Raw genomic sequence first — 230,686 nt, forward strand, 5'->3', positions numbered from 1 at the left:
GGGTATACGTTTACGAAACAATCGGCTATCGGCACGACAGCAGCGAATGACTCCGACGCCAAGTCAGATGGCGCGACGGATTCAATCGAGCTTGATTCGGGCGCCAATATCCGGACGATCGATGCGGGCTTCGTTCCGGTCGCCAAACCAAAACCTCCTGAATCGGGAGGCGGCAAAGAGCCAACCACTGGAGGCGGCAAAGGAACCGGTACCGGTACTGGCACTGGTAACGGAGGCACCGGCAGCGGTCAAGGACATAACGGCTCTCCAGGAAAAGGCGGGGATGGCTCGTCGAAGGGCGGTCCTGGCTCCGCAAGCCATAACGGAACGTCCGGTGGCGAAGGCACGCTCCCGAAAACAGGCGAAACGCCGCCTGTCGCACCGCTTTACGGTTATGGATTAGTAGTAGTCGGCGTCGTATTGTTAGCCGTACGACTCAGACTGAAGAAGTCAGCCAAACAGCCTCCTTCTCAATAAGCAATACAAAAAAACAACTCGCGATCGAGAGATAATCTCTTCGCGAGTTGTTTTTTTGCATTGCAGGACATCACATCGACAAATGTAATAAAATATTTGCTAAAATACTAGACGTTTACGAAACATGCGTTTGTCGGATATGCTTCTACTAAATACGCAATCACGTTTGAAATCCTTCAAAGGAGGCGCGTCCGTGACAGCGGAACAGACTGCAATAGCAAAGGTAACAGAGCCATCAATAGCCGTAGAGCGGGTCAGCAAACGCTATGGGGACAAGGTTGTATTAAACGAGGTTGATCTTACGATCGACAAAGGTACGATTTACGGGTTGATCGGACCTTCCGGAGCGGGTAAAACGACGCTTGTCAAAATGTTCGTCGGGATGGAGACAGCCGATTCAGGACTGGTAAAGGTGCTTGGACGCAAGATGCCGAACTTATCGCTGTTGCAGGAGATTGGATATATGGCGCAGTCGGATGCGTTATACAACGAGTTGACTGGCGAGGAGAATTTGCAGTTTTTCGCCTCGTTGTTTAAGCTGCGCAAGCAGGAGCAGAAAGAAAGAATCGGTTACGCGGCCGACCTGGTTAACTTGAAGAACGAACTGAAGAAGAAAGCTGGCGCATATTCCGGCGGGATGAAGCGAAGACTGTCGCTCGCGATCGCGCTTATCCAGAATCCGAAGCTGCTCATTCTGGACGAACCGACCGTCGGCATCGATCCCGAACTAAGGTTGTCCATCTGGAACGAATTGTTGAGACTAAAGCAAGAAGAAGGCAAAACAATCATCGTCACGACGCATGTGATGGACGAAGCAGAGCGTTGCGACGAACTGGCGATGGTACGTGAAGGCCAAATTCTCGCAACAGGCACGCCTGGGCAATTAAAGAGCGCTTACGATGCCCGCAATCTCGAGGAAGTATTTCTGCGTGCTGGAGGGAAGCGTTCATGAGAATCGCAGCGTTGATTCGCAGAATTGCCAGACAGCTGTTTCGTGACAAAAGAACGTTGGCGTTGTTGTTCGTAGCGCCGCTTCTTGTGCTGTCGCTCATGTACGTCATGTTTAATGGCAGCGGGAATACGAGCAAGCCGAAGCTAGGGGCGGTTAACGTGCCGGCGCCGCTCATGCAAGCGTTAAGCAACGCCGAATTGGATGTTGTGCCATATACATCCGCAGACCGCCAAACGATTAAGGAAGACGGTTTGGATGGCTTGCTTCTACTGGAGAACGGCAAACCAAAGCTGATCCTTGAGAACAGCGATCCGACGCAAGCGAACATGATTCGGTTGAAAGTTGGCCAGATGCAAGCGTTGGCCGCCACTGCCTTGAATGAGCAATCCAGGCTGCCCTCTGCGATAAACCCGGCGCAGGCGCTGCCGACCGAGTATGTGTACGGGAACGCTGATTCTACGTTTTTCGACGTGTTAAGTCCGATTCTAGTCGGGTTTTTCGTTTTTTTCTTCGTTTTCCTGATAGCAGGCATCGGCTTGTTGCGGGAACGTACGACGGGGACGCTCGAACGTCTGATGTCCACGCCGATCCGACGCGGAGAAGTGATCGGCGGCTACTTGGCGGGTTACGGTATTTTCGCCGTCGCGCAGACCGTAATCGTGGTACTGTTCGCTGTGAATGTACTTGATATTTCACTTGTCGGTTCGATTTGGAATGTGCTGCTCATAAATTTGCTGCTCGCGCTTGTTGCCTTGTCGCTCGGCATTTTATTATCCACATTTGCTTCGTCCGAATTTCAGATGGTCCAATTCATTCCGATCGTCGTTGTTCCGCAAATCTTTTTCTCCGGAATCTTTCCGCTTGATACGATGGCTGCCTGGCTGCAAGTCATTGCCCACGCGATGCCGCTCTACTATGCCGCTCATGCTCTGAAAGGCGTTATGTACAAAGGGTTCGGCTTCGGAGACATCGCGTTCGACGCTGCAGTGCTTGCGCTGTTCGCAATTGTGTTCATTGCACTGAACGCCATTGCGCTAAGAAAGTACAGAAAACCGGCGGCGCGAGATTGAACGGAGTAGCAGCGTGTAAGATAGCGAGAATGGTTGTATGTCCGGACGGGCTGGCCTATAATAAGGGCAGTCCGTCTTTTTGCATTTATTTATGATTGGAGCTGTCGCTTGCATGATAATTGTTGCCACGATCGGGGCCGTATCGCTGCTTGTCGCTTTTATGTTTTATTGGTCTGCGTTTAAGACGAACCGGGACAACTCGAGCAAGCTGAAGAAAGACCAGAAAGCGCAACTGAAGGAAAAAGCGCGCAAGTCGAAGCTGACCGCCCACGGTCTGCTCGCGCTTGGCGTCGTCCTCATCCTCATTCCGCTCATCCGCAACGCTTCTTCGAGTTATGATTTCGATTCGCTCAATAAAGGCGTATCGATCGAAGTGACGAATGATAAAGACAACGGCGGCGGCCATTCGGAGATGCCGATCCAATACGAGTCGAAATTCCCGACTTCCGGGACACATAATCCTCACGACTTGAAGTTCGGCTTCTATGACAAGAAACCGACGACGGAAATGCTTGTTCACAATCTGGAGCACGGAGACATCGAGATTTATTATCGGGCGAACGCTTCGAATGAGACGCTCAAGTCGATTAAGTATTTGACGCACTTCCGCGAAGCGGGTGCGGGCGTGCTTGCCATTCCAAGCGAGGACATACCGGAAGGCAAAGACGTCGTCATTACGGCTTGGACGAAGACGATGATCCTCGACAAATACGACGAAGCCAAAGTCGGTCAGTTTATTTACGATCATATCGACCACGGACCGGAGCATATTCCGGCCAACATTCGTCGCGGCGGAGGCACGATGTAAGCCGGTTGTCGTAGATTTGAGTTTGGCGAAGCCGCGCCCGTGGGGCGCGGTTTTTTGCCGTTTACATCGCGTACTAATCGGACTTGTGAAGTATGTGCCCAATCCGATATGTTAATAGTGATGAAGAGTATTGCGCAAGGAGGGCCCGAATTGAGCCATTTGACGAATTTGTTGGAGCAGTACGGTTATGCGGTATTATTCTGCTCGCTGCTCTTGGAGATGCTGGCGCTTCCGCTGCCAGGCGAAGTGCTGATGACGTATGCGGGACTGATCGTGTATCAAGGGCAGTTGAATTATATTCTCATTATTCTAGCCGGGGGAATTGGCACATCGATTGGCATGACGGCTTCTTATTTCATCGGTTTCAGGCTCGGTCACCCGTTCTTCGAAAAACACGGCGCGAAATTCCATCTCGGTCCGGATAAGCTGAAGCTAGCCTCGAGATGGTTCGACCGTTATGGCAACAAACTGTTGCTCATCGCTTATTACATACCGGGTGTCCGGCATTTTACCGGGTATTTCTCAGGCGTTACCCAGATGCCGTTCCGCAAGTACGCCGCGTATGCGTACACGGGCGCTTTCATTTGGGTCGCCGTTTTTATTACGATCGGCAAGCTGTTTGGGGAGAAATGGGAGCAATATCACCATACGCTAAACCGTTACTTGGCCATTGCGGGTGTTCTAGCCGGCATCGTTATCGTGCTTGTGTTCGTGTTCCGTACTTTCAAAAGTCGGATGAGACAAGCAATCGATCTGCTGCTCGATAGAGTGCTGCTCCGGTACTATTCAGTCGGCAAAGTGGAATTGATCGCAATTGCCGGAGGAATCGTGTTTTTCGCATTGTACGCGTTCGCCATCGGGCTCAGCATTGCGAGCTTGGGAGAGGACTTCGCCGAGTTGAATGAGATGATTTCGTATTTCGTCGGGAAATTTTTCGATTCGCATTGGTCGGAGCCAATGAACGGTCTTGCCGTGCTGTCGTCGCCTCGGATTGTCTTGCCCGTCACTTTTATTACATGCGTGTGGGTATGGAGCAGGGGGAAACATTTCAGGTTGGAAATCGCGTTTTATGCCATTGTATTCGCGGGCGGCATCGGTATGGTCGACGCGTGGAAAGAGGCTTTCCGCTTCGCTGGCGTTCATGACCGGGTCCTCGCTTATCCGAGCACGGAAGCGTGGCTTACAATAGCCGGTTACGGTTACGCAGCCTATTTGCTCGTGCGCCACCAAGCGAGATGGGCGAACCAGTTTGTCGCGTTATACGGCGTCGCTGCGTGCTGTGCACTCGTCTTTATTAGCCATGTGTTTCTCAGGGAAGAAGAGCCGGGCAATCTTGTAGCGGGTTTCCTGTACGGCGGCGTTTGGCTCGGATTAAGCGTGTTATGGCTGGAGTTGTACAGAAGTTTGAACCGCAGGAAAGCGGCAACAGTATTGAAAAAGTGAAAGCCAAAATGTCAAGCAAATTTTTATTGAATATTCAGCAGGAACTGTATCGAAAATTGTCGAATAGCTACTTCAGTATTTGCTGATGACGAGACAGGGAGGGGGTTCATGTGACAGAACGGTTTAATGTTAACCGCATCAAGAAACTACATATTTCAAGGAGGCCGTCATGAAAATTTCGACGCTGATCAAGGCCGTAGCAGTATTCAGTGGTTTGCTCATCTTGCTGACGATTTTTAGCATCTTTTCTCTCAACTCGAGTTTCAAAGACGAGCGCTCAGCAGTAGCTAGACAAGCTGAGTTCAAACAACTGGGTTTCGATTTGGTCAACGCCTCCGATTATTTAACGAATGAAGCAAGGTATTACAGTGTTAGCGGCGAGAAAACGCACTTTAACAACTACATGACCGAAGTAAACGTAACGAAAACGCGGGATCATGTCGTAGAGCGTCTTGAGGAGTTGGGAGCGCCGAAGGAAGAGCTGGACCTTATTGCGGAGGCGAAACAGAAATCCGACGCGTTGGTCAAAACAGAAACGGAAGCGTTTGCAGCAGTGGATGCGAAAAATATGGAGCACGCGAGGCAATTGATGTACGGTGCGGATTACGACGCGGCCAAAAGTACGATAATGAAGCCGATTGATCAGTTTCAGGACAAAATGAACAGCCGTGCTGCTGCGGAAGCGAAATCCGCCCAACAGCAAGCCAACACATGGCTAAATGTCACGATGACCGTCTTGATCGTGCTGGCCGTTTTCATTTCGTTCACTATGATTTTATTTTTCGTACGGATTGTGCGGCCGGTTCGGGATCTTAACGTATCCATTGAGAACCTGGCGGGCAGCGAAGGCGATTTGACGGTGAGATTGCCGGTGAAAGGAAAGGATGAACTGGGCGAGATCGCCGCTTCGTTTAACAAAATGGTAACCAAACTGCAGGATATGCTTATTCAAGTCGTTGAAGGCATTTCCTCGTTGTCCCAAAGCAGCCGAGAAGTTTCAAGCAGCACGAACGAGATCGCCATGGGGAACCAGCAGCAAGCCGCTGCCGTAGACAATGTCAACGAAATCTTCGAGTCGATAGCCGAAGGCATGCAGTCGGTGGCGAAGTCTTCGGAAGAAGCGGCGGCAATTACGATGAAAGCCGTGGGAGTCGCCAATGACGGTGGCCAGGTAATTCAGAGCACGCTGGACGACATGGCCCACATGAGCGAGAAAATGAAAGATCTTGCGGAGAAGTCGAACCTAATCGGTGACATTGTGGAGATGATCGACGACATAGCCGAGCAGACGAATCTACTTGCGCTGAACGCTGCGATCGAAGCTGCTAGAGCCGGAGAATCGGGCAAAGGCTTCGCCGTCGTTGCCGACGAAGTGCGTAAATTGGCGGAACGAAGCGGCGAAGCAACCAAACGGATCGTAGCTCACATTAAGACGATTAAACAAAATACCGAAGAAGCTGTAATCGCTGTCAGGCAGAGCAACGAGATGGCGCAGCGTGCGGGTACTGCTTTTAAAGATATCGTATCGATGGTGAAAACTTCGTCCAATTACATTACGGACATCGCGGCAGCAAGCGAAGAACAATCCGTGCAAAGCTCGGACGTGTACAAAACGATTCAGTCGATGGCCGCCATTACGGAACAAACGTCAGCAGGTGCGGAAGAGAATGCGGCTGCTGCGCAAAATTTGACCGGCCTCGCCAACACGTTAGAGCGACTTGTCGGTACCTTTAAAGTATAACCGGACATACATGAGAAGAAGGGCGCCAAGCTAGCCGGGCGCCCTTTTTTCTACTTATTCCGGTATATCTGTGTCAATCGTGCCGCAGTCGCCGACCATCCGAACCGGTTGACGGCCGAATGTCGGGCACGTACGCTCATCTCTCGATATCGCGCAGGGTCGCGAAACAGTCGTACGATCGCGTCAGCGAAGGCGGACGGGTTACGATAGTTACGCACCAAATAACCGGTACGTCCGTCGTCCACGACTTCATTAATGCCTCCGATATTCGAGGCGATAACGGGCAGGCCAGACGCCATCGCTTCCACGTTCACGAGGCCGAATGCTTCGTGTTTCTGGGAAGGGCAGACGAAGGCGTGCGCTTGGCGAAATACGCGGTGAATCGAGCTATGGGGGACGGAGCCGAGGAACCGCGCGTTAACGCGGTGCCTTTTGGCCAAAGACCGCATTGAGCCCCCGTACCCTTTATTCTGAGCGCCTCCTGCGATAACGACTTTAATCGGGCGACCGATACGTTGTCTCGCTAGACTGATCGATTTGAGCAAAACGGGTACGCCTTTACGGGGGATCAACCTGCCGGCGAACAAGATGCGGATTTCGCCGCGAGCGGAAATCCGCTGCCCTGAAGGTCTGAACCGCGACGTGTCGACGCCAAGATACGCTTTGCGAATTCGACTGGCGGCTTGCGGGAACCGTGCTGCGAGTATTCGTTTAAGCGAGCTGCTGTTGGCGATGACAACGTTCGCCGCGACCAGACCGTTCCGCGCCTGCGAACGACTGGCGTAAGGAGCGCTCACGAACGTCAAGGAATGGAGAAACAAAGACACTTTAGCTCGAGGAAACATCCGCTTCAGAGGTGCGACGAACTTCGGCCGGTTATCAATCTGTAGCACATCGAAGCTCATCCCTCGCAACAGTCTTTTCACGTTGGATAGATAGTAAGAAGGAGAACCTGTCGGCACTCGGCGGATCGTCACGCCGTCGATGATGGACTTACTCGGGTACTTGCGATGAGTTCGGCTTATGACGGTAACCGAATGGCGTTTCGCTAGCCGCCGGGCGACGGCCAGAATAGCGATCTCTACGGAGCCGCCCAGAACGGGAGGTACCGGAATCTGTTCCGGTGCGACGATGACGATTTTCATACTGAGATGTTCCTCCCCATTTTGCTTGTACTCACATAATGTATGTTCGATAGACGGGTCAGGATTCGGACGCTTGCGGAAGCTGTTGGTACTCTCTCGAGAATTTCTATATAATCGACTGTACGAATGTATAAGGGGATGTGGATTGTCATGGAAAACGTTGAAAAAGTAAAATTGACCTCGTACTCCAGCAAAGGAGGGTGCGGCTGCAAAATCGGCCCCGCGGACTTGCAGCAAGTCATCCGCAGCCTGCCGCCGACGATTCCAGATCCGAACTTGCTTGTCGGGCTCGATACGAGCGACGATGCGGGCGTTTACCGGCTTACCGACGATTTGGCGCTTGTGCAGACCGTTGACTTCTTCACGCCTATCGTGGACGACCCGTACGATTTCGGTCAGATCGCTGCGGCGAACGCGATCAGCGACATATACGCAATGGGCGGCAAGCCGTTAACCGTTTTAAATATCGTCGCTTTCCCGATCGGCACGCTGGACAAGTCCGTTCTGGCGGATATTTTGCGTGGCGCCGGGGACAAAGTGAAGGAAGCGGGGGCGACGCTTGTCGGCGGTCATTCTATTGACGACAAGGAGCCGAAGTTCGGCCTTGCCGTCACGGGGCTAGTCCACCCTGGCAAAGCCCGAACGAACGCGGGCGCGAAGCCGGGCGACAAGCTTATTTTGACGAAACCGATCGGTGTTGGCATCTTGACGACGTCCATCAAGAAAGATCAACTCACCGAGGCGGAGATTGCCAGATTAACTTCCGTTATGGCGACGCTAAACAAGACGGCCGCAGAAGTTATGGAGCCGTACGATGTGAATGGCTGCACCGATGTGACCGGATTCGGATTGGTCGGACATGCTCTTGAGATGGCAAAAGGAAGCGGGACGGGCATTGTGCTGCACGCCGAACGCGTACCGCTGCTGCCGAGAGTCAGGGAGCTGGCTGAGAACGGGTTCGTACCCGGCGGCACGAAAAACAACTACAAACACGTCGAAGCCGACGTGACGTTCCCGGCAGAGATGGAGCAGATCGACAGATGGATTCTGTGTGACGCGGTAACGTCAGGCGGGCTGCTCATTTCTGTCGCTTCGGAGAAAGCGGAAGCGCTGCTGGCTGATTTGATACGGGCAGGCGTTGAAGCGGCGACGATCGGCGAAGTTACGGAGCAGCATGCGGGACGGATTACGGTCGTCTAGGGCGTGTCTGAACACCCGCTCAGGGGCGTCTTTCACCGCCTTTTCGCCCCCTGCTGCGTTGCGCTTGTTTGACGTACCTCTGGTACGCTTGCACAAGCGCGCCTTGCATGGAACGAAAATTCGGCAAAATCTGCGGCCCTCGGAGTATTCAGACACGCCCTAAGAAGGAGTCCATCACCAATGGTTCACGACATAACGATAGAAGAATGGCTGGCGTTAAGAGAGAAGGGTGAATTAACGCTGATCGATGTCCGTTCCCCTTCCGAATTCGAAGAAGCGACGATTCCCGGCAGCGTGAACGTCCCGTTGTTCGATGACGCAGAGAGAGCTGAAGTCGGCACGCTGTACAAGAAGACAAGCATTCAGGCAGCGAAAGACAGAGGGCTCGAGATCGTCTCCGCCAAACTTCCGTCGTTTATGCGAACGATCGCCGCCATTCCCGGCAAGAAAGCGGTGTTTTGTTGGCGGGGAGGCATGCGCAGCCGAACGACGGCAACGCTTCTGTCCCTGCTGGACATCCGCGTAGCTCGCATTACCGGCGGATATCGCGCATACCGCAAGTGGGTTGTAGACATGCTCGAGACGTTCGAAATCACGTCAGACGCTTACGTGCTGCATGGGCTGACAGGGACTGGGAAAACGGCGATTTTGCAAGCGATGAAGGAACGCGGAATCGGCGTAATCGATTTGGAGCAGTTAGCTGGGCACAGGGGATCGATTTTCGGCGAGATCGGCATGAGAGCCCATAACCAGAAAACGTTCGAATCTTTATTGCTAGACGAATTGTTACGGCTTCGGAACGAGCCTTTCGTCGTGTTCGAAGCGGAGAGCAAACGCATCGGAAAGGCGACGTTGCCGGAGTTCCTCGTAAGGAAGAAAGAGGAAGGCGCACCGATCTGGATCGAGCTTCCATTCGAAGAACGGGTGAAGCGCATCATGCAAGATTACCGGCCATGGGAGCATCCCGAGCAATCGCTCGAAGCGTTCCGTAAAATCAAATCCCGCCTTCATACGCCGATTGCCGCTGAAATCGAAGTTTGCTTGCAGGAGGGTGCTTTCGAGCGGGCGGTGGCGCTTCTGCTGGAGCATTATTATGATCCACGGTATGTATTTACAGCAACGCGCTATGACGAAGCGGAGAGAACGGTTATCCGCGCGAATTCGCTTGAGGAAGCGATCGAAAGCGTGGAAAGTATTGTGAGAGATAGGCAAAAAAAGCATCTGAACGCGTAAGTCGCGTATCGGATGCTTTTTCTCTTATAAGGAAGTCGATCATATACGGCAAATTTCCTTCGCGCACCCGGGGCAGTCGGGACAGTTGCAAATGGCACGCAGGGCGGATAACTCGCGAATAACGATGCGTCCGTTCTTCACGTCGATGATGTCGTCTTCTTTCAGTCCGTTTAACATACGGTTCACGCTTTCGCGAGTCGTTCCGATGAAGTCGGCGATTTCCGCATTGGTCAGCTTCACGGAGATACGGATGCCGTCGGCGCAGGCGATGCCGTACGAGTTGGCTAATCGGATCAGCGTCGAGGCTAGCGCGCCTGGCTTGCCGTACAGCAGCAGATCGCGGAATTTCGATTTCGTCGCGCGGTGCGAGAGGGCGAGCCACTTCATGAACCGAATGGCGAAGTCGCCGTCGCGCGATAGAAGCGCTTCGAACTCGCTCCAGTAAAGGACGCCTAGCTCCGCATCTTCCGACACCTCGGCGCTGAAGCTGTGCGTCAAGTTTGTCTCGTCGCTCGACTCGTACAACAGATCGTCCGATTGCAGAAGCGAGAGAAGGAACGTTTTGCCGTCTTCCGTCGACTTTCTGAGCTTGACGGTGCCGGAGATGACGTAATAGAGCTTGCCAGTCGGATCGCCTTCCAGAATGAGATAGCTTCCCGCAGCCGCTCGGACCGGTACCATAAGCTTGCGAAGACGCTCGAACTGCTCGGGGAGAAAAAATTGTTTTAATCCCATCGGGTTCATCGGGCATTCGTTCTGCACTCTCCTGGCGGACATTGTCGGCATCGTTACGGTCACGGCGTCCAGCTCCTTCGCTTCTGATACTTTCAATGTTACATTATGGCTGCAGCTTTCGTTATCGGGGAATTTCCTGAACATTGGAGGGAAATTCCCTGATTTTCCACCGTCGTATTCCCGTTCGAGATGGCGTCTAGTGACATTCCCTGACTGCAAGTTAGGGGAGTTCCCCGACTTACTTCGCGTTTCGATTCCGGTACACTAAAAAAGTGGAAGGGTTCGGGGAAAGGATGCGAGAACGATGGAATGCGAAAACGAAATCAGGCGTGAGTTGCAGATGTTGTTATCCGGGCTGTCGTGCGACTTCTGCGCGCTCGCGTTAAAAGAAAAGGACAGCGGTGCGCTTAAATGGACTGTGGTCGTCGGCAACTTGAATGAGCGGTGTTTAAACATGGCGGATCCGCCGAACAGAGGATTGTCGGGCACGGTCGCAAAAGTCGGCAGACCGATGACGCTCCAGGTGTCGGAACTCGTTCGCAGCCGCGACCTTTATAATTATCCAATAATGATTTCGGAGAAGCTGCGCTCCGCTTATGCCGTGCCATTGATGAAAAATGCGAAAGCTTTTGCGATCCTCCTGGCCGGCGATCGCAAGAGACGCGTCTACAGGCCGGACGAACGCAGTGCGGCGATTGCTTCAGGCGAGCGGCTTCTAAATTTACTATCGGGTATTCCGGGGCAAATGGGTCAAGCGAACGGATGTCTATGATACAATAAACGCATTGGAAGATGGGGGGATAGATCATGGTTCGCGTGATGATTGTGGACGACCATGCGGTCGTTCGTTCCGGACTCGTGAACTTGCTGCACGGCAAGATGGGCATCGAGATTGTCGGGGAAGCAGCGGACGGAGACGAAGCGCTTGTCAAAGCGGAGACGAATGTGCCGGACGTCGTTTTGATGGACTTAAGCATGCCGCACGGCAAAGACGGATTAACGGCTACGGGAGAACTGAAGAAGCGGATGCCTAACGTTGAAGTGCTTGTCCTAACGATGCATGATGACGAAGAGTATTTGTTCCGGGCTATTCAAGCCGGCGCTTCCGGTTATTTGCTGAAGAGCGCGCCTTATGAAGAACTGCTGTCGGCCATTCACCATATCGCGTCGGGCAACGCTTACTTGTATCCTTCGGCGACGAAGCGATTGATCGGCGATTACTTGGACAAAGCGAAGAACGGCGAACATGCCGGCACGTACGATCTGTTGTCCGACCGGGAGAAGGAAATTCTCGCGAAAGTCGCTCAAGGCTACTCCAACAAAGAAATCGCCGAGGCTCTAGTCATCAGCGTCAAGACGGTAGAGTCGCACAAGAGCAATCTAATGGAGAAGCTAGGCTTGAAAACACGACCGGATCTCGTCAAATACGCGCTGAAGAAAGGATTGCTGAGCTTTGAGTGAATCCGCCTCTTTCGAACGCGAGCGGGAGCCGTCGCCGGATATCGCCGCGAACGTCGATACGTTGCTGTCCGGGCTGGAAGCGCATATCGGCGATCCGGCGTTCGGCAATCTCGTCAAGCAGTCATTGAAGCAACTGGCCGACGTCAAGTTCGCGCTCGACGAAGCGTCGATCGTTGCCGTCACGGACCGTAAAGGCACGATTTTGTACGTGAACGACAAGTTTTGCGAAATATCCGGCTACGACCGCGAAGAACTGATCGGGCAAGACCATCGCATGATCAACTCCGGGTATCACGACAAAGCTTTTTTTCGGTCGCTGTGGACGACGATTTCTTCGGGAAACGTATGGCAGGGCGAAATTCGTAACCGTTCGAAACTCGGCCGTACGTACTGGGTGGATACGACGATTGTGCCGTTTCTTGATGCGCAAGGAAAAGCTTATCAATATTTGGCGATTCGCCATGAGGTAACCAGGCTGAAGGAGACGGAAGCCGAACTGCAGACGATGATGGCGCAATTGATGCAAATCCAGGAAGAGGAACGCCGCCGGTTTTCCCGCGACTTGCACGACGGCATCGGCCAAAGTTTGTTTTCTCTGAAAATTTCGCTCGACCGGCTCATTTCCGAAGGCGCCGACCCGAGGCTGGAAGCGATCGGCCAAGATGTATCGCAACTGATGAACGAAGTGCGCGGGCTCGCGTGGGAACTCCGTCCGTCCGTGCTTGACGATCTCGGTGTCGTGCCGGCACTCAGGACGTATATCGATTCGTTCGAGAAACACTACGGCATTCGTGTCGGTTTCCAGTGCGATTTGCGGAAGAGGCTCGGCTTGCTCGAAGAGACGACGATGTACCGGGTCGTCCAGGAAAGCTTGACGAATATCGGCAAGTATGCCGGCGTGTCGGAAGCGTCTGTATCGATCAAAGATTTGGGGACGAACGTGGAGGCGGTCATTGAAGACCGCGGCGTCGGCTTCTCGCGCCAAAAAGCGGGCAAAGGCGTTGGCTTGTTCAGTATGGAAGAACGGGCACGGGCGGTATCAGGAGAACTTTCCGTCCGCACGTCGCCGGGAGAAGGAACCGTCGTGCGGTTGACGATGCCGGCAAGCGCAGCGCGGTGATGAAATGCGAAGAGACGTGGCATCAACATTTTCGAAGACCAAAGAATCCCTAATTTGAGGGGTTCTTTTTATTTTTACTTGAGCATCAGAAGAAGCCGTCGGGGCTTGGACTCCGGCGGCTTCTTTACGTATTGCACTACGCTTCGTTGCACAAGATTATGTCCGAAATGTGGAAGTCGAAGAGAGTGTGAGATTCGTCACATTGCGGCCGACGCAACGGGAGTAAGATGAGGTCATCCAATAACGGGAGGGACAATAAATGACAAAAAGATTCGGGGTATACGTTCTGGTGCTGGCGACGGCCATCGCGCTCGCAGGGTGCGGCGGCAAAAACAACGCCAATAGCGGAGAGAAAGCGTCGTCCAGCCCATCGGCCAGCCAGGCTGCAGGTGCAGGCGCAGGTGCGCAAACGATCGAGATCGACGCCAAAAATTTTGAATTCGATAAGAAAGAGATCAAAGTCAAGAAAGGCGACACGGTTAACCTTTCGCTGAAAAACAGCCAAGGCAACCATTCGATCAAGATCGACGGTTACGACGTCGTCGTGAAGGCAAATAAAACAACGACGTTTACCGCAGACAAAGCCGGGGAGTTCGAATTCGTCTGTGCGACAATGTGCGGCACAGGCCACGGCGATATGAAAGGCAAGCTGATCGTGGAATAAGAACGAACATCGCAGTTCAATTACATCGTAAAGGGGATGACCGTCATGGTCATGAAAACGTTCAGGGAAAATGTGTGGGTGGCTGTTGCAATTACGCTGATTCGCATTTACGTCGGTTGGCAATGGCTGCACGCAGGTTGGGGCAAATTGACGAACGGGTTCGACGCCGGCGGGTTCCTGAAAGGGGCAATCGCGAAGCCGGTCGCCGATCATGCGACGAACGCCGTTATCTTCCCGAATTATACGGGATTTCTGGAGCACTTCGCCTTGCCTAATGTGAAACTGATTAACTTCCTCATTCCAGTCGGCGAGTTTCTGATCGGCCTGGGCCTCATTGTCGGCGGATTAACGCTGACGGCTGCTTTGTTCGGGATGATGCTGAACTTCCTGTTCCTGTTCGCAGGTACGGTAAGCACGAATCCATGGTTGCTGCTGCTGGGGATGATCATCTTCCTCGCTGGCACGAATGCCGGACGATTCGGCCTTGATGCGGTGTTGCGTCCATTGTTCCGCAAAGTCCGGACCAAAATAAAAGGCGATAAAACGACAGCCCACGTCGGTGGATAACATCGACTGCGCTCGTCGCTGACAGCCGAAGCGACGGAAGCCCTGAACGTCCGAAGCAGGACGACCAGGGCTTCCGTCGCGACGAAGACGAAGGAGGTGATTCGCATGTCCGTATCGGGCAAACCGAAATCGAACGATCAACCGAAACCTGAAGATCAACCGGCGCTCCGGGGGACGTTCGTCTCCGTCATGTTGCTGGGAGCTTTCATCGCTGTGACGTGGGTCGGAGTTTTCATCTTGTTCGTCTCGCGAAATTAATGAGGGAGTGACACCGGATGCACTTGCACCGATTGGAGAAAATTTGGCTATCGTTCGGCATCGCCATGTTGGCGGTCTTCCTGATCGTACTTGGCGCGACTGCGTTCGGAAGCGGCATGAAGCCGCCGAGCGAGCATCATCATGCGATCGATCCGACGAAAGTATCGGAGACGGCGCCGTTCGATAAGCCTGGACTGACACAGACGGGAGACAAGCAATACGAAGCGGTTCTCGTCGCTTATGCGTTCGGCTACGAGCCTCAGACGCTCGAAGTACCCGTCGGATCGACGGTCGATTTCATGATTACAAGCTCGGATGTCGTACACGGATTCAATATTATCGGGACGAACGTGAACTTGATGGTCGAGCCCGGCGAGGTCAGCCATATCTCGCACGTGTTCGACAAGCCGGGGGAATACTTAATTATTTGTAACGAGTATTGCGGCACCGGGCATGAATATATGAAAACAACGATCGTCGTGAAATAGGAGGGGAACGGATGAAATCTTTCGACAGAAACGACGGGAAACTCGTTCTCGCCCATGTCCTGTTCGCATTCGCGGCGCTGCTCGTCGGCGGCATAGCCGGCATGCTGCAAGGGATGGTAAGGGGCGGGACGATTACGCTGCCCGCGAACATCGGCTATTATGAGCTGCTTACCGCTCATGGCGTCTTGATGGCACTTATTTTCACGACCTATTTTATCGTCGGCTTCCTGTATTCCGGCGTCTCGCATACGCTTGGGGGCAAACTGCTTCCGACGGCGCGCAAGCTAGGATGGATCGGGTATGCGCTCATGTCCCTCGGCACTGTTATCGGCGTTGTTGTGATTTTGCTCGGCAAAGCGACCGTTCTATATACGTTCTACGCACCGATGAAGGCGTCGCCGTGGTTCTACATCGCGCTCGCGCTTGTCGTGATCGGTAGCTGGCTGAGCGGTTACGGTATCTTCTACCAATACTCTCGCTGGCGCAAAGAAAATAAAGGCAAGCTGTCGCCTCTGTTCGCTTACATGTCAGTCATTACAATGCTGCTCTGGCAAGTCGCGACGATCGGCGTAGCAGTAGAAGTTGTCGTGCAGCTTATCCCATGGTCTTTCGGATGGGTCGATAATGTTAACGTCGTGCTGAGCCGTACGCTGTTCTGGTATTTCGGCCACCCGCTCGTTTACTTTTGGCTTCTGCCCGCATACATTTGCTGGTATGTCATCATCCCGAAAATTATCGGCGGCAAAATTTTCAGCGATTCTCTCGCCCGCATGTCGTTCGTATTGTTCCTTCTGTTCTCGATTCCGGTCGGTTTCCACCATCAGCTCATGGAGCCGGGCATCTCGTCTTTCTGGAAGTTCCTGCAAGTCGTTCTGACGTTTATGGTTATCGTACCGTCGCTGATGACGGCATTCTCTCTGTTCGCGACCTTCGAGCTGAACGGCAGAGCGAAAGGGACGAAAGGATTGTTCGGCTGGGTGAAAGTGCTGCCTTGGGGCGACGTTCGGTTCTTCGCTCCGTTCATGGGGATGCTCATCTTCATTCCTGCCGGAGCGGGCGGGATCATTAACGCGAGCAACCAGATGAACGCAGTCGTCCATAATACGCTGTGGGTCACGGGCCACTTCCACTTGACGGTGGCGACGAGCGTGGCGCTTACGTTCTTCGGCATTACGTACTGGCTCATTCCGACAATTACGGGCAGGACGCTGACGCGTAAAATGAACCGGTCCGGCATTATCCAGACGCTCGTCTGGTGCGTGGGCATGTTCATCATGTCGGGTTCGATGCATACGGTCGGTTTGCTCGGATCGCCTCGCCGCACTGCCTACACGACGTACGACGACCATCCGGACGCCGTGCTGTGGATGCCGTATCACGTCGCGATGGCGATCGGGGGCATCATCCTGTTCATCGGAGTCATCCTGATCGTCTGCAACATCATCGGACTGCTGCGTGCGCCGAAAGGAGAGACCGAGTATCCGATCGGAGAGCAGGCGGAAGGGGCGGAACCGACGCCTCGCTACCTTGAAAGATGGGGCATCTGGCTTGGCATCGCCGTCGCGCTTATATTGTTCGCTTACACCATTCCGTTGATCGATATGCTCCGAAACACGGTCACATCTCCGGGGTACGTCACCTGGTGATGCGGAAAAGTCACGTTACACAACCGCCCCAGTCGATGATGTCGTCGACGGTGGCGGTTTTTCGTTGTTACGCCATACCGGAAAAATAAGGACGAACTTCGCAGACGAATTTCGCAGGCTTGACACTTGGCATTGCGATCATGTACGCTACGGCAATATTCGTGAATTGACGGACAAAGATGAGGTGAACGATGTTTGCCACTTAATATCGGGATGACGGGAATTATTTTGCTCGTCTTGATCGCGTTGCTGCTGTTCGGGCCATCGAAGCTGCCGCAGTTTGGAAGAGCGATCGGGACGACGATCCGAGAGTTTCGCGGTAGTGCGAAAGGGCTTATAGAGCCGGATAAAGCTGACTCGAAAGAGAAAGAATAACCATAAAGAATTCAAGAACCCTGTCTTTTGCCTTATGGCGGAAGACAGGGTTCTAACTAATAATCCATTTCCTTTTCTGGGTAGTTGACGGAAGGGATGAAAAGTCATGTGTATAAAGCATGTGGAAGCAGCACTTTTTGTTAAGCTAAACGAACCAGTTGGGGTGTTCCGCGAATTCTAACGGTTGCCATGGCCGTTATATCGCGGATATTGGTCATTTGCGAATCTAACGATTGTATTTGCGGCTATTCCAATGTTTTGATGCGATACGAGGAAATCTGCACCATATAACGTCGCTCATAACCGTTAGAAATTCAATGGCACCGTTTTTGACTGGTTAACGGCTGTGGCAACCGTTTAGATTTTTGTGTTAGCGGTTCAATCCCGTTGGGGTCCGCCAAACAATAAAGTAAACACGACAAGATGGTTTGTCATACTGCCAAGACTTTCTCGACAGAATGAACCGCCCAAGGACGGGCGGTTCATTCAAACCGATTATTACTTCTCCGATACCGTAAAGTAATTTTCTTCATCATCCGCGAAGTTAAACATTCTGCCTGTAGGAAGCTGCACAATATCTCCAACCTTGATGATTTTGTTCTTCAGGTCGCTATATAACGCATCGAAATTTTCCGGCACTGGACTCTTCCGTGATGACCTCGAATCCAAGGTTTGCGGTCCAATTTTGTTAATCATCAGTTATACGCTCTTCATAAGGTTATTTAAGCGACGCCAACAAATCGCCCAAGCGATTCCAGGTTTCTGTGATACCTTGCATCATGCCCATGTCCATGACGGTTTTAAGGGCTTCGGCGGATACATATTCGGAACGGTTCACCAACTTGGTCTTGCCGTCCACTTCAATGAACTCCATCTTGATTAGGGTCGAAGGCATAGACTCGTTAATATTGCCTTCGGCATCCGAGAAGTAATCGTTGTAGACGATCGTTTCCGGCTCGACAATTTCCTTATAAATGCCTTTTCCCCACGATTCCATGCCATAAAATTGACCTTGATTCTTATCTTCGCACTTCATACAATAGTGCCACACGCCGCCCGGACGAAAATCGACAGTGCAAACCGGGACTTCCCAGCCTTTCGGTCCCCACCAACGTTTCAGGTGCTCCGCTTCCTTAAACATTTGGAACACAAGATCGCGAGGCGCGTCGAATACGCGCTCCAACACCAGAACCCGATCATTTTCAACTTTCGACACGATTTCGTTGTTAGACATGAATAATACTCCTCCTAAAATTAACGATGTTATGTTTTTTTCTTGTTCTGCAGCTCGCGTAAATAATTATCCAGGTTATCCATGCGTTCCTCCATGATGTGCCGGAACGACTTCACCCATAAATCCATCGCTTGGAAGGGCTCGGATCGCAGCCTGTAGAACCGACGATTCGCTTCGGCTTGCACTTCTACAATTCCGCTATCGCTAAGTACTTTTAAGTGTTTCGACGCTTGAGGCTGGCGAATTCCCAGTCGATCGGCGATTTCGCCAACGGTCAGAGGGCCGTCGCGCAACAGTTGAACGATATTCATGCGGCTCGGCTCAGCTAATGCGCTAAGCGTGGAGATGTCCATTTCGGACCTGTTCATGACATGTTGCTCACCTCATCTGAATTGTTCGGATCAACTTGCATCTCACAATTTTAATATACACAATAGGGAATATTCCCGTAAAGGAATATTTATAGAAAAAATTTCACGGTTTCGCATACCCGACCAGTTCGACAAAACCGTTGCCTTCGACGTGCATCCGGCGACCGTCCGGTGCGACCGCTTCGCCGATGACGGTGCAGACGCCTTCCCATATGTTGCGCAGCGGTCCGATAATCGGCATCTCCTGATTGGCGAGGAGTGGAATGACGACAAGTTCCAACGCGAAGTCAGGCAAGGAAAGCTGCCATTGCGCCGGATAAGTCGCTCCGCTGCTCTCGCTTGTCCAGGTTCCTGTCTCCAGCCAGCCGACGCGCTCCGATTGCGCGACTGAGCCGTCACTTCGAATGTGCTTCGCTACAATATACGGTTTTGATTCAGGCTTCGCCTTACGCAGCCTGCTGACGATCAGATCGTTGCCGTCTTTCATTTGCAAGCCGAACCAATCCCAGCCATTCCCAAGCAGAAGTCCGTAATTTCTCCCCCATTGATGGTCGAACCAGCCTTCGCCCCATAACTGCTCTTTGCCTTCAGCCGTTTGCAATTCTCCGATCACGCGATTGCGCGTTACGGAATAATAACGCAGTCCGTTAAGATCACCTTTCTCGTCAATAAGGGATATTGGCTTCAGCGGGGAGAAATCTAGCGAGAGAGTGGATGTGGATGTCGTTAACGACACCCGAAAAAACGAGCTGACGTCGTCAGCAAACGTTAGTCGGTGAAGGCCATACTTGAGTCGCGTAGGTCGGGCAAGAACTTCGGATGACGGCAAATAGCGGTGGGGAGAAGGGAGCTCGGCGCCGCTCAGCATTCGTCTGTACAGGCTCCACGTATGCGTATCCCGAGGGTTCTTCAGCAAGTAAGCCGGCAAGTAGACGCCGGTCATTTGAATACCGAGCATCCGGTCGATCTCCGAATGACTTGAGATACGAGCGTCGCCTAACCGGTGAAGCGAATGAATAACGTAGTGGCCTTTCGGAACGGCAAGTTCTCCGACGCGGAAAAAGGAAAACATGGCGGCATAACGGTTGCCTCGGTTGCCGGACAGCAGTGCGTAGCCGTACCACCATTCAACGTTCGACATCGGGTGGGTGGCGGCGTCTTGCGGGAACGTGATGACATCGGCCATGCGGTTCACAGCGATCACTCCTTATGTGAATCAACGTATGTGGGCGCAGCAGGAGGAGTGATAGCGAAGCCTATTCTTGATTCCAACTGCCGTACATACGATAGGAGCAAGATGATTGTCCGACCCGGACAGTTCGGAGGCTCGTATGAACAAGGTGGAATTACAGATTACGGGAATGACTTGCGCCGCCTGCTCCGCTCGTATCGAGAAAGTGTTGGGACGGATGGACGGCGTGGAGGAAGCGACCGTCAGCCTGGCGACCGCGACGGCGGTTGTTCAGTGGCAGCATCGGCCGGCGCTGGACGCGGATGCGATTATGGATAAAATTCGCGGGTTAGGCTATGGAGCGGAGAGGAGAAGGAGGGAAAACAACGTGTTCCTCGCAGAGTCGGCCGACTGGAGGAGGCGTTTTCTCATCTCGTTAGCGGTGTCCGCGCCGCTGTTTCTCGCCATGGCCGCTCACGCGCTCGTTCCGCTAGGCGTCGTCGCTCCAGCATTCCTGATGAACGGGTACTTGCAATGGGGGTTAGGTTCACTGCTCGTGCTTTACGTGGGTTACCCGTTTTACGCGAACGCGTATCGGGCGCTGAAGTCGGGGATGCCGAACATGGATGTTCTCGTTGCGTTAAGCGTTACAGCCGCTTATTTGTATAGTCAGTACATGACGTTCCGTCATGATGCGGCGCACATGAATCATGAAGACCATAACATCGCGGCGCATCCGGACCTCAGCTTCGATTCGATCGCGATGGTGCTGACAGCCGTCACGTTCGGCAAGTGGCTCGAAGCCATCGCCAAAGGCAACGCTCTGCGCAGCCTCACTTCTCTTCACGGGCTACAAGTCGCTTCAGCTTCGCTTTTTGCCCCGAACGGGGAGAAGCTTCTCGTACCGTCGGCTTCGCTTCGAGTTGGCGATGTCATCGCCGTACAGGGCGGCGAGACGATAGCTGCGGATGCGGTCGTCGTGGAGGGGATGGCAGAAGTCGATGAGTCGCTGCTGACCGGCGAGACCCGGCTGGCGCTCAAAATCGCCGGCGAGCGGCTGTTCGCAGGAACTCGCCTCGCGAGCGGGCAGTTAGTCGGCCGCGTCACATCGGCAGTGAATGAGACTCTTCTCGCCCGAATGATCTCTTACGTCGAGGAAGCGCAACAATTAAAACCGCGCATTCAGCGCAAAGTCGACATTGTCGCGGCGTACTTCGTACCCGCTATTCTCGTCGTGGCGGCTGCTTCTTTCGCGGCATGGTCATCGCTGGCGACGACTCAGCAAGCGTTCACGGCGGCGATCGCCGTATTGCTCGTTGCCTGTCCTTGCGCGCTTGGCTTGGCGACGCCTGTGTCGATGCTGATCGGCGTAAGCCGGGCAGCGAAAGCAGGTATTGTGTTTAAGGAAGGAGGCATGCTGGAGGCTCTAGGTCGTACCGATGCGATTGTCTTCGATAAGACGGGAACGCTTACGGTAGGCAGACCCGTCGTGACAGCCGTTCATTCGGAGACGCTATCCGAAGCGAAGCTGATCCGGCTGGCGGCGTCAGTCGAGGCGAGATCGGAGCATCCATTCGCTAGAGCGTTGTTAGAGGAGGCGGCGATACGGAAAATAGCGCTGGCGGCACCATCGGCCACGGAGGAGATCGCCGGGCGCGGTATTCGCGGCGTCGTTGAAGGCTGGCGAATCATCCTCGGGCATGCCGGATGGTTCACAGAGCTTGGCATTGCTGTGCCGGAATGCAGTCGGATTACCGATGAACGCGAGGAAGAGCACTCGCGTCTCGAGGTGGCATTGAACGGCCGCTGGGTCGGGTCAGTCAGCTTTGGCGACACGCTGCGCGAAGACGCGGCTGCAACTGTCGCCTTGCTGGCGAAGGAAGCGGAGCTTTGGCTGGCGACGGGGGATGGGGAAGGGGCCGCGTTGCCGATCGCGGCAGAGGCGGGCATCGTTAACGTCAAGGCGAGGTTGTTGCCGGAGCAGAAGCTGGAGCTTGTTCGCAGCTTGCAGCAAGGCGGCCGTAGCGTCGCGATGATCGGCGACGGCGCGAACGATTCGGCTGCGCTGGCGGCCGCGAACGTCGGCTTGACGATGGCCGGAGGCAATGCCGCCGCGTTGCAAGCAGGCGACGTCATCTTGCTCGGCGGGCGGTTCGCCGCCGTACGCGATGCTTATGGCATTGCCAAGGCGACGATGCGCAACATTCGCCAGAATCTTGGCATTGCGCTTCTCTACAATGTCGTTATGGTTCCACTGGCAGCATTCGGCCAGCTCAACCCGCGCATCGCGTGCTTGTGCATGGCATCAAGCTCGCTGCTTGTCGTTGCCAACGCCTTGCGCCTGCGCAATGTGCCGATCGGCGGAGGTCAAGCCTGATGACGGGCGACACGTTGGTCGTCGCCATGCTGGCTGGTTTGACCGGCGCGCCGCATTGCGTCATCATGTGCGGCGGCATTGGCGCGTCCGTCGTAATGGAAGCAAGACGTAACGCCATCCGCTCTTTGCTCGCGTACCACTTCGGTCGCGTGACCACGTATGCGTTGACTGGCGCCGTTATGGGGGCTGCGGGCTCCTTTCTGAACATCGCGGGCCGTTTTGTCGGCTTTCAAGCGATTGCCAGCATTGTCGGCGGCGCGCTTATTATTCTCTGGGCATTTCGCAAATACGCTATACCTCTGCACGCTGCGCATTGGCCGGGAAAACATAGGATGAAGGCGTTCGTCGACCGGTTAAAAGGATCGTTCGAGTTGACAGCGCTTTTTCTGACCGGACTGATGCTTGGTATGCTGCCGTGCGGGCTGACGTACTCGATGCAGATCAGGGCGGCTTCAACCGGATCATGGGCGGAAGGTTTGTTGACGCTGCTTGTTTTCGGTTTATCGACGATTCCTGTTCTGCTTGTCGTTGCTTTGTCTGCGAAAGGTGTCGGGGCGAAGTGGAGGCGGAGTCTGCGGCGGGCAGGTTTCTACGTGGCGATGACGATGGGCGTGTTGACGATGATGAAAGGATTCAGCGCGAATGGTTGGATTCCGTCGATCCATCCCTGGCTTTGGTGATGCCGGGCGTTAACCAACGTCGAATGGTAGTGTGACCGAGAAGTGTTCTTTGCCGATGCTAATAGACGCTTCGGCTTCCCATCGGCCTCTCATAACGGGAATGCCTGCTGCTTCATACGCACCGGGTTTTGTCGATTGCACCGTTGTAGGGATGACGCCGCAAAACATACGCGGCATCTGAAGATTCATTGTTACGCTGGCATTCGGGATCGGGCGGCCTTCAACATCGGAAAGCGACATGGCAAACTTGCTCATTTTCATCGGGGCAACCTTGTTGCCTGAAGCTGACAGGACGATATGGACGCCATTCTGCGAATAGACGACTTGAGCAGGTGTCTTGGCGTCTTGGCCTTGCGAATGACGCAATGGCCAACTTGCGCCATACAAGGCGAGCAGGACGAGGGCGACGATCGCTAGCCGTTTGGTCATGGGACCCCTCCTTCGCCCCAATTGTATGCGCCGACTATCGATTTCAATACTGTAGAGGAAATCGCCGTTTCTCAGCAGGTTTGTCACAGCCGTAACGGCGCTGTCAGTAACGAGTTTGATGTTAGCGCGCCCGACGAGCGATGTGCAAGCCGCGTCTTCGCAAGCGCAAAACGTCATTTTGTTCATAGGCGACGGTATGGGTGCGGCCCATCGGAACGCGATACGTCTGGCGACGGTCGGTGAATCCGGCAAGCTTGCAATGGACGATATGCCATTCGCCGGCTTGATCCACACGAGTTCGACTTCCCCCGTTACGGATTCAGCCGCAGCCGCGACCGCTTACGCGAGCGGGATCAAAACGTATAACGGCGCAATCGGCATGGACGTGAATAAAAAATCGGTCAAGTCGATTATGGAATACGCGAAAGCGGCCGGTAAATCGACCGGTGTCGTCACGACGAGCCAGGTGACGGACGCGACGGGTGCGGCATTCGGCGCATGTTGACTGGACGACGTCGGACCATACGGCCGTCGACATTCCGATTACGGCAATGGGCGCAGGCGCAAGCAACTTTACAGGTATCTACGAGAACACTGACGTGTTTAAGAAACTCGTGCAGACTCTCGGGTTCCGCATCAAGAAATAATCGTAGGCTTAAATAGCTTTGAAATAGTTTGAGCGACGGGCCTTAGCTTCCACTTTGAAGTGGAGCTGAGGCCCTGAGTTACTTTCCAGGGGTGTTAGGGTGTGTCTGGAAACACGCTCAGGGGCATCTTTCATCGCCTTTTCGCGCTAGGAAACATGAGCTTTATTTTCCCTTTTGCCAATATCCCTTTCGCTCAGGGATGCAGCCCGGTTTAGAAACGTCTCTGGGCATCCTTCAGCTTCACTTCCTATCCAAAATCGACCACACTTCCTGCTACCTGAGCGAGCGGGATATTGGACAAAGGAGATTTTCTCCCCGATGGCTGCAAGATTCCTGAGCGAGCGGGATATCGGCAAAAGAGATGATCGATGGCCCCTTATCTTTAGCTGCACACCCCGCGTTGCCCCTCGGCTCTAGCATGCATAGGAAATGTCGATTAGTGGTATAGCACTCGCTTGTGTTAAAATATGTTCATTGTCGCGAACTCATCATGATGCATCATTCGATTCACGGCGTTAGGAGGCTGGAGCATGCAACTTATCGATAAAGCGCAAGTGCAGGCGATGATCGATCGGCTTGCGGGACAAGAGCTGTACATTCATCTGGAAATGACGATGGGAGCATATGCTTCCCACGTAGATAGTTCGAAACATCCAGCGGCGACTTTTATATCGAACGCCGTCATCCGTTACGGAAATGGCTCGATATCCGGCAATGGCCCGTATCGCGTCGGCTTAAAGACCGATCATGGCTGGGTGTATTCGGAAGGATTAACCCATTACGAAGACGAAGATCGGGAACGGCTCATCTTGGCAGGTCACGACAGCCAAGGAAAGCTGATCGTTGCGCTGCAGTTGAGCCGGGAACCGTTCTGACGGATAGAGGAGAGGGGACTTACGCATGGGAAAACGCATATTGGTCGTCCTGCCTCACCCGGACGACGAAGCGTTCGGCATATCCGGGACGTTAGCGAAGGAAATCGCGGGAGGGGCGCATGTTACTTATGCTTGTTTGACGCTCGGGGAAATGGGGCGCAATATGGGCGTTCCTCCTTTCGCGACGCGGGTGACGCTGCCCGCCATTCGGAAGCTGGAGCTCGAAGAATCATGCCGTGAGATCGGCATTCAAGATTTGCGCATGCTCGGTTTTCACGATAAGACGATCGAATTCGAAGACCGCAAGAAGTTGGACGGAAGCATTCATGAGCTGGTCAATGAAATCGACCCGACGTTGATTTTGACATTCTACCCGGGTTACAGCGTCCATCCCGATCACGACGCGACCGGTGAAGCAGTCGTTCGGGTTGTCGGAAGTTTGCCCGCTCATAAGCGGCCTCCGGTTCAGTGTGTCGCTTTCGCCAAAAACCACGAAGAGGAGCTCGGACATCCTGATGTCGTCAATGATGTGCAAGATTATTTGACGCATAAGATGGCTTCGATTCGCGCCCATCGTTCGCAGTTCCAGGCGGCGGAGCTGCTCGGTAACAAGAAAATGCCGGACAAGGCCATTCGCGAACGGTTCGGCACGGAGAGATTTTGGACTTACCGATTCGATTAATCCATTCAACTACGATAAGCCCGGGTACTTGGTGCGAAAAAATTCGCCGGCATCCGGGCTTTCATGCAAGTTGACATGCAACTAAATAGTTGCATATAATAAAACCAAGGAGGCGAATTCCTTGAGATGGAAAAGGTATTTAAGGCGCTTGCCGATGAGACACGAAGGGAATTGCTCGACCTCTTGTTCGTGAATAATGGACAAACGTTAGGAGAGCTGTGCCAGCATATGACGATGAGCCGCCAAGCGGTTACCAAGCATTTGCTGCTATTGGAAGAGGCCAATTTGGTTGCGGTGATCTGGCAAGGCAGAGAGAAGTTACACTACCTTAACCCGGTGCCTATCGGAGAAATTTATCAGCGTTGGATCGGCAAGTTCGAGCGTCACCAGGTGGAGGCCTTAAACAAACTTAAAAAAGATCTAGAGGAGGAATCCGATCGTGAGTAAAACTTCGTTTGTGTATGTAACTTACATCGCGACGACACCTGAGAAGCTCTGGGAAGCCCTGACGAACGGCGAATTTACGGAGCAGTATTTTTTCGGCAGAGAAGTCGTGTCAGACTGGAAAGTAGGTTCCAGCTTTCAATTAATGAACAAAAACACGGTTGAACATGATGGAGAAGTGCTTGTTAGTGAGCCGTATCGCATACTCACCGTTAGCTGGAGCGTCAAAGACGATGAAGGAGATCGCGTTTCCAAAGTGACTTATGAATTGACGCCAATGAAAGGTACCGTGAAGCTGACGCTTCGGCACGAAGATCTGTTAGAGAAAGATATTGGCGAAGATAATGGCAAGTTTGACTCGTTTAACACGGGATGGCCCGTCATTCTCAGCAATTTGAAGAGCTTACTCGAGACTGGCCAACCGTTACCTGCCTTCTAATGCGATCCAATAAGGCCCGCGATGTTTCGCGGGTTCTCTTTGTTAGATATCGTAAGGGAAAGGTTGTATGATGTAGGGGAGAAAAATTTTCCGAAAATTTTTGTAACCAAGTGTCGATTTCGAAAACCGTCATTCGTTGTCCTTATGAAGGGGCGAGTTAAAGCGTTCCAATCCTTACACTAATGGAGGTTATTTGAATGAGATTTATGATGATTGTGAATGCCACGAAAGATTCGGAAGCCGGTATCCCGCCGTCTCAGGAACTGATTGACGCAATGATGAGCTACAACGAGGAATTGATCAAGGCAGGCGTACTCGTGGCGGCCGACGGCTTACATCCTAGCTCGAACGCGATTCGTATTACCTATCCGGAGCCGGGCGGCAAGCCGAGGATCGCTGATGGTCCATTCGCGGAAGCGAAAGAAATGATCGCTGGATACACGATGATTGAGGTCAACTCGCGCGAGGAAGCGATCGAGTGGGCGCTGCGTATGCCGGACCCACACGGCTTCGGAGAAGGCCGCATCGAGCTTCGCCAAGTGTTCGAGCCCGAAGATTTGACGGACGATGCGGATTCGATCGCCAGAGAACGTGCTTTGCGCGAGCAGCTTAAGCAATCTTAATGCAGGCTGACGTTCATCGTTCAATCGATGCCATCTGGCGAATCGAATCTGCCAAACTCATTGCCGGGCTGGCGCGAATTGTCCGAGATGTAGCGCTAGCGGAAGATCTTGCGCAAGATGCGCTTGTCATTGCGTTGGAGAAGTGGCCGCAAGACGGAATTCCGGACAAGCCGGGCGCTTGGCTGATGACGACGGCGAAGCGTCGCGCAATCGATTGGCTGCGCAGGCATAAGACGAGAGATCGCAAATACGAGGAAATTGCTCGAGAGCAGCCGCTTTACACCGAGGATGACGTCGATTCGGCAATAGATGGGGAGATCGGGGACGACCTCCTCCGGCTCATCTTCGCGACATGCCATCCCGTTCTGTCGAGGGAAGCGCGGGTGGCGTTAACGCTTCGTCTGCTCGGCGGATTAACGACGGAAGAAATCGCCAAAGCCCATCTCGTGCCGGAGCCTACGATCGCGCAGCGAATCGTACGAGCGAAGAAGACGTTAAGTTCGGCCGGCGTACCCTTTGAGATGCCAGCCGCTGACCAGATCAAGGACCGAATATCGACCGTACTCGAAGTCATTTATTTCATGTTTAACGAAGGGTATGCGGCGACATCGGGCAGTAGTTGGGTACGCCCGCTTCTGTGTCAGGAAGCGCTAAGACTTGGCAGGGTTCTGGCGGCGAACGCGCCGTCGGAACCGGAAGTGCATGGCCTTGTCGCACTCATGGAAATTCAAACGTCTCGTTTCAAGGCACGGGCGGACGCGAATGGCGATCCGATTCTTCTCTTGGACCAGAATCGGGCGCTGTGGGATCGTTTGCTCATCCGCCGCGGATTGGCTGCACTCGCCAGAGCCCGAGCGTCCGGACGCCCGCTCGGTCCTTACGCGTTGCAAGCGACAATCGCCGCTTGTCACGCCGAAGCTCGTACAGCGCAAGAGACGGACTGGGTGCGCATCTCGGCGCTGTACGAAGCGCTGGCGAGGGCGATGCCTTCGCCCGTCGTCGAATTAAACCGTGCGGTTGCGATATCGATGGCGTTCGGTCCGCAATACGGTTTGCAGCTCGTTGACGAACTCGTCGCCGAACCGTCGCTGAAGGCGTATCATTTGCTCCCGAGCGTCAGGGGAGATTTGCTTCGCAAACTCGGACGACTAGAAGAGGCGAAGCTGGAATTCGAACGGGCGGCCGCGCTCACCGGCAACGAGCGTGAACGCGCATTGCTGCTTAGGCGTGTCGCGGAATGTTCATCCTCTTCATAAACGCTAATGAAAATTTCTCAAATTATTTTTTACCATGTGTCGATCTTGGCGTTTCCCGTTCGTTGTGTAGTTAGAGGAGGGGAAACAAGTTGATATTTTTATTGCTAGTCCAAGCAAGCCGTCATTCGGAAGCCGGACTGAAACCGGGCTCCACTCTCGCGGATGCGCTGGCGACTTACAACGAAGCGTTGGCCGAGGCGGGAGTGCTCGTCTCGAGGGAAGAGCTGGAAACAAGCGCAAGCGGGATTCGGATTTCTTATCCGGAGGTTGGCGGCGAACCGTTCGTCGCTGTCGGTCCATTCCGGCCGGATGAAGACAGGATGGTCGCCGCGTACACGATGATCGACGTCTCGTCGCAGGAAGAAGCGATCGAATGGGCAATGAGAATGCCGGACCCGAACGGGTTCGGGGAAGGCCACATCGAGCTTCGCCAATTAAAAACAAAATCAGGAGGCTATTGACAATGACAACAAAATTGATTCCGTATCTCATGTCCGAGGACGCAAGAAAACAAGCAGGGTTCTACGTACAAGCACTTGGAGGGGAAATCCAGTCGGTAATGACGTTCGGACAGATGCCAGGGACGCCGGAAGCCGATCAAGACAAAGTGATGCATCTGTCCGTCGACGTGGTGGGCGGTCTGACGATCTTCATGTCGGAAGCGCACGGCGGCGCCGTGACCTATGGCCGCAACATTTGTCTGTCGCTTAATTACGATAACGTTGAAGCTGCGCGCGCGGCATTCGATGGGCTCGCCGAAGAAGGCGGGAATATCCAATTTCCTTTGCAGCTTCAGCCTTGGGGCGCTTTTTATGGCGAAGTGCTTGACGTGTTCGGAGTAACCTGGATGATCGCGACGCAATCGTAAACAAGACAAGGAGAATGTATAATGAACGCGGAAGTGACCGAATTTATCGAGGCAATCAACGAACCATGGCAGAGGGTGCTAAGCGTCAGCTTGCGCGAAGCCGTGCACACAGCGATTCCCGATTGCGTTGAGCGCATACAGTACAAGAAGCCGCATTTTCTGAAAAACGGCAAATACGCCGCAGTAATCAGCACCTCGAAGGAGGCGGTGAGCTTCACAATCTTTAACGCGACGGTGCTCGATGTGCCGGAAGGATTCGACGGCCCGCCGGAACGGAAAACAATCAAACTGAAGAAAGGGCAGACGGCCGATTATGCATTACTGTCCGACCTGGTCAGACAAACTTCAGCATCTTTATAAAGAAAAAGCGACAGTCGGGGGAGTGAAAGGAATCCCTTGTTTGTCGCTTTTTCATAGGACTATCATCTCCAGCTAGTTTTAGCTTTTGCGCATTCCCAGATGGCTTTTCCTCTCAGCGTAACGGTGCCGTTAGTTGTTACTTTAGCGGCATTGATCATGGCTTGAGCTAATATCTCTGTCTGTAACGGCTTCTGAGAGCGGAAAATCCCGATTTTATTCAAGTACTGAATGATCTTCAACCCGGCGACCTCTAACGGTCTATCGCTTTTTTTCCGTATGAGTACAGGAGGGTTAAAAATCGCCAGTTTTGCAAAACCTAAACCCCTTACAGCTTCTTCTAGCTGGCCTTTCATCCGCAAATAAAAAGAGCGAGAATGAGGCGAAGCTAAACCGGACGATACCAATACATAATGATTCACTTGGTTGTCTCGCGCGGCTTTGGCAAACTGGTATTGGTAATCGTAATCGATTTTCCATTGGGCTTCTTTGCTACCCGCCGCTTTAAGCGTAGTTCCAAGACAGGAGAACACAATATCGCCCTTAACTAAATGCTTCCATTGTTCCGTTTTATCAAAATCGATCACATGTACGTTAAGCTTTGCGTGACGAACTTCCAGCTTACGTCTGACGAAAATATCTACCTGACGAAAAGAATCGTCTTTTAATAATAAATCCAGCAAATCTTTACCTGTGGCCCCCGTTGCCCCTATTAAAATAGCGCGCATTTTTTCTCTCCTCTCCGCAATCGTTTTTAATCGTTAATGCTAGTATACCCTGGTTTTTGCTTAATCTGTTATAGTTGCGAACTCTATTTCTATGGTACGATGGAAATTGGAAAACGTATTCTTTTCTCAATTTAGGAGGTCCGTCGAGACATGAGCCAAGAGCAGGTGCAGGAAGGGTACTTCGGAGAGTTTGGAGGAAGTTTCGTACCTCCGGAATTGCAGGAAGTGCTCGATTACTTGAGCGCGCAGTTCAACAAGTATAAGGATGATCCCGAATTTAATGAAGAATACCGCTACTATTTGCGGGAATATGTCGGCCGTGAGAACCCGCTTACTTACGTGAAGCGGTTGTCCGAAACATGGGGCGGCGCGAAAATTTACTTGAAACGCGAGGACCTAAACCATACTGGCGCGCATAAAATCAACAACGTCATCGGCCAAATTTTGCTTGCCAAGCGGATGGGCGCGAAGCGGATTATCGCCGAGACCGGCGCCGGTCAGCACGGCGTAGCGACCGCGACGGCTTGCGCCATGTTCGACATGGAATGCATCATTTACATGGGAGCGGAAGATACGCGCCGCCAAGCGCTGAACGTGTTCCGGATGGAGCTGCTCGGTGCTAAGGTCGTGCCGGTGAATAAAGGACAAGGCCGATTGAAGGATGCCGTAGACGAGGCGCTCGGCGATCTGGTGCAAAACTACAAAAACACGTTTTATTTGCTCGGCTCCGCCGTCGGTCCGCATCCTTTCCCATCGATGGTCAAGCACTTTCAGTCGGTTGTCAGCGAAGAGTCGAAGCGTCAAATTCTCGAGAAGGAAGGCCGTCTGCCGGATGCGGTTATCGCTTGCGTCGGCGGAGGCAGCAATGCGATCGGCGCTTTCGCCCACTATCTGGACGAGTCGTCCGTGCGTTTGATCGGCGTCGAGCCGGATCAAGCGGCCACGTTGACTCAAGGCGTGCCAAGCGTCATTCACGGTTTTAAATGCCTTGTGTTGCTGGACGAAGAAGGGAACCCGCAGAAAACGTACTCGATCGCCGCAGGACTAGACTATCCGGGCATCGGACCGGAGCACAGCCATCTGAAAGTGACGGGCCGGGCGGAATATGTGACAGTCAGCAACGAAGAAGTGCTGGCGGCGTTCCAGGAATTGTCCCGTACGGAAGGCATCATTCCTGCGCTGGAGAGTGCACACGCCGTTGCTCATGCGAAGAAACTCGCGCCGACGATGAGTAAGGATCAGATCATCATCGTTAACTTGTCCGGACGCGGTGACAAAGATGTCGAGCAAGTATTCCATATGCTCAACAAATAGATTGCAGATTCAGCAAGAAAGGCGCCTTTGGGGCGCCTTTTGCATTGCAGATAGACGGCGAGATCAATAACTCCTGGTGTTAGCTGACGTGTTACACCCGGCTTCTCTTCATCACGTACATCGCACTGTCGGCTTTATGCATAAGCGCCTGTCCATCATTCCCGTCCTCGGGGAAATAACTTGTGCCGATGCTCATGCCGACGGGAATCGATCCGAATTTGCTAATATATCGGGAGAAACGCTTTTTCATCTCATCGACGATCCGCTCGACTTCATGCAATGATGGCGAACGTTCGATATAGAGAATAAATTCGTCTCCCCCGACCCGTGCCGCAGCGCCATGGTTGCCTACGCAATCCTGAATGATTTGCGCTGCTTGTTGTAATGCTTCGTCTCCGGCAAGATGTCCATGGGTATCGTTCAGAAGCTTGAATTTATTGAGATCGACGAGCAGCAGCGCCACCGATTCTCCCCGACGTTCTGCCTCCTGTAGTACCTTGTCCAATTTTTCCTGAAAAAATCTGCGGTTCGGAAGCCGAGTAAGCGGATCGTGATAGGCAAGAAATTGAATTTCTTTTTGCTGCTGCTTCTGTACAGTAATATCCTGTAAAATGAGAAGGGTGTGATTTTCATTTTCGACCCAGATGTAATCGGCGTTTACCAACAGGACAAGCCTGGTGCCGTTGAACTCGATTTCCGTCTCGTGTTGCTTCACTTGAGTCTGGCTGTGGATGGATTGTTTCGTTTCGGGTTCCAGCAGTTCGAAGAAACGAACGAAGTCCAGCCCAAGCGAATCGAACAGCCGCTTCGCACCCGGATTAGCATGTTTGACGGTGTTCGAGCGATCTACAAGTAAAAATGCGTCCGGATGCATATCGAACAACTGCTGGAAGCGTTTATCATACTGAGTGAGGAAATCGTATCTTTTCATCGTTCGCCGAAGAACATAACACCAGATAATACCGGCATACAGGTACGGGTAAGGGGGTAAGTAGCCGCCGTAGTTAATGAAACCGAAAACGATATTCCATGAGATCGAGACGCAGACGGCGATCGTGAGCTGCTTGTAAATGGATTTCTGTTCTAGCGTGCCGGTTTTCGTTCTGGCGATCATCAGAGGCAATAAAAACAATATTTCGACACCGACGCTTGAAGCCAATGCAATCATATATCCGGCGTTATAGACGGGAACTTTCCACATGCCGGCTTCGACGAACTGTTGGGCGGAGATCAGCTCCGCACCGGTCGCCAGGTTGACGATGACAAAAACAACGGGTAAATATAAGCCATATGGGTAAAGCCAACGCGGCATTCTAACGTCCGTCCGAGTAAAACGAATAAGAAAGTGAAAGCAGACGCTAGTGATGACGATGCCGACACTGCTTAGCCAAGCAGCGGATAATATCGGACTGTAAGCGATGGAAACTTGGTTCCGCAAGTACTCCTCTGCGAACAGTAGCAAATAACAGAGGGAAATCACGCTGATCAAAATATGCTCAACGCTTTTCTTGTTTCGCAGCAATACATCGGTTGCCATATAGGCAAGGAAAAGAATAGGCAACCCATGAGTAAACATCAGTATGAAGGCGTTTTGGATGTCCATTCCATCACCGTTGCTTTCTGTCGAATAAAAATGTCGGAGCTGTCTATTTCTCTATCTTAACCGATCTCGCGCGTGGTGACAGCACATAACATCAGAGCGGATCGTTTTTGTGCCGATACGAACATACGTGCTATTATGGAGGGGTGTTTCACATTCCTCAGGATGAGGTGAGAAAGAAATCGATGAACAATAGGAATGACTCTCAAGTGATAATCGAAACATGGACGGCAGCCGATTTCCCTTTGCTGCAATTGATCAATGCCCCCGAGATGATGGAACATCTGGGTGGGTCGGAAACGGAAGAATTGTTGGCCAATCGCCATGAACGCTATCTCGCGATTGCAGATAAGGGAACTGGCCGAATGTTTACCATTACCCTTCTTCCGGAGGGGCAAAAGGTCGGTAGTGTCGGATACTGGGATAGTGCGCGGAACGGGGAAAGCATCTATGAGATAGGGTGGAGCGTTCTTCCGAATTTCCAAGGCAAAGGCATCGCGACTGCGGCTGTCAGGGAAGCGATCGCCAGCGCCGAAAGAGAAGGGAAGCACCGGTATGTTCATGCGTTCCCGTCTATCGGCAATCCGGCGTCGAACGCGGTGTGCAGAAAGTTGAATTTCCAGCCGATGGGCGAATGCGAATTCGAGTATCCGCCGGGCAACCTCATGCAGTGCAATGATTGGCGGTTTGAGATCGAAAGGAAGTCATGCGATTCATAAAAAATTAATAAACGTCCGCTATACTCGATCCATACGTTGCGATGGAGGGGAAGCGGCATGAAAAAGAGCAGAAAAGTTTGGATTCCGGCAGTCGTTGCCGGTACTGTAGCATTGCTTCTACTTGCTTACTATTATTTCTGGGCAAATGCAGGAGGCGAGGGAAGACGACCGCCTTTGCCGGACGGAGTGAGGCCGCCTCGTGATGAAGGCGGGAACTTGGGGGACTGGTTTACCACGATAGGCACCGTGGCTTTATATTTGGCGGCCGCCGGGTTCTCCTGGTTTTGGTTCAAAAAGAAATTGAAATCTCCCTCTATATGGGTGCGTAGACTCGGGAAGCTGCTCTACGCGGCGCACAAGCCGCTGGGCTGGGCCACGTTGGCGGCCATTGTCTTACACGGCGGTTATTTTCTACTGTACAAGTCCGGGGATCGCAACATTTATTCCGGTCTGGCAGGGTTTGCCCTATTGCTGGCGATTGTCGGCTACGGAGTGTTGATCAACAAAGTTCGCAACAGATGGATGCGACTAGTTCATCGAACGCTAGGAGTCGCATGGGTTCCCGTCATGTTTGTTCATGCGGGAGGGTCGGCGATCATTGCGACGTTAGCCTGCGCTGGCGTCTGGATACTGATCGGCCTGCTCGAGAAAATGGTCGCTCAGCCAGAGGGAACGATTCCGGAAAGCCTTTGATTGAAAAAGCCAGGCCGTTTATTTATACTTGAGTTATCTGAACCGAAAGGAGGAGGGTACGGATGACAATCGTAGATTGTCGGACTAGCAATACTCATGCAAAGCCCGGTACGGAGGCGATACTTTGCATGAGGCGAGATGAAGAAGTACCCTATCGCCCCGAGTAAGTGACAATCGGTCCAAGCCGGCTTTGCACCCGTTCGTGTCCAATACGAATAAAGGGGCTGAGTCGCGATGCGCGAACTGAACATTGCTAACCATCAATTCAACTATATTAAGCAACAAGCCGATCACCTGCTGCATGCGGTAAGAACGGTGGCCGATCGCCAAGTGCTGGCATCGACGAGATCGGGAGCGGAAGCGAATGTGCTTTCTTTGTTTCCCGAACTGCAAGGCGATGAGAGAGAGCGATTAATCTTGATCTCCAGGCTGGAAAGAGCGGAAGATTTCAAGCATTATCTCGACGATCTTGAACGTTATCGCACGGAATTTCCACCGATATCGAAGGGCGAAATTTTGAAGCTTTTCCCCAAGAGCAAGAAGCTCGCCATTCCCGACCTGGCGAGGATCGACTGGAAGACGCTGACGTACTTGAGCTGGCTTGACGTGGCAGCGAATCGGACGTACATCGTCTATCCGCTCGACGGGCGATTCGTCGGCATTGAAGGCAGAATGACGCCTGCGAACAAGAAGAGTTACTGCTTCGCCTGCAACGGGTTCGAAGAGATCGGCTTGTTCACCGCCGTATCGAAGAAGAAACCGGCCAATGCGTCGCCGGATTACTATAAGGCGCTTGGGCAATATTTGTGCTTGCATGGGCATGACTGCAACAAGAACATGACGGACACGACTTCGCTCGAGAAGTTTATCCGTGAGTTGATCGAGTAAGCGATCGGGTAACGGCAGTTCGGAGCAAGTTATTCCGGACTGCCGTTTTTTTTCATGAAAACAGGAGGCAGGTGATGATGTATGGCGGGCAAGACGACGGCGTCGCGCATATTGGATACAATGAAAATTCCTTATACGCTTCATGAGTACGAATGGGACGAGGACGATCTGGCCGCATCGACGGTTGCGGATAAAGTTGGTCTTCCGGTCGATCGGCTGTTCAAGACACTCGTGTTGAAAGGCGACAAAACGGGATTTGTACTGGCATGCGTGCCGGGGGACAAAGAACTGGATTTGAAGGCGCTAGCTGCGGCGAGTCGGAACAAAAGCGTGGAAATGGTACCGGTCAAAGATTTGCAATCAGTCACCGGTTACATAAGAGGCGGCGTCTCGCCTCTAGGCACGAAGAAGAAGTTTCCTCTGTTCATCGATGAGTCGATTCGCGGGCTGGACCCTGTCAGCATTAGCGCCGGTCGTCGCGGAACGCAAATTTTCGTAAACGGTGATCGGCTTGCGGAAGCGTGCGAAGCGACCGTATGTGCAATCTCCAAATAATACACGTTTAGAGAAAAGGAGGCTTCCGAAATGATCAACATCGACGAACTGCTATTGGAAGCTTATAACGAAACTCCATATCCAGTTGGCGGCCATGGAAAAAGAAACGTGCAAGTGCTGAAGGACGCGATCATGGCGTTCGATGGCGACACGATGAGCGATATGTACGGGGATGGCCCCATCATTGCGGACTTCGAGAAGAAAATCGCGAACGTCTTGGGCAAGCCGGCGGCCGTCTTTTTTCCGAGCGGAACGATGGCGCAGCAGATCGCTTTACGCATCTGGTGCGACCGTAAAGGGCTGAAGCGAGTGGCATATCATCCGCTGAGTCATTTGGAAATTCACGAAAAAGATGGGCTGAAGGAGCTTCATCATATCGAGACTGTGCTGCTTGCGGACAAAGAACGGACGATCGAGTTGCCGGATGTTCTTGAGTTGAAGGAAGATGTCTCGTGTTTGTTGCTTGAATTGCCGCAACGCGAGATCGGTGGACAATTGCCGTCGTATTCCGATCTGGAGGCGATCTCGGCATATTGTCGCGAAAAAGGGATTCGGCTCCATCTGGATGGTGCGAGGCTGTTCGAAATATTGCCTTACTACGGTAAAACAGCGTCGGAAGTGTGCTCCTTGTTCGACAGCGTCTACGTCTCTTTCTACAAAGGGATCGGAGGTGTAGCGGGCGCGATTGTTGCCGGTGAGCAGGATTTTGCAGACGAGTCGAAAATATGGAAGAGGCGGCACGGGGGCGACTTGATCAGCCTGTATCCGTACATTATTAGCGCGGACAAAAATTTCGACGAGCGGGTCGGACGCATGGCGCATTATTACGAAGCTGCCGTCGAGCTCGCTGCAATGTTTAATGAATGCGAGAGTGTTGTGACTAAGCCTGCGGTACCGGTTTCGAACATGTTCCACGTCCATGCCTCTATGTCTTATGAAAAGTTCGGCGCGGCGTTAATCGCCTCCTACCGGGAGACGGGTGTCGGCATGACTCCGTTCGTCAGAGGGATAGAAGACGAAGCTTGTTATTTCGATATCAGCCTAGGCGATCGGTACGAAGGCGTGCCGAAAGAGAAACTCGCGAGTTTCTTCAAGGCATTGCAAACAAACTTGAAGGAAATTGCGGATTTCGACGAATTTGTCGCGCGCAAACTATGATAAACTGAATGCAACTGGCAGATTGATTCGAGCTTTGTTGACCGTCGTTGTTGCGACAATCGTGCACCGTTGGAGTTTTCTTCGTATGTTAGCCGCGTTCGTCGCGTCTTTGCTTCCGTTCGGTCCGTTCATCATGGATCGGCGGATTCGCAATTCGACTGCTGCGGAACAGAAATAGATCGGAACGGCCCGAAACGTAAGAGCTGTCGGAACGCACCTATTCCGATGGCTCTTTGCTGTTCATCCCGGAGGAAAAAAATCCGGACTAATGACGTCAGCCTGCTATAATGAAAAAAGTCGTAATCGATTGTCATAACGGAACTTGGTTCCGCCAAAGTGTCGTAGACGCGACCTCAAGGGAGGAGAGTCACCGATGAAGTCACATATTTCGGAAATTTCACAGGAAGAGGGCAGCCGGGTATATCGTCGGTCGTTAAAGGTCGTTGTCCTTTCGCAAATATTCGGTGGAGCCGGGCTTGCGGCAGGTATTACTGTCGGTGGGCTGCTTGCACAGGAGATGAGCGGCTCTGAAAATTATGCGGGCGCACCGTCTGCATTGTTCACGCTCGGGTCGGCTGCATCGGCGTTCCTCGTCGGTCGGATGTCCCAACGACTCGGTAGAAGACTCGGCCTTTCCGCAGGGTTCCTGGCGGGCGGCATAGGTGCGCTCGGCGTAATTGGCGCTGCGGTGGCCGATCAGCTGTTTTTGCTGTTTATATCGCTGCTTGTATATGGAGCCGGCATGGCGACGAACTTGCAGGCGCGATATGCAGGCACCGATTTGGCTGAGCCGACGCAGCGCGCTCGTGCGATCAGCACGGCGATGGTGTCAACGACGCTCGGAGCGGTGGCGGGGCCTAATCTTGTTGACCCGATGGGCAAAGTAGCGGAATCGTTAGGCGTTCCGATACTGGCGGGACCGTTCATTCTGGCTGCCGTCGCCTATTTGTTTGCGGGCGCGACGTTATTTTTCTTTCTGAAACCCGATCCGCTGTTGGTAGCCAGATCCATTGCCGCCGGGCAAGCACACAATGCTTCGTCTGCTTTCGACTCCGGTCAAGGAGACATTGCGCATAGCCGCGGTCTGATGGTAGGGGCGTCTGTGATGGTACTGACGCAATTGGTGATGGCCGCGATTATGACGATGACGCCGGTACATATGAAACATCATGGTCACGGATTGGGAGATGTCGGTCTCGTCATCGGCATCCATATCGGAGCGATGTATTTGCCGTCCCTTGTGACCGGATTGTTCGTGGACAAATTCGGGCGCACCATTACCGCTTGTTTGTCCGGTTGCATTCTGTTGTCTGCCGGGGTACTGGCCGCGACGGCGCCCGCGGATTCGATGCCGCTTCTTATCGCCGCGCTGGCGCTTCTAGGATTGGGGTGGAACCTTGGATTTATTAGCGGCACAGCGATTATCGTTGACGCGACAACGGTGGAAAACCGTGCCAAAATGCAAGGGACGCTGGACGTAACAATCGCGCTCGCAGGTGCTACAGGCGGTGCTTTATCAGGCATGATCGTCGCAGCGTCGAGCTACTCAACGCTGTCGTGGCTCGGGGGAGGGTTGGCTTTGCTGCTCATTCCGATCATCGTATGGTCGCGCGGCAGCAAATCTGCGAATCGTGAAGCGGGCAGTAAGGGGATTTCTACGAACGGTTGAACATTTCGGACGGAGCGCGCCTGCGCTGGCTGTTCCTCTATCTTTTCTGCATGGCTGCATGAATTTGACGTGTAACGCCCGTCGATGAGGGGCGCAGGTGTCATTTGAGCAATTATAGCCGTCCCTGCGCCGGGTTTCCGCACGTGGCGGTTGACGCCGGACTTGCTGCAAGAGTATACTTTGTTACATTGAATTCCGCCTAGTAATTTAGTAAACGAGTAAACGAAAGCAGGAGGCACGCAATGAAAATACCGACTACGCTTAAACATAAACCCGTTATCGTCTCGGAAAATTACGAGCAAGTGGATGGCCGTTATGCAGGGAACAGCGATGCCAAAGGCTTGTCGCTCGGACTTGCGCAATGGAATGATCGAGGCAAGGTCGATATTTCCGCTAAAGTATGGCGATATACGGGAGAGAAATGGTCACGCCAATCGGAGGAGCTTCCGCTTCATCGCGTGTTGGACTTGGCCATTCTGCTCACGCGTTCGATGTCGCATTTCCGTGAAGCCTATCGTTACCCGGAGTTGTATAATACGGAGCAACCGCTTATTGACCGAGTCGGCTTGCAAGGGGATGCGATGTCCGTCGCCGTTTGCACGGACAACGACAAGATCAATGAGGACATTAAGCTGTTCAGCCAAGCGTTGAAAGACGACGACGAGCTGATCGGAGAACGGCTGCGCACGTTGTCAGGCATTCTGAAGGATATGGGATATTGAACATTGTTGAGCCCGCAGGCCGCGCCTGCGGGCTCAAATTGTTTATTTAGGCAGGCGATCGGCAATCAGCGGCGAATAGATAAGGCATAGACTTCCCGTAGGATTGAGGTGCATGCTAATGAAAATTCGAGCGTTAACTTTGCTGTGTATCATTGTCGTCATTTTAAGCGGGTGCAGTTTGTGGAACGATAAGCCTTCGCCTTCATCCTCGCCGGGCCCGACCGCTTCAGGAGCTCCAGTCGCCGAAGACATCGCCAAAGCCTATTTGACTGCCTGGCATAATCGCGATTTCGCTAGTATGTATGCTTTGCTGATGCCGCAAGTCAAAGAGAAGCTAACCGAGTCGCAATTCGCCGAACGGTACGAGAAAATATATGCAGGTATCGGAGCGGCGAATCTGGGCGTGGCGGAAATACCGCAGGCGACTCAGACCGCTGAAGCGTCCGGCAGCAACAAAGATGAACAAAAGAAAAGAGTCACCGAAAATGTCGTTCGAGCTTTCGAATACCGAGTCAGCATGGATACTATAGCAGGTCCGATCGAAGTTGAAAACAAAGGGATGCTACGCAAAATACAGATGCAGGATTCGGAAGAGAAGAAATGGTTTGTCGATTGGTCGCCGGCTATGATTTTCCCCGGTATGGAGGAAGGGGATAAAGTTCGGGTGCAAGCTGTCGCAGCCGAACGAGGCGAGATCGTCGACCGGAACGGCGTTGGTCTAGCCGTCAACGGTAGCGAGCCCCAACTCGGCATCATTCCGGGAAAGCTCGGGGACGATGCTGACAATGTGAAAGCGATGCTCGCTAGAAAGCTTGGAACGACGGTGAAAGAAATCGATCGCAAGCTCGGAGCCTCATGGGTCAAACCCGATCTGTTCGTGCCGATTGGTCTTGTGAAAGAATCTGAAATCGCGGACTATAAGGGCATACCAGCGGTCGCTTTTCAGGAGCAATCGCTCCGTATGTACCCATTCGGCAAAGCAACGGCTCATCTGATCGGATATGTAGGAGAGATCAGCGCGGAACAGTTGAAGCAGATGAAAGAAAAAGGGTATAAAAGCGGCGACCTGGTCGGCAAGGCCGGTTTGGAACAAGTTCTAGAGGAAAAATTGCGAGGGACGGATGGTGTTGTCGTCTCGATCGCGGATGCAAGAGGCGTAAGGAAATCTGTGCTTGCCGAGAAGGAGGCCAAACAGGGCGAATCGTTCCAATTAACGATCGATTCCGAGCTGCAGACGGCGATCTATAACGAAGTGAAGGAAGATGAAGCTTCCGTCGCGGCAGTGGAACCTGATACCGGAGAGATTATGGCGCTGTTAAGCAGTCCGGCCTATGATCCGAACGCATTCACGAGAGGACTTAGCTCCTTCCAATATGACGAGTGGAATAAAGACCCGCGCAAGCCGCTGTTGAATCGTTTTGCCAGAGCGTATGCGCCCGGTTCCTCGTTTAAGCCGATTACCGCCGCGATCGCTCTAGATACGAAGTCGCTTGATCCTACTGAGAAAAAACAGATCGCCGGGCTTAAATGGACGAAGGATGCTTCCTGGGGCAACTATTACGTCAAAAGAGTGCACGAAGTCAATCCGGTCGATTTGAACAAGGCGCTTGTTTACTCGGATAACATTTATTTCGCGCAGGCTGCTGTCGGCACCGGCAACGATAAGTTCACAGATGGTGCGTCCAAGTTCGGTATCGGCGAAGAGATTCCGATCGTATATCCGATCGCGAAGTCGCAACTGGCAAAAGGTAAACTCTCAGGAGACATCCCGCTCGCCGATTCAGGCTATGGTCAAGGGCAAGTAACGATGTCGACCCTTCACGTCGCGCTTGTCTACGCGGCGATCGCGAACGCCGGCAACATGACTTATCCGAAGCTGACTTTGTTCGACGATACGACTGTTCCTGCTTTATGGAAAGAGCAAGCGATGTCGCAGACCACCGCGGCAACGCTGAAATCCGCTCTCGTTCAAGCTGTTGCCAACCCGGCCGGAGTCGGTCATGGAGCTGCCGTGCAAGGGTCTTCCATTGCCGGCAAGACCGGCACTGCAGAGTTGAAAGCAAGTAAAGGCACCAAAGGCCAAGAGAACGGGTGGTTCGCCGGGTTCGATGCCAACGCTCCGAAGCTTGCGCTAGCCATTATGATCGAGAACGTTCAAGATCGAGGAGGCAGCAAATACGTGACGCCGAAGGCGAAGCGGATATTCGAGCAGGCGATGAAACAGCGCTGACAGCGATCCGTTCGATACCGAACCGCACAATCAACTTCATACGAAGGGCGCGCCCGACAGGGTCGCGTCCTTTTTTTTGGGCATGCACATATGAGACAAGTCGACTGCGCGTACATTTGAATAAATGACGTTAGGGTGTGTCTGAATTCTCGCGCCTCGGAATATTCAGACACGCCCTAGAAGGGGAAGTCTCATGGGAACGAAAGTCGTGAAACTTCTTGGATTGGTCGTGGGAGTTGCGATTGCGGACATCGCATTACTGTCGCCCGGCTTGCTGAACATTCGGATCGGCGGCAGCGCATTGGAGACTGCTGTCGGCGTTACCGCGCTGCTTGCGAGCGTGATTGCGATTCTGTATGGAGGTTACGAGCTCGGTCTGCAGCCGAAGAAGGCGATTTCCGTTCAACAGATACGCTCCTATGACGACTACATCGAGGCGTTATCGCGTTATAAGCGCGTGAAGTCGTGCGGGAAGGAAATCGCCGTCGCCCTTGGACAATTCGAGCGAATGAGGAAAAAGCAACAGACGCTGACCGACGTCCTTCAACATCGTTTCGAACCTTCGGAACTAAGCTTTCGGAAATTCGCGTCGGTTGCCCGTGAAGTCGAACAATTATTTTACGCGAATGCGAGAAGTATGCTGAATCGGCTGCGCGTTTTTGACGAATTCGATCCCGCGGCATCCGTCTCCGCGACGTTCTCGAAAGAGCTGCTGCAAGAGAAAACGAGCCTACATAGCGAGAACGTTGCGTTCGTGAAGCATTCCGTCGACGTGAATGAGGAAATATTGTTGAAGCTGGATCGGCTCTTGCTTGAAATCTCGCGCCTGGACAGCTTCGAGCCGGGAGATATCGAGAGTATGCCCTGTATGCTTGAGATCGACGCACTGATCAAACAGACGAAGTATTACAAATCGTAAGGGGGGATGGAGGCTTGGCGAACAAAAGCAAGTTTGTTCTTCTGTCGGGCATTCTACTGGTCGTTGTCTTCGGCCTCGTCTACTACGGCATTACGCTTACGTCCAATATAGGCAAATCCAAAGGCGAGATTACGTCGGAAAACGCAGGCAAACGGTTAAGCAAGCTCTACGATGGCATAGATGTGTCTATCGTACAGCCGACGAAAGGGCAGATCGATCTGGATCCGATCGATGTCGCGGCCTCATTGCCGGATATTTCGAAATTTCCAATCACCGTAAACAATACGACCGACCACTACGCGGAAATTTTCTCGTCTACGGAGAAATCCGGTACCGGTGTCGACGGCTGGCTGACGGAAGTGGCGACTGCCTTCAACGAAGCGAAGATTGAAGTCGATGGAAAACCAGCATCCGTGAAAATTCGCAATATCGCTTCTGGAACCGCAGCTGACTATATCCGCTCAGGCAAATACGTACCGGACGCCTATACGCCATCCAACGAGCTGTGGGGCGAGATGGTGAAGGCGAGCGGCGTGAAGACGCAGCTGGTAGCCAAACGTCTCGTCGGCAACGTGCCCGGCATCGTCATCGCCAAAGCGAAATACGACGCGCTTGTCGACAAGTACGGTTCGGTAAATGTGAAAACGGTGACGGACGCGATAGCGAACAACGAGTTTTCGATGGGATACACCGATCCGTTCGCGAGTTCGACGGGCTTGAACTTTCTGGTGACTGCGCTTCATACGTTCGATAGCTCCGACCTTCTCGGCGCGAAAGCGGTCGCCGGCTTCGAGAAGTTCCAAGAGAATGTTCCGTTCATCGCTTCCACGACGATTCAGATGCGCGATGCGGCGAAGTCCGGCCGACTGGACGGGTTTGTACTCGAGTATCAGACATACGCGAACGCAGCGGATCTAAAAAGCGGTTATGTGTTTACGCCATTTGGGTTTCGACATGACAGCCCGTTGTACGCCCTCGGGGACGTGCCGCAAGAGAAACTGAATATCATTCAAAAATTTGCGGAATTCGCGACGCAAGCCAAATACCAGCAACTGGCGAAAGATAGCGGCTTTAATCAATTGGAAGACTACAAGTCGGAGCAGAGCGTTATCGACGGCAGCTTGCTGTTATCCGCCCAACAGCTATGGAAGGAGAAGAAAAACGGCAGCAAGCCGATCGCCGCCGTCTTCGTCGCAGACGTCTCCGGCAGCATGGATGGGGAGCCGCTGAACCGGCTGAAAGAATCGTTGCTTAAAGGGCAGAAGTATTTGGGCAAAGACAACAGCATCGGGCTCGTTTCCTACTCGAGCGACGTCTCCATCAATCTGCCGATCGCCAAGTTCGATACGATCCAGCAGTCGATGTTCGTCGGTACGGTGAATGCGCTGGTAGCGGGGGGCGGAACGGCGACATTTAACGGGATCGTCGTTGCCCTGAAGATGCTGCAGGACGAACTGGCGGCCCATCCGAACGAGAAGCCGATCATTTTCGTCTTGAGCGACGGGGAAACGAACGAAGGTTATTCGTTGTCCGACATCAAGGGACTGATCGAGACGTACAAAATTCCGATCTACACCATCGGGTACAACGCCAACATCAAAGCGCTGCAAAGCATATCGAGCATTAACGAAGCGGCCAGCATTAACGCGGATACGGACGACGTCGTATACAAGATTGGCAACTTGTTTAACGTGCAGTTGTGATCGCAGACCGAACAGACCGTCAAACGAACAATTGGAGGAGGAACCATATGTCATTTTCGATGGAAGTCGCAAGCCCGGAACGAATCAAGGAAGAGATTGAGCAAGAGGTGAAGCCGGTTCCCGAAGAAACCGCCAAACTTCGGCAATTAGCCGAAGACAATGTCGCCGCGATTCTTACGCTTGATATGGAGTCTCTCGAGAAACGGAAGGAAGTTTTGCAATCGATTGATACGTTTGGTCTTCAAACGATGAGGTCCTCCTCGGACAAAAACGCGTTGCTCCAAGTGTCCGTCGGCAACCTGTCCAAGACAGGCGACGAAGGCGGCCAAGTCGCGAAAGGGCTAACAGCGCTGCAGACGCAGTTGAAAGATTTGGACCCGAGCCTTGTGGACTTCGCGAAAAAAGGATTTCTCGGGAAGCTTTTTAACCCATTAAGGGCCTATTTCCAGAAATACGAGAAAGCCGACGCCGTCATCGCCGACATCGTCGTTTCGCTCGATAAAGGGAAGGCGACGCTGAAAAATGACAATACGACGCTGGAAATCGAACAGCAGACTTTACGCGAGTTGACGAAAAAGCTTCAGAAAGAAATCCAACTCGGCAGCTTGATGGACGAATCGATCGAAGCACAGATCGAGGCGGCGAAACAACGCGGGGAGGACGCTGACAAAGTCAAGTTTATCACCGAAGAAGTGCAGTTCCCGTTGCGTCAGCGCGTCATGGATTTGCAGCAGATGCTTGTCGTGAACCAGCAGGGTATTATGGCCATAGAAGTTGTCATACGGAATAACAAAGAGTTGATTAGAGGGGTCGATAGGGCGAAGAACGTCACGGTTTCAGCTTTAAAAATTTCCGTCACAGTTGCGAGTGCGCTGTACAATCAAAGAATCGTCTTGAAGAAGATTGAATTACTCAACCAGACGACGAACGAACTGATCGCCGGAACGTCGCGGATGCTCAAGGATCAAGGCGCGGCAATCCACAAGCAGGCGCTTGAGACGAGCGTCTCCGTAGATACGTTAAAGCAGGCGTTCACCGACGTGCTGGCCGCACTCGATTCGATCAGCACATACAAACAAGAAGCTTTGCCGAAAATGCGGGAGACGATCCTTCAGTTCCGAGAGTTGGCCGACACCGGGGAGAAACAAATTCAGCGGCTCGAGAAAGGACAAAAACTGGCCTTATAAGAGGGGGGAATAACCTGTATAATAGAGAGCGTCGAGTAACGATGAGATGACGAGAAGGCGGGAAGCAGAATTGAACGATTTTATACGCAAGTGGGAAACGACGCGCAAACTCGGAAAGCAAAAATATACCGTGAGATACGGCGTGTTATACATCGGCATGACGGCGACGGTACTTCTGTCTATCGTGGATTGGTTGTCGAACGGAACGTTATCGGTTGTATATCTGGGAAGTCGGCTTTTCATACTGCCGATGATCGGTGCCATTATCGCCAGCATGCGATGGGACAATAAAGAGAAAAAGTATGCGCAACTTACAGACGTTTCCAGCGTAAAAACATAAGCGGATACAGATGATGAGCATCCGTCCTTCGGGCGGATGCTCATTTTTCTTTTTCGACAAATTTAACATATTTATGTAGATTCACAGGTCGCCCATTTGGTATTGTCTAGTTAAAAATTCTAATGAAAGGAATTCCGATTTGTGAAAAGAAACCGACCGGACCTGGTCGCCTCGGCGATTTTGTCGTTAGCGTTACAAAGCAATCCGTAGAGGAGAAAGAGAGAGAAGCTAGATGAAAATGATAGGATGGAAACAAGCAGGAATTACGCTATTATCGGTTGCGTTATTTATTCCGACAATCACAGCAGTTAACGCCGCGACGACACCGGGAGCCATTACGTCGGGGACGACTTCGGTCGTCTTCTATCTGGATAAGAAAGAGGCGTTCCTTGACGGCAAACAAGTGACGCTGGAAGCGGCGCCTGTCGTCGTTCAAGGCAATACGTTCGTACCGGCGCAGTTCGTCGCCGGGGCGTTAGGGTTGACTTACACGGCCGACACGGCCAAACAAATCATCACGATGGAAACATCCAAAGTACGCATGAAGTTTGATTTGAAAAACAAATCTGCTTTCGTCAACGACTATTGGTTTAAGCTCGATCAAGTGGCAACCGTCGTCGGCGGCAAATTGCTCGTTAAGCTGACCTGGCTGTCCTCTTATATGGGAGCCACCTACACGTATAACAAGGATCTCAGAAGGATCGACGTGCTGCACCTTAACCGCCCGGACGGCGTGTACGATCCGACCTCCAACAGTTCGAAGCCGGTCGCCAAGTTTACGCTCGGCAAGACGAGCTACAGGCTTGGCGAGCCGATCAAATACGTGAACCTAAGTTACGATCCCGATGCGGAGGCACTGGCGTTGACGTGGACCGGCAAAGAAGAAGCGTTTTTTAAGCCAGGGACGTACCCGGTCACCTTAACGGCGACGGACAAGAGCGGCAACAAAAGCGCCCCTTACACTCGTAACGTTGTTGTCGAGAACGTGCCGTATTTAAGCAAGGCGGAATACCCGCTGTACACCAAACCGGAAGGCGCGTATATGCCGACCGATTGGCCGACATTATACGGTAATTTTCTAAATTTGGAAAATGTCACGAAGCAAGTGACGGAAGACAGGTCTCGCTCGCTGCTCGTCAGCGATAGCCCGGAGACGTTCTCTGAACTCGGAATCTTGTACCAGGATTCGGTCGAAGGGAAAACGCGCCTGTACGCCAACCATCAGAACGGCACGAATGCGAAAGTGTCGTTCGCGATTCTCGCGAAAAACGAGACGGATCATCCGGTTACGCTGAAGACGACAAGAAAAGGCGAAGTATATCCGACTGTATATGCGATGCAGATGGGCAGCGAAGCAAGCGTTGACTTTATGATGGACGACCCGATCGACGAAGAGATGACGATTCCGCCCGGCGAGACTTACATCTATAAGCAATTTCCGGATTTCTATCCGGGACAGGGCGTTAATTTGCTGTACGACGTCGAGTCGGACGGCAAAGTCCAATATACGTTCGCGGTCGCGAACAGCGTATCGACCGACATGCTTAATATGACGAAGTTACCGTACAACAAGCATATTCGGGGAACGTTCCCCGTGACGGGATTCGATTGGAAAGTCGATTTGTCGGAAACAGGCTTAAGCAAACCGAAAGTACTTGTACTCGGAGACGGCAAGCAAGATCCGTTCCAGAAAGGCATCGATCCGATGAGAGACAACGCGACGGTCGACGATCCGGCCAACTACGGCACGGTGTACAGGATCCACGCCGATCGTCCAAGACGTATGGCGGTGTTAATTCTGGCGAAAGGCGGTTCTTTCAAGGGACCGTTCAAGATCGACGGGGAAATACGCAAAGTGCCGGCTTCCGGCGTACTGACTGCGTTCGACGGTATGATCATCCTAGAGAAGACGACCGGCAATGAGGAGAGCCTGGATATCGAGTTTACGCCGCCTGCCGGCTCGGCGTTTCCAATCAACCTGATTTTCTATCCGCTCGACGAACGAGCGAAATAAGTTGTGATCGAACAAAAGACACGCTGCCCAGATAATGGCTGCGTGTCTTTTATTTGAACCACCCTTTTTCCCTGAACCGCTTGATCGCTTCGACCCGGTTACCGACGTCCAGCTTCGCTAGAATGACGGAAATGTAATTGCGGATCGTCCCAGGCGTAATGTAGAGCTCCTCCGATATTTCTTTTGTGCTTTTGCCGTCGGCGATAAGACCGAGCACTTCTTTCTCCCGCTCTGTCAGCGGATTCTCTTGCCCGTAAGCTTCATCCATCAACTCGGGCGCGTATGTTCTGCGTCCGGCGACGATCATGCGAATGGAATTCGCCAAGTCTTCGCTGGGGCTGTCCTTCAGTAAATAGCCGTGAACGCCTGCTTTAATCGCTCGCTCGAAATAGCCTGCGCGGGCGAAAGTTGTTAATATCACAACTTTACAATCGGAGGAGGCAAGCTCTTCGGCCGCTTCGAGACCGCTTTTTAGCGGCATCTCGATATCGAGAATACATACGTCCGGCTGATGCAGCCGCACGAGCTTCACCGCTTCTTCTCCGTTGCAGGCTCTGGCGACGACCATCATGTCATCCTCCAGTTCGAGCAGAGAGGCGAGGGCGCCTAGGATCATCCGTTGGTCTTCCGCGATTACGATTCGTATCATCAGTATGCCCTCTCTCTCGGATGCGTATTTGGAACTCGGAGCAGGAGGGAAGTCCCCGGGCCGGCTCCCCATTCTACACTGCCGTTAACGAATTCAATCCGTTCTTTCATACCCTGGATGCCGCTGCCTCTATTGAAGAAGGCATTGCTTGTCAACCCGATGCCGTCGTCATCGATCATAAGAAGCAAGTCCGTTGGCCGATGGACAATCGTAATCTGGCAGATGGTTGCCTGGCTATGCTTGACTACGTTGTTCACCGCTTCTTTCAAACACATACAGAGGACGCTTTCGCTCATCGTAGACAACGTGTGGGATTCCGTGTTTCCTTCGACGATGGATTCAATCTGCGCCGCCTTCAGTATTTGCTTAATGCGGTCAATCTCTTCGGGAAGTTTGGCCCCGCGCATTTTGGTAACCAGTTCTCTGACTTCCTTCAGCGCGGTGCGTGCCGTCTGGCTGACTTCCTTCATTTCGTGCTGAGAGGCGTGCGGCTTTTTCAACATTAATTTCTGCGCCAAGTCGCTCTTCAAGCTGATGAGCGATAGTTTCTGCCCGAGCGTATCGTGCAAGTCTCTGGCGATTCGCTGACGTTCCTCCAGCTTGACCAACTCCGCGATCCGCTTGTTGGCGTCGTTTAACTGCACTTGAAGCGACTCGTTCTTGTTCCGGTTATAGTTCAGAATCGGAAGCAGGATGACCATGATCAAGCAAAGCACGACAAACGGCAGTTGGTTAATGAATATCGGGTTTTTTACGAAAAAGCCGTATTCGATCGTTAAAATCGTTGAGATGAGATGGATGACATAGAGCGTAAAAAATCCTCGTCGACTGGCGATGTTGCCGATAATGAATGTCAGGAAGAGAGAGAAGTACACGAAGCCGAACAAGACGGTCATTGTCATGGAGATCGCAATTTGCACACCGGCCCAGACATACACTTTCCAACCTTTCGTGAAAAACACAAGCACGTAAGAGATGAAAAACAAAACAATTAGCGCGATACCGGCTGCGGTGTGAAGCTTGGACGATGAGCGGGTAATAAAATAAAAGGGCAGGATAAACAACACTGCCCATACAAACGGACTTAATCCGGTTGTTTTATGAAGATTCGTCCGCCAACTTTGCATGATGTGCCACCTTCTAGGCGATATCCGCTTGATCGGCAATCGGCTTGTTTACGGGCGCGGACGGCTGGCGACGGTATGCTTTGAGCTCCCGGAAACCGATGAACGTCCGGGCTCTCTCGTCCCATAAGCGGAAGCGCAAGGAACGCAAGCTCGTGCGAATGCCGATCGTCGTCGCTTTCTGCAGCGGCGGTATGGCGTTATGCGCCTTTTCCAAATTGTAATTCGGCACTTTCGGGTTCAAATGATGAACGTGATGGAAACCGATGTTGCCGGTCAGCCATTGCAGGACGCGAGGGAGACGATAGTAGGAGCTGCCTTCGACCGCCGCGTTCACATAGTCCCAATGTTCCTCGTGCTCGAAGTAAGAGTCTTCGAACTGGTGCTGAACATAGAATAACCAAATTCCGAGCATTCCGGCAACTAGCATGATCGGTCCTTGGACGAGGAGCAAACTTTGCCAGCCGATTAACAATCCGATCAACGCGTAAGATGCAACGATGGCAAGCGTCGTCAGGTGGGTGTTCCATCTTTCCTTTTTCTTGGCGCCTTCGCGGTTCATACGATACGTGACGAGAAACAGAAAGAGCGGCCCGAGCCCGAGCATTACGATCGGGTTGCGGTAGAAACGGTAAGCGAGTTTGCGCCCTGTCGACGCGGCGACATACTCGTCGACCGTCATGACCCACATGTCGCCGACCCCCCGCTTGTCGAGGTTGCCACTTGTCGAGTGGTGGATATTATGCGCGTTCTTCCATTGTTCGTAAGGGAAATGCGTCACGACGCCGAGCAAGTTGCCAAGGAAGTCGTTCGCTCTGCGGCTCTTGAAAAACGATTGATGGCAGCAGTCGTGGAAAATAATAAACGTCCGAATAAGGAATCCGGCGGCCGCGACGGCAATCGGTAGCGTCAGCCAATAAGAGACGGACAAGCTGGCATAAGCCGCAATCCAGAGCATGATAAACGGCAGCAGCGTGTTCGCGATCTGCCGGATGCTTGCGCGCGTATTCGTCTGCGTAAAGGGCGCTGCGCTTTTTTTTAATTCGGCGATTTTCTTGGTGTTCATGGTGGATGGCCTCCAAGCTCTCATACTTAGATTCAAGTATAAGAGAGGGGGGCGCATGGCTCACAGTCACATCCGTCAGGAGTCGCATATGACAAATGTCATATAGGCTCGAAGATCGGCAGCGCTCGTCACGACCGCCTTACCGGACGAGCTCAATAAACTTGGTCGCCGCGCTCGTGAGCGGCATATTGCGCATCGTCATTATGCCGACGTGGGACGGAGGCAGCGGGACGTCGAGCTTGATCTCGAACAATGAGCCTTGTTCCAGTTCTCTCGATACGAATTCCCGTGTCACGTAGGAGATGCCGAGGCCGCGTTTCGCGAACTCAATCAGCAGGTCGACGCTGCCGACTTCGATTTCAGGTTTGATCACATATCCGTAACTCTGGAAAATTTCCGTGATCGCCATCCGTGCCCGGCTATTCCTCGAGAAAAGAATGACGGGATAACGCAGCAGCATGTCGAGCGACAGCACCGTGTCTTTCAACTCGGCGTAACGTTCGCCTGCGACGAAGCAATCCTGCAGTTGGAAGCTTTCCCTCACTTCGAGCTGCGGATCGACAATCGGCATGCGAACGACGCCGAGGTCGATTTTGCCTTCCTTCAGGAAGGTGATCACTTCGGGTGTCGTGCCGTGATTCAAGTGAAGTTTGACGCCGGGAAACGTGCGATGAAATTGTTCCAAATAAGGGAGCACGTAATGCTTAAACAGCGAATCGCTTCCGCCGATGCGCAGCTCGCCGCTGTCCAAGTTTTTGAGCGCGGCCATTTTCTCTTCGGCGAGAGTGATCAGAATGTGGGACTGTTCGATGTAGGAATACAGCACGGCGCCCTCCTGCGTCAGCTCGACGCCTTTGGAGTTCCGATAGAAGAGGGGGATGCCGAAGCTGTCTTCGAGCTGCTTGATGGCATGGCTGACGCTTGGCTGCGTCAAGTACAGCGCTTTGGCCGCTTGCGTCAAACTTCCCGTCTTCGCCGCCCAGTAGAACACTTTGTATAATTCAAAGTTGTTGGTCATAGACACCATCTATATCTCCTGTAAAATATATTAATTACTTGTATGGCTTCAAAACGTATTATAGTGAAAATATGAAAAAGAAACCAGAGAGCGCGCAAGAGGCTCTTTCGGAAGGAGAATTCATATGGAGCCAGCAACATTTGTCTTGTTCGGCGCGACGGGAGATTTGGCCCGAAGAAAAATATATCCCGCTCTTTATAATTTGTTCGTCGACGGCAAGCTGCCGCAGTCTTTTTCCGCGTTCGGCCTCGGTAGAAGGGAATGGACCGACGAATCGTTCCAGGCGAACATCGAGCAGTCGATTCGTCAATTCTCCAGACGCGAAGTGGCGAACGAAGCGGCGCTGAAATCGTTTCTGCGTTCATTCCGCTATCATGTACTCGACATCGGGCGCAAGGAAGATTACGCATCGCTGCTCGACCGGGTGCAAGTACGCGAGGACGAACTGCATATGGCGCCGAACCGGTTGTTCTACTTGTCCGTCGGCCCGGAATACTTCGAGCCGATCGCGGCCAACATCCAGGAGAGCGGGCTCGGTTCCTCGAACGGGTGGAAACGCCTTGTTATCGAGAAGCCGTTCGGTCACGACCTGGCGTCCGCCCGCGAGTTGAACCGGAAGCTAAGCCAGTCGTTCGCGGAAGAAGAAGTGTTCCGGATCGACCACTATCTCGGCAAAGCAATGGTACAGAAGCTCGAATCGCTTCAGCAGTCGAATCCGGTGTTTCAAGCGTTGTGGACGAACCGCTATATTGCCAATGTGCAAATTTCGGCGATCGAGACGGTCGGCGTCGAAGAGAGAGCAGGGTATTACGATCATGTCGGCGCGATCAAAGACATGTTCCAGAACCATATGCTCCAGATGCTCATGATGGCGGCGATTCATCTGCCTCACGATAGCAGCTCGGACCAGGTGCGCTTTAAGAAAAAGAAAGTAATCGAGGCGCTGGCGCCGTTGCAGAAGCATGAGATCGCTGCCAATGTCATTCGCGGTCAATATGCGGAAGGCAGTATTCAAGGTAAGCCGGTTGCCGGTTATTTGTCAGAGCCGGGCATTCCGCCGACTTCCATGAACGATACTTTTATCGCTGCCCGTCTAGAGATTGACAACAATTACTGGCGCGGCGTTCCTTTCTACATTCGCACCGGCAAAAGAATGAACGAGAAGTCGACGAGAATCGTCATTGAGTTCAAAGACCCGCTTAAGCCGTCGTCCCAGTCGTCCGAAGAGCCGGTCGCGCCGAACTTGCTTATCATCGACATCGGGCCGCGCGAAAGCATTTCGCTTCAATTTAACGAGAAGGACCCGGTTAGCGGGCAGTTCAAGCCGGTGACGGTTCCGCTGTATGAAAGCAAAGGCGATGTGCCTGAAGCTTACGAGAACCTGATCTTCGACGCGCTTCACGGCGATGCGACGTTCTTCGCCCATTGGGATGAAGTCGAACTGAGCTGGCAATGGGTGCAGCCGGTTTTGGACGAGTTCGCGGACAACCAAGTACCATTGCATCGCTATGCGGCTGGCAGCTACGGCCCGGATGCGTCCGATGCGCTTCTTGCGCAGGACGGCTACCACTGGTGGTTCGATGAGAAGGTCGAGCAATCAAACGAATCCAAAGGAGAACAGTATGCCTACAACACAAATCATTGATCAACTCGCAATCGATACGATCCGCACATTGTCCATCGACGCCATTAACGCGGCCAATTCCGGGCACCCTGGCTTGCCGATGGGGGCCGCGCCTATGGCGTATGCGCTTTGGGGATCCGAGCTGAACCACAACCCGGGCAATGCCAAATGGTTTAACCGCGATCGCTTCGTCTTGTCCGCGGGCCACGGCTCTGCTTTGCTGTATAGCTTGCTGCACTTGTCCGGATACGCGGTATCGCTTGATGACTTGAAGCAGTTCCGCAAGCTGAATAGCAAGACGCCCGGCCATCCGGAATTCGGCCATACGGACGGCGTTGACGCGACGACCGGTCCACTCGGCCAAGGAATCGCGATGGCGGTCGGCATGGCGATGGCGGAAGCGCATCTCGCTGCGAAATACAATCAGGAAGGTTTCCCGGTTGTCGATCATTACACTTATTCGCTCGTCGGCGACGGTTGCTTGATGGAAGGTATTTCGTACGAAGCGATGTCGATGGCCGGTCATATGAAGCTGGGCAAATTGATCGTGTTGTACGATTCCAACGACATTTCTTTGGACGGCGACTTGAACCTGTCGTTCGGCGAGAACATTCGCAAACGCGCCGAGTCCGTGAATTGGCAATATATCCGCGTGGATGACGGCAACGATGTCGAACAAATTCAAGCGGCGCTCGCAGCCGCGAAGGCAAATGCTGACCAACCTACATTGATCGAAGTGCGCACGATCATCGGTTACGGCAGCAAAGGGGCGGGAACGCACAAAGTCCACGGCAACCCCCTCGGTAAAGAAGAAGCGATAGCGACGAAAAAAGTATACGGCTGGCCTCATGAGGAAGAGTTCTACGTTCCGGCGGAAGTGAAAGCTCACTTCGAGCAATTGAAGCAGCAAGGAGCGGCCAAAGAAGCGCAATGGAATAAGCTCGTTGCGACGTATACGGCGCAGTATCCCGAGCAAGGCAAACAATTCTCGCAAGTGATCGACGGGACAGTGACGATCGATGCGTCCGACATTCTCACTTTCGATACGTCCAAGTCGATCTCGACTCGCGTTGCGAGCGGTGAAGCCATTAATCATTACGTGCAAACCGTACCTTCCATCTTCGGCGGCAGCGCGGACTTGTCCCATTCGACGATGACGGACATTAAAGGCGAGGGCAAATTCGCCGTCGACTCTTACGCCGGGCGTAACGTCTACTTCGGCGTCCGCGAGCACGCCATGGGTGCTGCGGGCAACGGCATGGCACTGCACGGCGGGGTGAAACCGTTCGTCAGCACGTTCTTCGTATTTTGCGACTATTTGCGTCCTTCCATCCGTCTTGCGGCATTGCAGAAGCTGCCGGTCGTGTACGTCTTCACGCACGACTCCATCGCAGTCGGAGAAGACGGGCCCACGCATGAGCCGATCGAACATTTGGCCGCACTTCGCACGATTCCGGGCTTGACGGTCATCCGTCCGTCCGACGCGAACGAGACGGCGAGCGCGTGGGCGTATGCGCTGGAGCAGAAAGAAGGTCCTGTCGCGCTTGTGCTGAGCCGGCAAAACTTGCCGATCTATGAAGCGACCAAAGGCAACAAAGCCGATGTGGCGAAGGGCGCATATGTTTTGGCTGAGACTAACGATAAGCCGGACATCGTTCTCATCGGCACCGGTTCGGAAGTGTCGCTGGCGGTAGATGCCAAAGCGGCGCTCGAGCAAGATGGCTTGTCCGTGCGCGTTGTCGCCATGCCTAGCAGAGAACTGTTCGACCGCCAGTCGGAAGCGTACAAACAAAACGTGCTTCCGGATGCCGTCACGAAACGCCTCTCTATTGAAGCGGGCATTTCATTGGGCTGGGAACGCTATACAGGTCCTCAAGGCAAAGCGATTGCGATCGACACGTTCGGGGCGTCCGGTCCAGGCGGCGCGGTTATGGCCTTCTTCGGTTTCAGCGTCGATAATGTTGTTCGCGTAGCGAAAGAACTGTTAAAATAAAATAAAAAAATAATTGGAGGTCTTTCCCATGAAGTTTTTTATCGATACGGCCAACTTGGCTGACATTAAGAAGGCGTACAAAATCGGCGTCTTGTCCGGCGTTACGACGAACCCATCCCTTGTTGCCAAAGAAGGCGTCAAATTCGAAGATCGCATTGCCGAAATTCTTCGCGAAGTGCCGGAAGTCGAGTCTGTATCTGCTGAAGTCACTCCCGATGCGCTGACGGCGGAAGAAATGATCGAGCAAGCGAATGAACTGATCAAAATCAACAATTACGACAAAAACATCACGATCAAGCTGCCAATGACGCTTGCAGGCTTGGAAGCATGCCGCTACTTGAGCAAAAAAGGCGTCAAAACGAACGTTACGCTTATTTTCACCGTGAACCAAGCGCTGCTGGCCGCTCGCGCGGGCGCAACGTATGTATCGCCATTCCTCGGTCGCTTGGACGACATTTCCGAAGACGGCGTGCAATTGGTAGCGAAAGTTGCCGAGCTGTTCCGTACGCATAATCTGGACGCACAGATCATTGCCGCATCTGTTCGCCACCCTGACCACGTCACTCGCGTGGCGATGGCAGGCGCACATATTGCGACGATTCCGTTCTCGGTTATCGAGCAAATCTCGAAACATCCGCTGACAGAGCAAGGGATGGAGAAGTTCGCGGCAGATTGGAAGAAAGCAGTTCAATAATAGAGACAGATTTCAAGAAGGATGGAGAGAGACACTACGATGAGTAAACAACAGATCGGCGTCGTCGGCTTGGCCGTCATGGGCAAGAACCTCGCCTTAAATATCGAAAGCAAAGGCTTCTCCGTAGCGGTGTTCAACCGTTCTCCAGAGAAAACGAAAGAGCTGCTTCAGGAAGCGCAAGGCAAAAACTTCGTCGGTACGTACAGCGTAGAAGAATTCGTTCAATCGCTCGAGACGCCGCGCAAAATTCTCATTATGGTCAAAGCGGGCAAAGCAACGGACGATACGATCGATCAGCTTGTACCGTATCTCGACCAAGGGGACATTCTGATTGACGGCGGCAACGCATACTTCCCAGATACGCAGCGCCGCAATAAAGACCTGCAAGCGAAAGGTTTCCGCTTCATCGGCGCCGGCGTCTCCGGCGGCGAAGAAGGCGCCTTGAACGGTCCGGCGATTATGCCGGGCGGGCAGAAGTCGGCTTACGAACTGGTCGAGCCGATTCTAACCGCAATCTCGGCCAAAGTCGGCGGCGATGCCTGCTCGACGTATATCGGCGAAGACGGTTCCGGCCACTACGTCAAAATGGTGCATAATGGCATTGAATACGGCGACATGCAATTGATTGGCGAAGCCTACCATTTGCTGAAAGACGTGCTTGGCGTCAGCACTACTGAGCTGCACGAGATTTTCACGGAGTGGAACAACGGCGAACTGGACAGCTACCTGATCGAGATTACGGCGGATATCTTCTCCAAGACGGATCCGGAGACGGGCAAACCGATGGTCGACGTGATTCTTGATTCGGCGGGACAGAAGGGAACCGGTAAGTGGACGAGCCAAAGCGCGCTTGATTTGGGCGTTCCGCTCTCCATTATTACCGAATCCGTATTCGCTCGGTTCATCTCGGCGCTCAAGGACGAGCGTGTCGCTGCCAGCAAGAAGCTGGACGGTCCTGCCCCGATCGCCTTCGAAGGAGATCGCCAAGCGTTCATCGAGTCGGTGCGCAAAGCGCTGTTCGCCAGCAAAATCGCATCGTACGCACAAGGTTTCGCGCAGATGAGAGCGGCCTCCGAAGCGTATGGCTGGAATCTCAACTACGGCGGCATCTCGATGATTTTCCGCGGCGGCTGCATCATCCGCGCAGGTTTCCTGCAGAACATCAAAGACGCGTACGATCGCAACCCGGATCTGAAAAACTTGTTCCTCGACGATTATTTCAGCAACATCGTTCGCAGTTATCAAGACGCATGGCGTCAAGTGATCGCCGTCGCCATCACGCGCGGCATCCCTGTACCGGCATTCTCTTCCGCGCTCGCCTACTACGACAGCTACCGTACGGAGCGTCTGCCGGCGAACTTGCTGCAAGCGCAGCGCGATTACTTCGGCGCTCATACGTTCGAACGGCTCGATCGCGAAGGCAGCTTCCATTTTCAGTGGATGGACTAATTGTTGAATCGCTACGGCATAAAAGCTGATCAAGAACCCGCCATTTCCGGCGGGTTCTTTGTCGCTATGCGAACGGAACGAAATGCCGTCGGCTCTTGTCTAATAGGTTGGAGGTGAAGCGGTATTCATCGGAAGACATCACTTTCGTCGAGGTCGCGATGAAGTAAACATTTTCGAAATAACCCTTTACCGGGCTGTCTTGATTTGATAAAATATTTGCAATGAATAAATGCGACGACGAGACGAGTAAATAAACGAGTTCTTTCACAGAGAGCCCCGAAGCTGAGAAGGGGTAAAGAATTCCTTATTGAAGAAAGACTCCGAGCAGCACGCCGGAACCTCATTGGAGGGGGTGGCGTGACAGGAGCTCCTGTTATAGAGCTAGAGTATAAGCAGCGTTAATACACGATGCCGTACTCGAAGAGGCGAATCGGGCGACCGGTTGGCGAACCTGGGGTGGTACCGCGAGCGATAATCTCGTCCCTGAGACAATTGTCTTGGGGGTGGGATTTTTTTGTTATCGCGGCAGCGTCAGCTTCTTGCATACAATAAAGCGACAGGTTCAATTGAACAATGATATTTATACTCCCCTTAACGAAAGGATTGGCATAAACATGACGCAAAAATTGAAAGTAGGCATCGTTGGCGGTACGGGCATGGTCGGACAAAGATTCATCGAGCTGCTGAACGGGCATCCTTGGTTTCAAGTGACGGCCATTGCGGCTAGCGCAGGTTCGGCCGGCAAGACATATGAGCAATCCGTTCAAAGCAGATGGAAATTATCGACTCCGATCCCCGAAGAAGTGAAAGGCATTGTCGTCCAAGACGCTTCCAAAGTGGAAGAAGTCGCGGGACCGGTCGATTTTATTTTCTGTGCGGTCGACATGGGTAAGAAAGAAACGCAAGAGTTGGAAGAAGCGTATGCAAAAGCCGGCGTCCCGGTCATCTCGAACAACTCCGCGCATCGCTGGACGCCGGACGTGCCGATGGTCATTCCGGAAGTAAACCCGTCGCATCTTGAAGTGATCGCGGCCCAGCGCCAACGTCTCGGAACGACGACCGGCTTTATCGCCGTTAAGCCGAACTGCTCCATTCAAAGTTACGTGCCGATGCTGAACGCGTTGCTCGATTTCAAACCGACGACGGTCGTCGCTTCCACGTATCAAGCGATTTCCGGCGCAGGCAAAAACTTCACCGACTGGCCGGAAATGCTCGACAATGTCATTCCGTACATCGGCGGCGAGGAAGAGAAGAGCGAACAGGAGCCGCTGCGCATCTGGGGTTCCGTTCAGGACGGCCAGATCGTGAAAGCGAGCGCGCCGCACATTACGACGCAGTGCATTCGGGTGCCGGTAACGGACGGCCACCTTGCGACCGTATTCGTCAAGTTCGAGAATAAACCATCCAAAGAACAAATTCTTGAGCGTTGGAAGCAATATCGCGGACGTCCGCAAGAGCTCGGCCTGCCAAGCGCGCCGCAGCAATTCATCACTTATTTCGAAGAAGACAACAGACCGCAAACGAAACTGGACCGCGATCTCGAAGGCGGCATGGGCGTATCGGCGGGGCGCCTTCGCGAAGATTCCTTGTACGATTTCAAATTCGTCGGACTATCGCACAATACGCTGCGCGGCGCTGCGGGCGGTGCCGTCCTGATCGCAGAGCTGCTGAAAGCGGAAGGTTACATTCAAGCGAAATAAGCGATACACGCATAAAGTTAGGAAGCCAAATCCGCTCCTTAAGGTTTGGCTTTTTCTTTTTTCTGCAAGCGGACGAGTTCGTTGATTTGTTGATCGTGCCGGCTGCCAAGCAGCAGGAGGACGGCCACGCCGCCGCATAAGGCGGAAAATTTATCGGTCAATTTCTTGAAATGTGCGGGCATGTGTGATAAGATGCTGTTAATTTAAGGACTGGAGTTGGGAAGATGAACTAACTTTTCTTGCTGATTGCGAAAGATGACATCGTGACGAATATCGTCTATGTTGTTCTTCGCGCGCAAGAAAGTTACTTTATCTTCTCGCTCGGACGAATAATAACCTCCTGCAAACCTGCCGCATGGCACGGTTGGAGCGTACTTATGAAGCCGCGAGAAAGCAACTTTCTTGCGGCTTTTATTATTTACGTTATAGGAGGACAACTATATGTCATTAATCAATATCACCAATCTAACTTTCGCCTACGAAGGCAGTTACGATAATATTTTCGATAACGTCAACCTTCAGCTTGATACGGACTGGAAACTCGGGCTAACGGGAAGAAACGGAAGAGGGAAGACAACTTTTCTGAACTTGCTTCTCGGCAAGTACGAGCACGGAGGGCGGATTTCTGCGAATGTCGGCTTTGATTATTTTCCTTTTCCTGTCAAGGACGCCGGGGAGTTGACGCAGGACGTCGTGAATGACATTTGCCTCGATTATGTCGAATGGGAATTAATACGGGAGCTTTCGTTGCTCAAAGTATCCGAAGACGTTTTGGACCGACCTTTCGGTTCGTTGTCCGAGGGCGAGCGGACAAAGGTGCTGCTGGCGGCCCTGTTCCTGAAAGAAGACAGTTTCCTGCTGATCGACGAACCGACTAACCATCTGGACATAGAAGCCAGAAAAATCGTCGGCGATTATTTACGCGCCAAACGCGGGTTCATTCTCGTCTCGCACGACCGTTCATTCCTCGATCGCTGCGTGGATCACATCCTTTCGATCAACAAAACCAACATCGAGGTGCAACGAGGCAACTTCTCTTCTTGGTGGGCGAACAAGCAAATGCAGGATCAGTTCGAGATGGGCGAGAACGATAAGCTAAGAAAAGACATCAAGCGATTATCCGAGGCGTCTCAGCGCACGAGCCATTGGTCGGACGAAGTGGAGAAAACGAAGAACGGCACGAGAAACTCGGGTTCCAAAGTCGATAAAGGCTACGTCGGCCATAAAGCCGCCAAAATGATGAAACGCTCCAAAGCAATTGAACATCGACAACAAGCCGCCGTGGACGAGAAATCCAAACTTCTGAAAAATATCGAAACGTCGGAGAGTCTAAAGCTCTCGCAGCTCTCGTACCATCGAAGCAGACTTGTAGAGCTCGAAGGAGTGTCTATCCGATACGGCGAGAAAACGGTGTGCAGCGATGTCGGTTTTGTCATCGAGAAAGGCGACCGGATCGCATTGACGGGGAGGAACGGATCGGGCAAATCAAGCCTCATCAAACTCATTTGCGGCGAGCCGATCGATTATACGGGCACTGTCCGGGCAGGCAGTCAGTTGAAAGTGTCCTATGTGTCGCAAGATACCTCTCATCTGCGTGGCAATTTGACGGAATACGCGAGAGATCATGGGATTGACGAAAGCTTGTTTAAGGCGATTTTGCGTAAGCTCGACTTTGCGCGCGTGCAATTCGAGAAAGAAATGTCCGCGTTCAGCGGGGGACAGAAGAAAAAGGTGCTGATCGCAAGAAGTTTGTGCGAGCAAGTCCATATGCTCGTCTGGGACGAACCTTTGAACTTCATCGACGTCATTTCCCGCATGCAGATCGAAGAGTTGTTACTTGAATACGAGCCTACCATCGTGTTCGTGGAGCATGACCGCGAGTTTTGCGATCATATTGCGACGAAGACGATACGGCTGTGACAGAACATGAAAAGCGAGGAGCCAAGCATGCTGACTAAACAACAACTAACGGATATCGAACGTCTGCAAGAAGAGTGCGAGAGGTTTGACCAAATCCAATTAAAGCTGAACGGCGAGATGCTTAGAAAACGCGAATCTGATCAACTTGATTATTTCTATTATGAGAACGGCGCGTTGATTGCATTTCTGGCGTTGTATCCGTTCGGATCGACGGTGGAAGTGTGCGGCATGGTGGCGCCTCTCGAGCGCAGAAAGGGACACTTTCAGCGATTGTTCCGCGATGCGATGGCGTACGTCGGGCAAGGCGGGTATAACAAAATTTTGCTCAACACCCCAGCCGGATCGGTATCCGGTAAAGCTTTTCTACTAGAGCAAGGCGCACAATATGCATTTTCGGAATATCAAATGGAGTGGCAGATCAGACCCTACGAAGACGTGATCGGTATTCGATTGAGGCCGGCAGAGCCTGAAGATTTCGAAATGCGTATAAGGTTAAATGCGACGGCGTTCGGCTTAAGCGAGGAAGATTCGCGTGCGATAGAAAGCCGATTGGACATTGAAAGCGACACCTCCGTGTACATGATTGAAGAGGGCGGGGTAACAGTAGGAAAAATCCGAGTCAGTTGCGAGGAAGGGCAAGCATGGATTTACGGTTTCTCGATTTTGCCCGATTACCAAGGCAGAGGCATCGGGAGAAACGTGCTGCGCCAAGTCGTTAGAGATCAAAGCGGTGCAGGTTATTCGGTTCACTTGGAAGTCGAGACGAAAAACGCCCAGGCGCTTGGCTTGTACGAATCCGTCGGGTTTAAAGTCGTTCACGCGCAAGATTATTACCGGTATTCGGTTTAGGTATTGACCTGGAGTCAACTCCAGCCTTTAAAATAATCGTATTCGGAGTAGGGAAAGGTGGGATTAGATGCATTCGATCGGGCAAGTGGCAGAGTTGACGGGTTTCAGTATCGATACGCTCAGGTATTACGAGAAGATTGGCTTGACTAAGCCGCCCGAGAGAGGACCGGGAGGCCTAAGGCTGTATAGCGATGATGACGTGCGGACGCTTTCTTCCTTGCATTGCCTGAAAAAGACGGGTTTATCGCTCGAAGGAATGAAGGAGTTTTTGCAGGAAGGGCGATGCCTCGCGAATGCCGCTTTTCCCCTAAGCGCCGAAGACAGGGAGATTATTGCGAACCGAACGCAAATTCTCTCGGAGCATTTGGCAAGGATGGAGGCACAGTATTTAGCGCTCGCGAGCCTCATCGAGCAGACGAAAGACAAATTGGATTTCTACAATGGGGTATTGGAAAAGGAGCCGGTGATAAAATGAAAATCGCTTCAATTGGTTCCGGGAATATGGGTGGAACATTAGGCAAAAGATGGGCCGATCGCGGGCATCAAGTGATGTTCGGGACGCGGGATCCGCATAGCGAGAGGATGAAGCTATTGCTGGAATCCGCAGGCGCTAACGCGCAAGCTGGAACGATCAGGGAAGCGGTAGCGTTCGGCGAAGTGATCCTGCTGGCCGTGCTGCCAGATGCTGTGGAGAGTGTGCTTGCCGAGGCAGGCGATCTGCATGGCAAAATCCTCATCAACTGCACCAATCGTTTTGACGGCGTGTCCGCTGACGAGGAGGTGCGGCGTCTTGCTCAGAACGCGCGCGTCGTTCGCGCATTTCACTCATTGCCATGGGAGGCGCTCGCGAATCCACGTTACGATGCAGGGAACGCAACTGCTTTCTTTAGCGGAGATGACCCTGAAGCATTGGCTGCCGTCGCCAATCTGGCATCGGATATTGGGCTTGATCCGGTAGACGTTGGAAGTTCGGACGCTATGGCGAAGGTGGACATGGCAATCGGGACGATGTGGAGCGTACTTGCCCCCAAATTCGGCCGGGATTACAGTCTTAGCGTGCTAAGACGTTAGCTTTGATGTTGATGATGTCGCTTAAGAATCAGAAAGCGCCTTCTCGATTATTCGAGGGGCGCTATTTTTAATGCGAGGCGCGACCGACTTAATAAATTGTTAATAAACGGTTCACAAACGCTTTATTTCTGCCCAGTAACGTAAAGAGGGAAAGCTCTGAACATTCGCTAAGGGGGAGTAGAAGTGAAAACGATGAAGTCGGAAGCTAAAGTACGAATTTATTATTCTTCGTTCGGGGACGGTCATCTGCAAGCCGCATTGGCGCTTCAACAGTCGTTTGCCTCCATGGGAATCCATCGGGTAACGTTGATCGACCTGTTCGCGGAAGCTTATCCGCGCCTCGACGTAATAAGTCGATATTTCTACTTGCGGAGCGCCGTTCATTTCCCCTGGCTGTACGGACTGCTGTACAAGATATCGAATCGACCGACTAACGGATGGTTGGGTCGTTTCTTTCAGTTCTCGCTGGACCCGTCGCATGCCGAGTCCATGAAAGCGGCGATGGAGACTGTGCGGCGCTCCGATTCCGCCTATCGCATTTCAAGCAAAGTATCCACCTACTGCGGGTTGGCAGAGGAGTTGCGTCCGATCACCGCCAACGGAGAAAGAAAAGCTGTCGGCGTTCATGTCTAAAGCAAATTTTCAAATGTTGTCTTTATGTTGCTCGTTCCATTGGGGAAGTGGTACGATGCAACCAAGAGCTTAGTCAGATCCACAGACGAGGTGCGCGATTGTTATGTCGATTCGATTAAAATTGATTTTGTCCTATTTGGCGATGCTTGTTGTCCCCCTTGTTCTGCTCGTATTGACGGCGATGTTGCTCGCTATTGTGTTCCAAGGGGATTTGCAAAATTTGAAGAACGTGTACGAGACGAAAATCGAAGGTCTCGAAGAGAACGGTTTCGACCGACTAATCAAACATGCGCTAGAGAAAGACCCGGGTACGCTTGTCGATCAGCGTTATTTGGACGAGCTGGCGGCCGAACTGGACAGCAGGGACACGTACCTCTATATTCGCTCCGGGAACCGCGTATATTACGCATCCCCTGAAATTCAAGGCAATGCGGAGTTAATTTCACAATTACCGGGGTTTAAACGAGCCGATACCCGGTTCGTCTCTCCGACAAAACCGTACGGAGCAGAATTTTATCAATTCGTACGTTATGATTTCAACAGCATGGAGCCGGTCAGTGTTTATTTGATTACTAAAGTGGACCCGTTTGTCTATTTTGCGAGAAAATACGCACCGTATTTGTTGGTTGCGGGGTTTGTTCTTCTCGTATTGACGAACGCCTTATTGACGATATACATGTCCAGAAAGATCATTAAACCGTTAATGGTATTGCGCAAGTCGGCCATGCAATTTAAGGAGGGCAGACTCGAATCGCCCGTGCCGATCAGTGGAAAAGACGAAATCGGACAATTAGGAACGGCGTTCGAAGAGATGCGCTCCCGACTGCGGGAGTCCATCGCTATTCAGGCCCAGTACGAGTTGAATCGTAAAGAACTAATCGCTAACATCTCTCATGATTTGAAAACGCCGATTACATCGATTCGAGGATACGTTGACGGACTGTTGGAGGGCATTGCCGATTCGCCGGAAAAATCGGACCGTTACATGAGAACGATCGCCGCGAAAGCGGCCGAGATGGATCGATTGATCGATGAGCTGTTTCTGTATTCCAAATTGGATTTGCAAAGCATGCCATTCGCCTTCGAGACGGTTAATCTTCAAGCCTTCTTATATGATCTGGAGGAAGAATTGCGTTTTGAACTGGAAAAAACGGGCGTAAAGTTTGTCTCCGATATACAGGTAGACCCAGAGGCGGGAGTGTCGATCGATGGGGATTCGTTCCGGCGCGTCTTGAACAATATTATTCAGAACAGCATGAAGTTCATGGACAAGCCGAGCAGGGAAATGCTTCTGGGGGCTAGGACAGACAAAGAGACGTGGCAGCTCTATATTCAGGATAATGGAGCTGGTATCCCTGCTGAAGATTTGCCTTATGTGTTCGACAGATTCTACAGGGCGGAGCGATCGCGAAGCGCCGAGACGGGAGGGAGCGGTCTTGGGCTTGCGATAGCGAAACAGATCATCTCCGCTCACGGAGGGGAGATCCGCGCTGTAAGCGAAGAGGGGAACGGGACTCGCATCGAGATCTCGTTGCCGATCGTATGGAGGGATGGAAATGGCGATGAAGAAAACGTCGATCTTGATCGTGGAAGACGATAAATCGATCGCGGAGCTTGAGCGCGATTACTTGGAAGCGAGCGGTTATCGCACGGACATCGCCGATAACGGGGTGACCGGACTGGAGAAGGCGCTCGGCGGGCAATTCGATTTAGTCGTTCTCGACGTGATGCTTCCCAAATTAAGCGGGTTCGAAGTGTGTAAGCGAATTCGCGAGGAAGCCGACATTCCGGTGTTAATGGTGACGGCCAGCAGAGACGACATCGACGTTATTCGAGGGCTCGATCTCGGAGCCGACGATTACATGACGAAGCCTTTTAAGCCGGCGGAACTGGTAGCAAGAATCAAGGCGCACTTAAACCGGTACGAACGGTTGAAAGGCAGAAAGTCGGAGGCAAACGAAATGGAGTTCAGAGAGCTCCGCATCGATCCGGAGTCCCGTCGAGTATATGTCAAAGAGGAAGAAGTTGCCCTGACGGTGAAAGAATTCGATTTGCTTTATTTTCTGGCGAGCCATCCGAACCGGGTGTTCAATAAAGATCATTTGTTTGAACGAATATGGGGCATCGATGCGATGGGAGATACGCAGACAGTTACCGTCCACGTTAGGAAGCTTCGGGAGAAAATCGAGCGAGACCCCCCGAACCCGAGTTTCATCGAGACAGTGTGGGGGGCCGGGTATCGATTTCGCGGCTAAATCTTAATAGCAAACACGCTGCCGTACCGTCCTTCATAGACAGGCTGGCCGAAAGCGTCTTTCCATTGCTGCAGCAGCTTTGCGGACACGCCTTTGTGCGCGATGACGTAATCGGGGCGATCTTCCTTAACGATCGCAGGCAACTTTTCCGAGAAGCCATACATCGACCGTTCGAATGCGGTCCAGCCGAATGCGCCCCGCGACGCGTCCGTGATGAACGGATCCTGTCTGCCGTCGCACAAAATATCCGCTCCGCGGAACATGACGTAACCTGAAGAACCGTATCGTGCAAGTACTTTGGGACGTACGCCGGCGGAAGTATGGGCCATCACGTAATCCATCTCATCGACGGGATAAGCTTTCGCATCGACCTTCGGAGGAGATGCGGCGACGATCGCCATATTAAGAACGAGCCCGAGCGTCATGCCGGCAATCGAGGCTTTCGCGCTGAACGGGAATCGAATGTCCGCAATACGGCGCAATAGAGGGGTCGTTTCCACAGCAGAGGCGGCGAAATACGGAATAAAGAGCCATAAGAACAAATTTTGTTTGAAATTCGTCATGCCCAAGTAGGCGATACCTAGCGCGAGCAGTATGCGAAAAGGCTTTCGTTTGAGTGAGAACGGAAGTACGAGTGCAAAGAAGAGGAGCGCTAGAACGATCGCAGTGCTCTCCCATTGGCCGAAATCAATCGGTTGCCACTCGTCGATCAAGAGATTAAAATGGTTTTTCGTCACCGTAAGAATGTAGAATAGGCTGCGATAACCGCCGGGGTTCAGCAAACCTATTAAGGCAGTCGCCGCATAGACGATCCAATCACGCACTCGACCTTTCCTCTCCAGCAACGTTTCAATGATTTGCATCCCCGAGAATACCGCAATAACGGGCCAGACTCCGGTATGTACATTCGCGATGGCGAACGACAAGAGAACCATCGCGAATGCGGAACGCAGATTGTGCGTCATCGCGTAACGCCTCAACGAGATGAAGTAATAGACAATCAGACATGAGGATAGCATTTGAGGACGGCTTGTGAAGTAACCGTAATAGATCCAGGCGCCGACGAGCGCCAGCACGATCAAGCAGGGAAGGGGGACGCCCTTCCGGCTGCTCTCTGTACGGGACAATTCCATCATCCGATATAGGCCTACGATGAGACATCCGAAGCTTATCGCGGTCAATATATAAGTGCCGGGCCAGCCGAAAATAGAGTAGAGCCAACCTTCGATAAGTTGAAAGCCATATTCATGAGGGACATAAGGTAAGGAGTCCCCGTAAAACGTATGTATCGCATGATGAAGAATGATTCCGTGTTCGATCATATAACGCCCGTTCTCGATGTGCCAGAACGTATCCGGATCGTTGTAGGAATTAGACGGAAATAACAACAAAACAACGAGCGCGGCTAACGTCGCGCTCGCCCATATGCCATACTTCCTCTTGCCCGTCATGTGCGCCCCCCAAACTTCAGCTTCCCCGTTAACGTGCGGTACAGTTGGATGCAACTGTTCGGCAGAACGTCCCATTTGCCGTTGGATAAATGGACGGCATAACTAATGACGAATGAAAGCGCGATCGCGCCCAGAATATCGCCCGGATAATGTACGCCAACGTACACCCGAGCGATGCCAGTCAACAAAGCAAGCCCAAGTAGGACTGTGCCTAGTTTTTTGCGCGCAAACCAGACACTGAACGCCAGAGAGAAAGCGAGCGTAGCATGATCGCTAGGGAAAGACGCGTCTGGCGCGTGCGGGATCAGTTGATGGACAGGATGGACGACGAAAGGCCTAGGGTGATTAACGGCAGGCGAGATGATCAACGAACCGATTAGCAAAGCTGCTGCTGCCGATAGGCCGGCATAGAAGACGAGCTTCTGATTGTTGGTTTTGCCGGTAAGCCATAGTGCAGCCATCATAATCAAAATCACCCAGACGATATCTTGCGCGAAAAATTCAAACATGTCGTCTATCGTATCGAACTTGGAGGCGAATTGATTAAAGAAGTGAAACAAATTTTCGTTCATGATGAAGGGCTCCTTTTTGCTTTTGTAAATACTATAGTCCCTTCACATTAATTATTTATTAATTCGATCGGGTATATCGCAATATTTTGCGGACAACGTTTTTGTTGGGCAGATGCCTGAAAATATAAGGGTCCGGACTTGTGTTCAGTTCGATGATCCAAGGTCGGAAATCGGTATCGAGCCCGATGTCAGCGCCGACTGCGACAAGTTTCGGATACTTGCGGCTAAGAGCAATCGCAGCAGCGTAGCCGGTCGCGGCAATGTTATTAATGATTCGAGTTCGCGTAGCTCCGGACGTAAGCGGGGTTAACAATGTCCGAATTTCCATCGGTTTTCCGCCGCTATGGTAATTCGTCACGATTCGTTTTGGGTGTGCAACTCTTCCAATCATGCCCGTCATTTCCCATTTCTTCTGAAAGTTGCGTTGGACCATGACTCGAATATCGAACCGGCGTCCCTTGTACTTCAGGAGATGAATGCCTTTTTGCACCAAGTAAGGACGATTGCGCTTGTGAAGAAGTATCGACCGATACAACAACGAGAAAGAGTCGAATATACGTTTTTTCTCTTCCGTTTGATAGCTGTATTTGCCGCCGTTTTTTTCGACGCGCATGACTCCTTTGCCATAAGAACCCGCATCGGGTTTGATATACACCATGGCATAACGATCGAGCATCAATCGAAGAGATTGTGCGGTCATTCTTCGTGTTTCCGGCACATGTTTTCTGACATGTGGATCGTGAAGTACCGCTTTCGTTTTGAGCCACTTGCTTATGACGGTTTTGCGCGCGGACGTTGTCGTAACCCGTCACCTCCCGCATCATTATATGCGTATTGGGAACACGCCCGAGGGGGACACCTGAGGAGATAAATGAAAATGGGTCAGGTGAATAGTTCTCGCCTTCGCGAAGTAATGGAGCCGGCACGTACAACGTCTTCTGCGGTCCGATTTCCCAATAACGTTGTCAACGATATCAAGTCCTTGCGTTGGCTGTTTCGATCGATGACGCCTTGGTAAACGCCGTCGGCATAAATGGTTGCGCGATCGTGAACGTGATGCAAATCGGCTGCCCTTTATAGACGAACTCTGATCCTCTTGTTTGAAATGTTGCCATACGTCAAGCTCGCTCCGATCTTTGAAGGTGTAGTTGTAAGGAAAGCGCGTTACTATTTTAGAACAAATAAATGGCTTTTTCCATGATCGTTCTTGTTGTTCCCGAAAATAGTTTCGTACATCAATCGGCGTCATTCGCCGTTCCGGTACGTTCTCGGCGTCTGTCCTGTTTTCTTACGGAACAGCTCGTGGAAAAATTTCGGATCGCGGTAACCCGACCGCTCGGCGATTTCCTTCACCGACATCGTTGTATGTCGCAGCAGTTCGCAACATTTGCGAATTCGCAAATTTTGAACGAATTCGGTGAATGTCTGTCCCGTAGCTTGCTTCAACATACGCTGCAAATAGCTGGAGCTAACGGGAAGTACGGCAGCGACTTCGGCCAAGGTGACAGGACCGGCGTAATGACGTTCCAGATACTCGAATGCTTGCGCAAGACGGGATGTCGCCGGCGCGGACTCTCGGTCGTTCAGCTCCAGTCGGTACAGGCAGACAAGCAGTTCCGTCAAGCGGGCATACATAGCGGCTTCGTATCCGGGTAATGCTGTTCGATATTCGCGATGAAGAGCCTCCATGCAGGCTTTGCCTTCGTGAAAAGCATCTTTGTATCTTCGATAAGAACGGCCATCACCGGACAGTAGGGTTAGCGCTTCATCCGGCAATGGGTATGCGCAGGTCAGTTTCTCGGGCACGGAAGGGTCGAAGAGACAGTTATAAACGATTAATTCATCCTTGGACGCCTCCGAAGCCGGACGGTAGACGTGGCGGGTGCCGATCGGAACGATGAACAAGTCGCCTTTTTCTACATAAATGCGTTCGTCCCCAATATAATGGAAGCCTTTGCCTTCGGCTACGAATTGAATTTCCACGAAATCGTGTACGTGGATCGGCAGCGTGAATCGTTCGCGTTCCCGAGTGATGGCGATGGGGAAGCTGGGCTGCCAGAAGATTTTACCTTCGAGCGTGTGTACAGTCGTCGACAAATCGGCATCTCCCTCCTTAATCAGGGTGTGATTGCCCTATACATATCATAGGAGCCCCCCTATAAGCAACTAAATTCCTCTTGTATGCTAAGAAAAAAAGCAATAGAAAGGATAGGGTCATCATGAACGCGAACGTCAAGGATCAACAGGCGGCGATCGGCCACCGACCTGAGTTGAGCGTGTTATGGGAGGCAGACTGGATCTGGAGATCGCGGCGAATCCGGATCAATGATTTTGCTTACTTCCGCAAAGAAATCAAAATAAGCGAAGCGCTGGTGTCCGCCGAGTTGTTTTACTCGGCGCATCACACGGCTAAAGTGTATGTGAACGGAATCAGGTTAGGTGGGTACGTTTCTCCCGCACCGACGAATCCGGAGAAACGAAAAGCGTATCTTGCATACGACGTCAGGGAACTGCTCGCAGAAGGCTCGAATTGCTTGACGGCCGACGCGCACTACTTAGGCGGAGGCGGTCAGAATTATTACGATGGCAAACCGGGATTCAGGCTGCAGCTTCATCTTAAATACGCAGACGGCGAGGAAGTGATCGTGAAGTCGGATACGACGTGGCAAGTGTTGAAAGACGCGCCTCATGAGATCGGTACTCCGTACCAGCAGAATCGGAGAATATCGGCGATCGAACGATACGACGCACGCAAGCTTGATCCTGCATGGCGCTACGCGGGATATCGTCAAGCGGGAGCGACGGCGAAGGCGAAGCTCGCCAAGATCGGGCGGCAAGAGTGGCCAATGTCGATTCAACGCATTCCCGAGGGAACGGTCGAAGAAGAGATCGTTTGCGTGAAGCTGCCTACTCCTAAAGTGGGGGACGACGCTGGAGAAAACCCTCAAATTTTTGACCCGGGAAGAATCGTATCCGGTTGGCCGAGGATCAAACTTAAAGGCATCGCGGGAGTGACAATCCGCCTTCGGATGTCGGAGGACTTGGACGAGAACGGTCGGGTAAAACATAATGTCACGAACGAGCATTCGGACAATTATTATGATGAATATACGATGCGTGGAGACGAGACGGAGACTTGGCAGCCGGACTTTTCGTTTAAAGCGTTTCGCTACGTCGAAGTAACTGGCTATCCGGATGAGATTGTTTCGGGAGAATTAACCGTCAGTTGGGCGCATACCGGCATGGCGTGCGTCGGAAGCTTCTCCTGCTCGGACGAACACCTGAACAGGCTTTACGCTGCGGCCATTCGGACGCAGAAGAACAACACGCTAGGGCAAACCGTCGACTGTCCGCATCGCGAGCAAGCGCAATATACCGCGGACACAGATTTGCAGGCAGAGGCATTGTTGTACAACTTCGACGCAATCGACGTTGTGGAGAAGACGCTCGCCGACTTCGCGGACGCGCAGTTCGCCGATGGGACGTTCCCGTTCGTCGCCCCGATCAACTACGAGAACAAAGATTTTACGCTTCAAATTCCGGAATGGGATTTGCACTACGCGACGCTGATGTGGAAAGTGTACGAGGCTTCGGGTGACGTTGGCGTACTGGAACGGTTTTATCCGACGGCGCACCGGATGGTCGATTATTTCGTCGGTATTCGGGACACGCACACTGGACTAGTTCCGCTTGATAAAGGCTGGCACATTAGCGACTGGCCTTACCCATCGGTTGAGCATATTGGGGAGCATCTTACGGTTCAACAGATCAAACTCGTGCAAGCGCTCGAAATCGTGAGCCGCTCGGCGGATTTAATCGGGCGGAAGGATGAAGCAGTCCATTACGCGAATCTGGCTTCCGAGTTGTCCAAGCGAATTGTCGCGCAATTATACGACTCGGAGAAAAAGCGCTACCGCGACAGCTCCGAATCTTCCGCAACCCACCAAGGCGTCTCTGCCATTGCGCTGCTCGCAGGTCTCGTTCCACAGGAAGATCGCGCCGCGGCGATCGCTTCCGTGGCGGGCCAGCAATGGGAATGCCGAACGGTGCTCTCGCTGCCGCTGCTTCGGATGCTGTTCGAGAACGGACGGGAAGCGGAAGCGTTCGCGCTTCTTGACAGACGCGAATATCCCGGCTGGGGACATATGATCGTACAAGGCGCCCAGACGATGTGGGAAGGTTGGGAGGACATCGAAAGTCACTCCCATGCTTGGAACGGTTATCCGGCAAGGCTGCTGCAAGAATATGTCGTCGGCATTCAGTCGGAAGCGCCGGGGTTCGCCAAGGTAGTTATTCGGCCATACTTGCCAGACAGCTTGACGTTCGCGGAAGCGGAAATATGGACACCGCTTGGTATCGTTTATGCACGTTGGGAACGTATTGACGGCGAGTTGCGCGTTCGCACACGGATTCCGGATGGGATGGAAGCCAGATTGTCGATAAAACTATCGGCAGATAAGACGAACGAGAGTACGTTAAAACCAGGAGAAAATGTGTGGATGGCTATTGATTGATCGTTGACACATTTTTTTACAAGAATTATTCTATCAGTAGCATATGATGATGAGTAGTTTCATTCCGCCAATTCAATCGAATTGGCGGTTTTTCAAGATGGACGTTGCGATAAAAAGATTAAAGGAAACGAAGGAGGAGTTAGGGTGGACGGAAATAAAGGCGATTTTACATCGATAGACGAATACATTTTGTGTTGTCCTTCTGACGTGCAAGAGCGGCTTCAGGCTATAAGGGAGACGATCAAGGAAGCCGCACCAGAGGCGAAGGAGAAAATCAGCTATCAGATGCCCGCGTTCGAGTATTACGGCAGCCTCGTTTACTTCGCGGCTTTTAAGAAACATATCGGGTTTTATCCCGTCACAAGCGGAATCAACGCGTTTAAGGAAGAGGTGGAACGCTATCAAACGGGCAAAGGCACATTGCAATTCCCGTTGGACCAGCCAATTCCACTGGAACTGATTAGCAAGATCACGAAGTTCAGAGCGGCGGAAAATGCGGAGAAAGCGGCAAGTCGCAAATTAAAGCGGTCTCGTTAGGGTGGTGATGGGCATTAACGGCGAGCAGGATGACGGATTTATTGCAGAGCGGGAAGAGCAACTGGCGTTGTTCAATCGCTATTTAACAGAAGGAACGACCGACGGCAAGCGAATCTGGAACATTTACGGCACGGCCGGCACAGGCAAAAGCTTTCTGCTGGACGCGTACAGACGAAGGGCGGTGAGATCGGGTACGCTGATGCTATCGCTGGATAGCCGGGATTTCAATCATACGGCAGAGCAGTTTTGTCGGAGACTGTTGCGTCAGTTGCAAGAGGGCCGGGCGGAAGCGGGAGGGAACTCGTCGGATAGACGGACGGATGCGCTCGAAGCGTGCCTGAACGAATTGCACCGCATCTCCGGAAAAACGAAAGTCGTTATTGCGCTGGATACCTATGAAGAGATGGGAGAACTGGACGGCTGGCTGCGGGAGCAATTTTGCAAGCGGTTGCCGGCCGATTCCTTGATTCTGATCGCCGGTCGTTTCAAGCTGAAAGATCAATGGATCGTCGCCCCATCTCTTCGCGAGCAAATCCGCTATATGCCGCTCGGTAATTTGAGCGACGCGGCTTGCAGCGCTTATTTGCAACGTTGCGGAATCGAAGATGAAGAGATCATAGCCCTCCTAAGGTACAAGACGCGCGGTCACCCGCTCGCGCTGTCGCTCGCCGCATTCGTCGACAGCCAGGCGTCCTGGACGAACGGTTCGGCGGACGAAGCGGAGTGGTTCGAGCAGTTGGCGAAAGCGTGGCTGCGCGAAGTGCCCGACGCCCAGCTGCGCCAACTAGTTGAGGCTGCCGCCGTATTGCTTCACGTTAACCGCGAAGTGCTACAGTTCATAATGGATAAGGATGTCGGCGACGAATCATTCGAACGACTGATCGCATTATCATTCGTACGGCGCACGAATCGCGGGTGGATGCTTCACGATCTCGTTCGGGGCGCAATGCGCAAGCAGCTCGAGGAGCGCACGCCGGCGTATTATGAGAAGCTGCGAGGGCGGGCTGCCCACTATTTTGCGGCGCGCATTCGCCATTCATCGGCTTATCGCAATACGGAATGGGAAGTCGGGGAATTGCACTATTATGTGGGGGGCGGCCTCGTACGCACTTCTATTCAGGCGCAGGCGAGAGGCAAATATACGTGGGAACCGCTGACTTTGGCGAACGCCGACGATGGGGAGCGCTATTTGAACAGAAGAAATGAAGCGGCGACACCGTTGGACCTCATGCTGATAGATCCGGATACGGAGGAGCATTACGCGAGCAGCGAAGCCAGAGAAAGCATGGCGCTGGCGGTCAAAGATTTGGATTTGCGCGAATGGATTGCGCTCGACCGTCGTTCGGTTATGCTGCTCCGGTCGGCGGAAGGAGAGGCGATCGGCCTAGCCGTCATTATTCCGATCCATGCGGCGACTTTGCCTGCTTTGACCGCAGATCCGTTCGCCAGTCCCTATTTGGCGTCGCTAACGCCTGCCGAATATGGATGTCTCGAAGCGACGCCTCCGAATCAGGCGGGCTGGTTTATCCGGTCGATCGACTTCGCAGACTGGAGCAATCCGGATTTGATTATCGAAGGCATGTTCCTGATGTTCTCCTACATGTGCGCCGGAGGGTTGTTCGTTACGTCCCCGCCGCCGGCTCCGTTTTTCGGCACTGTTCACCGGGAACTGGGATTTCAAGAAGTGCCGGGCTTGTTCCATTGCAACTATGACGGACGAACTTCGACACCGACTTTCGTGCTCGATACGCGCGGCGAGAAACTGGAACAATTCCTCGGTTTTCTACTCAAGCGAAGCGGGGTTCCGCTAGAAATCGATACGGCTGGCGGTAAATTCGACAAGCGGTTAACGGAGCGGGAACGGGAGGTTGTCTCGCTCGTGCTTGACGGATTAACGAACGCGGAAATCGCCGCCGAGCTGTACGTCAGCGAGATTACCGTCAAGAAGCATGTCAGTTCCATCTATAGTAAGCTTGCCGTAAAAGGAAGAGGGCAATTGATCAAGCTGGTCGTCGGGAAATCAGCCAACGCTTGACCTGAAAGATGCTTAAATCCGCCTTGTTTTAGCCAACTACCTGCCTTGATTTCGGGGCGGGTTTTTTGTCATTCGGGGAAACGGACGGGCGCAAAAGTATACTTCCGTATAATATCGGGATTCGGCCGGCGATGGTACAGTGAATTTCGCAATGACGAGAGGAGGATAGATACATGTCCAGAAAAATGATTGCGGGTGCTGCAGTTTACTTGGTGATCGGCGCGTTGATGGGAATGGGAATGTCCATAAGCGAGAATTACGCGCTTGCCCCAGTTCACGCGCATGTAAATTTGCTAGGCTGGGTGTCCATGGCGTTGGGAGGCATTGTGTACCATCTGTTTCCATCCGCCGCAGCGTCCAGACTTGGCAAATGGCACTTCTGGCTGCATATGATTGGCATTCCGATCATGATGGCGGGATTGACAGCGATGTTGCTGACGGAAAATGAAGCGCTCATACCGGTAGTGTCCGTAGGGAGCGTGATGGTCGTCGCGGGCGTCATTTTGTTCATGATTAATGCGTTTAAGCATGTGCGATAGGCGCTAGGCCAGCGGATGGAGAGAAGAAATCGGAATACAAACGGGAGATGACAACTTGTTGATCAAGCGAACGAAACGGACATTATTCACTTTGCTTTTAACCTCAGCCCTGACGATCGGCACGCTGCCGCCGCTGCAGTCGAATGCAGCCGCTCCAAGCGTGGCCGTGCAGAAGTACATGATGGTCGACCAGTTCGGCTACTTGCCGACAGGCGACAAAGTCGCCGTGCTGGCCGACCCGCAAGAAGGATTTAACGCCGCGGATGCGTATACGCCAGGCAGCGTGCTCCAGGTCAGGCGCGTCAGAGACGACAAGGTCGTCTTCACCGGGGCGCCGCAGGCCTGGAATAATGGTGCTACCGAGCCATTCTCGGGCGACCGGGGCTGGTGGTTCGACTTCTCGTCCGTCATGGAGGAAGGCGACTTCTACATCTATGACGTGCAAGGCAACTGCAAGTCCAACAACTTCAGAATCGCCGGCGATGTGTATCAGGATGTGCTGAAAGCGGCGATTAAGACGTTCTATTACCAGCGTATCGGCACGCCGCATCTGGCCGAACACGCCGGAGCCGCCTATGCGGACGGCGCGGCTTTCGTAGGCCCGCATCAGGATACGCAGGCGCGAAACGTATTTGACCGCAATAACCCGACCACGGAGCGCGACCTGTCCGGCGGCTGGATGGACGCGGGCGACTTCAACAAATACGTCACCTATACGGCCCAGCCGGTCAATGAGCTGCTGTCCGCTTACGAGCGGCAGCCCGGCGCGTTCTCCGACGACTACAACATTCCCGAATCCGGCAACGGCATTCCGGATGTGCTAGACGAAGTGAAATGGGAGCTCGATTGGCTGAAAAAGATGCAAGAGAGCGACGGCGGCGTCCTGATGAAAGTCGGCGTACCGAGCAGCGGCGGCATCGGCGAGTTCAGCAATCCGCCGAGCACGATTACGCGTTATCGCTACTATTTGCCGAAAACGTCCGCTTCTACGGTGGTGACATCGCTGAACTTCGCCCATGCTGCGCTCGTCTACGGCCAGTTCCCGACCCTTAAGGGCTATGCCGACGACTTGCGGGAGCGGGCGATCCGCGCCTGGGATTGGTATCAGGCGAATCCGAAGACGGACAACGCCGACAAGGGCGAGATCGAAGCCGGCGACGCGGATATGCCGCTGGCCAATCAGGCGCAAGTCGCCACCACCGCCGCCGCGTATTTGTTCGCGCTGACCGGAGAGGCCAAGTACAACACTTACTTTATTAATAACTACAAGACGATATGGCCGATGAGCGACGGCTACTGGGGCATGTACTATGGCGAGCAGGCGGACGGCGTTATGTTCTACACGACGTTGCCGAACGCCGACCCGGCGGTCAAGGCGTACATTCTGGAACGGCGCGACGTTCAGGATTTCGACGAACGGTTTAACGATAACGACGATCTGTACCGTTCGTATGTGCCGGGCTGGGCGTACCATTGGGGCAGCCTGCAAGTGCGTGCCCGGCTCGGCGCCTCCGCCTACGACTTCGTCCAATACGACCTCAACCCGAGCAAGCGGGATAATTACGACAAGCGAGCGCAAAACTCGCTGCATTACTTCCACGGCGTCAACCCGTTGAGCTCCGTGTACTTGACGAACATGGGCGTGTATGGCGCGGAAAATTCCATCTCGCAAATTTATCATAGCTGGTTTGCGGACCGATCGCCGTGGGACATCGCGCCTCCAGGCTACGTCCCAGGCGGGCCAAGCATGCAGTACAGCGGCACGGCCTCGCCGCCGCTCGGACAGCCGCGGCAGAAGATGTACAAAGACTGGAACGGCATAGCCTGGGATTGGCCGCGGACGGTAGACGCCTCTTGGGAGATTACCGAGAACGGCATTTATTATCAAGCGGCCTACATCAAGCTGCTCGCGAAGTTCGTACCCGCGGCTCCGCTGCCGACGGCGCCGCCTGTCGCCCCTACGGGCGAAACGGCGATAGCAGCCGGCACGACGTCGATCTTGTTCAAGTGGAACAAGGCGGCAGGCGCTGCTGCGTATGACATCGAAGTGGATGGCGTCGTCAAGAACAACGGGCCTAGCGTCTCGTATACGCATGAAGGGCTCGAACCCGGTACGACACATGTGTACCGCGTGAAAGCCAGAAATGGGCTTGGCGCAAGCGAATGGAGCGCTCCTTCGGAGGCGACGACCGAAGTTCCTCCTCCGCCCCCAAAGACGCCAAGCGATGTGACCGCAACGGCGACGAACAGCTTCTCCACAGAACTGAAATGGAACGCGATGACAGGTGCTACCAGCTATGAGGTGGAAGCGGACGGCGTCGTGAAAAACATCGGCAACCTAACGTCCATCGTGTATAAAGGACTTGCATCGGCTTCCACGCACAGCTACCGGGTGAAAGCAACCAACAGCGGCGGAGAAAGCGCATGGAGCGAGCCGATGAAGGTAACGACGCCGAAAGCTCCGCCGACAAGCGAGATCGACCTGTCGCATAACGGCACGGCCGGTTATACGTTCGGACAAGCGTCCGATCAAGTGAAACGTTATCAGACCTTCGTTGCGGATGCTTATCCGGAGTTGACCGGTGTAGATGTGAATATCCGCAAAGGAGGCTTGCCCGGCAATGTGACGGTAGAGCTGTACGCAACAAGCGACGACAAGCCGATCGGCAGCGCACTGGCGTCCGCCACGATCGCCTCGAGTGCTGTGACCGATGACGGCACGATCGTCCGCGCACCGCTGAAGTTCAGCGGCCTAACTTATGGCACGAAGTACGCCATCGTGCTCGGGCAAGCGACAGGCGGCACGGGCGGCATTTATGAATGGCTGACCGGCATTGACGTGAACGGCCAACTGAATTTTGGCAAATTCATGGGCGATGCCTGGGTGGACGAGTCGCATATCGGCTACGGCTGGATGAAGCTGTATGTTGCGCAAAGCGCAGAGCCGCAACCGCAGCCTGACCCGGACCCGCAAGCGCAACCGCCAGCTGTACCGACAGGCGCCAAGGCGTCTGCCGCCAGCGCTGCATCTATAGCCGTGAGCTGGAATGCGGTAAAAGATGCGGCGGCTTATGAAATTGAAGCGGACGGCTCCGCTGCCTATGCGGTGACGAATACGCCAGCCTTCGTTCATAGTGGACTGGCTGCGGGATCGAAGCATACGTATCGCATTCGGGCCATCAACAGCGCGGGTGCCGGCGAATGGACGTCCCCCATATCGGCGGTGACGACACAAGCATCGTCGTCAAACGTCATTGATGTTTCCCATCAGGGGACGGACGGCTTTATGTTCGGCGAAACTCGGGATCAGGTGAAACGGTATCAGACCTTCGTCGCGAATGCGAACAATACGATGACCCGGATCGAAGTGAACGTCCGGAAATTCAACAACCCGAGCAACTTAACGGCAAGCTTGTATGCGACCAAGAACAACAAACCAACGGGGAGCGCGCTGGCGACGGCGACTGTCAAAGCGAGCGCGATCAGTGAAGATTATGAAGTCATCGACATTCCGCTTACCTATACAGGCCTGGGCAGCGGCGCAACGTATGCAATTGTGCTCAGCCAGTCGAAAACGTCCGACTATGCCGGCTACGAGTGGCTGACGTCGGAAGTGAGCGGCACCTTGAAGTTCGGGAAGTACAGCAGCGGTGCTTGGGTCGACGAATCGGCTATTGGCGACGGCTGGCTGAAAGTGTATGTAAAGTAAATCAGGGTGTCACAGAGAGGACGGGAAGCAATGGACAACGTACAACTGGTTGCGCTGGTGACAGGCGCGAATAAAGGCATCGGCTTCGAGATTGCCCGGCAGCTCGGCAAGCTGGGCATAACGGTGCTGATCGGCGCAAGGGATCAGGAAAGAGGTAAGGAAGCGGAGCGGCTGCTGGTCAAAGAAGGCATAGACGCCCAGTTTATCCAGGTGGACGTGACCGATCAGCCTGCAGTCGACGACGCTGCCGCCGCTATCCGCGAACAATTCGGCAAGCTGGACATTCTCGTGAACAACGCCGGCATTCTCGTCGACGAGAAGCCACCGAGCAACTACGATATCCGTTCGATGCGAGCTGTATACGAGACGAACGTATTCGGGGTGTTCCGCACGACGAAAGCGATGGTGCCGCTGCTGTTAGCATCCGAGCAGGGACGGATCGTCAATCTGTCCAGTTCGCTCGGCTCGCTGACGCTGAATAGCGATCCCAACTTCGAGTTGGCTTCCTTCCTGATGATCGGGTATAATTCGTCGAAGGCGGCAGTGAATGCGTTGACTGTCTTTTATGCAAATGACTTAAGGGAAACGGCGATCAAAGTCAATGCGGCGGACCCGGGTTATTGCGCAACGGCGTTGAATGGGTTCACCGGCCTGCGGACACCGGAGGAAGGGGCTCGAACGGCCGTTTGGCTGGCGACATTGTCTTCGGACGGCCCGACAGGCGGCTTCTTTAACGACGCGGGTATCGTGCCTTGGTAATAAACGAATCATAAAGAGAGGGGCCGCCATAGTGGGCGGTCCCTTTTGCGTGACTGAGCTACTTTCTGGGGGGAGTAGAACTAGAGCAATGTACTCCCTATGTTCCCTTTTGCCAAAATCCCCTTCACTCAGGAAGGCTGCCCCAGCATAGAAATGACCCTTGGCCCCCTATAGCCACAGACACAGCCTTTCCAACAACAAAATTGCGCTCCTGAACGAAGGGGATTCCGAGCAAAGGAGGTTTTTTCCTTGCGCTGCAAGTTTACCTGAGCGAGAGGGATTTTGGACAAAGGAGATTAATCTTCGATTGCAGTGGTTTATACGATGGTAGTAGTGGAGAGAACGGGCAACCTCAGCGTGTTGCAGTGTTCAGTTACAAACGAAAAGCTCGCACAGGCAGGCATGTTGACTACCCTGCACAGTACGAGCCTCTTCTCAATTGCGCTTAAACGGTTGAATCGCCTATACGATCCGATTTTCTTTTCGATATTACTTGATTTTCTGTTGTTCTTCATCTGAGATGAAGTAAGCATGAATGTCGTAGTGCGGCACTTCGAAGCCCTCATGCCCGTGCTCTTGGAATTCCAAATCGAACTGGACGACGGATGGAGACGGATATCCCTTCATGCCCGGTACATTGACATGATTCTTGCCTGCGACGAAGTCTTCTTGCGCAACCATGTATTCGAGGAACACCAATTTACCCTTGTATACCCCATAGATCGGACCTGTCGGCAAATCGCCGGCTTGCGGGTTCGACCAGTGTTCTCCCATCGCAGGAACGAGCGGCGTAATTTGGACGGTTCCTTCCGGCAGCGCTAGGACGTATACTTCGTTTTTGGTCGCATCCACAGTGACGGCTTGCGCGTGGACAGCGTCGGCGAGGTCTCTGATCCATGCTGTCATTGTACCTTCGTGCAGTCGGACGTTGGAGATGGTTTTGCCATTAAAAGTGACGGACTTGTTATCTTTGCCGACGATCGCGGTTTTATTGAACAGCTTCGCGAATTGTGCGACGGATACATACGTTTTACCATTCCAAGTGTGGTTATCGGAAGACTGCACCGGCACGCCGTTGACGAGCACAGATAGTTCGGCGGCTTTCGGCGCAACGGAGTGGGCGGAAGCAGACAGACTTCCTCCGATCAATGTGGAGCAAACAAGCATCGTAAGCAACAACGTACTTTTCTTCATTTTGGTCAACCTTCCCTTGTGGTTTTGAGGTGAATTTCGATCATTACGGTTTCATAATCATAAATGCAAACAATACAAGTCCGAGCGCCGATGCGACATAGAACAGGACGTTCACTTTGGCGAGCAGCACTGCCGACTCCGCTGGAAGCTCCTGCTCTGCTTTCAGCGCAGGATCACTTATCAGCTTCTGAAGCTTCCCCGTCATCGGTCCGAGCAGACCGACCACCACGATCTGAATCGCGACATAAAGCGCGAGCGAGCCGATAATCCAGAACGAGGCAAACTTCCAGCCGTCCAGCCAGACGAGCAGGAGCCCGGACAATACGGCGATCGTACCCCCGATTTTAGGGAAGAAATTCAGGAAGCCGAATAGCTCAAGGGACCTCCGGAGCTCTCCTACCCGCTGTCCCCCTCGGCACAGGACATGGCCGAAATACGTGGGGCCGATACCGATAATTGCAGTCAACACATGAACAAGCACTAACCATTTCATCTTGCATTCTCCTTGTATAGTATCTTTTGAAAGCCTCTGGACAATGGAACTTAGGGTCCATTCGGGGAAATTCTTATTTTGAACTTCTCATGTACCGGTTAACGAGTTGAGCACGGTTTTTGACATCCAGTTTGCGGAAAATATTGCCGAGATGCTTCTTCACTGTAATTTCGCTTAAATACAAACTTCCGGCGATTTCCAGGTTCGTGTACCCTTTGACAAGCAGCTCCACGACATCTTTTTCCCTCTCCGATAAGGAAGCCAACCCTTCGTCTTCCGGGTCCTGCATGTGCGGAAGGCCTGCCAAAGCGATCATTTTGTTCAGGAATTGCTGCAGCTTGTTCCCGCGCGTATCTATCGCATACAACGGCGTAGGCGTTATCCCGTCATATGCGCAGTGTTCCGAGCCCGCCAATTTCTCGCATCCGAGGCGGAGATGAATGTCCTCGAACATCGGGTGGGCGGGCGGCGCCGCGATGCATATACCGGGGGAAAGCATATGGTTGATAAAAGTAATGCCTGTTGCCTCGCGCATGACCAGGTCGCTGAAGTCGCCTACGTCGATCGTCATGACGAAATAGCCGGCCTTCGTATTCGGGGACAGCTTATACTCTTTCAGTTGCGCTTCCGTTAACTTGGAGAAATACGACGAAGAGAGCGGATGAATGCACAAATAATCGACGGTGTCGACGTTGATCGGAACGATGGCCGATAAGCCGCAAACGGCGCCGCGGGTGTCCCGAATGAGCTTTACAATGCCAGAGTCCAACTCATACAGCTCGTGCAGACGAATATGCTTCAACGTGTACAGACTTTCTTCGGCGGAGATGAAATACTCGTAGACTTCCCGGGTTTCGGGATTGCGGTAGCTGAACCGGGTATCCTTCGCGTTCCTCCTTCGCCGCTCGACGTACGCTTCCGCTTCCGTCCAGTTGCCTGCGTGCAGCGGCTCCCACGAGCAGGAGGCGGCTTGTTGGTAAAAGAAACCTCGAATCCACTGATCGCCCACGTAATAAATCCACTCTTCGCTTTCCCATGCCGTCGTTTTGCTTCTGGCGGACGCCTTAATGCGGTAATAGTAATGCATGATGCATCGCTTCCTCAGGCTTTCGTAATGGTCGGGGCGGCGGCGGCGTAGCTCGAAGCATATCGCGTCCCGCATCAGATCATGCAGAAGCCACCCCCGATCGACCCGGCGAATGAAACTGAGGCTGACGAGCTTCAGAAATTGTTCCGTCGCAACCGGCTTATCCATTACATAGGCCAGCAATTCCTCGTTGAAATGGCGCAGCACTGCGGCTGTCTCTACCAATTCGCGCAAATGTGCATCCGGAACTTCTCTCAACCATGCACCGACAACCTGGGAGAATACATCGCGCGCTTCCGAAGCGACGACTTGCCGGAAATGCTGCGCAAGCGTCGTAGACACTAGCAGCGACAAGGTGAGCGGATGTCCTTTTGTCTGATTCCAGATATGACGGACCGTTTCTTCATGTGCAATGCCTGCACGCGCCAAATATGCTTTAACTGACGAAAAATCCAGATCGTCGATGGGCAAACGCCAAATGAGCTCGCGCCACGCCGGAGAGAAGCTCCAGCCACCCTGTAGCGGGTATCTTCCCGAAATGACGATTAGCGTGTTTTTGGACAACTGAGGAAGAAATTCTTCACGCAACCAATATTCCATTCCGTACAAATGAATGATGCTTCCGTCCCGGAGAGAAGAGGTAAGGCATTCCCGCAAAAAGGCGACTTCTTTCTCGCGCCCTACGAGATAACGGCGTTCCTCCGTATCGATCGTGTTACCGATATGTTCCTGGTCGATCTCCTCCTTCATCTCGGACACACTCCTCCTGTATGCGCCGGCAGACGTTCATTCCGATTAGTCGACGTTTGCGGGCTACGGAAAATGTACCATATGGCCGAACGCGGCAATATTATACGAAAGTATAGTATTGAGGATGGGAAACGGATATTGGCTAATATCATGCGATAAGTGTACAAAATAGCTAAAATAAAATATAATAATCACATCTTAGCTAAATGGAGGTATTCCCATGAAAGTTCCGTCAACGCAAGCGCAGAACAATTTCGGCAAGTATTTGAAGTATGTGGAAGCCGGCGAAGAAATCATCGTTACCCGTAAAGGCAAAGACATCGCCAAAATTTCACCTTGTGACGGAGCGGAAGCCGGCCGTGTCATGGAAGGGCTTGCAGAGTACAAGACAAGCGGGGCGCGGGTGACCTATGAGGAGTATGTCGAGCTGGTGGAACATTCGGAGCAACGTTTCGAGTTGATCGACGGCGTCGTTTATAATCTCGCATCCCCATCGTATAAGCACCAGATGGCTGTACATGAACTCCACGGTGCTTTCTACAATTGGTTCAAAGGAACAAGTTGCACGCCACTTACCTCCCCATTCGATATCACATTCGATAAGGATCCGAACAATATTTGCGTCGTCCAACCGGACATTATTGTCATTTGCGACAAAGACAACCGGGACGATAAGGATCGATACAAAGGTGTTCCTAAGCTTGTTGTTGAAGTACTGTCCCCTTCCAGCAGGAGCAAGGATGCGGTTACGAAGCTGAATCTGTACAAGCGCTGCGGCGTCAAGGAATACTGGGTCGTAGATCCGATTAACGAGCAGATCATCGTCTACCAACTCGAGGAGGATGATATCGTGAACTACATCGCTTATCTCAAGAGTGCTAATCAGGACGTGAGATCGTTTTGCTTCGATGGGCTGAGCCTGCCGCTGAGGGAAATATTCTCCTAAGCTCAATCCCTATGGATAGAACGAAGCTTTCATATGGACATGCCTTAGATTTGCGATCGAGGCAGGCATGGCGTCTGATCTGCTCATGCGAATGTTGCAGGAGCGATATGAGGGGATTTAACGGAGTCAGCCGGCTTCCGGTTGGCTGTTGGAATTATATGGCGGTCGAAGATTTGAACAAGGTCCGGCAGGGGCGGCTACCTGAATCCGCGAGATTGTACTTCCGTCATCTTTCATTTCAATAGAAGGTGTGAACCAGCCGTTCGATAACACCGCTTGCACGCCCGAGGGCGTAAACGAGATGACAAAATCCGTTTGCGCCTTCGCGAGCAACTCCACTTCGTTCCAAACCTCGTTGTACCGGCGTGTGAACTGTAAAATATCCACCATGTAATCATCACCTTCCATGTTGATTTTTCCTTTCCTTCATAGGCATCTACACAATCATATAGTCATTAACCTACATATATTTGTTGACACAGGTCATTTGGCTTATGAAAAGGGGATGTTTAATCTGTATAGACAATTTCGCAATCATGCGTATGGTAATTATGCTCTTTCAAGAAGTATTTCTTTGCTCGATATGAAGCAAGGAGATGTAAATGGAGACGGAATCATTGATAACGTGTATTTATACGGAAATAAATCCGGAGGGATTTTTGCAGATAACATTACGCTTGTTATTCAAGATGGACATTCTAATCAAAGTACAACGGTAAATCTTCAAAACAATGCGGGATATAATGCCAGGCTATTCCTTGGAGATTTTTCTAAGGATAATGTACAGGATATATTAGTCAGTATTAATACTGGAGGAAGCGGTGGATATGGTGTTTTTTATATCTATTCCTTCAAAAATAACAGCCTACATGAAATGTTCGATGTTGAAAAATATAATAAGCAGTATAAGTTCAATGTGATTTATGAAGACTTCTACAAAGTGAGTGTCAGTAGTCCTCAGCTTGACGTGCTATTTACAATTGACATTAGTAATAAAGGCTATGACTACTTATCACAATATTACAACGATAATGGCAAACTCAAGCAACCCACCAAAGGTGAAGTACTTGCTTTAGGCGCATTGTATCCTATTGTTACAAACGGAACAGGCATGAGTTATGATTTGCTTGCTTTGCAACGTATTATTGGAACTACAAACTCCGATACATTAGGATATGTCGAAAACCTTATGACCTGGAATGGTACTCAGTTTGCATCCTCAAGATTGTCAGTAGCCATTATTGGTTCGAGGTTAATCAGTCTTTTCTAAACTTCTTGCGAACGGGAAAGCAAATGTCCGTAACAGAAAGATCAGACTCGGGACCATGATTTCTTTCATCATAGATTTAGATATCATATAGCCCAGCGAGTTCATATCCGCTTTCTTTTAACCACGTAGAGTATAAATAAGCATGCACGGCACCCGCATTTTCGAAAGGACCATTGAATGTAAACAAAACATAAGTATTGGCGGGGATCTCTCTAACAACCATCCCATACGGAATTTCCTCGGTTGAATGAACTTCAACTCCGATAAAAAATTCAAAATGATCCATTTCAGGATGATAATCTTCAGGGTCCGTGCTAAGACCAAATACTTCTCTTTCGTTCATACAATTATTGACTTCCGATCTTCTTTCCATGAAATTCGCCGATAGATTAAGGGTTGTTCGATTCTGTTGCACATCATAGAGAGTCACGTTAGCCGCTAAACCGATGAATGTCATGGACGGCTTATCGATGATGGTTGCTTTCATGCTCTTCCTCCTTAAAGGATCTCAAATGGAAAATTTTCAATTCGTTAAATATTCGAGAATAGATTAGACTATCCTGCTGCCAACTTAATGAATTCATGGTCAGTCCACACTCCTGAAAAGGAGCTTTTTTGTTGTTGGCGGTCTCCGGATGCGGCCGGTTTATGTTATTCTCATAATTGGAGGGATGCAAGCTATGAGCGAATCGAACCAGGAGTACATTGTCATCACGGGTGCGAGGGAAAACAATCTCAAGAACGTATCTTTGCGTATCCCGAAGCGGAAAATTACGATTTTTACCGGCGTGTCCGGCTCGGGTAAGTCGTCGATCGTCTTCGATACGATCGCATCCGAATCTCAGCGCCTGCTAAACGAGAATTTCAGTACGTTCGTCCGCAACTTTCTGCCGCGTTTTCCGCAGCCGGACGCGGATGCGATTGAAAACCTGAGCATGGCCGTCGTTGTCGATCAGAAGCGGCTGGGCGGCGGATCCCATTCCACGATGGGCACGATTACCGATATTTCGCCGATACTCCGACTTCTGTTTTCCAGAGTCGGACAACCTTATGTTGGACCGGTGAATTTCTTTTCCTTTAACGACCCGCAAGGCATGTGTCCCGAGTGTAACGGGCTAGGCAGAAGATTAGGCGTCGATATGAGCAAAGCGGTGGACATGTCGAAGTCATTAAACGAAGGGGCGATCCTGCTGCCGGGTTACGCACCGGGCAACTGGGAATGGAATATGGTCGTTCAGTCGGGGTCATATAACCTCGATAAGAAGCTCAGCGATTTCACTGAAGATGAACTCGAGCTGCTGCTGTATGCCAAAGCGAGAAAAGTGGAAATGGATTTCGCCGGAAAGGCCATGAACATTACGGTGGAAGGCATCCTCGAGAAATTCACCAATAAGTATATCAAGCAGGACGTGAAGACGAAGTCCGAGCGTACGCAACAAGCCGTCGCGCCGTATATTTCCGAGGGACCTTGTTCCAGCTGCAGAGGCGCAAGATTGAGTCAGTCGGCGCTCGGTTGTAAAATCAACGGTCACAATATTGCCGAACTGGCGGCGATGGAGGTCGGACAGCTCATCCGCGTCATTCGAGAGATCGACGATGCCACCGCAGCTCCGATCGTCAAGTCGTTGACCGAGCGGCTGCAGCATCTCGTTGATATCGGTCTGGACTACTTGACGTTGGATCGCGAGACGGACACGCTGTCCGGAGGCGAATCTCAACGCGTCAAGATGGTGAAACATTTGAGCGGCAGCCTCGTGGATGTTACGTACGTTTTCGATGAACCCAGCGTTGGCCTGCATCCTCGCGATGTACACCGGCTAAATGGCTTGCTGCAGAAACTGCGCGATAAAGGCAATACTGTAATCGTCGTCGAACATGATCCCGATGTCATTAAAGTGGCGGACCACATTGTCGACGTTGGTCCCCACGCCGGCACGCACGGAGGTACAATCGTGTTCGAAGGAAGCTTCCAAGGTTTATTAGAGTCCGGCACGTTGACAGGCAATCATATGAGCAAACCGCTCCAGTTAAAGGGTGATTGCAGGCAACCGTCTGGCCAGCTTTCCATTAAGGACGCCACGCTCCACAACTTGCGAGACGTAAGCGTAAATATTCCGACCGGTGTGCTGACCGTCGTGACCGGAGTTGCCGGCTCGGGAAAGAGCACGTTAATTAACGATATTTTCCTAAGCCAGCATTCTGATGCGATCGTCATCGACCAATCCGCGGTTGGCGTGTCGACTCGTTCGAATCCGGCGACCTACACGGGGATTATGGACGATGTGCGCAAGGCGTTCGCATCTGCGAACAAGGTGAATCAAGGTTTGTTCAGCTTTAATTCCAAGGGAGCTTGCGAGAATTGCCAAGGGCTCGGCGTCGTGTATACAGACCTTGCATATCTGGACGATGTAAAGCTGCCTTGCGAAGTATGCGGAGGCAGACGCTTCAAGGAAGAAGTGCTCGCTTACAAATTGAACGGGAAGTCGATTGCAGAAGTGCTGGAGATGACCGTGGAGCAGGCGCTGGACTTCTTCGAATTAAAAGAAGTCGTTCGTAAACTACAAGCGATGAGTGACGTTGGACTGAACTATGTCACGCTCGGCCAGCCGCTCAGCACACTATCGGGTGGAGAATGCCAACGCATCAAGCTAGCGAGCGAGCTGCATAAGAAAGGCAGCATCTACGTCATGGACGAGCCGACGACAGGTCTGCATATGTCGGATATCGCCCACCTGGTCGAAATCATGAACAGGCTCGTGGATACCGGCAACACGGTGATTGTCATCGAGCATAACCTTGAAGTGATCAGTCAGGCGGACTGGATTATCGACATGGGACCTGATGGAGGCAGTAAAGGCGGTCAGGTCGTGTTCGAGGGCACGCCGGCGCAGATCGTGCATGCGGAGCAGTCGATCACCGGAAAATATTTGATGGCATAGCGGGAGCGGGACAACCCCGACTCGCTTGACATAAACAACACATACGAGGAGGCTAACACTAATGTACAAACAAATCGCGGATTTCGAGAACACTTGGAAGCACGAATCGGCAGGAACGCTTCGGGCGCTCGAGGCGCTCACGGACGATTCGCTCGGTCAACAAATAACGGACGTGAATCGCACGCTCGGCCGCCTCGCATGGCATCTCGTGCAATCGTTGCATGACATGACTGCGCCGATGGGGCTCGTCTTTGAAGCGCCAGGCTCGGACGCGCCCGTTCCGACTTCGGCGGCAGACATTGCGGCAGCCTACAAAAAAACATCGCAAGCGATGCTCGATGCGGTCACTTCCAACTGGAAGGATGACAATCTGTTCGTCGTAAGCAACGTATTCGGTCAGGAATGGCCTAACGGGGTAACCTTAAACATGCTTGTCCACCATGAGATTCACCACCGTGGGCAACTGACCGTGCTGATGCGCCAAGCCGGTCTTCGCGCTCCTGATCTGTATGGCCCGACGCTGGAGCAATGGGCTGAGCACGGCGTGACGGCTCCGGTCGTGTAAAGGAAATTCATTGTGAAAGCCGCGGAAACGCGGCTTTTTGTTTGCAGTTACATGGTCGCTCCGCTAAAGTTGTTGAAAAAGAAAGAAAATAGCTCTAAAGAGTCATTTAGAGGACTCTACGAACCCTGTAATATAGAAAGGAAACCCAATTGCAGATCGAGGAGAATGAAAATGAAACCAGCCCAAATAAAGTCAAAGTCGAAGCCGAAATCCAATCCGGGCAAAATGCTGGTTCTGTACACAACAGCCCTTCTTGTTCTATTCGCGGCGATCTACTTCATTAATCGCCAAAGCAACGATTCGAAGGATCATTCGCGATTGTCGGATCTTCCGTCGCTCGTCGATCAACCTGTCATCGGCAATGAACAAGCCAAAGTAACGATTATCGAATTCGGAGACTACATGTGTCCGGCTTGCAAACAGTGGAGCGCCACCGTCTATCCGCAATTAATAGCCCAATACATCGATGCGGGACAAGCCAAGTTGGCCTTTATCAATACGTTATTCCATGGGGAACAATCAACGTTGGGGGCGATAGCGGGGGAAGCCATCTTTAAGCAAAATAAAGAGGCGTTCTGGGAGTTTAATGAAGCGATGTTCGCAGCCCAACCGACTACTAATCATGATGCCGCTTGGATTACCGAGACGAAAATAACGGAAGTCGCGCAATCTCTTCCGACGAAAGTCGATATCGAGCAGTTAGCCAAAGATATGGCGCAAAATACGACTATGCCGCAAGTTCAGACGGATACCGCTATCGTATCGAAATACAAAATTAACCAGACGCCGACTATTATTATTAATGGCATTAAAGTTTCGAATCCGTTTGATCTCAACGAAATCAAATCTATTATGGATAAAGAAATCGGCGGTGCCAAGCAATGAGCAGAAAAATAGCGGCCTTACAGCCTTATTTGCTCTATTTTGCCTGGATTGTCTCCGTCGTTGCAACGTTAGGAAGCTTGTACTTCAGCGAAATTCGCGGTTATGTGCCTTGCGAGCTTTGCTGGTATCAACGAATTGCGATGTACCCTATGAGCATCATTCTCGGAATCGCAGCCTATCGGGGTGATACTTCCATTCGAATTTATGTTTTACCGCTCAGCATTATCGGCGCCGTCATTTCCGCTTATCACTATATGCTGCAGAAAGTGCCTGGCTTCCATGAAATAAAACCTTGCACGAATGGTGTTCCATGTAATGTCGACTATATCGATTGGCTTGGCTTTGTGACAATTCCATTGCTTGCGCTTGTCGCCTTCGTTCTCGTGATCGTGGCGATGGTAGTTGTGAGGCAAAGCGTAGAGGAGTAATTTCTTAATCATGTGTTAGATCTCAGTCTCATTCCATAGGATAGCGGTGGAATAGGCGAAACTCGGCGAACCGACAGAGTCTTTTCCCATAATTTAACGCCGCGGTAGGGTTAGCCCTTACGAGTCATCCGCATCCCGGGATTTTCCTCTATGATGGGTGTAGCAACGCCTCACGTCATTTGTAAAGGAGAATCGTCATGGCTCAACCCTATCGCGTGCTTATCGTAGACGATCACAAACATGCCCGGGAAGCGATGCGTTATATCGTGTCGAAAGATACTTTGTTCGAAGTCGTCGGCGAAGGGAGAAGCGGCGCTGACGCCGTTCGCTTGACCGAAGACTGGCAGCCCGACTTGATTCTTATGGACATCAATATGAAAGACATGGATGGCCTCGCCGCAACGAAGGAGATCAAAGACAAATACCCGTACGTCAAAATCGTCATCGTTACCGTCTCCGACGACGCGCTTCATCTGTTCGATGCGTTAAAGAAAGGGGCTTCCGGGTATTTGATTAAAAACTTGGACACGTCTTCATGGCTTGGCTATTTACGGGGGATCGTGCTGGACGACCAGCCGTTGTCGCGGGATTTCGCCCATCTTATCTTGAAAGAGCTGACCCATCAGATGAACCAGTCGGCTGCCCAAGCGTCGATTACGGCTCGAGAGAAAGAAATTTTGCGCTGGGTCGCGACGGGATCGTCCAACCGCGAGATTGCCGATAGATTGTTTATTTCGGAGCACACGGTCAAAAATCACCTGAAAAACATTTTGTACAAACTGAAAATGGATAACCGCGTCCAACTCGCGCGATTTGCGATCGAGAACAATATCTCCGAATAAAAAGCCGTTACGAGGGTAGTTTCCCGTAACGGCTTTCGCTCATTTCATGGCTGAGAGCCAGTTTGTCACATCCACGATTTGCTCTTTTGTCAGCTTCTGCTCGAAGCTCGGCATTCCGCCGCCTCCCTTGGCGATTTGCTTAAAGATTTGTTCCTTCGTCATCGTGCCCCCGACTTTCGTTAGATTAGGGCCCATACCGCCTTGCAGGCTGTCGCCGTGGCATGCGATGCAGTTGCTCTTGTATTGCTGCATCGCGGCGTCGGCGTCGACCGGAGTATCCGGCACTTTGAACGTTGCCGATGGCTGCTCCGGCGTTTGCTTGGCCGGAAGCGAATAGACGATCAAATACAGTCCGAAGACGCATGCAAGGATGATCATGCCCGCCATTACTCTTTTGTACATCCCAATTCCTCCGCTCATTCGAATCTTGGTTGCTTATGGCATCATTGTAGCCCGTGTGTTGGAGCTTATCTATGACTCGATCGAGCTATCATGGCGGAATGGTGTCGTTGCACGGGTGGAAATAGCCCATGAGAGCCATATGGGGTGGTAAAAATCCCCGGTAAAATAGAAGGAAATGAAAAAAGTCGAGGAGGTCATCCCATGAAACCATGGAAAGTAGGCATTTTGTTGTTCGACGACGTTGAAGTTCTTGATTTTGCCGGGCCGTTCGAAGTGTTCTCTGTTACGGTACTTAACCGTGGCCAGCCGGATTTGTTCCAGCCGTTCGAAGTGCAGACGATATCGGAAACCGGAGGGCTTGTCGTTGCCTGCAACGGGCTCAAAGTACAGCCAGATTACAGCTTTCACTCTGCTCCGGCGTTTGATCTGCTCGTCATTCCGGGCGGGTTGGGCACGCGGCGGGAAATTCACAATGAACATTTGATCGATTGGATACGGCAACGGTTCGAAGACGTGCAATTGCAATGGATGACTTCCGTGTGCACCGGGGCGCTGCTATTGGCCAAGGCTGGATTGCTGAACGGCAAACGAGCAACAACGCATTGGGCCAGCCTGGAATGGCTCCGAACCGACTTCCCTGAGACGACCGTCGTCGATGGCGTCAAATACGTCGATGAAGACCGGATCGTCACTTCGGCAGGCATCTCCGCGGGCATTCATATGGCATTTCATATGGTCGAACGGTTGCTCGGGACAGAGGTAGCAGAAGAGACAGCACGCGTCATGGAATACGATATCCGATTCGATCGTTAACTTTAAGCGATGATGACGACAGGAAAGCGGGATTGCATTGAAAAACAAACGAAGTCTTTTCTTGTGTATGGTTTTATTGGTGTCGATGCTGTCGGGGTGTGCTGCTTCGACCAAGGAACAGGGGGGACAAGACGCCGCGTTGCCTCGCAAGCCTGAACGCGTCGTCATCCTGAATACCGAAGCGCTGGAATTGTTTTATCAGCTTGGAGGGACAGCGATCGGGCGGGCCAGTGCACCCGGAACGCCTGTCCCGGAGGCGGCGCGTTCGGTCGAAGAGGTCGGACAAATCAACGAAGTCAGCATGGAGAAAATCGCCAGCCTGAAACCGGATCTTGTCATCGGGCAGCCGTTCTTCCACGCCGGCCTGAAAGATGCGCTTGCGGCCGTCGGCGTACCGCTTGTTCTCGTGCAAATCGAAAGTGTTGAAGACATTCGAAAAGCCGCCAAGCAGTTCGGTCAACTGCTGGGGAAAGAAGCGGAGGCAGACAAGGCCATCAAAGACATGGACGATCGCATTGATGCGATTGTCAGCAAGCTCCCGGATGAATCGCCAAGTTATGCCGCACTTACGATTATGCCGATGGGGGTGTCGCTTCAGAAGAGCGGCAGCCTCGCCGTAGACATTGCCGATCGATTAAACATGAAGAACGTAGCCGAGAGCATGCCTTCCGGGCAAATGCCAAGCTCCGTGCCTTACAGCATTGAGAAGCTGATCGAAGCCGACCCGGACTATTTGTTTCTGATCGTTCATGGGACCGAGGAATATGGACGTAAACAGCTGAAAGAAGAGCTGGAGCAGAATCCGGCCTGGGCTTCGCTTCGCGCCGTCAAAGAAAAGCGAATGGTTTTCCTGCCGGCGGATTTCGTTAACGTGCCGGGCTTACATGTCGACCGGGCATTTGCGCATTTAGCTAAGATCGTCTACCCGAAAGCGTTTGGGCAATAAGATGAAGACGAACATTCGCAAATCCGTGTCTTGGCGCGTAGCCGTGTTTACGGCTCTAGCAGTGCTGGCGCTCGGAGGTATCGTATTCAGTCTCGTTAGTGGAGCGGTGAAAGTGAGCGCGATGGAAATCGTCCGCGTGTTCGCCGGCAGCGATCAAGGCGCGCTCAGGGATATCGTCTGGAACGTCAGATTACCGCGTACGCTGATCGCCGCACTTGTCGGCGTGAATTTATCACTGGCAGGGGCGCTGCTTCAAGGTGTCATGCGCAACGCGATGGCTGACCCGCACGTGATCGGCGTCTCATCTGGAGCGGGGCTGTTCGGCGTCGCTACGCTTGTTCTGTTCCCGGCTTACGCGTACTTGATGACGCCGGCCGCTTTCGTGGGCGCCCTCGGAGCTGCAGTGTTGATCTACGCGCTGGCTTGGCAGAACGGCGTGCGTCCCGGACGGATCATTCTGGCCGGAGTGGCGGTGTCCGCGTTTTTCAGCTCGGGCATCTCCGGCCTGCTCACGTTTTACAGCGACCGCGTCGACGGGGCGCTGCTCTTCCTCGTCGGCGGGTTATCGGCCAAAAGCTGGCCGCAACTGCAGACGCTGTTGCCTTACTCGATCGTCGGAACACTATTCGCGCTTCTCGCATCCCAACGCATGAACATCTTGATGCTTGGTGACGCGGACGCGAAAGGGCTGGGCTTGAACGTCGAACGAACGAGATTGTTGGTCACGGCTGCAGCGGCGCTTCTTTCCGCCAGCGCCGTCAGCATCGTCGGTCTGCTGGGATTCGTAGGCATGGTCGTACCGCATACGGTCCGACTGTTGCTGGGCAACGATTATCGCGTGATGCTTCCCGCTTCGGCGCTGCTCGGCGTCGCAGTGTTGACGATATTCGACACGCTTTCCCGCGTGCTGTTCGCGCCGATCGAATTGCCCGTCGGCATTATGATGGGCGCGGTCGGAGCTCCCTTTTTCTTATACTTGCTCAGAAAGAGAGGGGTCCAGGAATGATACGCGGAGAACATTTGGCGGTTGCTTATCGCGGACATACAGTTATGAACGATGTGAGCGTCGAGTTCGAAGCGGGGCTCGTTCACAGCATTCTCGGACCGAACGGCTGCGGGAAAAGCACATTGCTGAAAGTGCTCTCTCGTCAATTGCCAAGCTCGAGCGGCGCCGTCCTTGTCGAAGGAAAGGATGCGAATTCGTGGGGTACAAAGCCGTTCGCCCGTCATCTGGCCATGTTGTCACAGGCACAAGAACGGATGACGGATATTAGCGTATACGACCTTGTTTCGTATGGACGATTTCCGCATAAAGGCTGGATGCAAAAGCTGGACGATCATGATAGAGCCGTTGTGGAACAGGCCTTACAATTGACTGGAACGTCGGCCATGTCGGGCAGAAGCGTGCTGGAATTATCAGGGGGCGAGCGTCAGCGTGTCCGCATCGCCATGGCCGTCGCCCAACAGCCGAAAGCGTTATTGCTGGACGAGCCGACGACTTATTTGGATATTTGCCATCAGCTCGAAATTATGGAGCTCGTGCGCGAGTTGAATCGCGATCAGCGAATGACCGTTATCATGGTGCTGCACGATTTGAATCATGCTTCCTTGTATTCCGACCGGGTGACCGTCATGAAGCAAGGAACCGTCTATGGGCATGGCACGCCGGAAGAAGTCATCTCCGAGCAAATGCTGCGGGACGTTTTTCAGGTCGAATCGAGCATCGAGCGGGACAGGACGACGAATCGTCCGCTCATCAGAACGATGAAGCTGCAATCCAGCGGCTAGAATAGATTCAGACTTGAATGATGATCGGAAGGATCATCGGTCTTCTTTTCGTCTTTGCGAATAGAAACTTACCGACGGCTTCTTTGATGGCCTGCTTATAGACGCTCCACTGGATGGCCTGTTTCTCGTTGCCTTGCAGAAGGCGGTCGACTTCAGCCAGCGTTAGCCGATAGATGTCGTCCATTAACGCTTCCGACTCTTTCACGAACACGAACCCTCTGGAGACAATGTCTGGCCCTGCGATCACTTTATGGTCCGACTTGCCAAGCGTTAGAACGATAATCAGAATGCCGTCCTCTGCTAGAACTTTCCTGTCGCGAAGGACGACATTTCCAACGTCCCCGATGCCGAGTCCATCTACATACGTATTGCCGCTCGGCACTTTCCTTTCCTGAATCGCTTCCGAGCCTACGATATCGACGACGTCTCCATTGTTCACGATAAAGATGTTACCCGGATCGACGCCGACGGCTTCTGCCAGCAAGCGATGGAGGTGCAGCATGCGGTATTCGCCGTGAATCGGAATAAAATATTTCGGCCGAAACAAGGTCAGCATCAGCTTCAACTCTTCCTGGCTGGCATGTCCGGAAACGTGCATCCCGGTTGAAGCCCCCGAGCCGTAAATGACGGTGGCCTTCCTTGCGAACAAATTATCGACGATCCGGGCGACGTTACGTTCATTGCCGGGAATCGGAGACGAGGCAAAAATGACCGTATCTCCCGGAGATACCTCGACTTGCCTATGATTGCCGCTGGCAATGCGTCCGAGTGCCGCCATCGGTTCGCCTTGGCTGCCCGTGCAGACGAAGACGAGCTCTTCTCGCTTGTATTTACCTGCCTCCTCGATTTCGACAATTGTATTCGGAGGAACCGATAAATAACCGAGGCTCGAGGCGACGTCAACGACGTTTACCATGCTTCTGCCGATGAAAATCGTTTTCCGTCCCGTTTTCACCGCCGCGTTAATAATTTGCTGCAGCCGATGCACATTGGAGGCGAATGTCGTAATGAAAATTTTCCCTGTCGCTTTCGCGAATGCTTCGAGAATGTGTTCGCCGACAAGACGTTCCGAAGGCGTGAAACCGGGCTTTTCGGCGTTCGTGCTTTCAGACAGCAACGCAAGAACGCCTTTCGTCCCGAGCTCAGCCATCCGATGAATGTCCGCGAACTGATCGTTTACCGGCGTCAAATCAAATTTGAAATCCCCAGTATGTACGATGGTTCCTTGCGGGGTGTGGAAAGCGATGCCAAGGCAGTCCGGTATGCTATGGTTCGTGCTGAAAAAGGTCAACGGGAGGCTGCCCAGCAATAGACGCGTATTGGATTCGATCTGATGAAGCGCAGTTTTGCCAAGGAGACCATGCTCCTTTAATTTTCCTTTGATTAAGCCGAGCGTAAGCCTCGTGGCGTAGATCGGCATGTTCAGCCGTTTGATGATATAAGGAATGCCCCCGATATGATCCTCATGGCCGTGGGTGACAACCAAACCTCTGACGCGCTCCTCGTTTTCCAGCAAATAAGCGATATCCGGCACGATGACGTCGATGCCAAGCAAGCTTTCATCCGGGAACTTGGAACCGCAATCGACGACGACGATATCTTCGCCGCATTCGATCACGTACATGTTTTTACCGATCTCGTGAACGCCGCCGAGTGCGACAATCGAAACTTTGTTATGAATATCGAACGTCATACCCATCATTCCTCCGATGTTTCGAATGACCAAAGAGAACCCTTGTCGATAGGGTTCTCTTCATTTTTTTTCGTTCCGTGACGCAGATTACTGCATGGATCTGTAACCTGTGTTGAAATTTTGATTGTGGTTTTGGAACGCGTTCGGTTGTTGCTGGGTATATGCGGAATGCGGCGCAAAGTTTTGATTCGATTGATTGTATCCTGCGTTAAATTGCATTTGAGCCGAGTGCTCGATTTGTCTGCAAAGATTAGAAACTTGTTGCAGTTGTTGGATAACGGTTTGATGTCCTTGAAGCGCCGTTTGTATCATTTGCGCGGCTTTTTGTTCTCTGTGAGCGAGTTCTTCGAGCCGTTGAGCATTTTGCTGCTCTTGTTGCAGAAGCTGTTGGTAATTTTGACTTGCTTGTTGCGTCTGATTCACGAGTTGCTGAATGATTTGCTCACATTGTTGTAGAGATTGATTGGAATGGTTGTTTGAACCAAAATTCATTATGTGGACCCTCCTTTGGTATTGGAACGGACATAGCATTCCAAGTTTCCAAAGGGATATGCGCGGTAAAAGAGAATTTTCGTGCGGGAACGATCATACGCTCGAAGGAAACCGGATTGGGAGGAGATCGTGGATGAACGATTCAGCGTTGTACGAGCACCGTTTTTGGCTGCAGATTTTGGGGGATCACGCCAGATTCATTTTTAATTCGTTATCGCCTGCAGAAGCCCGGGACGTCGAAACTGCCAAATCTTTTATTCAAGCATTCGATGCATTGTTGGAACAGGCGCGTCGCCAAAGGCCGGAAGCTGATCTCATGCCGCTATCGCAACAGGCGCTCGAGTTGACGAATCGCTTTCGACAGTTTAAGCTCGACCTGCTTCAAAGATCGATTTTGGGGAAAATCGCCATCTCACTTCCGCCTACCTTCATTAATCATATGGTTAATGAGCTGGAAGAATATTTACGCATCTTAAACGCACTTGTCGCGGGTAAACCCGTCCCAACATTCGATGCGCTGCATCATGATTTTTTATGGCTTCCGGACGCGGCGGGCCATGCCGCCGCGATCGCGAGCGATCTCGACTTTGTCGAGAAGCCGCTTATCCGGAGAAGCCAGAAGTTCGAGAAGCATTTTCAACAATTGTATCTTAAGAGCATAGAGATGGCCGGATACATGAGAACAGGTCTGACGAGATTTCCGGCTTTCAGCAAGCTTCATCAGGAGATTGACCTGGAGATGAAGCTGTTCGTCGGATTTCTGTACGAGCTGGAACAAATGGAGCTGACAGCCGAAGTGTTGGATACGCTCAGCCCGTTGATACCGGATCATATGATGCGAGAAGAATGCTATTATTTAACGAAGCTTGCTGAGCTTGGATTGGTACCGAATCCGGATTGCCATGCGGATAAGCCCAGAATCCAAGCTTAAGCTATTCGTTCAGGGAAACGTCGAAAGTGCTACCGTCGTGACCGATAAAGACGGTTTCCCGATCGTTTTCCTGAACAATCAGCCTCATTCCGTTCCCCTCGGCGCGCTCGACGATCAGATCAAGTTCGCGTCCGCAAATCTGAGCCGCCGAAAGAGACATCGATGGCCATTCGGCTGGCAGGCGCGGCGTGCAAGCGAAGGAGGCCAGTCCCGTAAACCGGATGCCGAACAAGCCTTCTGTGATGATCCGCCCGTAAAGCGTGCTTTCAGCCGACAAATGACGCTGGTCACCTTCAGGGTAAGCTTCTACTGCATATGGTACGTGATCCCCTAGCAGTCTCCGCCTAGAGTAAGCGGAGAGTCGCGCCAGTGCTTTCTCCGTTTCCCCCGCAATAAACAAGGCCCGGAATCCGTACAACGTGGAGCGATCCCAGAACACGTGATCTCCGGCCTCCGTAGCGAGACCGTCTTCCGTCCATAACCGTGGCGACAGCATGGCGGATACCGTGCCTTGCTTGCGATCCAATATCCCCATACAAAGCGGCAAGCTGATCCATGAACGCAGTATATCGTTGCCATCGTAATACCGATAAGTCTCGAAGCCTTCGACTTCCGCTCCGAAATAATTCTCAAGCGCCTGCCGTAATTGGATAGCCGCTTCCTCATAAGCGGTCGCCAAGTCGACTTGTCCGAGTTCCTTAGCCACAATTGCCGCATGACGGAACGCGTCATAGGCGAGAGATGAGGTCGACAGATTGGCTGAACCTGCGGGGAATCTGCCTTCCAGCTCGTCCGAATCCGACGCGACGACGCCCTGGGCAGTCAGCTTGGCTTGACAATAGGACAGGCTCCATTCGATTGCTGGCCAGAGTTGCCCGGCTATCGAACGATCTCCGCAAGCGAGCGCATAGCGGGCAGCGCCATAAGCGTACATCGCGGCATCGCCACGGTCGCCGACTCCTTCCCATATATCTTGACCTTCCGCGATAATCGACGAAGGAATCGGAACGAGATCCGGCCCCATGAAAGGCACGTACAATTGAAATGCGTTGGAAGTCGCCTCAAGAGCAGCCGGATCGCCAAGGAAAGGGAAGAAGGGAGCCGCATATTCGATCTGGTCGTTCGTCCATACGGCAGCATAATAGGATCCCCCACCGGGGCTATGCAACAAGCCTTCCTTCGTGCGGAAAATGCTTTCGGCGGCGCGCAGCTTGGCGAACGCGAACATTTGGTTCAGAACCGGATCTGGCGTATGTAACCGAAGCCGGTTCCGGAGCATACTGATTTTATCGCTTCTGCGCTTCTCTTCCGAAGTTCCATCTAACTTTTGACTAGGTTGTCGCCAAACACGGCCGGCATAGACAATCGTGAATCGGGCTGTTTCCCCAGGCTGAATGCGTGCTGAAGTTGTGGAGTCCAACCGTGCTTCCATCGCATAAATGCCGGAGATCCCCCTGCCTCGCGCCTCGTAATCGGATGACTCCATCTCTAGCAGGACGGGAGAGCCGCTTGCATTTTCAACCTCAACCGTCTCCAGCAACGCAGGCGCATCGACTGCCGGAAACAGTTGGCGGCGAATAACGATTCCTGCTTCGGCAATGGATTCGATACGAAGAATACCGTCGAACGCGATCTTCTGCGGGCGTTCTTCCGTGATCGTCAGACCGTTCACCAGAAGCAGCGGCGTCGCGGCAGTTGGGTACGCATGAGTCAGGCTCGCATGCGTATTGTTCGGAATCGTCCGAAGATTTGGCCAGACGACCGTCCTTCGCAGAAGTAAAACGCCCGAATCGTCGACACCGTATTGGATGATGGCGGACGCTTGAAATCCGCTCATCTCGACTTTGTCTTGGTGCGGAAGTTGATTATCATTGCGGATATCCCAACGGATCCCGTTCTCTGTTAGCAGCCAGCGGTCGGCGGCGCTCTTACTGTTCATATGCGCTCTCTCCTCAGTAGTCAATTTGTGGTTCCAATTGAATCTATCGTACAGGATAACGCCATAACAGCGGAGGGGAGAATGCGTGTAAGATTGGTATATTTGCGTGTTTTTGCGAAGATTGCGATTGCGAAACGGATAGCAAAACGTTACGATGGGCCAGTGGAGGCGATAGGAGTGACAGCCGAAGAACGCTTTATTACCGCTATGCCCGGGAAACCGATCCAATTGTACTATTGCGGGCACCAGATTTGCTCACCCGGACATAGCTATGGACCGGCGATGCGCGACCATGTCTTGCTTCATTACGTCAGATCGGGCAAAGGTCGGCTGTGGATCAATGGCGGCGTGTATGAATTAACGGCAGGTCAAATCTTCACGTTGTTTCCGAATGTGCCCGGACGTTATCAAGCGAACGATGTTGAGCCTTGGCATTATTCATGGGTAGGCTTCGACGGCCGGCTGATGTCTGATTATTTGGCAGCCGCAGGCATTACGCCAGAGAGCCCTATTTATACTTTCCAAGATGCAAGCCTCGTCGCCGAACTGTTTGATCAATTGTTCGATAGTATTGCGGATGACTCTATGGCAGGCGAAGCGCTTGGCATCAGCTATCTTCTACAATTGATTGCCTATATGTTGAAAGAAAGTCGGCTTAGTTCGCAGTCCCGCCAGCCTGCCAGCAAAAGAAGCGCCGACGAGTTCATTCAGCGCTCAATTTTGCTGATTCGCACCAACTATTCCCGTAAACTGACCGTATCTATGATGGCAAAACATGTTGGACTGGAGCGCTCCTATTTTTCCAAATGTTTTCGCGAGCAACTCGGCAAGACGCCATACGACTTCCTCACGCAATATCGAATGGAGCAGGCGGTGCGTATGTTAATTCATACGCTGCTGGCAGTGGGGACGATTGCCGCTTCCGTCGGTTACGAGGACTTGTCGCATTTCTCCAAAGCTTTCATGAAATACGCGAGCGTCAGTCCAACGGAGTTCCGCAATCGGCATCGGCATCAGCAGTAGACAGAGCAATCTATAATAAACGTCGGCATGTGAAGTTTTTGGCGTTGAGCGCCGATCGCAGTCGCCCCTATAATGATGCGCATAGGGAGGCAATCACGATGATGAACATGCTTAATCGCTATGAGAAACTGGAGAACGATGGCGCATACCTGACTATCGACACGTCTATTACAAGCGGAAGCTCTTTATTGAATCATATTGTGCGGGAGAGCTTATCTGAGCGGGCGGATGTTAACGGGTATACGAATGTCCGCTTCGTACAGCATATGGACGACGAATTGATCGACATACTGCGGACGAATTTCGGAGATGTCAGCGTGGACGATACCGATGGATTTGCGATCGTAACGGACGAAAATGTTACGGTATACGCAGCAAGCTTCAGAGGGCTGCTGTACGGCGCGTACACGATACGACAACAAGCGGAGGACGGTTTTCTGCGCAAAGGGATCGTGTACAATACGCCATTATGTTCGTTCCGCGCGTTAAAAGTGTATTTGCCCGCCGAGAACGACATGGTGTTCTTCCGATCGTTCGTCGATATGGCTTGTTATTATCGCTATAACACGATCGTCATCGAAGTCGGCGGGGCGATGGAATACAAGCGACATCCGGAAATCAATGAGGCATGGGTGGAGTATTGCAAAGAAATGCGCGAATACTCGGGCAAATCTACTGCCATTCAAACCGGATACAATTGGGACAAAAACTCCATTCACAGCGAGAACGGAGGCGGCCGCTGGTTAAGCCAGGAGACCGTGAAGCAACTTGTCGCTTATTGCAAGGATAGAGGACTTGACGTTATCCCGGAAGTGCCAAGCTTAAGTCATAGCGATTATTTGCTGACAGCGCACCCCGAGCTTGCGGAGAGAGCATACGACCCTTACCCGGATGCGCTATGCCCTTCGAACCCAGCCACTTATGAACTTTTGTTTGACGTTCTGGATGAGGTAGTTGAGACGTTCGAACCGAAAGTCGTTCATGTCGGTCATGACGAGCTGTATTCCGTCGCTCTCTGCGAGCGATGCAAGACACGGGATGCGGCTGATTTGTTCGCCGAAGACTTAACTAAAATTCACGATCATCTCGCCGCCAAAGGCATCAAAACCATGATGTGGGCTGACAAGCTGCTCAACGGCATCAGCAAAAACGGAGGTGTCTATGGCGGCGCTGCGAGAGTGACGACGAACAAGGAAGGCAAGTTCAAGCAGTTCATCCCGCCGACCTATCCGGCAATCGACCGGATATCGAAAGACATCCAGGTTATGCACTGGCACTGGATCGTTAGGCGCGAACACGATCTCGACCTGCTCAGCCGCGGCCTCTATGCGGTATTCGGCAATCTTGAAGGCCCGGCCATTCCGGACTGGAGCGAAAGAATCGCCCGGGGCTTCCGGGGTACAGGCATCTCGAACTGGAGCGCGTTGCAAGAGGAATACGTGCAAAGAAACGGTATCTTCTTTAATCTCGTCTATTGTTGCAGGATGATGTGGAAGGAAGGGTACGAGGAACAGGCATTCGATACGCTAGCGGGCGAGACGTTCGAAGAACTGTTCCGTTACAAAAACCGAACAACGTTATCCGATCCGCATATCGAGATTACGCATGCCACGACGTTCAATCGGAAGTTCGAATGGTTTTTCGACGGCGTATTCGTTGATCCGAATAGAGATCAGTTAGGTGAGCATCGGCTGACGTTCGAAGACGGAACGACGCTGATCGTCCCCGCGAACTACGGGGTCAACATTTCAAGCTTGAATCTCTCTTGGGAGCGCTCGATGCACGAAGAGTTCGATATGTATGAATTCGATCGGTCACTGCTGGAAGCTTCCTATACGGCACGCCCATCGCGAGAAGGAAACAACACGTGGTATACGATTGTCGTAGCCAATCCGTATCCGGACAAGAAGCTGACAGGTTTCGCGTTCACGCCTAAGCCGGGTCTTGACGCTGACGTCGTAGCGGTCAAATCAGTACAACTTAAACCATAAAGAAGAGGGGCGCCGAGCGATTCGGATGCCCCTCTTTCGTTATTGTGGCTGAAAGCTTCTTTTGTAATCGGAAGGATATACGCCGGTTAGCTTCTTGAATAAACTGTAGAAATATTTCGCGTTGACGTAACCGACTTTCTCGGCTACTTCGGCCGCGTTCAGCTTCGTGTTTGCAAATAGCTGTTTCGCTTTCTCGATGCGGATGTCGTTGAGGTAGTGGGTGAACATTTGCCCGGTTTCGCTTTTGAACAGTTGGCCCAAATAAGCGGCGTTCAGATTATACTTGTCGGCAAGGATTTTGAGCGACAAATCTTCGGAGTAATGTTCTTTCACGTAGTTCGCAATGCGCTCGACCGTCGGGTTTTGCTTCTCTGTCATTGCCTTTCTGACTTGTATGGCTTGTTCAGCGGCCTCCTTCACAAGGGCGATCAATTCCGGAATCGATGTAACTTCGAACGTTTTGGAATAAAAAGCTTCCGGATAGGCGAACGGTTGGTGGTAGCGATCTACTTTCACTTGCGACGCTCCGAACACGGCGGATAACAGTTCGACCGTCAAACCGCGAATCGTCGTCGGCGTCAGCGAATTGAAGCTACGAAGCTGCTTAAACAGCTCGTCGATAAGCTGGTCGGCGGCTTCGCGGTCCGCGGAGACGATGCTGGTCTTGAGCGAGAGCAGGGAGGTATGCAAGGATTCCGGGATCAATTCAGAGGATTCATGCGCCATATCGTAGTCAATGACCGTATTGGGAGGCAGCACGAGCCGATAGTCGAATAATTCCAAAGCACTTTGGTAGCTGTTGCCGAGAGAGCGAAACCCTCTAACGACAGGGCCCACCGTTATATAGGCATTCAGACGCAAATAGACGTTAACGTTCGTCAAACAGCCTCGAAGGCCAATTAGCAAGTCCGAGTTGTCCGTAGGCATTTCGTTATACAGGAAAATCAGAACGGCTTCGCCGTTCACCGTCGGGAACACATACAGGTCGTCTCTCGGTCCTAACGTCTCGCTAACAATGTTGCATAAAGCGAAAGCCCCCAGATCGTTCATATGGCCGCGGTGCAATTCGTTATGGAATCCTTCGCGAGATTCCGTGACTCTCAAGATGCAAGTCCTATAATAGCTTGCTTCGAGATTCAGATTGAGCAACAAAGCTCTTTCTTTCAACTCCTTGCCGTCGATATTGCCTGCAGCCCAGCGGTATAAAATGTTGTCGCGCAAAATGTGATAATCGACCCGTTGCTGCATGCGATGGAACAGTTCGCCTTCTATTTTCTCCGCGAGATTAAGCAAAGTCGAAGCGAGCTCGTCTTCGTTGACCGGTTTCAACAAATAGTTTTCGATTCCGAGCCTGGAAGCTTCTTTGACGTATTCGAAATCGCTGAACCCGCTTAACACAACGATTTTCACGTTCATATGTCGGCTGCGTATCGCCCGAATCAGTTCAATGCCGTTCATATGCGGCATTCGAATGTCCGTAATCAGCAGATGGTATTCGTTCTGCTCGAGAAGCTCTAACGCGCGGGCGCCGTTCGAAGCCCAGCCCGTAATTTCAAAGCCGTACTCCGCCCAATCGACGATAATTTTTAAGCCGTCCAATATAAATGCTTCGTCGTCCACCATCAACACTTTATACATGGGTTTCCAGCTCCGATCTGCTTATGGCTTGGACTCTGAGCGTTACCGTCGTGCCTTCGCCGTGATGGCTGCGAATGTCGAGCCCGTATCCGTCGCCGTAAAACAATCCAATTCTCCGGTGCACGTTGGACAGTCCGATTTTACCTGTGCTTATGCCTGGTTTGTTTAAGCTTTCCTTTAATTCGAGCAATTTGTCGTCGGACATTCCCGCGCCGTTATCGGAAATGACGATGACGATATCGTCGCCGTCCCTTGAACCGCGAATTCGAATGAGGTTAACGTTGCTGGAATCCCAGTCGAGCAGCAAGCCATGGACAAGGGTGTTCTCGACGACGGGCTGCAATAGATGTTTAATGATGCCGTAATCCAGAATGTCTTCGTCGATGTCGAATTCGACTTTGAGCGTATCGCCGTATCGGAGCTTATACAGCTCGAGATAATCTTGGCAATAATCGATCTCGTCCCTGACGTCGACGACCATCCGTTCCTTAATACTCGTCCGGAACAACTCCGATAAGATTCGGATCATCGTGCTCACTTCGTTCTGTTTGTACGTGAGGGCTTTCATGCGAATAACTTCAAGCGTGTTGTACAGAAAGTGCGGATTGACCTGCGATTGCAACGTATACAATTCCGCTTCCTTCTGCTTCAATGACGCTTCTTTGCGTTGAATTTCATAGACGTATTCCTTCTCGATATGCTCGTTAATGCGCTGACCCATCTCGTTTAAGCTCGCCGCGATCATTGCAAATTCATCTTCGGGTGTCTTGACGGCCAGGTTCAAGTTGAAGTTCCCGTTTTTGGTTGACTTGATCGCCGCGATAATTTTTTTAATTCGTTTCGCGAAGAAGATATTGCTGAAATAAGTCAACAGCAAAATAACGACGATGCCCGCGGCGGCGACGACATAAATTTTTCGATTCATCGCGTAAATGTCTTTGTACAACTCGCTGTGCGGAATTTCACCGACGGTCACAAAGTCGAAGGAGCTATTTGAATTGACGTTGATAATTTTGTTATTCAGCGTGAACGTATGACTTGTCGAGTCGGCAACTTCGGCAAAATCGGGATAAGGAGCGCCGTAGTATTGGCCGGACGAATCGAACAACACTTCTCCCGAGCCTGTTAGCAGCAAAATATTGCCCTTCAAGTTCTGGCTGTATTGCGCGTACGATTTTTGGATCGCATCGCTGTTGTAATCAACGATTAACGTGCCTAACAGTTTGGAGATGTCGGTTTTGTCCCGAATAAAATCGCTTGTGGAAAATTCAAGAGAGGACGAGTCTTTTGCGTGTGTGTACGAATTTAATGGTGGGAACAAATGAATGAAGGCGATGCTGTTCTTAATCGGTTTAATCGCATCTGGTTCTACGTTAAAAACAGCCGGAAGGGAAGGTTTGTTATAGAAAACATAAGGTACGGAGTCATTCATGTTATAGGCGTACAAGTTGCGGATGTCCGGATCGAACGAAAGGGCGATGCCGGAGAGCGTGCTTTCGACTTGTTTAAACAAGGAGAAATAAGCGCCGGGGTTGTCCGCCTGATTCGTCTCCAGCAATTGGATAATGGCGGGATACAACGTCTCATCGTTGAGGATGTATTGGATCAATTGTTTCAAATTCCGGTGCTTCTGTTCGAAGAATGTGTTCACCGTCTCGAGTACTTGTTTGTTGTATTTGATTTGCTGGTCTTTAATCATCGAAGCGATGCTGCCCGAGACGATCGAGATGAGCACGCTGATCGTTACGATAATGATCAAGGAGTAGGCGAGAAACAATTTGTTGAAAAATTTATTCGTAATCTTCGCGCGAAGAATCGTTCTGAACAATGGGCATCCCCCCGTTCCTTCATTATAGCGATTGAGCGATTGGATGAAAGCGCTTTTCGCACTGTCCTATATTTATTGGACAGAAGTGAAATATTCGGTGTTGAAGGAAGCGGATCTCGTTCACTACGATGGAGTTGCACAAGGCTTCATTCGACAGTAAGGAGGCGGCCGACGTTTTCGCAAATTGAAATGTTGTCATCCATCTTCAACACATTGGAGGTCATCGATCATGAAAAACGTGATTAGAACCAAAGTACCTTCGCTCCTTGTCATCTTCTCTTTATTAATCGCATTGGCGTTGCCCGTTGGCAGCGTATATGCAGCGGCTCCGTCCGTATGGATTCAGAACGCTGCGGATCGGGCGTTTCAATCGTCGACAATGCCGAGCAATCCGGATACGTCGATTGTGCTGTATGCCGCGAGAAACGAATACGAAGCCGCGCAAATTCTGGTACGGTCGTCTTCGTCGCAATCTAACTTGTCTGTGACCGTTAACGCGCTGACCGGTCCGGGAGGCGCAACGATTCCGGCTTCGAACATTAAAGTAACGAAAGAATATACGCACAGCAATGTCGCCAAAATAGGTTCGGATTACGAGAATCCGCCGGATGGCAGCAGCAACTACACGGATGCGCTCGTGGAGAATACGCCGTTTACGCTCCCAGCGAACCAGACGCAGCCGTACTATTACAGCGTGCACACGACATCTACCCAGACGCCGGGCACGTACACGGGAACGGCGGTCGTTAACGCTAGCGGCGGCAACGTTACCGTGAACGTAACGGTCGTCGTCTATGATGTGACGATTCCGCCGACGAATCAATCGACATTCCGAATGAACAACTGGTTTACTTCGGCCGGTTGGGATTACGAGCGGGGCACGGAAGCCGTTCTTCCGCTGCAGTTCGGTGTTACGATGTACGACACGAACTGGTGGACGATCATCGGCAATATTGCTAAAAATATGGCCAAGCATCGCAACAACGTGATTTATGCCGATTTCCAAGCGCTTCTCATCCCGAATACAACAATTACGGGATCGGGAGTCGGAACCTACAATTTCGATTGGACGACGTTCGACAGATTCATTCAAATCTTCATCGATGCAGGCGCTTTGCAATATATTTATACCCCGACGCTGCTGGAACCGGGGACGGCGGGACCGGAATTGGAAACGCTGCAGAACGTTGGCGGCGTAACGAAAATGGTGAGGGTGCCATGGAATTCTACGGCTGCGAACAATTACTTGGCGATCGTGTTTCCCGCGCTGAAAGCCCATCTGGACGCCAAAGGATGGACGAATCTATTTTACATGAGCGCGGAAGACGAACCTCAGAATCAAACGGCGATTGATTCGGCGAACTGGTTTTATAACATTTACAAAACGTATTTCCCGAATCCGCTGACGAATGAAGCGCACTGGCTATTTAAAACAGGGCTGGAAAACAATTTAACGACGTTTACGCCTATCATCGATAATTACGATGCGCATACGGCGTATTACCAGACACAGAGAATCAACGGGAAAGACTTATGGCTCTATAATTCCGGAACGCCCGCAGGCAGTTATATGAACCGCCTGACCTCCTTCCATCTGGATCGAACGAGGCTCATTCCTTGGCTCGTCTGGAAGATCGGCGGCATCGGGTATTTGCACTGGGCGTGGATGTATGGAATCGAGGTCAATGGCAGTGGTACGCCGGTGTACCTGGACACATTCGACGAGTCGAAAAGCAGGGGAGGCAACTTCTGGATTGTTCGTCCGAACGTTGCCGCCTATGACTTCTACGATAGCGTCAGAAGCGAAGCGCAGCTTGATGGGCTGGAAGATTACGAGTTGCTTAACATCTTGAAGCAGACGAAGCCGCTTATCGCGAAGAGCATAGCGGAAACCTTGATTACGAATGCGACCTCCTATACGAGAAACGGCAACAATGTCGTTAATCGGCATAAGCAGATTTTGGATGAAATCGTCTCGACTGACGCCGACACGAGATTTCCGTTCTCCGATAACTTCGGCGGCAACGATGCGAACTGGGTGCATACGCTTGGCACTTGGTCCGTATCCGGGGGAGAATACAGCCAGTCCAACGCATCGCAATGGCAAGCTGTGTCCGCAATTAAAGGCCGCTCCTACGGAGACTACGCCTTGACGTTCGACGCAAAGATCGTAAGCGACGGCGGGAATCATACGAACTGGGCAGGAGCGATGATCCGCAGCATGAATGCGACGGATCTGGATACCGGATATTTGATCGCTGTGCGCAATGACGGCATACTATCAATTTATCGATCTGGCACCGTGCTCGCCAATGCATCGATACCGGGGTATGTTGCCGGCCAATATACGACGGTTAAAGTCGTGACGCAAGGAAGCAGCATCAAAGTATTCGCGGGCAATAACCCGGCCGCGCTTCTGAATATTACCGATACCGCGTATACTTCCGGCAACATCGCGCTCATCACCGGCGGCACCAGCGCGAAGTTCGATAACGTCGTCGTGAATGCCGAGCAGAACTATGCGGAAGGCAAAGCCGTCGCATATGGGAGCAACTACACGGGTGACGGGTGGGCACCGCAAAACGCGGTAGACGGCAAAACTTCCTCTTCCACGCAATCTTTAGGTTATACGAGCGATAGCAATATTACCGACCAAAATCATAACGAATGGATTTCGGTCGATTTCGGCAAGAGCTACCCGCTCAGTCGCGTTGATTTGTATCCGCGCAACGATGGCTCGAATACGGGCTACGGCTTCCCGATCGATTTCACGATCCAGACTTCGACGGATAATGTCAACTGGACGACCGTCGTCACGAAAACCGGATATGCGCAGCCGGGCAGCACAGTGCAATCTTTCCCATTCGCGAGCGTGAACTCGAGGTATGTCAAAGTCAATGCAACGAAGCTGCGAATGGAAGCGGCCGGGGCAAGCACATATCGTCTGCACTTTGCTGAGATTCAGGCGTTTGGCGGCAATCTGGCCAAAGGCAAATCCGTAACGGCATCCAGCTCATATGAGGGGCCGGCGGACGGATGGACCAAAGCGAATGCCACCGACGGAGCGCGTCTATCGAACGCTTTCTACTCGATGGGGTGGGTGAGCGACAGTAATCTGACGACCAACCATACGGAGTGGGTTACTGTCGACCTTGGAGGAAACAGCACGATCAGCAATGTGAATCTGTATCCGGATAATGCGGACAAGGAGCTTGGTTTCTTCTTCCCCGTTGATTTCACGATTCAGACTTCGACGGACAACGTCACCTGGACGACCGTCGCGACGAGAACGGGGTACGCGATGCCGGGCTATGCGGCGCAGAGCTTCTCGTTCCCAAGCACGACGGCAAGATACGTCAAAATCAACGGAACGAATTTGCGGTTTAACCAAGGCGTCTACCGAATGGGATTTGCCGAGATCGAAGTGAACTAAACGCGGATGCATCCGAGCGATTAAGGCTTGGATGCATCTTTTGTCTATATTCATGAGCCTGAAATGAAATTATCGGTGTTGAGATTGACAATTTTTGCACTTTATACTTTGATCACGCAGGACAATATTGCGTTATTTACAAGAAAGGAGGGCAAGTCATAATAGCTGCGTTACAAAATGAAAGGCAATCCATTCATTTAGAGGAGGAAACGTGAATGACTCCGAAAGTAAAAATCAGACTTTCTCTGCTTGTTATGATCTCTTTATTGTCCGCGTCGTTTATTTCCGTTGGCAGCGCGTACGCCGCCGCACCGTCCGTCTGGATTCAGAACGCCTCGGATCGGGCATTTCAGTCGTCGACTTTGCCAGCGAATCCGACGACGTCCATCGTCCTTTATGCGGCCAAGAACGAATATGAGGCTGCGCAAATCTTGGTCAGATCGTCGACGGCGCAATCTAACGTTTACGTTTCCGTAAGCGCTCTCTCAGGTCCGGGCGGGGCTACGATCCCGACTGCGAATATTAAAGTATCCAAAGAATACACGCACAGCAACGTCTGGATAGCAACTACGACTAAAGGGCCAACGGATAACGAGATTCCGCCCGACGGCAGCAGCAATTATACGGACGCGCTCGTGGAGAATACGCCGATTACGCTTCCGGCCAACGAGACGCAGCCTTACTTTTACAGCGTATACGTTCCGGCCGATCAAACGCCCGGAACGTATACGGGAACGGCGGTCGTCAACAGCGGGGGCGGGAACGTAACTGTCAACGTGACTGTCGTTGTCTATAACGTCACGATCCCTCCGACGAACCAGTCGACTTTCCAGATGAACAACTGGTTTACGTCGGCAGGGTGGGATTATGAACAGACGGAAGCAGGCATTATTAAGCAATACAACGTAGCCTTGTATGATGCGAACTGGTGGAAGGTCATCGGCAATATTGCCTCGAACATGGCCAAACACCGAAATAACGTCATTTTTACCGATCCTACGGCATTGCTCATTCCGGATACGACGATAGATGCCAACGGCAACTATACGTTCGGATGGGCTACGTTCGATAAGTTCGTTCAGAAATTCGTCGATGCGGGCGCGATGCAATATATATACAGCTTACCGATAACAAGAAGAATCGGCGAGCACGATCTTAAACTTCAAATGCTCAAAAATGTCAACGGAGTCACGGCAAGGCAGCTTGTCGACACCGATACGCCGGAGGCAAACGCTTATTTGGCTACCTTTTTCACGGCGCTTAAAGCGCATCTTGACGCGAAGGGCTGGACGAATAGCTTTATCATGAGCGCTGAAGACGAGCCGCATTCGCAAGCCGAAGTAGAAGTTGCCGACAGGATATACGCCAAGTATAAAATGTATTTTCCGAACGCATTGATTAGCGAAGCGCACGATGGAATTACCCTCGGTCTTGAAGACAAATTGACGACGTTCGTTCCAAGAACGGATAACTACGAGGACCATATTCTTTACTACCAACAGCAGCGATTAAGCGGCAAAAACTTATGGCTCTACACCTGCATTGATCCGAGACTTGACTACATGAACCGATTTATCAGCTTTCATCTGGACAAAACAAGGCTGATTCCTTGGCTCGTGTGGAAAGTCGGCGGGAACGGCTATTTGCACTGGGGTTGGAACTATTGGGCGCTGCCGGATGCAGGAGGGACTTGGAACGCGGTCGATACGTTCGATTCCTCGCAAAGCGGCGACTCCTGGCTCGTTCGTCCGAACAAGGCCGCTTACGACATCTATGACAGCGTTCGAAGCGAGGCGCAGCTTGACGGAATCGAAGATTACGAGCTTCTGAACATTCTGAAACAATCGAAACCGCTCGTTGCCAAGAGCATTGCCGAGACTTTGATTACCAACAGTACGCTATACACAAGGCAGGGAAGTCTAGTTGTAAACAGGCATAAGGAATTGCTGGATGAAATCGTGTCCGCCAATTCCGATGTAAGATTCCCGTTCACGGACAACTTCGACAGCGGCGACGAGGGGAACTGGAAACACTCGGTCGGAACATGGTCGATGTCGGGCGGCGAATACAGCCAGACGAGTCTTACTGGATATAACAATGTTTCCGCGATTAAAGGTCGTTCCTATGGGGATTTTGCATTGACCTTCGACGTCAAGATCGCGAACGATAACGGAAATCATCAGAACTGGGCCGGGGCGATGATCCGCAGCATGAATGCAACGGATCTGGATACCGGATACTTGATCGGCGTGCGCAACAATGGAGAAATTCATCTATGGCGAACGGGTACGGTCCTTGCGGCGGCGCAGATTCCGGGATATGTCGCCGGTCAATATACGACGGTGAAAGTCGTGACGCAAGGCAGCAATATTAAAGTGTTCGCGGGCAATAACCCGGCTGCGCTGCTGGAGGTCAACGACACGGGGTACACGTCGGGCAACATCGGGCTCATTACGGGAGGTGCCAGCGCGAAGTTCGACAATGTCGTCGTGAACGCCGAGCAGAACTACGCGGAAGGGAAACCCGTTGCTTATTGGAGCAACTACACCGGAGACGGATGGGCGCCGCAAAACGCGGTGGACGGCAAAACATCTTCTTCTACACAATCATTGGGCTACACGAGCGACAGCAATATTACCGTCCAAAACCATAACGAATGGATTTCAGTCGATTTCGGCAAGAGTTATCCCCTCAGCCGCGTCGATCTGTATCCGCGTAACGACGGAGCAAATACGGGCTTCGGCTTCCCGATCGACTTCACGATCCAGACGTCGACGGACAATCAAAACTGGACGACCGTCGTCACGAAAACGGGCTACGCGAAACCGGGCAACGAAGTGCAATCGTTCCCGTTCGCCAGCGTGAACGCCAGATATATCAAGGTCAATGCGACGAAGCTGCGAACCGAAGCGGCCGATGCAAACACGTATCGCTTGCACTTTGCCGAAATCCAGGCGTTCGGCGGCAATCTGGCTGCGGGCAAAAAGGTGACGGCGTCCAGTTCCTATGAAAGTCTAGCGGACGGCTGGGCTAAGGCGAACGCAACGGACGGAGCTCGTCTGTCAAATGCTTTCTACTCGATGGGATGGGTGAGCGGCAACAATCTGACGACCAACCATACGGAGTGGGTAAAGGTCGATCTCGGGGGAAGCAGCACGATCAGCAACGTAAACCTGTATCCGGATAACGCGGATAAGGAGCTTGGCTTTTTCTTTCCGATCGATTTCACGATCCAGACGTCGACGGACGACGTCAACTGGACGACCGTCGTGTCGAGAACGGGTTACGCGATGCCGGGCTACGCGGCACAGAGCTTCTCGTTCCCAAGCACGACGGCAAGGTACGTTAAAATCAACGGAACGAATTTGCGGTTTAACCAAGGCGTCTACCGGATGGGATTTGCCGAGATCGAAGTCAAATAAACGAGGGAGGATGTCATACGCTATGCTTAATAAAATCAGGTTGGTTACGATTACGGCGGCGATGATCTTCGCTTTGCTTATACCCGCTCTCTCAGTTAGCGCTTCGACGCCTATTAAAGTGGCTTTTGTCGGGGATAGCATTACGTACGGATCCGGATTGTCGGACCCGACGAACGGCAGTTACCCGACCCGTGTGGGCAGATTGCTCGGGAGCGCATACGAAATACGGAATTTCGGCGTTCCGAACAAAACGATGCTGAAGCAGGGAAACGATCCCTATTGGAATACGACAGAGTTCACGGACAGTAAAGCCTGGCTCCCCGACGTTGTCGTCATCATGTTGGGGACGAATGACGCGTTGCCCGGGAATTGGAATACCCTCAGCGGCAATTTCGCCGCCGACTATACGGACATGGTCAATACGTACAAAAACTTGAGCTCACATCCGAAAGTCTATATCAATAAAGCGCCGAAGCCCTATACGAACGGCTATCCGATAAGCGATGTGACGATTGCCGCGGTGAACGCCAAGATCGTTCAAGTCGCGCGGGATACCCAATCGGCGCTTACGGATGTGTATGCCGCGACGAGCGGCATGCCGCAAAATTTCCCCGACACCGTTCATCCGAATGATATCGGAGCCCAGGCGATCGCAAATGCGGTATATTCAACCTTAAGGTCGAATATGACGAACGACAACGACTCCAGATTAACCTACTCCGCCGGGTGGGCCGTTGATTCGGCAAGAGGAGTGGGCGACTATAACGACGATGTTCATTACGCGACCGCGAACGGCTCTTCCGTCGAGTTCACTTTCGACTATGCCGAATCGAGAATCGACGTCATCGCGGAGAAAAACAGCGATCAAGGCAATGTTGACGTCTATATCGACAACGTGTTCCAGCAGACGGTAAATTGTTATAATGCCACCCGAATTTCTCAAGCGGTCATTTATAGCAAAACCGGGCTATCTGCCGGTCCGCATACGATCAAGCTCGTTAAAACAAGCGGATCGTTCATCGTGATCGATGGATTCAAAACCGCATTTAATCTCGTGAACGATAGCAACGCCGGAATCGGTTATGCGGGTACGGGCTGGATGACTTCTTCGGGCAGAGGCGTCGGCGATTGGCAAGACGATGCTCATGCCACGACGGCAAACGGCGCTTCGGTCAGCTTCGCCTTTACCGGAACGAGAATCGACTACATTAGCGAGACGTATTCGGATCAAGGCGATGTCGAAGTGTATATCGACAACGTCTTTCAGCAAACGATCAATCTCGCGAGCGCAACTCGATTCGTTCAAGTGACGGCGTATAGTAAATCGGGGCTTTCTTATGGCACGCATACGATCAAATTAGTCAAAGCGAGCGGAACTTTTATGCTCATAGACGCGTTTCTTTATCAATAAAAAGCAGGCTGCTCCCTAGTATGGGGCGGCCTCTTTTCTTAACACAGCTTCAGCGGGCATATGAATAAGTCGATACAAACGATCCCTGTCATTCTCAATAAGCAGTTCGCTGCTCCTTCACGGGGAAGACGGCTTTGAGCTTCATGCCGTTTCCTTTGCTCGAATTCAATTCGTAGAGCCCGTTTAAGGACAAAATCCGGCTCTTCATATATTCCATTCCGACCCGCGATCCGATGATTTCCCGCTCGACGGTTTCCGTCGTATCGAAGCCGATGCCGTCGTCCACGTATGCGAGCGTAAGGCGGGAATTTGTAGCGACGATGTCGATTTTGACATGGGACGCATGAGAATGCTTCTTAGCATTGTTCAGCAGCTCCTGCACGATGCGGAACAGATGCTGTTTCATCTCCATGTCGCAACCTTCGATCTCGGAAGTCCCCGTTGCACGAAACTCGATCTTGAAAGGAGCGATTACCGCCTCCAGGCTGATTTGTTTCTCGATAGTCCCTATCAGGCCGATCTCCTTCAGCAAATATGGGTGAAGCTCGAAGCAGTTTTGCCGCAGATTCATATTAATGACGTCGATAAAATTGAGGACAGCTTTCAGCCGGGGATTTTCTTCCGGATTTGAATCATGATTATCGAACAAACCGGCGCATCTGCGCTTCAAATAAAACAAATCCTGCATCGTTGAGTCGTGAAGATCGATCGCGATTCGCTTCCGTTCCTTCTCCTGAAGCTCGAACATAAGCTTGCGAAACCAGGCGATCTCCGCCGCTGCCTTCTCGGGCGGCAATTTCGCGGCGAACTGCTCCAACTGTATCGTGATCTTGCGGATCAGGTGAAGGTTCTCCATGCTGACGGACAAATAGGACATCACCAGATCCAGCCATTGTGTCTCCTCGATGCCAAGAAACGTATTCGACTTCTTCTGCGTCATAATCAGATAACAAGCGTATTCCTCGTTGCGGGTAATTTTTTGTCGCATGTAAGTCGGATGTTCGGGCGACTCAGCTTCCGCCAGACGTTCCGCTTCGCTTATATCAATGTTGCCTACATGAATGATTTCCTTGTTGTCTTTGTGCAGGAAAACGATCGCGCCACCGTACACCTGCAACGTCTCGAGAATATCGACCAGTACAATATCCTTCAAATCGTTAAACGTGGAAATCTGACCGAGATTTCCGGCGATTTTCTTCATCGACTGCTTCAGGCGGTATCTTCTCGGGAAAATGATATGCTCGAGCTTTGTCGTAAAGTATTCGTACGAATACACGGTACACGCAAGCAGAACGACGAACAGTAGGAAGAGGACAAACAGGCGGCTGGCATCAACCTCATCGTGAAACCGTAAAGCAATCACTCCGACGAAGAGGGCGCTTGGAACAATGGAGATCAACATTGAGGTAACAAAACGTTGCACGACGAGATCGATGTCGTATAGCTTCCTGGAAGCTAACAAGTAGGTGAACGATAACGGAAAAAGTAAAATAGCCCAAGCGGTGTAGATAGACGATGTGTTAATTCCCCCGAATACTAGCTTCGGAATGAATGAGAAGCAAATCAGCGGCATGAACGACAGAAGGAAGACGACACCGATCGTTCGGATGATCATCCGGATTTCCTTGTCTTCTTTCCGGAGCTTCAAGTACATACCTGTCAAGTAAATCAAGTTGGATAACACGCCTACTGTAAATAATGAAATGCTGAGCAACTTCGAGTAGTTATATATCTCGTAAGCGCTGTCGCTTCTCACAACTGAAACGAAAACGAACGGTAAAAAGGTGACGATTGCAAAAGCATACATTAGACGGATAACCCAATCTCTAACGAGCTTTCTTCCTTTGTCTTCGAAGAAGACAACGAAAAAATGAAACAACGCGACAGGCACTAACACAACGCATGCAAAAATGAAACTTTTGCCCAGTTCGTCGCCTCTGGTCGAAGCAGCCAGACTCATAAACGCCCCGCCAATCGCCCAGAACACGAACGATAAATAACGCGCCGACCTAATATGCGACATTCGTGCATACACAAGTGCAGCGACAACGAAACATAAGAGTTCGCCTGTGAAAGATAACACATCGAAATGGGTCAGGAGGGTCGTCGTCCGTACTTCAACCTTGAATTCAGCCCCTGCTCGTAGACCGACAATCGACTTCGCCCCTTCCAGCACCTTCAGCTTAATTACCGATGAGAACTGATCCGTCTTCTGTCCATTCACTGCCACGATCTCATCGTCAACCCTGAGCGCGCCTTGCGGAAGACCGTTGCTTTCCGTATCGACATGCGAGACGATCCAATGTTCCTCTTTGTTTTGTAGATCAATCCCGATATAAGGCCGGCTGAACGCAATATAAAAATACCAAATTTGCAAGAAAGCGAGGGCGACAAATAAGAGGGGGGTTAATAAATGCTTGTTCATACGACATAATTCTCCTTTTTCCTCGGGAAGTATGGTATAAAAGAATCAGGAACACGAAATAAAAATCGATTGCAAGGGAGAGATTGCCAATGTCAGAAGTCGCATGGTCACCTGTATTACACGATGTGATGAAGAGCTACAAGCGATCGAGCAACAAAGAGAGTCAGATGAATCTGCTTCAATTGCTACCCCAAGAGAAAAGAGCGTTCGAAGACGTGATGAAAGACAAAGCGTACGGTCAGCATGCCGCTTCTCAAGATTTTTGGGCTTAATTTCGTTTGAAAGCGCTTCATAAGAGACTGCCTATGGACCATCCATAGGCAGTCTCTTATTTTTTTATTGCAACTTTATCATATAACATTTATTTCCTGTGCAATAGAAATTTCGGAAAAACCTGAAAATGCAAGTCGAATAAACGGTAAGAAGAGTGGGAGCCCGCAAACTGATCGCGATAATAAAACACGATAACGTGCCCCTTTTTTGCGTACACCAAACTATCCCCAATGCTGTGTCCTATTCCACATATAATTATTGGCGTTAAGTGAAACTATCGGCGTTGAGCGAAGAAAAGGCCAGTTCTATACTTTGATTAGTGATACCGCTTTCAATATACGAGTTGCGGTCATTCATCTATAATCGTTACAGGAGGGTATGGTCAATGAGAAAGAAAGCATCCAAGGCATTAGCAATCTTGGTCGCTGCATCTCTGGTGATTGCCGGCTGCAGCAAGGGGGACGACGAGAACAAGTCATCCTCCACGACAACACCGTCGGGAACCGCGACGGAATCGGCCAGCGCATCAGCAACACCCGCAGAACCGGTCGTCATCTCGGTCGCTCCGGTGGGCGGGGGCATTGCGGTCAAGTCGACGGGCATCCAGACGGACGACGTCTCCAAAGAAATCGAGAAGCGGATCGGAGTTCAAATTAAAATCAACAGACTTCCGCAAAGCGACGGGAAAACCCAGCTTGCGACGATGCTCGCCTCCAACGATTTGGACGACCTCATTAATTTCGGAAATGGAGTCGAAGCGCAAAAAAATATAGAAGCGGCTGTCAAAGCGGGATTGATTATACCGTTGGACGATCTCTTAAAGGCGAATCCACCCGACACGACCTATGACAAAACTTTCTATGAGCGGATGGATTTCAATCGCAAGCATTATAGCCCGGACGGGAAGTTGTATACGATCTCTCAAGCCGGAGGACCGGCTCCCGACATATTGCCTTCGGAAGGCTTCAATATTCGTTGGGATCTGTACAAAAAACTCGGGTATCCCGAGATTACGAATGACGATGAGTTGCTGAACTTGCTTGCGGAAATGTGGAAGCTGGAGCCAAAAACGAAGGACGGCAAGAAAGTGTATCCGCTCGGCGCCTGGTTCTCCGAAGGCGCGGGATGGGGCGACGTCACCGTCCACACGTTAAATCAAATGTTTAAAGGTTATGCGCCGCTGAATAACAATCCGATCTCGTATTATGATTTGGGTACACGCAACTTGTACGCGAACAACCCGATTACGGATACCAACAGCCCCTATTATGACGGCGTTAAATTTCTTTATAAGGCGCAGAAGATGGGCATGCTCGACCCCGAGTCTCTGACGCAGAAGTATGACAAATGGCAAGAAAAGCTGTATAACGGTCAATATTTGATGTTCGGCACCGGGTGGAACTTGCCTGGCACGAAAAACAGCTTTACGAACGCTGGCACACCGGAGAAAGGCTTCGTTTCGTTGCCTCCTTATCCGAATAATAACGGCATGGTCATGGATTGGGTCGCGTTAACCGGCGGTGGCGGATGGGCCATCTCCAAAAACTGCAAAAACCCGGAAAAAGCGCTTGCGCTTCTACAGTTCGCCAGCTCTCCAGACGGCGCAAGATTGCTGCTTGGCGGCGTGGAGGGGAAAACGTGGACGAAAGACGCGAATGGCAAGCTGCAATTGACACCTGAGTTTCTGAAGTTGAACGCAGAAAAAGAAACGAGTATGGCCGCATACGACCAAACGGGCGTACAGAAATATCGGAACATGGCCGGCTACGGCTTTAACGGGATCAGTCCGAAAGATAACGCCCATATGGATCTGACCAAAGAACCGGATTACTTGGCCCAAAATTATTCCGAGATGGAAAAAGACGCGATCGCCCACTACGGCATTACGAGCAATCACTTGGTCGATATTTATACGAGCCGTGCCAAGACCGTCTTGTATTTGCTTGATTATTCCAATGTGTTCGACCCAATGCCGGACGATATCAAAACAGCAGATGGAAACTTGATTAGTTACGTTTACAAGAACGAATTCGATATGATCTATGCCAAGAACGATGCCGAATTCGAGAAAGCGCAGAAGAAGTTCATCGATGGCGCCGCCAAATACGATTCGGATAAAGTGTACAATTGGTACAAGGAGCAATTCGCCAAAGCGAAGTTCGAGATCGATCCGTTCTACGAAGTCGCTCTGAAAGATTACCCGCTTAAATAACATTACAATTCCATCGCTATGCGCCTGGGCTATTTCGATAGCTCAGGCGTCTTTTGGCGTTTGTATGAAAGCGCATATAATTAGTGGCCTTACATGAAACTATTGGCGTTGAGCGGACAATTCCCCGATTTTATACTTGGATTATCAGACAGGGAGGTGATACGAATGCAAGCCCACACAAGCTCGACCAAGACGGCGACTCGGAAAATGACAGCGTTTGCGATAAGCGACAAACAAAAGTATAGGCTCAAGCTTCTCGCACTGGCTTCGCCGTTTGTATTGCTGCTTATTTTATTTCAGTACGTGCCTTTATTCGGTTGGTCGTATGCGTTTCTCGACTATATGCCAGGGGTATCGATCTGGAAAATGGATTTCGTCGGATTGCACTACTTTAAGCTGATTTTCTCAGGCGGCAGCGAGCTTGTACCCGTTCTAAAGAACACGCTGGCGTTAAGCGGTTTAATTATTTTGACGATGCCGGTTCCTATGATTTTCGCTATTCTGCTGTCTCAGATGAAAAGCGTCAAGTATTCGAAGTTCGTACAGTCCGTTACGACGATTCCTTTCTTTATTTCCTTTATTCTAATCTTCGGCGTCGTGTTCGCGCTTTTTTCGACGGAGGACGGCCTCGTCAACATTGCACTCATGAAGCTGAACCTCATTGAGGACCCGCTGAACCCGCTGGCGAACTCGGACATGGCGTGGTACTACCAGACGCTGCTCCATTTGTTCAAGACGACAGGTTATAACGCCATCATCTACATCGCAGCCATTGCCGGCATTGACAGCGAGATGTACGATGCCGCAGATGTCGACGGTGCGAGCCGGTATCAGAAAATTTGGTACGTGACCATTCCAAGCCTGCTGCCGACGTTTTTCGTACTGCTGCTGTTCGGAATCGCAGGCATATTGTCCGCAAGCGGCTTCGATCAGTACTACGTGTTTCGCAACCCGCTTACGATCAATCAGATCGACGTCATCGATACGTACACGTATGACGTCGGCATCGTGCAAAGCAGCTATGCGCTTGGAACGGCGCTAGGCATAGCTAAATCGCTCATCAGCCTGTTCCTTCTCTTCTTCGCCAACTATTTGTCCAAAGTCGTTCGTGGGAATTCCATTGTTTAACCAGGAGGTGATGACATGAGGAAGCACAAGGGAGATTGGCTGTTTCACGGCACTTTGAATCTTTTGATGGGTGTGATCAGCCTATTATGTCTTTATCCGTTCTACTACATGCTAATCTATTCGTTCAGCGATCCGCAGGAAGTGACGAAAGGAATCTTCTTCTGGCCGGTGTCGTTCAGCGTTCAGAATTACGTGAATATTTTCAGAACATCCGAGATTTTGTCTGCATTTTACGTGTCCGGGCTAAGAACGGTCGTAGGTACAGCTTTGACCGTGATGTGCTCAACCATTTTCGCTTACGTAGTGACGAAACAAGATTTGCCTTTCCGCAAGACGATCTATCGATTGGCCATCATCTCCATGTACATTAACGCCGGCATTATTCCTTGGTACATGACGATGATGAACTACGGTTTGAAAAATTCATTCCTGCTCTACATTCTGCCTACGGCGATCGCCGTTTTCAGCGTCGTCTTAATCAAAACTTTCATCGAGAGCATTCACCCTGCGTACGAAGAGTCGGCGATGATAGACGGAGCAGGCATTCTCGTTGTCCTTTTTCGAATCGTCTTTCCGCTGAGCTTGCCGATCATTGCAGCCGTCGCCGTCTTCAGCGCCGTCGGGCAGTGGAATTCGTGGTACGACAACATGATGCTTGTCTCGAAGCCGAGTTTGAAGACGTTACAATTAACGTTGTACGAAATTTTGCAAGGGCTTAATCCCGCGTTAATGAATATGAGGGACGTGGGTATTTCGATGGAAAGCAAAGTGAAACCGACACTTAACTCGATTCGGATTACGATTTCCATCATTACGATTTTTCCGATATTTCTTGTGTATCCGTTACTTCAAAGATTCTTCATTAAAGGCATTATGGTCGGGGGCATAAAGGGATGAGAAACGAGACGTTTAATGTCATTAATCCTCGGGTGGAAAATAGCTCGAATCCCTATCTAGTCGATCGGTTGAAGCCGATTTTCGGGTGGGGGTTCGAGTCGGATCGACGGAATGTGCGTCAGTCAGCCTATCAGATCATTGTCGCTTCATCCGAGAGTTTGCTCGAGCCGGGCAAAGCTGACGTATGGGATAGCGGCAAGGCCGAATCGAACATCAATGCGGGGGTGGACTATGGGGGCATCCCGCTGCAATCTGCCAAGCGTTATTACTGGAAAGTTCGAGTATGGGACGCCGAAGATCAACCAACGTCATTCAGCGAGACCGGCACATGGGAAATGGCGCTTCTCAATCGGGAAGATTGGAAGGCGCAATGGATCGGCGTGACGGAAAGGGACATTCGGCGCTGGAAGGAAGAATCGGGTGGATCGGAGCAAGCAACCGCTCCGCTGCCGCTGTTGCGAACGCATTTCCGTATGGAGAAGATGGTAACGCGCGCCAAAGCGTATATTTGCGGTCTGGGCCATTACGAATTGCGGTTGAACGGGGAGAGAGTCGGGGAGAGCGCGCTTGATCCCGGATGGACGAATTACGACAAAACATGTTTGTACGCTGCCTTCGATGTGCGTCCGCATTTGCGAGTGGGAGACAACGCGATCGGCGTCATGCTGGGCAACGGGTTTTATAATGTCGAAGGAGGGCGATACGAGAAATATACCGGCAGCTTCGGCACTCCGAAAATGATTATGCAGCTCGAAGTCGAATATGCAGACGGGACAACGGGGCGGATCGTCAGCGGGGAAGGCTGGCGGATAAGCAGGAGTCCGATTACGTTCTCCTGCATTTATGGCGGGGAAGACTACGATGCCCGGTTGGAACAGGTCGGCTGGGATCAGCTCGGATTTCACGAAGATCATCGATGGCAGTTAGCCCAGCTTGTCGAGGAACCTAAAGGACAATTAAGAGCTCAGATCCATCCGCCGAACAAAGTCATGCGGCGTTATAAACCGGTCTTGGTCCATGCAATCTCTTCCGGGCGTTACGTCTACGATTTCGGGCAGAATTTCTCGGGATGGATCCGAATCGGCATTCAAGGTCCTCGAGGCGCGGAAGTCAAATTCGTCTATGATGAGCTGTTAGACGATCAAGGGGAAGTCAAGCAAAGATGGACGGGAGGACCGAGTTACTTCTCGTACACGCTTAAAGGTGAAGGCGAAGAAATCTGGACGCCGAGATTTTCGTATTCGGGTTTCCGATATATTCAAGTCGACGGTGCCGTGCCGCAGAGTGCGTCCGGTGAGCCGGCGGACGAGCGGATGCCGACGCTGCTGCACATCGAAGGGCAAATGATTCATGCCGATGTTGCAGACACGGGCGGATTCTCCTGCTCCAACGACATGTGGAACCGAATTCACGGGATCATTAACATGGCCATCCTCAGCAATATGAAGAGCGTGCTGACCGACTGTCCGCACCGTGAGAAACTGGGCTGGCTCGAGCAGACGCAGCTTATGGGACCTGCTGTCATGTTGAATTACGACGTGCCGAATTTGTATCGCAAAATCATTGCCGATATGAGCGAGGCCCAATTGGACTCCGGGCTTGTGCCGGACATTGCCCCGGAATACACCGTGTTCGAAGACGGATTTCGGGATTCCGCGGAATTCGGCGGCGCCTACATTATCGCATCGTGGTATGTCTATCGCCGATACCGGGATCGGCAATTGCTAGAGTCGCATTACGAAGGGATGAAACGATACCTCGCTAATTTAACGGATCGTTCCGACGAATACATTTTGAACTTCGGGTTGGGAGACTGGTGCGACGTCGGGCCGAATCCGGGTTTTCCGCACAACACGCCGATCGCGCTCGCGGAAACCGCGACCTATTATTACGCTACCGTGCTCATGTCCCGCATTGCTCGCGTGTTAGGCAGGGAAGACGATTCGCATTCATTCGTAGACTTGGCGGCACGTATTCAAGAATCGTTTATTGCCGAGTTTCATGATCCAATAGGCGGACATTACGGAACGGGCAGCCAAACGTCGAACGCGATGCCGCTCGCGCTCGGCTTGGTTCCGAAACGATTGGAAGCAGCGGTGCTGGACAACTTGTTGCGTGACATACGAGAACGCGATTATAAGTTCACAAGCGGGGAAATCGGGTTTCGATACGTGCTTATGGCGCTCACGCAGCATCGCCAAGCGGAGACGGTTGCGCGTATGCTGCTCCGAACCGACGATCCGAGTTACGGGTACCAGATCTTGCAAGGCGCGACGACGTTAACGGAAGCTTGGAACGGTCCGACTTTCGGTCTCTCGCAAAATCACTTTATGCAAGGGCATGCGGAACAATGGTTTTATGCCGGCCTGGCGGGTATACGCCTGAATGACGAAGACGACGATCACAATCGCATCGACATTGCCCCGCAGCCCGTCGACGGCATTCAATGGGCGAGAGCTCATCATCGAATGGCTGCCGGAATCGTCGAATCGCATTGGCAATTTGACGATTCCTCGACTTGGAAGTTTAAAATTGCCATACCAGCAAACGTAACGGCTGTTGTTACGATTCCATTCTCGGACGTAAGCGCGATGACGGAGAACGGATTGCCGATTCGCGAGTCGCAAGACATCGTAGTGCTGAGGGAAGAAGAGACAGCCGTCGTTCTTGAAGTAGGATCGGGCAATTATTTGTTCGAAGTTCGCATTCTTTAGATTTTAATAGGATGGTTACCAAGAGACGATACCCATTGCACGGACGAATTAACTTGCAATGCTTGTCATAATGCGACCTAGAAAAAGAGCAGGAGGGATTCCTAAGGTGATACCTCGTTGCTCTTTTTCGACCTTCCGCAAAAAAATATGTACTAAGCATAGCGATTATGCAATATGATGATGTCGAATGAAACCCGTTTCATCATGTTGCTCAAAATGAAATGGAGGATGAATAATGTGGGAAGAAAGTTACAAGTTTCGATTTTGACTTTCACGCTTATGCTGGCGACTTCATTAAGCAATGTATGGACTCCGACAACACATGCGGCTGTAAGTGTATACGTAGACCCGGAAATCCAGTATCAAACGTTGGACGGCTGGGGCACATCGCTCGCATGGTGGGGGAACGTCGTGGGCGGCTGGAACGATCCGTTGGAGGACGAGATCGTCGACAAGTTGTTTAACCCGACGACCGGCCTCGGTCTTAACATCGTCAGATACAACATCGGCGGCGGAGAAAATCCGACACATCATCATATGGACGCTCGTCCGGGCGCTGCGATGCCGGGATTTAAAGCGACAGAGACAAGCAGCTACAATTGGCTTGCGGACGAGAACCAGATCAGCGTGCTGAGGGCGGCTAAAGCGAAAGGCGCCGATACGTTCGAAGCTTTCTCTAATTCGGCGCCTTACTGGATGACAATCAACAACTGCGCTTCCGGCAATTTCAACGGCAGCAATAACTTGAAAACGAGTTATTATGGCGCTTTCGCGACGTATTTGACCGATGTCGTGCAACATTTTAGAACAACCGAAAATATTACCTTCAGTTCATTGTCGGCATTAAATGAACCGATATCGACTTGGTGGACGGGAATTCAGCCAAGCGGCACAGGCGGCAATAACCAGGAAGGCATGCATTTTGATCTGACTAACCAACAGACGATGATCAACACACTATACAATGAAATGAACACGCGGGGAGAACTGGCCTACACGAAACTCAGCGGTCCCGAAGAATACGACATCGATTTGACTTACAATACGCTTTCCCAATACAACGCCGCGACGACTTCGCAACTCAATCGCATCAATACGCACACGTATGAATATCGAACGCATGAGACGGATCTGCGGAACTGGGCCGCCCAGAACGGCAAAAAGATATGGGTGTCCGAATTCGGCAACGGCGGTGTCGGAGATCGGCAAAATATCGATGCGAGCATGAATATGTCCAATGCGATATTAAAAGATTTGAACGGCCTAAAAGCGACGGCATGGAACTATTGGCAGGCAGTGGAGGATTCGGCGGGGGACAACAATTACGGGCTGATGAAGGCGAATTTCACGGGGACGAAAGGGTACACGGTGTCGAAGAAATATTATGCGATGGGCAATTACAGCAAGTATATCAAGAAGGGCTACAAAATCGTTAGCATCGATAATGCGGGATCACTAGCGGCTTACGATGCGGTCAGCCAGAAGTTGGTCATCGTCACGACGAACGACACGACAAGCAGCCAGGACCTGACGTACGACTTGTCGGCGTTCTCTTCCTTTGGTACGGCGCAAGCTTACCGCACGTCGGCAACCGAGAGCTTGGCCCCGGTTAGCGTCTCCATCTCCAACAAGCTGCTGAACCATATCGCGCAACCGAGATCGATTACGACCTACGTTATCACTAACGCCGTTTACGCCGGGGAAGCCAACGTCGTCGCCGCCAACGACAACGATCTGGACACGGCCAAATACCAGTTCCAATATTCGAGCAACTGGAGTTATTATGCGTATCAGAGTGGAGCCTACAAGAACGACAATCATTACTCGAATACAACGAACGCTTATGTCCAGTTTTCATTTGATGGTACCGGGGTTAAGTTATACGGTGCGAAAGATCCAGGGCATGGCATCGCGGAAGTGATTATCGATGAAGGTACGCCGAGCGCTTCGTCGACGTTGGTTGATTATTATAGTCCGACACGGCAGGACAACGTCAAATTGTTCGAAAGGCTGAATTTGGCATCTGGGACGCATACGTTAAAAGTCAAAGTTACCGGCACGAAAAATACGCTTGCCACATCCGCGTACATTACGGTCGATAAAGTCGAAGCCGTATCTAATCTGCTCGGAAACGCAGGGTTCGAATCCGGCGGCTTGAGTCCGTGGGCAGGGGAATGGAACCCATCATTGGCGGGCGTAGAGTCCTATTATCCGAAAAGCGGCGCTTATGACGCCTATTTGCATCCGACATCATCGCTTGATGTAGCGATCTACCAGACGGTTACTGTTCCGGCTACGAGGACTTATACACTTACCGCATATGCCGCGACAAACATCGTTTCGGGCGTTCAGCTTGGAGCAGACGTAAACGGCACGCAAGCCGCAGCGAAATATATAACCGGCAACACCGGATATGGCTATTATACGCTAACGTTTAACGCGAACGCCGGTCAAACGGTGAAAATATGGTATTATGCGAACCGGACGAACGGATGGGCCGTTCTCGATCAAGTTGTGTTGAAATAGGCGCTGCAAAAGATAAAAGGTACGGCTTCCCCCAAGGGCGGAAGAGCCGTACCTTTTATCTTACTAAGGTAATTAGAACTTAAGCGGTCGTGAGGGCGCCATTCCGCACGAAGTCGCAGAACAATTCAATGCCTTCATCGTTCGTGTCGAGTTCGTGTACGCCGTCGAAAGAAACGCCGCGGAATAGATGGGAGATCTTCAGCCGCTCATATAGATCAGCTACTTTATTGATCTCCTGTTGCGCGGATTCATAAGGGAACACTTCGTCCCGTTCTCCGACTTCCAGCCAGAAGAACCGTGGGGCAATCATGGCGCATACTTCGGCGTCCAGGAACGTGTTGCCTGAGTTAAACCATGTAAAATCGGGCCAATCGATGAGGAAACGGTCGTTAATGTAACAGGAAGAGTACGCTGCTTTTATTCTCGTGTCGACCGCCGTCGTATACATCGTGTAGAACCCGCCATACGAAAGCCCGATCATGCCGACTCTATCCCCGTCGATGTCCGGTCTGGAGATCAAGTAGTCAATCGCTTTCCGGATTTTATGAATCTCGACGGCGGCGATTGAACTGCCCACTTGTTTCAGTTGCTTATCGTAGTTGGCGCGATCGAATTCGGGGCCGTATAATTCTGTATTCCACAAATACAGTTGCGGAGCGAAGACGGCGATGCCGCGCTTCAATACTCTTCTTGTCATATCGCTATAATTCGTCTCGCCATAGAACCCCGAGCAAAGTTCAGGCGTTCCCTGTCCACCGTGCTGCGAGATGACGAGGGGATGTGGACCCTCTGTTTTCGGAAGGAAAAGCACCCCATAAGTCGTAAGTCCGAATCCGGCATCGACTTCCACGCGATAAATACGTCCAAGGGAATCTTCCGCAACCTCGGTGAGTTCGGCTGCCGGAACGGACCCGTCGTCCAGACCCAGCGGCCAGCCGAGCATGCTTTTGAATTGTTCCCGCCAGCGCACGATGTCTTTCTCATAGGCTGCCACACTTGAAGTATCCGGAGTGAAGAATGAATTTCTTTTGGCTTCAGCCGCCTGACGTAATTGAACCAAGAGGTCATCGAACTGCGCCTTCTGCCGCTCGCGATAGACGTTGCCGATTTCCGGCTGCTCTTCATACAAGTAGGAATTCTCGGACATCGTAGTACCTGCTTTCCTAGGGATTATACGGATATCATTTTGATAATAATAAATTAACATTTTCAAGTAAAATATGCCTTATATTTTAGCTAGAAAAATTGACAGTCCACCAAAAGGTGTCCCATAATGAGTTCGACACTAAATGGTGTCCTAAGGAGCGACCTTTATGACAAAAGGAGTGCGGAACGCCAAGATCGATCCGTTTTTCAATAAGGCCAAGAAATGGAAGGAAGAATTCGAGAAGCTTCGGGAAATCGTTCTTGACTGCGAATTAACCGAAGATTTCAAGTGGATGCATCCTTGTTATACGTACGATAACAAAAACATCGTTCTGATCCATGGATTTAAGGAATACTGTGCGCTGCTGTTCCACAAAGGCGCTTTGTTGAAAGATCCTCACGGGATTCTGATTCAACAGACGGAGAATGTACAAGCTGCCCGCCAGATTCGCTTCACAAGCGCGGAACAAATCGATGAAATGCAACTGATAATCAAAACCTACATCGATGAAGCCATCGAAGTAGAGAAATCCGGCTTGCAGGTGGAGTTTAAGAAAAACACGGAGTTTGCCGTTCCGGAAGAATTGCAAAATAAGTTCGTCGAGATTCCCGAGTTAAAGACGGCGTTCGAAGCGTTGACGCCTGGACGGCAAAGAGCGTATCTTCTGCATTTCTCCCAGCCCAAGCAATCCAAGACACGCGATGCGAGAGTCGAGAAGTATTTGCCGCAAATCCTTAACGGCAAAGGGATGGACGATTAGATTGAAATAGATAATGAGGAGTATTCCGCCGAGGGATACTCCTCTTTTGAGATTCCAAAAATATAAGCACGAATCAAAAAAGAGTGTGCGTTGTTGCTCAAAGGAATCGATTCTATACTTTGAAGAGTAGAACGTTCTACAACAATTACCGACTTCATAGGGGGATATCAATGAAAAGAACGTTGCGGTCAACCCTGTTGCCGACAGCTTTGGCAGTTAGTTTAGTTACACTCAGCGCATGCGGAGGCAATCATTCGAATAACGCTTCGCCGGGCAACGGCGCATCGGCAAGTAATGGGACAACTCCAAGCGCTTCGGCAAGCGCCGAACAGCCGTCATCGAACGGCGAGCCAGTTGTTATCCGCTACACGATGTACGATAACGAGTTCACGAGCGATATGGTCGCCGAGTTTGAGAAGACTCACCCGAACATCAAGCTGGAGATCGTATCCGCGGATTACAATAAACTGATGGCGATGATGGCTGCGGGCAATGGACCGGATATCATTCGTACGAACTCCAACGAGCTTCCGGGTTACGTGTTGAAAGGGATGGCGCTGGATCTGACTTCGTATTTTAATTCCAGCACCGTTTTCAAGTCCGAGGATTTTTATCCCGTCGTCAATCAATTCAAGTACGATACGACGACCGGAGTACATGGCGAAGGCCCATTGTACGGGTTTCCGAAAGACTGGTCGCCCGACTTTACGATTTACTACAACAAAAAGATGTTCGAAACCGCAGACATTCCGTTGCCTAGCAGCACGGAGCCGATGACATGGAAAGAGCTTGTTGATTTGGGCAAAAAATTGACGGTCACAAACGGCAAAAAAGTGAGCCAATACGGACTCGCGTACTTTAATGGCATTACGGCAGCGAATCAGGATCTGCTTAACCTGCAATTGCTTCAGGAAGGCGCAAGCATGTTTAGCGACGATTTCGGCAAAGCCGATTTATCGACTCCGCAAGTGAAAGACTTACTTAACTTCTGGGTGGATGCAGCCAAATCAGGCATAGGTCCGAGTCCTCTGCACCAAGAAACGGACTGGGGCGGTCAATTGTTCGTCGACAACAAAGCGGCGATCATTATCGCAGGTTATTGGTTCTCCGGATTCCTAAAATCGAACGAACTTACCAAAAATCGCTTGGGAGATTTTGGCGTCGCACCGGCTCCGGTCGTCGAAGGCGGAAAAAGGATTTCGCCGACCGCTTTCGGAACCGGCGCGATCATCTACAAAAATTCGAAGCATCCTAAAGAAGCATGGGAAGTATTCGAATGGTTCTTCGGAGGCAAGCCCGCGGAAGATCGCGCCAAAGCGGGATACGGTTTGCCGGGCACGAAAACGTTGGCGACTTTGCTGCCGCAAACGACCGAGTTCGACAAAATGAATTACGACTTCATCCAGAACGAGCTGAAATACACGGATGGCAGTCCTCCGTACAACCCTTTCTTGAATTATCAAGCGGTTAACACGATCTTCGACAAGTACTTTACGCCCGTGTATTTCGACAAAGATACGGTAGACGGCGCGTCACAGAAAATGACCGAAGAATTAAACACGCTGATTTCCGAAGGCAAGGAACTCGTAAGCCCATAAGATCAGAACGTCCAAAGGAGGGTTATCGGAGGTTGAACTTCTCCGGTAACCCTTTTATGAAGGCGTTTTTGCTAGTCCCAGACAGAAGCAAGGAGGGTGCCACATGAGTCCATTGGCGAATTCCGGTACGGTAACCGCCTTATCACCGAAGCGGACGCGATTGTTTCGTAAGAAAAGCGTGAAAGAAGCATTGGAGTTTTACGTGTTCATATCCCCGTGGTTTGTCGTTTTCGTTCTGTTAGGCCTTATTCCGCTGTTATACGGATTGTACTTGAGCTTTACCAATTATGCGGGCTTTAATATGGATCGCTTGAAGTTCGTCGGATTCGCGAACTACCATAAGGTGTTTACCGATAACGACGCCATGTATGCTTTGGGCAGAACGTTATTCTTCACGGCGATTATGGTTCCTTTAAGTACCGTGCTAGGATTCCTGCTTGCGGTGTTGCTGAATCAGAATATTAAGCGGATCGGCATATACCGAACGTTGTTTTTTATTCCGTCGATCATTCCGGTAGTCGCGGTCGGAACGATGTGGAGATCGTTGTTCGTGGACGAAGGAGTCGTGAACAACGCTTTAATCAGCTTGGGATTGGAACCTGTAGATTGGCTAGGTTACGATTATGCGATTTACCCGTTGCTGATTATGCTGCTATGGGGAGTAGGCGGGGGCATTCTGATTTATTTGGCGGGATTAAAAGGCGTATCGAAGGATCTCTACGAAGCCGCGGCGATCGACGGGGCGACGACGTTCCAACGGTTTGCGAGAATCACGATTCCATTGGTGACGCCGGTATTGTTTTTCCAATTCATTATGAGTATCATCGGATCTTTGCAAATTTTCGTGCAGCCGATTCTGCTTGCGGCGAATTCGAACAGTTTGTTATCAACGCCTATTCGGCCTAACTACGTCTATTCGGTGCATGCCTTTCAACAAATATTCGCGTTCGGCCGTTTCGGATACGGACTTGCCTTGCTTTGGGTGCTGTTTCTCATGATCTTGGTAATGACTGTCGTTGTGTTCTCGACAAGCAAGATGTGGGTATTCTACGAAGTCGATCAGGAGGGGAAGTAAGATGGTTAACGTAGGCGTCAGGAATACCTCGTTCAGAATCATGATCTATGCGTTACTTGTCTTGCTTTCCGTCCTATTCGTCGTTCCTCTCTATTGGCTCATAACCAACTCGCTGCAGGTCGTGGGCGCTGCGTCGACGTTCTTGCCGACAAGCGTGCATTTCGAAAATTATAATTACGCGGTCACCCTTATCGATTATTGGGGTTACGCCAAAAATTCGATCATCATCACCGCGATTTCCGTCATCATCCCGACATTAACGAGCGCGTTCGTCGGATTCGGCTTCGCAAGACTGAGAGGGCCGGGGAAAAACGTGCTATTCCTGCTCATGCTCTCCACGATGATGCTTCCGACGATCGTGACCCAGATCCCGACGTACGTCATTTTCTATAAAATTGGATTTATTAATACGTTCTGGCCATGGTTTTTCTGGGCGCTAGGCGGGAGTGCGTTCAGCATTTTCTTGTATCGGCAGTTTTTCTCGACTTTTCCGAAGGACTTGGAGGAAGCGGCCAGAATAGACGGGTGCTCGACTTACCGTATTTTCTGGAACATCTTCTTGCCGATTTCGCTGCCCGTTATCGCGACGGTATCGATTCTTGCCTTTAACGGGACGTGGGGCAATGATTATATCGCGCCGTTCATGTTTTTGCAGAACGAGAAATATCCGCTAGCCACGGCGTTGTTCTCGATCGGTTACGTGTTTCCGGGGCAAAAAGATATTACGCTGACGCAGATTCAGAGTGCAGGCTTGGTCATATTCGTGATGCCGATTATCGCCGTGTTTTTCATCGGGCAACGTTATTTGGTCGAAGGGGTGATTTCCTCTGCGGTCAAAGGGTGATGGACGTATGTGCATGAGCAGCGGGAGCGCAAAAATAAAATCGATTGTCATAGCCGTTATAGCGACCGTCAGCCTTCTTGACCTATTTGGCTGTTCACAACCTTCCGCTAAGGAGGAACCGGTCATCGCATATTCGGCGCCGGCGGATTTGCCTGAGAATTACCGTTCGTCCGTTTTCGCGGTGAAAGCAGGTGCGATTGACATCGATCTGTACAATGCCGGCAACAACAGCTGGAATAATTCCGTTACTTACGGGTACTTCGATATGCCGGGCAGCAGCACGATTACGATCACGCCGAATTTTGAATTTGAGAGCTTCGAACTCGTGCCTAGGTCGCTAGGGATCAAGGGCAAGCGAGAAGGCAATTCCATAACGTTCAAGCTGGATGGTCCGGCGAACGTCTCGCTCGTATTGGACGGGAATTATCAAGGGAAAGTGCTGCATCTGTTCGCCGGAGCTCCGGAGACGGATATTCCTGACCCGGAAGATCCCAATGTCCATTACTTCGGCCCCGGCTATCACGACCTGGGGGACTATGACACGGAACCGACGATGATCTCTTCGAATCAGACGTTGTACATTAGCGGAGGCGCGGTCGTTAGGGGCAGGTTCCGCGCGGATAACGCCACGAACATTACGGTAAGGGGCAGAGGCATTCTGCTCAACGATTATCGGAGCAACGACGGTTACGACGATATCGCGTTGGCGCTTAACCGAGTAACCAAATCCACGATCAGAGACATCATCGTCAACAGGGACACGAACAGTTGGACTTCCTCGATGTACGGCAGCAGCGACGTGGATGTCATAAATTACAAAGCCGTGAGCCCAAGGTACGCGAGCACGGACGGGTTTAATATCGTCAGCAGCCACGATATCGTGTTCGATGGCGTGTTCATCCACTCCAATGACGATGCCATAGCGATCAAAGGGATGTCGCAAGAGGAAGATCCGGCGAAGGCGCTTCCGGTGTACAACATTACCTATAAGAACGCACAGCTGTGGGCGGAAGCGAACAATGCAATCGGAATCGGAGCGGAGACGGTCGCTGCGTACTTCAAGAACATTACGTTCAGGAATATCGACGTTCTCTACAATTACGATGACCGCGATCACCCGGACGTATTGCCGGACCGATCGGCGATCAACATTTTCGCGTTGCACGGCACGGAATTCAAAGACATAACGTTCGAGGATATTCGCGTCGAGAAAGCGAAGAGGCTTATTAACTTACAGATGGACACGTCATTCTACTTCGGCGCCATTCAGGGGAATTGGTCGTGGGAAGGTTCGATGAGCGGCATCCGCTACAAAAACATTACTTCGTACTCGGACGGAACGAACGAGATGAAAGTCGCGGGTTGGAGCAAGGACCGCAGGATTTCGGACGTTGTCTTCGACAATATCGTCATCAACGGGAAGAAAGTCGCTTCGACGAAAGATTCGCATTTTACGATTAACAAGTATACGGAAGACATTAAGGTGAAGTAGAAAGGAGGCGTGACTCCATGCGATTAGGCGAAATCCATCTTCGCGACCCGTTCGTACTAAGCGATGAGTCAACTGGCGTGTACTACTTGTATGGCACGATCGGTCAAACGGCTTGGGGTGGCCAAGCGATCGGATTCGACGCGTATACGAGCCGTAATCTTGTAGATTGGGAGGGACCGATTCCTGTATTCCGTCCGCCAAGCGGCTTCTGGGCCGATCACCATTATTGGGCGCCGGAAGTGCACCTTTATCAAGGAAGCTATTATATGTTCGCGAGCTTCAAAGCGGATCATCGGTGCCGCGCGACGCAAATTCTGATCTCGAACAGTCCGTTGGGCCCATTCGTTCCGCATGGGGAAGGTCCGGTAACTCCGCCAGATTGGGAGTGCCTTGACGGGACGTTATACGTGGATGATGAAGGTATGCCTTGGCTCGTCTTCTGCCGGGAGTGGACGCAGGTCAAGGACGGGGAAATGCGCGCGGTACGCTTATCCCGCGATTTGGATCGGGCATTGGGCGAACCGGTCTTGCTGTTCAAGGCATCCGATGCCCATTGGCCAATCGAGGCCGAAGGCGAGGGCAATTTCGTGACGGACGCTCCATTCCTCGTGCGGCAGGATGACGGTCAGCTTCTGATGATGTGGTCCAGCCACGGCATCGAAGGTTATGCGATCGGCATCGCTCGTTCGGCGACCGGCCACATTGCGGGGCCGTGGGTGCAGGAGCCTGAACTGCTGTTCGAGAAGGACGGCGGACACGGCATGCTGTTCCGTTCAATGGAGGGGCAGTTGTTATTGTCGATGCACAGACCGAATATCCATCCGTATGAGCGTCCCGTATTCGTGCCGATCCGTAATCGCGACGGTAGGCTGAAAGTGATACTTGATACCGAGATCGGACAACAGATCAACGAAGAGAAGAGCGAGGAGTGAGACAGAAATGAACGATCCACATGTATATGATGTAGGTACAGCCCTGATCCGCATTTATCCAGCCCCGGAAGAACTCCAATTTGCGACTAGTGAAGAGCGATTGTCGGCGCAAGGCGAGGACGCTTTCGGCGCGGATCCGGACGGCCTTGTCTTGTCCCGGGATTGGCAGTTATCCGTCGGGGGCCATGCCGTGCCGGTCTTTGCGGCACCGGTTACGAGCGGAGGTCCGACTTCGTTCGCTTCGTTCGATTATGTTAGCGAAGCGGGCGGGGCGATTACGCTTGTCGCGAGAAGCGCGAGAGACGTTCAAAGCGCAATCGTTCGCCCGTTCTCGCTAGGGTTGCAACCAGTCGTGGAAGAACACACCGTTCATGTTTCGATAGACAGCCCTTGCAAGCTGATCGTAGAGACGAATGGAGATCGAGAACGGCCGTTGTTCATTACAGTGCACGCTCCGGAGCAGAAAGTTCCCCAAGCGGACGATCCCGACGTTGTTTACTTTGGACCCGGCTTGCATGAAGTCGACAAGTTGGAGCTAACGAATGGTCAGACGCTCTATCTCGCTGGCGGCGCGGTGATTCGGGTCATCGTTCCGGAGGAAGAAGTTCCGCTCGTGGAGAGCGATTGGGCAGAACAAAAAGTGTACCAAGATTTCATTGTCGCGGATCAAGCGGAACAAGTTCGCATATGTGGACGAGGGATTATCGATCTATCGATGTTGAACTGGCACGCTCGCAAAGCGATATTCATTCAACGGAGCGCTAACGTTCAAATCGAAGGCTTGACGCTTGTCGGCACATCGCATTGGACGATCCACCTATCGAAGTCCAGAGACTGCTCCATTAGGGACATGATATTAATCGGTTACAGGGAGAACAGCGACGGAATCGATATCGTCAACAGCGAGAGGGTGCTCGTAGAAGACTGCCTCATCCGCACAGGCGATGACGCCGTCGTCGTGAAAGCGATGGCTGCGCCTCCCGCGCTCGGCGGGCGGGACATTACCGTTCGAGGCTGCACGGTGTGGAACGACAAAGTGCGCTGCTTCGGCATCACCGGCGAGACGCGCACGGACATTCGGGACGTCGTATTCGAAAACTGCGATATCGTCCACAGCTTGGCGACGTGGACCGAAGAGGTCGGCTCTCTCTGCATTGTCGTAGGCGATTCGGGAACGATAGAGAATGTCCGATTCGATAATATGAGAATCGAAGAGGAGCATCAGTACGCGATGATGTGCCTGATCTTCAAGGATCGCTGGTCGGTCGATCAGGAGCCGGGTCATATTCGGAATATCGTATTTCGCAATATTCATGTTCCGCAAGGCGTGCCATCCCTCTTCCACGGCTCGGATGCAAAGCATCTCGTAGAGAACGTACGAATCGAAGGGTTGATCGTTGAAGGCCGAGAGGTTGTTCGGATTGAAGAAGCCGGCTTCCGCATGAACGACTTCGTTGGCGATATTCGCTTGATCGCCTCTTCCTGATGTCCCTATAATAAAGGTTCAGAAAGTTCGATGTTCAGCACCAAGAAGGTTGGATGAAGCAAGGGAATGAGGAGCGGAGCGTAGGCAAACCTACGTGAGCACCGGAAGTTCCTTGCAGCATTCAAGATTCGATGTCGAATAGGCTTCCTGACTCGCTTCGTGATCAACATCGGGCTTTCTGAACAACCTCAATAATGAAGGTAACATCATGTCATTGCCGGAGGGTGGACGCGAATGGTTACAGTACCTTACAAATTAATGATCGTCGACGACGAGTACGAGATCAGGCAAGGCTTGAGAAGTTTTGATTATTCCGCGTTCGGGATCGAAGTGTCCGAAGATTGCGAGAACGGGCTATTCGCCTTGAAAGCGCTGGAAAGCGAGCCGGTAGATATCGTCGTGACGGACATTCGCATGCCTCTGATGGATGGATTGGCATTGGCGGAGAAGCTCTCTTCGCGTTATCCGCATACGAAAATCATTATTTTATCGGGATACGACGATTTCGAATACGCCAAGACGTGCATGAAGCACGGGGCGCTCGATTATTTGCTTAAACCGCTCGATTTCGAAGAATACGAGAGAATATTGACGAAGGCCATCCGGTTAATCGACCTGGAAAAAGAGCAGAATGCCAGGTCGGCCGCGCTCGAGCGGAAAGCCAAGCTGTCCGCTCATCATCTGCGCAAGAAGTTTCTTCGGGATATCGTGCAAAGCGCGATGACGGATGATGCCATTGAATTAGAGAGTGCATCGGCCGAAGTCATGCTGGAGGAAAACGGAGAGTATGTGGTTGTCTTGCTTCGTTCTACCGTTTATCCGGAGAAACCGAAAGGCGTTGGGGATAAGGAGTGGAACCTGATCGTTTTCACGCTGGACAATCTGCTTCAAGATTTGTGGGACGAGCAAGGTATGGGATATCACTACGTGGAAACAGACGGGGAATGCTCGTTAATCTTGACGCAAACCGAAGGGTTAGCGGCGCTCCGGGAAGGCAAAGACGGTTTAACGGAACGACTGGATTCGCTCTTGAACGGTTTGAAGCGATTCCGCGGATTGTTCAGAACTCATTTCTCCTATGTCATCGGACCGATCGTATCGAAACCGGGCAATATTCGACGTTCCTATCGGGCGGCGCAAGGGTTGTTTCATGCTCGAATCGACCGTCCTGACGAGGCGGCGGAGTATTTGCAACCGGACGGAGAACGACCGCCGGGCAAGGAAATTGAACAAGCTAACGGCAAGCGACTCGTTCAAGAGGCAAAACATTTCATCGAAAACAATTATGATCGGACGATTACGCTCGATGACGTAGCGAAACACGTCCATCTGAACGCCAGTTATTTGAGTTTTCTATTTAAGGAACTGACCGGGCAGAAATATATCGATTATTTGACCTTGTATCGTATCGAGAAGGCTAAAGAGTTTTTGATGCAGACGAACCACAAGGTTCACGAGATTGGCGAGATGGTCGGGTACGAGAACCCCCGTTATTTCACGCTGGTGTTCAAGAAGTATACCCAGCAATCGCCGAACGAATATCGCAACGGCCTGTTTCATGCGAATGCGAAGGACGGTTAAAGATGAGGTTCCGCTATCATCGCAACCGTCTCGTGTTTATCGCATTCCTGCTAACGCTGTTGTCTGAAGGCATTCTGATCGGCATCAGCTATTGGAATACGCGTGATGTCGGGTCTGACATCCAGAAAGCGTCTGAGCAGAACTTGACCAAACATGTGGAAAGCCAGATTGTCTCCAAGCTGAACGAAATGAATTCGTTGTCCTTGCAAATCGAATCGTTGGATTTTACGAATTACTCCCGTTCGTTCTTGAGCTTACGGTCTGCGGAAGAGGAAGCGGAAGCCAGAGGCGAACTCGATTCACGCCTGCAACGTCTTCACCTTCCGAGCGGAACAGTCGATCAAATGTATTTTATCGGCGAGAATGCCAATCAGATGAATTACGGGAGATCGTTCGTATCCGACGCCAACATCCCTAGCGACCGGATTCCTTGGATCGAAGATTTGAGGAACGCGGGTGTTCTGGATTCTTTTACCCGTTACTACAGCATGCCGACTTACATTCCCGTCGGCATGTTCACGAATAAATTAGCAGAGAACAAGAAAACGATCTCGAGTGAATCGCGGCAACGGTTGGAAGCTTTTTTTGGCAGCATCGAAGGTCACTTAGTCATCAATAACGGCGTCAATTACTTGGGCGTTCTATCTGTCATCGTGCTTGACGAAAGCATCTTCTCTGCAGAACTGCCTTCTCCCGGCATATGGAACGGTTATGTAAGCGTGTTGGACAATAACCAACAAACACTCTGGTCGAACCTGCCTGATAAGGCTGCTTTAGAAACCGTCGCGCAGCGCATACGAAGCGGGTCAAAGCAATGGGAGCAGAAGATCGGCGGCAATTACAAAGTGAGGACGCAGCTCGTTTCTCCTTACGGGTTCGATATCGTCTTCTTCGAGCAAGAGAAGAACAACACTTGGTGGGGTCAGCAATTCATTCTGGTTTATGTCGGGGTTTCCATCGGTATGTTGTTGATATGCTTCTTGCTCTCTCTTAAGTTCGCCAATCTCATTCTATACCCTTTCCAAGTGCTGGCCAGAATCGTCTGGAAGAAAGAAAACGAGCTCGACTTACAGCGCATTCCCGAGGAGCGTTTCACGGAAACCCGATTTTCCAATATATCGATCAGAGGCAAAATTCTGCTCATGCTGCTGACGTCCGTACTGATTCCGGTTATTACGTCTGCGGGCATGCACTTGTTCCTGATCTATAACTATTATTTTAATAAAGCGGTGGATCAGTCGGTCGAATCGTCCAACCATCTCATGGTCGAGCTTCGTTATAAGATGGAAGGTTACGAAAATTTAACGAATCGCTTGTCCACGGACAGCCGACTAACGAATTTGTTATCTCCCTACACGTATATGGAGAACATCGACGACTTCACGGTTTCTTCATATCCAGGACTGGGCGATTTGTCGTATTTCGTGCTATTCGATATGGGCGGAGTCGCCCGGTATTCTTCCGCTTTTTTTAACAATCTGACTTTGTTTAAGCTATCTTCGATCGATTCGGCGATGTTAAAGAGCTTGCGACCGGAACAGATCGTATGGATAACCGGATTGGACGATGTATACGGGCATCCTTCCTTGATGCTGATCAAGAAGTTGTCCGTGCCGTCCTCGTCGACCGGAATGAAGACGGAAGCGATTCTCCAGGTTGTACTGAAAGAAGATGCGTTCTCGTCCGTCACCTCGAACCGGATGATGAGTTTCGTCATGTTGGACAAATCCGGTAAGTTCATCTACTCGAATACGTCTTCGCAGGGCTTCAAGGATGCGGCGGCTTACAAATGGAACGAAAACACGGAGAAAGTGGATGACGTGTTGATTGATCAAGTGGATGGGAGCAACCAAGTCGTCGTGTTCCGGCCGATCGGCAGCACAGGGTGGTCGACTTTTGTTTTTATGACAATCGATGATCTATATCTGAAGCTTAACGGGATGCTTCATCGGTTTATTTTACTGATCCTCCTCCTGGTATTGATCATTCTGGCGGCGATGTGGCATATTTCGTCTTTGCTCGTCAAGCCGATCGAGAGGCTGAAGAAGGCTCTGGAAAGGGAGGAAGAGTTACCGCTCGGGCTCGGACTTGACCGCGGAACGAACCCTCGGGACGAGATCAGCCAACTGGTGGCAAGCTTTAATCAGATGATTAAGCAAAACCATCGGTTAATGGAAGAGAACGTCAATAAACAAATTCGCGAGAAAATATTGGTTACGTCGAAAATGAAGGCCGAACTCGGTATGCTGCAACAGCAGATTAATCCCCATTTTCTGTACAATACACTTGAAGCGATCAATATGCGAGCCAGGCAATACGGCGCTGCGGAAGTAAGTACGATGGTGAATTCGCTAGCGAAGCTGTTCCGATTTACGATCAATACGGGAGGAGAAGTCGTTCCGCTCTCCGAGGAAATCGAACACGTACGCAATTATTTGACGATCCAGGAGCTGCGGTTTCAGAACAAATTCACGGTCCATTGGCAACTGGATGAAGCGATCACGAAGGTGCCCATCCTGAAATTCATCCTGCAGCCGATTATCGAGAACGCTCTTCAACACGGCATTGATGAGTTGTATGGGGAAGGTCAAATCGACATCGGAGCTAAAGCCGAGGAAGACCGATTGCTTATCATCATCTCGGACAATGGAATCGGCATGAGCGATGATGAATTGGCGAAAGTCAGACAAAGGCTCGCGATGGATACGGAATCGTTGCCGGCGGTTTCCTATGCGGAAGCGCCAAAGAAACGTTCCAGCGGAGTTGGTTTAATGAACGTTTACCAGCGGTTACGCATCTATTACGGCGATCGAGCCGGGCTGAGCATCGATAGCGAAGAATTCAAAGGTACGACGGTTGCGATCATAATCCCCTTGTTCATGAGTGATGAGGGGTAGTTATTCTATTGGAGAGGAATGTTATTTAATGCCGTTAATTGATATGCCGCTGGATCAATTGCAGCAGTATCAGGGCACGAATCCGCGCCCCGCCGACTTCGACGAATATTGGGATCGCGCGATCGCGGAGATGCGCGCCGTTGATCCGCAAGTCGAACTTGTTCCAAGTACGTTCCAATCACCCCACGCGGATTGCTTCGATCTTTATTTCACGGGTGTTCGCGGAGCACGCATACATGCGAAATACGTGCGTCCTAACGTACCCGGCCCTCATCCAGCCGTCGTCCTATTCCATGGCTATACGGGGAACGCAGGCGACTGGAGCGAGAAATTGGCGTACGCTTCGCTCGGTTTTTCGGTGCTTGCACTCGATTGCCGCGGTCAAGGCGGTTCCTCCGAAGATATTGGCGGAGTTAAAGGGAATACGCATCACGGTCATATTATACGAGGGCTGGATGATCACCCGGACAACTTATTGTTCCGGCATATCTATTTGGATACGGCCCAACTCGCGGGTATCGCCCTTGGTTTGCCCGAAGTCGATCCGGAGAGGGTCTATGCGGCGGGAGGTTCCCAAGGAGGAGGTCTTACCCTCGCATGCGCCGCACTTGAACCGAGAGTGAAGAAACTCGCGCCTGTATTTCCGTTCCTATGTGATTATAAGCGAACATGGGAGATGGATCTGGCTAAGGACGCGTATCAGGAGCTGCGAACATATTTCCGTTATTTCGATCAACTGCACGAACGCGAGGACGAGATTTTCGAGAAACTCGGCTATATCGACCTGCAATTTCTTGCGAATCGGATTCACGGGGATGTTCTATTATTCGTCGGCCTGATGGATACGGTATGCCCGCCGTCTACGCAGTTCGCGGCGTATAACAAAATTACCGCGCAGAAGAAGTTGGTCATCTACCCGGATTTCGGGCATGAGCATTTGCCGGGGGCGACGGATAGAACGATGCAATTTTTCTTGGACAATGAATAGCCCAATCCAATCCGAACACGGATATCACGGTTAATCCGGACCAAAACCATTCCTTTCTCTGGAATGGTTTTTTTATGCGGTCTCGTTAGTAACGCATTGTCAGACGCTAACTCCGCTGATCTCCACTAGAGCCTCGCGGATAACGAACTGATAGACGTTATCGATACATGGCCAATTTTCTAGCTCACCAATAACGCACTGACAGACGCTATCAACGTACTTCGAGCCCAACAGCCCACCAATAACGCACTGACAGATGCTATCAAGATACAACCAGACCGTCAACCCGCCCAATTGCACTGGCGGACGCTATAGGCGGAAGGCCAGAAGTGCTCTTTCTCTTGTTTGAGTATTGTGCCGCCGTTATCGGTCTCCGCTGGGACAATCTAGCACACAGGGCTCGCGCGAATATTCGTTGACAGATTTGCGCTCAGTCCATTATATTAGGGACATTAACGTTAACATTAACGATAATGTAAATATGAAATCCGGGAGTTGACAGCGAATGACGCTGGATTTGAAACTAGGCATTAACATGGGATTCGCCAATAACAAGTATCCCGAACCGGAAGTCTGGACCCGGATCGTCGCCGAGGAGATGGGGCTTCGATACGTGCAGTTCGTTGCGGATCTGCTGAACGTGTTCTTGCCGGACGACATTGTTGAAGAACAAACCGAACGTATTATCGAGAACGCGGACAAATACGGATTGCACATTACGAGCAGTTTCTTAAGTTCGTATACGAGGGTGAACCACTTTATGCACCCAGATCCGAAGCAGCGTAAACTCTGGCTCAATTGGTTTAAGAAATTCGCGAGCATATCAGCGCGGATGGGCGCGCGAAGAACGGGCGGACATCCCGGCATCCTTACCTTCAACGATTATGACGACTCGGTTCGCCGGGAAGAGAGAACTTCGGAAGGTATCAAGTATTGGCAGGAACTGAGCTGGCATTGCCGGGATATCGGAATGACGGATTTGATTTTCGAGCCGATGTCGATTCCTCGAGAGTTCGCCAATACGGTGGAGGAAACGCGCGAACTGCTCGCAAGGCTTAACGACGGAGCGGGTATTCCTTTTAAGCTGTGTCTCGATCCCGGCCATGCGCCGCATCCGAACGACCGGGATCCGTATCGCTGGATTCGCGAACTGGGCAGCGAGTCTCCAATTATCCATTTGCAGCAGACGGAAGCGGGTCATAGTCGACATTGGCCTTTCACGAAAGCCTATAACGATATCGGAATCATCCACGCGGATAAAGTGATCGAAGCATTGGAACAATCCGGCGCGAAGGAAGCGGAACTCATTTTCGAAATCTATCACAAGGAAGCCTGGTCATCGGAGTTCAGCATTATCCCGGATCATCAGGAATCTGTCGCGTACTGGCGACAATACGTCAAGCAATAAACGGCCGCTGGCAACCAAGGAGGCGGATTAATGGCAACGAATAATGGCAATACAGCTGCGTTGGAGACTGAAGCGGTAAAAATTGCGGTATGCGGTCATATCGCGGTTGATATCATTCCGAGGATCGACGGCCATGAGCGTTCGGAAGACGGTTTCCGTTTAACGCCTGGCAGCTTGTCCGAGGTCGCGGAAGCGACGTTCAGCACGGGCGGCGCGGTGTCGAACACCGGAATCGCCCTTCATCGGTTGGGTGCCGACGTACGCCTTATTGGCAAAGTGAGCGATGATTATTTCGGGGAATTGACGCTTCGACTGTTAAAGGAAGTTAATCCCGTTCTCGGAGACGATGTTGCACTGGTTGAAGGAGAAACAAGTTCCTATACGATCGTCATTAATCCGCCGGGGGTAGATCGCATTTTCCTCCATTGTCCCGGGACTAACGATACGTTTACTGAAGAGGACATCAGATGGGAAGAGCTTCGGGGGACGCAGCATTTTCATTTCGGATACCCGCCACTTATGAAAAGCATGTATGCCGACGGTGGCGATCGGCTGGCGGGCATTCTCAAATCGGCAAAAGACAGAGGGATGTCAGTTTCATTGGATATGGCGATGCCAGGGCGCGAGACGGCGGCGTATTCGGCGGATTGGCTCGGTATTCTATCGAAAGCGCTTCCTTACGTCGATCTGTTTATGCCGAGCTTGGAAGAAATGCTGATGATGGTCGACCGCGCATATTACGAGGAACTCGCGGTTGTGACAGATGAGGTTGAAATGGCTCTCCCCGTAGAAACCATCAGAGGACTTGCCGAACGGCTGCTTGGCATGGGATGCGGAGCGGTCGTGCTCAAGCTTGGTTCTTCGGGATTGTATATGCGAACGGATGACAGACGTTCACTGACGGAGTGGAATAACCGGGAGTTATGGTCGCCCTGTTTTCGAACGAACGTCGCGGGTACGACAGGAGCCGGCGATAGCACGATTGCCGGATTTCTGTTCGGCTTTGTGAGGCAGCTCGGACCGGAGGCGACGATGACGGGAGCAGCAGCGGTAGGTGCCTGCAGCGTGGAACGTCTGGACGCAACGAGTGGGATCACTCCGTGGGGAACGGTGCAGAACCGGATCGCGTCCGGATGGGAAAGACTCCCGATAGAAAGATCGCTTGCGGATTGGTGCTGGGAACAACGGTACGGCATCTGGGTTGGACCTGCGGATAAGGGCATAGCAGTGGAATAACATTCGATATTCATCCTAAGGAGGGCGCAATCGATGGCACAACAAGACAGCAAAAGAACGACACTTGGCGTAATTGTAGGGAATCGCGGTTTTTTCCCCGGGCATCTGGCCGAGTCTGGCCGCAATGAAATTCTCCGAGTTCTCGAACAGGAAGGTATTGAAGCAATCATCCTGGATGCCTGCGAGACGAAGAACGGCGGCATTATGACGCTCGACGATGCAAAGAAATGCGCGAACTTATTCAAGCTTCATCGTGATCGGATTGACGGCATTCTGGTGACGCTGCCCAATTTCGGAGACGAGAAAGCGGTAGCGAACACGATCCGCATGGCCGACCTGAACGTGCCGGTTCTCGTACATGCGTTTAATGATGACATTAAAGCGATGAGCATCCAACATAGAAGAGACAGTTTCTGCGGCAAAATGTCCGTGTGCAACAACCTGAAGCAGTACGGGATTCCGTTCTCGCTTACTACGCTGCACACGGTAGCTCCTGATAGCGAGAGCTTCCGGCAAGATTTGCGGAGCTTCGCGGGCACATGCCGAGTCGTCCGTTCGCTGCGCCGAGCGCGTCTCGGATCGATCGGAGCTCGTCCGGCGTCCTTCAACACAGTAAGGTACAGCGAGAAACTGCTGGAGCGCTCTGGCATTACGATTGAAACGCTGGACTTGTCCGAAGTGTTCGGAAGGGCGTCGAAGCGTAAGGAAAGCGATGCCGACGTCAAGCGCAAGCTGGAGGAAATCGCCAATTACGTAGACGTGAAAGGGTTCCCTCACGACAACTTGGTTCGCATGGCTTCGCTAGGCGTCGTTGTGGAAGAATGGATGAAGGAGAACGACTTGTCCGGCACCGCGCTTCAATGCTGGACGTCTATGGAAGAATATTTCGGGATTGTCCCTTGCACGATCATGAGTATGATGAGCAGCAGCCTAATTCCAAGCGCATGCGAAGTGGATATTACCGGCCTAGTCGGAATGTATGCACTCCAACAAGCGTCGGGCAGACCTAGCGCCTTGCTGGATTGGAACAACAATTATGGCGATGATCCAGACAAGGGCGTCGTCTTCCATTGCAGTAACTTGCCGAAGGAAGTGTTCGAAGAAATTCGCATGGACTATCACGAGATTTTGTCTGGCACCGTCGGGCGGGAAAATACGCTCGGAACGATTCAGGGCCGCATCAAGGCGAGTCCGTTCACGTATTGCGGCATCACGACCGACGATCTGAATGGCGGCATTGCGGCTTACACGGGAGAAGGCTTGTTTACGCGCGATCCGTTACTTACGTTCGGAGGATACGGTGTCGTACAGGTTCCGCGTTTCCAGAAGCTGCTTCGCTATATTTGCGAAAGCGGCTTCGAGCATCACGTAGCATCCAGTATGTCTACAGTCGCCGATTCCTTGGAAGAGGCGCTCGGCAAATATATGGGCTGGAAGATGTATCGTCACGATGAGGCTGCAGGAGCGGTATGAGCCGGATTTTCTGCCGGGGAGATTCGGGTTACACCGGCTTCAGCCCACGACGACAAGCGGCCGCTTGTATGAATTAAATAAGTAACATCATCTCAATAGAAGTAAATTAACCAGTATACGGAAGGAATTTTGAACAAATGACAAAATATTCAGACAATAACGCCTCTTATCCAGAATTACGGCCGCTCAGACGGATATATGTGGGTTGAGCCGATGAGCAATCTACTTTAGACTGGTAGTCACCAGGCACATTAAAGAATGCGAATGGAGGTAATAAGATGAAGATTCAGTGTAACACGGCGTCTGTAATCAAGTTACCCTTAAGCGCGATTCACGATGTGATGATGTATCAAGGGTTCAGTAAGATCAGCTTTGACCGACATTTTGTGTATCGTGCCAGATTTGACGACACTTCAACAAAAAAGTCATACCGTTTACTGATTCCAGTTGAAAACCATGACTACAGCACTTTCTCTGTCTTGGTTGCCGATGCGTTTTTTGAAGATAAGGGTTCGATTCCTCTCGAGGTCGTTGAAGCGGCGGAAAGCAAGTTATATGAAGTCAACGCTTATCTGGAAGATGAGTGGGAAAAACTCAATCAAGACGATAGATTTCAGCCGAATCAAACTGGCGGCATGGCGCCTAATATGGAGGAAATGATAAAGCTGGGAAAAGAGATGGCGGCTTTGAAAACCAATCAAGAGTTGCTTGAAGCCAATATCATTCCCGACCCCATACAGTAGGTGTAAATTTTTTACTCAGTGCCTGGTCAAAGAACGGTTGCCGATCACGGTTTCGTAACCCAGGATGTAACATTCCGTAGAGAGACATCGAACCCTGAATGCAAATCATTGCCTAAGGTGGTGTTTGAAATGGAAATGGGTATTATTCTGCTGGTTGTCGTTGTGCTTGGCGTAGGGCTGGTTGTGAGGAGAAAAAAGAATTGGAAAACGTTGCAGACGGCCACAGGTCCGAACTCTGAGCTGCTGCAAACGGCTTATGCGCATCTAAAGTCGAATCACGTGAAATGTAAATTGGTAACAGACTCGAGTGCTGTTGGCGATGTAGGCGTAGGGATCGTGCAGTCTGTTGACATCCTCCCTAGAGATGGAACGGTATTCATGCTGAAGGTGCATACCAAGCATATGGAACAAGCAAAAGAGCTGTTAGAGGAATTCCCGGAAGCAGTCTAGATGGGATGACGCCAGACAATAACGCAAACCCGCAATCCATAAGTGATTGCGGGTTTTGTTGTGTCAAACCGTCTAAATTTAAGAAAAATATTAGAAATACCCTATTTCTTCTTAAAAAACTTTCTCTAATCTTATTCATGTAGAGCCTAGGGAGAGCGAGATGACGAAGAAATAGGAGGTTTACAGGTGAAAAAGTTAACGATTGCCGTATTGTTTGGAGGATGCTCCAATGAGCACGAAGTATCTCTGCAATCAGCTGCATCCGTGATCGAGCAATTGGATTCGGAAAAATACGAACTCGTCCTGGTGGGGATTACGAGAGAGGGAGAATGGTTGAGATATAGAGGTCCTATAGCGGACATTCGTAATAATCAATGGCACTCGCATAGCAGGTGCGTTCCTTCTTTCATCTCCCCAAGCCGATCCATTTCAGGACTCATTGAGCTTGTGAACACGGAGTATCACATCACGCCCATAGATGTGGTTTTCCCTGTTATGCATGGGAAGAATGGCGAAGATGGAACCGTGCAAGGATTACTTGAGCTTGCGGGAATTCCTTGCGTGGGCTGCGATATGCTGTCTTCTGCTATTTGCATGGATAAAGAAATTGCACATACCTTGGTGAATGCTTCCGGGGTGAACACGCCCCGTTCCGTAACTCTATTTAAAAGCGATCACGAGGAAAACAGACTTCGCGATCTTCAAGATTTGGGATATCCAGTATATGTGAAACCGGCAAAATCCGGTTCTTCCGTTGGCATCACAAAGGCGCATAATATCTCGCAATTGTTGCAGGGCATTGAACTTGCTTATGAGCACGATCATAAAGTCGTCATTGAAGAAGAAATTATAGGATTTGAGGTAGGGTGCGCTGTGCTAGGGCACCACTATCCGATAATCGGTGTCGTTGACGAAATTGAAATAACCGGGGATTTCTTCGACTTTACGGAGAAATACTCCTTGCAATCCTCGAAGATCCATCTGCCTGCTAGAGTCGATGCTCATACCGCAGGTCGTATTAAGGAGACGGCAAAGCTGATTTATAAGACGCTTGGCTGTAAAGGCTTTGCCAGAGTGGACATGTTTGTCACTCCGGATGGCAGCATCGTATTCAACGAGGTCAATACGATCCCAGGGTTCACGGCCAATTCAAGATATCCCAAGATGCTTCAGACGAGCGGTTTTACCTATCCGCAAATTCTTGATCGATTAATACAGCTCGCGGTTGCGGAGGGAAACTAATATGGAGCATGTTATCACCTTGACGCCATCTGATATCCATCGTGGACATCTTCTACTCGTGAATCGGGATCATCCGTTAAGAAAGATAGATGATTCGCTTACGCTTAAGCGCATCGAGAATCTGCAAGTTTTAGATACAGGAAAGGAATCAATGAAGCTGGAAAGGACATGTTTAGAACAGTTAACCGCGCTGCTTGAGGATTGTAACGGGAATCAGGACATCCTGGTTGTGAGCGGGTATCGTTCAAAGGACGAGCAGACGGAACTGTATGAAGCTTCTCTTAGAGACCATGGAGATGTATTTACATCTAGTTATGTGGCCCGACCAGGAGAAAGCGAGCATCAGACCGGACTGGCTGTGGATGTTGGACAAAGAACGGAAGTGGTAGATTATATTTGTCCATTATTTCCAGACACGGGCGCGTGCAAGGGTTTCAAGCAGATTGCAGCCCAATACGGATTTATCCAAAGATATAAGGAAAGCAAGAAAGAGATTACGAACATTGCAGCAGAACCATGGCATTTTCGCTATGTGGGTTATCCGCATTCGGTCATCATGGAAGAGCGCGAATGGTGCTTAGAGGAATACATCGATCATGTAAAGCGATACCCTATCCATCAAGAACGGATAGAAATCTATTATGTCCCCATAACTCATGATTTTACTTGCATAACGATACCAAATGGAACACCGTTCACCATATCCGGAAATAATCATGACGGATGCATCATCACCGTATATCATGACAAAGGCAGTGAGCGCCATTGAAAGCCTTGCTTGAACTGCCGCGGCCAAGGAAATCTAAGAAGCAATCGAATCGAACAGATCGTTACCGAGCATGGGCAGAAATTAACCTCTCTCATTTGAAGCACAATGTAGAAGAGCTAAAGCGTCGATTGCCTAAAGATTGTCGTATCATGGCGGTAGTGAAGGCGAACGCATACGGGCATGGCAGCGTACCTATAGCACAAAAGCTGCAATCCATCGGTATTAACTCCTACGCGGTAGCCGAAGTTAGCGAAGGGATCGCCTTGCGCAAAGCGGGAATTCAAGGAGAAATCCTCATTCTCGGATTCACTTCGCCATGGCAATTTGCAGATTTGTGCCGATATGACCTAACACAAACCGTCTTAAACGCAGATTATGCCATGACATTAAACCAGTACGGCAAAAAGATAAAGGTTCACGTGAAGATCGATACAGGTATGGGAAGGCTTGGGGAGAACGTAGACCAAGTGGAGCGTATTCTAAGCATTTACCGTCAACCCCATCTAATCGTCACGGGTACCTACAGTCATTTTTCTGTTCCGGACAGCGATCTTAAAGAGGATATTGCTTTTACAAATGAACAAATTAATCGTTTTTATCGTCTCGTGCATGTCATTCAGTCAAATGGGTTCGATACGGGCAGACTGCATCTACAAAGCAGCTATGGGATTCTGCATTATCCACATCTGCGTTGCGATATGGCGCGACCGGGAATTGCTCTATACGGGGCAATAGATGTTGTAAAAGACAATGACGAGTCTTCGGTTAGCTTGTTGCCGGTGCTTTCCTTACGAGCAAGAGTAATCATGGTCAAGCGTGTTCCTGCGGGTTCGAGCATTGGATATGGACGCCTCTACAGGACGACACAAGATAGTATCATTGCGACAGTGTCGATCGGGTATGCGGACGGTATTCCGAGATGTTTATTCGAGCAGGGAGGTCATGTTCTCGTAAAAGGACAGCGCGTGGCTATCGCAGGGAATATATGCATGGATCAGATGATGATTGACGTTACGCATGTGGAACATGTTGAAGAAGGCGATATCGTGACGCTGATTGGACAGGACGGCGATTGTCGAATTACTGCTGAGGAGGTTGCGGTACGCTGCCATACGATTCCGAACGAATGGCTAACCGGCATTGGAAGCCGAGTAGATCGGGTATACGTGAATTAATGGTGCTCCGGGGCGCAAGGCTATATGATGAAGCTTTGCATCCGTCTGTTTACAGGCGGGCATGCAAGTAAAGAGCCGTCTTGATGATGAGTGAATACTCTCGTCATCAAGACGGCTCTTTATTTTTATCGGCTGCACTCTCGATTACACTTTGTCGAATAACGATCATAATTCAATATTTGTTCTCCGGAGAAATAGCTCTATCGAGCCATATTGAGCAGAGGTACGTCCTTGTAGAATGAATGAAGCACTAAGGCACATCGAAAGATTAAAAAATGACGAATATCCGCAAGAGGGTGAGTTAAGTTGCACATTGCGTTGCGTCTAGGAACGCTGGGGGTAGTTCTCCTTTTGTACGGAGCCGGTGCCGCCGGTGATGCGCACGCCGAATCCACGCCGGTCTCGCTGCAAGCGCTTATCGATGCGGCGCAGCCCGGCGACGAGATTGCCCTGCAGTCAGGACGAACATATGCCGGTCCTGCAACGGTAAATAAACCTGTTTCAATCGTCGGAAACGGCGATGTGACGGTTCGCAATCGTTCGGACGCTCCGGCGTTGACGTTGCGGGCGAACGGAGTCACGTTACAAGGGTTTCGCGTCGACGACGGCCAGAGCGATCCGAAGCGAAGCGTCATTCTCGTTAGATCTAACAATAACAGAATCGACGGCTTGGCAATCGTCTCGCAAGCCGGCGGCATTTATCTTCGAGAGGCGAACGGCAATGTCATCGTACACAATCGAATTGTCGGCGCGAAGGCTGGGTACCAAGCAGAGCCGTATTCGAAAAGGGGCAACGGGATTGATCTGCTCGCTTCGACAGGCAACTTGATTCAAGATAACGAGTTCGTTCACGTTCACGACGGGGTATACGTTGAAAGCAGCAACGAGACGCGAGTGATTGGAAATAAAGCTTTCGATTCTCGTTACGGTTTCCACATTATGTTTTCCGGAAAGCCGGAGCTATCGGACAATGTCGGGTCCGGCAACGTTACCGGGGGCATGGTAATGGGCGTCGAAGATGCGGTTGTTCACGGCAATCGGTTCGAGAAACAGACAGAAAGCGTTAACTCGCAAGGTATTCTGTTATTTGACGTCCACCGTTCAACGGTCGAAGACAACCGAGTGGAAGGCAATCGTGTCGGTCTTTATATCGAGAAGTCGTCGGATAACATTTTTTCTCGCAATGAAGCCTTAAGCAATTTCATTGGCATACAGATGATCCGCTCCGAAGGAAATACATTCACGGAGAACGTCTTCGTCTCGAACGTCATACAGGCTCAGGCGACGGAGAGTCGCAATAACGCGTTGGATGGAAATTACTGGGACGATTATCGGGGGCTGGATGTTGACGGGGACGGACATAGCGATTTGCCTTACGAGATCGATCCGTTTTTTCTAAAAATTACGGATCAGGTCGATGCATACCAGCTGTTTTTTCAAGCTCCAGGGCTTCCATTTCTGACCCAATTGTTTCGCGATAATACGGACAATTGGCTGAAAGATTCCCGGCCGCTTATGTCGCCGTCTGCTGGCATTGCCGGGTCGGCGGCCGACCGAACGGCAAGCGTACCGTATGCGGCTGTATTATTCCTTGCAAGTATTTCAATTATTTATTTATGGGGGTACAAAAACACATGAAAAAAATAGGGACACTTTTGCTAACTTTAACGATCGCTCTTATGATGGCCGCTTGCGGAAAGACGGAGTACAAACCTTCGCCTATTGACGAGTCTGTCGATAAATGCCCAGTTTGCAAGATGGCGGTCGCGGACAATCCATTTGCTGTCGAGATCATTCTCAAAAGTCAGAAGGCGCTCAAATTCGACGATTTGGGAGATTTGTTCGTCTGGAAAGCGGAGAACGGCACGAAGGAAATCGGCGAACAGTTCGTCCGCGATTACAACACGAAAGAATGGATCAAGTTGAAGGATGCCGTCTATGTGTACGACAAAACTATTCGCACGCCAATGGCGTACAACGTCATCTCCTTCAAAGATAAGAAGGCTGCCGAAGCGTTCGTTGCTCAAGAGGGCAAAGGCGAAGTTTGGGATGCAAACAAGCTTGATGAGCACAAGTGGGAGCCAAACGAAGAAATGATGAAACAAATGATGCAAGAACATGCGGACGAAATGACCGGTGGCACGGGCAAAGACAAAGGCGATACGATGGACATGGGCGCGTCGTCCGATGCGAAAGCGGAGTGAGTTCTGTTGAGACATGTGCTGACTATCGCGCGAAGAGAGCTTAAGCTTGGCTTCCGGAATCCATGGGCATATGCGTTTATGACGCTATTCGCTGTATTTAGTCTGGCGTTGTTGCTCGTTCAATCCCGGGCAGACATGGGAGGCTACACGAGTTCGACGGGATCGATGATCAATTTGATCTTGTATTTGCTGCCGCTCATGGCGGTGCTCCTCGGTTCTTTCTCGTTCACAGGGGAGAAGGAAGAAGGGGGATGGCGCTTGCTGTCCTCTTTTCCTCTCAGCTCCAGAGCCTATATGTGGGGAAAATACGTTGGGCTCGCTTTCGTTCTCGTTCTTATCGTCTCGTTTGGTTTCGGGCTGTCGGGTGTGATCGGAGCGCTATTCGGCCAAGCGTTATCTTCGGAGGCATTCGGACGCTTTTTCGTATTATCCGCACTGCTGATCGCCATGTTCCTCGGCTTATCGGCCATTCTCGGAGCATTATGTCGCAATCGCTGGCAGGCGCTCACTTACGGCGTCGGCATCTGGTTTTTTCTCGTACTGGGCTGGCCGACGTTGCTTTTGTCGGTTCTTGGTTTTCTTCCGTATTTATGGATCAAGCCCGCACTCGTTTCTCTCGTATTCGTCAATCCGGCTGAACTCAACCGTTTGTTCCTGATCGTCAAAATGGGCGGGGGCTCGGTGCTCGGACCGGATTATTACAAATGGGTTGAATGGATCGAGCGCCCGTCCGGCAGTTATTGGTTTGCCTTGGTCTGCCTGGCATGGATTGTTCTGTCGGTGGAAATCGCGATCCGCTTATGGGAAAGGGGGAGAGGACGTGAGTGACGCGCTGCTGCTCGAGGTCGATCAAGTGGGGAAAAAGATCGGACGCGCGACGCTGCTTGAACCGTGCTCGCTTCGTGCCCGCAACGGCGAGATTATCGCGCTGTGCGGAGGCAACGGGGCGGGGAAGAGTACGCTTATTCGCATGATAGCCGGCATCTCGAAGCCGTCGCACGGCAGTGTTCGTCTCCGGGGAGTGACATGGTCCGAGAATCGAACGAAATATGCGGAGGCCTTGGGCTATATGCCTGATGAATTTCAGTTTGGCTCGGCGTTGACGGCTGGTGAAACGCTGCGATTTTACGCTTCATTACGAGGTGTTTCGGTTACGCTAGTATATGAACTGCTTGAGCGTGTCGGCCTTGCGGATGTGCACAAACGTAAAGTGTCGACATTCTCCAAAGGGATGCGGCAGCGTCTGTTATTCGCGCAAGCGATGCTGTCCAAGCCGCCGCTTCTGCTGCTTGACGAGCCGACGAACGGGCTGGACCCTTACTGGATGGAGGAGTTCGGCAGGCTGATTCGTTCGGCGGCTGACGAAGGTCAAACCGTCGTGTTTTCCACGCATCAATTAAATATCGCGGAGGCGTACGCTCATCGAGCGTTGTTCATGGATGCCTGCGACGTTCGCCATGAAGGGAGCGTTCGAGAATTGGCGGAAGCTTACAAAGATTATGGCGGGTTATACGGCGCCTTCAATGCGCATGTGACCTTCAAATCCGGATTGGAGAAGAGGGCGTGATCGTATGAGAAAGAAGTGTGCACTGCTGCTGATCGCATTGGCGCTTACGATTGGATTGATGTCTGGCTGCGCGTCAGGGGGCAAGCCGCAAAAGCTCAAGTTCGAGGAAGTGGACCTGTCCAGCGATCCGGCTTCGCCGCTCGTCGGTAAAAATGCGAAGCTAACGGTACACGTGAACAATTCCCAGTACGCCAAGCAAGAGGCCGAAGTGCAACTGCAAATCAATTCGAACGATACTTTGCCGCAGTTGATCGACGCGACGCCGGAAGGGGAGACGTACGTTGCAAGCTATGCTTTTCCGCAAGCGGGAACTTACCATATCACAGTCCATATGAGTTATGAGGATGAACATTATGCTTATGCCAAGTCCCTTGAAGTCGGCAAGTGACGCCCGGCGGCGATTCATTGCTCTTATTGTCGTCTTCGGATGTTCGGTTCATAATTGCATTGACGAGAGAATATAAGTTTGATATTCTCCTTAAGTGTAATCATTACGTTTAACCTTGACGGGTTAAACTTTTTCTTTCGTCATTAATCGTAATGATTACACATAAAATCTAATCATGTCTGGAGAGAAAGGAGGAGAGTGGTCATGCTGCACTACGACTTCATGCAGCGGGCATTTTGCGCCGGAGGCATTATCGCGTTGGTTGCGTCCACTCTGGGGGTCTATCTGCTGCTCAGAAGACAAGCGTTAATGGCGGATATGCTTTCGCATGTGTCGTTGGCGGGCGTAGCTGCAGGCATGTATATACATGTCAATCCGACGTTCGCCGGCTTCATTGTCGCTGTCGCGGGGGCGATCATCGTCGAATATGTCCGAAGAGCGTACAAAACGTACAGCGAAATATCCGTAGCGATCATGATGATCGGCGGGTTGTCGTCGGCTGTGATTTTAATGAGCATGAATAAAGCGGTTAACAAAAGTTTCTCCTCGTATTTGTTCGGCTCGGTTGTTGCGGTCAATCGCACCGAATTGGTCCTTATGCTTGTCGTTGCATTGATCGGCTTTGTCTTTTTTTATGGCTTGCGTAAACCGCTTTATTTAATCGCATTTGACGAAGAAACGGCGAGAACGAGCGGATTGCCCGTCTCCTGGATTTCTTTGGGCTTCAGCGTCATGACTGGGATGATTGCGGCCGCCGCGATGCCGATCGTCGGCGTGCTGCTCGTGTCCGCATTAATCGTATTGCCCGCTTCGCTGGCGATCAGGATTGCTCCGAACTTTGCTTCGGTCACATTTATTGCGATGGGTATCGGCTTAGCCGGGGTGTTCACGGGACTTACGGCTTCCTACGAGTTAAGCACACCGCCCGGAGGGACGATTGCGTTCATGTTGCTATTGTTTCTTGTTGTTGGCTTATCGATCAAAGGTATAAGTCGCAGTTGGGTTCGGAGAAATCGAGTTCAGCATCAAACGATGGAGTATGGAGGGTTTAAGTAAAATGAAAAGAATGAAAAGTTGGTTAAAAGTGTCGTCCGTTGTCGCAGCGAGTCTGTCTTTGGTCATATCCGGTTGCGGAAACGGTTCGCAAAATTCGGCGGAGGACAAACTCCAGATCGTGACGACATTCTACCCGATGTATGAATTCAGCAAACAGATCGCCGGCGATCATGCGAACGTCGTCGCCCTAATCCCGCCAGGCGCAGAACCGCACGATTGGGAGCCGAGCGCCAAGGACATGGTGCTGCTGAAGGAAGCCGACGTGTTCGTGTATAACGGCATCGTAGAGGGCTGGGCGGCCAATGCGCTCGCAAGCGCTCCGAATGATAAACGCATCAGCGTCGAAGCAAGCAAAGGAATAGCTTTCATTGCAGGAACTGAACACGAGGAACATGTTGCCAAAGATGACAATGAGGCGGAACACGAGGAAGAGGGACACGGTCTTGATCCTCATGTGTGGCTCAGTCCCGTGCTGGCTCAACAGGAAGTGTCCGCAATTCAGGCTGCGCTGGAGCAAGCCGACCCCGAGCACAAAGACGATTACAAGAAAAATGCTGAAGCGTATATCGCCAAGTTGAAGGAGCTTGATCAGGCTTTTAAGGACGGGCTGAAAGTTACGAAACATAAGGAGTTCATAACCCAACATGCGGCATTCGGTTACTTGGCGCAGCAATACGGGTTAACGCAAGTGCCGATTGCCGGGTTGTCTCCCGAACAGGAGCCTTCGCCGGAACAGATGGCGCAAGTGGTCGAGTTCGCGAAAACGCACGACGTGGGAACGATTTTTTTCGAGACGTTGGTCGACCCGAAAGTGACGAAAGTCGTTGCAGATGAGATCGGCGCAAAAACAGAAGTGCTGAATCCGCTTGAAGGGTTAACGAAAGACGATGTTGAACACAGCCGTGACTACATTTCCATCATGAAGTTGAACTTGAACGCTTTAAAGAAAGCGCTGAATGAATATCGGACGAAGAACGAATGAAGAGCTAGTGGAAAGGCGCAGCAAGGCCGTTTTTTTCATTTTCGTTAATCGTAATCATTACACACAAGGAGATGGATATGAACATGAAGAAAATACCCGTAACCGTACTAAGCGGCTATTTGGGCGCAGGGAAAACGACCGTACTGAACCACGTGCTGAACAATCGCGACGGCTTAAAAGTGGCGGTGATCGTTAACGATTTGAGCGAGGTCAATATTGACGCGGCACTCATCAAGGAAGGGGGCGGGTTGTCCCGAACGGAAGAGAAGCTGGTGGAGATGTCTAACGGCTGCATCTGCTGCACCCTTCGGGAAGATTTGCTGCGCGAAGTGGAGAAATTGGCGCAGGACGGGCGATTTGATTACATTCTCATCGAATCGACAGGCGTCGGAGAGCCGATTCCCGTCGCCCAAACGTTCACGTACATCGACGAGGAACACGGGATCGATTTGACGAAAATTTGCCGTCTCGACTGTATGGTAACGGTCGTCGATGCCTACCGCTTCTGGCACGATTTCTCTTCGGGAGATTCGCTGCTCGAACGATCCCAGGCGATCGGCGATGGCGATACGCGGGATGTCGTAGACCTGTTAATCGATCAAATTGAATTTTGCGACGTATTGCTGCTTAATAAATGCGACTTGATCGAGTCGGGCGATCTGGCCCAACTAGAGGCAATTGTGCGGAAATTGCAGCCTCGCGCCAAGCTGATCAGAACCGTCATGGGGCAAGTCGATCCTGCGGAGATTCTAAATACGGGATTGTTTAATTTCGACGAAGCAAGTCAATCGGCTGGTTGGTTAAAAGAAATACAGCAACCGATTCATACGCCGGAGACGGAAGAATACGGCATTTCCTCGTTCGTGTACGAGCGGGCCAAGCCTTTCCATCCTGAAAGATTAATGACGTGGATGAAGCGTTGGCCTGTGGAAATCGTACGCGCCAAAGGGATCATGTGGGTCGCCAGCCGCAACGATATCGGCCAGAGCATCAGCCAGGCCGGGCCGTCGGTTCAGTTCGGGCCTTCAGGTTACTGGATCGCGACGCTGCCTCCGGAAGAACGGGATTTTTATTTCCGTGAAGACCCCGATCTGAACAAAACGTGGTCGCCGGAATATGGAGATCGCATCAACAAAGTCGTGTTTATCGGTATCGATATGAACCGGGACCAACTGATTGCCTCTCTCGACGACTGTCTGTTGACCGAATCCGAAATGAAGCAAGATTGGACGCGGTTTAAGGACAAGCTGCCGAACGCGAGCGCATAATGATGAATGACATCCATACGTTTAAGACGATGCTCATCAGCATCTTCCTTGAAGCGATGCCATTTCTGCTGCTGGGCATCATTGTATCGTCGTTCATGCATGTGTTTATTCCGGAAAGATGGTTTCGACAATGGATTCCGAAAAATCCGGTGCTCGGCGTGCTGGTTGCTTGTTTGCTGGGGATCGTATTCCCGCTTTGCGAGTGCGGAATGATCCCGATCGTACGCCGACTCGTCGCCAAAGGGATGCCTTTGTTCGTTGGCGTCGTATTTATTCTGGTCGGGCCGATCGTGAATCCAATCGTGTTCTCCGCGACATTCACCGCATTCCGGTCGAAACCCGAGATGGTGTATTCCCGCATGGGACTCGCCGTTGCCGTCGGTTTCGTGATCGGACTTGGCGTGTACTTCTTCGTGAAAGACAACCCCATACGTCAGACCAGGCACGATAGTATGGATGAGGATCATGGGCATCGGCACGAGCACCGGCACGGTCATCACAAGCATTCGCATAGTCGTCGCCGCAGCAAATTCGTGGAGATGCTCGAACATGCTGGCGCGGAATTTTTCGATATGGGCAAATATGTCGTTATCGGTTCGCTCATTACCGCTGCCGTTCAAGCTTTCGTTCCCAGATCGGAGATCGCCGGGATCGGGCAAGGGGATATCTCTTCGCATCTTTTCATGATGGGATTCGCGTTTATTCTGTCGCTGTGCTCGACTTCCGACGCCTTTGTCGCCTCTACCTTCACTAGCACGTTTTCCATGAGTTCTTTGCTGACTTTTCTCGTTTTCGGGCCGATGCTGGATTTCAAGAGTACATTAATGCTGCTCTCCGTATTTAAAGCTAAATTCGTCCTGTATTTGGCTGTCGGCATTGCAGTGACGGTACTTGTCGGCTCGTTGATTATCGGTAGTATCGTATGGGGGTAGAAAATAAGGGAGGAGGTATACATATGCATCGCACAATGGCTAGGCACTATTGGATCAGAGCGGGGATACTGTTCGCCTTATCGTGGTACATCGTTCATTTGGTGAAAACAGGCAACCTGTATTTATACATTGTTCCTCGAATGATGCCTTATGTGAAATGCGGCGCGCTGGCGTTGTTCGTACTAGCCGGATTTTACGCGTTTCTTGCGATACAGCGCTCGGACGACAGTCCCAGCGAACCGGATTGCGAATGCGGTCACGAAACTCCGGCGTCTGTGTCAGGGAATGTTTGGCTATATGGACTGTTCGCGATTCCTTTAGTGTTAGGGTTTGTGCTGCCCGACCGCTTGATGGGAAGTGAAGTCGTCGCGGTAAAAGGAATGAATCTGAAGGCGGCAGCAGCGTCTCAAGGGCAGATCATTCGAACGCCGGAGCCGGTTGATGATCAGCCAACTGGACAGCCGGTGAAACCGGAGCCGTCTGAATCATTCGAGCCGTCTGAACAACCTGTGCAACCGGAAATGTCTGACACACCTGAAACGACGCCCGAACAACCGGTCAAACAGTCGGCCGAACAGCCGATAGACGAACTGGACAAGCTGTTTCCCGAGGATGAGTACGGCATGGATTACGCCAAACTCGGCAAAAGGCTTTATCCCTATGACACGATCCATGTCCATACGGTAGGTTACCTCGAAATGCTGACGATGCTGGACTTGTATCAGGCGAACTTCAAAGGCAAACAGATCGTCATCAGCGGGTTTGTCTACCGCGAAGACGACATGGAGCAAGACGAGTTCGTCGTTTCTCGAATGGCGATGCAATGCTGTTCGGCAGACGCCACTCCGTACGGTTTTCTCGTAAGGTGGGATAAAGGCGCTTCCTTAAAGAAGGATACTTGGATTAGCATGACGGGAACGTTGTCGACGACCGTCTATAGAGGGAATAAAATCATTCGGTTGGAGGCGAACAAAATCAAGATTATCCCGGCGCCGAAAGATCCTTACGTGTATCCGTATTATGATGATTTTGATCAGATTTCGGCAGAGTAGTCGATTTTGTAAAAGTCTTTATTTTATAGTGGGCGGTTTCAATACCTTGCGGACAGCGGCTTCGATCCAAAGCCAAGGAAGCAACTTCCCGGCGACAATGAGCAAACGCGAGCCGTGCCCTACCGGATAGCGCAACCTTCGTTGGCTCTTCTGAGAAGCGAGGCGGGCGACGAGGTCGGCAACTTCTTGCGGGGGTGGCGCCGTGTCCGCTGTTTTTCTGGAAAAATGGAGCACGGCGTTCAGTTGGCGTTCGTATGGAGAATTAGGCTGTGTGTGCATGTTAGCGAAGCCTTTGCTCCAGATTGACGTGCGATAAGCGCCGGGCTCCACGATATATACTCGAATGCCGAACGGCGCCACCTCATGGCGCAAGCTTTCGCTAAAGCCTTCGATGGCGAACTTGGATGAGGCATATGCGCCATACCCCGGCAGACCGACTTTTCCGCTTACGCTCCCAATTTGAATGACAGCGCCTTCTCGCTGACTGCGCATATGCGGCAACACCGCGCGGGTTACGGCGACTAGGCCGAAGAAATTGGTCTCCAACTGCGCTCTCCATGCCTCCATGGGCACTTCCTCAATTACCCCACCAACGGCAAAACCGGCGTTATTCACGAGCGCGTCTATTCGACCGTACTTATCGATCGTGTGTGCTACGGCTTCCGCAATCGATGAATCATCTGTGACGTCGAGCTGCACAACTTCTATGTTGTTGCAGACGCCGACGCGTTCGGATTCCTGCATCAACTGCGATTGCTGCTCCGGATTGCGCATTGTAGCGACAACTCGATATCCTTTACTCGCCAATGCGACTGCAATCAGCAGGCCGAAGCCGCTGGAGGCGCCTGTGATCAGCGCGATCTTTGTTTTGGATGCCATCGGCGATTTCTCCTTCATGTTTATAGTTTGTATTTGCGAAGCAGCGGCACGCCGATCCTGTTGAGCAACCACTCTAGCGCCATCCAGCTCAGACGGCGGCGCTGCGGCAAGTGGCGGTCGTACACCGCCGTATATTCGATTTCGGCTGTTGCGCCTCTGTTTCTTTTGAATTGAGCAGCGCCGGAGCTTTCGTGAAGTAACAAGCCGCGACTGCGCGCCAGTTCGATCAACAGCGCAGATAGCATTCTGTACAAACCAAGCTTTTGCGGAAGAGAAGTGTCGTAGCCGAAAAGAGGCGTCGTCATAACGCCATCGCGCACATAGAAGCCGAGAATGGCGTCGAGCCTGCCGTTGCGGCGGAAACCGTGCAGTTCCAGCGTGCCTTCATGTAAGGCATCCGTCAGTAGCCGCTCAGTGAATTGTGGATTATGAAAAGAATACTTCTCTAAATACAACATGCGATACAGCTCGGCAATCCGGGGGATGTCGTAATCCGTCATTCCGTCGGCGTTGACTTGCTCGTAGCCGTGTTCGTCAGCCAAGGCACGATCCCGTTTCAGCAGCCAACGCGATTTGGCGTTGCCAAAGTCGGGGAGGTCGGTTTGCAGCAAGTAGATTTGTCTGCTGGGGACGAGGCGGCACTTGCGCGACCTCAGTCGCTCAAGCTCGGGCGCGTTCAAAGAAGAATTCAGTGAACGGAAGGCGACGGCATGGCCGGGAAACACGGAGAGAAGCTTGTCCAGCGCGTCCTCCCATTGCTCGGATCTAAGTGCAGGATACAAGTTCGTCGACATCAACCAGTTGTTGACGTGAACGATGCGATTGAAGCGCGAACGCTTCAGCAAAGCTCCGATTGCCGTCAACAACGCATCGAGCACTTGAATAAGCGCCCGATTGCCGAGTAGCTCAAGTTCCTGCCTGGCATAACTGACATAGTGTGTATATGGCGAGACGACATAGGCATTGTCGTATTCCGCGTCATTAACGGTGATAGGTACCGGCATTCCGTCCACCGACAGGACATAGAGGCTCGTACGGACATTTCGTACGTATTGCTCGGAGCCGCGCTCCAGCAACGGAAGCAAGTAACGTTTGGCATACTGCCCATACTCGGTATCGGGCCACTCATACGTATGAATGTTAGAGGCGTCAAACAGTTCTAAGCGCGACTTCATAGCTTGTAACTCCTTTCGACGCGGCGGAGTTTTCTCGTGCCGCACGTCTGCACATAAGAGACGAAGTCAAGCTCTGGCATCTGGCACTGCAGCCGTTCGCATAACATAGCGATTGCAAGCCGAACCTGTTCCTTCACTAGAGTACCGCGGCTTTCGTCGATGTCCAGTTCGATCGTCCATTTGTCCAGCGCCGTCTGAATGACTCGGTATTGGCGAATTTCAGCTGAGGCACCGATGATTGCCCGAGTCACGAAGTCCGGATATAAGATCACTTGCTCGCTGCTCTTATCCATAGCCGTCGCATAGAAAATGTCGTCGCAGCGCCCCTCTATACGTTCGATCGCCGTGTAGGGCGATCCGCAAGGGCAAGGTTCTTCGCTTTCGGTGAGTAAATCATTCAGTCGATAACGAACAATTGGTTGTGTCGTGCGGGAGAAATCGGTCACGATCGGAACGAAAGTTCGGCTTGAACCGGGAACGAACTCTTTCTCGATATAGACGAGGTCTTCGTTTAAGTGAAGCTTGCCGTTCGGACACGTACAGCCAAGAAAGCCTTCCGTACATTGATAGATTTGATGAACAGTCTGTCCGAATGCAAGTTCGATATGTGCTCGATCAAGCGGGTCCAGCACTTCGGCTACGGAAATGATTCGCCGAGGCTGAACGTTCAGTTTGCCGGAGCGAACAGCTTCTGCAAGCGAACGTAGAACCGAAGGCGGGGCAACGATGAGGTCAGGCTGCTGACGACCTAGCGTCTCAAGATGAAGCGTCATCGGATCGAGCAAGTCGTAGAACACGAATGCAAGCCGCTTGCTGCGTACGGATTCGTACAAATTACTGTTTGCCCTTAGGAAGAACGCGATCGATGTTCGCGAGAGCAGCGAGCCGGGCAGCATTTTGCCGAGCATCGCACCAGCCCATCCCGCTTGTTCTCGGCTGCCGACGAGAAATAGTCCGCGATTGCCCGATGTTCCGGATGACAAGCCGACCGTCACTTCACCGATGGCGGGCTTAAAGTTTCTTGAAGCTTCAGCCGCATTTGCAACGGCCCAAGCCTGAGCCTCGGATATCCCCACCGTGTTTAAGCGATCAAAATGCTGCATCATGATAGCTTTATCGATAAGAGGGAAGTCCCGCCACTGCGCATCCGGGGTCGTTCCCCACCATTCCCGGTAAAAGGCGGAATGCTTCCGTACGAACGCAATGTGCCGGACGACGCGTCGTTCGCGCCATCGTTCGAAAGAGACGGGATCCATCCATTCGCCGCGTTTTCTCCCGTACCAATAGTGCTTTATGAAAGCCAGAGCATTTCTCATAGTCGGCGAATCTCCTTGCTGTCAATGTCGTAGAACGTCCGGCAATGGCTCGGCACGATGATCAGCTGCGGATGTATGGTCTGCCAGCTGCGCAGTCGTTCGAACGTGTCGCGGTAAGCCTGGCGGTCGTACATCACCAACCCTGCGAGCGGATGGGGCGGTCGGTTCTCGCGCAACGCCCGGCTTGACCAAGCGGCGTCAGCACATAGAAGCACTTGTGCTGGGGCAGTGTTCAGCAACAAGCCGATCTGACCTGCGGCGTGACCGGGTAAAGGGATCGCAATCAAGCTTCCGTCTCCGAACAAATCTCTGCCTTCGGGGAAGGGGATGCTGTCGTCCAGTTTGACTATTGCAGCCTCACGTTCGATCGATTGTCCGACAGCGGCGAAATTATCTGGCAGGAGGCCAGCAATGAACCCTGCGCGAGTCGCCTTGATAGGTCCGAGCGTGCGAACGGCGTCATAAGCTTCTTGCGGGTACAAGAAACGGGCCGAGGGAAAATCCCGCAAGCCGCCGATATGATCGGCATGAAAGTGGGAAAGGATGATGTAACGTACTTCCTTCGCGGAAATGCCGAGCCGGGCCAATTGATGGATAGCCGTGCTCTCCTGGTTGAGCCGGACAGGGGTTATCCTGCGGTAGAGCGAATAAGGGAGCGACTGCGTCAGCTCCTGGAACCGGGGAGAATACCCGGTGTCGAACAGGATCCAACCGTGCTCGGGATGTCGGATGCAGGCGAAGCCGGCTGGATAAGCTGCAGTGCGCAGCGAGCCGCCGCGAAGCGTAACGAATTCAGGGTGCACGCAATAACCGGCGGACATTAGAAGCAATTCTACGGGAACAATCGGTTGCGGTACGGTCATACGTGTCGAACCCTCCACCAGTCCGCGAATCGGCGCAGCCCTTCGTCCAGGCTGATTGTAGGATCGTAACCTAGCGTTGCGCGGGCTTTGGAAATATCGAGCGTCTGGCTATAGGCGAGTTGGCCGACCGTAAACCTTGTGAATGGCGGCTCCTGGCCGAGCGACGGAAGTGCGCGGTAGAGCCATTCCATGCTTTGGCCGGCTGCGAGCGCGACAGGGCGGGCGAGCGGTTTTGTACGTAGCTGCAATTGCATCAAATCAAATAATCTCCGCAACAAATCAATCAGTTTGACAGATTCGCCATTCGTCAGATTGTAAATTTGCCCGGCAGCCTGCTCCGGCGCGGTGCAAGCCAACACAAGCCCATCGATCACATTACTCGTGTAAGTCAGATCAAGCTGCGCTTCACCTCCGCCAATGAGGGGAATGCCCCGGGATTCGTTCGCGCGAAGTAGTCGGGGGAACAACGCAGTGTCTCCAGGACCGAAAATCCCCCTCGGACGTACGATGATAGCGGACAATCCTTGGGCAGCGGCATCCAATACGACACTTTCTGCGATTCGTTTGGTCGCGGCATAGGCGTTCGCCGGTTTATGCGGAAGCGCCGTCTGCTCAGTAAGATGGAACCGGTCGGTAAAATCGAAATAGACGGATGAAGTCGAAACATGGACGAGACGGCCTACGCCATGGCGTAGGCAGCCGGCGACGATATTGGCAGTTCCAGTCACATTCGTGTCGTAGAAATCTCGATATCGTCCCCAAGGCGAAGATAAAGCCGCACAATGGATGACAAAATCTTGCCCTGCGCAAGCTGCATCGATTTCCTCAGCGTCTCGCAAATCCGCCTGAAAGAAGGGGATGCCTTGCCCGGCCAACTGCCGTCCGATTTGTTCGTCTCTGCCGACACCCGTCACTTTCCAGCCCATATCTCTCAGACGGATGGCTGTCTCCCGTCCGAGAAACCCCGTCGCACCTGTAATGAGCGCTTTTGTCATCGTTCTCCATTCCATTCTATATCGGATGTCGAAGCTTGCTGTAAAGTAATGCCTTGTTCACGCGCTATGCGCCGCGTCCAGGCGAGCAGTCGGAACTGCTCCGTGAACGGCTTTGGATCATCCCGGCGGAAGACGACGTCCCGGCTGCTCCGATATGCGCGCAGCCATTCGCGAAGATTGCGTTGTTTGACGGCCTGAACGAGGCCGAACGACAGCATGGCGGCGGACAACATCGCGCCTTGTCCGGCCTGAGCCGACGGGATGGCGACTTGCCCTTCTGTAAGCAGTTCGCTTGGCTCCAGCATCGCTTCCGCCAAACGGTCGTCCGAACCGAAGAGATGAACGCCGCTTGTCGTCCGAGGATTGCATTCCAGCGGTGCAACGGTACCGTCCGCCGCTATGATAAAATCGAACGCGATCTGGCCGGTAAACCGGCTTTCTTTGACAAAATGTCGAACCCATTCCCGCACATTTGGTTGCGTGCGCGCTTCGTAATGGATGCTGGCGCCGCGTCCCGCGCGAAACGTACTGCGATAAGCAGCATACGCGGTCATCTCCCCGCGATGAGCGACACTATAGGTGCACCATTCTTCGCCGCGAAGCAGTGCCTGTGCCACCCAAGGATGTTCACTCGTTACGTTTGCGTTAGCTAGCAAGCGGACGATCTTTTGCCGCTGCCGCTTTATAGCGAAACTTCGGCTGTCGCCGCGATCCGGTTCGAGAAATAGCGTGCGGGAAGCGAACCGAGAATAAGCCGGTTTCAGCACGATGCCATCGCTGAATCGGGGATCGTCGACCAATGGCAGCCAGTCGTCCGGGGACTCGAACGTTACGGTGGCGGGCACATGCAAGCCTATGCTTTCAGCGAATCGAATAAAGCTTCCTTTATGGTGCACACGCTCCAACGCTTCGAGTGGAGGGGCGAACACGCGGCAAACGCCATCAAACTGCCGAAGCTCCCTCGCGATATGGAAAATTTCCTCGCAAACCGGGATCAGTAAGTCGATCCTGTTATTCACCGCGATCGCGCGCAGTTCCCGGGCGAAACCTGCTGGATCGCCGGTTGGGGCGGGCACGACAAAGCTTTGCTCAACGCATCGGGATACGCGGCATAGATGATAGGGCGCGGACTCGGCGGCGAATACGCGATGGCCGGCCGCATGAAATAGGCGTGCCAGCTCCAGCGCCGCAGGCGATCTTCCTCCGGTGAGCAGGATGCGCAGCGACCTTCTGCCGGCGTTAGTATTCAAAGACGAGTCCTCCAAGCGTAAGGCCCGCAGCCGTGCCGATCAGAAGCGCTCGATCTCCCCGTACGAGTTGCCCTGTTCGAGCAGCTTCGTGAAGCCCCATCGGAATGGAGGCAGCAATCGTGTTGCCGTGGTCGGGCGTAATATAGACAAGCTGCCGCTCTGTGATGCCGAGTTTCTTGCGCAACAGGCGAACGGCCATCGCGCTTCCTTGATGGGGAATAACCGCCTTGAAGTCTGCCATTTTCGTCCCGGTCGCTTCCAGCAAATCGTCCGCGAATGCAGGGAGGAGGCGAGAAGCCATTTTAAAAATGGCTGGACCGTCCATTTCAAATAAATAATCGTCCGGTTCAGCGGGATGATAGCCGTTCGGATGTCGTTTCGTGCCACCAGCTCTTATCTCGGAATAAGCCGCTCCGGCGGAGAAGGTGCGCAACGAAGCGCCAATAATGCCGGACGATTCCCCGTCTGGAGAAGGGCCGATAACGACAGCAGCCGCGCCGTCGCCGAACAACGCCGCACTTTCTTTGTGCTGCCAATTCAGGCCAACGCTGGCGATCTCGGACGAGACGATGAGCACGTAACGATAGCGGCCGGCGGCGATCATGCAGGACATCGTATCGAGTGCGGCCAAGAAACTTAAACAAGTCGCGTCGATGTCGAACGCCGCAACTCCCGAATGCATCATGCCCATCGCCCGTTGAATGAAGACTGCAGAGCAGGGCAGCGCCTGTTCTTTCGTGCCGTTTGCGCTGATAATGCAGTCCACGTCCGACAATTGCAAATTCGCGGCTTTCAAAGCATCGAATGCCGCCTTCGCTCCCATCTCGGAAGCGGTATCCTGCGGACCCGCGAAATGGCGGTAACGGACACCCGTCATCCGCAGCGTCCAGCCTGGCGCCGTTCCGAGACGTTTGTCCATGTCCGTGTCTGAAATCGGCTGTCCCGGCAAATATTTTCCTGTGCCATATATTTTCACTTTGCGTAAGCTCAAAGCCACAACCCCTTCCGACGGGTTTATCACCGCATCTTCATATTGCCGTAGAGAACGCCGAGCGAATAGTACCAACTTCCTATAGTACCATCATTTTTCGACTGTTATTGTTTCTATTCGACAAAAAGGGTGGGGTTCCTGTCAAGTGGATGTCGCGGATCTACTAGGGCAATGGCTTAAGAAGAACACTCATATTCGAGGCCACATGGGAATGCAGCAGATTGACTTTGCAGAAGTTACTTCGCCGAACGCATCAACTCCTGAGCCCAGTCACAGAAGAAAACTACGCAAAAACGGCGCAGGGATACTCCCTAACGCCGCCATTTCATCCGATATGGTCTCGACCATTCTCGCTTGTTAGAAATTAAAATTGTCAGGGTTCGGTCCGACCCGCAAATCCTGGTTCAGTGCATCGATGCGTGCCATCTCCTCATTAGAAAGCTCGAAGTCGAATACCGAGGCGTTCTCGATAATACGAGATGCTTTCGTCGACTTGGGAATCGTAACGATGCCATGCTGCAAATCCCAACGAAGAATGACTTGGGCAACCGACTTACCGTGACTGGAGCCGATTTCCTGCAACACGGGATCGTTCAGCAACTGCCCCTGCATCAGAGGTGACCAAGCTTCAATCTGAATGCCATGGCGGGCGCAAAAGTCGCGCAACCCTTGCTGACTAAGTCGCGGATGCAGCTCGACTTGGTTCACCATCGGCTTGATCTCGGCATCTTTCATCACGTCCTCCAGATGATGAATCTGGAAGTTACTCACGCCGATCGCTTTGACACGCCCGGATTTGTACAACGTTTCAAGTGCACGCCACGCGTCTTTGTACTTACCTGCAACTGGCCAATGAATCAGGTACAGATCGAGATAGTCAAGCCCCAGCTTGTCTAAGCTCGACTCGAAAGCAGCAAGCGTTGCCTCATAGCCGAGATCGGCATTCCACACCTTGGAAGTAATAAACAGTTCTTCGCGGGACAATCCTGTTTCTTGGAGAGCTTCGCGGATCGCTTGACCCACGCTGCGCTCGTTGTTATAGATGGCCGCCGTATCGATGCTGCGATAACCATGGGCGACTGCCGTTTTGACCGCGTCCACGAGCTCATGACCTTCCGCCACTTTAAATACGCCAATACCGAACCATGGCATAGCTTTTCCGTTGTGTAGCGTTGTTGTTGCTTGCAAATGTGTAGTCATAAATAAACCTCCAATACGGGATGGTGAATCAAAAGCTCGTCTGTTAGCACTGAATCGGTTTTGCTGCAGCGGGGTATGATCTGACTTTGCGTTGTTCCAATGCCATGCTCCAACCGGTCAAAAGTACTGCGGCCAACACCATGATAGCGCCGATCCAGGTCGTATGAATCAATCCCAGTGAATCGGTGATCACTCCGCCCAGATAAGCCCCAATGGCAATGCCTGCATTAAATGCGGCGATGTTGACAGCGGAAGCGACATCTTTAGCTCTTGGCGCGAAGCGCTCAGCCAGCATGACAACATAAATCTGGAGTCCGGGAACATTCATAAAAGCGAGCAAGCCCATGATGAAAATGGTGATCAATCCGGCTACCTTAAATGGCGCAGTCGCCATCAATACGAGCAGTACGATCGCCTGCAAAATGAACATATAGAACAAAGCCTTGAGTGGACGCCGATTGGCAACTTTCCCTCCGACGACATTGCCGATCGCAATGGCAACACCGTAAATGAGCAGAATGATCGCTACAGTGCTTTCGGCAAATCCGGTTATCTCATGCAGCAAAGGGGATAAATAAGTAAATACGACAAAGGTTCCGCCATACCCGAGTGCTGTGATGGCAAACGCTAACAGCAGCCTTCCGTTCGTCACAAGCTTCACCTGCTCGCGTATCGGGGTTGAAACACCTTTGCGCAACGCAGCAGGGATCAGAATCAGGTTGGCGATCAACGCGAACAAGCCGATAAAGGAGATGGTGACGAAGGCCGCACGCCAGCCCATCTGTTGACCAATCCAAGTGCCTAGCGGGACCCCAGTTACGATTGCTATCGTTAATCCGGAGAACATCATGGAAATCGCACTCGCCCTTTTGTTCTCAGGCACGAGATCGGCGGCGATCGTTGATGCGATTGACATAAAAACGCCGTGAGACAAAGCGGAGAGCACACGGGCTGTCAACAAAATGCCAATGCTTCCGGCAACTGCCGCCAGGCTGTTTCCAGCGATGAAAACGAGCATAATGACAATTAGCAGCGACTTCCGTGACATTCCCGTTGTTAGCGAGGTCAGCACAGGGGCTCCGAAGGTGACCCCGAGTGCATACAGCGTCACGGTCAGTCCTGCCGTTGTGAGCGATATATGAAAGTTCTCGGCGATCAGGGGCAACAGCCCCACGCTGATAAACTCGGTAGTTCCGATCGCATAGGCGCTAATGGCAAGAGCCAGAAGCGCGAACATACTCCGTTTTTGATCCAATAACATGTTTCTCACCTCATCCAGTCTTCGTATTCGTCGGCCGATGTATGCTATTATGAGAGGAACAAGAGTATTTGGCTAGTACGTACTTAGAAGTACGGTAGGTACTGAAAAGTACCTATAAACGGAGGCGCAGCATGAGCACAGGAACGAATAAGAAGTATAACATTTCGGTGGAAGCGACCTTGGAAGTCATCGGGGGAAAGTGGAAGTGCGTGATTCTTTGTTACTTGACGCGAGGAAAAAAACGGACGAGTGATCTCAAGCGTATCATGCCCAGCATTACGCAAAAGATGCTCACTCAACAGTTACGGGAATTGGAAGCGGACGGGATTGTCAACCGAATCACATATCATCAAGTACCGCCCAAGGTCGAGTACGAACTGAGCCAATATGGCTGGAGCCTCAAACCCGTTCTGGATGCGCTTTGTTCGTGGGGAGAGGGACATATTATTAAAGAATACGGCGAAAAATCCGCTGTATTAGAGGATAACATTTTTAATCAATGAGACATGGAAACAAATGATAACCTACCGCGCTATGCGCGGGTTTTTTAATTCCACACCAAATCAGATAACCGGACAATGCTCGTCAGCATGTCCGCACAACGAAATGACATATACTGCCCGATTCAGAGTCTCAGGATCAATGACGTCGGAGTTGTTCAAAGAGATATCGACACCTGTCTCGGCCATCACTTGAACTGCTCTCGGATTAAGCCCGTGCGCTTCCAGACCAGCGCTCTTCACATCATAGAGGTGACCTCCGAATGCGTTCAAAAAACCGTCCGCCATTTGGCTTCTGCATGAGTTGCCGGTACAAAGAAAGTAAACCAATGGTTTTGTCATAATCATCCACTCCTATTAATTAATGATTTTCAACCAGAAATATAGTCCCGCGAGCGTGATGATGAGAACAGGAATAGTCAATATGACGCCGACCTTGAAATAATACCCCCAACCGATTTTAACGCCTTTTGTAGACAGTACATGTAACCACAGCAAAGTGGCCAACGAACCGATGGGTGTAATTTTCGGTCCTAAATCGGAGCAATCACATTGGCGTAAATAAAAGCTTCCCGAGCGAATCCGGTTATGCCGCTACTCTGAATTGCAAGAGCATCGATCATTACAGTCGGCATATTGTTCATGAAAGAAGATAGAAGGGCTGCTATGAATCCGGCAACCATGGTGGCCGAGAAAAGACCTTGATTGCCGGCCCATCCATACAGATGGCCGAGTTTATCAGTAAGCCCGGCAATTCGCAACCCGTACACGACAACATACATCCCGATTGAAAAAACGACTACAGCCCAAGACGCGCCTTTCACAAGCTTCCAGGTATAAATGCTTTTGCTTTGGCGAGCGAATAGAAGAAAGAGTAACGCCGCACTTCCTGCGTTAATCGAAATTGGAACTTGCAACATTTCACTGCTCAAGTAAGCGACCAACAACACAGCTAAGATCACCCAAGAGACTCGGAATAACCGCAAGTCTTTGATCGCTTCTTTGGGTTGTTTCAGTTGAGCAATGTTATAACGCTTCGGAATACTTCTTCTAAACATGAGATACAGCACCAATAAACTCGATCCGATGGCAAATAGGGTGGGGACGATCATGCGTCCTGCGTATTCGACGAAAGTAATCTCAAAGAAATCGGCGGATACGATGTTCACCAAATTGCTGACAACGAGCGGGAGAGACGCCGTGTCGGAAATAAATCCGCTCGCCATAATAAAAGGCAATATCATTTCATCAAGTGTGAATAGAGGCGTCATCCATTCACAACAACGCCACCTGTAGCATGAATGAATTGCCCGGAAATATAAGACGCGTCATCCGATGCCAGGAAAACATACGCAGGTGCAATCTCACAAGGTTGGCCTGCGCGTCCCATTGGATTGTTCTCCCCCCATTTCGCGACTTGGTTGGCGGGGAAGGAGGCAGGGATAAGAGGTGTCCATACGCTGCCGGGGACAACCCCATTTACCCGAATGTTTCTGCTGTGCAATGATTTCGAGAGCGACCTCGTAAAAGCAATGATGGCGCCCTTGGTTGCCGAATAATCGATGAGTTGTTCGTTCCCCTCATATGCGGTGAGGGAAGCGGCATTGATGATGCTCGCGCCCTGTTTCATATGGAAAAGTGCAGCCTTCGTCAAATAAAACATAGAGAAAAAGTTGGTCTGAAACGTTCGCTCCATTTGTTCGGAGGTAATGTTCTCCAGACTGTTTTGGACATGTTGCTCCGCCGCGTTATTCACAAGAACATCCAACTTGCCGAATTGTGTGACAGTCTGTTCTACAATCTGTTTGCAGAAAGCTTCTTGGCCAATGTCCCCGGCGATACATAGACATTTGCGCCCCTTCTGCTCAACGACTTGTTTCGTTTCTTCGGCATCTGAATGTTCGTTTAGATACACGATGACGACATCTGCGCCTTCTTTGGCGAATGCTACGGCGATGGCTCGTCCTTGACCACTATCCCCGCCAGTAATGATGGCAACTTTATTGGTTAGCTTGCCGCCTGGTCTATAGTTAGGATTGTCATAGATGGGACGCGGGTTCATTAACGATTCAATACCGGGTTGCTTATCCTGGTGTTGAATCGGATAGGGTGGTTTGGGCATAGCTGCGAATGTTGGAGTCTGTTCGGTTCCAGTGGTCATGGTTGTGTGGCTCCTTAATGATTCGATTCAAAATCAGGGTGCGTTGTTTTGGCCGTCAAAACATCAATCAAGTAAGGGATGGTGCTTGATTTCGCTTCTTCTAAGGTAGTACGAAGCTCATCGTTTGTTTTTACTCGTTTGGCAGCCCATCCGGACGATTCTGCAATTTGAACAAAATCGGGATTTGAGATATCCGTCTCAAACGGGGAAAGCTGTTTCAACTTCATTTTGTCCTGTTCCATTTGCAGGGTCCCATTATTGAATATAATGACGGTTAGGGGTAACCCGTAACGTGAAGCTGTAATCAAATCAGCTTGAACCATTCCGAATCCTCCGTCCCCGGCAACGCAAACGACTTGTTTGTTCGGGAATGAACATTTTGCCGCCATCGCGGCCGGTAATCCAAATCCCATCGTTCTGAAGCGCTCCGACAACACTAACCGCTGAGATTTCCCTCTGAAATTTCTCAAAAACCACAGAGTAACGTCCCCTTCATCCAACGTAATGATGGCATCGTTGTCGACGGACTGTTCAATGTCTCTGACAATGGATGAGGGGTGAAGAGGCGATGAAACGGTATTGCACTCCATTTCATTCTGAACGTTCCAAGCTTGCTTGCATTGGTTCAAGCGTATCATCCATTCGGGATTCGAGCGGTAATCTGTCATCTCTTTTGCAAGTGCTTGAACCATCTCTTGGATATTACCAACGATCCCGAATTGAGAAGGAATACCTTCACCGATTGGAGATGTCCGATCTTCTATTCGGATTACTTGGGCCTGTACAGGAACATGAAATTCAGGCCACCAGGAGGTCCCGACCGCAAGGACTACGTCTGATTGTTTACAAATGTCGCTAGCCAATGGATTTCCGCCTTCGCCTAAACCGCCAAGCAAGTAAGGATGGGATTCCGCTATAATCCCCCTTGCACCATAACCCATTATAATTCCGCATGCCCAGTGATCAGCTAACTTCTGAATCGCATCGCCGGCAGCATGGGCTCGATTGCCGGCAAGGATAACGGGGCGTTTCGCATTAGACATGAGCTCCACCGCTTGCCGGACTTGGCTCTGTCCGGTTATTGAGGTTGCCAATTGAATCGATTCGCGTGGTTGGGCACTGCAGGGAAGCGTCCATAGATCGGAAGGAATAGAAAGGTGGGCGGGAGTTGACTGTTCAACTGCCGTAAACATGGCTTGTGCTAAAGTATCAACGACTGCATCGGGATGAATGATAATCCGGCTGAAACCGGTAATCGCCTGAACCAGTCCTTGTTGATCGATATATTGCTTATAAGACGTTCCGATTTTGCGGGTTGGTGCTTGACCGGATAGGGCCAAGATGGAAACGCCATCCATGTATGCGTCTCCCATGCCGGTCAACAAATTCGTTAAGCCTGGCCCCATTTGCGCGGCGCATACTCCGATTCTGCCTGTTAATTTGGCTTCGGCAGACGCCATCATAGCCGCAACTGACTCATGTTTTACGCCAATCCATTCCATCTGATTCTGGCGGGAGAGACCGTCCATCAAGCCAAAGATGGCATCCCCGATGACCCCGTAAATCCGTTTGACACCCCACAATTGCAGCTGCTTGATCATCACATCCGCAACATTTTGCATAGGCATTGTGCTGATAGCTCCTCCCCCTTTTTCTCTTAGTATGGATACGTTGCTTGTTCATTATGAACAAACTTGGATGAATTTTCTTAGGCCGGATATGCTAAAAACCAATGAAAGCAGACACAACGAAATGAGGGAGAGTCCATGTTTTGGGATGCTTGGCCGATCGCAAGAATATTGATTTTGTTTGTCAGCCTTGCCTTCATGTTGATGGCCATTCAAGTGACGATGTACCACTATCGGCAAAATTTTCATCACAAGGCGATGTGGGCGCCGGTTATATTGTCTCCGATCTTTTTTATCGCTGGGCTTGTCTTTACGTTCTATAACGCAAATGGATTAAGCGTGTTGTTTCAAATCCTGATGTGGCTTGGAGTCGTTTCCGGGATGATCGGATTTTATTATCATTTTCGGGGGGTTGGCGTCCGAGTTGGCGGATGGGCGTTGCGCAATTTCCTTATCGGGCCGCCGGTTGTGCTCCCGGTAATGTTTACGGCGGTGAGCGTGCTCGGTCTGATTGCGGTCTATTGGAGGCAGCCGTTATGAGTAGAAAAAGTCAGTATCCTTCCTTTAACGTCATGAACGAAAAAGACGAGTGGGATGGACATACCCAGCTCATCGTGAGTTCTCGATTAGAGTCAAGCGTAAAATTTCAGTTTCTGACAGAGCACGAGGTGGAAATGTTACGCAGCATTTGCAGCTTGCTGGTAGATGACGCCTTACCGGATGCCCTTGAGTATGTGATTTCGCATATCGACCGAACGCTATATTCATCGCCTGGCGAAGGTCAACGGAAAGTCGGTGTGCCGGCTGCTCCTGAATATATTCGACAAGGCTTGGCTGCCTTTGATCGGAGTTCTCAACTGAAGTACTCGGCAACCTTTGCAAAATTGAGTGCGACCGAACAAAAGCAGCTCATTCAAGACATCAGCGTGGGACGAGATCACCCAGCAGAGGTTTGGAATGGCATTCCACAGAAGGATTTATTTAATAAGCTGATGCAGCTCACGGTCGAGTCGTATTGTTCTTACCCTCGAGTATGGTCGGATATTGGGTATGCCGGACCGGCTTATCCGCGAGGGTACGTGCGTACACAGCTTGGACAATTGGATCCATGGGAGGCAAAGGCTGAACATGAAGCATAAATATGCGAATGAAGAAGTGGATGTTCTCATCGTCGGAGCCGGTGCAGCGGGAGGAGTGTTGGCCAAAGAATTAAGCGAAGCCGGTCTTTCGGTCGTTGTGTTGGATGCGGGCCCGCTGCGCGATCCGCAGCATGATTTTGCCAGCGACGAGCTCGCTATGCAAAATCTCGCTTGGCAAGATACTAGAATCGTGGACGGTAACGATCCGCTCACAATGGGCCATAACAATTCAGGTCGTGGCGTCGGCGGCGGAACCGTTCATTTTACGGGCGTTTTTTTACGCTTCCAGGATGTGGACTTTAAGGCGCGGTCGATTGACGGGGTCGGGGAAGATTGGCCGATCAGTTATGAAGATCTTGAGCCATACTACACCCAGACGGAAAAGGACATAGCCGTATCCGGTCCGAAGCACTTTCCTTGGGGGCACTTTAACGGCCCTTATCCATATCCAGAAAGAGAGCCGCTTAGTCCGAATGCTTATATGTTCATGAACGGTTGTGAGAAGCTGGGTATTCGTTCAACCGTTGCACCGCTGGCCATCTTATCCGCCCCTTTTGAAGGGCGTCCTCCGTGCATCAATCGCGGATTTTGCAATCAAGGCTGCATGCCGAACGCGAAATTCAGTACGCTTATTGCGCACATCCCGAAGGCGATCAAAGCCGGGGCCGAGGTATTGCCTGATTGCATGGTAACGCAAGTGCTGTTAGGAAAAGACGGACTGGTTAAAGGCGTGACCTTCGTCCACGACGAGAAAACTTATGAGCAGAAAGCCAAGCTGGTCATCCTCAGCGCATTCGTTGTCGAAACACCGAGATTGTTATTGAATTCGGCCAATGCTCAGTTTCCGAACGGACTTGCCAATAGCAGCGGCATGGTTGGAAAATCCATTATGGTGCATAGCAGCAATGACGTTTACGCGAAGTTCGATTATGAATTGCGCTTATATAAAGGGACGCCGGTACTCGCTACAACGCTGGATTATTATCGCACGGATTTGAATCGTGATTTTCTTCGCGGTTATACGCTGCATTCACATGGTACAAGACCGGTTGAATTTGCGGGCGCGATTGCCAAAGCACAAGGCGGCCCGATCTGGGGCGAGCGATTCAGGCAGACGCTCCTGGAATACAATCATTTTGGAAGAATTACCATGGTTGGTGAAGTATTGCCGAATCCGAATAATTGCGTGACATTGGCGGACGAGAAAGACAATTATGGTCTGCCGCGAGCGAAAGTGACGTTTAGTTATGGGCAGAACGACCAAAAGCTGATCACGCACGCTGTAAGGACGATGAGCTCTATTTTAGAAGCGGAAGGCGGGAAGGTGGAGTTCGTAGTTCCGGATACGGCGCACATGATGGGAGGGTGCCGAATGGGCAACAACCCTGCCGATTCAGTCGTCAATTCATACGGGCAGAGCCATGACATTCCCAACTTGTTCGTGTGCGACGCGAGTATCTTCGTCACTTCCGGCGCAGGCAATCCGACCAATACCGTTATGTCGCTGGCTCTCAGGACAGCCGACTACATCAAAGAAGTCGTGAAGAAAAGGGAGCTGACGATGAGCAATCGCTTTCAGACGGAGCCCTCCGTATAGAAGGTATGAATACTCGCGACGACAGAAGCGTGGATGTAAAGGTTTACAAACACATCCAATTCAGATATTATGGTGACAATAAGTTAACTTGTCGCGAAGCACGCGCAACTTCATTTTCCCTGAGCAGGGGGGACGAAGCGGCGCGTGCTTTTTTGCGTTTGTGGCGACGGTAGAGCAGGGGCGCTATGTTATAATGGGAGGCAAAGGAATGGAACTTAACCGGTTGGTATCTGATCGAATGCCCGTGGTGAGGCTGAATCCGAAAAACTACTTCTTGTTCGGGCGGCTATTCGGGGAGGAAGCAGGGAAGCCGCTGCTCATTAGCTTGCTGAACGCCGTGCTGCGGCGCGGGGGAAAGCAGGCGATTACGGATGTAACCATTGTCGACGATACGCGGTTGGGACGAGAGTTGATCGAAGACAAAGAAGTTGTGCTCGATATTTTATGCAAAGTCGACGGAGAGGAACAAGTAAATGTCGAAATGCAGGTGCGCTGGTTCGCGCGGATGGACTATCGCACATTCTGGAGCTCCATTTTATTGAATGCCCGAAATTCCAGCAGGTTGTGTTTGACATACATGATCCGTTGCATCGTTGGCTAAGGTTTTTGCATCATCGCACGACATCCGAACAAATGGAGGAGTTAATGAAGATGGATGAGACGATCAGAGAAGCGGAGGCGCGTATAAGTTACCTGGCCAGCGACGAGGAAACGCGCAGATTGTATGCGATTCGGGAGAGAGCATTGCACGATCGGGCAAGTTGGTTAGAGGATGCGAAAGCAGAAGGCAGGGAAGAAGGCAAGATAAAAGGCCGAGAAGAGGGCAAGATAGAAGGCAAGATAACACCGCATGCGATTACTCTGAGAACCGGATAAAGGCAAGCGATTGACAACACCTTGCCTTTATCCGGTTTTCCTGCAATGCTCGAGGATACATTTATATGCGAATTGATCCGCTTGATCTTCGTACGAGACTTCTCGGTAATCGGAGGCATCTCGTGCGATCCGCTGATGATCGACTAAAAAACGTTTGAAGTCTTTCATCGTTCTATGATCCAGATAGAATAGAGCATCCAAGAGATGGGAGAACTCATGGAAAAAGATAAAGTAAGGGAGATCCCGTTTTCTCAGCTGATATCGCTTCAGAATATTCTGTTCGTCTACCGTCAAGAAACCGTCGTATGGAATTTGTACGATGATTTTGACTTTTTTCATCGTTCGGTCCGCGATAACAGCCCCTCCATAAAAAGGTCCCCATGAAACATCAAGTGAGCAGCTTATATGAGCAGGTATACGAGGAGCTAGTGTTTCCAACTGCTTGTGAAGCCTCTTTTTCCAGATGAGTAGGCGGATACGTCTTCGTTTATAGTGATGCCACAGTGCTTTCATCATCGTAATCACCATATTAAACGATATATTGACAATGAATCTTGTACAACATGCAAATGGAGGGAATTCTATTTTAGTGCTAAAATTTAATAAACGGACAGGAGCGCGATACGATGATCAAAGGTTTCGGAGGCCTATTCTGGAGGACAAAAAATCTTGACGCCACAAAGAAGTGGTACAGCGAAGTATTGAAGCTTGAAATCAACAGCTGGAACGGAACTGTGATCAAAGCCGAAGCAGGAAATGAGACAATTTTTTCGTTCTTTGCCGAGGATGACAGCTATTTTCCTACAGAGCAGCAAGTGATGCTGAATTTTCAAGTACATAATCTGGATGAGATGATCACACATCTTGAGATGATAGGTGTACCGCTTGCCAAGAACAAAGAGAGCAGTGAATATGGAAAGTTTGTATGGATCAAAGATCCTGAAGGCCGACTGATCGAGCTTTGGGAGAAATAAGGAACAGGTTGCCGACAGCAGAAGCGGCAGCCTGTTTTTTTGTATTGTGACCATTCGATGACAGGCTTTAAAACGTGATAAATGTTACAGAGTGACCGAAAAAAAACGATTATGCTGGTCTCAGGCGATAAGCGAAGGAGGACATCCGATGATAGCAAATATGGAATCCATGATCCCGGCTAATAGGAAGGTGCTGGTGCTGGAGGAGGCCATCGTTCGGGCAAGACAGGACCTCGAGACGTTAAAGGAAGAGCTGACGGCGCTACATGATAAGGCGTGTGTTGTTCAGAAGGACGAGAATATAAATCGACTCAACCAGGAACTGCAACAACTGGACGAGACGGTCAAACTTTTTCTGAGAGATTGGTATAACCATAATGAGTGGGAAGAACACGAGCTATTCCCTTACGCCGCATGGTACTTGGGAGAAGATCCGCAGTTATTTGACTATATGGAACAAGATCACAGAATGGCGGAGAGTAACATTCGCGCGTTCCTCCAGACGCTGAATAAAGCAACCACCCCTGTCAGCCACGAAACAGCACAAAGAATGGCATCGTATTTGTTGCAAGCTTCCGCGTTCTTAAAAGTGAAGTTCGAAGAGGAAGAGGACATTCTGGTCGCGCTGGAGGATCATTCGAACCGGCATCAGTTTTGACAGATTATCTTGTAAAAATATTCGCAATCTATTCCGAACAGCCGGAAGAAAGGGGGAACGACGATGTCACATGAGAAAGAGCAAGCGCCGCTTCTCGAACTGTACCTGACCTACGACCAATGGAAAGAAAAACATGACTCCCTGTATGCGCGATTGATGGAGCTTTGCCGGTGTATGCGTTGGAATCCGAGCAACTATGAATGTGCGAACTGGGAATCGCATCATCGGCTGGTGCGGGCAACGTTCATCCCGTTCATGGAAGAATGGAAGAAGTATGTGCAGCAGGAGAAGTTAACGATTTATCCGTTCGCCAAAGCGTCGATCCGTGGAGACGAGTCCAGTCCAGTCACCCCTTTGGAGGAAGACGACCGACTCGTTACCCTGTTCTACGAGCATTATGTAAGAGCATATGAAGAGGGAGCGACACCAGAGGATTCTCTGGCGCGCGTGATGCAAGTTCTACTGATTGTGACGGAGCACTTCCGGATAGAAGATGAAACGATATTGCCGATTACAGAGAAATTGATGGAAGATCTGGCGTACAGTGGCTCTTAAAAATAGGAGGCGATTCCGATGGCAATGAAGGAGAAAACGCAGGAAACGTTTGTAGGCGCTCAAGAAGAAGTGAACGCTCTCGCGACGCTTGCACGACAAGCTCTCGAAGCTTATATGCAGTTGGACCAGGAGAAAGTGGATCGGATTGTTCAGGCGATGGCGCTTGCGGGACTGGATCGGCATATGTTGCTCGCCAAGATGGCGGTTGAGGAAACCGGACGCGGCGTATACGAGGACAAAATTACGAAAAACATCTTTGCCACAGAGTATATTTACCACAGCATCAAGAACGAGAAGACGGTCGGTGTCATTGAGGAAAACGGATATGAGAACTATCGTAAGGTGGCGGAACCTGTCGGTGTTATTGCCGGCATCACACCGGTCACCAATCCGACGTCAACGACAATGTTCAAAGCGTTGATTGCGGCGAAGACGCGCAACCCGATCATTTTCGCGTTCCATCCATCTGCCCAGCGTTCCAGCCGTGAAGCCGCCAAAACGTTGCTTGACGCCGCAGTAGCGGCAGGTGCACCAGAACACTGCATTCAATGGATCGAGCATCCTTCCGTAGAGGGGACGCAGTTGCTCATGAATCACCCTGGCGTAGCGCTTGTGTTGGCAACTGGGGGTTCTTCGATGGTCAAAGCCGCTTACAGCACCGGCAAACCAGCTCTTGGCGTCGGTCCGGGCAACGTGCCTTGCTTCATCGAGCGTACAGCCGATCTCGAACAGGCCGTAACGGATCTCATTCTTTCCAAAACGTTCGACAACGGCATGATTTGCGCCTCGGAGCAGGCGGTCATCCTTGATGAGCCGATCTATGAAGCCACGAAAAAGCTGATGCTCGCTAATGGCTGTTACTTCCTTGACAAGAAAGAAATCGAAGAAGTGTCCCGTCTGGTGATCAACCCGGAAAAATGCGCGGTCAACGCCGTCATTGTCGGGCAACCCGCCTTCAAGATCGCTGAAATGGCCGGCATTAAAGTGCCTGAAAACACAAAAATTCTGGTCGCGGAGCTCGCAGGCGTCGGAGAGAAATATCCGTTGTCCGCAGAGAAGCTAAGCCCAGTTCTCGCTTGTTATAAAGTAAAAAGCGCGGAGCAGGGCATTGAGCGGGCCGCCCAAGTCGTTGCTTACGGCGGAATGGGGCACTCCTCGGTCATTCATACGAACGACCAGTCGGTCGTCACGGCTTTCTCCGAACGGCTGCAAACCGGTCGAATTATTGTGAATGCACCTTCCACACACGGCGCAATCGGGGACATCTATAATACGAACCTGCCATCGCTTACGCTCGGCTGTGGCTCCTATGGAAGCAACTCGACGACCTCCAATGTGACTGCGGTCAACCTGATCAACGTGAAGCGGGTGGCGTATCGCACACTTAACATGCAGTGGTTCAAAATACCGCCAAAAATCTATTTCGAACGAGGATCGACTCAGTATCTCGAGAAAATGCCGGATATAAGCCGGGTTATGATCGTCACCGACGCCGCTATGGTGAAGCTGGGATACGCAGAGAAGGTCGAATATTACCTTCGGAAGCGCAAAAATCCCGTCTCCATCGAAGTGTTCTCGGACGTTGAGCCCGACCCGTCCGTGGATACGGTGGAACGGGGAACAAGGCTTATGGCCCAGTTCAAGCCCGACTGCATCATTGCCTTGGGCGGAGGATCGCCGATGGATGCTGCGAAAGCGATGTGGCTGTTCTACGAATACCCGGATACTAACTTTGATTCGCTCAAGATGAAGTTCCTTGATATTCGCAAGCGCATCTATAAATATCCGCGGCTCGGGCAGAAAGCCCAATTCGTAGCCATCCCAACGACTTCGGGTACCGGCTCGGAAGTTACTTCGTTCGCGGTCATTACTGACAAGAACAAAGGGCATACGAAATATCCGTTAGCCGACTATGAATTGACGCCGGATGTCGCGATCGTTGATCCGGACTATGTGTACAGTCTGCCGAAGACGGCGGTTGCCGATACCGGTATGGACGTGCTTACTCATGCCATCGAGGCGTACGTCTCCGTCATGGCGAGCGACTTCACAGATGGACTGGCGCTTAAAGCGGTCCAACTTGTGTTCGAGAACATTGAAGCGTCTTATCATCGCGCCGACCCGAAAGCGCGGGAGAAAATGCACAATGCTTCGACGATTGCCGGCATGGCGTTCGCGAATGCTTTTCTCGGCATCAACCACAGCTTGGCGCATAAGTGGGGAGGCCAGTATCATACGGCGCACGGCCGTACGAACGCGATTCTGATGCCGCATGTCATTCGATATAATGCGCAGCAACCGACGAAGTTCGCTTCGTTTCCGAAATATGACCACTTCGTGGCAGACAAACGATATGCGGATCTGGCGCACCTGCTCGGATTGCCGGCACGCACAACAGAGGAGGGCGTGAACAGCCTGATCGAAGCGATTCGCAACCTTAACCGGTCGCTTGACATTCCGGAATCGTTCCAGGCGCTTGGCTTCGATGCCTCCGATTTTGAATCCAAGGTAGACGATCTGGCCGACCGTGCCTTCGAAGATCAATGTACGACCGCCAATCCTCGAATGCCGCTCGTGACCGAGCTCGCCGATGTGTACCGCAATGCGTTTTATGGCAAGTTTTAAGGGTTTCATCATCGATTTCAAATGAGGAGTGATCTCACATGTCCACCAGGGAACAAGATCTGCGCCCCGCATCGGGTCAGGAACGGATTGACGGCTGGAGAACGTTCCATCCCGGCACATGGCAGCGCCATGTTGACGTCAACGACTTTCTCGCTTTGAATCTGACGCCATACGAGGGAGACGAATCCTTCCTTGCGGCGCCGACGGCAGCGACCCGCACACTATGGGATAAAGTGTTGCTGCTGACGAAGCAGGAACGCGATAACGGAGGTGTATTGGATGTGGATACGGACACCGTGTCCACGATCACTTCACATGCGCCAGGTTATATCGACCGCTCGCTTGAGAAGATCGTCGGACTGCAGACGGATGCGCCGCTCAAGCGATCCGTTCAGCCCTTCGGCGGTATTCGAATGGTCGCGGACGCCTGCAACGCATACGGGTATAAGCTGCCGGAGGAAATCATCCGTACGTTCACTGATATCCGCAAAACGCATAACCAAGGTGTGTTCGATGCCTATACGACGGAAATGAGAATGGCCCGCAAAGCCGGCATCATCACCGGCCTCCCGGACGCTTACGGTCGCGGTCGAATTATTGGCGACTATCGTCGAGTAGCGTTATATGGCGTCGATCGACTCGTGGCGGAGAAACAGGAAGACCTTCTTCAACTGGAAATGGATGTGATGAATGAGAACACGATACGGGCAAGGGAGGAGTTGTCCGAGCAAGTGCGTGCGCTGGCCGAACTGAAAGCCATGGCGAAAACTTACGGTTATGACATCAGCCGTCCAGCCGCTTCGGCGGCGGAAGCGATTCAGTGGCTGTACTTCGGTTATTTGGCGGCGATCAAGGAACAGAACGGCGCGGAGATGAGTTTGGGACGCGTATCGAGCTTCCTCGATGTCTATATCGAACGCGACAAGCAAGAGGGAACGCTGAGCGAAGATGAGGCGCAGGAACTTGTGGACCACTTCGTCATGAAGCTTCGTTTGGTCAAGTTTCTGAGAACGCCCGACTACAATGAGCTGTTTAGCGGCGACCCGACGTGGGTGACCGAATCGCTCGGCGGCATGGGCAATGACGGACGAACTCGCGTGACCCGTACGTCGTTCCGTTTCCTTCACACCTTATACAATCTGGGGCCGGCGCCAGAGCCGAACTTGACAGTGTTATGGTCGACCCGACTGCCGGAAGGCTTTAAAAATTACTGCGCCAAAGTGTCGATCGACACCAGTTCGATCCAGTACGAGAATGACGATCTTATGCGTCCCTTGTATGGAGATGACTATGGCATTGCCTGTTGCGTATCGGCGATGCGAATCGGCAAGCAAATGCAGTTCTTCGGGGCGCGTGCCAACTTGGCGAAGGCTTTGCTCTATGCGATCAACGGAGGCAAAGATGAAGTGCTCGGCGAACAAGTCGGGCCGGCCATTGCGCCGTTGACCGGTGAGACGCTGGATTACGACGAAGTCATGAACAGATACAACGACATGCTGGAATGGCTCGCGCGTCTGTACATGAACACGCTGAATGTCATTCACTACATGCATGACAAGTATTGCTACGAACGGTTGGAGATGGCGCTCCACGACAAAGAAATCATTCGGACGATGGCTTGCGGCATTGCCGGTCTGTCGGTCGTCGCCGATTCGCTCAGCGCCATCAAGTACGCCAAAGTTCGTCCGATCCGCAACGAACAAGGGCTGGCCGTCGATTTTGAGATTGATGGCGAATACCCGCAATATGGGAACAACGACGATCGCGTGGATAGCATCGCGGTGCAGCTGACGGAGACGTTCATGAGCAAGCTTCGCAAACATGAAGCTTACCGCAATGCGATTCCGACGCAGTCGGTTCTTACGATTACTTCGAATGTGGTTTATGGGAAGAAAACAGGCAGTACGCCGGACGGACGCAAAGCAGGCCAACCGTTCGCACCGGGAGCGAATCCGATGCATGGACGCGATCGCAAGGGTGCTCTGGCATCGCTCAACTCGGTCGCCAAACTTCCGTACGATAGCAGCCTGGACGGCATTTCAAACACATTTTCGCTTGTTCCAAAGGCGCTCGGACGCGAGGCGGATACCCGGGTCGGCAACCTTGTCGCGTTGCTTGACGGCTATGCAGCGAAGAACGGCCATCATCTTAATGTCAACGTCTTTAACCGGGAGCAGTTGCTCGATGCGATGGAACATCCCGAGCAATATCCGCAACTGACGATCCGTGTATCGGGGTATGCGGTTAACTTCATCAAGTTGACGAGAGAGCAACAGCTGGACGTCATCAGCCGGACATTCCACGGTAACATTTGACTACGTTGAACAACGGCCTGCAGCCATCGTGTTGAATGTCCGGAAGAGGGGAGAAGAAGAAATGAGACATACAGGCAGAATACACTCCATCGAGACGTTCGGCACGGTGGACGGTCCGGGCATCCGGTTCGTGCTTTTCCTTCAAGGCTGTGCGCTTCAATGTCGCTACTGTCATAATCCCGATTCGTGGGATACGCAAGGCGGCACGCTACGGACGGTAGACGAAATATTGGCCGAAATTGAGCCGTATGTCGATTATTACACACGATCCGGCGGAGGTATCACCGTCTCCGGAGGGGAGCCCACCTTGCAGGCACCGTTCGTTGCCGAATTGTTCCAGGCGTGTAAGGATCGTTGGAATCTGCATACCGCGCTAGACTCCTCCGGATTTTGCGACCCGTCGCATGCCGACACTCTACTTGGGGTCACCGATCTTGTGCTGCTCGATCTGAAACTGATGAATCGGAGGGGACATGTCGAGCTGACGACACAGCCGAACGATCGGACGATCGCATTCGCTAAACACCTGTCGGAAAGGGGAAATCGGATGTGGGTCCGTCGTGTGCTGGTGCCGGGTTTAACGGATTCGGCGGAGGACTTGATCGATCTGGGGAGATTCGTCGAAGAGTTAACCGGAGTAGAAAAGGTGGAGGTGCTTCCCTATCATCGAATGGGTGTGTACAAGTGGCAGCAGCTCGGAATGCCTTACACATTAGACGGTATTCAGGAGACTGCTCTGGAAGAGGTCCAGCGTGCGTACCAGCTTATTGGGCGGGGGCGCAACATGGTGCGGGTGAGGCCAAAAATTTAACATGAATAGAGAAAGGCCCGTTCGGTGGAACTACATCCATTCCACCGAACGGGTCTTTCTATATGATACGCGCATTTACTTTTTTGGCGTAGCCTTCGGTGTCGCTTTGATGTCTTTGGTTTGGCCAAGAACGTCTGCGCCATTCTCGGCTGTGATATCGAAATGATAGATGATTGCATTTTTCAACTTGACGAACGTATAGCTGATTTCTTGCCCCTTGTTTTTCAGTGGATCGATCATCACCGTTTTTTCGTAAATTGGCATGCCTTTCTTGTCTGTTTTATACCACCATTGGATTTTATATACAGTGGGTGCCTTTGTTCCTTTTAGTTTACTGAAGGTCAACTTGACAGAGCCGTTCTCCACAGTTGTTTTGACATCAATGGTAACCGGTATAATCACCGGAGTACCAACAGCAGTGCCGATAACGGGATGCTCTCCTTCTTTCATGGCCACAACTCCGATAACATATTGCTTCTTATTGGTCAATTTCGTAAAGGTATAGGTCACAGTATCGGAGTCCATTGTGTCTGCCGTCAGAACGATTGGAATGGGGGGCTCAGACTGCCCCTCAGTTATAATCCTTAGAGTGAAAGTATCCGGAACAATACCGGAGTCGAGTGTTTTTGGAAAAGAAACAGTGAGTTGGGAGTCGCCTGGCGATACAGTCACTTTCCATTTGGTGTTAGCGTTTTCCTTGTTGTAAGCGTTGTCTGTAACGGATTCAGCGAAAGCTTGTGTAGCTATCGGTAATAGTAGCATGATCACCAGAAGTAGACTGAGTGTATGACGAAGTATTTTCATTGTAATCTTCCTTTCAGGTGGTAGGATAAGGAAAGTGTGACTCTAAAATTATACACGAAGAGTGTTTCTGTAAACACCCTGATCCGAAATCGCGGTTTTTGAGAAATTCGAACATTGTGGGAAGAATTCCCTTTGTTATAATTAGGCTTAAGAAACCTCTACAACAGGTGACGAATAATGAGCTATCAGCAGTCTGTGCAACGAACGATCGACTATATTGAGGCACATTTGGATGAGGAGATTGATCTCGCCAGTCTTGCAGAAGCCTCTTATCTTTCGGTTGCTCAATTGTACCGGGTCTTTTGCGCACTTACCGGGCATCCCGTCAAGGACTACATACGAAAGAGACGGATGAGCGTAGCCGCCAATCGCCTGAGAAATTCGAAGTGTACGATCGAGGAGCTGGCATGGGAAAGCAGGTTCGAATCTTATCATTCGTTCTCGAAAGCGTTCAAGAAGATCGTCGGATTGACTCCCGCCGCATATCGCCAGGCCGATATCTATTTCAGCTTTGAACCGATCAAGTTACACGAACAGGTCACGTATCTGGAGGACAGAGAGCAGATCGAGCGATTCCCCGATGTTAAAGTGATCCGATTCGCGCCAGAGAAGGCATACGCATTCTTACACGTTTCCGAGCGAGAGGTTGGGATGGAAAACGCAGCCTTCCAAGTCGTTATCGAGCTGATGGGCGCCCATATGTCTAAGGTTGCCGCGAAGATGAGAATTTTCGGTCACAATGTTGATCTTCCCGAGACGGACGGCAAACTGCGCTATGGTTACAAGATACTAGTCATTTGTGAAGAAGGGTCAATCGAGCATGAAGCTTTTACGGAGGAGTCGTTCATAGGAGGACTTTACGCCGTCCGAAAAATCGCTGCCCGCTCCCCGAAGATCGTTCAAGATGGATGGAACCGACTGCTCGCGGAATGGTTGCCGAAGAGCACGTTCGACATCGGTACGCATCCGTACATTGAAGAGTTCATTGCCTACAACAGAAAAGTGACAAGAATGAACTTGTATCTTCCGGTCCAGCGGAAGCTGCGCAACGAGCCGATTGAAGTCGTTAATCGACCGCTGGTCGAAACGTTCTTCTTCAGAGGGTACGGTGCCGAGGCGCAAGAGGACGCTGAACGACGGTTAATCGATTGGTACGAGAGACAACTTGATGGCAAACGGTTGAGAAAAGGCAACTATTACATGTCGTACGACTACGGTGCCGGCGATTCCGAGGAGACTTGGTGGGAGAACGGTTTCCTAACCGCGCAGGAAGACATGTTATGGACTGGGCTCGAAAGGAAGCACATGGGGGCGGGATTGTATGCGTGCTGCGTATCCAAATCGTACGGGCTGATGACTGGTGTTCTGGATACGATGCATCGCTGGATCGCAGTGAGCGCCAAGTACCGATTTGACGATGACAGGCAATGGTACGCGGAATATCACGTATTAGCAGACAGGGATATTGAGCGGGACACGCTCGTCAAAGTCTATATTCCTATTCTTTTGAAAGAGGAGGCGGCAGAAGATGGGAAGCGCTCATTTGAAAAGGACAAATCCGGACGGCTATAAGCCAGAGAGGGTGCCGGCAGCGCTGAAGGCCATGCAGCGGAAAACCCAAGTCGAGACGAGTCGTTTGGAGAACATGGTGCCCGTTATTGTGGAGCACGGCGAATTGAAGCTGATTGGCATTCCTTGCATCAGCTTAAACGACATGAGTGGAAAGTATCATCATGCTAAGGAAGGATTGCTATCATCAACGAAATATTTTCCTGCTGTTAGAAATCCATCCATTCATTATGGTATATGGCCGGAGGCTCCTTCGCAGAGCGAATCCGATCGACATGCTTACATCCTTTGCGTAGAAGTGGATACTTTCGACGACATTCCAGAATGGTATTTCAAGACAACCTTGCCGCCACAACGATGTGTTGTCGTGCCCAACGAAAGCGGCAACTATAATGCTGCCTGCCAAGTCGTCGATCAATACGTCGCCGAAAACGGCCTTATCGTAGATGCGGAAGGACGGAAGTATACGATTTGCGAACGCTACAACTACGATGGGGAAGGGTTCGCCAAGTACTCGCTTCCGATACGGGAGAGCCTGGAGGGGGAACGATGAACCAACGACCCTTGCGCAAAGAAGTGCCGGAAGGTTATCGGCCATTAATAGTGCCGAGGGCACTTAAACGAATGAACGGAGGAAAATCGATGGACGAACAAAAACAAGCGCACGAGAGTAAAGTATCCGCCAGTCCGATCAAAAACAAAGTGGGAAGCTTGTTCATCCCCGTGCGGGATATCGAGAAGTCGCGCGACTGGTATTGCCGAATTCTCGGATTGAACACAGCCGATTGCGCAATTCTGTCCGGCCATCTGTGCCCGCTCCCGATGGAAGGCACCGGCATCATTCTGGATACGATGCCGATGTGGGGAGGCCAAGAGCCAGGAGGAGCCCCATCGATTGAGACACCGGCATTCATGCTAATGACGAAGGATCTGCAAGGTTCACTCGACTACATGAAGGAGCTTGGAGTCGAGTTTGTCACGGAGATCGAGCATGACCACTGGTTTGTCGTGAAGGACCTGGACGGCAATAAGTTGATGATTTGCCGAGAGTAGTAGCCTTTCCTGAAGAAATGAAGAAGGATGAGCTCGGATGGTAGCCGGCAACAATGGTCGGCTGCCGTTTTGATGCACGGATAGTTGGATAGGATTGACAACAAATACTTGCGTGCGTACAATATGAATGAATCGTTCATTCCGAGGTGAAATATGGCTGACGCAAGACTTCGCAGCATCTACTTTCATGCAGGTAAGCTGTTCAATACCAAACAGTACGCGAATACGAAAGTATCAGAAATTGCTACTGCCGCTGGTATTGCCACCGGCACAATCTACAATCTGTTTACGAGCAAAAAAGCGATCCTGACCTTTGTCATTCGCGCGGCATTGGAGAAAGACTATCTCGACTCCGATATTGCGCTGCCGGTCGAAGAGGCCGACTTGAATCATCTAATTGAGCTTCAGGTAAAGCTCCATGACCGGATTTTTAATGATATTTTCCGAATTACGGACGAGAACGGATTGATCATCAAGCGATTTAAGCAGATGATATCGGATATTTTCGATATGAGTGCGGACATCCTTCTTGCAACAGGAAACATTGAAACGAACGCAAGTATTCTCCGTGAATTGGCAAAAGTCTTTTTCCCGGCGAAGGAAAAATTCTTTCAAGTATTCGAGCAAAACTTAACGATTTACATGGAAGATGGCGAAATTCGGAAATTGGATTACCCGCGCGTCCACGTACAATGTATCAACGATATTCTGACATGGTGGGCGATGAACGCCAACATCTTAATGCCCGAAATCTCAGTACCACGCGATGCGGCTCGTGAAATCTCTGTTGATCTCGTGGCGAGATCTTACTTAATCGATTACTAGTGACACAAGAGATTTGGCACGCTACGGCGTGCTATATTTCATGAATAAAAATGAATGAATGGTTCATTCGAATGAGGAGATGAGCAAATGAACGGTGGTATTATGCCATTGTATGAAGCAACCCCAAGCACCCTACAAGTCGTTCAGCGTTATTTGTCTGTCAATGCGAAGCATACCCCGATTCTCGTAGCAACAATTGTATTCTCGCTCCTAACGTCTTCCGTATTGAGCGTTATAACGCAGTGTCTTCGTGCCATTATTGATGATTATGGCATTACGGGGACGGTCTTTAACACGCAGACGGCACTTCTCCTGATATCGCTCACCGTATTTATTCCATCTCAATATTTACAACAATTTCTCGGAATCAAATGCAGCGAGATGTGCGACCGTACAATGCGTGAGAACACGTTTGCAGTCGTGTCCCGGATGAATAAACAGACCCTTGATACCCAAAGGACGGGTGATATTCTATCCCGCGCCAATAGCGATTTAAGCCAAATTAACGGGGCTTTGCATAATTATTTCTCGGTACGGCTGCCACAGCAAGTAATCGGCCTCGTAGCGCTTATCGTATCCCTCTTTATAAGCTGGCAATTAACAGTGTTCTCACTTGCCATAGTGCCATTTATCGCTGTGTTGCAAGTGAAGATCTCGGCACCGTTAACCGGGTTCGTACTCCAGTGGCAGCGAGCGGCTGGGGAATCTCTGTCCATTGCGAACAACTTGATGGGCGGTTATGAAGTCGCAAAGGCATACAATTTGGGCCAGCTTCTGCGTCAACGTTACGATGCGGCGGTGGATCAAGCAGCTTCTAGTGGAATGAATGCCAACCGAGCAACAATATGGCTTTCCCCATTAGGTCAGGTCATGTTTTTCTTCCCGCAAATCATCATCTGTGGATTCGGCGTGTATTTGGCAAACGCCCATCAAATTACTTCAGGCGGTGTCATGTCAGTCATTATTTTAAGCGTTTTTATCGGCAATCCGATCGGAGACTTCTCGGCCGTGCTGACGGATTTCAAAACAGCGCGTGGTTGTGCTTCTCGCGTATTCGAACTGTGGGATATGCCGGCTGAACAGACGGGGGGGACGGTAATGAAGCCGAAAGAAGACGCTATTCTGTTAGAAAACGTTAGCTTCTCCTACCCGGGTAAACCGGCTGTATTAAACGGGTTATCCTTCTCCATCAAACAGGGCGAACAGATTGCAATCGTCGGCGGAAGCGGTTCGGGCAAGTCAACCGTGATCAAGCTGCTCATGGCGTTATACCGTAAGGATGAAGGCAAAATTTCAATATTTGGTCATGCGATAGAGGCGTGGTCGACGGAAGCGCTTCGCGATCACATTTCCTATGTGGGGCAGGATACGTATTTGTTTACCGGAAGCATATGGGACAATGTAGCAGTAGGTAATCGAAACGCATCGAACGAAAACATACAAGCCGCGCTCGACGCAGCGCTGCTGAACGATATCGATGTGAGGCGTGAAATCGGAGAACGCGGGTTTCATCTTTCCGGCGGACAGCGACAACGAGTTGCGATCGCCCGCGCAATCATGAAGGACGCTCCGCTACTCTTGCTTGACGAACCGACCTCAGCACTTGATACGCAAAACGAAGCATTGGTATCCGAAGCGCTTCGGCGACTTGCAAAGGGGTGTACCACAATCGTTATTGCGCACCGGCTGTCTGCTCTGCGAAATATTGACCGAATTCTATGCCTCGAAGACGGCCGAATTGTGGAAAGTGGTACGCATGAACAACTCATGACGTTGCAAGGGGCGTATTATCGACTCTATCAAACACAGGAGGCGGGCATATGAAATCAACGATGGACAGCATTCGCTACACTTTTCGAATGATGGCATGGTCTTGGCGGTTTATTCGCTCGTGGCGAATTCGCTATCTTTTATGCTCCGTAATTGGCATCCTGCAGAACGCATGGATGTCAATCACCACAGCCTATTTAATCGGGCAGACGACAGCGCACGCCGCAACGGGTAACTTTCCAGCGATGCTGGATACAGTCGGAATTGTGGCTGTTATTGTCGTTGTAGGCATCATCGTCATAACGACCGTAAATTACCATGCTTCACAAATACATGTCCTTGGCCTGGCACAGATACGCAAATCGTTGTTCGCAAAGTTAACCATGATGCCCGCGTCGGAAGCGGATCAACAACTGTCCGGCGATGTGACCACACGCTTGAGCATGGATGCGGATCGTACGGCCGCATTTTTCGGCTCCATGATGACCGGTAATCGTAGTTTATTCGCTATCCCTGTCAGTATTTTGATATCTATAATCATTTGTTTCGTTAAGCAGCCTTCTATCGGTATGATGAATCTCGTATTTGTATGTATTAGCATCTATACGAACCTGGCGTGCATTCGTAGGGAATACACATGGCATACGAAACGAATGGGGGTCATGTCGGTTTTGACGCAGAGAATGATCGACATGATTGCAGGCAGTATCGTCGTGCGTATGTTCGGGCTTGCTTCGCATTTGCGGGGACTATATGAATCCGATTCTGGAACCGCTTATTCCTTTGCGATGCGTGGCGCTAACTACAACGCGATGCGTTCATCGCTAAGTTCTGCCATACAATGGAGTGCGATTATATTTACGCTTGTCATTGGCAGCGTATTCGTTCACATGGGGAAGACCGATTTAGGAACCGTGGTGTTCATCGTACTTATTCAGTCGCAAATCAATAATGACGTGTTGTTGATGACCAATTCCTTTCAGCAGTTGCAATTCGCAACGATCGCCGCGTCGCGCGTCAAGGAAGTTCTTGATTGCCCCGATGAGCGAATGAGAGAAAATGTGGCTAAGCCTGACGCAAGCGCGGTGCATGCGGTAAATATGCGAGGCGTCACGGTATGTTACGACACTGAATCCCCAGTTATCAGAAATATGACCTTGCAAGTCAAAAATGGCGAAAAGCTTGCGATTATCGGCGGAAGCGGCGGAGGGAAGACGACACTGGTTCGCTGTTTGATGGAGCTCGTGAAAACGGACAACAGAGACATCCAACTTTACGGGCATTCATGCGAACAGTATTCACAAGAAACGGTACGAGATCTGATCACCTATGTACCTCAAAACTGTTATTTATTTGACGGTACGATACGTGAAAATATAGCATGGGGCAATCCCGAAGCAACCGATGAAAGCATTGGGCATGCGGTGCGCGAAGCAGGGCTGGAAGAAATGATCAAACGGTTACCGGACGGTTTGGATACGCGTGTCGGTGAATATGGCACACACTTATCCGGCGGACAGCGCCAACGTATCGCCATAGCACGGGCAATGGTGAAGAACGCGCCGCTGTTGTTGCTTGATGAAGCCACATCGGCACTGGACGGAGAATCAGAGGAACTCGTTCAACAAGCATTAGAACGGCTTATGGAAGGACGGACTGCGATCGTCATCGCGCATCGTTTATCTACGATTCGCAATGCAGACCGCATTATCGTTATGGAGAATGGAGAACTAGTGGAAGAAGGGAATCATGAGCATCTGCTGGCACATTCCGGGCGATACGCACAGCTATATCAGATGCAATATGCGTAACTAAATAATCGGAATCGTGATTACAAATTGGGTGCCGATACCGAGACGGCTAAAAACGGATACGCCAAATTCCGGTCCGTAAGCTAATTGGATACGTCCATGGACATTGCTGATCCCGTATCCCGCTTCTTTGTCTCTGCGCATGATGTCCGCAACACGCGCAGAGGACATGCCGGCGCCGTCGTCGACTATTTCGAAGCAAATCGCGTTATTCTTCCGGTACAGCCGGATAATGATATTAAGCGGCTCATGATCGTTCCATACGGCGTGGTGCATCGCGTTTTCTACAAAAGGCTGTAAGATGACTTTGATCGTTTGATGTTTGAACAGTTCCTCGTCCAACTGCCAATGCATGCGAAACAGATTATGGAAACGAGTAAGCTGTATCTCCACATAATGTCGTGTAATTTCGACCTCTTTTTGAATCAGAATAATAGACTTACCCTTGCTGAGCGAGGTTTTGTAGAAATTGGACAGATGGCGGACGATTTTGCCTACTTGCTTGTCCTGGTTTTGAATAGCCAGTGATGAAATAATCGCAAGCGTATTGTATAGAAAATGAGGATTAATCTGACTCTGAAGCAAAGCAAGCTCCGCTTCTTTTCGCGAAATTTCCTTCTTGTACACCTCGTTAATCATCTTGTCCAACCGGCGCTTCATCGTATTAAACGACTCCGAAAGCAAACCAATTTCATCCTTGCTGTCCTGCTTCATCTCGAAACGGAAATCTTCTTCCCCGACTTTGCGGACAAAACGGGTAAGCGTCTTAAATCGATTGGAGAAATAACGGGCCGTCGTCGCAATAAGGACGATAGACAGAAGCAGACTGATGGCGGCGATCACCAGAACGCGGCTTGAAGATTTGTACGCTTCGCTCAGAACATTCCGCAAAGGAATGATGGACACGGTTTTCCAGCCATTAGGCATCGTGTCGTAGACGATCAGCGAATCTAGTCCGTTAACGGTTCTCTCAAAAGTACCGCTGCCTCTTGCAGGCCAATCGCCATCGTCCAGCACGTTGTTGATTGGTTGCAAGATCTTCGATTTGTCCCGGGTGGACAGAATGATGCCTTCATGATTGACCACATAAATATCGCTTGCTTGAGCCTCATGCCCAAACAGGGAGTAGATTGCGCTTTCCTTGACATCAATCGTAAGAATGCCGTATGGATGTAGACTGTCGTGGTTGTTCATCAGTCTCGCCAACGTAATGTCGTACTGCTTCTCGTCACGCTTGATCATCACATTATAGACGGCATTGCCATAGGACTTCTGCAGCTCTTTGTACCAATTCTCAGCCTTCATCTGCTCATCTACATGTCTAATGAATAGGCCGTCGCTCGGGATCGATTCATTAAAAGGATAGATCGTAATGGAATCGATATCCGAATTGGTCAGTTGAATGCCAAAGAGCAGGCTGTTGATATAGTCATAGGCGTGGACGATATCTATCCCTTTCTTGTAGTTCTGGATAAGCAGGTCCCGCAGTTGGGAATCCATATACAATAAGCTGGATATTTGCTCATAGTTTTTAATTTTATTATTGATATTGCTGGTGATTTGGCTGTTCATCGTTCGCATGCGGTCGTGCGTCTGCGTGACAAGCTGGTTTTGAAACACCTGATAAAAATAAACGGAGATGGCCAGCAAAGGAATGACGGAAGCGAGCAGAAAAAAAACAAGCAGCTTGTTGCGCAGCGTCAGATTGTTAATAAACCGTTTGATTGTCGTCATAGCGTGTTATATCCGGGCTGCCGGTTGCGATACTGATTCGGCGTTACTCCGCGTTTCTTATGAAAGACGGAGCAGAAATGCGACGCGCTTTCGTAACCAACGTGCGTTGCGATCTCATGAATTTTCAGCTCGGTATCGCGAAGCAGCTCGGCGGCGCGCTCCATTCTGACTTTAGTGATATGTTCGAGAACGGTGAATCCGGTATATTCCTTAAATAGTGTCCGAAAATGATTAGGAGACATATAAGCATGTTCAGCCAAGTATTCAATCGTTAGTGCGCTGCCGAACTCATGGTCAATCAGCGTCTTCACCTGTTGAATAATGGCGTCATAGCGGTCAACGCTGCCCGATGGGGCGGGGGAAGCAGCGATATAATGCCCGCTGCCATGCTTGGCAATATGCCGCCCGCGAACCTGCAGCATATGCAGGATCACTTCATGCGTTTGCTGGAGAGCAATGGGTTGCGGATATAGACAAGTCGTTACCCATGGGCTGATCGGCAATAGCTCCGCATGCCATTTCACAACCAACTGAGCGATACCGGGAGCAACAAGCGCAACCAGTCGTTCTTCTTGCCATTCAACTGCCAGTGCCTGAACATCGTTCGTTAGCTGCTGCATCCGTTGAAATATTTTACTTGTCTTTAGACCCGGATCGGAAGGATCGTCCGCGGGCTTGTACGCAGCATCGATCGTAATCAGAACAACTGAATAGACGCCTGCTGCGGCAGGCAGAAGCTCGTCGAGCAGCTCTTGCAAACGACTTTCTGAAGCCGGTTGCGGCTCTTCGAGCAGCAACTGCCTGACATAATGAGAAGCAAGCACTCGGGAAGACAGTCTATTACGCTCTTCCTCTGCACATTTCTGCTTGACCTTTAACATTTGCTCTCGAAGCTCGTCCATATCGAGCGGCTTCAGCAAATACCCCAGTGCTTCCAGCGTGAGGGCGGATTTGACATAAGCGAAGTCATCATACCCGCTCATAAATATAATAATCAGCCGGGGCCATCGTTTGCGCGCGGCTTTGGCGAATTGGATGCCGTCCATAATCGGCATTCTGACATCCGTAATGACAACATCGAAAGATGTTTCCTCCATTTGGCTGAGTGCCTCGCGACCGTTTTTGGCGACGCCCGCCACCTCAAATCCAAGCTCGTCCCAAGGAAAAAAACGCGTTAATGTATCAAGCTCAATATGCTCATCGTCGACAAGCATTATTTTGTACATGGCATTTCCCCCTGACCCTCATGCTGTTGATATCAGTATCCCACCCGGTTTTTCAACCGTCAATCGATGTCAAAATAGGTTCATTCAATCCCGCTATGAATCGTTGATTCCCGATATGGATTATCGGCAGCCGGGGGATCCATAATGGAGTCAGCCGGCAAATCCATTACAGAAACGAGGGAAAACATTGCGCCCAGACCGACATGCACAACACTCTTTACTGGGCAGAAGGTTGCATATACATCGATATTTGTACTTGATGTTGATACCCGCTTTTATCTGGGCTTTGTTATTTGCCTATGCGCCAATGGCAGGACTTTATATGGCCTTCGTCGACTATAAGCCGACTCTGGGTAACTTCTGGTCATCGTTTTTTGGCAGCAAATTTGTAGGATTCGAATGGTTCACTTATTTTTTCAATGGCAGCGACTTCAAGATCGTCATGCGTAATACACTCGTGTCTAGTGCGCTTACACTTGTGCTCGGCTTTATCGTCCCCATATTGTTAGCGCTTGCTTTAAACGAAGTGAAAAATCAAGCTTTCAAACGGGTTGTTCAGACAGCTTCCTATATGCCGTATTTCATTTCCTGGGTCATCGCAGCTAACATTTTTGTCGCCTTGCTGTCTTCGGAAGGAGCGGTGAATGAACTGCTGCAATTGGTGGGGCTGACCAAAGATAACATCCCATTTCTTCAGGAAGGTAAGTATTTCTGGGGGCTTGTGTCAGGCGCGAATACCTGGAAGGAAATGGGGTATAACTCGATTATTTATTTGGCGGCCATTTCTTCCATCAATCCGGATCTCTATGAAGCGGCCAAAGTGGACGGAGCAGGCCGACTTAAACAAATAACAGCGGTAACCTTGCCATTATTGCGTCCGACGATTGTCATTTTGCTCATCTTATCTGTTGGGAACTTGTTGAATACAGGCTTCGATCAATATTATTTGCTCGGCAATTCGCTCAACAGAGACTACTCCGATGTGCTCGATACGTATTCATTCCGTTACGGCTTGCAGAACAGTATGTTCTCGTATGCCTCCGCCGTCGGCTTGTTCAAATCAGCAGTTGCATTCCTGTTGGTGTTTGGCGTGAATGCAATCGCCAGGCGGATGAATAGCAATTCATTATTTTAACGAAAGGAGTCCGCTATGAATGAGAAAGAGAGGATACTGGGCGTTGCGGGAAACACCGTACTTTATTGTTTTCTAAGCATCGTTTTTCTCGTCACATTTTTTCCGTTCTGGCAAATCTTTATACTGTCTATCAACGATGGCTCGGATTCCATGCGTGGCGGGTTTATGTTATGGCCAAGGGAATTCAGCCTGGACAGCTATGTAACTGTATTTTCTAATAGTGAGATTCTTACCTCGTTAAGAACAACTATAATACGCACTTTGGTCGGAGTTCCGCTAAGTGTCATATGCATTTCCATGCTGGCATACGTGCTGAGCAAACGCACCTTAGTAGGCAACCGGGCTCTGAATCTGTTTTTTATCTTTACGATGTACTTCAGCGGAGGTTTGATTCCAACGTATATGGTAATCAAATCGCTTCATCTGATCGACAATTTCCTTGTATTAATCTTTCCGGGCCTCATTAATATTTTCTGGATGATTCTGATGAGAACCTATATGGAGCAATTGCCGAAGGAGATGGAGGAGTCTGCGGAGATAGATGGCGCTAACGACGTTCGCATATTCGTTCAAGTCATCTTGCCTGTCTGTATACCCGTTCTAGCTACGATCGTATTATTCTCGGCTATTTTCCATTGGAACGCCTGGTACGATTCATACATTTACACGTACAAGGCTGACCTGAAGACGCTGCAGGCCGTGTTAGTCAAAATTCTAAACCAGTATCAAACAGGGGACATGCTTTCCCAAGCGCAACAGCTGGCCAATGAAAATAAGCGGATTCCGGTAACTTCGGAAAGTATTCGAATGACGGTTACGATGGTGGCCACGCTTCCAATCATTCTTGTGTATCCGTTTCTGCAAAAGTATTTCCTTAAAGGCATGCTGCTGGGTGCCGTCAAAAGTTGATTTTACATCGAGGAGTGTTTGTACAAATGGCTAAAATTACATTCATCGGAGCGGGTAGGTCCATTTTCGCAAAAAACATTTTAGGGGACTGCATGCGGACGCCGTCATTGGCTGATGCACATATGGCGTTATTCGATATTAACGCGGAGCGTCTCCAGCAATCGGAGAAAATGCTGCATAATTTGAACCAGAACTTAGGCGGCAAGGCGACAATTAAGTCGTACACAGATCGCAAAGAGGCGCTTCGCGGAGCGGATTACGTCATTAACGCTATCGCAGTCGGCGAGCTTATTCCAACGATTATGTCAGATTTTGAAATTCCCGAGAAGTACGGCCTCTATCAGACGGTTGCCGACACACTCGGCATGGGCGGCTTGTTCCGCGGGTTGCGTACGATTCCGGTTATGATTGACATTGCCCGCGATATGGAGGAAGTGTGCCCGGACGCATGGTTCCTGAACTATACGAATCCAATGGCGATCGTAACAGGCGCAATGCTGCAGGCAACTGGCGTAAAAACGGTCGGCTTGTGCCATAGCGTTCAGACTTGTGCCAAGGAGTTGTTGGAAGGTCTCGGCATGCCGTCTGACGATGTTCGTTGGAAAGTAGCCGGCATTAATCATCAAGCATGGCTGTTGGAAGTCACTCGCGGCGGCGTAGACCTGTACCCGGAAATCCGTAGAAAAGCGGAAGCACGTGTGGAGCAGCATAACGATAGGGTACGCTACGAATACATGAAGCTGTTCGGCTATTATGTTACCGAGTCCAGCTCGCACGGCTCAGAATACGTGCCGTATTATCATAAGCGGCAATATCCTCATTTGAAAGAGAAATACATGCTGCCTACGAATGGCTACAAAAACTGGGGAAGAGGCAAAGCCGAGTATTGGCACGAAGTGAATGCGATGATTGAAAATGCTAACCTTACGCATGATCGCTCTCATGAGTATGCTTCCTATATTATGGAGGCGATGGAGACGAACAACCCGTTTGAGATTGCAGGAAACGTGCTGAATACAGGCGGCTTGATTAGCAATCTGCCGCATAACGCATGTGTGGAAGTACCTTGCATGGTTAATGCTAATGGAATTCTGCCAACCCGGTTCGGCGCGCTGCCTCCGCAATGCGCTGCTCTTAACCAGACCAATATTAATATGCAGTTGTTAACGATCGAAGCGGCTTTGACAGGTAAGCGCGAGCATGTCTATCATGCAGCGATGCTGGACCCGCATACTTCGTCCGAATTGTCGCTTGACGATATTGTAGCGATGTGCGATGAAATGCTAGAAGCCAACCGCGATTTTATTGCCGTAAAATAAACAACTTCAGGAGGGGATTGTCATGAGTAAGACTAGAAAAGCTGTCGCTTTGACTATGGTTTCCGCCATGATGCTAATCTCACTATCGGCTTGCTCTGGAAATAAGAATAATGCAGCGCCGAGCGCGACGAACGGGGAAAAAGCGAGTCCAAGCGAACCGATTACGTTGACTTTTTTCGATAAAAATACAGGTGATCTATTCACCAACCCGGTGGCCGAGGAGATTACGAAGCGTACGGGAATTAAGATCGAAATCCAGCAGCCGACAGGCAATCCGGAAGAAAAGCTTAACCTGATGCTGACAAGCAATACGCTTCCGGACATCGTTCTCATGGATCGGCGGAGCGATATCGTTAACCGTTACATTACAGCAAAAGCGATCATTCCGTTAGATGACTTGATTGAGCAATATGGGCCAAACATTAAGAAAATGTACGGCGATGTGCTGAACAAAAGTCGCTACTCGGACGGGCAAAACTACTATTTGAACAATTGGTACGGTATGGATCCCGATCCGGGCTGGAGTTTTAACCTGCGCGCCGATATACTGAAAGAGTTGGGCTATGGCGACAGAATCGAAAGCGGCGAGAGCTTCACGCAAGAACAATTCCATGAATTGCTGCAGAAGTTCAAGGAGAAATATCCACAAGTTGATGGGAAGCCGTCAATCCCGCTAACATTCAACGCTGACCATATGCCGACGGTTGTAGGCACATTTAAGGGTATGTACGGCATGAAAACCTACTACGAAGCAGATGGCAAGATCGGTTTGGAAGTACGGGAGCCGCGTTATAAGGAAATGATGAGTTTTGTCAACGATTTGCAGACCGAAGGTTTGCTGGACAAAGAGTGGGCAATCAACAAAACGCAAATTTTTGATCAAAAATTAACAAGTGAACGTGTATTTGCTGTAGGCGGCGGCGAGCCTTCCGAAGCGAACCGATTGTTGCGTGAGAAGTATGGCGCAGATACGGACAAGCAGTTCTATGCGTTTAAGGTAACGGCACCGGGTGTCGATCCGTCCGCTACGACTTATGGACCGCGCAGCTCGCTTGGATGGGACGCTATTGCGATTACGGTAGCCAACAAACATCCGGAAGAAACAATTAAGTTTATGGATTTCCTGGCAAGCGAAGAAGGCCAATACTTGCTGATGTGGGGGATTGAGGGCAAGAACTGGGATATGGTGGATGGTAAACATAAACCGCGCCCGGAAGTGCTGCAAGGCTTCAAAGACAACTGGAACGAATACGCCAAGCAGACCGGGATTCGCAAGTGGACATGGTTTATCAAAAACGGCAATGGCTCCGACGGCACGCCATTTGACCTCGCAGGCAAATACGAGCGCAACAAGTATAACCAGCTTGCTCTGACATCGATGAAGGATTCGACGTGGGATACTGCGATCTACGACAACTTGGGCCCTGAAGGCGGCGCGCCGGATGCGCTGAGCGAGCAGAAGCTGAAGGATTTGATCTCTCAAGGCTTCACTCAGCTTGCTTATGCCGAGTCCAAAGAAGAGTTCGAGCAGCTGTACAAAAAACTGATGCAAGATGTTGAAGCAAACAATGCGAAACGTATCGAGCAAATCTATACGGATAACTACCAGAAACACTTGGAGCTATTTAAATAAGCGGATTCACGCAAAACAAAGTCGAGGACAGATGTTCCATTCATGGCGAGCCATAGTGGAACGTCTGTCCACGTTTATGGAGGAGGAATTCCTATTCTAGTTCAGTATATGGAGCAGCATGCTATTTTTCATTTGCAGTCGAAGGATACAAGTTATGTCATCCACATCACGAAACAGGGGTATCCTGCGCATCTGTATTGGGGCAAAAAAATTCGCGGCGTTCAACTGCGGAGGTTGCTGGAGCTGAAGGAGCGTTGTTCTTTCTCGCCTAGCACGGATCTTGACCAATTGGAGCTGTCTTTGGACACGCTTCCGCAAGAATACCCGGCTTATGGCAACTCCGATTTTCGCATGCCCGCCTTCCAGGTGTTGCTGCCCAATGGTACAACGGTGACCGATCTGCGTTATGAATCGCATCGGATCATTCCTGGCAAGCCGGGGTTAGCGGGATTGCCGGCCGTTTATACGGAACGCGATGACGAGGCGGAGACGCTGGAGCTAATCTTGAAAGATGAATTCAGCGGATTAAACGTTGTTCTCTCTTATACCGCGTTCTCGGATTACGATGCGATTACGCGTTCGGCGAGGTTGGTCAATAACGGCAAGCAAACCCTGCAATTGCAACGTGCATTCAGCATGAGCCTGGATATGCCGAACGATCAATTCGAGATGCTGCAACTGTCGGGCGCGTGGACTCGCGAGCGATATATGCATAAGCGCAAGCTGCAGCCTGGGCTTCAATCGATCGAAAGCCGTCGAGGCTCAAGCAGCCATATGCAAAATCCGTTTGTCGCGTTGCTTGCTGAAGGAGCAACAGAGGATCACGGCGATGTATACGGCGTCAGCTTAGTGTACAGCGGCAATTTTACAGCGGGCGTGGAAGTGGACCAATTCCATACGTCGCGTCTCTTTATCGGCTTGAACCCGTTTGATTTCGGCTGGAGACTGGAGCCGGGGGAGCAGTTCCAGACACCCGAAGCGGTTATGGTCCACTCCGATCAAGGATTAGGCGGCATGTCACGCAGCTTCCATGATTTGTACCGTTCGCGTTTAATAAGGGGCACATTCCGCGATCAGACTCGTCCGATTCTTATTAACAACTGGGAAGCGACTTATTTCAATTTTAATGCGGACAAAATCGAAGCGATTGCCCGAACAGGAAAAGAACTGGGAATCGAGCTATTCGTTCTCGATGACGGCTGGTTCGGGAAGCGCGACGGAGATACGACTTCATTGGGTGACTGGTTCGTCGACCGCAACAAACTTCCGAATGGTCTGGAGGATCTCGTCAGCCGGGTGAGACAGCTTGATATGCAGTTCGGCCTTTGGTTTGAGCCGGAAATGATTTCACCGGATAGTGAACTGTACCGCGCGCATCCGGACTGGTGTCTTCATGTGGAAGGACATAGACGTACTCAGGCTCGTCATCAGCTAGTTCTCGACTTATCGCGTGCCGATGTGCAAGAGTATATTGTAAAGGCCGTTTCCGACATCCTGTCAAGCGCGCCGATCACGTATGTCAAATGGGATATGAACCGCAATATGACAGAAGTCGGTTCAGATCTGCTGCCGGCAGAACGTCAGCGCGAAACCGCGCACCGTTATATGCTCGGCTTGTACCAAGTGCTTGAGCGAATTACTTCGGCATTTCCGAATATTTTATTCGAGAGCTGCTCGGGCGGCGGCGGACGTTTCGATCCGGGGATGCTGTACTATATGCCGCAGACATGGACAAGCGATAATTCCGATGCGGTTTCCCGACTCAAAATCCAATATGGCACAAGCATCGTTTACCCGATCAGTACGATGGGAGCGCATGTGTCAGCCGTGCCCAATCATCAGGTCGGCCGTATGACGCCGCTTGAGACTCGCGGCAACATTGCCTTGTCGGGCAATTTTGGCTACGAGCTTGATTTGAGCATCATACGGGAAGAGGAGAAAGAAATCGTCAAGGCGCAGTTGAAGCTGTATAAGGACATTCGCCATCTTGTCCAATTCGGCGACTTCTATCGCTTGCTCAGTCCGTTCGAGGGTAATGACACCGCTTGGATGTTCGTCTCCAAAGATAAGAAGGAGGCATTCGTCGTCTATGCTTCCGTGCTTCAAGAGCCGAACCCACCATTGAATCGTTTCCGTCTGAAAGGACTCGATCCGGAGCGAGACTACAAGCTCGACGGTGAAGAAGCGATATTTGGCGGCGACGAATTGCTTTATGCAGGGCTGTCAACGCCGCAATTCAGCGGCGATTACGCCAGCAAAGTATACCATTTCAGAGCGGTATGAGCAGGTTCAAATAGTTCGAAGGGAGTCCCATTCGGCAAACGGGGACTCCCTTTTTTTGCGTCTTAACAAGCAACAAGTGCATCCTTTATGTCCAATTGTTAGTCAAAAGTCAGCACGATTTTTCCGCGCCCATGCCGTGTCTCGATCAAACGGTGCGCATCAGCGGCTTGATCGATCGGGAATATTTGGCGAATTAGAATGCGAAGCTTTCCATTCGAATGCAACTCAGCCAGTTCCGCGAGCCGAGCGGCGGTTCGTTCGGTCCGGACGACGCGGAGGCCGAGCTTCTCGATCAGCTCGTGCGCGGCGAACGTGCAAATGCGGCTTCTGTCTTTCACCAATTCGATCGATGCCCATACGGCTTCGGCACCGGCTGTATCGAAAGCGGCATCGACGCCTTGCGGCGCGATGGCGCGAACGCGTTCGACGAGTCCTTCTCCGTACGTTACCGGAACTGCCCCTAGCGAGCGGACATAATCGTGGTTGCTTTCGCTAGCCGTGCCGATGATTGTCGTCGCGCCCCATTCCTTGGCCAACTGTACGGCGAATGCACCTAAGGAGCCGGCCGCGCCGTGGATCAGAATCGTATCGCCTTTCTGAACGCCGATTGCCTTAAGTGCGATATAAGCGCCTTGGCCGTTGCCGCTTAATCCGCCGGCCTCTGCCCAAGACATCGTCTTCGGCTTGAGCGTGATTTGATTCGCGCCGACGACAATATATTCCGCGTAGCCGTTCAGTATCGTGAACCCGAGCACCTCGTCTCCCAATGCGAATCCCGTTACGCCTTCTCCGAGCTGATCCACTACGCCGGCGAACTCGTTTCCCGGAATTTGCGGGAAGTGAACCATAACTCCCGCCGGGGAATAGCCGCTGCGAACCGCGCAATCGAAGTGCTGCACGCCTGCAGCTTTCACCCTTACTCTGACTTGCCCCGGACCGGCCAACGGTTCGGGAAACTCCATCGTTCTCATGACCTCTGGACCGCCGAATGATTCAAATGCTGCTGCTCTCATGAAGCATCCCACTTTCTTGTTTAATGATTTTGTTAATTATTATAGAATGGAAATTAAATAAACAAAAATATATGTTAAGCTATTTTCTTCATAACTTAAAGTATATGGAAAGAAGGAGGAGAGCCTGATGGAACTGCTGCAATTGCAATATTTCCGAACAGTTGCCAAGTGGGAGCATATGACCCGTGCCGCCCAAGAACTACGGATCGCCCAGCCTGCCCTCAGTAAAACGATCGCCCGGTTGGAGGCGCACGTCGGCGTGCCGTTGTTCGATCGCCAATCAGGGAGAATTCGCTTGAACGCATTCGGTAGAGCCTTTCTGGTCAAAACAGAAGCTGCGCTCGCGTTGCTTGAGGAAGCCAAAATGGAGGTTGCGGAGATGGCGGGGCTGGAAGGAGGAGGCATTCAGCTTGCGACTTCGACGTTAAATCGGCTGTCCGAACCGCTCGGCCGATTTTTGTCGCTTCATCCGAACGTCAATATGCAGATTACGCAAGCTTCCGCGGAAGAAATCGCACGTCTCGTCGAGAACGGCGACATCGATCTCGGCTTTACGGCGATGCCGGTCAAACGGTCGGGCATCGCGCAAGCATCGGTGTTGGTGGAAGATTTATATTTGGCAGTTCCCAAGACTCACCGTTTGACCGGCCGCAAAGCCATTCGGTTGAAGGACGCAGCAGGGGAAGCGTTTATCGGATACAAAGACGACTTCGTTTTTCAACAAACGAACGATTTGTTATTCCGGAAAGCCGGCATAACGCCTAAATTCGTCTGCCAAGTCGACGAGCCCGGCGCGGTCATGAGTCTTGTGCGCGCAGGGCTCGGTGTGGCGCTGTTTGGGTGCAGAAGCGATGAGGAGGAGAACGTCGCATTCCTGCCCATCGAACATCCGATTTGCCAACGGGAATACTGGCTCGTCTGGTCCGAGAAAAGACATTTCTCCTTGGCGGCGCGCAAATTCCGCGACTTCCTAATCAACGAACTCTAATCCGCTTATGAATGGGGAAGGTTAAGCTGCCAAGATACGCCGAACTTATCGTTTAGCCATCCAAACTTCTTGCTGAAACCATAGCTGCCTAACGGCATAAGCGCTTTTCCATCCGTCATGAGCTTATGGTAGAGATCGTCAAGCTCATTTTCGGAACTACAGGTGACAAAGATCGAGAACGAGGGGGTAAAGGTGAACTGGTGCTTGACATTGCTGTCAATGCACATGAATTCCTGCCCTTTTAAAGTAAAAGTCGCGAGCATGACTGTTCCTTCTCTTCCGGGCTGATTGGCTCCATAACGAACGATGTTTGAAATTTGCGAGTCTTCGATCAGTGACGTGTAATAATTCATCGCTTGCTCTGCCACTCCATCTTGAAACATTAAGAAAGGTGTCACTTTCTCCATCATCATCGGCTCCTTATCCTGTCATCTGGCAAAATCATTGTCCCACAAATGAGTCAAGTTTAACAGTTGGCTTAGATCTGTCCCAGAATCGTAAAAAATTAAACAACATAAAATGTCCTACTGTAAATCCAGCGAGATTGTGGTCAATTTCGTTGATTTTTTTATTTTACGCTGTTTTTCCGCGGATAAAATGAATGAGAGAGTATGAGTAATGATAACCCCAATCAATCCAATCAGAAGCAAGTTGGTGATGAACATTGCGGCCCTTAAGGACAGAACAACCGATTGTTGTACGAGATGCAGATGGCAGTGAGCTTCAAGAGATTAAAGCGCTTGTGATATGGGATGGAGCGGTGTGCCATACGGAATTGTTCCATCACGGGGAGCGTCCGCTAGCGATTAAGGAAGTTGTTTGGCTGAACATGGATGTATCCGCATGCAGTCAAGCGAGCGCGTATGGCGAAGGATATAACATGCTGTCGCAGTACGAAGGAAGTTTATCGAAATTGCATCTGATCGGAAATTACGGCGACGGTGAACATTATCGCATGCCGCAAGTTGAAGGAGATCAGACGGTTTACAATTTGCTGCTTCTCTCGGAAGCCGGCGATCGCCATCTTCTACTTGCTTACGCGTCGTGCCATCGTTTTCGCGGCGAATTTCGGATTCGAGGAACACGGTTGGAAGCGGCGTTATGTTTGGAGAACCAGGTGCTTAAGCCGGGTGAAAGTTGCAAGCTCGAACTGTTTTATGCCCAAGAAGGGACGGACAGCAACGCGCTTCTGGAACATTTGGCGGAATGTATATCAACTCAGCATCCGCCGTTACCCGTCTCCGAAATACCGACGGGCTGGTGTTCATGGTACGCTTACGGACCGGACATTACAGAGGAGATCATCCTCGATAACCTCGATGCGATCACCCGACATAGGCTGCCACTCACCTATATTCAAATCGATGACGGTTATCAAGCGCGGATGGGCGATTGGCTCGTTCCCGGAGCCGGGTTCTCGTCGGATATGAAGCTGCTTTGCGAGCACATTCGCGAGCTCGGTTATGAGCCTGCCATCTGGGTGGCCCCGTTCATCGCGGAACCGGATTCGGCGCTGTATCGCGAGCATCCCGACTGGTTCGTGCAGCACGAGTCGGAGGACCGGGCATTGTCCTCGGAAGAAATCTCGTTCGGCGGTTGGAGGTGCGGCCCGTGGTATATGCTGGACGGCTCGCATCCTGAAGCGTGTGCCTACTTAACGATGGTGTTTCGCACGATGAGGGAGGAGTGGGGCTGCCGCTATTTCAAGCTTGACGCCAACATGTGGGGCGCTTTGCCGGGCGGCCGTCGATATGTCCTTGGCTCGACCAGCATAGAAGCATACCGCAGCGGCATGCAAGCCGTCCTGTCCGGGGCAGGAGAGGGTAGCTTCGTGCTCGGGTGCAACGCTCCGATGTGGCCTTCGCTTGGGCTCGTTCATGGCATGCGGGTCACGGACGATTTCTCGCGAAATTGGGATTCGATCAAGCTGCTTGCTCGGCAACTTTTTCATCGAAACTGGATGCACGGACGCTTATGGATCAATGATCCCGATTGCCTTGCTTTTCATAATTTGGAGGTCGTATTGCCCGGTCCGGACGGGGTGGATCGGGTGACGATGACGGAAATGACGGACGAAATCATTGATTTTCATTTTGTTTACGTTCTGGCTTCCGGCGGGATGATGCTGTCAGGAGATCGTCTAATCGATCTTGGCGTCGACCGGGTGAAGCAGCTTGCGGCTAGCTTGCCGCCTTCCGGGGTTGCCGCAACATTCAAGGATGCCGCTATGACAGTGGGCTTCGCGTTTCTTTCCGACAGCTTGCTGCGCGTGTTTCTCTTTAACTGGGAAGACAACGAGTCGGACTACTGCGTTCCGCTCCCTTGGCCTGCCGCAATGTCGGATCTGAAGACGGGAACGCTGCTCGGCGACGGAGGCGTGCTTCGCGCAACAATACCGGGCCGTTCCGCCAGAGCCGTCGTCTGCATTCGGTCGGTACATTAAAAGCACGATTGGATACGAGGAGTATGATGAAACCTATGCGGTATGCGATGCACATGAAACGCCCCGCCTCGTGGTGGAATGACAATTGGCGGGAAGGAACGCCGCTCGGCAACGGATTGCACGGGGCGTTAATGTATGGCAATACGGCTAACGAACGCGTTATGCTCACCCATTCGCGACTTTGGCGGGAAGGAACGCAGCCGGACATTCCGGATGTATCCGATGTTCTGCCCGCCATGCGGGAACTGATCTTTGCGGGTGAAGTGCCGACGGCGGACCGCATGATCACCGATGCGCTCATCGAACGGGGATACGCTCCCCGCGAAGCTTTTCCGTTTCCGGCAGCGGATCTGAATCTTGTTTTGCCCGCCGTCAAAGGGTTTTCCCGCTATCGCAGAGGGCTGGATATGTCTTCGGCGGAAGCTTACGTTCGTTATATGGACGGAGACACCCGAATGGAGCGCCGCGGATTCGTCTCCCGGTCAGACGATGTTGTCGTAGTGGAATGCCATAAGGACACCGAAATTTCGCTGAGCATCCATCGGCCCGATTCAACCGATGAAGAAATAAAGCTTCCCGAGAATGTATGTACGGTCGTAGACGGAGAGTGGCTTTATTTCAAAGCCGAAATCGCCGGCGTTGAGCACGGAGCTGTCGCGAGGGTCATCAAAGGCGACACGGCTTTAATTCTCGTCAAACTGTATACTGAAGGCGACAGCTCGGTGAAGTGGCCCGCTTTGAAGGCGAGGCTTGCCGATCTTCCGGCGAATTACGCCCCCCTGTTCGAGCGGCATGTCGCAGAACATCGGCGATTGTTCGATGCCTGTCGGTTCGTTCTGGAAGATCGCGAGTTTGATCAAGAGACGACGAATGAACAATTGCTCGATGCCGCCTATGACGAGGGAATGCCGAACGCGCTGGCTGAGCGGATGTGGGCATACGGCCGATATTTGCTCATTAGCGCTACGACGACCGGGGGACTTCCTTGCAATTTGACGGGGCTATGGAGCGGGGATTATGAGGCTTTCTGGTCGTTTAACATGGCCAATATTAATCTTCAAATGACTTATTGGCAGGCGCTTCAGGGGGGACTGAGCGAACTGATGCTGCCCGTGTTCGACTACTACGACTTCGCTATAGAGGATATGAAAGAGAACGCCAGAAAGCTGTACGGCTGCAGCGGGATTTTCCTGCCCGCCGTGACGATGCCGGGGTGCATGAGGCATGTCTGTCTGGCTCCGCATATTACCAATTGGACAGCAGGCGCGGGATGGATTGCGCAGCATTATTACGACTATTATCTTTTTACAAGAGAAACCGATTTTCTGGAGAAGAGAGCTTTGCCGTTCATGACCGAGGCGGCCAAGTTTTACATCGATTTTGTCCTGTGGCAAGGGGATACTTGGCACGTCTGCCCTTCCGTATCGCCGGAGAACCGTACCCTGAACTACAAAATGGGCAACATCGAGCTCGGAGACGGCACGCAGTCTGCTATCGATGCAACGATGGATATCGCCGTCATCAAAGAGTTGTTCACGAACCTGCTCGCGATCGGCGACGCAACTTCACTCGTATCGGTGTCCGATATGGCCGCCTATAAGCGTATGCTGGACGGTGCGCCGGCCTATCAAATCAATGAGTGGGGAGCGCCTAGAGAGTGGCTGCACGAGGATTTTCCCGATAACGATCTGCATCGGCATCAGTCCCATCTGTATCCGATGTATCCGGGACTTGAGCACGCCAGGAGAGATGAAGCGACTACGGAAATCTATCGACGAGGCGCCGTGCGCAGAATGACGGTCGGTTTGTCTTGTCAGACGAGCTGGTCGCTCGTGCAGAACGCCAACATGATGGCGCGCGTGAAAGAAGCGGAGCTCGCGCTCGAGAGCCTGAATCTGATCGCGAAATCGTGCTTGATGAGAAACTTGTTCACTACTTGTAATGACTGGCGAGGAAGCGGAATCGGTCTCGAATTCCCGCTTGCGCCGTTCCAGTTGGATGCCAATGCAGGGTGGTCGTCCGCCGTTCAGGAAATGCTGCTTTTCTCCGATGCCGAACGCGTCGAACTGTTGCCCGCGTTGCCGCCAAAGTGGGAGAGAGGACAGATCGGTCCGCTCCATACGCGGTGCGGCATATCCGTCGAGCTTAGTTGGGACAGGGATGCGAATGAAGCATCCGTTATTCTGCTTGCATCAAGGGATACCTCGTATAGATTGGTTATGCCGGATGGCGGCCAAAGGACGATAACGATGAAAGCGGGCGACGTGCAGAAATCGGCATTCGGACTACGCAAGGAAGTCTAAGCATCTAAGCATCAAAGCAACGTTGAGGGACAGGATGCGCCATACACCTCACAACCAGCCATCTTTCCTATCCGATGGTTGGTTTCTTTTATGGTAAAATGTACTTAATAAAGCAGCTGCGGAAGGAGACCGCCAACGATGCACCGTGTCATCCTGGTAGAAGACGAGATGTTGGTGAGACTGGGTTTGCGCAATGCCGTCAATTGGCAGCAGTTTAATATGAACCTCGTTGCGGATGCCGCGAACGGAGCGGAAGCGTGGCAATTATATGAATCGTTAGCGCCTGACCTGGTGATTACAGATATACGCATGCCCGTCATGGATGGGATGGAGCTCATACGGCGTATTCGGGAAAAAGATGCCAGAACGCGAATCATCATCTTAACGTGTGTGGAAGAGTTCGAGACAGTCAGGCAAGCTTTGGGGTATGGCGTTTCCGATTATATTCTCAAGTTAACGATGACGCCGGTAGACATAGAGAAAATATTGGCGAAAATCCAACAAGAATTGGATACGCTTTCACAAAGCAAGCCGAATGCTCCAAGACTTTCGAAAGAAACGATCGTGGAAAATTTGTTCAAGGATTATTTGTTCCGGAATTACCACACGATTCAGGAGTTTAATGCGAAGCTAGCGGAAAATGGAATCCCTTTGACGGAGAGCAAGTTGGTTTTGTTATTGATGGAAATCGATTATTTCGAACGTTTGCAGCACAAATATAAAGACGTGAAAGGCAATTTGATTTCCTATTCGGTCCATAACGTACTGAAGGAAGTATGCGATAGCTACAAAAGGTTTGTCGTTATCCACGATGAGAGGAACCGTTTTATGCTCATCGGAAGTTTCCAGGATGTCTCGAGCGAACACCGCATGTTGACTGAACTGAATGAAATGACGGATCATATCGCCAAAATTATGAAGACGATTTTTAACGTGTCGGTCACGTTCGGGCAGAGCTCGATTCGAAGCGGCTTTCCTGAATTGAAGGCTCAATATGTAGAAAGCGCCGATGCGCTGATGAAAAAGTACGTGCTAGGCACCGGAAGAATGATTCGGCAATCGGATCAACAGGTGCAGGCCGAGGTTGAGAACCAATTGAAAGCCGTTACGGCTAGCGGCGAGAGGCTGCAAAATGAAGTGATTTCCAAGCAAATACAGCAAGAAGTCCGAAAATTCACGAATTGTTCTACGCAGAACGACAAAGTTTCGTTTCTTCATTTGTTCGCCCGGCTGATGCATCTTCCCCTCGTTGTAACGCCAACGGAGGAAAACGTTCAGCAAGCGGCAATGAAATATTTTTCAAGGATGGAACGGTCCGAATCGTTAGCGGAAACCTGCAATGTGTTTGACGAATATATGGCTTTCCTCTCGGAATCGCTGCAATGGAATCGGCAATACTCCAAAGAGATTGTCCAGGCTCGCCAATACATCCATCAACGGTTCAAGCTAAATGTTTCGTTATCGGAAGTTTCTTCTCACGTCGGGATGAGCCCCAATTATTTCAGCAAGCAATTTCGCAGCGAGACGGGCGAATATTTAACGGATTTCATCAATCGGCTTCGCATAGACGAAGCCAAAAAAGTGCTGCTCGAAAGCAATCAACGCTCTTACGAAATCGCGGCATCCGTCGGGTTTGCCGATCACAGTTATTTCAGCAGGGTGTTCAAAAAATACACCGGCGTTTCTCCGACGGAATATCGAGACCTTTGGTACGGGCACGGAACGGAGCGTGCGGAGGGTGATCAAAAGTAGACTTCAAAACCAGTTTTTATTTGCGTTTGTTCTTCTTAGCTTTTTGACTTTGCTGATCGGCTCTTATTTGTTGTATATTCGCATATTGTCCATGCTTCAGGACAAAACCGAGCAAGCATCCGTTCAAAGCTTCCAACTGGTGGAACAGAGCATTCGATCGTTCCGGGACGAGGTGAACCGGCTTTCCCAGTACATTCTGACGGACGCGAACGTTCAATCGTTTCTTGAACGGCCATTATCGAATCAAGTGGAAGAGATCCACATTGCCAATGGGATTCGGGATAAATTATCCGATTCGATCGGAATTAATAAATACGTAAAATCCATTTTTATTTATTCGAAAGATGGACGGGCGCTAGGTTATTCCGACAATAAGTTTTATACGGTACCGGATTCGGTCGAACGCGATTGGCTGCTATCATCCGACATTTATCAAATGGCAAAGAGCAGTTTCCCCGATCTCATATGGGAAGGAGTCGATCAATCCACGATTCCATTCGGGGACAATCAACGCAATTTAATCTCCGCCTATCGCGGAATAAAATCGTACTACCAATCTTCCGTAAGCGGGATGCTTGTCATTAATGTGACCGAACAGACGTTGGCCGATATTTATACAGGGGCGGTAAATAGCAAAGATGAGAATATTTATATTCTCGACCCCACGGGAAGAACGATATCCGCTTCGGCCAAGGATTTGGTCGGTACAAATAAATCCGCCTACATCCCGAAATTCGAGAAAAAGTCCGGAAGTTTTATTATGCATTCGGAAGGCGAGGATAAGCAGCTTGTTTACTATGCGCTTGGCGATACAGGCTGGACGTTGTGCAGGGAGGTTCCGGTATCGACGATGGAACGCGATATCGTCTCCCTTCGAACCGTGCTATTCTATGTATTTATCTTATGTTTACTTGTCTCTACGCTTCTGGCGTTCTACATTACCCGCAAGCTCCTGAAACCGTTGACTGCTCTTGTGAAGGGCATGCGGAGTTTGGAAAAAGGACAGCTAGGCGTAACGCTTGAACGGCAACCGCCGAATGAAATCGGTTTGCTTTTTACGCAGTTCAATCAAATGTCCGTTAGTCTGGAGCATTTAATGGAACATAATCGGGTCGTTGAGAATCAGAAACGGCAAGCAGAGCTTAACGTTCTGCAGGCGCAAATTCATCCTCACTTTCTGTATAATACGCTCAATGCGATCAAGTGGATGGCCGTTGCCGTCAAAGCGGATAACATTATGCAAAGTATAACGGCGCTAGGGAACATGATAAGGCCGATCTTTTCGGATTCCTCGCCGATTATTACCTTGAAGGAAGAGCTGGACTACGCTTCAAATTATTTTACGTTAATGAACAATCGGTACGGGGAAGGGGTGACCCTTGAAATCCAGGTGCCAGATGAATTGAACAGCGTTCCTATTCCGCGTCTGCTGCTTCAACCGGTGATCGAGAATGGGTTAATCCACGGCCTGGAATCGAACAATTATAGGGGACATATGCGAATCGAAGCATTTCGGGCCGGAGATCAAATCGTCATCCACGTGGAAGATAACGGACGGGGAATCGAGGAGAAGGAGCTTGTCGGCATTCAAACTTTGCTCGCAACCGCAACGGATGAAAAACAACGTTCGGGAAGCGGCATCGGTCTATTAAATGTGCATATTCGGCTGCGTCTCTACTATGGCGAAACCTATGGTTTACAGATCGAACGAAGGGAAACGGGAGGGACGTTGGTCACTCTTCGGCTTGGATTCGTCCCGAAATCGTAAAATATTTAAACAACCAAAATAGACGTTCCAAAATCCGGCGAGATTGTTGTCAATTTCGTTGGATTTTTTATTTTTAGCCGTTTTTCATCGGGGTAAAATGAACATCAGAAGCAGAAAGAGAGGAGGGAGACAACTGAATCAGCGTCAACTTTTATTCCTGATGGGGCTCCCGTTTATCGTGTTGACGATCCTGTTTTACTACATTCCGTTGTACGGCTGGATCTATGCGTTCGTCGATTATAAACCGGGAATCCCTTTGTCGCACAGCGCTTTCGTCGGGCTGAAGTACTTCAAGCTCGCCTTCTCGGAGGCCAGCAATCTTCGTCAGGTTATGATTAACACGTTGGCGCTTAGCTTCCTCAGTTTATTGACAGCTCCGCTTGCCGTCTTGTTTGCCGTATTTTTGACGGAAATGCGAAGCGCGAAGTACCGCAAGCTGATCCAGACGACTACGACGCTGCCGAATTTCATTAGCTGGGTACTCGTGTATTCCGTTTTCTTCGTCTTTTTTAACCTCAACGACGGATTCGTGAATCAGCTTCTGATGAAATTAGATCTGATCAAGGAACCGTTTAACATGCTGGGAAGTGCCCGGTACGCCTGGCTATTTCAAACTTTCGTCAGCGTGTGGAAAAGCCTCGGATGGGGAGCGATCATCTATATGGCCGCGATTGCGGGAATCGATCCCGAGCAATACGATGCGGCCAAAGTCGATGGGGCGGGCAGGTACAGAATGATGAGGCATGTTACGATTCCGGGCGTTATGCCTACCTTTGTCGTCATTCTGATTCTTAGCATCGGCAACGTCCTCTCCAACGGTTTCGAGCAATTTTATGTGTTTTACAATCCGCTCGTTGCGGATAAGCTCGAAGTTTTGGATTATTACGTGTATCGGATCGGGCTGACTTTAAACGATTATTCGTTCGCTACCGCTATCGGCATATTCAAGTCGGTCATTAGCATCATTCTTGTATTCAGCGTAAATATCCTTTCCAAGAAAATTCGCGGAAATTCCGTATTTTAGGAGGGCAAGCATGCAACGGCTTTCGGAAGCTGCTTTCCAGACGCTCAATTATTTGCTCTTTACTTGCTTTATGCTTCTGTGCATCTATCCCTTCTATTACATTTTTATTTACTCCATCAGCGATCCGGCAGAGGCCGCCAAGGGACTGCTGTTGCTCCCGAAGGGAGTGACCTTTCAAAGCTACAGCAGCATGTTTCAATTGGATAATATTAAACAAGCGTTCGTCGTTTCGACGTTAAGAACGATTGTCGGAACGGCTGTTACCGTGTTTTGCTGCACGATGTTCGGCTATGTGTTAACGAAAGACAAAATGATTTTGCGTAAAACGTTTTACCGGATTCTGATTGCGACGATGTATCTCAATGCAGGTTTGATCCCTTGGTATTTAACAATGAAAGCCTATTCATTGGGGAACAGCTTCTTGTTGTACATCCTTCCGAGCGCGATTGTCGCTTTCTATGTCGTGCTGATCAAAACCTTTATGGAACAATTGCCCGCCGCTCTCGAAGAATCGGCCATGATGGACGGCGCCGGCTATCCGACGATTTTCTTCAAAATCGTTTTTCCGTTATCGATCCCGATTGTCGCTACCATTGCCGTTTTCTGCGCGGTTAATCAATGGAATACGTGGACCGACAACTATTTCCTCGTTTCAACGGAGAAGCTGCAGACGTTGCAGCTTACGCTTCTCCATTATTTACGCGAATCCGAGTCGATTGCCAGCCAATCTACGATGGATTTGACGCGGCAAGGGTCCCAAATTCGAATTACGCCTTCTACGATACGGATGACGATTACGATGATCGTGACTTTGCCCATCTTGTTGGTCTATCCGTTCTTGCAGCGATATTTCGTAAAAGGAATTATGCTTGGCGCGGTAAAAGGATAACGGCTTCATTGGCTTTATAGCCAATAAGTATACAATGACTACGAGGGGGACTTCAGCAATGAGCAAGAAGTTGGGAAAGCAGCTAGTCGCGCCGACAGCTGCGTTAATGCTAGTGGCAAGCCTGATCGGTTGTTCCGGAGGGGATAACAAGAACGCGAATTCCGGAGCAAGCAGCGCCGCCGCAACTCAGAACACGCAGGAGGTCTCGTCAACGCCTTCCCAGAAACCTGCGGAGGTTGTGAAACTAAGCTTGTATGGACCTCAATTCGGAGGAAACTACCAAAGCGGAGAGCAAACGGATGAAGTGGCGAAAGAAATCGAGAAACGTCTCGGCGTCAGCCTGCAAATCGAAACGCATCCCGATGAGCAAAAATTCAATTTGATGCTGGCCAGCGGCGATCTGCCCGATGTGATGGTAACCGAGCAGAAGTTTATTAAGCAGCTGGTGGAAGGCGGCAGAGTGTTGCCGCTTGACGAGCTCGTGCAAAGCAAAGGGAAGCAAATGGTTGAAGAGTTTCCGCAAAAGTTCGAGTTCAGCAAAAAGTATTACAGCAACGATACAGGCAAGTTATACTTCGTCCCCGGGTACGACGGTCCGATTCCGCCCGCGTACACTTACGATTCCGTAGCGCTGGTGACGAGATGGGATTTGTACAAAAAATTAGGTTATCCCGAATATAAAAGCTTGGACGATCTGCTGCCTATTCTAAAAAAAATGCAGGATCTCGAGCCGGTTAACGAGCAGGGACAGAAAGTTTACGCGCTTTCGCCATGGTTTGATTGGGGCTTGTGGAGCGCCACGACGTATCCCGCCAACAACCTGAACGGCGCTTCGGGAGATCTTGTCGAATTCGATGCTGAGCGCAATATGAAAACAAACATTCTTCAGGATGATGCCGCCTTCTGGCAAGGCGCGCGATTCTATAACAAAGCGAATCGATTGGGCATCCTTGACCCGGACAGCTTCACGCAAAAGTTTGAAAACCATGTCGAAAAAGCGAAAGCAAACCGCATATTGTTCTCATGGGTTTCCTGGTCCGGGGAGTCTGACGCGACGAAAGCGTATGCTGCCGCCGGCCAGAAGGATAAAGGCTTTGCCGCATTGCCGCCGATCAAGGGCGGATACCAGTATAACGGCGATTATAATGATCTTGGACAAGGCTCAAGATTATATGCGATCTCCAAAAATAGCAAAAATCCGGAAAAGGCGATGGAACTGATTAATTTCCTGAACAGCTATGAAGGTTCGGAGTTGCTGCTTAACGGCATCGAAGGCAAACACTGGTCCGTGGAAAACGGAAAGCCGCAAATGAAGCCCGAGATCATTCAACAAAGCTTAAACGACCCGAATTTCGCCGCTACGACCGGAATCGGAAAATATACGAACTGGGTCGGACACGGCCCTGGCAGTATCGATCCGAAATATAATGTCCCGATTGATTTCTTCTCGTCGCAAGAAGCGTTCAAGGCGAAATTAACCGATCTCGACAAGGAAATGAGCGAGCATTACGGCGTGGAATATCCGGGGCAGGTCGTGGAAAACGCGGTCAAAAGCGGCGATATTAAATTCGCCTCCTTTAATGGCATCTACAATGCCGTGACGCCAACCGACTCGGATGATATTAAACGCATTAAGGACAACATAGTGCAGTACCTGAACAAAAAAATACCGGAGCTCGTGCTGACCAAAAACGATGAGCAGTACGAGTCTATGAAAGCCGGCATCATTGCAAAGTTGAAAGAGATGGACGTGCAGAAAGTGATTGACGATGCGCAGACGAAAGCGGCAACCGCCAGAGAAACGGCAAAACCTTATTTGAGATAAACATCAAACGAGGGAGTGAGCGGCTTGAGGAAGTTATGGAGTATTGCGCTGGCAGTTTGCGTGTTCGCAATGGTTTGCACGTTGCCGCCGGTCGGGACGAGTAACGCCTCGTTAAACAATTCGGCTTCGGACTGGATGAAGAACAGCGTGTATGGGATTGACGTCAATGTGCCCATGCTGCTCGGCAAAACGTGGGATCAGTCCGTTGCCGCATTTGACGTAAATACGCTGGCGAATCAGGCGGAGCAGGCAGGAGCAAGTTATGTCCAGCTTGATATTGGCCAGAACTCGGGGTATTACGCTTCACCTAATGCGACTTACAATTCGTATGCCGGTTATTCGCCCGGCGTTCGAACGTCCACGAGAGACTTGCCGATGGATATGGCGAACGCCCTTGCGCCCAAAGGAATCAAGCTTTTTATTTACATTCCTTCCAATCCGCCCGAGAACGATCAGCAGGCGCGCAACGGCTTGGGCTGGCCCGGCACCGGTTATGTGACCCCGACCCAAAACTCCATCAAGCGCTGGGGAGAAGTGCTTAAGGAGTGGGGGGACCGCTATGGCTCCAAGCTTGCCGGCTGGTGGTTCGATGGCTGCTATAATCCGGGCGCCTATACGGGAACCTATGATTTTAACTACTTCGTTGCCCAGGCTAAGTCGGGCTACTCCGGTCGACTGGTGAGCATTAACTCGGGAATCGGATTAAGCAAACCGACGGACTACGCCGATTTGACGGCAGGCGAGCTCAATGACATCAAATTAATACCGAGCAATCGCTGGTGGTATGGCTTGCAATGGCATACGTATTCTTACATCGGAAATAGCTGGAATTCTTCAACGCTCGCGTACAGCAATCAATATTTAATCGATTATTTGGCGACTCTTGAGCGCTTTGGAGGAACAGCTACCTTAAATGTCGCTGCCGATGCGGGAGTCATCCCTTCCAACGTGCTGAACCAATTAATTGCGGTCAAAAGCGCCTTGAAGGACAATGTAGGCACCAAACATGTATGGATCAACAGCAGCTCGATGCTCGGCTTGGCGTATACAGGCACTTGGACGAACAGCACGAACCGGGATTATGGCTCATGGGCACCGGGTTACGCCTATTACAACAAGCTCGGCGATATTAACTTCGACGCGATGATCACGCAAACGAATAACGATAGCGTAGAGTATACTTTCAACGGTACGGGCGTTGTATATATCGGGGAGAAGGGGCCGTCATTCGGCAATGTAGACGTATATGTCGACGGCGTATTTATGCAAACGGTTAACGCCTATGCCGCCACCTCTACCTATACCTATACCGAATACTTGTACAGCATTGAAGGATTACCGCTAGGCAATCACACGATCAAACTGGTCAAGAAAAGCGGTTCGTATATGTTAGTCGACGCCTTTGGCGTGTCTAATCTGGGACCTCAACCGTTACCAAGTATTGTATCGGGAGCGCCCTATAAGATTTACAACAAAAACAGCGGGAAGGTGCTTGAGGTTTACGGCGGATCGACAGCAATGGGAGCTGCGATTGATCAGTGGCCTGATGAGAATACGCCAGGGAAGAAATGGGTCATTACCGATGTTGGCGGAGGCTATTACAAACTGATTAATGTTGGCAGCGGTTACGGACTGGATATTCCTTATGCGTATACCACTTACGGCGTGCAGTTGCAGCAGTGGTTATATCAAGGCAATACAAACCAACAATTTCAGCTTGTCCCTACAAGCGACGGCTACTTCAAGATTATCGCAAGACATAGCGGGCTAGCTCTGGATGTATACAACGCCTCCACGGCAAATGGCGCATCCGTTATTCAGTGGCCGTACGAAGATAACGATAACCAGAAGTGGTGGGTCGTACGGCAGTAAGCATACGAGCAGCGATTTTCGCTGCTCTCAGACGCAAAAAAGAACACGACCCTTAACCGGGTTGTGTTCTTTTTAATGTTCCAAATCTCGCGGGGAAACCGGCGTTCCAGTCAGATGCTGCTCGAACATGTCAATAATGAACAGAAATCTTTCCGCTTCTCGAAACACATGATCGGCAAGAAGGGGATGAATAATGCTTTTAATTCTGCAAGCCGCGATGAGGTCTCTAGCAGTTTGTTTGAAGTCGCGTAAAGATTTCACGGAAACTCGGTTCTGGTCAAGGAATTGATCGAGTATGGGAACAGTTTGCGATTGCGGGCGCATAGATTCGATATCTCTTGCTTGGAAAAGGAGCTGATCAAAGTCATGACTGAATTGATTCGCTTGGTCCACCAGTTTTCGTTCGGAAGGATCGAGAAGATGGCTGATGAATTTAGCGTGATCCGCCATAATACGAAGAAAGAATACATTTTCATCTATTATCGCATCAGGCAGAGGTTCCAACTCTTGCAATCGATTTCGAAAATAATTCGCTTCTCGACTGACATGGTCAACGAGTAACGGGAAATTGTTAGCGCCGGGCAACTGGCAAGTAAGAATGAGTCCTAGAACTTTCCGCTTAAAGGCCCAAATATGCGAAACTGCAGTATGAAACTCAATATTAAACCTTATGATAACCTGCGGATCCGTATCCAGTTGCAATGAATTCGCTCTATTTTCGATTGCTTCGAATATCGCATAAAACTGATTCGCTTCATTGATAAGTTGAGTATCTTCGCATCTGAATCCTAATCGTAAAAATAGAGAATGTTCTTTCATGATACGAGACCAAAACCTTACTTCGTCGAGCGAACGAGAAACAAATGCGTCCGACATCTAACTGTTCACCACCTCATTTTTATCATACATCAGCTTATTCTTTCTAGGTTTGACCCATTAGAATCGCATCTAAAGCATGCATAGAAGAGGAGCCATCCACGGTAATCCACCGGATGGCTCCTCTTCTATGCATTAAGCGGATTTCTTCTGAATCAGTACGGTCAAGCTGACAAGAGTAACGAAGACGGTAGCGCCCATGTCGGATAGAATCGCAATCCACAGAGTCAACCAACCCGGGATCGTTAATAACAAAGCGATCAACTTTAATCCCATGGATACCGCGATGTTGAACTTGATGGTCCGATTGACTTTTTTGCCGACGGATACAGCTTCCGGCAATTTGCCAAGATGATCCTGCATGAGTACGACATCGGCGGTTTCAATCGCGCTATCCGTCCCTTTGCCCATTGCAATGCCGATTTGCGCCGATGCTAGGGCAGGGGCGTCATTAATACCGTCGCCGATCATACCGACGATTCCTTGTTCGGCTAGTTGTTTGACTTTATTCACTTTATCTTCAGGCAGCAGGTTTCCGTAAAATTCCGTGACGCCAACTGCTTTTGCCACTTTGTCGGCTGTTTTTTGATGGTCGCCGGTGAGCATCACCGTCCGTTTGATACCGACTTTATGCAATCGGGCAATCACGTCTCGGCTTTCTTCTCGAATTTCATCCGATATGCCGAACATGCCTAACACCTGTCGATCATCGGCGACGAGAACGAGAGTAAGTCCTTGCTCCTTCAGATTTCTTATTGCATCTTGAACGTCCTGCGGGATCTGCAGATGCTCCATGCTTTTTTCGTTGCCTAGCCAATATTTGGTGCCTTCAACGACGGCCACGATCCCGCGCCCGGATACGGCTTCGACTGATTCCGACTCAACGGCGATTTCAATGCCTTGCTGGGCAACCTCTTTCATAATCGCTTTGGCAAGCGGATGAGAGGATGTTTTCTCGATTGCTGCCGCCACTTTCAAAAATCTGTCTCGGTCATAAACGACGGACTGTTCTACGTAAGGTTCGCCTTTAGTTAAAGTCCCCGTCTTATCGAATGCAAGAATGTCCAATTTGCCCAACTGCTCCAGAAACACTCCGCCTTTGATCAAAATGCCGTTTCTAGCGTTACGCGCAATCCCGGAAACGATGGCGATGGGGGAGGAGAGAATTAACGCGCACGGACAACCGACAATAAGAACCGCGAGCCCTTGATAAAGCCATTTGGACCAATCCCCGTTAAACAAAAGAGGGGGAGCGATGATGACCAATGCGGACACGGCCATGATAATCGGCGTATAATACTTCGCGAATTTGTTAATGAAGAGCTCGGTTGGTGTTTTCGTTTCTTGGGCTTCCTCTACGAGATGCAATATTTTCGCGAGCGAAGAGTCCTCGTACGCTTTTTCGATTCGAATTTGGAGAACGCCTTCGTTATTGATACTCCCGCCGAATACGGATTCTCCTTCGGCTTTCTCGACGGGGAGAGATTCGCCTGTAATTGCTGCCTCGTTGACGGAGCTTTTGCCAGTGACTACTTGACCGTCCGACGGAATCTTTTCGCCTGGTTTGACGATTACGGTGTCGTTTGCTTTCAGACTTTCGATGGGAACGATTATTTCTTTGCCTTTATCGAGTTTAACTGCTTCTTTGGGAGCAACCTTAAGGAGAGCTTCCATTGATCGGCGGGCCTTCTCCATGCCAAGCCCTTCAAGGAGCTCATTCAAGCAGAAGAGGATGGCAACAAGGGTTGCTTCTTTCCATTCCCCGATAGATACGGCACCGACCAGTGCGATCGTCATCAACGTATCAATATTGAATTTGAGCCGGAATAGGTTCTTAAGGCCTTTCACAAACGTGGTGTAGCCGGACACTATCGTTGCAATCAAATACAGTAAAACAGTGGTGGAGCTCGCTACTTGACCGTCAATCAAAATGCTTATTAAGTAAATAAGCGTTGAGAATCCAAGCAATAAGTACATTTTTTTACTGCCATGACTGTGATCATGCTCGTGGTCCGAATCGCTTCCATGGTCGTGCCCGGAATGATCATGATGGTCATCTGAGGCATGGGACTCACCAGCATTCATTTTTACATCCACGATGTAAGCACCATCCGATTTCAATATCTCTTTGACTTCGGATAGAGGGATTCGCTCATCCAGCTTTAGTTTGCCCGAATTATAGCTCAATGAAGCCGTTTCGCCGAATTCAAGCAATTGAATTTGATGTTCTAGTGCTAAGGTGCAATTTCCGCACGATAGGCCTTTAACGCGATATTCTTTCATCCATCAACCGCTCCAATATATGAATGTTTGTTCATATGATATGCCTTGTCGAAAATTTTGTCAACACATGAGCAAATGTTCACATATTATTCGATTGACGTTGTATACGATTTCATTCACTATTAAATGTAGTTTAATGTTGAAATCGGGGGTCTTTTGGATGTTGGAGCTTGGAATCTTCTTTGGAGTGGCTATAATCGTTGGAATCATATTTATGATCGTAATCCCTAAAACAATGAAACCGAAAGATCAAAAACCAGCCGATTATGAACAGATAGATGATTAGATTTTGAATGGTTTTATGGATAGAAGTCACAGCTTAAAGGGGATGTTCCTTAGGTCAAATGTTGACCTGCGGGACATCTCTTTTCTTTTATCCTGAATTCGTCGCGGTGCATAAAAGAACAGGGCGAGGGTAATATACCAAATGTTGCATAATTCTAAATCCAGGAGGAGAGCAGTGGACGTAACCTTTTCTAGACTGCAGATCATTTTTTTGTTGCTGTTGTCGCTTGGAATATCGAATCATGTACTGGTGATTCCCCATCTCCTCCGTGCGGCGGAACGTGATGCATGGTTTAGCGTCTTGCTTGCCTACCCGGCATTAATCGGTTGGAGCGTGATTTTGTATCTCATTATTAAGTCGATGCGATCTTTATCCTTTCATCAATGGCTTAAAGGCAGATTAGGTTCGGTCGGCTTATGGATAATAAGTGGTTGTATCGCGCTGTATTTAGTGGCCGCCGGGATCATGATCGTTTTCGATACGACCCAAAACATCAGTATCTTTTTTCTTCCGAGCACGCCCGAAATCGTTGTTATTCTCAGTTTTATCTTTTTGTCTTATAGTGCGGCCAGATCAGGACTTAAAACAATTGTTTATATGTCGACGATGTTGTTGCCCGTGGTATGGATGTTGGGGATCGGGGTATCTATCATGACCAGAGGCAGCAAAGACTATGGCATGCTGCACCCCTTCTTGAAGGAAGGATTAGGTTCTGAACTGTTTGGAGGCGTTGTTGTTTTTGGAGGAAGCATGGATTTGCTGGTCTTGCTCTTAATACAACATAAAGTAAGCAAACCCTTGAATTACGGATCCATTATCATTTTGCTGACTTTATTAGTTGGCCTAATCATGGGACCTACTGTTGGTTCTTTGACTGCCTTTGGTCCATACCAAGCTGAAAACATGCGCTTTCCCGCTTTCGAACAATGGAGGCTGGTCATGATCGGCAGACAAATTTCTCATGTCGATTTTTTGGCGGCATTTCAGTTAATGGCGGGCAGCGTGGTGCGGACAGCCCTTATGACCCATCTCATGACTGAGCTTATTGGAGGCAAATCCCCTAAAGTTCGACAAACGGTTTTGCTCAGCAGCGCTGTCATTTTCGCTCTTCCTTCGCTTTTAAAGGTTAGCGATATTAGCATGCAGCAGGTTATCCATCGCTACTTTTACACCTTTTCGCTCTGTTTCGGAGTTGCGCTAACGGCGGTTCTTTTAACAGCATCTTATATTCCACGGCGAAGGAGGGGAAGCAATGAATCCGTTACCTGATGAATCGAAATTATTTGCAGAGCAGGAAACCCGATTACAAAGCGGGAGCTTGCTGACCGGCCAATTGAAAGAAGCATTCTCTCCCTATTCGGACATTTTGTTTCCTCCGCTTCCGCAGTTGGAGGTTTCGGATCGTTTGATTGCTTTCTATTGCGAAGGCATGATTGATAAGACGGAATTAAACCTGTATATCTACAGGGCATGCAAACACATCATCCGTTTATCTTCTAATGTGGAAGAAGATCAGAAGCATTCCGAAGAAATGCCTCTTTTCGAAATCAATCGAACGTTCAGAGAAATGGTTTCTAGTTTGTTTAACGGTTGCTTAATTCTTTATATCGAGGGGGCTTCAAACTTTTGGGCGCTCGATATTTCCAATGTTCCTCAACGCTCGTTACAGGAATCCAGTACGGAAATTTCAATCAAAGGGCCGAAGGATGCTTTTACGGAAGACGTGTATACGAATCTATCTCTAATACGGAAACGGATGCAAACAAGCTTGTTGTTCAGCGAACAGTTCGTCATAGGTAGCTTAAGCAAAACCCGGGTGATGCTTATTTATATGAGCCAAAAAGCGAACCCAAAAATGATTGCCGAAGTGAGCAAACGGTTGGAAACCTTTCAAACGGAAAGCCTTTTAAGCAGCGGGCAACTGGAGCAATGGCTGTCGGATCGAACCTACTCGTTATTTCCATTGATTGATTATATCGGTCGACCCGATTTCGTCGTTGAGACGCTGTTGCGAGGAAGATTCGCGATTATTGTTAACGGGTCACCAATGGTTCTGATCGGTCCGAGCAACTTTCTCGAATTGTTAAAAACGCCTGAAGATGTCCATTTCCCGTATTATTACGTCATTTTTCAACGGCTCCTCCGGATCATTGCCCTGATTCTCAGTATTTTTCTCCCAGGCTTCTGGACTGCCATTGCGACAGTCAATCTAGATCAGATCCCATTTACCCTGCTTTCTACGGTCGTTATTTCTCGAGAAGGGGTTCCGCTTCCCCCGTTTCTTGAAGCCTTGCTTCTGTTGTTTCTATTTGAATTACTTCGGGAAGCCGGCGTTCGGATGCCGAAAGCCGTTGGTCAGACGATCGGAATCGTAGGGGGCCTGATTATTGGGGACGCGCTCATTCGTGCAGGGCTTGCATCGCCAACATTACTCGTCGTTGTTGCGGTATCAACGGTTGCAACATTTAGCCTTGTAAACCAGTCTTTATCCGGTACCGTGAGCATTCTTCGGGTTTTTATTTTGCTGTTCTCTTCTTACCTTGGCATTTACGGCTTTTTTCTGAGTATGTTTTTGATCTTGATCTATCTCTGCCGCCTTAACTCTTTTGGTTTGGCTTATCTCGAGCCGGTATCCTCTTTGCGCTTTAAGGACTGGCTGACTGCGTTCGCCGTTGATCCATTCCGAAGATCACGCATTTCGTCTTTGGCCAAAAAACGAAAGAGGTGAGTGGGTTGAAACGCAGTCTGAAAGTTGTCCTTGTTATGATCGCTGGATTATTATTCGGGACGGGTTGCACCACAGATGTCAAGGATATCGAAAGATTGAATTTTGCGTCTGCCTTAGGCGTTGATTATAAGGACGGTAAATATCACGGATATATCCAATTCATCGATTTCCAATCAGTCGCCAAATCGACCGAAGGTCAAAAGGGGCCGGCAAGAATCTGGGTAGGCGAAGGCATTGGGAATTCTTTTGAAGAGGCTTTTTTTGAGCTTTACAAAACGGAGCAAGAAAGAACTTATTGGGCTCATTTGACAGCAATTGTGATTAGCGATGCTGCATTTAAGCACGGATTTGGTAACATTTATGACAGCTTAATCCGATATTATGAATTTCGTCTTACTCCTTGGGTGTATGGCACGCAAGAATCGATTAAGGACATTCTTTCTGCAGCCGGTTTTTACGGACAGTCTCCTCTCAGCACAATTCTTCATGAACCTCTGGGGACCTATTCGCAGGCTTCTTTGATTGAGCCGATTAAGCTACACAGATTAATTGGTCAAATTAACGAGCCTGGATATACCTCATGTATTCCGACGCTCGCTTTAAATAAGAAGCATTGGAGTGAGAAAAACAAGAATGATCCTAAACTAACTATTGACGGGGCGATATTTCTAAAAAATGATACATTTAAAAGTTACATACCTTTAGAGGAATTAAATGGCCTTCGCTGGATGCAGGCGAGTACAAAACGTGCCGGCGTTCCCGTGCCGAATAAGTTTGAGCCTGCTGTTCAAATCGTTATCGATAATCCGAAATCCAAGCTGAAAATGGTCAATACAGGAGGGGTTCCACAATATAACGTTAACATGAAAGGAACTGGATATTTGGTAAGCGTGACGAATAATACGCTTACGGAGTTGCAGAAATTAACCCGGAAGACGGAAGAGGTCATCGAACAAGAAATCAGAAAATCTTTCCTTGCCGGATTACAAAGAGAGACGGACATTTATAACCTTGAACATCATTTATATCGCTTTCATTACAGAGAGTGGAAGGCCATCTCCCAAACGAAGGGGAGCTGGCTAAAAGAAAATGAGATCCATGATGTACATTTCGATTTAAATATCCAGCATTCGAGTTCTGAGAAAAATTCGACAATAAAGAGAAGCGATGAATGAACCCAAAAAGCAGCCGATTTAATTGTGATCGGCTGCTTTTTGATGGGCGACCTTCTTTATTCTGCGTGCTCTTCTACGTTGATCGTTACGATGTTAGAATGCACCGTAAACCGTTGGATCGAATGGACGGGCTGGAAGCTGACCGCCGCTTGGTTGTGCAACGTTTCGTTGGACGGCAGCGCGATTTGCTTCGTCTGGAACACCACTTGAATCGTGTGTCCCGGGGCGATATTACCCAATGGGATTCCGGATTCCGGATTGGCGCTCGGTACATGGGTGCCGCCCGCTATCACACTGCCTGGGACGAATTGGGTGCCCGCTTGCAGCGGATCTGTTAACACCGCATTGATTGCTTCGATCGTGCTTGTATTAGCAATCGTAATCATGAAGCGGATTTTATCACCGACGAAGACAAAATCGCTGTCTGTTCTTTTGGTAACGGTAAGCGGAAGGCCGATGATTCTCACAGAAGCGGAGGCACCAAGGGGTCCTGTCTGAGTGGAGTCGACGAAAGCCGTGTTAACGATCGTTTCTCCCGGGATGGCGCTGGTTGGAACCGTAAACGGAATGATCAGGGATTCAACAACCCCGACATCTTGCGCTAATACGATTCCGCTGATACCGAGAAGCGGATCGGCATACCGAATGTTGAAGAGCGGTACATTGCCGGTATTCATGCCCTTCACTCTGAAAAACACCACTTCGCCGGGGAAGGCAACGGGTTGAAGTGCCGTCTTGCTAAGCATCAGTCGCGGATTGTCAGCTACAGTTACTTGCGCTATAGCTGTAATCGGTGGCGTCTCGGCTGAACTAAGCGTGGCCGTATTCGTAATGATGGAACCGCCACGGGCATCAGCCGGAATTGTGAATGTACGGGTGAAAATAACGAAAAAGCCGGGTGCAAGTGAATCCACCGTTTCGTCTATGCCAAGTAACCCATCAATAAATCGGACGTTGGTAACCGTTGTGTTGGACGTATTGCTAACTTTGATCGTAAAGGTAACTGTATCTTCAGGTAAGGCGATTGACGGGCTTACCGTTTTGACTAAACTGAGTTGGAATTCCGGCAGCACGGTTACCGTTGAGGTGGAAGACGCTTGCCCCGTTTCGTCCGAGAATGCCGTCGCCGTGTTGGTTAACACCGTTCCGGCAGGCACGGTGGGAACGATGAAAGATGTCGTTACGACTTTCGCGGAACCGACGGGCAATGTTGGGATAACCGAGCGGAAGCTAAGCGACGGGTCTGCGATGACGACGTTGGTGAGTCGGACGTTGCCCGTATTGCGCGCCGTAAAGGTCACGGTGACCGTCTGGCCGGGTGCGGCTTGCGATGGGGACGACGATTTCTCGATCGACAAACCCGGACTTGGGTCAACCGTCACAGATGCGGTGCCTTCCACCGGATCCGTTTGGTCTGATGTGGCGACAGCCGTATTAACGATATTCGAATCGTTTAAAGAATCTTCGGGGATGGTGAACAAAAAGGTAAATGTCAGGCTCTGGCCGGGAATTAAAGTTCCGATCGTCTGGACTATGCCAAGAATCGCGTCCGTTAAGGCGACGTTGGTTAAGGTGACGGCTCCCGTATTCGTCACCGTAATCGTATAGGTGATCGTGTCTCCAGGCGTGGCCGTCAACCGATCGGCTGTTTTGACGACTTCAAGGGCGGGCGGCAACGGATCGATTAGGACGTTGGCGGTATCCTGATCCGAGACCGCCTGGTCGGAAATAACCGTACTCGTATTCGTAATGACTGTTCCGTCCGGCGTTCCCGCAGGAACGACGAACGTCAGCGTGAACGATTGGGACTGACCGACCGCGAGGGATGGAAGAACGGCGTTAAAGCCTAGCAACGGATCGCTGACGATGACGTTTGTGAGACCGATATTTCCGGTATTCGTCACGATCACCGTATAGGTAATTGTATCACCCGGCATCGCATTGACTCGATCTGGCGTTTTCGTCAAGGCGAGCGCTGGAATCGAGTTGACCGTGACCTCTGCGATCGCTTGCTTCGGTTCGGTCTCGGCAGGGCTGACAGAGACGACATTCGTTATGACAGAGCCGGGCGTCGCGTTGGCGGGCACGACAAACGGGATCGTGATCTCCAACGAAGCGCCGGGTTCAAGTAACGTTACAATATCCGTGAATGCGAGTAGCGGGTCGGTAATGACGATGTTCGTTAACGGAGCGCTCCCCGTGTTGACGATCGTAAACGTGAAATTCACTGTATCCCCGGGGTCGGCTTTCGTTTGATCGACTGTTTTCGTCAAAGTAAAGGCAGGGAATAGCGGCACCAATGATGCTTCTCCATTTGCTTCTACAGTTTGCGATCCGGACATGCCCGTCGCTGTCGCCTTGTTGACGAACGGGTTTGTTGCGTCTGCTGGCACGACGAATGGGAACTCAACGACTAGAGATTGACCTTGTTCAAGCGTGCCTATGGTCTGGTTCAACCCAAGCAGTGGGTCCGTTAGCCTGACGTTGTCGAGAATCGTGTTGCCAGTGTTCGTTACGACGAACGTATAAGTGACCGTGCTTCCGACAGGGGCTTTTGCAGGAGAAACCGATTTGTCCAGCGCAATGTCAGGTACGGCGAAGACAACGACGTCAGCGTTCGCTGACTCCGGGCCGGTTTGATTCGACGTTACCGTGGCGACGTTCACGAGGGTGTCGCCTTGCAAGGCCGTTATCGGAATAACAAAAGGCACCGTCACTTGCACGGAATCTCCGGGTTCTAGAGCGTCGAATGTTTGGTCGACTTCGAGAGTCGGATCGACGATATGCACGTTCGCTAGCGTCTGATTACCCGCATTCGAGACGGTGATCGTATAAGTTACGGTATCTCCGGGCGCTGCGATCTGAGGATTTACGCTCTTGAAAATAAACACGGACGGAATCGGAGCGACAATGACGGTAGCCGTATCGGAGACAGGCGGAGTCTCAATGGAGGTGGCCGTCACGACATTCGTAAAGACACTGCCCGCCGTTGCCCCCGTAGGGATTGTGAAAGTCACTACGAACGTTCGTGACTCGCCTACTCCCAAGGATGAAATGACCTGCGAGAATTCGAGCAGTGCATCCGTCACCTTGACGTCAGTAATTGGCGCGTTCGA

The 230,686-nt window shown here is 51.1% G+C and carries 198 protein-coding genes, 5 pseudogenes and 1 other annotated feature (2 of these 204 running past the window's edge); of the genes and pseudogenes, 149 read left to right on the forward strand and 54 right to left on the reverse strand.

Going from position 1 to position 230,686, the window contains the following annotated elements; genetic code table 11:
- The 6 genes from ACFPOF_RS24845 to ACFPOF_RS24870 all read left to right on the forward strand — a co-directional run.
- Nucleotides 1-477 carry the end of an SdrD B-like domain-containing protein gene (locus ACFPOF_RS24845; RefSeq protein ID WP_378137757.1) on the forward strand. Its footprint begins 7,497 nt before the window's first position, so the window shows 477 of its 7,974 coding nt (coding positions 7,498-7,974); its start codon lies beyond the left edge, outside the window; the stop codon is at nucleotides 475-477.
- A gap of 193 nt (nucleotides 478-670) precedes the next feature.
- Entirely contained in the window at nucleotides 671-1,429 is a 759-nt protein-coding gene (locus tag ACFPOF_RS24850; RefSeq protein WP_378137759.1) for an ABC transporter ATP-binding protein, read from the forward strand.
- A complete protein-coding gene (locus tag ACFPOF_RS24855) occupies nucleotides 1,426-2,499 on the forward strand; it encodes an ABC transporter permease (protein ID WP_378137761.1) in 1,074 nt (357 codons plus the stop codon). The genes ACFPOF_RS24850 and ACFPOF_RS24855 overlap by 4 nt, the downstream gene beginning before the upstream one ends.
- 112 nt (nucleotides 2,500-2,611) lie before the next feature.
- On the forward strand, nucleotides 2,612-3,307 hold the full coding sequence (locus ACFPOF_RS24860) for a DUF3105 domain-containing protein (RefSeq protein ID WP_378137763.1): 696 nt from the start codon (nucleotides 2,612-2,614) through the stop codon (nucleotides 3,305-3,307).
- A 150-nt stretch (nucleotides 3,308-3,457) separates the two neighbouring features.
- Entirely contained in the window at nucleotides 3,458-4,750 is a 1,293-nt protein-coding gene (locus tag ACFPOF_RS24865; RefSeq protein WP_378137765.1) for a VTT domain-containing protein, read from the forward strand.
- A gap of 169 nt (nucleotides 4,751-4,919) precedes the next feature.
- Nucleotides 4,920-6,491, forward strand: a complete 1,572-nt coding sequence (locus ACFPOF_RS24870; protein WP_378137767.1) for a methyl-accepting chemotaxis protein — start codon at nucleotides 4,920-4,922, stop codon at nucleotides 6,489-6,491.
- Nucleotides 6,492-6,541: 50 nt separating this feature from the next.
- Here the strand turns inward: ACFPOF_RS24870 and ACFPOF_RS24875 are convergent, their stop codons facing one another.
- Nucleotides 6,542-7,636 (reverse strand): glycosyltransferase family 4 protein, encoded by a 1,095-nt coding sequence (locus ACFPOF_RS24875; protein ID WP_378137769.1) that lies wholly within the window; start codon nucleotides 7,634-7,636, stop codon nucleotides 6,542-6,544.
- A gap of 150 nt (nucleotides 7,637-7,786) precedes the next feature.
- On the opposite strand from ACFPOF_RS24875, the gene selD reads away from it, so the two are divergent.
- Both selD and mnmH read left to right on the forward strand, forming a co-directional pair.
- Nucleotides 7,787-8,836, forward strand: coding sequence for a selenide, water dikinase SelD (gene selD / locus ACFPOF_RS24880; RefSeq protein ID WP_378137771.1), 1,050 nt, complete (start codon nucleotides 7,787-7,789; stop codon nucleotides 8,834-8,836).
- A 180-nt stretch (nucleotides 8,837-9,016) separates the two neighbouring features.
- Nucleotides 9,017-10,069 (forward strand): tRNA 2-selenouridine(34) synthase MnmH, encoded by a 1,053-nt coding sequence (mnmH, locus tag ACFPOF_RS24885; protein WP_378137773.1) that lies wholly within the window; start codon nucleotides 9,017-9,019, stop codon nucleotides 10,067-10,069.
- 39 nt (nucleotides 10,070-10,108) lie between these two features.
- Here the strand turns inward: mnmH and ACFPOF_RS24890 are convergent, their stop codons facing one another.
- Nucleotides 10,109-10,948: a Crp/Fnr family transcriptional regulator gene (locus tag ACFPOF_RS24890; protein WP_378137775.1), complete on the reverse strand. Its 840-nt coding sequence runs from the start codon at nucleotides 10,946-10,948 to the stop codon at nucleotides 10,109-10,111.
- 160 nt (nucleotides 10,949-11,108) lie between these two features.
- Between ACFPOF_RS24890 and ACFPOF_RS24895 the strand changes: the two genes are divergently transcribed.
- From ACFPOF_RS24895 to tatA, 9 genes are all read left to right on the forward strand, one after another.
- Nucleotides 11,109-11,576, forward strand: a complete 468-nt coding sequence (locus ACFPOF_RS24895; RefSeq protein ID WP_378137776.1) for a GAF domain-containing protein — start codon at nucleotides 11,109-11,111, stop codon at nucleotides 11,574-11,576.
- A 35-nt stretch (nucleotides 11,577-11,611) separates the two neighbouring features.
- A complete protein-coding gene (locus ACFPOF_RS24900; protein ID WP_378137778.1) occupies nucleotides 11,612-12,265 on the forward strand; it encodes a response regulator transcription factor in 654 nt (217 codons plus the stop codon).
- Nucleotides 12,258-13,385, forward strand: a complete 1,128-nt coding sequence (locus ACFPOF_RS24905) for a PAS domain-containing sensor histidine kinase (RefSeq protein WP_378137780.1) — start codon at nucleotides 12,258-12,260, stop codon at nucleotides 13,383-13,385. The genes ACFPOF_RS24900 and ACFPOF_RS24905 overlap by 8 nt, the downstream gene beginning before the upstream one ends.
- A gap of 259 nt (nucleotides 13,386-13,644) precedes the next feature.
- Entirely contained in the window at nucleotides 13,645-14,049 is a 405-nt protein-coding gene (locus ACFPOF_RS24910) for a cupredoxin domain-containing protein (RefSeq protein ID WP_378137782.1), read from the forward strand.
- 45 nt (nucleotides 14,050-14,094) lie between these two features.
- A complete protein-coding gene (locus tag ACFPOF_RS24915) occupies nucleotides 14,095-14,616 on the forward strand; it encodes a DoxX family protein (RefSeq protein WP_378137784.1) in 522 nt (173 codons plus the stop codon).
- 105 nt (nucleotides 14,617-14,721) lie between these two features.
- Nucleotides 14,722-14,874, forward strand: a complete 153-nt coding sequence (locus ACFPOF_RS24920) for a cytochrome c oxidase subunit 2A (RefSeq protein WP_378137786.1) — start codon at nucleotides 14,722-14,724, stop codon at nucleotides 14,872-14,874.
- 17 nt (nucleotides 14,875-14,891) lie between these two features.
- Nucleotides 14,892-15,362 carry a cytochrome c oxidase subunit II gene (locus ACFPOF_RS24925; protein ID WP_378137788.1) on the forward strand — a complete coding sequence of 157 codons (471 nt, stop codon included), beginning with the start codon at nucleotides 14,892-14,894 and terminating at the stop codon, nucleotides 15,360-15,362.
- Nucleotides 15,363-15,373: 11 nt separating this feature from the next.
- On the forward strand, nucleotides 15,374-17,008 hold the full coding sequence (locus ACFPOF_RS24930; protein ID WP_378137790.1) for a b(o/a)3-type cytochrome-c oxidase subunit 1: 1,635 nt from the start codon (nucleotides 15,374-15,376) through the stop codon (nucleotides 17,006-17,008).
- Nucleotides 17,009-17,203: 195 nt separating this feature from the next.
- On the forward strand, nucleotides 17,204-17,383 hold the full coding sequence (gene tatA, locus ACFPOF_RS24935) for a twin-arginine translocase TatA/TatE family subunit (protein WP_378137792.1): 180 nt from the start codon (nucleotides 17,204-17,206) through the stop codon (nucleotides 17,381-17,383).
- A gap of 498 nt (nucleotides 17,384-17,881) precedes the next feature.
- On the opposite strand, the pseudogene ACFPOF_RS24940 reads toward tatA, so the two are convergent.
- From ACFPOF_RS24940 to ACFPOF_RS24955, 4 genes and pseudogenes are all read right to left on the reverse strand, one after another.
- Nucleotides 17,882-18,016 (reverse strand): annotated as a pseudogene (locus tag ACFPOF_RS24940) (VOC family protein); the annotation flags it as partial.
- Between the two features lie 85 nt (nucleotides 18,017-18,101).
- Nucleotides 18,102-18,617 carry an SRPBCC domain-containing protein gene (locus ACFPOF_RS24945; RefSeq protein WP_378137794.1) on the reverse strand — a complete coding sequence of 172 codons (516 nt, stop codon included), beginning with the start codon at nucleotides 18,615-18,617 and terminating at the stop codon, nucleotides 18,102-18,104.
- A gap of 29 nt (nucleotides 18,618-18,646) precedes the next feature.
- On the reverse strand, nucleotides 18,647-18,985 hold the full coding sequence (locus tag ACFPOF_RS24950; protein ID WP_378137796.1) for an ArsR/SmtB family transcription factor: 339 nt from the start codon (nucleotides 18,983-18,985) through the stop codon (nucleotides 18,647-18,649).
- Nucleotides 18,986-19,091: 106 nt separating this feature from the next.
- On the reverse strand, nucleotides 19,092-20,174 hold the full coding sequence (locus ACFPOF_RS24955) for a lipocalin family protein (RefSeq protein ID WP_378138539.1): 1,083 nt from the start codon (nucleotides 20,172-20,174) through the stop codon (nucleotides 19,092-19,094).
- A gap of 145 nt (nucleotides 20,175-20,319) precedes the next feature.
- Between ACFPOF_RS24955 and ACFPOF_RS24960 the strand changes: the two genes are divergently transcribed.
- On the forward strand, nucleotides 20,320-22,536 hold the full coding sequence (locus tag ACFPOF_RS24960; protein ID WP_378137798.1) for a heavy metal translocating P-type ATPase: 2,217 nt from the start codon (nucleotides 20,320-20,322) through the stop codon (nucleotides 22,534-22,536).
- Complete coding sequence (locus ACFPOF_RS24965; RefSeq protein ID WP_378137800.1) at nucleotides 22,536-23,216, forward strand: sulfite exporter TauE/SafE family protein; 681 nt, start codon at nucleotides 22,536-22,538, stop codon at nucleotides 23,214-23,216. The genes ACFPOF_RS24960 and ACFPOF_RS24965 overlap by 1 nt, the downstream gene beginning before the upstream one ends.
- Before the next feature lie 9 nt (nucleotides 23,217-23,225).
- Here the strand turns inward: ACFPOF_RS24965 and ACFPOF_RS24970 are convergent, their stop codons facing one another.
- Nucleotides 23,226-23,645, reverse strand: a complete 420-nt coding sequence (locus tag ACFPOF_RS24970; RefSeq protein ID WP_378137802.1) for a hypothetical protein — start codon at nucleotides 23,643-23,645, stop codon at nucleotides 23,226-23,228.
- A 100-nt stretch (nucleotides 23,646-23,745) separates the two neighbouring features.
- Here ACFPOF_RS24970 and ACFPOF_RS24975 point away from each other — a divergent pair.
- From ACFPOF_RS24975 to ACFPOF_RS25025, 11 genes and pseudogenes are all read left to right on the forward strand, one after another.
- Nucleotides 23,746-24,144: pseudogene (locus ACFPOF_RS24975) on the forward strand (alkaline phosphatase); the annotation flags it as partial.
- Nucleotides 24,128-24,292 (forward strand): alkaline phosphatase, encoded by a 165-nt coding sequence (locus tag ACFPOF_RS24980; RefSeq protein WP_378137804.1) that lies wholly within the window; start codon nucleotides 24,128-24,130, stop codon nucleotides 24,290-24,292. The pseudogene ACFPOF_RS24975 and the gene ACFPOF_RS24980, both read left to right, overlap by 17 nt.
- Nucleotides 24,293-24,822: 530 nt before the next feature.
- Nucleotides 24,823-25,167, forward strand: a complete 345-nt coding sequence (locus ACFPOF_RS24985; protein ID WP_378137806.1) for a YojF family protein — start codon at nucleotides 24,823-24,825, stop codon at nucleotides 25,165-25,167.
- A gap of 25 nt (nucleotides 25,168-25,192) precedes the next feature.
- Nucleotides 25,193-25,849 carry a bacillithiol biosynthesis deacetylase BshB2 gene (gene bshB2, locus ACFPOF_RS24990; protein ID WP_378137808.1) on the forward strand — a complete coding sequence of 219 codons (657 nt, stop codon included), beginning with the start codon at nucleotides 25,193-25,195 and terminating at the stop codon, nucleotides 25,847-25,849.
- 126 nt (nucleotides 25,850-25,975) lie between these two features.
- A complete protein-coding gene (locus ACFPOF_RS24995) occupies nucleotides 25,976-26,296 on the forward strand; it encodes an ArsR/SmtB family transcription factor (protein ID WP_378137810.1) in 321 nt (106 codons plus the stop codon).
- Complete coding sequence (locus tag ACFPOF_RS25000) at nucleotides 26,289-26,732, forward strand: SRPBCC family protein (RefSeq protein WP_378137812.1); 444 nt, start codon at nucleotides 26,289-26,291, stop codon at nucleotides 26,730-26,732. The genes ACFPOF_RS24995 and ACFPOF_RS25000 overlap by 8 nt, the downstream gene beginning before the upstream one ends.
- Nucleotides 26,733-26,929: 197 nt before the next feature.
- Nucleotides 26,930-27,355, forward strand: a complete 426-nt coding sequence (locus ACFPOF_RS25005) for a YciI family protein (RefSeq protein ID WP_378137814.1) — start codon at nucleotides 26,930-26,932, stop codon at nucleotides 27,353-27,355.
- Entirely contained in the window at nucleotides 27,355-28,611 is a 1,257-nt protein-coding gene (locus ACFPOF_RS25010) for an RNA polymerase sigma factor (protein WP_378137816.1), read from the forward strand. The genes ACFPOF_RS25005 and ACFPOF_RS25010 overlap by 1 nt, the downstream gene beginning before the upstream one ends.
- 89 nt (nucleotides 28,612-28,700) lie before the next feature.
- The gene (locus ACFPOF_RS25015) at nucleotides 28,701-29,072 is read left to right on the forward strand and encodes a YciI family protein (RefSeq protein ID WP_378137818.1); all 372 of its coding nucleotides are present in this window, start codon (nucleotides 28,701-28,703) and stop codon (nucleotides 29,070-29,072) included.
- A 2-nt stretch (nucleotides 29,073-29,074) separates the two neighbouring features.
- Nucleotides 29,075-29,479, forward strand: a complete 405-nt coding sequence (locus tag ACFPOF_RS25020) for a VOC family protein (RefSeq protein WP_378137820.1) — start codon at nucleotides 29,075-29,077, stop codon at nucleotides 29,477-29,479.
- Between the two features lie 21 nt (nucleotides 29,480-29,500).
- Nucleotides 29,501-29,839: a DUF1801 domain-containing protein gene (locus ACFPOF_RS25025; RefSeq protein WP_378137822.1), complete on the forward strand. Its 339-nt coding sequence runs from the start codon at nucleotides 29,501-29,503 to the stop codon at nucleotides 29,837-29,839.
- Nucleotides 29,840-29,901: 62 nt separating this feature from the next.
- Here the strand turns inward: ACFPOF_RS25025 and ACFPOF_RS25030 are convergent, their stop codons facing one another.
- A complete protein-coding gene (locus ACFPOF_RS25030; RefSeq protein ID WP_378137824.1) occupies nucleotides 29,902-30,564 on the reverse strand; it encodes an NAD(P)H-binding protein in 663 nt (220 codons plus the stop codon).
- 150 nt (nucleotides 30,565-30,714) lie between these two features.
- On the opposite strand from ACFPOF_RS25030, the gene trpB reads away from it, so the two are divergent.
- Nucleotides 30,715-31,878: a tryptophan synthase subunit beta gene (trpB, locus tag ACFPOF_RS25035; protein ID WP_378137826.1), complete on the forward strand. Its 1,164-nt coding sequence runs from the start codon at nucleotides 30,715-30,717 to the stop codon at nucleotides 31,876-31,878.
- A 91-nt stretch (nucleotides 31,879-31,969) separates the two neighbouring features.
- Here the strand turns inward: trpB and ACFPOF_RS25040 are convergent, their stop codons facing one another.
- The gene (locus ACFPOF_RS25040; protein WP_378137828.1) at nucleotides 31,970-33,481 is read right to left on the reverse strand and encodes a sensor domain-containing diguanylate cyclase; all 1,512 of its coding nucleotides are present in this window, start codon (nucleotides 33,479-33,481) and stop codon (nucleotides 31,970-31,972) included.
- A 182-nt stretch (nucleotides 33,482-33,663) separates the two neighbouring features.
- On the opposite strand from ACFPOF_RS25040, the gene ACFPOF_RS25045 reads away from it, so the two are divergent.
- The 14 genes from ACFPOF_RS25045 to ACFPOF_RS25110 all read left to right on the forward strand — a co-directional run bounded on the left by ACFPOF_RS25045 (nucleotide 33,664) and on the right by ACFPOF_RS25110 (nucleotide 48,275).
- The gene (locus ACFPOF_RS25045) at nucleotides 33,664-34,197 is read left to right on the forward strand and encodes a GNAT family N-acetyltransferase (RefSeq protein WP_378137831.1); all 534 of its coding nucleotides are present in this window, start codon (nucleotides 33,664-33,666) and stop codon (nucleotides 34,195-34,197) included.
- 57 nt (nucleotides 34,198-34,254) lie between these two features.
- Nucleotides 34,255-34,890, forward strand: a complete 636-nt coding sequence (locus ACFPOF_RS25050; protein ID WP_378137833.1) for a hypothetical protein — start codon at nucleotides 34,255-34,257, stop codon at nucleotides 34,888-34,890.
- 234 nt (nucleotides 34,891-35,124) lie between these two features.
- Nucleotides 35,125-35,778, forward strand: a complete 654-nt coding sequence (locus tag ACFPOF_RS25055) for a FusB/FusC family EF-G-binding protein (protein ID WP_378137835.1) — start codon at nucleotides 35,125-35,127, stop codon at nucleotides 35,776-35,778.
- A gap of 81 nt (nucleotides 35,779-35,859) precedes the next feature.
- Complete coding sequence (gene ybaK, locus ACFPOF_RS25060) at nucleotides 35,860-36,333, forward strand: Cys-tRNA(Pro) deacylase (protein ID WP_378137837.1); 474 nt, start codon at nucleotides 35,860-35,862, stop codon at nucleotides 36,331-36,333.
- A 30-nt stretch (nucleotides 36,334-36,363) separates the two neighbouring features.
- Nucleotides 36,364-37,491, forward strand: a complete 1,128-nt coding sequence (locus tag ACFPOF_RS25065) for a threonine aldolase family protein (RefSeq protein WP_378137839.1) — start codon at nucleotides 36,364-36,366, stop codon at nucleotides 37,489-37,491.
- A gap of 37 nt (nucleotides 37,492-37,528) precedes the next feature.
- Entirely contained in the window at nucleotides 37,529-37,669 is a 141-nt protein-coding gene (locus ACFPOF_RS25070; RefSeq protein ID WP_378138540.1) for a DUF3817 domain-containing protein, read from the forward strand.
- Nucleotides 37,670-37,864: 195 nt separating this feature from the next.
- The gene (locus ACFPOF_RS25075; RefSeq protein WP_378137841.1) at nucleotides 37,865-39,160 is read left to right on the forward strand and encodes an MFS transporter; all 1,296 of its coding nucleotides are present in this window, start codon (nucleotides 37,865-37,867) and stop codon (nucleotides 39,158-39,160) included.
- A 242-nt stretch (nucleotides 39,161-39,402) separates the two neighbouring features.
- Nucleotides 39,403-39,882 (forward strand): DUF6530 family protein, encoded by a 480-nt coding sequence (locus ACFPOF_RS25080; RefSeq protein ID WP_378137843.1) that lies wholly within the window; start codon nucleotides 39,403-39,405, stop codon nucleotides 39,880-39,882.
- Between the two features lie 118 nt (nucleotides 39,883-40,000).
- On the forward strand, nucleotides 40,001-42,112 hold the full coding sequence (locus ACFPOF_RS25085) for a penicillin-binding transpeptidase domain-containing protein (RefSeq protein ID WP_378137845.1): 2,112 nt from the start codon (nucleotides 40,001-40,003) through the stop codon (nucleotides 42,110-42,112).
- Between the two features lie 193 nt (nucleotides 42,113-42,305).
- Nucleotides 42,306-43,031, forward strand: a complete 726-nt coding sequence (locus ACFPOF_RS25090) for a hypothetical protein (RefSeq protein WP_378137847.1) — start codon at nucleotides 42,306-42,308, stop codon at nucleotides 43,029-43,031.
- A 14-nt stretch (nucleotides 43,032-43,045) separates the two neighbouring features.
- Nucleotides 43,046-44,734, forward strand: a complete 1,689-nt coding sequence (locus tag ACFPOF_RS25095; protein ID WP_378137849.1) for a vWA domain-containing protein — start codon at nucleotides 43,046-43,048, stop codon at nucleotides 44,732-44,734.
- Between the two features lie 47 nt (nucleotides 44,735-44,781).
- Nucleotides 44,782-45,921, forward strand: a complete 1,140-nt coding sequence (locus tag ACFPOF_RS25100) for a toxic anion resistance protein (RefSeq protein WP_378137850.1) — start codon at nucleotides 44,782-44,784, stop codon at nucleotides 45,919-45,921.
- Between the two features lie 70 nt (nucleotides 45,922-45,991).
- A complete protein-coding gene (locus ACFPOF_RS25105; protein ID WP_378137852.1) occupies nucleotides 45,992-46,261 on the forward strand; it encodes a hypothetical protein in 270 nt (89 codons plus the stop codon).
- A gap of 232 nt (nucleotides 46,262-46,493) precedes the next feature.
- A complete protein-coding gene (locus ACFPOF_RS25110) occupies nucleotides 46,494-48,275 on the forward strand; it encodes a stalk domain-containing protein (protein ID WP_378137854.1) in 1,782 nt (593 codons plus the stop codon).
- Nucleotides 48,276-48,324: 49 nt separating this feature from the next.
- Here ACFPOF_RS25110 and ACFPOF_RS25115 read toward each other — a convergent pair whose 3' ends face one another.
- From ACFPOF_RS25115 to ACFPOF_RS25130, 4 genes are all read right to left on the reverse strand, one after another.
- Complete coding sequence (locus ACFPOF_RS25115) at nucleotides 48,325-48,924, reverse strand: response regulator (protein ID WP_378137856.1); 600 nt, start codon at nucleotides 48,922-48,924, stop codon at nucleotides 48,325-48,327.
- Nucleotides 48,924-50,051, reverse strand: coding sequence for a histidine kinase (locus ACFPOF_RS25120; protein WP_378137858.1), 1,128 nt, complete (start codon nucleotides 50,049-50,051; stop codon nucleotides 48,924-48,926). Before ACFPOF_RS25120 ends, ACFPOF_RS25115 begins: the two co-directional genes overlap by 1 nt.
- Before the next feature lie 13 nt (nucleotides 50,052-50,064).
- Complete coding sequence (gene desA / locus ACFPOF_RS25125; protein ID WP_378137860.1) at nucleotides 50,065-51,114, reverse strand: Delta(5) desaturase DesA; 1,050 nt, start codon at nucleotides 51,112-51,114, stop codon at nucleotides 50,065-50,067.
- 139 nt (nucleotides 51,115-51,253) lie between these two features.
- Nucleotides 51,254-52,132 (reverse strand): LysR family transcriptional regulator, encoded by an 879-nt coding sequence (locus ACFPOF_RS25130; protein WP_378137862.1) that lies wholly within the window; start codon nucleotides 52,130-52,132, stop codon nucleotides 51,254-51,256.
- Nucleotides 52,133-52,256: 124 nt separating this feature from the next.
- Between ACFPOF_RS25130 and zwf the strand changes: the two genes are divergently transcribed.
- The 5 genes from zwf to asd all read left to right on the forward strand — a co-directional run bounded on the left by zwf (nucleotide 52,257) and on the right by asd (nucleotide 59,592).
- The gene (zwf, locus tag ACFPOF_RS25135; protein WP_378137864.1) at nucleotides 52,257-53,777 is read left to right on the forward strand and encodes a glucose-6-phosphate dehydrogenase; all 1,521 of its coding nucleotides are present in this window, start codon (nucleotides 52,257-52,259) and stop codon (nucleotides 53,775-53,777) included.
- Entirely contained in the window at nucleotides 53,755-55,749 is a 1,995-nt protein-coding gene (gene tkt, locus ACFPOF_RS25140; RefSeq protein WP_378137866.1) for a transketolase, read from the forward strand. Before zwf ends, tkt begins: the two co-directional genes overlap by 23 nt.
- A 28-nt stretch (nucleotides 55,750-55,777) precedes the next feature.
- Nucleotides 55,778-56,443 carry a fructose-6-phosphate aldolase gene (gene fsa, locus ACFPOF_RS25145; protein ID WP_378137868.1) on the forward strand — a complete coding sequence of 222 codons (666 nt, stop codon included), beginning with the start codon at nucleotides 55,778-55,780 and terminating at the stop codon, nucleotides 56,441-56,443.
- Between the two features lie 39 nt (nucleotides 56,444-56,482).
- Nucleotides 56,483-57,892, forward strand: coding sequence for an NADP-dependent phosphogluconate dehydrogenase (gene gndA / locus ACFPOF_RS25150; RefSeq protein ID WP_378137870.1), 1,410 nt, complete (start codon nucleotides 56,483-56,485; stop codon nucleotides 57,890-57,892).
- Nucleotides 57,893-58,117: 225 nt separating this feature from the next.
- Nucleotides 58,118-58,380 (forward strand) — a binding site (T-box leader).
- 126 nt (nucleotides 58,381-58,506) lie between these two features.
- Nucleotides 58,507-59,592 (forward strand): aspartate-semialdehyde dehydrogenase, encoded by a 1,086-nt coding sequence (gene asd, locus ACFPOF_RS25155; RefSeq protein ID WP_378137872.1) that lies wholly within the window; start codon nucleotides 58,507-58,509, stop codon nucleotides 59,590-59,592.
- A gap of 38 nt (nucleotides 59,593-59,630) precedes the next feature.
- Here the strand turns inward: asd and ACFPOF_RS25160 are convergent, their stop codons facing one another.
- Nucleotides 59,631-59,774, reverse strand: a complete 144-nt coding sequence (locus tag ACFPOF_RS25160; protein ID WP_378137874.1) for a hypothetical protein — start codon at nucleotides 59,772-59,774, stop codon at nucleotides 59,631-59,633.
- A gap of 259 nt (nucleotides 59,775-60,033) precedes the next feature.
- Between ACFPOF_RS25160 and ACFPOF_RS25165 the strand changes: the two genes are divergently transcribed.
- The 7 genes from ACFPOF_RS25165 (at nucleotide 60,034) to ACFPOF_RS25195 (ending at nucleotide 66,320) form a co-directional block, all read left to right on the forward strand.
- Nucleotides 60,034-61,512 (forward strand): Lsa family ABC-F type ribosomal protection protein, encoded by a 1,479-nt coding sequence (locus ACFPOF_RS25165; RefSeq protein WP_378137876.1) that lies wholly within the window; start codon nucleotides 60,034-60,036, stop codon nucleotides 61,510-61,512.
- A 27-nt stretch (nucleotides 61,513-61,539) separates the two neighbouring features.
- Nucleotides 61,540-62,361, forward strand: a complete 822-nt coding sequence (locus ACFPOF_RS25170; RefSeq protein WP_378137878.1) for a GNAT family N-acetyltransferase — start codon at nucleotides 61,540-61,542, stop codon at nucleotides 62,359-62,361.
- 67 nt (nucleotides 62,362-62,428) lie between these two features.
- Nucleotides 62,429-62,836 carry a MerR family transcriptional regulator gene (locus ACFPOF_RS25175; RefSeq protein WP_378137880.1) on the forward strand — a complete coding sequence of 136 codons (408 nt, stop codon included), beginning with the start codon at nucleotides 62,429-62,431 and terminating at the stop codon, nucleotides 62,834-62,836.
- A complete protein-coding gene (locus tag ACFPOF_RS25180; RefSeq protein ID WP_378137882.1) occupies nucleotides 62,833-63,432 on the forward strand; it encodes an NADPH-dependent F420 reductase in 600 nt (199 codons plus the stop codon). The genes ACFPOF_RS25175 and ACFPOF_RS25180 overlap by 4 nt, the downstream gene beginning before the upstream one ends.
- A gap of 183 nt (nucleotides 63,433-63,615) precedes the next feature.
- Nucleotides 63,616-64,065, forward strand: coding sequence for a hypothetical protein (locus ACFPOF_RS25185; protein WP_378137884.1), 450 nt, complete (start codon nucleotides 63,616-63,618; stop codon nucleotides 64,063-64,065).
- A gap of 103 nt (nucleotides 64,066-64,168) precedes the next feature.
- A complete protein-coding gene (locus ACFPOF_RS25190) occupies nucleotides 64,169-65,665 on the forward strand; it encodes a sensor histidine kinase (RefSeq protein ID WP_378137886.1) in 1,497 nt (498 codons plus the stop codon).
- Nucleotides 65,622-66,320: a response regulator transcription factor gene (locus ACFPOF_RS25195; protein WP_378137888.1), complete on the forward strand. Its 699-nt coding sequence runs from the start codon at nucleotides 65,622-65,624 to the stop codon at nucleotides 66,318-66,320. The genes ACFPOF_RS25190 and ACFPOF_RS25195 overlap by 44 nt, the downstream gene beginning before the upstream one ends.
- Here the strand turns inward: ACFPOF_RS25195 and ACFPOF_RS25200 are convergent.
- From ACFPOF_RS25200 to ACFPOF_RS25220, 5 genes and pseudogenes are all read right to left on the reverse strand, one after another.
- Nucleotides 66,317-67,771, reverse strand: a complete 1,455-nt coding sequence (locus ACFPOF_RS25200) for a hypothetical protein (RefSeq protein WP_378137890.1) — start codon at nucleotides 67,769-67,771, stop codon at nucleotides 66,317-66,319. The two genes, ACFPOF_RS25195 and ACFPOF_RS25200, sit on opposite strands and share 4 nt — an antisense overlap.
- Nucleotides 67,768-68,343: an undecaprenyl-diphosphatase gene (locus ACFPOF_RS25205; RefSeq protein WP_378137892.1), complete on the reverse strand. Its 576-nt coding sequence runs from the start codon at nucleotides 68,341-68,343 to the stop codon at nucleotides 67,768-67,770. Before ACFPOF_RS25205 ends, ACFPOF_RS25200 begins: the two co-directional genes overlap by 4 nt.
- Nucleotides 68,344-68,401: 58 nt before the next feature.
- Nucleotides 68,402-69,118 carry a YheC/YheD family protein gene (locus ACFPOF_RS25210; protein WP_378138541.1) on the reverse strand — a complete coding sequence of 239 codons (717 nt, stop codon included), beginning with the start codon at nucleotides 69,116-69,118 and terminating at the stop codon, nucleotides 68,402-68,404.
- Nucleotides 69,119-69,242: 124 nt separating this feature from the next.
- Nucleotides 69,243-69,299 (reverse strand): annotated as a pseudogene (locus ACFPOF_RS25215) (hypothetical protein); the annotation flags it as partial.
- Nucleotides 69,300-69,588: 289 nt separating this feature from the next.
- Nucleotides 69,589-70,440, reverse strand: a complete 852-nt coding sequence (locus ACFPOF_RS25220) for a helix-turn-helix domain-containing protein (protein ID WP_378137894.1) — start codon at nucleotides 70,438-70,440, stop codon at nucleotides 69,589-69,591.
- A gap of 122 nt (nucleotides 70,441-70,562) precedes the next feature.
- Between ACFPOF_RS25220 and ACFPOF_RS25225 the strand changes: the two genes are divergently transcribed.
- From ACFPOF_RS25225 to ACFPOF_RS25250, 6 genes are all read left to right on the forward strand, one after another.
- Nucleotides 70,563-72,857, forward strand: a complete 2,295-nt coding sequence (locus tag ACFPOF_RS25225; RefSeq protein ID WP_378137896.1) for a family 78 glycoside hydrolase catalytic domain — start codon at nucleotides 70,563-70,565, stop codon at nucleotides 72,855-72,857.
- 144 nt (nucleotides 72,858-73,001) lie between these two features.
- A complete protein-coding gene (locus ACFPOF_RS25230) occupies nucleotides 73,002-73,394 on the forward strand; it encodes an iron chaperone (RefSeq protein WP_378137898.1) in 393 nt (130 codons plus the stop codon).
- Nucleotides 73,395-73,401: 7 nt separating this feature from the next.
- Nucleotides 73,402-75,429 (forward strand): LuxR C-terminal-related transcriptional regulator, encoded by a 2,028-nt coding sequence (locus ACFPOF_RS25235; protein ID WP_378138542.1) that lies wholly within the window; start codon nucleotides 73,402-73,404, stop codon nucleotides 75,427-75,429.
- Between the two features lie 173 nt (nucleotides 75,430-75,602).
- A complete protein-coding gene (locus ACFPOF_RS25240; protein WP_378137900.1) occupies nucleotides 75,603-75,968 on the forward strand; it encodes a cytochrome-c oxidase in 366 nt (121 codons plus the stop codon).
- 55 nt (nucleotides 75,969-76,023) lie between these two features.
- Complete coding sequence (locus ACFPOF_RS25245) at nucleotides 76,024-79,677, forward strand: glycoside hydrolase family 9 protein (protein WP_378137902.1); 3,654 nt, start codon at nucleotides 76,024-76,026, stop codon at nucleotides 79,675-79,677.
- Between the two features lie 30 nt (nucleotides 79,678-79,707).
- Nucleotides 79,708-80,436, forward strand: a complete 729-nt coding sequence (locus ACFPOF_RS25250) for an SDR family oxidoreductase (protein WP_378137904.1) — start codon at nucleotides 79,708-79,710, stop codon at nucleotides 80,434-80,436.
- 489 nt (nucleotides 80,437-80,925) lie between these two features.
- On the opposite strand, the gene ACFPOF_RS25255 is transcribed toward ACFPOF_RS25250, so the two are convergent.
- From ACFPOF_RS25255 to ACFPOF_RS25265, 3 genes are all read right to left on the reverse strand, one after another.
- Complete coding sequence (locus ACFPOF_RS25255) at nucleotides 80,926-81,630, reverse strand: hypothetical protein (protein ID WP_378137906.1); 705 nt, start codon at nucleotides 81,628-81,630, stop codon at nucleotides 80,926-80,928.
- Between the two features lie 43 nt (nucleotides 81,631-81,673).
- Complete coding sequence (locus ACFPOF_RS25260) at nucleotides 81,674-82,123, reverse strand: DUF2269 family protein (protein ID WP_378137908.1); 450 nt, start codon at nucleotides 82,121-82,123, stop codon at nucleotides 81,674-81,676.
- A gap of 73 nt (nucleotides 82,124-82,196) precedes the next feature.
- Complete coding sequence (locus tag ACFPOF_RS25265; protein ID WP_378137910.1) at nucleotides 82,197-83,960, reverse strand: helix-turn-helix domain-containing protein; 1,764 nt, start codon at nucleotides 83,958-83,960, stop codon at nucleotides 82,197-82,199.
- Between the two features lie 220 nt (nucleotides 83,961-84,180).
- Here ACFPOF_RS25265 and ACFPOF_RS25270 point away from each other — a divergent pair, with 220 nt between their 5' ends.
- Complete coding sequence (locus ACFPOF_RS25270) at nucleotides 84,181-84,906, forward strand: type II toxin-antitoxin system prevent-host-death family antitoxin (RefSeq protein WP_378137912.1); 726 nt, start codon at nucleotides 84,181-84,183, stop codon at nucleotides 84,904-84,906.
- Between the two features lie 126 nt (nucleotides 84,907-85,032).
- Here the strand turns inward: ACFPOF_RS25270 and ACFPOF_RS25275 are convergent, their stop codons facing one another.
- On the reverse strand, nucleotides 85,033-85,314 hold the full coding sequence (locus ACFPOF_RS25275; protein ID WP_378137914.1) for a hypothetical protein: 282 nt from the start codon (nucleotides 85,312-85,314) through the stop codon (nucleotides 85,033-85,035).
- A 79-nt stretch (nucleotides 85,315-85,393) separates the two neighbouring features.
- On the opposite strand from ACFPOF_RS25275, the gene ACFPOF_RS25280 reads away from it, so the two are divergent.
- Nucleotides 85,394-86,176 (forward strand): VCBS repeat-containing protein, encoded by a 783-nt coding sequence (locus ACFPOF_RS25280; RefSeq protein ID WP_378137916.1) that lies wholly within the window; start codon nucleotides 85,394-85,396, stop codon nucleotides 86,174-86,176.
- A gap of 76 nt (nucleotides 86,177-86,252) precedes the next feature.
- On the opposite strand, the gene ACFPOF_RS25285 is transcribed toward ACFPOF_RS25280, so the two are convergent.
- Entirely contained in the window at nucleotides 86,253-86,663 is a 411-nt protein-coding gene (locus ACFPOF_RS25285) for a GyrI-like domain-containing protein (RefSeq protein WP_378137918.1), read from the reverse strand.
- A gap of 193 nt (nucleotides 86,664-86,856) precedes the next feature.
- Here ACFPOF_RS25285 and ACFPOF_RS25290 point away from each other — a divergent pair, with 193 nt between their 5' ends.
- From ACFPOF_RS25290 to ACFPOF_RS25310, 5 genes are all read left to right on the forward strand, one after another.
- The gene (locus ACFPOF_RS25290; RefSeq protein ID WP_378137920.1) at nucleotides 86,857-89,115 is read left to right on the forward strand and encodes an ATP-binding cassette domain-containing protein; all 2,259 of its coding nucleotides are present in this window, start codon (nucleotides 86,857-86,859) and stop codon (nucleotides 89,113-89,115) included.
- 61 nt (nucleotides 89,116-89,176) lie between these two features.
- A complete protein-coding gene (locus ACFPOF_RS25295) occupies nucleotides 89,177-89,680 on the forward strand; it encodes a DinB family protein (protein ID WP_378137922.1) in 504 nt (167 codons plus the stop codon).
- Between the two features lie 171 nt (nucleotides 89,681-89,851).
- Nucleotides 89,852-90,565, forward strand: coding sequence for a DsbA family protein (locus ACFPOF_RS25300; RefSeq protein ID WP_378137923.1), 714 nt, complete (start codon nucleotides 89,852-89,854; stop codon nucleotides 90,563-90,565).
- Nucleotides 90,562-90,993, forward strand: coding sequence for a disulfide oxidoreductase (locus ACFPOF_RS25305; protein WP_378137925.1), 432 nt, complete (start codon nucleotides 90,562-90,564; stop codon nucleotides 90,991-90,993). Before ACFPOF_RS25300 ends, ACFPOF_RS25305 begins: the two co-directional genes overlap by 4 nt.
- A gap of 197 nt (nucleotides 90,994-91,190) precedes the next feature.
- Nucleotides 91,191-91,835: a response regulator gene (locus ACFPOF_RS25310; protein ID WP_378137927.1), complete on the forward strand. Its 645-nt coding sequence runs from the start codon at nucleotides 91,191-91,193 to the stop codon at nucleotides 91,833-91,835.
- A gap of 39 nt (nucleotides 91,836-91,874) precedes the next feature.
- Here ACFPOF_RS25310 and ACFPOF_RS25315 read toward each other — a convergent pair whose 3' ends face one another.
- Nucleotides 91,875-92,237 (reverse strand): c-type cytochrome, encoded by a 363-nt coding sequence (locus ACFPOF_RS25315; protein ID WP_378137929.1) that lies wholly within the window; start codon nucleotides 92,235-92,237, stop codon nucleotides 91,875-91,877.
- A 201-nt stretch (nucleotides 92,238-92,438) separates the two neighbouring features.
- Here ACFPOF_RS25315 and ACFPOF_RS25320 point away from each other — a divergent pair, with 201 nt between their 5' ends.
- From ACFPOF_RS25320 to ACFPOF_RS25335, 4 genes are read left to right on the forward strand one after another with little or no spacing between them, the layout of a single operon-like run.
- Nucleotides 92,439-93,050: a DJ-1/PfpI family protein gene (locus ACFPOF_RS25320; protein WP_378137931.1), complete on the forward strand. Its 612-nt coding sequence runs from the start codon at nucleotides 92,439-92,441 to the stop codon at nucleotides 93,048-93,050.
- Between the two features lie 37 nt (nucleotides 93,051-93,087).
- Nucleotides 93,088-93,996 (forward strand): ABC transporter substrate-binding protein, encoded by a 909-nt coding sequence (locus ACFPOF_RS25325; protein WP_378137932.1) that lies wholly within the window; start codon nucleotides 93,088-93,090, stop codon nucleotides 93,994-93,996.
- A 1-nt stretch (nucleotide 93,997) separates the two neighbouring features.
- Nucleotides 93,998-95,002, forward strand: coding sequence for a FecCD family ABC transporter permease (locus ACFPOF_RS25330; protein WP_378137934.1), 1,005 nt, complete (start codon nucleotides 93,998-94,000; stop codon nucleotides 95,000-95,002).
- Nucleotides 94,999-95,784: an ABC transporter ATP-binding protein gene (locus ACFPOF_RS25335; RefSeq protein WP_378137936.1), complete on the forward strand. Its 786-nt coding sequence runs from the start codon at nucleotides 94,999-95,001 to the stop codon at nucleotides 95,782-95,784. Before ACFPOF_RS25330 ends, ACFPOF_RS25335 begins: the two co-directional genes overlap by 4 nt.
- 7 nt (nucleotides 95,785-95,791) lie before the next feature.
- Here ACFPOF_RS25335 and ACFPOF_RS25340 read toward each other — a convergent pair whose 3' ends face one another.
- On the reverse strand, nucleotides 95,792-97,477 hold the full coding sequence (locus ACFPOF_RS25340) for a ribonuclease J (protein ID WP_378137938.1): 1,686 nt from the start codon (nucleotides 97,475-97,477) through the stop codon (nucleotides 95,792-95,794).
- An 87-nt stretch (nucleotides 97,478-97,564) separates the two neighbouring features.
- Nucleotides 97,565-97,969, reverse strand: coding sequence for a hypothetical protein (locus ACFPOF_RS25345; RefSeq protein WP_378137940.1), 405 nt, complete (start codon nucleotides 97,967-97,969; stop codon nucleotides 97,565-97,567).
- Between the two features lie 133 nt (nucleotides 97,970-98,102).
- Between ACFPOF_RS25345 and ACFPOF_RS25350 the strand changes: the two genes are divergently transcribed.
- Nucleotides 98,103-98,900, forward strand: a complete 798-nt coding sequence (locus tag ACFPOF_RS25350; protein WP_378137942.1) for a DUF2935 domain-containing protein — start codon at nucleotides 98,103-98,105, stop codon at nucleotides 98,898-98,900.
- Nucleotide 98,901: 1 nt separating this feature from the next.
- Here ACFPOF_RS25350 and ACFPOF_RS25355 read toward each other — a convergent pair whose 3' ends face one another.
- Nucleotides 98,902-100,839, reverse strand: coding sequence for a glucosidase family protein (locus tag ACFPOF_RS25355; RefSeq protein WP_378137944.1), 1,938 nt, complete (start codon nucleotides 100,837-100,839; stop codon nucleotides 98,902-98,904).
- Nucleotides 100,840-101,016: 177 nt separating this feature from the next.
- Between ACFPOF_RS25355 and ACFPOF_RS25360 the strand changes: the two genes are divergently transcribed.
- Together ACFPOF_RS25360 and ACFPOF_RS25365 are read left to right on the forward strand one after the other, a co-directional pair.
- Complete coding sequence (locus ACFPOF_RS25360) at nucleotides 101,017-101,862, forward strand: AraC family transcriptional regulator (protein WP_378137946.1); 846 nt, start codon at nucleotides 101,017-101,019, stop codon at nucleotides 101,860-101,862.
- Nucleotides 101,863-101,960: 98 nt separating this feature from the next.
- A complete protein-coding gene (locus ACFPOF_RS25365; protein ID WP_378137948.1) occupies nucleotides 101,961-103,853 on the forward strand; it encodes a family 20 glycosylhydrolase in 1,893 nt (630 codons plus the stop codon).
- Nucleotides 103,854-103,892: 39 nt separating this feature from the next.
- Here ACFPOF_RS25365 and ACFPOF_RS25370 read toward each other — a convergent pair whose 3' ends face one another.
- Nucleotides 103,893-105,491 carry a response regulator transcription factor gene (locus tag ACFPOF_RS25370; protein WP_378137950.1) on the reverse strand — a complete coding sequence of 533 codons (1,599 nt, stop codon included), beginning with the start codon at nucleotides 105,489-105,491 and terminating at the stop codon, nucleotides 103,893-103,895.
- Nucleotides 105,484-107,319 carry a sensor histidine kinase gene (locus ACFPOF_RS25375; protein WP_378137952.1) on the reverse strand — a complete coding sequence of 612 codons (1,836 nt, stop codon included), beginning with the start codon at nucleotides 107,317-107,319 and terminating at the stop codon, nucleotides 105,484-105,486. The genes ACFPOF_RS25370 and ACFPOF_RS25375 overlap by 8 nt, the downstream gene beginning before the upstream one ends.
- Nucleotides 107,320-107,548: 229 nt before the next feature.
- On the opposite strand from ACFPOF_RS25375, the gene ACFPOF_RS25380 reads away from it, so the two are divergent.
- The 3 genes from ACFPOF_RS25380 (at nucleotide 107,549) to ACFPOF_RS25390 (ending at nucleotide 115,585) form a co-directional block, all read left to right on the forward strand.
- Entirely contained in the window at nucleotides 107,549-110,752 is a 3,204-nt protein-coding gene (locus ACFPOF_RS25380; RefSeq protein WP_378137954.1) for a discoidin domain-containing protein, read from the forward strand.
- 215 nt (nucleotides 110,753-110,967) lie between these two features.
- Nucleotides 110,968-114,174: a glycoside hydrolase domain-containing protein gene (locus ACFPOF_RS25385; protein ID WP_378137956.1), complete on the forward strand. Its 3,207-nt coding sequence runs from the start codon at nucleotides 110,968-110,970 to the stop codon at nucleotides 114,172-114,174.
- A gap of 22 nt (nucleotides 114,175-114,196) precedes the next feature.
- Nucleotides 114,197-115,585: a GDSL-type esterase/lipase family protein gene (locus tag ACFPOF_RS25390; protein WP_378137958.1), complete on the forward strand. Its 1,389-nt coding sequence runs from the start codon at nucleotides 114,197-114,199 to the stop codon at nucleotides 115,583-115,585.
- Between the two features lie 94 nt (nucleotides 115,586-115,679).
- On the opposite strand, the gene ACFPOF_RS25395 is transcribed toward ACFPOF_RS25390, so the two are convergent.
- On the reverse strand, nucleotides 115,680-118,010 hold the full coding sequence (locus ACFPOF_RS25395; protein WP_378137960.1) for a sensor histidine kinase: 2,331 nt from the start codon (nucleotides 118,008-118,010) through the stop codon (nucleotides 115,680-115,682).
- A gap of 89 nt (nucleotides 118,011-118,099) precedes the next feature.
- Here ACFPOF_RS25395 and ACFPOF_RS25400 point away from each other — a divergent pair, with 89 nt between their 5' ends.
- The 6 genes from ACFPOF_RS25400 to ACFPOF_RS25425 all read left to right on the forward strand — a co-directional run bounded on the left by ACFPOF_RS25400 (nucleotide 118,100) and on the right by ACFPOF_RS25425 (nucleotide 127,760).
- Entirely contained in the window at nucleotides 118,100-118,282 is a 183-nt protein-coding gene (locus ACFPOF_RS25400) for a hypothetical protein (RefSeq protein ID WP_378137962.1), read from the forward strand.
- Between the two features lie 386 nt (nucleotides 118,283-118,668).
- Nucleotides 118,669-120,495, forward strand: coding sequence for an extracellular solute-binding protein (locus ACFPOF_RS25405; protein ID WP_378137964.1), 1,827 nt, complete (start codon nucleotides 118,669-118,671; stop codon nucleotides 120,493-120,495).
- A gap of 165 nt (nucleotides 120,496-120,660) precedes the next feature.
- Nucleotides 120,661-121,623, forward strand: coding sequence for an ABC transporter permease subunit (locus tag ACFPOF_RS25410; protein ID WP_378137966.1), 963 nt, complete (start codon nucleotides 120,661-120,663; stop codon nucleotides 121,621-121,623).
- Between the two features lie 15 nt (nucleotides 121,624-121,638).
- Nucleotides 121,639-122,520: a carbohydrate ABC transporter permease gene (locus ACFPOF_RS25415; protein ID WP_378137968.1), complete on the forward strand. Its 882-nt coding sequence runs from the start codon at nucleotides 121,639-121,641 to the stop codon at nucleotides 122,518-122,520.
- On the forward strand, nucleotides 122,517-125,234 hold the full coding sequence (locus ACFPOF_RS25420; protein WP_378137970.1) for a family 78 glycoside hydrolase catalytic domain: 2,718 nt from the start codon (nucleotides 122,517-122,519) through the stop codon (nucleotides 125,232-125,234). Before ACFPOF_RS25415 ends, ACFPOF_RS25420 begins: the two co-directional genes overlap by 4 nt.
- A 237-nt stretch (nucleotides 125,235-125,471) precedes the next feature.
- Nucleotides 125,472-127,760 (forward strand): glycoside hydrolase, encoded by a 2,289-nt coding sequence (locus ACFPOF_RS25425; protein WP_378137972.1) that lies wholly within the window; start codon nucleotides 125,472-125,474, stop codon nucleotides 127,758-127,760.
- Between the two features lie 79 nt (nucleotides 127,761-127,839).
- On the opposite strand, the gene ACFPOF_RS25430 is transcribed toward ACFPOF_RS25425, so the two are convergent.
- Complete coding sequence (locus ACFPOF_RS25430; RefSeq protein WP_378137974.1) at nucleotides 127,840-128,907, reverse strand: alpha/beta hydrolase family protein; 1,068 nt, start codon at nucleotides 128,905-128,907, stop codon at nucleotides 127,840-127,842.
- A 166-nt stretch (nucleotides 128,908-129,073) separates the two neighbouring features.
- On the opposite strand from ACFPOF_RS25430, the gene ACFPOF_RS25435 reads away from it, so the two are divergent.
- The 28 genes from ACFPOF_RS25435 to ACFPOF_RS25570 all read left to right on the forward strand — a co-directional run bounded on the left by ACFPOF_RS25435 (nucleotide 129,074) and on the right by ACFPOF_RS25570 (nucleotide 160,505).
- Complete coding sequence (locus ACFPOF_RS25435) at nucleotides 129,074-129,667, forward strand: YdeI/OmpD-associated family protein (protein ID WP_378137976.1); 594 nt, start codon at nucleotides 129,074-129,076, stop codon at nucleotides 129,665-129,667.
- 170 nt (nucleotides 129,668-129,837) lie between these two features.
- Complete coding sequence (locus ACFPOF_RS25440; protein WP_378137978.1) at nucleotides 129,838-131,265, forward strand: ABC transporter substrate-binding protein; 1,428 nt, start codon at nucleotides 129,838-129,840, stop codon at nucleotides 131,263-131,265.
- 103 nt (nucleotides 131,266-131,368) lie between these two features.
- The gene (locus ACFPOF_RS25445) at nucleotides 131,369-132,340 is read left to right on the forward strand and encodes a carbohydrate ABC transporter permease (protein ID WP_378137980.1); all 972 of its coding nucleotides are present in this window, start codon (nucleotides 131,369-131,371) and stop codon (nucleotides 132,338-132,340) included.
- A 1-nt stretch (nucleotide 132,341) separates the two neighbouring features.
- Nucleotides 132,342-133,184, forward strand: a complete 843-nt coding sequence (locus ACFPOF_RS25450) for a carbohydrate ABC transporter permease (protein WP_378137982.1) — start codon at nucleotides 132,342-132,344, stop codon at nucleotides 133,182-133,184.
- A 13-nt stretch (nucleotides 133,185-133,197) separates the two neighbouring features.
- On the forward strand, nucleotides 133,198-134,676 hold the full coding sequence (locus tag ACFPOF_RS25455; protein WP_378137984.1) for a glycoside hydrolase family protein: 1,479 nt from the start codon (nucleotides 133,198-133,200) through the stop codon (nucleotides 134,674-134,676).
- Nucleotides 134,677-134,693: 17 nt separating this feature from the next.
- Nucleotides 134,694-135,608 (forward strand): glycoside hydrolase family 43 protein, encoded by a 915-nt coding sequence (locus ACFPOF_RS25460; protein ID WP_378137986.1) that lies wholly within the window; start codon nucleotides 134,694-134,696, stop codon nucleotides 135,606-135,608.
- Nucleotides 135,609-135,615: 7 nt separating this feature from the next.
- Nucleotides 135,616-137,094, forward strand: coding sequence for a glycosyl hydrolase family 28 protein (locus ACFPOF_RS25465; protein ID WP_378137988.1), 1,479 nt, complete (start codon nucleotides 135,616-135,618; stop codon nucleotides 137,092-137,094).
- A 234-nt stretch (nucleotides 137,095-137,328) separates the two neighbouring features.
- Complete coding sequence (locus ACFPOF_RS25470) at nucleotides 137,329-138,675, forward strand: response regulator (RefSeq protein ID WP_378137990.1); 1,347 nt, start codon at nucleotides 137,329-137,331, stop codon at nucleotides 138,673-138,675.
- A gap of 2 nt (nucleotides 138,676-138,677) precedes the next feature.
- Nucleotides 138,678-141,572 (forward strand): sensor histidine kinase, encoded by a 2,895-nt coding sequence (locus ACFPOF_RS25475; RefSeq protein WP_378137992.1) that lies wholly within the window; start codon nucleotides 138,678-138,680, stop codon nucleotides 141,570-141,572.
- A 28-nt stretch (nucleotides 141,573-141,600) separates the two neighbouring features.
- Complete coding sequence (locus ACFPOF_RS25480; protein WP_378137994.1) at nucleotides 141,601-142,560, forward strand: acetylxylan esterase; 960 nt, start codon at nucleotides 141,601-141,603, stop codon at nucleotides 142,558-142,560.
- A gap of 505 nt (nucleotides 142,561-143,065) precedes the next feature.
- Entirely contained in the window at nucleotides 143,066-143,968 is a 903-nt protein-coding gene (locus tag ACFPOF_RS25485) for a sugar phosphate isomerase/epimerase family protein (RefSeq protein ID WP_378137996.1), read from the forward strand.
- Nucleotides 143,969-143,998: 30 nt separating this feature from the next.
- The gene (locus ACFPOF_RS25490) at nucleotides 143,999-145,204 is read left to right on the forward strand and encodes a carbohydrate kinase family protein (protein ID WP_378137998.1); all 1,206 of its coding nucleotides are present in this window, start codon (nucleotides 143,999-144,001) and stop codon (nucleotides 145,202-145,204) included.
- 33 nt (nucleotides 145,205-145,237) lie between these two features.
- Nucleotides 145,238-146,677: an L-fucose/L-arabinose isomerase family protein gene (locus ACFPOF_RS25495; RefSeq protein ID WP_378138000.1), complete on the forward strand. Its 1,440-nt coding sequence runs from the start codon at nucleotides 145,238-145,240 to the stop codon at nucleotides 146,675-146,677.
- 278 nt (nucleotides 146,678-146,955) lie between these two features.
- The gene (locus tag ACFPOF_RS25500; RefSeq protein WP_378138002.1) at nucleotides 146,956-147,420 is read left to right on the forward strand and encodes a hypothetical protein; all 465 of its coding nucleotides are present in this window, start codon (nucleotides 146,956-146,958) and stop codon (nucleotides 147,418-147,420) included.
- A gap of 129 nt (nucleotides 147,421-147,549) precedes the next feature.
- On the forward strand, nucleotides 147,550-147,870 hold the full coding sequence (locus ACFPOF_RS25505) for a hypothetical protein (RefSeq protein WP_378138004.1): 321 nt from the start codon (nucleotides 147,550-147,552) through the stop codon (nucleotides 147,868-147,870).
- Between the two features lie 171 nt (nucleotides 147,871-148,041).
- Nucleotides 148,042-149,112, forward strand: coding sequence for a D-alanine--D-serine ligase VanG (gene vanG / locus ACFPOF_RS25510; protein WP_378138543.1), 1,071 nt, complete (start codon nucleotides 148,042-148,044; stop codon nucleotides 149,110-149,112).
- A gap of 1 nt (nucleotide 149,113) precedes the next feature.
- The gene (locus tag ACFPOF_RS25515; protein WP_378138006.1) at nucleotides 149,114-149,881 is read left to right on the forward strand and encodes a D-alanyl-D-alanine carboxypeptidase family protein; all 768 of its coding nucleotides are present in this window, start codon (nucleotides 149,114-149,116) and stop codon (nucleotides 149,879-149,881) included.
- A complete protein-coding gene (gene vanT, locus ACFPOF_RS25520; protein ID WP_378138008.1) occupies nucleotides 149,878-151,056 on the forward strand; it encodes a serine racemase VanT catalytic subunit in 1,179 nt (392 codons plus the stop codon). The genes ACFPOF_RS25515 and vanT overlap by 4 nt, the downstream gene beginning before the upstream one ends.
- 351 nt (nucleotides 151,057-151,407) lie before the next feature.
- Complete coding sequence (locus ACFPOF_RS25525; protein ID WP_378138010.1) at nucleotides 151,408-152,694, forward strand: right-handed parallel beta-helix repeat-containing protein; 1,287 nt, start codon at nucleotides 151,408-151,410, stop codon at nucleotides 152,692-152,694.
- Entirely contained in the window at nucleotides 152,691-153,260 is a 570-nt protein-coding gene (locus tag ACFPOF_RS25530; RefSeq protein ID WP_378138012.1) for a nitrous oxide reductase accessory protein NosL, read from the forward strand. The genes ACFPOF_RS25525 and ACFPOF_RS25530 overlap by 4 nt, the downstream gene beginning before the upstream one ends.
- Before the next feature lie 6 nt (nucleotides 153,261-153,266).
- A complete protein-coding gene (locus ACFPOF_RS25535; RefSeq protein ID WP_378138014.1) occupies nucleotides 153,267-154,088 on the forward strand; it encodes an ABC transporter permease in 822 nt (273 codons plus the stop codon).
- Nucleotides 154,081-154,827, forward strand: coding sequence for an ABC transporter ATP-binding protein (locus ACFPOF_RS25540; RefSeq protein ID WP_378138016.1), 747 nt, complete (start codon nucleotides 154,081-154,083; stop codon nucleotides 154,825-154,827). Before ACFPOF_RS25535 ends, ACFPOF_RS25540 begins: the two co-directional genes overlap by 8 nt.
- Before the next feature lie 4 nt (nucleotides 154,828-154,831).
- The gene (locus ACFPOF_RS25545) at nucleotides 154,832-155,215 is read left to right on the forward strand and encodes a hypothetical protein (RefSeq protein WP_378138018.1); all 384 of its coding nucleotides are present in this window, start codon (nucleotides 154,832-154,834) and stop codon (nucleotides 155,213-155,215) included.
- A gap of 198 nt (nucleotides 155,216-155,413) precedes the next feature.
- Nucleotides 155,414-156,271, forward strand: coding sequence for a metal ABC transporter permease (locus tag ACFPOF_RS25550; RefSeq protein WP_378138020.1), 858 nt, complete (start codon nucleotides 155,414-155,416; stop codon nucleotides 156,269-156,271).
- A gap of 10 nt (nucleotides 156,272-156,281) precedes the next feature.
- Nucleotides 156,282-157,253, forward strand: coding sequence for a metal ABC transporter substrate-binding protein (locus ACFPOF_RS25555; RefSeq protein ID WP_378138544.1), 972 nt, complete (start codon nucleotides 156,282-156,284; stop codon nucleotides 157,251-157,253).
- Between the two features lie 77 nt (nucleotides 157,254-157,330).
- The gene (locus ACFPOF_RS25560; RefSeq protein ID WP_378138022.1) at nucleotides 157,331-158,521 is read left to right on the forward strand and encodes a GTP-binding protein; all 1,191 of its coding nucleotides are present in this window, start codon (nucleotides 157,331-157,333) and stop codon (nucleotides 158,519-158,521) included.
- The gene (locus ACFPOF_RS25565) at nucleotides 158,521-159,453 is read left to right on the forward strand and encodes a permease (RefSeq protein ID WP_378138024.1); all 933 of its coding nucleotides are present in this window, start codon (nucleotides 158,521-158,523) and stop codon (nucleotides 159,451-159,453) included. The genes ACFPOF_RS25560 and ACFPOF_RS25565 overlap by 1 nt, the downstream gene beginning before the upstream one ends.
- A gap of 23 nt (nucleotides 159,454-159,476) precedes the next feature.
- Nucleotides 159,477-160,505, forward strand: a complete 1,029-nt coding sequence (locus tag ACFPOF_RS25570) for a TIGR03943 family putative permease subunit (protein ID WP_378138026.1) — start codon at nucleotides 159,477-159,479, stop codon at nucleotides 160,503-160,505.
- An 18-nt stretch (nucleotides 160,506-160,523) separates the two neighbouring features.
- On the opposite strand, the gene ACFPOF_RS25575 is transcribed toward ACFPOF_RS25570, so the two are convergent.
- From ACFPOF_RS25575 to ACFPOF_RS25615, 9 genes are all read right to left on the reverse strand, one after another.
- Nucleotides 160,524-161,384 (reverse strand): SDR family oxidoreductase, encoded by an 861-nt coding sequence (locus tag ACFPOF_RS25575; RefSeq protein WP_378138028.1) that lies wholly within the window; start codon nucleotides 161,382-161,384, stop codon nucleotides 160,524-160,526.
- A gap of 20 nt (nucleotides 161,385-161,404) precedes the next feature.
- Nucleotides 161,405-162,559 (reverse strand): GNAT family N-acetyltransferase, encoded by a 1,155-nt coding sequence (locus tag ACFPOF_RS25580; RefSeq protein ID WP_378138030.1) that lies wholly within the window; start codon nucleotides 162,557-162,559, stop codon nucleotides 161,405-161,407.
- Nucleotides 162,556-163,875, reverse strand: a complete 1,320-nt coding sequence (locus ACFPOF_RS25585) for a F390 synthetase-related protein (protein ID WP_378138032.1) — start codon at nucleotides 163,873-163,875, stop codon at nucleotides 162,556-162,558. The genes ACFPOF_RS25580 and ACFPOF_RS25585 overlap by 4 nt, the downstream gene beginning before the upstream one ends.
- Nucleotides 163,872-164,738, reverse strand: coding sequence for an MBL fold metallo-hydrolase (locus tag ACFPOF_RS25590; RefSeq protein WP_378138034.1), 867 nt, complete (start codon nucleotides 164,736-164,738; stop codon nucleotides 163,872-163,874). Before ACFPOF_RS25590 ends, ACFPOF_RS25585 begins: the two co-directional genes overlap by 4 nt.
- Nucleotides 164,735-165,733, reverse strand: coding sequence for an NAD-dependent epimerase/dehydratase family protein (locus ACFPOF_RS25595; RefSeq protein ID WP_378138036.1), 999 nt, complete (start codon nucleotides 165,731-165,733; stop codon nucleotides 164,735-164,737). The genes ACFPOF_RS25590 and ACFPOF_RS25595 overlap by 4 nt, the downstream gene beginning before the upstream one ends.
- Nucleotides 165,730-166,983 (reverse strand): ATP-grasp domain-containing protein, encoded by a 1,254-nt coding sequence (locus tag ACFPOF_RS25600; RefSeq protein ID WP_378138038.1) that lies wholly within the window; start codon nucleotides 166,981-166,983, stop codon nucleotides 165,730-165,732. The genes ACFPOF_RS25595 and ACFPOF_RS25600 overlap by 4 nt, the downstream gene beginning before the upstream one ends.
- Nucleotides 166,973-167,974, reverse strand: coding sequence for a beta-ketoacyl-ACP synthase III (locus tag ACFPOF_RS25605; protein WP_378138040.1), 1,002 nt, complete (start codon nucleotides 167,972-167,974; stop codon nucleotides 166,973-166,975). The genes ACFPOF_RS25600 and ACFPOF_RS25605 overlap by 11 nt, the downstream gene beginning before the upstream one ends.
- 357 nt (nucleotides 167,975-168,331) lie before the next feature.
- Entirely contained in the window at nucleotides 168,332-169,174 is an 843-nt protein-coding gene (locus tag ACFPOF_RS25610) for an aldo/keto reductase (RefSeq protein WP_378138042.1), read from the reverse strand.
- A 43-nt stretch (nucleotides 169,175-169,217) separates the two neighbouring features.
- The gene (locus ACFPOF_RS25615) at nucleotides 169,218-170,435 is read right to left on the reverse strand and encodes an MFS transporter (protein WP_378138044.1); all 1,218 of its coding nucleotides are present in this window, start codon (nucleotides 170,433-170,435) and stop codon (nucleotides 169,218-169,220) included.
- A 131-nt stretch (nucleotides 170,436-170,566) separates the two neighbouring features.
- Here ACFPOF_RS25615 and ACFPOF_RS25620 point away from each other — a divergent pair, with 131 nt between their 5' ends.
- Nucleotides 170,567-170,938, forward strand: coding sequence for a winged helix-turn-helix transcriptional regulator (locus ACFPOF_RS25620; protein WP_378138046.1), 372 nt, complete (start codon nucleotides 170,567-170,569; stop codon nucleotides 170,936-170,938).
- A 63-nt stretch (nucleotides 170,939-171,001) separates the two neighbouring features.
- Here ACFPOF_RS25620 and ACFPOF_RS25625 read toward each other — a convergent pair.
- From ACFPOF_RS25625 to ACFPOF_RS25640, 4 genes and pseudogenes are all read right to left on the reverse strand, one after another.
- Nucleotides 171,002-171,277: pseudogene (locus ACFPOF_RS25625) on the reverse strand (arsenate reductase/protein-tyrosine-phosphatase family protein); the annotation flags it as partial.
- A gap of 15 nt (nucleotides 171,278-171,292) precedes the next feature.
- Nucleotides 171,293-172,185, reverse strand: a pseudogene (arsB, locus tag ACFPOF_RS25630) (arsenite/antimonite efflux transporter); the annotation flags it as partial.
- A gap of 17 nt (nucleotides 172,186-172,202) precedes the next feature.
- On the reverse strand, nucleotides 172,203-173,096 hold the full coding sequence (locus ACFPOF_RS25635) for an SDR family oxidoreductase (protein WP_378138048.1): 894 nt from the start codon (nucleotides 173,094-173,096) through the stop codon (nucleotides 172,203-172,205).
- Between the two features lie 14 nt (nucleotides 173,097-173,110).
- Nucleotides 173,111-174,724 (reverse strand): thiamine pyrophosphate-binding protein, encoded by a 1,614-nt coding sequence (locus tag ACFPOF_RS25640; protein WP_378138050.1) that lies wholly within the window; start codon nucleotides 174,722-174,724, stop codon nucleotides 173,111-173,113.
- A 138-nt stretch (nucleotides 174,725-174,862) separates the two neighbouring features.
- On the opposite strand from ACFPOF_RS25640, the gene ACFPOF_RS25645 reads away from it, so the two are divergent.
- From ACFPOF_RS25645 to ACFPOF_RS25665, 5 genes are all read left to right on the forward strand, one after another.
- The gene (locus ACFPOF_RS25645) at nucleotides 174,863-175,264 is read left to right on the forward strand and encodes a hypothetical protein (protein ID WP_378138052.1); all 402 of its coding nucleotides are present in this window, start codon (nucleotides 174,863-174,865) and stop codon (nucleotides 175,262-175,264) included.
- Nucleotides 175,261-175,863: a gluconate 2-dehydrogenase subunit 3 family protein gene (locus ACFPOF_RS25650; RefSeq protein ID WP_378138054.1), complete on the forward strand. Its 603-nt coding sequence runs from the start codon at nucleotides 175,261-175,263 to the stop codon at nucleotides 175,861-175,863. Before ACFPOF_RS25645 ends, ACFPOF_RS25650 begins: the two co-directional genes overlap by 4 nt.
- On the forward strand, nucleotides 175,853-177,460 hold the full coding sequence (locus tag ACFPOF_RS25655; protein ID WP_378138056.1) for a GMC family oxidoreductase: 1,608 nt from the start codon (nucleotides 175,853-175,855) through the stop codon (nucleotides 177,458-177,460). Before ACFPOF_RS25650 ends, ACFPOF_RS25655 begins: the two co-directional genes overlap by 11 nt.
- A 208-nt stretch (nucleotides 177,461-177,668) precedes the next feature.
- Nucleotides 177,669-178,061, forward strand: a complete 393-nt coding sequence (locus ACFPOF_RS25660; RefSeq protein ID WP_378138058.1) for a PD-(D/E)XK nuclease family transposase — start codon at nucleotides 177,669-177,671, stop codon at nucleotides 178,059-178,061.
- A complete protein-coding gene (locus ACFPOF_RS25665; RefSeq protein WP_378138060.1) occupies nucleotides 178,025-178,336 on the forward strand; it encodes a PD-(D/E)XK nuclease family transposase in 312 nt (103 codons plus the stop codon). The genes ACFPOF_RS25660 and ACFPOF_RS25665 overlap by 37 nt, the downstream gene beginning before the upstream one ends.
- A 27-nt stretch (nucleotides 178,337-178,363) precedes the next feature.
- Here ACFPOF_RS25665 and ACFPOF_RS25670 read toward each other — a convergent pair whose 3' ends face one another.
- On the reverse strand, nucleotides 178,364-178,675 hold the full coding sequence (locus ACFPOF_RS25670; RefSeq protein WP_378138062.1) for a hypothetical protein: 312 nt from the start codon (nucleotides 178,673-178,675) through the stop codon (nucleotides 178,364-178,366).
- 287 nt (nucleotides 178,676-178,962) lie between these two features.
- Between ACFPOF_RS25670 and ACFPOF_RS25675 the strand changes: the two genes are divergently transcribed.
- The 6 genes from ACFPOF_RS25675 (at nucleotide 178,963) to pflA (ending at nucleotide 186,274) form a co-directional block, all read left to right on the forward strand.
- Entirely contained in the window at nucleotides 178,963-179,310 is a 348-nt protein-coding gene (locus ACFPOF_RS25675) for a VOC family protein (RefSeq protein WP_378138064.1), read from the forward strand.
- A gap of 148 nt (nucleotides 179,311-179,458) precedes the next feature.
- A complete protein-coding gene (locus ACFPOF_RS25680; RefSeq protein ID WP_378138066.1) occupies nucleotides 179,459-179,968 on the forward strand; it encodes a hemerythrin domain-containing protein in 510 nt (169 codons plus the stop codon).
- Nucleotides 179,969-180,031: 63 nt separating this feature from the next.
- The gene (locus tag ACFPOF_RS25685) at nucleotides 180,032-180,523 is read left to right on the forward strand and encodes a hypothetical protein (protein ID WP_378138068.1); all 492 of its coding nucleotides are present in this window, start codon (nucleotides 180,032-180,034) and stop codon (nucleotides 180,521-180,523) included.
- An 18-nt stretch (nucleotides 180,524-180,541) separates the two neighbouring features.
- Complete coding sequence (gene adhE / locus ACFPOF_RS25690; protein WP_378138070.1) at nucleotides 180,542-183,148, forward strand: bifunctional acetaldehyde-CoA/alcohol dehydrogenase; 2,607 nt, start codon at nucleotides 180,542-180,544, stop codon at nucleotides 183,146-183,148.
- Nucleotides 183,149-183,186: 38 nt separating this feature from the next.
- A complete protein-coding gene (pflB, locus tag ACFPOF_RS25695; RefSeq protein WP_378138072.1) occupies nucleotides 183,187-185,463 on the forward strand; it encodes a formate C-acetyltransferase in 2,277 nt (758 codons plus the stop codon).
- Between the two features lie 61 nt (nucleotides 185,464-185,524).
- Nucleotides 185,525-186,274, forward strand: coding sequence for a pyruvate formate-lyase-activating protein (pflA, locus tag ACFPOF_RS25700; protein ID WP_378138074.1), 750 nt, complete (start codon nucleotides 185,525-185,527; stop codon nucleotides 186,272-186,274).
- A gap of 75 nt (nucleotides 186,275-186,349) precedes the next feature.
- Here pflA and ACFPOF_RS25705 read toward each other — a convergent pair whose 3' ends face one another.
- The gene (locus tag ACFPOF_RS25705; protein ID WP_378138076.1) at nucleotides 186,350-187,078 is read right to left on the reverse strand and encodes a fibronectin type III domain-containing protein; all 729 of its coding nucleotides are present in this window, start codon (nucleotides 187,076-187,078) and stop codon (nucleotides 186,350-186,352) included.
- A 177-nt stretch (nucleotides 187,079-187,255) separates the two neighbouring features.
- On the opposite strand from ACFPOF_RS25705, the gene ACFPOF_RS25710 reads away from it, so the two are divergent.
- From ACFPOF_RS25710 to ACFPOF_RS25735, 6 genes are all read left to right on the forward strand, one after another.
- Complete coding sequence (locus tag ACFPOF_RS25710; RefSeq protein ID WP_378138078.1) at nucleotides 187,256-188,650, forward strand: helix-turn-helix domain-containing protein; 1,395 nt, start codon at nucleotides 187,256-187,258, stop codon at nucleotides 188,648-188,650.
- Nucleotides 188,607-189,200 (forward strand): AraC family transcriptional regulator, encoded by a 594-nt coding sequence (locus ACFPOF_RS25715; protein WP_378138080.1) that lies wholly within the window; start codon nucleotides 188,607-188,609, stop codon nucleotides 189,198-189,200. The genes ACFPOF_RS25710 and ACFPOF_RS25715 overlap by 44 nt, the downstream gene beginning before the upstream one ends.
- On the forward strand, nucleotides 189,197-189,700 hold the full coding sequence (locus tag ACFPOF_RS25720) for a VOC family protein (protein ID WP_378138082.1): 504 nt from the start codon (nucleotides 189,197-189,199) through the stop codon (nucleotides 189,698-189,700). Before ACFPOF_RS25715 ends, ACFPOF_RS25720 begins: the two co-directional genes overlap by 4 nt.
- Nucleotides 189,701-189,853: 153 nt before the next feature.
- Nucleotides 189,854-190,525, forward strand: a complete 672-nt coding sequence (locus ACFPOF_RS25725; RefSeq protein ID WP_378138084.1) for a TetR/AcrR family transcriptional regulator — start codon at nucleotides 189,854-189,856, stop codon at nucleotides 190,523-190,525.
- Nucleotides 190,526-190,612: 87 nt separating this feature from the next.
- On the forward strand, nucleotides 190,613-192,349 hold the full coding sequence (locus ACFPOF_RS25730; protein ID WP_378138086.1) for an ABC transporter ATP-binding protein: 1,737 nt from the start codon (nucleotides 190,613-190,615) through the stop codon (nucleotides 192,347-192,349).
- The gene (locus tag ACFPOF_RS25735) at nucleotides 192,346-194,106 is read left to right on the forward strand and encodes an ABC transporter ATP-binding protein (RefSeq protein ID WP_378138088.1); all 1,761 of its coding nucleotides are present in this window, start codon (nucleotides 192,346-192,348) and stop codon (nucleotides 194,104-194,106) included. The genes ACFPOF_RS25730 and ACFPOF_RS25735 overlap by 4 nt, the downstream gene beginning before the upstream one ends.
- Here ACFPOF_RS25735 and ACFPOF_RS25740 read toward each other — a convergent pair whose 3' ends face one another.
- Nucleotides 194,107-195,840, reverse strand: coding sequence for a sensor histidine kinase (locus ACFPOF_RS25740; protein ID WP_378138090.1), 1,734 nt, complete (start codon nucleotides 195,838-195,840; stop codon nucleotides 194,107-194,109). It abuts the gene before it with no gap.
- Complete coding sequence (locus tag ACFPOF_RS25745) at nucleotides 195,837-197,066, reverse strand: response regulator (protein WP_378138092.1); 1,230 nt, start codon at nucleotides 197,064-197,066, stop codon at nucleotides 195,837-195,839. Before ACFPOF_RS25745 ends, ACFPOF_RS25740 begins: the two co-directional genes overlap by 4 nt.
- A 322-nt stretch (nucleotides 197,067-197,388) precedes the next feature.
- Between ACFPOF_RS25745 and ACFPOF_RS25750 the strand changes: the two genes are divergently transcribed.
- From ACFPOF_RS25750 to ACFPOF_RS25770, 5 genes are read left to right on the forward strand one after another with little or no spacing between them, the layout of a single operon-like run.
- On the forward strand, nucleotides 197,389-198,201 hold the full coding sequence (locus ACFPOF_RS25750) for an ABC transporter permease (RefSeq protein ID WP_378138094.1): 813 nt from the start codon (nucleotides 197,389-197,391) through the stop codon (nucleotides 198,199-198,201).
- Between the two features lie 15 nt (nucleotides 198,202-198,216).
- A complete protein-coding gene (locus ACFPOF_RS25755) occupies nucleotides 198,217-199,110 on the forward strand; it encodes a carbohydrate ABC transporter permease (RefSeq protein WP_378138096.1) in 894 nt (297 codons plus the stop codon).
- A 26-nt stretch (nucleotides 199,111-199,136) separates the two neighbouring features.
- Complete coding sequence (melA, locus tag ACFPOF_RS25760; protein ID WP_378138098.1) at nucleotides 199,137-200,429, forward strand: alpha-glucosidase/alpha-galactosidase; 1,293 nt, start codon at nucleotides 199,137-199,139, stop codon at nucleotides 200,427-200,429.
- Between the two features lie 22 nt (nucleotides 200,430-200,451).
- Complete coding sequence (locus tag ACFPOF_RS25765) at nucleotides 200,452-202,062, forward strand: extracellular solute-binding protein (protein WP_378138100.1); 1,611 nt, start codon at nucleotides 200,452-200,454, stop codon at nucleotides 202,060-202,062.
- A 42-nt stretch (nucleotides 202,063-202,104) separates the two neighbouring features.
- The gene (locus ACFPOF_RS25770; RefSeq protein ID WP_378138102.1) at nucleotides 202,105-204,345 is read left to right on the forward strand and encodes an alpha-galactosidase; all 2,241 of its coding nucleotides are present in this window, start codon (nucleotides 202,105-202,107) and stop codon (nucleotides 204,343-204,345) included.
- Nucleotides 204,346-204,443: 98 nt separating this feature from the next.
- Here ACFPOF_RS25770 and ACFPOF_RS25775 read toward each other — a convergent pair whose 3' ends face one another.
- Entirely contained in the window at nucleotides 204,444-205,358 is a 915-nt protein-coding gene (locus ACFPOF_RS25775; protein WP_378138104.1) for an NADP-dependent oxidoreductase, read from the reverse strand.
- Nucleotides 205,359-205,485: 127 nt separating this feature from the next.
- Between ACFPOF_RS25775 and ACFPOF_RS25780 the strand changes: the two genes are divergently transcribed.
- Nucleotides 205,486-206,346 carry a LysR family transcriptional regulator gene (locus ACFPOF_RS25780; protein ID WP_378138106.1) on the forward strand — a complete coding sequence of 287 codons (861 nt, stop codon included), beginning with the start codon at nucleotides 205,486-205,488 and terminating at the stop codon, nucleotides 206,344-206,346.
- A 5-nt stretch (nucleotides 206,347-206,351) separates the two neighbouring features.
- On the opposite strand, the gene ACFPOF_RS25785 is transcribed toward ACFPOF_RS25780, so the two are convergent.
- Entirely contained in the window at nucleotides 206,352-206,753 is a 402-nt protein-coding gene (locus ACFPOF_RS25785) for a VOC family protein (RefSeq protein WP_378138545.1), read from the reverse strand.
- A 335-nt stretch (nucleotides 206,754-207,088) separates the two neighbouring features.
- On the opposite strand from ACFPOF_RS25785, the gene ACFPOF_RS25790 reads away from it, so the two are divergent.
- From ACFPOF_RS25790 to ACFPOF_RS25825, 8 genes are all read left to right on the forward strand, one after another.
- Nucleotides 207,089-208,789 (forward strand): glycoside hydrolase family 36 protein, encoded by a 1,701-nt coding sequence (locus ACFPOF_RS25790; protein ID WP_378138108.1) that lies wholly within the window; start codon nucleotides 207,089-207,091, stop codon nucleotides 208,787-208,789.
- A 23-nt stretch (nucleotides 208,790-208,812) separates the two neighbouring features.
- Nucleotides 208,813-211,092, forward strand: a complete 2,280-nt coding sequence (locus ACFPOF_RS25795) for a glycosyl hydrolase family 95 catalytic domain-containing protein (protein ID WP_378138110.1) — start codon at nucleotides 208,813-208,815, stop codon at nucleotides 211,090-211,092.
- A gap of 138 nt (nucleotides 211,093-211,230) precedes the next feature.
- Nucleotides 211,231-212,844 carry a response regulator gene (locus ACFPOF_RS25800; protein ID WP_378138112.1) on the forward strand — a complete coding sequence of 538 codons (1,614 nt, stop codon included), beginning with the start codon at nucleotides 211,231-211,233 and terminating at the stop codon, nucleotides 212,842-212,844.
- Nucleotides 212,831-214,612, forward strand: a complete 1,782-nt coding sequence (locus tag ACFPOF_RS25805; RefSeq protein ID WP_378138114.1) for a cache domain-containing sensor histidine kinase — start codon at nucleotides 212,831-212,833, stop codon at nucleotides 214,610-214,612. The genes ACFPOF_RS25800 and ACFPOF_RS25805 overlap by 14 nt, the downstream gene beginning before the upstream one ends.
- A gap of 97 nt (nucleotides 214,613-214,709) precedes the next feature.
- The gene (locus ACFPOF_RS25810; RefSeq protein WP_378138116.1) at nucleotides 214,710-215,636 is read left to right on the forward strand and encodes an ABC transporter permease; all 927 of its coding nucleotides are present in this window, start codon (nucleotides 214,710-214,712) and stop codon (nucleotides 215,634-215,636) included.
- 10 nt (nucleotides 215,637-215,646) lie between these two features.
- Nucleotides 215,647-216,525, forward strand: a complete 879-nt coding sequence (locus ACFPOF_RS25815; protein WP_378138118.1) for a carbohydrate ABC transporter permease — start codon at nucleotides 215,647-215,649, stop codon at nucleotides 216,523-216,525.
- 58 nt (nucleotides 216,526-216,583) lie between these two features.
- Nucleotides 216,584-218,350 carry an extracellular solute-binding protein gene (locus ACFPOF_RS25820; protein WP_378138120.1) on the forward strand — a complete coding sequence of 589 codons (1,767 nt, stop codon included), beginning with the start codon at nucleotides 216,584-216,586 and terminating at the stop codon, nucleotides 218,348-218,350.
- Between the two features lie 24 nt (nucleotides 218,351-218,374).
- Nucleotides 218,375-220,222 (forward strand): RICIN domain-containing protein, encoded by a 1,848-nt coding sequence (locus ACFPOF_RS25825; RefSeq protein WP_378138122.1) that lies wholly within the window; start codon nucleotides 218,375-218,377, stop codon nucleotides 220,220-220,222.
- A 72-nt stretch (nucleotides 220,223-220,294) separates the two neighbouring features.
- Here the strand turns inward: ACFPOF_RS25825 and ACFPOF_RS25830 are convergent, their stop codons facing one another.
- Together ACFPOF_RS25830 and ACFPOF_RS25835 are read right to left on the reverse strand one after the other, a co-directional pair.
- Nucleotides 220,295-221,098 carry a DUF2935 domain-containing protein gene (locus ACFPOF_RS25830; protein ID WP_378138124.1) on the reverse strand — a complete coding sequence of 268 codons (804 nt, stop codon included), beginning with the start codon at nucleotides 221,096-221,098 and terminating at the stop codon, nucleotides 220,295-220,297.
- 135 nt (nucleotides 221,099-221,233) lie between these two features.
- Complete coding sequence (locus ACFPOF_RS25835) at nucleotides 221,234-223,381, reverse strand: heavy metal translocating P-type ATPase (RefSeq protein WP_378138126.1); 2,148 nt, start codon at nucleotides 223,379-223,381, stop codon at nucleotides 221,234-221,236.
- A gap of 460 nt (nucleotides 223,382-223,841) precedes the next feature.
- Between ACFPOF_RS25835 and ACFPOF_RS25840 the strand changes: the two genes are divergently transcribed.
- Genes ACFPOF_RS25840 through ACFPOF_RS25850 form a run of 3 tightly spaced genes read left to right on the forward strand, consistent with a single transcriptional unit; the run spans nucleotide 223,842 to nucleotide 227,570 of the window.
- Nucleotides 223,842-224,936, forward strand: coding sequence for an endospore germination permease (locus ACFPOF_RS25840; protein WP_378138129.1), 1,095 nt, complete (start codon nucleotides 223,842-223,844; stop codon nucleotides 224,934-224,936).
- Entirely contained in the window at nucleotides 224,920-226,395 is a 1,476-nt protein-coding gene (locus tag ACFPOF_RS25845; protein ID WP_378138131.1) for a spore germination protein, read from the forward strand. The genes ACFPOF_RS25840 and ACFPOF_RS25845 overlap by 17 nt, the downstream gene beginning before the upstream one ends.
- A 5-nt stretch (nucleotides 226,396-226,400) precedes the next feature.
- Complete coding sequence (locus tag ACFPOF_RS25850) at nucleotides 226,401-227,570, forward strand: Ger(x)C family spore germination protein (RefSeq protein WP_378138133.1); 1,170 nt, start codon at nucleotides 226,401-226,403, stop codon at nucleotides 227,568-227,570.
- 56 nt (nucleotides 227,571-227,626) lie between these two features.
- Here the strand turns inward: ACFPOF_RS25850 and ACFPOF_RS25855 are convergent, their stop codons facing one another.
- On the reverse strand, nucleotides 227,627-230,686 hold the 3' portion of the coding sequence (locus tag ACFPOF_RS25855) for a DUF7507 domain-containing protein (RefSeq protein WP_378138135.1). The gene runs 2,067 nt beyond the window's last position; only the last 3,060 of its 5,127 coding nucleotides appear in the window; its start codon lies beyond the right edge, outside the window — the gene reads right to left on this strand; the stop codon is at nucleotides 227,627-227,629.

The organism is Cohnella soli, assembly GCF_042655525.1.
In the GTDB taxonomy this organism is placed as follows: Bacteria; Bacillota; Bacilli; order Paenibacillales; family Paenibacillaceae; genus Cohnella; species Cohnella soli.

Excerpts from the sequence above, each read along its gene's own strand:
- zwf (WP_378137864.1), top strand. The coding sequence starts at position 52,257 with ATGGAGCCAGCAACATTTGTCTTGTTCGGCGCGACGGGAGATTTGGCC.
- ACFPOF_RS25620 (WP_378138046.1), top strand. The coding sequence starts at position 170,567 with ATGAGCACAGGAACGAATAAGAAGTATAACATTTCGGTGGAAGCGACC.
- ACFPOF_RS24950 (WP_378137796.1), bottom strand. The coding sequence starts at position 18,985 with ATGAACAGGTCCGAAATGGACATCTCCACGCTTAGCGCATTAGCTGAG.
- ACFPOF_RS24930 (WP_378137790.1), top strand. The coding sequence starts at position 15,374 with ATGAAATCTTTCGACAGAAACGACGGGAAACTCGTTCTCGCCCATGTC.
- ACFPOF_RS25615 (WP_378138044.1), bottom strand. The coding sequence starts at position 170,435 with ATGTTATTGGATCAAAAACGGAGTATGTTCGCGCTTCTGGCTCTTGCC.
- ACFPOF_RS25260 (WP_378137908.1), bottom strand. The coding sequence starts at position 82,123 with ATGAAATGGTTAGTGCTTGTTCATGTGTTGACTGCAATTATCGGTATC.
- ACFPOF_RS25740 (WP_378138090.1), bottom strand. The coding sequence starts at position 195,840 with ATGACGACAATCAAACGGTTTATTAACAATCTGACGCTGCGCAACAAG.
- ACFPOF_RS25085 (WP_378137845.1), top strand. The coding sequence starts at position 40,001 with ATGAAAATTCGAGCGTTAACTTTGCTGTGTATCATTGTCGTCATTTTA.
- ACFPOF_RS25595 (WP_378138036.1), bottom strand. The coding sequence starts at position 165,733 with ATGACAAAAGCGCTCATTACAGGTGCGACGGGGTTTCTCGGACGGGAG.
- ACFPOF_RS25810 (WP_378138116.1), top strand. The coding sequence starts at position 214,710 with ATGAACATCAGAAGCAGAAAGAGAGGAGGGAGACAACTGAATCAGCGT.
- asd (WP_378137872.1), top strand. The coding sequence starts at position 58,507 with ATGACGCAAAAATTGAAAGTAGGCATCGTTGGCGGTACGGGCATGGTC.
- ACFPOF_RS25585 (WP_378138032.1), bottom strand. The coding sequence starts at position 163,875 with ATGAGAAATGCTCTGGCTTTCATAAAGCACTATTGGTACGGGAGAAAA.
- melA (WP_378138098.1), top strand. The coding sequence starts at position 199,137 with ATGGCTAAAATTACATTCATCGGAGCGGGTAGGTCCATTTTCGCAAAA.
- ACFPOF_RS25545 (WP_378138018.1), top strand. The coding sequence starts at position 154,832 with ATGAGAAAGAAGTGTGCACTGCTGCTGATCGCATTGGCGCTTACGATT.
- ACFPOF_RS25195 (WP_378137888.1), top strand. The coding sequence starts at position 65,622 with ATGGCGATGAAGAAAACGTCGATCTTGATCGTGGAAGACGATAAATCG.
- tkt (WP_378137866.1), top strand. The coding sequence starts at position 53,755 with ATGCCTACAACACAAATCATTGATCAACTCGCAATCGATACGATCCGC.
- ACFPOF_RS25450 (WP_378137982.1), top strand. The coding sequence starts at position 132,342 with ATGGTTAACGTAGGCGTCAGGAATACCTCGTTCAGAATCATGATCTAT.
- ACFPOF_RS25785 (WP_378138545.1), bottom strand. The coding sequence starts at position 206,753 with ATGGAGAAAGTGACACCTTTCTTAATGTTTCAAGATGGAGTGGCAGAG.
- ACFPOF_RS25565 (WP_378138024.1), top strand. The coding sequence starts at position 158,521 with ATGATGAATGACATCCATACGTTTAAGACGATGCTCATCAGCATCTTC.
- desA (WP_378137860.1), bottom strand. The coding sequence starts at position 51,114 with ATGAACACCAAGAAAATCGCCGAATTAAAAAAAAGCGCAGCGCCCTTT.
- ACFPOF_RS24900 (WP_378137778.1), top strand. The coding sequence starts at position 11,612 with ATGGTTCGCGTGATGATTGTGGACGACCATGCGGTCGTTCGTTCCGGA.
- ACFPOF_RS25660 (WP_378138058.1), top strand. The coding sequence starts at position 177,669 with ATGGAACTTAACCGGTTGGTATCTGATCGAATGCCCGTGGTGAGGCTG.
- ACFPOF_RS25345 (WP_378137940.1), bottom strand. The coding sequence starts at position 97,969 with ATGAATTTTGGTTCAAACAACCATTCCAATCAATCTCTACAACAATGT.
- ACFPOF_RS25815 (WP_378138118.1), top strand. The coding sequence starts at position 215,647 with ATGCAACGGCTTTCGGAAGCTGCTTTCCAGACGCTCAATTATTTGCTC.
- ACFPOF_RS25555 (WP_378138544.1), top strand. The coding sequence starts at position 156,282 with ATGAAAAGTTGGTTAAAAGTGTCGTCCGTTGTCGCAGCGAGTCTGTCT.
- ACFPOF_RS24985 (WP_378137806.1), top strand. The coding sequence starts at position 24,823 with ATGCAACTTATCGATAAAGCGCAAGTGCAGGCGATGATCGATCGGCTT.
- ACFPOF_RS25820 (WP_378138120.1), top strand. The coding sequence starts at position 216,584 with ATGAGCAAGAAGTTGGGAAAGCAGCTAGTCGCGCCGACAGCTGCGTTA.
- ACFPOF_RS25415 (WP_378137968.1), top strand. The coding sequence starts at position 121,639 with ATGAGGAAGCACAAGGGAGATTGGCTGTTTCACGGCACTTTGAATCTT.
- ACFPOF_RS25320 (WP_378137931.1), top strand. The coding sequence starts at position 92,439 with ATGAAACCATGGAAAGTAGGCATTTTGTTGTTCGACGACGTTGAAGTT.
- ACFPOF_RS25350 (WP_378137942.1), top strand. The coding sequence starts at position 98,103 with ATGAACGATTCAGCGTTGTACGAGCACCGTTTTTGGCTGCAGATTTTG.
- ACFPOF_RS25355 (WP_378137944.1), bottom strand. The coding sequence starts at position 100,839 with ATGAACAGTAAGAGCGCCGCCGACCGCTGGCTGCTAACAGAGAACGGG.
- ACFPOF_RS25255 (WP_378137906.1), bottom strand. The coding sequence starts at position 81,630 with ATGAAGAAAAGTACGTTGTTGCTTACGATGCTTGTTTGCTCCACATTG.
- ACFPOF_RS25635 (WP_378138048.1), bottom strand. The coding sequence starts at position 173,096 with ATGACCACTGGAACCGAACAGACTCCAACATTCGCAGCTATGCCCAAA.
- ACFPOF_RS25235 (WP_378138542.1), top strand. The coding sequence starts at position 73,402 with ATGGGCATTAACGGCGAGCAGGATGACGGATTTATTGCAGAGCGGGAA.
- ACFPOF_RS25225 (WP_378137896.1), top strand. The coding sequence starts at position 70,563 with ATGAACGCGAACGTCAAGGATCAACAGGCGGCGATCGGCCACCGACCT.
- ybaK (WP_378137837.1), top strand. The coding sequence starts at position 35,860 with ATGGCGGGCAAGACGACGGCGTCGCGCATATTGGATACAATGAAAATT.
- ACFPOF_RS25010 (WP_378137816.1), top strand. The coding sequence starts at position 27,355 with ATGCAGGCTGACGTTCATCGTTCAATCGATGCCATCTGGCGAATCGAA.
- ACFPOF_RS25240 (WP_378137900.1), top strand. The coding sequence starts at position 75,603 with ATGTCCAGAAAAATGATTGCGGGTGCTGCAGTTTACTTGGTGATCGGC.
- selD (WP_378137771.1), top strand. The coding sequence starts at position 7,787 with ATGGAAAACGTTGAAAAAGTAAAATTGACCTCGTACTCCAGCAAAGGA.
- ACFPOF_RS25650 (WP_378138054.1), top strand. The coding sequence starts at position 175,261 with ATGAGTAGAAAAAGTCAGTATCCTTCCTTTAACGTCATGAACGAAAAA.
- ACFPOF_RS25580 (WP_378138030.1), bottom strand. The coding sequence starts at position 162,559 with ATGAAGTCGCGCTTAGAACTGTTTGACGCCTCTAACATTCATACGTAT.
- ACFPOF_RS25560 (WP_378138022.1), top strand. The coding sequence starts at position 157,331 with ATGAACATGAAGAAAATACCCGTAACCGTACTAAGCGGCTATTTGGGC.
- ACFPOF_RS25020 (WP_378137820.1), top strand. The coding sequence starts at position 29,075 with ATGACAACAAAATTGATTCCGTATCTCATGTCCGAGGACGCAAGAAAA.
- ACFPOF_RS25100 (WP_378137850.1), top strand. The coding sequence starts at position 44,782 with ATGTCATTTTCGATGGAAGTCGCAAGCCCGGAACGAATCAAGGAAGAG.
- ACFPOF_RS25495 (WP_378138000.1), top strand. The coding sequence starts at position 145,238 with ATGGCACAACAAGACAGCAAAAGAACGACACTTGGCGTAATTGTAGGG.
- ACFPOF_RS25835 (WP_378138126.1), bottom strand. The coding sequence starts at position 223,381 with ATGAAAGAATATCGCGTTAAAGGCCTATCGTGCGGAAATTGCACCTTA.
- ACFPOF_RS25275 (WP_378137914.1), bottom strand. The coding sequence starts at position 85,314 with ATGGAAGGTGATGATTACATGGTGGATATTTTACAGTTCACACGCCGG.
- ACFPOF_RS24945 (WP_378137794.1), bottom strand. The coding sequence starts at position 18,617 with ATGTCTAACAACGAAATCGTGTCGAAAGTTGAAAATGATCGGGTTCTG.
- ACFPOF_RS24960 (WP_378137798.1), top strand. The coding sequence starts at position 20,320 with ATGAACAAGGTGGAATTACAGATTACGGGAATGACTTGCGCCGCCTGC.
- ACFPOF_RS25405 (WP_378137964.1), top strand. The coding sequence starts at position 118,669 with ATGAGAAAGAAAGCATCCAAGGCATTAGCAATCTTGGTCGCTGCATCT.
- ACFPOF_RS25830 (WP_378138124.1), bottom strand. The coding sequence starts at position 221,098 with ATGTCGGACGCATTTGTTTCTCGTTCGCTCGACGAAGTAAGGTTTTGG.
- ACFPOF_RS24965 (WP_378137800.1), top strand. The coding sequence starts at position 22,536 with ATGACGGGCGACACGTTGGTCGTCGCCATGCTGGCTGGTTTGACCGGC.
- ACFPOF_RS25335 (WP_378137936.1), top strand. The coding sequence starts at position 94,999 with ATGATACGCGGAGAACATTTGGCGGTTGCTTATCGCGGACATACAGTT.
- gndA (WP_378137870.1), top strand. The coding sequence starts at position 56,483 with ATGAGTAAACAACAGATCGGCGTCGTCGGCTTGGCCGTCATGGGCAAG.
- ACFPOF_RS25170 (WP_378137878.1), top strand. The coding sequence starts at position 61,540 with ATGCTGACTAAACAACAACTAACGGATATCGAACGTCTGCAAGAAGAG.
- ACFPOF_RS25055 (WP_378137835.1), top strand. The coding sequence starts at position 35,125 with ATGCGCGAACTGAACATTGCTAACCATCAATTCAACTATATTAAGCAA.
- ACFPOF_RS25045 (WP_378137831.1), top strand. The coding sequence starts at position 33,664 with ATGAACAATAGGAATGACTCTCAAGTGATAATCGAAACATGGACGGCA.
- ACFPOF_RS25590 (WP_378138034.1), bottom strand. The coding sequence starts at position 164,738 with ATGACCGTACCGCAACCGATTGTTCCCGTAGAATTGCTTCTAATGTCC.
- ACFPOF_RS25435 (WP_378137976.1), top strand. The coding sequence starts at position 129,074 with ATGACAAAAGGAGTGCGGAACGCCAAGATCGATCCGTTTTTCAATAAG.
- ACFPOF_RS25030 (WP_378137824.1), bottom strand. The coding sequence starts at position 30,564 with ATGCGCGCTATTTTAATAGGGGCAACGGGGGCCACAGGTAAAGATTTG.
- ACFPOF_RS25685 (WP_378138068.1), top strand. The coding sequence starts at position 180,032 with ATGTCACATGAGAAAGAGCAAGCGCCGCTTCTCGAACTGTACCTGACC.
- ACFPOF_RS25300 (WP_378137923.1), top strand. The coding sequence starts at position 89,852 with ATGAAACCAGCCCAAATAAAGTCAAAGTCGAAGCCGAAATCCAATCCG.
- ACFPOF_RS25780 (WP_378138106.1), top strand. The coding sequence starts at position 205,486 with ATGGAACTGCTGCAATTGCAATATTTCCGAACAGTTGCCAAGTGGGAG.
- ACFPOF_RS25775 (WP_378138104.1), bottom strand. The coding sequence starts at position 205,358 with ATGAGAGCAGCAGCATTTGAATCATTCGGCGGTCCAGAGGTCATGAGA.
- ACFPOF_RS25645 (WP_378138052.1), top strand. The coding sequence starts at position 174,863 with ATGTTTTGGGATGCTTGGCCGATCGCAAGAATATTGATTTTGTTTGTC.
- ACFPOF_RS25120 (WP_378137858.1), bottom strand. The coding sequence starts at position 50,051 with ATGCAAAGTTGGCGGACGAATCTTCATAAAACAACCGGATTAAGTCCG.
- ACFPOF_RS24915 (WP_378137784.1), top strand. The coding sequence starts at position 14,095 with ATGGTCATGAAAACGTTCAGGGAAAATGTGTGGGTGGCTGTTGCAATT.
- mnmH (WP_378137773.1), top strand. The coding sequence starts at position 9,017 with ATGGTTCACGACATAACGATAGAAGAATGGCTGGCGTTAAGAGAGAAG.
- ACFPOF_RS25190 (WP_378137886.1), top strand. The coding sequence starts at position 64,169 with ATGTCGATTCGATTAAAATTGATTTTGTCCTATTTGGCGATGCTTGTT.
- ACFPOF_RS25485 (WP_378137996.1), top strand. The coding sequence starts at position 143,066 with ATGACGCTGGATTTGAAACTAGGCATTAACATGGGATTCGCCAATAAC.
- ACFPOF_RS25075 (WP_378137841.1), top strand. The coding sequence starts at position 37,865 with ATGAAGTCACATATTTCGGAAATTTCACAGGAAGAGGGCAGCCGGGTA.
- ACFPOF_RS25250 (WP_378137904.1), top strand. The coding sequence starts at position 79,708 with ATGGACAACGTACAACTGGTTGCGCTGGTGACAGGCGCGAATAAAGGC.
- ACFPOF_RS25400 (WP_378137962.1), top strand. The coding sequence starts at position 118,100 with ATGTCAGAAGTCGCATGGTCACCTGTATTACACGATGTGATGAAGAGC.
- ACFPOF_RS25040 (WP_378137828.1), bottom strand. The coding sequence starts at position 33,481 with ATGGACATCCAAAACGCCTTCATACTGATGTTTACTCATGGGTTGCCT.
- ACFPOF_RS25430 (WP_378137974.1), bottom strand. The coding sequence starts at position 128,907 with ATGTCCGAGAATTCCTACTTGTATGAAGAGCAGCCGGAAATCGGCAAC.
- ACFPOF_RS24875 (WP_378137769.1), bottom strand. The coding sequence starts at position 7,636 with ATGAAAATCGTCATCGTCGCACCGGAACAGATTCCGGTACCTCCCGTT.
- ACFPOF_RS25330 (WP_378137934.1), top strand. The coding sequence starts at position 93,998 with ATGAAGACGAACATTCGCAAATCCGTGTCTTGGCGCGTAGCCGTGTTT.
- ACFPOF_RS25200 (WP_378137890.1), bottom strand. The coding sequence starts at position 67,771 with ATGACGGGCAAGAGGAAGTATGGCATATGGGCGAGCGCGACGTTAGCC.
- ACFPOF_RS25305 (WP_378137925.1), top strand. The coding sequence starts at position 90,562 with ATGAGCAGAAAAATAGCGGCCTTACAGCCTTATTTGCTCTATTTTGCC.
- ACFPOF_RS25080 (WP_378137843.1), top strand. The coding sequence starts at position 39,403 with ATGAAAATACCGACTACGCTTAAACATAAACCCGTTATCGTCTCGGAA.
- ACFPOF_RS25735 (WP_378138088.1), top strand. The coding sequence starts at position 192,346 with ATGAAATCAACGATGGACAGCATTCGCTACACTTTTCGAATGATGGCA.
- ACFPOF_RS25800 (WP_378138112.1), top strand. The coding sequence starts at position 211,231 with ATGCACCGTGTCATCCTGGTAGAAGACGAGATGTTGGTGAGACTGGGT.
- ACFPOF_RS25575 (WP_378138028.1), bottom strand. The coding sequence starts at position 161,384 with ATGGCATCCAAAACAAAGATCGCGCTGATCACAGGCGCCTCCAGCGGC.
- ACFPOF_RS25655 (WP_378138056.1), top strand. The coding sequence starts at position 175,853 with ATGAAGCATAAATATGCGAATGAAGAAGTGGATGTTCTCATCGTCGGA.
- ACFPOF_RS25365 (WP_378137948.1), top strand. The coding sequence starts at position 101,961 with ATGATGAACATGCTTAATCGCTATGAGAAACTGGAGAACGATGGCGCA.
- ACFPOF_RS25470 (WP_378137990.1), top strand. The coding sequence starts at position 137,329 with ATGGTTACAGTACCTTACAAATTAATGATCGTCGACGACGAGTACGAG.
- ACFPOF_RS25490 (WP_378137998.1), top strand. The coding sequence starts at position 143,999 with ATGGCAACGAATAATGGCAATACAGCTGCGTTGGAGACTGAAGCGGTA.
- ACFPOF_RS24970 (WP_378137802.1), bottom strand. The coding sequence starts at position 23,645 with ATGACCAAACGGCTAGCGATCGTCGCCCTCGTCCTGCTCGCCTTGTAT.
- ACFPOF_RS25380 (WP_378137954.1), top strand. The coding sequence starts at position 107,549 with ATGAAAAACGTGATTAGAACCAAAGTACCTTCGCTCCTTGTCATCTTC.
- ACFPOF_RS25670 (WP_378138062.1), bottom strand. The coding sequence starts at position 178,675 with ATGAAAAAAGTCAAAATCATCGTACAAATTCCATACGACGGTTTCTTG.
- ACFPOF_RS24925 (WP_378137788.1), top strand. The coding sequence starts at position 14,892 with ATGCACTTGCACCGATTGGAGAAAATTTGGCTATCGTTCGGCATCGCC.
- ACFPOF_RS24895 (WP_378137776.1), top strand. The coding sequence starts at position 11,109 with ATGGAATGCGAAAACGAAATCAGGCGTGAGTTGCAGATGTTGTTATCC.
- bshB2 (WP_378137808.1), top strand. The coding sequence starts at position 25,193 with ATGGGAAAACGCATATTGGTCGTCCTGCCTCACCCGGACGACGAAGCG.
- ACFPOF_RS25110 (WP_378137854.1), top strand. The coding sequence starts at position 46,494 with ATGAAAATGATAGGATGGAAACAAGCAGGAATTACGCTATTATCGGTT.
- ACFPOF_RS25455 (WP_378137984.1), top strand. The coding sequence starts at position 133,198 with ATGAGCAGCGGGAGCGCAAAAATAAAATCGATTGTCATAGCCGTTATA.
- ACFPOF_RS25285 (WP_378137918.1), bottom strand. The coding sequence starts at position 86,663 with ATGAAAGCAACCATCATCGATAAGCCGTCCATGACATTCATCGGTTTA.
- fsa (WP_378137868.1), top strand. The coding sequence starts at position 55,778 with ATGAAGTTTTTTATCGATACGGCCAACTTGGCTGACATTAAGAAGGCG.
- ACFPOF_RS24955 (WP_378138539.1), bottom strand. The coding sequence starts at position 20,174 with ATGGCCGATGTCATCACGTTCCCGCAAGACGCCGCCACCCACCCGATG.
- ACFPOF_RS25315 (WP_378137929.1), bottom strand. The coding sequence starts at position 92,237 with ATGTACAAAAGAGTAATGGCGGGCATGATCATCCTTGCATGCGTCTTC.
- ACFPOF_RS24910 (WP_378137782.1), top strand. The coding sequence starts at position 13,645 with ATGACAAAAAGATTCGGGGTATACGTTCTGGTGCTGGCGACGGCCATC.
- ACFPOF_RS25730 (WP_378138086.1), top strand. The coding sequence starts at position 190,613 with ATGAACGGTGGTATTATGCCATTGTATGAAGCAACCCCAAGCACCCTA.
- ACFPOF_RS25720 (WP_378138082.1), top strand. The coding sequence starts at position 189,197 with ATGAACCAACGACCCTTGCGCAAAGAAGTGCCGGAAGGTTATCGGCCA.
- ACFPOF_RS25530 (WP_378138012.1), top strand. The coding sequence starts at position 152,691 with ATGAAAAAAATAGGGACACTTTTGCTAACTTTAACGATCGCTCTTATG.
- ACFPOF_RS25395 (WP_378137960.1), bottom strand. The coding sequence starts at position 118,010 with ATGAACAAGCATTTATTAACCCCCCTCTTATTTGTCGCCCTCGCTTTC.
- ACFPOF_RS25640 (WP_378138050.1), bottom strand. The coding sequence starts at position 174,724 with ATGCCTATGCAAAATGTTGCGGATGTGATGATCAAGCAGCTGCAATTG.
- ACFPOF_RS25480 (WP_378137994.1), top strand. The coding sequence starts at position 141,601 with ATGCCGTTAATTGATATGCCGCTGGATCAATTGCAGCAGTATCAGGGC.
- ACFPOF_RS25845 (WP_378138131.1), top strand. The coding sequence starts at position 224,920 with ATGAATCCGTTACCTGATGAATCGAAATTATTTGCAGAGCAGGAAACC.
- ACFPOF_RS25570 (WP_378138026.1), top strand. The coding sequence starts at position 159,477 with ATGCATCGCACAATGGCTAGGCACTATTGGATCAGAGCGGGGATACTG.
- ACFPOF_RS25745 (WP_378138092.1), bottom strand. The coding sequence starts at position 197,066 with ATGTACAAAATAATGCTTGTCGACGATGAGCATATTGAGCTTGATACA.
- ACFPOF_RS25385 (WP_378137956.1), top strand. The coding sequence starts at position 110,968 with ATGACTCCGAAAGTAAAAATCAGACTTTCTCTGCTTGTTATGATCTCT.
- ACFPOF_RS25680 (WP_378138066.1), top strand. The coding sequence starts at position 179,459 with ATGATAGCAAATATGGAATCCATGATCCCGGCTAATAGGAAGGTGCTG.
- ACFPOF_RS24890 (WP_378137775.1), bottom strand. The coding sequence starts at position 10,948 with ATGTTCAGGAAATTCCCCGATAACGAAAGCTGCAGCCATAATGTAACA.
- ACFPOF_RS25205 (WP_378137892.1), bottom strand. The coding sequence starts at position 68,343 with ATGAACGAAAATTTGTTTCACTTCTTTAATCAATTCGCCTCCAAGTTC.
- pflA (WP_378138074.1), top strand. The coding sequence starts at position 185,525 with ATGAGACATACAGGCAGAATACACTCCATCGAGACGTTCGGCACGGTG.
- ACFPOF_RS25440 (WP_378137978.1), top strand. The coding sequence starts at position 129,838 with ATGAAAAGAACGTTGCGGTCAACCCTGTTGCCGACAGCTTTGGCAGTT.
- ACFPOF_RS25310 (WP_378137927.1), top strand. The coding sequence starts at position 91,191 with ATGGCTCAACCCTATCGCGTGCTTATCGTAGACGATCACAAACATGCC.
- ACFPOF_RS25165 (WP_378137876.1), top strand. The coding sequence starts at position 60,034 with ATGTCATTAATCAATATCACCAATCTAACTTTCGCCTACGAAGGCAGT.
- ACFPOF_RS25705 (WP_378138076.1), bottom strand. The coding sequence starts at position 187,078 with ATGAAAATACTTCGTCATACACTCAGTCTACTTCTGGTGATCATGCTA.
- ACFPOF_RS25025 (WP_378137822.1), top strand. The coding sequence starts at position 29,501 with ATGAACGCGGAAGTGACCGAATTTATCGAGGCAATCAACGAACCATGG.
- ACFPOF_RS25475 (WP_378137992.1), top strand. The coding sequence starts at position 138,678 with ATGAGGTTCCGCTATCATCGCAACCGTCTCGTGTTTATCGCATTCCTG.
- ACFPOF_RS25725 (WP_378138084.1), top strand. The coding sequence starts at position 189,854 with ATGGCTGACGCAAGACTTCGCAGCATCTACTTTCATGCAGGTAAGCTG.
- ACFPOF_RS25270 (WP_378137912.1), top strand. The coding sequence starts at position 84,181 with ATGAAAGTTCCGTCAACGCAAGCGCAGAACAATTTCGGCAAGTATTTG.
- ACFPOF_RS25370 (WP_378137950.1), bottom strand. The coding sequence starts at position 105,491 with ATGTATAAAGTGTTGATGGTGGACGACGAAGCATTTATATTGGACGGC.
- ACFPOF_RS25515 (WP_378138006.1), top strand. The coding sequence starts at position 149,114 with ATGGAGCATGTTATCACCTTGACGCCATCTGATATCCATCGTGGACAT.
- ACFPOF_RS25290 (WP_378137920.1), top strand. The coding sequence starts at position 86,857 with ATGAGCGAATCGAACCAGGAGTACATTGTCATCACGGGTGCGAGGGAA.
- ACFPOF_RS25505 (WP_378138004.1), top strand. The coding sequence starts at position 147,550 with ATGGAAATGGGTATTATTCTGCTGGTTGTCGTTGTGCTTGGCGTAGGG.
- ACFPOF_RS24860 (WP_378137763.1), top strand. The coding sequence starts at position 2,612 with ATGATAATTGTTGCCACGATCGGGGCCGTATCGCTGCTTGTCGCTTTT.
- ACFPOF_RS25115 (WP_378137856.1), bottom strand. The coding sequence starts at position 48,924 with ATGATACGAATCGTAATCGCGGAAGACCAACGGATGATCCTAGGCGCC.
- ACFPOF_RS25715 (WP_378138080.1), top strand. The coding sequence starts at position 188,607 with ATGGGAAGCGCTCATTTGAAAAGGACAAATCCGGACGGCTATAAGCCA.
- ACFPOF_RS25160 (WP_378137874.1), bottom strand. The coding sequence starts at position 59,774 with ATGCCCGCACATTTCAAGAAATTGACCGATAAATTTTCCGCCTTATGC.
- ACFPOF_RS25175 (WP_378137880.1), top strand. The coding sequence starts at position 62,429 with ATGCATTCGATCGGGCAAGTGGCAGAGTTGACGGGTTTCAGTATCGAT.
- ACFPOF_RS25755 (WP_378138096.1), top strand. The coding sequence starts at position 198,217 with ATGAATGAGAAAGAGAGGATACTGGGCGTTGCGGGAAACACCGTACTT.
- ACFPOF_RS25765 (WP_378138100.1), top strand. The coding sequence starts at position 200,452 with ATGAGTAAGACTAGAAAAGCTGTCGCTTTGACTATGGTTTCCGCCATG.
- ACFPOF_RS25130 (WP_378137862.1), bottom strand. The coding sequence starts at position 52,132 with ATGACCAACAACTTTGAATTATACAAAGTGTTCTACTGGGCGGCGAAG.
- ACFPOF_RS25675 (WP_378138064.1), top strand. The coding sequence starts at position 178,963 with ATGATCAAAGGTTTCGGAGGCCTATTCTGGAGGACAAAAAATCTTGAC.
- ACFPOF_RS25795 (WP_378138110.1), top strand. The coding sequence starts at position 208,813 with ATGATGAAACCTATGCGGTATGCGATGCACATGAAACGCCCCGCCTCG.
- ACFPOF_RS25265 (WP_378137910.1), bottom strand. The coding sequence starts at position 83,960 with ATGAAGGAGGAGATCGACCAGGAACATATCGGTAACACGATCGATACG.
- adhE (WP_378138070.1), top strand. The coding sequence starts at position 180,542 with ATGGCAATGAAGGAGAAAACGCAGGAAACGTTTGTAGGCGCTCAAGAA.
- ACFPOF_RS25460 (WP_378137986.1), top strand. The coding sequence starts at position 134,694 with ATGCGATTAGGCGAAATCCATCTTCGCGACCCGTTCGTACTAAGCGAT.
- ACFPOF_RS24920 (WP_378137786.1), top strand. The coding sequence starts at position 14,722 with ATGTCCGTATCGGGCAAACCGAAATCGAACGATCAACCGAAACCTGAA.
- ACFPOF_RS24870 (WP_378137767.1), top strand. The coding sequence starts at position 4,920 with ATGAAAATTTCGACGCTGATCAAGGCCGTAGCAGTATTCAGTGGTTTG.
- ACFPOF_RS25410 (WP_378137966.1), top strand. The coding sequence starts at position 120,661 with ATGCAAGCCCACACAAGCTCGACCAAGACGGCGACTCGGAAAATGACA.
- trpB (WP_378137826.1), top strand. The coding sequence starts at position 30,715 with ATGAGCCAAGAGCAGGTGCAGGAAGGGTACTTCGGAGAGTTTGGAGGA.
- ACFPOF_RS25090 (WP_378137847.1), top strand. The coding sequence starts at position 42,306 with ATGGGAACGAAAGTCGTGAAACTTCTTGGATTGGTCGTGGGAGTTGCG.
- ACFPOF_RS24995 (WP_378137810.1), top strand. The coding sequence starts at position 25,976 with ATGGAAAAGGTATTTAAGGCGCTTGCCGATGAGACACGAAGGGAATTG.
- ACFPOF_RS25445 (WP_378137980.1), top strand. The coding sequence starts at position 131,369 with ATGAGTCCATTGGCGAATTCCGGTACGGTAACCGCCTTATCACCGAAG.
- ACFPOF_RS25750 (WP_378138094.1), top strand. The coding sequence starts at position 197,389 with ATGGCCTTCGTCGACTATAAGCCGACTCTGGGTAACTTCTGGTCATCG.
- ACFPOF_RS25610 (WP_378138042.1), bottom strand. The coding sequence starts at position 169,174 with ATGACTACACATTTGCAAGCAACAACAACGCTACACAACGGAAAAGCT.
- ACFPOF_RS25420 (WP_378137970.1), top strand. The coding sequence starts at position 122,517 with ATGAGAAACGAGACGTTTAATGTCATTAATCCTCGGGTGGAAAATAGC.
- ACFPOF_RS25500 (WP_378138002.1), top strand. The coding sequence starts at position 146,956 with ATGAAGATTCAGTGTAACACGGCGTCTGTAATCAAGTTACCCTTAAGC.
- ACFPOF_RS25180 (WP_378137882.1), top strand. The coding sequence starts at position 62,833 with ATGAAAATCGCTTCAATTGGTTCCGGGAATATGGGTGGAACATTAGGC.
- ACFPOF_RS25390 (WP_378137958.1), top strand. The coding sequence starts at position 114,197 with ATGCTTAATAAAATCAGGTTGGTTACGATTACGGCGGCGATGATCTTC.
- ACFPOF_RS25005 (WP_378137814.1), top strand. The coding sequence starts at position 26,930 with ATGAGATTTATGATGATTGTGAATGCCACGAAAGATTCGGAAGCCGGT.
- ACFPOF_RS25050 (WP_378137833.1), top strand. The coding sequence starts at position 34,255 with ATGAAAAAGAGCAGAAAAGTTTGGATTCCGGCAGTCGTTGCCGGTACT.
- ACFPOF_RS25465 (WP_378137988.1), top strand. The coding sequence starts at position 135,616 with ATGAACGATCCACATGTATATGATGTAGGTACAGCCCTGATCCGCATT.
- ACFPOF_RS25340 (WP_378137938.1), bottom strand. The coding sequence starts at position 97,477 with ATGACGTTCGATATTCATAACAAAGTTTCGATTGTCGCACTCGGCGGC.
- ACFPOF_RS25065 (WP_378137839.1), top strand. The coding sequence starts at position 36,364 with ATGATCAACATCGACGAACTGCTATTGGAAGCTTATAACGAAACTCCA.
- ACFPOF_RS25295 (WP_378137922.1), top strand. The coding sequence starts at position 89,177 with ATGTACAAACAAATCGCGGATTTCGAGAACACTTGGAAGCACGAATCG.
- ACFPOF_RS24855 (WP_378137761.1), top strand. The coding sequence starts at position 1,426 with ATGAGAATCGCAGCGTTGATTCGCAGAATTGCCAGACAGCTGTTTCGT.
- ACFPOF_RS25770 (WP_378138102.1), top strand. The coding sequence starts at position 202,105 with ATGGCGAGCCATAGTGGAACGTCTGTCCACGTTTATGGAGGAGGAATT.
- ACFPOF_RS25710 (WP_378138078.1), top strand. The coding sequence starts at position 187,256 with ATGAGCTATCAGCAGTCTGTGCAACGAACGATCGACTATATTGAGGCA.
- pflB (WP_378138072.1), top strand. The coding sequence starts at position 183,187 with ATGTCCACCAGGGAACAAGATCTGCGCCCCGCATCGGGTCAGGAACGG.